We start from the raw sequence: 230,686 nt of genomic DNA, 5'->3' as shown, positions 1-230,686 counted from the left end.
TTGGCGGCACGCTGCTGATCGTGCTGGCGGCGCGCAGCGGCGACATCTGGAAGGTGGTCAGCTTCAGCGTCTACGCGGCCACCTTGCTCGGACTGTACCTGACCTCGACCCTGTATCACAGCACGCGCGGCCGCGCCAAGGACGTGCTGCGGCGGATGGACCATTGCGCCATCTACCTGCTCATCGCCGGCAGCTACACGCCGTTCACGCTGGTGAGCCTGCGCGGACCGTGGGGCTGGTGGTTGTTCGGCGTGGTGTGGAGCCTGGCCATCGTCGGCATCCTGCAGGAGATCTGGTATGCCAAAGGCGCGCGCGTGCTATCGCTGGTGATCTACGTCGCCATGGGATGGGTCGGCGTGATCGGCGCCAGTCCGCTGATCGACGCGCTGGGCTGGAACGGCTTCATGTGGCTGGCCGCCGGCGGCGTGGTGTACACGGTGGGCATCGCCTTCTTCGTCACCGACCACAAATGGCGCTACGGTCACGGCGTCTGGCATTTGTTTGTACTGGGCGGCAGCGCATGCCATTTCGGCGCGGTGCTGCTGTATGTGGCATAACTTTGGCGTAACGATTTTTTGAGCTGACAACGTGGATATCAATTCCGACGATCTGAAAACTTTTATCACCGTGATCGACAGCGGCACGCTCAGCGCGGCATCGGTCCACCTGGGCCAGACGACGTCCGGCGTGAGCCGCGCGCTGTCGCGGCTCGAGGACAAGCTGGCCACCTCGCTGCTGACGCGCACCACGCGCCGCATGGAGCTGACCGAGGAGGGCCACCTGTTCCTCGAACGCGCGCGGGCGATCATGGGCGCGATGGAGGAAGCCGAAGAGAGCATCCGCATCCGCCGCCAGAAGCCGGCCGGGCGCTTGTGCGTGGACGCGGCCTCGCCGTTCATGCTGCATTGCGTGGTGCCGCACATGGCCGAATTTCGCGCGCTGTACCCGGACATCAAGCTTGAATTGAGCAGCAACGACCAGATCGCCGATTTGATCGAGCACCGCACCGACGTCGCCATCCGCATCGGCGCGCTGACCGATTCGACCTTGCACGCGCGCGCCCTCAGTTCCAGTCCGCTCTACGTGCTGGCAAGTCCCGACTATCTGGCGCGGCACGGCACGCCGCAAACGCCGGAGGACCTGGCGGCCCACTCGCTGATCGGCTTCGCGCAGTACGAGCAAGGCAACAGCTGGCCGCTGCGGCACGCCACCGGCAACAGCCTGCAGATCACGCCGTCGATCTCCGCCTCCAGCGGCGAGACCTTGCGCCAGCTGGCGCTGGCCGGGCAGGGGATCGTTTGCCTGGCGGACTTCATGACGCACGCCGATCTCGACGCCGGCCGCCTGGTCAAGGTGCTCGAGAACAGCTACACCGGCTACCGGCAGCAGATCCACGCGGTTTATTACCGCAACACGCAGCTGGCTCAGCGCATCAGCTGCTTCCTGGAGTTCCTGCAACGTAAGCTGTAAGCCGAACCGGCAGGAAAGTCATGAAGCTTGCCAGTGTGTGGCGGCGTACAGATATTGATAGCATAGCTATATAAACTGGATTTGCGTGCTTGGAGCGCATCGTCAGATGAAAGCTCAGCAGCAGGTAAGCCGGTAGCCTCAAGTACCGGCACCAACAACAGGGTTGCTGACTGGGAGAACATCATGTCGCAGACTACGCATCCATCCAAGCATCTGGTCAGGGCCTACCTCGAGCGCCGCACGCGCGACATCAAGCCGCCACCGAAGCCCGAGGAAATCCGTCGCCAGCTGGGCTGGGGCATGTTGATGTTCGAGCCCAAGGTCAGCAACGGCGGCCGCTCGTGACTTCCGGCCGGTGCCCCGGCCTTTCGTCATTCACCTGCTGTTTTCCGCTATTCGCCGAATAGCGGTTTCCGCGCCTCCCGTTCCCCGGTATTGTTCTATCCATACCTACAAGGGGAACGCATATGAACGCAGAAATAGCTTACCAATGGCGCAAACAACTGGTCTGGGGGTTGCTGATGATCGCCGTCGGCTGTGCCTTCCTGCTGGAACGCGCCGGCTACATTGACTTCGACGTCGACATCATCCGCCTGTGGCGCTACTGGCCATGGCTGCTCGTCCTGACCGGCATCATCCAGATCATTCCGCCCACCACGCCGCAGTATCTGCTCAGCGGCCTGGCCAACATCTTCTTTGCCGGCTGGTGGTACGTCTCCTTCAACCGCATCTGGGGCTGGGGCTTCGGCGACACGTGGCCGGCGCTGATTGTCGCCGCCGGCGTGGGCCTGCTGCTGCGGCCACTGCTCGATAATATCTTCGCCGCCGCCAGGGAGCAAAAATGAGCTCCTTCTCCAGAACCGATCCAAAATCGCAGATGGCCATCGGTGTCGCGGTCATCGTCATCGGCCTGCTGTTCCTGGTCGATAACCTGGGCTGGATCGACCTCGATTTCCGGCGCCACCTGCTGCCGCTCGCACTGGTTTTCTTCGGCACGCTCAAGTTGATGCAAACCCGCACCTCGTCGGGCCGGTTGATCGGCGCGGGCCTGATCGCCGCCGGCGGCCTGATATTCCTGCGCCGCCTCGGCATCTTCGATATCCACTGGCAGTCGTTATGGCCGGTCCTGCTGATCGTCTTCGGCATCGCGGTGGTGTACAAATCGACCGCCGGCCGCGCCGCCTTCAAGCAGGCAAGCTCCAAGCTCGACAACGAGTTCGAACAGATGGACGTCGACATTGTCTCGTTCATGGGCGCCTTCAAGCGCCGCATCATCACCGCAGATTTTCGCGGAGGCGAAATCACCGCGGTGATGGGCGGCTGCGATCTCGATCTGCGTCAAAGCTCGATCAACGGCGAGGCGGTGCTCAACGTGTTCTCGCTGTTCGGCGGCGTCATCATCAAGGTGCCGGTCGACTGGACCGTGGTTTTGCAGGGCACGCCGATCATGGGCGGCTTCGAGGAGAAGACCGTGCCGCCGGCCGCGCCCGGCAAGGTACTGTACGTGCGCGGCTACGCCATTATGGGTGGGCTGGAAGTCCGTAACTAAGAATGCGGGAGACCTCTTCCGACCGGCGTGGCGCCGGCATCTACCTGGTCGCGTGGCTGTTCATCGGCGTCGCGCTGGGCGCGGTGATCGCGCTCTCCAGCGATACGCCGATGGCCAACGCCATGCTGTTCGCCATTCCGATCAACCTGGTGTACGCTTTCGCGGCCGGCTACTCGGCCTATTACATGTGTCGCGCCTATCCGCTGGGCAGCCGTGCGCCGCTGGCGATCGCGCTGGCGCTGATGGCGGCGGCGCTGGTGTGCGGGATACTGTGGCTGCTGCTGGGGCATGTGTGGAACGGCGTGACCATGCTGCTTGGCGTCGGGTGGGCGGGCATCGACATCACCCGGCAGCTGTCGGCGCTGATCGTCGGCTTGGGCGTCCTGTTGTACGGCTTCGCGGCGGCGCTGCATTACATGGTGATCGAATTCGTGCGCGCCAAACACGCCGAGCAGCGCGAGCTCGAATCGCTGCTGATGGCGCAGGAAGCCGAGCTGCGCATGCTGCGCACGCAGATCGATCCGCACTTCCTGTTTAACAGCCTTAATTCGATCAGCGCGCTGACCTCGCAGGACCCGAAGGCGGCGCGCCTCATGACGCTTGAACTGGCGAGTTTCTTCCGTCAGAGCCTGGGCATGGAGTCACACAAGAAGGTCACGCTGGGCGAGGAGATGGTGCTGATACGGCACTTCCTCGGGATCGAGCAGGTGCGCTTCGGCCAGCGGCTGCGGGTGGAGGAGGCGCTGGACGAAGCCGCACTGGCATGCCTGGTGCCGCCGATGATCATCCAGCCGCTGGTGGAGAACGCCGTCAAGCACGGCATCTGCAATCTGCCGGAAGGCGGCACCGTCAGGGTCGGCGCGCGGCGCGCCGGATCGATGCTGTACATCCGCGTCGACAATCCGGTCGACGCCGATATGCCGCCTGCGGCGCCGGGCCAGGGCAACGGCATCGGCCTGACCAATGTGCGCCAGCGCCTGGCCGGCGCCTACAAACACGAAGCCAGCATCCACTGGGGCTTCAACGAGAACGGCTTCGGCGTCGAGATCGCGATGCCGGCGCAAACGACCGAGGGTGAAGAATAATGGCGGAGATCAGAGCATGCGTATCGTAATCGTCGACGACGAAATGCTGGCGCGAGCGGTGGTGCGCGAGTACCTGTCCGAACACGCGGACGTGGAGATCGTGGCCGAATGCGCCAACGGCTTCGAGGCGGTCAAGGCGATCACCGAGTTGTCGCCAGACGTGGTGATACTCGATATCCAGATGCCCAAGCTGGACGGCTTCGAAGTGGCCGAACTGGCTGGCGCCAAAACGCGCTACATCTTCGCCACCGCCTTCGACCAGTATGCGATCAAGGCGTTCGAGTTCCATGCGCTCGACTACCTGCTCAAGCCTTTCAGCCAGCAGCGCTTCGACCAGGCGCTGGCGCATGCGCGCGCGAATCTGGGTGCCGGTGCGGCCGCCGCCGATCCCGGGGTGGAGAACATGGTGCGCGAGGCGGCCGGCCGCAACAAGCCGTTGGGCCGGGTGCTGATACGCGACGGCGCCAAGGTGCACGTTATCGGCAGCGACAAGATCGACTACATCGAAGCGCAGGACGACTACGTGCAGATACGGGCGGAGGGAAAGTCTTACTTGAAGAACCAGCGCCTGACGGAACTCGAGGGGCAGCTCGACGGCGAACAATTCCTGCGTATCCACCGCTCATACATCGTCAACATCGCGCGGGTCGAGCGCATCGAGCAGGCCACCAAGGACAGCCACGTGGCGATCCTGCGCGACGGCGTCAAGCTGCCCGTCAGCCGCAGCGGCTATCAAAAAATCAGGGATGCGATCCAGTAGGCTGGACGACGTGGTTAAAACGGCTTGCTCTGTTTGCGCGCTGCGATGCCCAGCATGCTCAGGCCGAGCATGACGGTCAGCACCGCCGAGGGCTCCGGCACCGACGACACCGGCAGCACCAGCAGCGTGTCCGTCCGATTGGCGATCTCGGTGGTGGCGCTGTAATCATATTTCGACAAATAGGCTTGGGGATCGATGCTGGCATTCCAGACCGGAGCGGGGCCGGACGCGACCTCATCGTTGGTAACGATGATCACGGCGGCAAATGATGGCGAGCTGATCAGCAGCAGCAGCGCGCATAGCATGACGCAAATTGTCTTCGGCATTGGCATATACCTGTTGTCAGTTATAAACAGGAGCCTTGTGAGCTCGGACAGTCATCATACTATGGAATAATTATCATTATTTTATTTAATTTTCCCATTGTGACAACGTCGTCAATAGTGTGCGGCTATGGTGTTGAGCTAGCGGATTCAATCCGCCACCATGCCGGCATCAGTTGCTGGATCTCGGGCCGGCCGAAGCGATCGTCGATCAGGTAGACGGTGCCTTGGTCGGACTGGGTGCGGATCACCCGGCCGGCCGCCTGCACCACCTTTTGCAGTCCGGGATAGGTGTATGTATAGTCATAGCCGGCGCCAAAGATGGCGTCCATGCGTGAGCGGATTTGCTCGTTGACGGGATTGATCTGCGGCAGCCCCAGGGTGGCGACAAAGGCGCCGATCAGGCGCGCGCCGGGCAGGTCGACGCCTTCGCCGAAGGAGCCGCCCAGCACCGCGAAGCCGATACCTTCGCTGTCCAGCGTGAAGCGGGCCAGGAACTGCGCGCGCTCGGCTTCGTCCATGCGGCGCGACTGGCGCCACACCGGCACGTCCGGATAGGCTTCCGCGAACTGGTTGGCCGCCTTCTCCATGTAATCGAAGCTGCTGAAAAAGGCCAGGTAATTGCCCGGCTGTCGCTGGTACTGGCGCCCCATCAAGGCGGCGATGGGCCGCAGCGATTGCTGGCGATGCTGGTAGCGCGTCGAGATGTGCGCAGCCACCTGCACCGACAGCTGCTCGGCGACGAACGGCGATTCGACATCGACCCAGGCCGTGGTGTCTGGCATGCCGAGCATGTCGCCGAAGTAGTTCCAGGGACTGAGCGTGGCCGAAAACAGCGCCGTGGTGTGCGTGCTCTCGAAGCGCGGCTTGAGGAACGGCGCCGGCACGATGTTGCGGATGCAAAGCACCGAGTTCGAATGGCTGGCGCGGGCGCCTTCGCTTTTCTCGATGTCGAACAGCGCGTGGTCGCCGAAGCTCTCGGCCAGCCGCGCGAACAGCAGGGCGCCGAAGTAGAACTCCTGCAGGTCGGCGTCGACATAGCTCGGATGGTCGGCCATGTAGTCGGAGATCGCGGTGGACGCCGTCTGCAGCGCGCCCATGAACTTCTCCGGCAGGGTGGCGTAGCACTGGTATTCGGCCGTCTGATCCTTCTCCAGCTGATTCCACTGGCGGTGCACGCGGTCCAGCGGCTTTTTCAATTCCTCCGGCACCACCTTGCGCAGCATGCGCAGGCTGGCGTGCTCCATCTCGGCCGAGTACATCTTGCGCGCGCGGGAAACCATGTTGTGGGCCTCGTCCACCAGCACGTTGACCTTCCAGTCGTTGAGCTGCGTGAGGCTGTGCAGCATGGCGCTGATGTCGAAGTAGTAGTTGTAGTCGCCGATGACGATGTCGCACCAGCGCGCCATTTCGCTGCTCAGATAATACGGGCAGACATCGTGCGCCAGCGCGACCGCGCGCAGCGTCTCGCGGTCAAGCGCGAGGAACGACGGCTGCGCGGGGTTGGCGCCGCCGGGTGGCGGCGGCAGCATGATGTCGAGCGCCGACTGGCGCGCGGCCGGCAGCCGGTCGTAGAAGCCCTTGGCCAGCGGGCACGATTCGCCGTGGCAGGCCTTGTCCGGATTGACGCAGGCGGTGGACTTGGCCGCCAGCTCCAAGGTGCGCAAAGGCAGCAGCGGCGCGCCTTCGCGGATGATGTCGACGGCGTCCAGCGCCATCTGCCGGCCGGAGGTTTTCGCGGCCAGGAAAAACACCTTGTCGACGCCATGTTCGGCGCTCGCCTTCAGCATCGGGAACAGGCTGCCCACGGTTTTGCCGATGCCGGTGGGCGCCTGCGCCAGCAGGCACACGCCACGGTTGCTGGCCTTGTACATCGCCTCGGCCAATTGCCGCTGGCCGGGACGGAAATCGGCGTGCGGAAAACGCATGGCCTTGAGCTGCGTGTCACGCGCTTCGCGGTGCGCCATCTCTTTTTCCGCCCATTGCAGGAACAGGCCGCACTGCTGGTCGAAATACGCGCGCAGGCCGAGCGCCGTGTGCTCCTCGTGCAGCATGGTTTCTTTCTGGCTGCCGATGTCGAAGTACACCAGCGCCAGATGCACCTTGTCCAGGCCTTGCTCCTTGCACAGCAGATGGCCGTAGATTTTCACCTGCGCCCAATGGAGCTGGCGCTGGTTGTCGGGCATCTTCTTCAAGTCGCCGCGATAGGTCTTGATTTCCTCGATGCGGTTGGCGCGGCGGTCGTAACCGTCGGCGCGGCCGCGCACATGCAGCGGGCCGAAGTCGCCGGACAGCGGGATCTCGGTTTCGTAGTCCTCGTCGCGGCGCGAGGTCACCAGTGCGTGGCCGGCGATGCCTTCTTGCGCGGTCGGTGAGGGCGTGAAGCGCAGATCCAGGTCGCCGGTCTTGGCGGTGAACTCGCACAACGCGCGCACGGCGACGGTGTAAGTGGCCGCGCCCGCGCTCATGCCGCCCATTGCAGATAGCAGACCGAGATCGGCATCTGGTGCGTGGCGCAGTATTCGATCCAGCGCAGCTGGTTGTCCTGCAGCCGGTCGCCGGGACCCTTGACCTCGATCATGTTGTAGCGCCGCTCGGCGGGCCAGAACTGGATCAGGTCCGGGAAGCCGCTGCGGTTGGCCTTGATGTCGAGCAGGATGCGTTCGAAAGCGCGCTTCAGGTGCAGCGGCGGAATGCAGTCGAGCGCCAGCCCGATCAGGTCTTCGTCGAGCGCCTCCCAGTACAGGAAGGGCGACTGGATGCCGGTCTTGGCCGCATAGTTGGACAGGATGGTGGCGCGATACTGGTCGCCGTCGAGCTGCGCCAGGCAATCGGCGAATTGCTGCGCGCGGCGGCGCTGGAAATCGGCGCTGTGCAGGTCGGCCGGGCCGCGATGGTAGGGATGGAAGAAGGCGCCCGGTATCGGGTGGAACACCGCCTCCCAGCACAGCAGGCCGAACAGGGAATTGATCAGCGAATTTTCAACGTAATACACCGGCGCGTCCTCGCGCGTCAGGTGGTCGCGCACGACAAACTCGACGTAGCTCGGTTCCTGCGGCGGCGGCAGGCTCAGATCGATGCGCAGCGCTTGCGCCAGCGGCGTGCGCGCCGGCTTGGCGTGGCCCAGCTTGCGCGCCAGGCGCGGCGCCATGCGCAGCAGCTGCTGGCGCTCGGCCTCGCTCTCGGGCTGCTGCAACGCGATTTGCAGCAGGTCGAAGGCCTCGCGCGGCTGCTCGTCCTTTTCCAGCACGCGGATGGCGCGCGCGCGGGCGCCGGGATAGTGGCAGCTTGCATACAGCGCGTGCGCGGCCTTCCAGTCGGCCAGTTTTTCCACATGCTGGGCGATGGTGAAGGTCAGCTTGTCGCGGCGGCTGCGCAGCCATTCGTTATCGTCCGAGCGCGGCGGCAGATCGCGGATCACGTCGGCCGGGTCTTCGCCGTCGACAAAGCGCTCGTGGCACTGGTGCAGCATCAGGAAATCGTCGATGTCGCGGCGGCTGCGGAAGCCGCGCGCGGCCGGCGAAAACGCCACCTTTTCGTATTGATAGATGCCCAGGTCGGACAACACGAACTCGGTCCAGTCCTGATGATAGTTGCCGAAGAAGATAAGGCGCAGGCGGTCGCACAGTTGCTGCGTCAGATGACTGTAGACGTGGTCGCCGGAATTCTCATACCAGTTGGAAAAGCGATGCTGGCCGTCGTACTGTTCGCGCAGCGCCTCGAGCTGCTCGCTCTTGCGCAACTGCCGCACGTGCGGGGTCAGCTGGAAGATCTTGCCGATTTCCGGCTTTTGCAGCAGATCGAACAGTTGCTCCAGATGCAGCAGCGGATCTTCCTCGATCAGGCCCAGCGCCGCCAGTGGACGGGCGGCCTCATGGGCGCTGCCGATTTCGGCGTAAGCCAGCTTGCTGGCTCTAAACAGCGTTCCCTTGCGCATGACCATGCGTACCAGCAGCGCGCGCGACGCTTGCGGCAGCGTGGGGAAGGCCGTGATGAAATCGCGTTCCTCTGTGGTCAGCAGATCGTCGTAACGGTCGCCGATCCACGTCAGCACCTGATGGAAGTTATCCAGGTAATAAAACGCGTTGTCGAGAACTTTGATCATTGCAGGGGAAGCGGAAGCGAGGAGAGCGATAAACTGTATTTATATACAGTGTATCGCTTTCAGCACTGCTTGCCCAGCAAAATCAACACCTGCCGGGGAGGATCGGATCAGGCTTGCTTGGAGGCGGGGGTGTTTTTCTCCACCATTTCGCTGGCTTTGGCGATCTGCGCCTCCACCGATTGCACCGCCTGCTTTGTGGCTTTGGTGACTTGCTCGTAGCCGTTGAAGGCGTTGTCGATAGCGGTTTTGACGATTTGCACCGCGTTTTCCGAGCCCGGACGGACGTTTTTGGTGACGTCGTAGATCAGCGCGCTCAGATTGCTCTTGGCCTCGGCCACGTGGGCGTCGGCGGCGCGGGTGAACTCTTCGCGGATCTCGGCAATGATCACGCCCAGCTGCTGGTTGTAGGCGTTGGCGCCGGCAACCCCGGGCTGCAGTTTGGTGGCTGCCAGGGTCATCGCCGCTTTCGGGTCGGCCGCCTGGCTCATTTCCTTGCCGGTGGCCAGTCCGTCCTCGATCTGCGACTTGGCGGTGGCCATGTTCAGCGCGACCACCTGCTCGACGCCTTGCACCGCCTTGCTGGTCAGCGCGTTAAATGTTTCAAGTTGGAATTCAAACAGGGCTTTTGTGGCGTTGGCAAATTGCTCGGGATTCGTAAACATACAGTCTCCTCATTATGATGATGGTATGTAATGCCCCGGGGTTCTCCCGTGTTGTTGTGGGTCCATTATTTAGCAAGAACTAACTTTTCGCAACGGCTATCTTTGAACGGTCCCGCAGCCTTCTCCCAGCCGGCGCCCAGTGGCGTTTGCGAACACGCCAGTTTGCCGTCGACTTTGCTGCGGTATTGCCACCAGGGCGCCGGCCCCGCGCTGAGCTGGGCGCTGCACAGCGACAGTGTCAGCAGTGTGAGCACGGCTGCGGCCCGCGTATTGATATTGATCATGCTTCGAGCGTACAGCAAATCGGCGCCGGAGGCGATGCGTGTCGGGATGACATCATTGCTTGCGGCCTCACAGCGGCGCCACCTTGGGCAGCCGCAAGGTGAAGCGCGCGCCTTCGCCTTCGGTGCTGCTGACCTCGATGCGTCCGCCCAGCACGCCGGTGACGATGTTGTGGGTAATGTACAGGCCCAGCCCTGAGCCGCCGGCGCCGAGCCGGGTGGTGAAGAAGGGATCGTAGATGCGCGGCAGGTTGGCGGCCGGAATGCCGGCACCGTTGTCGCCGACTTCGATGACGACCTCGCCGTTGCCGCCGTCGCGGGCCGACAGCGTGATCGTGCCCGCGCGGTGGCCGTCGAAGCCGTGCAGGATGCTGTTTTCGATCAGGTTGTGCAGCGCCTGGCTGAGCGGTCCAGGATAGCTGTCCATTTCCAGCATGTGGTCGACGTCTTCCTCGAGCCTCAGGCCGTGCTGGCGCAGGCCGGCCTCGAGCGGTTGCAGCAGTTGCGCGATCGGGTCGCCCAGCGCAAAGCGGGCGCGCTGCGAACTGGCGCTGTCGACGGCGATGTGCTTGAAGCTGGCCACCAGCGACGCCGCGCGGCTCAGGTTGCGCACCACCACCTCGTCCGCGCTGGCGGCTTCCTTCAGATAGCTCTCCAGCACCGAGCGGCGCAGGCCGCTGTCGAGGTCGCGCCGCAATTCGGCCGTGCGCTCGCTCATGCTGCTGGCCATCACCAGACTGTTGCCGATCGGCGTGTTGAGCTCGTGCGCGACGCCGGCCACCAGCGCGCCCAGCGCGGCCAACTTGTCGCGCCGGACCAGCTCCTCCTGCGTCAGGCTGAGGTTGTCGAGCGCGGTACTCAGTTCTTCGTTGATGTGCTCGGCTTCGTCCTTGGCCTGCAGCAGCTCGGCCGTGCGCGCCGCCACCAGTTCCTCCAGATGTTCGCGATGGCGCCGCAGCTCTTCCTCGCGGCGGGTGCGCACGATGGCGATGCCGGCAATGTAGGTGGCCGCGCCGATCAGGCTCAGGTCCTCGGCGCTGGGCGTGCGCACTTCGCGGTAGTACATCGCAAACGAACCGAGCACGGTGTCCTTGTCGAGCATGATCGGCATCGACCAGCACGCGCGCAAGCCGTATTGCGCGGCCACCGACTTGTAATCGGCCCACAGCGGATCGTTCATGATGTCGGCCACCACCACCGTTTGCTTGCGGTGGATGGCGGTGCCGCAGGAGCCGGCCACCGGACCGGTCGCGAGGCCTTCGAGGGCGGCAAGATAATCCGGCGGCATGCTCGGGCCCGCGCCGACCTGGACCGTGACGCCGTCCGGCGCCAGCAGCATCGCGGTGCACATCACGTCCTCGGACTGCGATTCGATCACCAGCATCAGGCGGTTGAGGATATCGCGCAGCGGCGCGGCCCGGGCGATCATCTCCAGCAAGCGGTTCTTGCCGTCGCGCAGCGCCTCGGCCAGCTTGCTGCGCGTGACATCGACCACGCGCACATGCATCAGCCGGTGCGGCCCGGAGTGGAGCGGCACCATGCGCAGCTCGCAACACACCGCGCGCCCGGAACTGTGTCGCATGGTCAGCTCGAACACCTGCACGCCGCCGGCCATGACCTGCTCGACGTGCTCGGCGAACACCTGGGGCGAGGCGCGCCCGTCCGGCTGCGCGGGCGGACACAGCGACGGAAAATGCGTTTGCACCAGCTCAGTCGCGGTCAGCCCGAACAGCTCGCGGGTGCGACGGTTGACGTCCAGGATGCGGTGACTGCCGCGTTGCAGCAGCAAAATGGCGTCAGGCGAGCCGGACAGCATGGCGTGATAGTTGACCTCCAGCGTGGACATGGCCGGCAGTTCGGCTTCGATGGGCGCCGGCGAGACGGCGCCCAGGCGCAGCAGGATTTTTTCAGCCAGGTCGTCGGCGTTGAAGCTGAGCGGCAGATAGGCTTCGGCGCCCACCGCGCCCGCGCGCGCGCGTTCGTCCTCGCTGGGCGAACCCGACAAAATGAAGATGGGTAAATCCGGTCCGCCCGCATGGCGCAGGCGCTGGCACAATTCCAGGCCGGCGCTGCCGGCCAGCGCCGCGTCCAGCACGGCCAGGGCGACGCCACCGGCCTCGGCTATGCGCAACGCCTCGTCGCCGCGGCCGACGGCGCGCACGTCGTAGCCATACCTGCCCAGCGTCTTGCCCATCGTGACGTGATCGTACGCCGCGCTGGTGGCGATCAGTATCGTGTGCGGCTGATCGGGTGAGAACGGCGGCATCATGGCAAAGGGTCCGGTTCAGCAAGGCGGAGGTGAAAACTAGTGTATTACAAGATGGGTTGGACCTGCCAGTCGTTTATGCCGCCACTGTCTCGGCCGCCTCCTGCGCCTGTCGAATTTGTGGAAAGTTATCCTCGATCCAGTCGACCAGCGCCTCCAGCCGCTCGGCCGCCTCGCGCCCCATCGGCGTCAGGCTGTACTCCACGTGCGGCGGCATCACCTGTTGCGCCACGCGCAGCACCAGGCCGTCGTAGGCCAGGCCGTCTAGCGTTTGCGCCAACATTTTCTCGCTGACGCCGCCGATCGCGCGCCGCAACTGGCTGAAGCGGTGGGTGCCATCGAGCAGCACGACAAGCACCAGCACGCCCCAGCGGCTGGTGATATGGGCCAGTACCGCGCGCGACGGGCAGTCGGCGGCAAGCACCTGGGCGCGGCGCTCATCGCTGAGGGCGGCAAGACTGTTGCGCAGGGATTTGCTGGTTTTCGGCTCGGGCATGGCGGTTTCCGTTCTGGATGAGGGCACTTACTAAATTGTACGTACTTACAATTCGAAAGTATAGGCTTTATGATGAACCCGACCGCACGGAACGTCCCCTGCGGCACTCAATTCAAAGGAAAAATGATGATTATTGTTACTGGTGCAACCGGCCAACTGGGCCGCCTGGTAATCGCCAGCCTGCTGAAGACCACCCCCGCCGCACACATCGTTGCCGCCGTGCGCGACGTGGCCAAGGCTGCCGACCTGGCCGCCCAGGGCGTGCAGGTCCGTCGCGCGGACTATGACGACGCCGCGTCGCTCGACAGCGCTTTCGCGGGCGCCACCAAGTTGCTGCTGATCTCGTCGAACGAGTTGGGCCGCCGGGTGCCGCAGCACCGCGCCGTGATCGACGCCGCGGTGCGCGCCGGGGTCGGGCTGTTCGTCTACACCAGCGTCTTGCGCGCCGACAGCAGCCAACTCTCGCTCGCTCCCGAACACCGCGAAACGGAAGCGCTGATCCGCGCCTCCGGCCTGAACTACAGCCTGCTGCGCAATGGCTGGTACATTGAAAACTATACCGCCGGACTGGGTGGCGCGCTGGCGCATGGCGCGTTGGCCGGCGCGGCGGGGGAAGGGCGCATCGCCGCCGCCGCCCGTGCGGACTACGCCGACGCGGCGGCAGCAGTTCTGTCGAGCGCGGGCCCGGTCGAGCAAGTGTACGAGCTGGCGGGCGACACCGCGTTCACGTTGGCCGAACTGGCAGCGGAATTGTCGCGCCAGTCCGGCAAGCAGGTGCCATTCCATAACTTGCCGGAGCAGGAGTATCGCGGGATGTTGATGGGGGTGGGCCTGCCGGCGCCGCTGGCCGAGCTGATCTCCGATTCCGACGCGGCCGCCGCCAAGGGCGCGCTGGACGATAGCGGCCATGCGTTGAGCAAGCTGATCGGCCATCCGACGATCACGCTGGCCGACGCCGTCAAGGCGGCGCTGTAGATCTAGCATTCAGGAATGAAAAAAAGCCGCCTCGGCATTTAACGCGATCTTGAGCGCGTTAAGGCTGAGGCGACTTTCTTTGCGTATCCGGTAGAGTGGTGCCCACGGAGGGACTCGAACCCCCACACCTTGCGGCACATGGACCTGAACCATGCGCGTCTACCAATTCCGCCACGTGGGCACTGAACTGCTTGCTGCTTCTTACTTTCCGCTGCGTGTTCTGCAACAGAGGCCCGAATCTTAAAGGAGGGCTGCCACCTCGTCAATAGCAATTTGGTGCTTGGGCGAAATTATTCAAATCCCAAGGTTGCCAGTGCGATCTTGTAAGCGCGTCGGTCACCGCAAAATGAAAAAAGCCTCCGATCGGCCTTGTGGCTGATGGAGGCTTTTTTGCGGAATTTTGTGGTGCCCACGGAGGGACTCGAACCCCCACACCTTGCGGCACATGGACCTGAACCATGCGCGTCTACCAATTCCGCCACGTGGGCACTGTACTACGTTGTTGCTTCGCTGCTGCGTGTTCTGCAACAGAGGCCAGAATCATAAGTGAGCCGCCCATCGCAGTCAAGAGAGAAACGATTTTTATGCGAAAGAATTTTTTGCGCCACGCCGGGCGCGGCAATCGCGGTTTCGCGCTTGCTTGTTGCGGCGCACTTTCGTAAGCTCCACTTTGCTTGCTGGGCAGCCAGTCATACGGAGACTTTCGATGCAGATGTTGGACAACTGGTTTAACAGCCAGGGATTTATGCCGCACGGCCATTGCTTTTTGTGGATACCGTCCATCCTGTGGACCAGCGTCATTGCCGACGCGCTGATCGCGCTGGCCTACCTGACCATTCCCGTCACGTTGATTTACTTCATACGCCGCCGCCGCGACATGCCGTTCAACTGGATGTTCGTCGCGTTCGGTGTGTTCATCCTCGCCTGCGGCAGCACGCACCTGGCCGAGATCTGGGTGGTCTGGCGTCCCGACTACGTGCCGCTGGTCATCCTCAAGGCGATCACTGCCGTCGCGTCGGTGGTGACGGCGATCGCGCTGGTGCGGCTGGTGCCGGTGGCGTTGCGGATACCGAGTCCCGCGCAGCTGGCCGCCGTCAACGCCGAACTGCTGCAAGCCAATCAGGACCTGCGCGCAGCGATGGAGCGCGCCGAAGTGGCCAATCGCGCCAAGAGCGCCTTCCTGGCCGCGATGAGCCACGAGCTGCGCACGCCGCTTAACGCCATCCTCGGCTACACGCAAATTCTGAAGCGCGACAAGCAGCTGTCGGCGTCGCAGCAAGCCGGACTCGGCACGATTCATCAGGGCGGCCATCATTTGCTGGCGCTGATTAACGACGTGCTGGATCTGTCGCGCGTGGAGGCGGGCAAGATGGAATTCCATCCGAAGCCGGTGCGGCTGGGCGAATTGCTGACGGTGGTGGCCGACATCATGCGCGTGCGGGCCGAGCAGCGGCATTTGCATTTTGAGCTGGAACTCGTCGGCGGGTTGCCGCTGGCGATCAGCGTAGACGAGACACGGCTGCGGCAGGTGCTGTTGAACCTGCTTGGCAACGCCGTCAAATTCACCGATAGCGGCGCGGTCCGCCTGCGCGTATCGCCGGCGCCGACGTCCGCATCCGCGTCCGGCCCGGTGGCCACGGCCCAGCTGCGCTTCGAAGTGTTCGACGACGGCGTGGGCATCGACGCGTCGCAACTGGATATTATTTTCGATCCGTTCGAACAAGTCGGCGACACGGCGCGTCGCGCCGGCGGCACCGGCCTGGGCTTGGCGATCAGCCGCCAACTGGTCCGTCAGATGGGTGGCGATGTGAAAGTGGAGAGCACGCCGGGACGGGGCAGTCGCTTCTGGTTCGACGTGCCGATGCCGGTGGTCGACGCGCCCGGCGTCGCCAACGGTGGCGATGACAGCCCCAGCGGCTATCTCGGGCCGCGCAAAAGCTTGCTGGTGGTGGACGATGTCGCGACCAACCGCGCCTTGCTGCGCGATTTGCTGGGCGCGCTGGGCTTCCGGATGCTGGAGGCCGACAACGGCGCCGCCGCGTTGCTGCTGGTGAATATCGATCCGCCGGACATGGTGTTGATGGATATGGTGATGCCGGACATGGACGGCATCGATACGACCCGAAGGCTGCGCGCCGAGCCGCGCACCGCCAACACGCCGGTGCTGATCATTTCGGCCAGCTCGACGCCGGAGGAGGGGCAGCGCGCGATCGCGGCCGGCGCCAACGCCTTCCTCGGCAAGCCGGTCGACGAGCATGCGCTGCTCGGCGAGATCGGCAAACGCCTCAATTTGCAGTGGATAAGATAATCGCGGATGATGGCGCAATGAAAAAAGCCTCCAGTGCGCCGTGAGGCTAACTGGAGGCTTTTTTGCGGAATTTGTGGTGCCCACGGAGGGACTCGAACCCCCACACCTTGCGGCACATGGACCTGAACCATGCGCGTCTACCAATTCCGCCACGTGGGCACTGATACTGCTGAACAACACTGCAATTATAGCGACAGGGTGAGTTTCGCGCCAGATGAACTTTCGTTCCATACTGCGCATCAACCCAGTCTAGCAGTTTCTCGTTTAAACTATGTCTTTCAACATTGTCGCTGCGAGAGACCAAGATTATAGAGCAATCCTGCGCAATGTCAAACACCAATTTCCAAACCTGTCTAAAAAATCCGCTAGCGGCGTGCCCAATTAGTCAATCCTGGCGTTTCCAAGTACACTACGCCTGTCGTCAAGTCATATATATGCACCCGACGATTTTGCCAGGCCGGATTTCCTCTGAACACTGTCAATAACAACTACAGAAATACTTTTGAACCAAATTACCCACACCATTCCCAGCCGGGAGGAAATTCTCGGCATCTTCCGCAGCGCCGAGGCGCCGCTTGACCTGCTCGCAGTAGCGAAGTCGCTCAAAGTCGCGCCAGACGCACAAGCCGTGCTGTCGCGCCGGCTCAACGCCATGCAGCGCGACGGCCAGATCGTCTCCGACGACAGCGGTCACTTCTCGCTTGCCACCGAGACCGGCTTTGTCGCCGGCCGCGTCAGCAGCCACCGCGACGGCTTCGGCTTTGTCATCCCGGACGAGCCGGGCGAAGACCTGTTCCTGCCTGAAAAAGAGATGCAGAAAGTGCTGCATGGCGACCGCGTGCTGGCCAAGGTCATCGGCGTCGATCGCCGCGGCCGTCCCGAAGGCACGATCGTCGAAGTCGTCCAGCGCGCCAACACGCACGTCATCGGCCGCCTGCTCAACGAAAACGGCACCTGGATCGTCGCGCCGGAAGACCAGCGCATCGCCCAGGACATCCTGATCGAAGGCGCGATCGGCAAGGCCAAATCGGGGCAGGTCGTCAGCGTTGAGCTGACCGAGCAACCGATGCGCTTCAAGCAGCCGGTCGGCAAGATCGTTGAAGTGCTGGGCTCGCTTGACGATCCGGGCATGGAGATCGAAATCGCCGTGCGCAAGTTCGGCGTGCCGCACATCTTCTCGGACGCCGCGCTCAAGCAAGCCAACAAGCTGCCCGACGTCGTGCGCGACATCGACCTGGCCGACCGCGTCGACCTGCGCGACATCCCGCTGGTGACCATCGACGGCGAAGACGCGCGCGACTTCGACGACGCGGTCTACTGCGAGCCGGTCAAGATCGGCCGCGCCAACGCGTTCCGCCTGATCGTCGCCATTGCCGACGTCAGCCATTACGTCAAGCCGAACGACGCGCTCGACACCGACGCGCTCGAACGCAGCACCTCGGTCTACTTCCCGCGCCGCGTGATACCGATGCTGCCGGAAAAATTGTCCAACGGCCTGTGCTCGCTGAACCCGGCGGTCGACCGCTTGACCCTGGTGTGCGACGCCGTCATCACCGCCAAGGGCGAGATCAAGGCCTACCAGTTCTACCCGGCCGTGATCCACTCGGCCGCGCGGCTGACCTACAACGAAGTGGCCGATATCCTCGGCAACACCAAGGGACCGGAAGCGGCGCGCCGTCCAGGCATCGTGCCGCATCTGCTGAACCTGTACAACGTCTACCAGGCGTTGTTGAAGGCGCGCAGCGAACGCGGCGCGATCGACTTCGAGACCACGGAAACGTACATCGTCTGCAATCCGTCGGGCAAGATCGAAAAGATCATCCCGCGCACCCGCAACGAAGCGCACAAGCTGATCGAAGAATGCATGTTGACCGCCAACGTCTGCGCGGCCGACCTGCTGATCCGCAACAAGCATCCGGGCACCTATCGTATCCACGCCAGCCCGACCGCTGAAAAGCTCAAGCAGGTGCGTACCTTCCTCAAGCAGGTGAACCTGAACCTGAACGGCGGCGACAAGCCGACCGCCGGCGATTACGCCGAGCTGATGCGTCAGGTCAAGGAGCGTCCGGACGCGTCGCTGCTGCAAACCATGCTGCTGCGCTCAATGCAACAGGCGGTCTACTCGCCCGACAACATCGGCCACTTCGGCCTGGCGTACGAGGCGTACGCCCACTTCACCAGCCCGATCCGCCGCTATCCGGACTTGCTGACGCACCGCGCCATCAAAGCCATCCTGCTGGGTAAGAAGTACGAGCCGAAAATCCCGTCGACCAGCGTGCTCAACACCAACGTCTCGAACGCCACGCGCAAGCAGCAGGCCAAGGACAAGGCCGACGGTAAAGAGAAAAAAGCCGCCGTCGACCTGACCGTGTGGGATGCGCTGGGCGTGCACTGCTCGGCCAACGAACGCCGCGCCGACGAAGCGTCGCGCGACGTCGAAGCCTGGCTGAAGTGCTACTTCATGCAGGACAAACTGGGCGAGGAATTCACCGGCATCATCACCGGCGTGACCAGCTTCGGCATCTTCGTGCAGCTGGACCAGTTGTTCGTCGAAGGCATGGTGCACATCACCGACCTCGGCACCGACTACTTCCAGTACGACGACGCCCGCCACGAACTGCGCGGCGACCGCACCGGCAAGCGTTTCCAGCTGACCGACAAGGTCGACGTGCAAGTGGTCCGTGTCGATCTGGAATCGCGCAAGATCGATCTGCGCCTGGCCGGGGTCGACGCGCCGCCGCCACGTCCGGAGAAATCGTCCAAGGACAAGGATCGCAAGGGCAACATCAAGCCGGGCCCGACGACGTCGCAACGCCACGAGGTCAAGACCACTGCACCGAAATCGGCGCAGTCGGCCCAGCCGTCAGGGCAGGCGGGCGACAAGCCATCGTCGCGCTCGCGTGGCGGACGCGGCAAAACCAATGCCGCGGCGAGTGCCGCGGTAGCACCCCGAGCAGCGAAGCCTGCCTCAAAAAGTAAGAAGAAGCGATAAATAATGAAGAACAAAATGATTTTTGGTTTCCATGCGGTGACCTCGCGTTTGCGTCATGAGGCCTCATCCGTGGAAGAGATTTTCATCGACGCCACGCGCGACGACCGCCGCATGAAGGATCTGGTCGCCAACGCCAAGGCGGCCGGCGTGCGCGTCATGCCGGTCGACTCGGGCCGGCTCGACAAGATCGTCGGCACCCGCCGCCACCAGGGCGTGATCGCCTTCGCCTCGCAGCTGGCGCTGGCGCGCAATCTCGATGAACTGCTCGACGCCATCGAAGGCCCGCCGCTGCTGCTGGTACTCGACGGCATCACCGATCCGCACAACCTGGGCGCCTGCCTGCGCGTGGCCGACGGTGTCGGCGCCCACGCGGTGATCGTGCCGAAGGACCGCGCCGTCGGTCTGAACGCCACGGCAGCCAAGGTCGCCAGCGGCGCGGCAGAGACCGTGCCTTACATCACCGTCACCAATCTGGCGCGCACCTTGCGCGACCTGAAGGACCGCGACATCTGGCTGATCGGCACGTCCGACGACGGCGAAAAAGGTTTGTACGAAGCCGACTTCACCGGCCCGACCGCGCTGGTCATGGGTTCGGAAGGCGAGGGCATGCGTCGCCTGACGCGCGAGACCTGCGACATGCTGGTCAGCATCCCGATGTTCGGTTCGGTTGAAAGTTTGAACGTCTCGGTCGCCTCCGGCGTCTGTCTGTACGAGGCGCGCCGCCAGCGCCTTGCCAGGGAAGCTTAACCAGCATCCCGGCAAAGCAGTTCCGGCGGCTCACTTCGAGGGCCGCCGCTGTTTTCATCCGCTCCCTCCCTCCAAGTCTGCCGCTTCTTAGCAACCACCAACCGGATGCGCTACCATGGGCCTTTCGGTTGTCATTATGTACAGCTATGTTCAAGCACCTGCGACAAGACATTAACAGCATCATCGAACGCGACCCCGCCGCCCGCAACACCTGGGAGGTGCTTACTTGCTATCCCGGCCTGCAGGCGATCGTCATGCACCGCTGGGCCAGCTGGTGCTGGTGGCATGGCATGAAGTGGCTCGGCCGCTTCATCTCCTACCTGGCCCGCATCATCACCGGGATTGAAATCCATCCGGGCGCGACCATTGGAAGGCGCGTGTTCATCGACCATGGCTTTGGCGTGGTCATCGGCGAGACGGCGGAAGTGGGGGACGACTGCACCATCTATCAGGGCGTGACGTTGGGCGGCACCTCGCTGCACACCGGCAGCAAGCGCCACCCGACGTTGGCGCGCGGCGTCATCGTCGGCGCCGGCGCCAAGGTGCTGGGCGGCTTCACGGTGGGCGAATACGCCAAGGTCGGTTCGAACGCCGTGCTGCTCAAGCCGGTGCCGGCGGGCGCCACGGCGGTCGGCAATCCGGCGCACATCGTGCGGAAGGAAGCGGCCGCGCCGGTCAGCGCCACCGCGCATTTATTCTCGGCCTACGGCGTCACGCCGAACGGCGACGACCCGCTGTCGAAAGCGCTGCACGGGCTGATCAACCACGCCGTCCAGCAAGAAGAGCAGATCGAGCGCATCCTGGCAGCGCTGAAGGCGGCGGGGTTGCCCTGTCAGGGAGTAGCCGAATGTGATAAATTGAATTCCGAACATTTAAACAAGCTTGTCGAATAAGGATCATGGACATGGAATCACCCGCAGGCGCAGAAATACTGGACCCGTTTGAAATCCGCGTGCTGGCGGTGCTGGCTGAAAAGGAAGCGCTCACGCCGGACAATTATCCGTTGTCGCTGAACGCGCTGGTCAACGGCTGCAACCAGTTGTCGAGCCGCGATCCGGTGATGTCGATCTCGGAAGAGACGGTGTCCGAGGTATTGCAGCGGCTGATGCAGCGCAAATTCGTCAACGGCATCACGCAGGCCGGCGCGCGGGTGACCAAATACGAGCATCGCATGCGCATCAAATGGTCGCTGGAGCAGGACAAGCTGGCGGTGTTGACGATATTGATGCTGCGCGGGTTGCAAACGGCGGGCGAGATCCGCACGCGCACCGGGCGCTTGCATGACTTCAAATCGGTGGCCGACGTCGAAAACGCGCTGCAATTCCTGATCGACAAATATCCGCCACTGGTCTCGAAGCTCGCCCTCGCGCCCGGCACGAAAGAGCCGCGCTACGGCCAGTTGCTGGGTGGCGAAGACGCACTGGCGCGTGAAGAAACGGCGGCAGGGCTGGGCGGTTCGGTCAGCTCGGCATCGTCGGGCGGCCGGGTCGCTTCGCTTGAGCAGGAAGTGCAGCAACTGCGGCGCGACTTCGACGACCTCAGCGCGCAGTTCGCCGAATTCCGCAAGCAGTTCGAATAACCTCTATAGCCCCGGGGTCAAGTCTGTCATTCGGACACGGGCTCAACCTTAACGCTGCGAGACGGCTGGCCTCGTGTCCGAATGACAGACTTGACCCCGGAAGTTGGTCGCTTCGCTTGAGCAGGAAGTGCAGCAGCTGCGGCGCGACTTCGACGACCTCAGCGCGCAGTTCGCCGAATTCCGCAAGCAGTTCGAATAACCTCTATAGCCCCGGGGTCAAGTCTGTCATTTGGACACGGGCTCAACCTTAACGCTGCGAGACGGCTGGCCTCGTGTCCGAATGACAGACTTGACCCCGGAAGTTGATGGGCTCAGGATTGTGAGTGCCCGCCGTAGTTCAGCCTTCCTCGCGGCGGCGGCGCATCCAGATGGCGACCGTGATCATGGCGACGCCGGCGGCGACACCGATCCACACATTGGCGTTGCCTAACGTCGCCCACGATTCGCCGAAGATCTGCGGTACCGGCAACCGATGCTGCACGTTCTGCGTCACGACGCGGGCGTCATCGAACAGCAGCCACGCGCCCGGCACCACGCTGAGCAACAGCCGGCAGACGATATTGCTGACGAACCAGGTCGAGTTAATGCCGAGATGCATAATCTTCTCGGCCCACAGCAACAGCAGCGCCGTCACCAGCGGCGTGCCCACCGCCCACAGGAATACCTTGGAGCGCGCCATGCTCGACACCATCAGCAACCAACCGACCGTCGGCAACGCCCACAGCACGTACAAGGGCAGCAGTCCGAGCATGCGCAGCGGCGTCAGGTAGAAGTCAGGCGTGAGGAACAGTTCGCCGAACACGTTGGTGCCGTGCGTGAGCAACAGTAGGGCGCCGATGAACAGGACCAGCAGCGACAGCACGAAGCCGATGCCTAGCGTGATCAGCGGCGCCACAACGGCAGCCAGTACGACCTTCGACAACACCGTCATCGTGTCCGAGACCGGCAGCGATTTCCAGAACAGCAGACTGCGGTCGCGGCGCTCGTCGTGCAGCGCGCCAAGGCAATAGAAGAACACCAGGAAGCCGAGCACCAGCAGCACCGGCGCGGACGCGGCCATGTAAGCCTGCGCCATCGTTTCGACCACTTGCGTGCGCACCTTGCCCTCCAGCGTGACGGACAGGATCTGCGATGGCGAACCGTCGCCGTTGATGCTGATGTTCTTGTCGAACGTGGCGGCGACCAGCGCCATCACCGCGACCAGCGTGGCGATCACGGCGGGCGCCCACACTAGCATGCCCTTGTGTTCCCACATCTCGCGCTTGATCAGCCATTTCATGGTTTTCATGCGTAGGTTCCTTTCATGGTGGCGACGAACAGATCGGCGACGCTGGGCGTGCGCAGTTCGCCAAAGTTCGCCAGCTGCTCGCGCGATACACCGTCGAACAGCATGATGGACTTGCCGAACACGGTACGCTGCGTCATCGGCCGCAGCGCGTTGGCGGCGGCGATGAACGGCGGCTCGACCATCACTTCCGTGAAGCGCTCGCCGACTTCGTCCATCGTCGCGGCCAGCGAGATTTTGCCGTCCTGGATGAACATCAGGTCGGTCAGGATGTGCTCGACCTCCTCGATCTGGTGCGTCGTGATGACGATGGTTTTGTTTTCGTCGAAATAGTCCTCCAGCAAATTCTGATAGAACTGCTTGCGGTACAGAATATCCAGACCCAGCGTCGGCTCGTCGAGCACCAGCAGCTTGGCGTCGATGGCCATGACCAGCGCCAGGTGCAGCTGCACCACCATGCCCTTGGACATGGCCTTGACCTTCATCTGCGGATTCAGCTTGGTGATCGCCAGATACTTCTCCGCCTTGCTGCGGTCGAAACGCGGATGCACGCCCTCAACGAAATCGATGGCATCCTTGACCTTGAGCCACTTCGGCAGGATGGCGACGTCGGCGATGAAGCACACGTCGTTCATCAGCGCGTCGCGCTGGGTGCGCGGGTCCATGCCAAGCACCGACAATTCGCCGTCGAACTGGGTCAGTCCCAGCAGGGCTTTGAGCGTGGTGGTCTTGCCCGAACCGTTGGGGCCGATCAAGCCGACGATGCGGCCCGCCTCGACCGTGAAGCTGACCCCGTCGAGCGCGGCTTGCTTGCCGTATCTCTTGCTGAGATTAGATGCGGTGATGATGGCGCTCATGCGGCACCTCCTGGCGCTGCCGGCTTGAGCAGCGACTCGAGTTCGAGGCCAAGCCGGCGGATGCGTTCGAGCATGGCCGGCCATTCCTCGCGCAGGAAACGTTCGCGTTCGCTGGCCAGCAGTTTTTCGGGAGCGCCGTCAGTAACATACATACCTAATCCCCTTCTTTTTTCGACCAGGGTGTCGTCCACGAGCTCCTGATAGGCGCGCAATACGGTGATCGGATTGAGTTGATAATCGGCGGCGACTTGCCTGACCGAGGGCAGGGCATCGCCCGGTTTGAGAATGCCATCGAGCATCATGCCGATGACCTTGTCCTTGAGCTGCCGGTAGATCGGCGCGTTGTCATTCCAGCCTATCGTGGACATACATGTGTACCCCTTGATGTGTGTTAATGAAGTGGTGTTGTAGTGAACTATAACAGTGATCGCGAGAAAAGCAAGCCCAAAAATTCATCTGGTGGTCGCTACCGCGTCGGCTAGCGCACTTTTTCCATCAATTCCAGAGCGTTGGGCAGGGCTGCGCCGGATGCGGTGTTATCGAAGATGCACCAACCCGGATGTTTTTTTAGATAATCTGCAACTTGATTCAGATATTTTTCTTCATACGGTGAGTAATAAATTCTCGGACTGCCGTGCAAACGCGCGTAGATCATGTCGGTGGTCGGCACGAAAACGCCTGCCTGGCCCGCTGGCGGGTCGGCGATGACGCGGGTCACGTCATGACGTTTCATCAGCTCCGTCGCATCGTCCCCGAACCAGCTGCCGTTCCGCGCCTCGCAGGCGAGGGCGCATGTGAAGCTTCCGTGCAGGCGCTCGAAAAACCCGTCGGCAACGTTTTTGTCGAACACAAGGCTGGGCGGCAGTTGCACGAGTATGCAGCCGAGTTTGTCGCCCAAGGTGCCTGCCTCCTCGGCGAACCTTGCCAATAAGTCATCGATGTCCGATAACTTCTGATAATGACTGATGCTTCGAGGTAACTTGACTGAAAAGCGGAAGGTGTCGGGCACACTTTCGGCCCAGCGTGCATAGGTCGAGGCCTGATGCGGCTTGTAGAAGGATGAGTTAATCTCGGCCGCGTTCAAGACCGTGGCGTAGCGTTGCAAATGGCTGCCTTCGCCCGGAAGCCTAGGTGCCGATTGTCGGTCGATACTCCAACCGGCGCAGCCAATACGTATATTTGAAATCGTCATTAATAACCTCGCTCATAAAAGAACACCCTGGTTCATTTTAAGGGTTATCCTGAATCGGTGGCGCGCCATTCGCCAGCATCGGCCAAGCCGGTTGACCAATCATCTCTGTGATTATTATCCGTTACTTGCAATTTGAAACTATAGAAATATATCTGATATATGAATTTTTTATTTCATTCGCCGGATAAGTAGAATACCGTACTTGACATATTAAATCGCACTACCATGGTGCATTCAAAAAAAGTGACAATAGGAAAGCATTGTTTAAAATCTGAATTGTTAAACAATGTTGGCGGAATCGAAAACTCCGTGCTATATTATTTTCACCGCTGAAGCCTTTGGTTGTCATCCTCCGCGCCGTTATCAACCACGATAGCGGTCGTGCTGAGATATTCCAATTTTCCATACGCCTGCGCAGGCGTCCGGGTAAATTGGTAGTGCTGCCCCGATAACCGCTTGTTTAAATCTCTTCCAATTCGATGACGTCGTGATCATCGGTGGATGCTGGCTGGCGTCTGTCTGACTAATCATAGTCATCCGTTTAAATCATTCATCAACATGGATATTGATTATGAATAAACTCAAGTACGATGTACCGGCCGCGATCGTGGTCTTCCTGGTGGCGCTGCCGCTGTGTCTGGGCATCGCCCTTGCCTCGGGCGCGCCGCTGTTCTCCGGCATCATCTCCGGCATTATCGGCGGCATTGTCGTTGGCATGATCAGCGGCTCGCAAACCAGCGTCAGTGGTCCGGCAGCCGGTCTGGCGGCCGTGGTACTAGCCTCCATCACCAAGCTGGGCACGTTCGAGATACTGCTGGTGGCGATATTGATCGCCGGGGTATTGCAGTTGGCTATGGGTATATTTCGGGCTGGCTTTATCGCCAACTACATTCCTTCGAATGTGATTAAAGGGCTGCTTGCGGCAATTGGTATTCTGTTGATCCTCAAGCAGATTCCGCATGCTATCGGATACGACAAAACCGACGTTGATAACTTCTCCTTTACGCAAGGGAATGGCGAGAATACTTTCTCGGCCATCCTCAATGCGCTGAATGTTATTACGCCCGGTGCGTTGATTATTTCGCTGCTATCGGTTCTGTTGCTGGTCTACTGGGATAAAACGCCGTTCAAGCGATTCAAACTGTTACCGGCGCCGTTGTTTGTGGTAGCGCTGGGCATCCTGTTGAATATCCTGTTCATTAATTATGTGCCGGCACTGGCAATCGAACAAACGCACCTGGTGGATATTCCTCCGATCGATACCAGTAATCTTGGCGCGTATCTGCATTTGCCGGAACTCAGCCATTTCGCCAATCGCGACGTCTGGTTCGTCGGCATTACCATCGCTATTGTCGCGTCGCTGGAGACATTGTTGAATGTCGAGGCGGTCGACAAGCTTGATCCCCACAAACGCGAGACGCCGCCCAACCGCGAGCTGGTGGCCCAGGGCGTCGGTAATATCTTTGCCGGCCTGCTGGGCGGGCTGCCGGTCACCTCCGTGATCGTGCGCAGCTCGGTGAACGTTCAATCGGGTAATAAAACCAAGGCCTCTGCCGTCCTGCATGGCGTATTCATGCTGGTCAGCGTTGCATTGCTGAGTCCGTTATTGAATCTGATTCCATTGTCCGCACTGGCCGCCATCCTCATTACGACCGGCTACAAATTGGCCAAAGTTTCGTTGTTCCGCGACATGTATCAAAAAGGCTGGTCGCAATTCGTTCCATTTGTGATTACCGTGCTGGCCATTGTTTTCACCGATTTGTTGATGGGCGTGCTGATCGGCCTGGCGGCGGGCGTGTTTTATCTTATGCGCAGCAACTTCCGCAATCCGTTCTCCATGGAGCAATATCGCCTGCACATCGGCGAGGTGATCAAGATGGAATTGCCCAATCAAGTGTCGTTCTTGAACAAGGCCACCATCAAAACCGCTCTTTGGGAAATTCCCGACGGCTCAAAAGTGTTGATCAACGCCAGCAATGCCGATTTTATCGATAATGACGTTTTGGAAACTATCGAGGACTACCGCGTGGTCGCCGCCGAACGCGATGTACAGCTCAACATCATCGGTTTGCGTGACAAATATGCGTTGAAAGATCCGATCCAGTTCGTGCCCGTGCTGGACCAGGAAACCCAGAAAAAGCTGCGTCCGCATGAAGTGCTGCAACTGCTGCGGGACGGCAATGAGCGCTTCAAGGCCGGCCGCTGCTTCGAAAAGTATTACGTGCACCAGGCAGACGCGACGGCCTCCGGCCAGCATCCGATGGCGGTGGTGGTGAACTGCATCGATTCCCGGACTTCGCCGGAGATCATTTTCGATGCCGGCATCGGGGATTTGCTGACGATTCGTATCGCCGGCAATGTCATCAGCCGTGAAATCATCGGCAGCCTGGAGATCGCGCACAAACTGGGCGCCAAGCTGATCGTCGTCAAGGGCCACTCGTCTTGCGGCGCCATCGGTCTGGCGATGGCCAACGAGCATGCGCACAGCATCGGCGCGATCACCGGCAAGATCCAGATGGCGATCCACCAGTGCTCGGGAACGCAGGCGGAGGCGGGCAGCAAAGAACTGCGCGACCAGATCGCCCGCCAGAACATCGAAAACTCCCTGGCGGAAGTGATCAACGGCAGCGAATACCTGCGCGGTTGCATTCAGCGTGGCGAGATGGGCCTGGTTGGCGCCTACCACGATATCGCGTCCAGAACCGTGCAATTCGGCGAACTGGTCACGGGCGACACCGTACAGCGCTACCGGTCGTCCGATAGCGATCTCGCTGCCTGAGCCGGGAGTTCGCAGGTCGGTCATAATGTCGTCGAGTTCACCTCGAAAAGGACAATATGATCGACCTTAAACGCGTTCTCAAGTTTGCCTTCCCGTTGCTGGCGGCGACATTGCTGCTGGCCGCCTGCGCCTCCCTGATCGGCCCGCGCGAGGTCGATCTGCCCCAAGAGCGCCTGCAACACAATCTCGACCGAAAATTCCCGATGCGCCAGCGCGTGCTGGGCGTGTTCGAGGTCGAACTGAGCCATCCCCAACTGGCCATTCTGGCCGAAAACAACCGTGTCGCGCTGACCGTCGACCTGAACGTGACGCCGCTGCTGGCGCGCCAGTCGTGGCGCGGCAACATGACGGTGTCGGGCCGGCTCAATGTGGACAGCGTGCGCAACACCGTCTACCTCAGCGAGGCACACGTCGATCGCTTCGCCATGGATAACTTGGACGAAGGAAAACAGGTGCAGCTCGCGAGTGTGGCAAACTTGTTGGGGGACAATGTCGTCAAGGATATCGCCGTGCACACTTTCGATCCGAAGGAGTTGCGATATGCAGGTGTGCAGTTCGTCTTGACCGGCATTAGCACGCGTCCGGGCGGGCTGGTCGCGAACTTGCGGCCGGCTGAGCAATCGCGCTAGCGTCGCGTTTCTTAGCGGGTAAGATGTCAACTCCATGACTCGAGGACGCCCAGCATGCAGGAAAAGATCGCCACCGATATTGCCGCCATCCAGTCGATCGCGGCCGTGCCGACGATATTGGAAACCGTTGCGGCGCTAACGGGTTTGCGTTTCGTTTGCGTGGCGCGGGTGACCGCCGATTCCTGGACCACCTGCGCGGTGCTCGACAAGCTCGACTTCGGTTTGAACGTGGGCGACGGGCTTGACGTCACCACCACCATTTGCGAAGAAGTGCGCGACACCCGCCACCCGGTCGTAATCGACCACGTGGCGCGGGACGAGCGCTACCGCGACCATCACACGCCGCGCATGTACGGATTCCAGAGTTATTTTTCGATTCCGCTGTTCCGTCCGGACGGCGAGTACTTTGGCACGCTGTGCGGGCTCGATCCCGTGCCCAACGAGTTGTCGGCGCCCAAAGTGCGCCAGACCTTGCAGCTGTTTGCCCAGCTTATTTCGACCCAGCTTGAAAGCGAGCGCGAGCTGGCCGAAACGCGCACGGCGCTGCTGGACGAGCAGGCCAGCGCCGAACTGCGCGAGCAGTTCATCGCCGTGCTGGGCCACGACTTGCGCACGCCGCTCAGTTCCATCGTCACCGGCGCCGATGTACTGAACATGCTCGCGCTGCCGCCCCAGGCGGTCAAAGTGGTCGACCGCATCCGCCGCAGCGCGATGCGGATCGCCGGCCTGGTCGACGATGTGGTCGACTTTACGCGCGGGCGCATGGGCGGCGGCATCGCCATCGAGCTCAAACTGGAGAGCAACCTGAAAGCGGCCTTCGAGCAAGTCATCGCGGAGTTGCGCGGCGACTACCCGGATCGCGAGATTGTCGTCCAGTTATCGCTCGGCGGGCCGCTGCTGGTCGATGCGGGGCGCATGGCGCAGCTGCTGTCCAACCTGCTCAAGAACGCGCTGGTGCACGGCGACGGCAAGCGTCCGGTGCGGGTGCACGTTACGCAGCAGGGCGGGGCGCTGGAAATCATCGTCGCCAACGACGGTCCGGCCATCCCCGAGGATACCGTCAGCCAGCTGTTCAAGCCTTTCTGGCGCGGAAAGCCGGTTTTCGGGCAAAAAGGACTCGGATTGGGATTGTTCATCGTGTCGGAGATCGCGCTATCGCACAATGGTGAGCTCGATGTTGTCTCCACCGATGATGCGACCTCGTTTGTTTTCAGGATGAAGGACCCGGTTCACGCCGGCTGACCGCAATTCGCGCCGTCGGGCTGCATTTCGTCGCATCGTCACGTTTCATGGCTGGGCCGCAGGCATAGTGGGGGCAATTCAACCCACCCTGCGGAGCACGCCATGATTCAGCAAATTATTTCCCACACCCCCCTCTACGTTTGGGCCTTGCTGGCCTTTCTGGTCTATCGCGGCGTACTGGCCGCCAGCGACCGGGAAGTTTCCTTGCGAAAACTGTTCATCATTCCGGCCGTCATGCTGGTGTTGTCGCTTGTCAGCATCAAGGGCCAAGGCGTGCTCGGCGCGGGTGTGTGGCTGACTGGCATGCTGGTCACTGTTTTGGTTATCTGGACGACGGACAAAGGCGAGATTTCGGTCGATCGGGCCGCCGGCACCGTCCTGCAGCGCGGCAGCTGGACGCCGCTGGTGCTGATGATCGCCATTTTTGCCACCAAGTACACGGTTGCGGTGATGTCGGCGATGCATCCCGAGTTGCAGAGCCAGATGCTGTTTGTCGTCGCAGTGAGCGGCTTGTTCGGCGTGTTCAACGGCGTCTTCGTCGGCCGGTTGCTGCGTTATGTCGCCGCCTATGTGCGCCAGCCGGCCGCAGCCCTGGCTTAATTACGCCGATCCTTAAGCGGCCCCGGCCTGCCTTGTGGCCGGCGGCAAGAGCTTCTACAATGGGCCGCATCGATGACATTGTTGGGGCGGTCTATGTATATATTTGGTATCGGCATCCACGTGCTGGTGGCGATTTTCTTCGCCATCCACGTGATCCGCAGCGGGCAACAGATGTACTGGCTGATGATACTGTTCATGTTTCCAGGGATCGGCAGTGTGGTGTATTTCGTCGCGATCTATTTGCCGAACTCCAAGCTGCAGCACGGCGCGCGCAAGGTGGTGACGGTCGCCGCCAGGACGCTCGACCCGGGACGCGAGTTGCGCGAAGCAAGGCAAGCCTACGAGTACACGCCGACCGCGCAGAACCAGATGCGCCTGGCGAGCGCCTTGCTGGAGGCCGGCGACGCGGACGAGGCGGCAAAGACGTACGAAGCCTGTTTGCAGGGGCCGTTTTCGGGCGATCTGGAGATTCGGTTCGGCGCCGCGCGGGCGACGTTGGCGAGCGGCAGGGCGGGTGCGGCGGTGACGCATTTGCAAACCATTCGCGCCGCCAATGCCAATTTCAGGCCGGAGCAGGTGTCGTTGTTGCTGGCGCAGTCACTGGCGGCGGACGGCAGGCAGGATGAGGCGAGGGCGGAGTTCGATTACGCGCTGAGTCATCACAACAGCTTTACCACGCAGGCGGAGTGCGCCATTTGGGCTGCCGGCGTGGGCGATGCGGCCAAGGCCAACCAGCTCGATCAGGAATTGCAGCGCACGATACAGCGCTGGACCAGCCATACGCGGGATTTGAACCAGCCGTTGATACGGCGGTTGAACGCGGCGATGGCTGCGGTGCGGAATGCGTAGAGCGGATTAGCGTAGCGTAATCCGCCATGGGTATCTCTGTGATTAGTCGTCGACCTTAGCGCCGCTCAGGTCATGGCGTGTGATGACGCCGTTGGTGTCGATCGCGATCCAGCCGCCGCGTGGCGGCGTTGCGTCCGGCTCCCAGTCGGGCAGCACGTAGCGGCGCGTGGCGCCGACCTTGTGCAGGGCGGGGCGATGCGTGTGGCCGTGGATCATCACGTCCGTGCCCGTTTGCGCGAACACGTCGTCGATCGCTTGCGGCGTTACATCCATGATCTCGTACGATTTCGCGCCTTGATCGCTGCGGCTGCTTTCACGCATGCCGGCGATGATGGCCTTGCGCTGCGCCAGCGGCATCGACATGAATTGCGCCTGATACGCGGGCTGCCGCACCATCGCGCGGAATTCCATGTACTTCACATCCTCGGTGCATTGGGCGTCGCCGTGCAACAAGACCAGGCGCTGTCCGCCGATCTCGGCCACGTACGTTTCCGGCAGCAAGGTCAACCCGGCCGCCTCGGCAAAGCCGGCGCCGACCAGGAAATCGCGGTTGCCGCCTGACCAGTAGACACGCGTGCCGCCATCGCTCACGCTACGCAGCGCGGCAACGACTTGCTGATGGAAGGGATCGCTGATGTCGTCGTCGCCCGCCCAGAATTCGAACAGGTCACCAAGCACGTACAACTGTTGCGCGCGCCGCGCATGCCGCTCCAGGAAGTCGAAAAACGCCGCACTGGTGGCGGGATGCGCGGGCTGCAAATGCAGATCGGAGATGAACAGCGCGAGAACGTCGTTCACGCGCTCGCCGGTCTGGTGTTGGCTCATTGCGTCTCGCTGGTGAAAATTACGCGGCCAGCTCGATGCTTTCGATGATGACGTCTTCCGCCGGCACGTCGGCAAACATGCCGCTGCGGGTGGTTTTGACTTTCTTGATGGCGTCGACGACTTCGGTGCCTTCGGTGACTTTGCCGAACACGGCGTAGCCCCAGCCGTCCTGGCCTGGGTAGTCGAGGAAGGAGTTGCCCTTGACGTTGATGAAGAACTGCGCCGAGGCCGAGTGCGGCGCCGAGGTGCGGGCCATCGCCAGGGTGTACGGTTCGTTTTTCAGGCCGTTCTTGCCTTCGTTTTCCACGGTGGCGTCGGCTGGTTTTTGCTTCATGCCTGGCTCGAAACCGCCGCCCTGGATCATGAAACCGTCGATCACGCGGTGGAAGATGGTGTTGTTGTAGTGGCCGGCGTTCATGTAGGCCAGGAAGTTTTCCACGGATTTAGGGGCTTTTTCGTCGTTCAGTTCGACGGTCATTTTGCCCATGTTGGTGGTGATGATTACGTTGGTCATATTCTTATCCTGTATGGTAAATGAGTTATTTTGATGCCGCAGGCCGCTATTTTACAGTTTTGGCTGGATCGGGGTCTTCAAAATCGTGGCGGACTTGATCACCACCGGTATCACCGGGATGTTCTGGAAGATGCCTTTGTCGTCGACCAGCACGCCTTTGATCTTGTCGACCACTTCCTGGCCCTGGATGACTTTGCCGAACACGGTGTAGCCGAAGCCGTCGCGGCCCGGGTAGTTCAGCGCCTCGTTGTCGGCCACGTTAATGAAGAATTGCGAGGTGGCCGAGTTTGGATCGCCGGTGCGCGCCATCGCCAGCGAGTAGGTCACATTGGTCAGGCCGTTCTGCGATTCGATCGGCACCGGCTTGTTGACCCGTTTCTGCGTCAGCTTCTCGTCGAAGCCGCCGCCCTGGATCATGAAGCCGTCGATCACGCGGTGGAAGATGGTGCCTTTATAAAATCCGGATTTGACGTAGCCGAGGAAATTTTCCACCGACTTCGGCGCCTTTTCGCGGTCCAGTTCGACGACTATGTCGCCCATGGTGGTCTTGATTTCCACCTGCGGCGTCGGGCTGGCCGGCGCGGCGGCCTTGGCTGCCGGCCCCGCCGCCAGCGCGGCGCCGGACAGCGCGACACCCGCGAACATGGTCATGAGTTTGCCGAACAGCGATGTCTGCGATTTGTACATTCTTGCTTCCCCATTGAGATTTTTGTTAGTGACGATCGGCCCCACGAGCCAAAATCCTCAGTCATATCGGGCCAATCCGATTTTTATCAATGCTATACTTCTCCAATACATTCCATTCTACCCGCTGTCCGGTCGAATGAAATAAAGCAGCGAACTAATGAAATAACTATACCGAGGGTCTGTCAGTCTCCACGGCATGCGATTGAATATACGGTGCGCCCCGCTCGTTTGGCGCCGCGCCAGGTTCTCGTATTGCCCCGGGGGCGGCACGCGCTTATAAAAAAGAATACCCAAGAGTCCGATGAGCAATTTAAAGATTTACAACACGCTGGCGCGTGACAAGCAGACATTCGTTCCCATGGAAGCCGGCAAGGTCCGCATGTATGTCTGCGGCATGACCATCTACGATTACTGCCACATCGGCCACGCCCGCATGATGATGGCGTTCGACGTCATGTACCGCTGGTTGATGGCCTCCGGCTACGAGGTCACGTACGCCCGCAACATCACCGACATCGACGACAAGATCATCAAGCGCGCGGTGGAAAACGGCGAGACGATCTCGCAGCTGACCACCCGTTTCACCCGCTACATGGACGAGGACACCGGCGCGCTGGGCATTTTGCCGCCCACGCTGGTGCCGCGCGCCACCGAATACGTGCCGCAAATGCTGGCGCTGATCGAGACGCTGGAAAGCAAGGACCTGGCGTACCAGGGCACCGACGGCGACGTCAATTACGCGGTGCGCAATTTCCCCAATTACGGCCGTCTGTCGGGCAAGTCGTTGGACGACCTGCGCGCCGGCGAGCGCGTCGATGTCAACACCGGCAAGCGCGATCCGCTCGACTTCGTGCTGTGGAAGGCGTCCAAGGAATCGGAGCCGGACGAAGTCAAATGGGATTCGAAGTGGGGCAAGGGCCGTCCGGGTTGGCATATCGAGTGCTCCGCGATGTGCTCGGCGCTTTTGGGCGAACAGTTCGACATCCACGGCGGCGGCGCCGACCTGCAGTTCCCGCACCACGAGAATGAGATCGCCCAGTCCGAAGGCGCGTTCGGCCACGCCATGGTCAACTACTGGGTGCACAACGGCTTTGTCCGCGTCGACAATGAAAAGATGTCCAAATCGCTGGGCAACTTCTTCACGATCCGCGACGTGCTGAAAAAATACGATGCCGAAGTGATCCGCTTCTTCATCCTGCGCGCCCATTACCGCAGCCCGCTCAATTACTCGGACGCGCATCTTGACGATGCCCGCGTCGCTTTGACGCGCCTGTACACCGCGCTTGACGGCGTGGAGACCGACGGTGTGGCCCTGGATTGGCAAGAGCCGCACGCCGCGCGCTTCGCCGAGGCCATGGACGACGACTTCAACACGCCGGTGGCGCTGGCCGTACTGTTCGACCTGGCCAGCGAACTGAATAAATCGAAATCGCCGGCCGTGGCGCGTCAGCTCAAGGGTCTGGCCGACATCATCGGCTTGCTGGCCCGCACGCCGCAGCAATTCCGCCAGGCCGCCGTCGGCGAGGCGGACACCAGCGGCGACGCTGCCATCGCCGCCGCGATCGCCCAGCGCATCGAAGCGAAAAAGGCGCGCAACTTCGCCGAATCGGACAAGATCCGCGCGGACCTGCTGGCCGCCGGCGTCATCCTCGAAGACAAGCCTGACGGCACCACCAACTGGCGCCGCGCATAATGGTCACCGCCAAGGATAACGAGGGCGCAGCCGGCCCGGTATCGGCCGTTCCGCCGTACTGGGAAGAGGCCAAGATCGAGCTCATGAAGCGTGACCGCATCATGAAAAAGCTGATCCCGCAGTTTGGCGACCTGCATCTGGTCGGTCATGACGACCCCTTCACCACCTTGGCGCGTTCCATCGTCGGCCAGCAAGTGACGCCCAAAGTGGCCGACGCCGCCTGGCACAAGCTGCTGCTGGCCTGTCCAAAATGCACGCCCGCGCAGGTGATCAAGGCCGGCGCCGAGCAACTGTCGGCCTGCGGCCTGTCCAAGCGCAAGACCGAATACATCCTCGACCTGGCCGATCACTTCAAGAACAAGCGCGTCCACAGCGCCCAGTGGGGCCAGATGGACGACGAGGCCGTCATCGCCGAACTGGTGCAGATACGCGGCATCGGCCGCTGGACGGCCGAGATGTTCCTGATCTTTAACCTGCTGCGTCCGAACGTGCTGCCGCTGGACGACCCCGGTCTGATCCAGGGCATCAGCCAAAATTATTTCTCGGGCGAACCTGTCTCGCGCAGCGACGCGCGCGAGGTTTCCGCCAATTGGGAGCCGTGGCGAACCGTCGCGACATGGTACTTATGGCGTAGTTTGGACCCGGTTGCTGTAGAATAATCACTCTAATCGCTGCGCGAGGCCTTTTTGTGCGCGTCACAAGATCGCAACTGAGCCGCAGCTGAGAATAAACTCGGAGGTACAATGACCAAAACGACTTTCCTCAATTTTGAGCAACCGATTGCCGAACTCGATGGCAAAATCGAAGAACTACGATTCGTCCAGGATGATTCGGCCGTCGATATCTCGGAGGAGATCGACCGCCTGGCCAAGAAGAGCCAGCAACTGACCAAGGACATCTACGCAAAGCTGACCCCTTGGCAGGTCGCGCAAATCGCGCGTCATCCGCAGCGTCCATACACCATGGATTATGTGAATGAAATCTTCACCGACTTCCACGAACTGCACGGCGACCGCACCTACGCCGACGATTTGTCGGTCGTGGGCGGCCTGGCGCGCTTCAACGGCCAGGCTTGCATGGTCATCGGCCACCAAAAGGGCCGCGACACCAAAGAGCGCGCGATGCGCAACTTCGGCATGCCGAAGCCGGAAGGCTACCGCAAGGCCATGCGCCTGATGAAGCTGGCTGAGAAATTCGGTATCCCGATCTTCACCTTCGTCGACACCCCGGGCGCTTTCCCCGGTATCGACGCCGAAGAGCGCGGCCAGTCCGAGGCCATCGGCCACAACCTGTACGTGATGGCCGAACTCAAAGTGCCGCTGATCGCCACCATCATCGGTGAAGGCGGCTCCGGCGGCGCGCTGGCGATCGCCGTCGGCGACGTGGTGCTGATGCTGCAATACTCGACCTACTCGGTGATCTCGCCGGAAGGTTGCGCCTCGATCCTGTGGAAGACCTCCGAGCGCGCGGCAGACGCCGCCGAAGCGCTGGGCCTGACCGCGCATCGCCTCAAGGCCATCGGCCTGATCGACAAGATCGTCAGCGAGCCGCTGGGCGGCGCGCACCGCGATCCGAAGCAGATGGCCACCATGCTCAAGCGCGCGCTGGCCGACTCGCTGCGCCAGTTCCACGGCATGAAAACCAAGGACCTGCTGGAAGCGCGCCACGAAAAGCTGATGAGCTACGGCAAGTTCAAAGAAACCACGCCGCAGGAATAAACCAGCCGGCATCAACACCAACCGGGAGCGCTGCTCCCGGTTTTGCATTTTGGAGCAGCACTTGAAGAAGCAGCAAATCCCGACCCTGTCCCATATTTTCGAACAAGCCGCCGACGCCGCGTTGACGCGCATCGGCGCGGCGCAGACGGAAGGCGAGGGCGGGCGCATCGCCATCGCGCTCAGCGGCGGCCTGGACTCGTCCGCGCTGCTGCACCTGGCGCACGCCCACGCGCAGGCGCATGGCGTCGCGCTGTACGCCTTCCACATCCACCACGGCCTCAGCGCCAACGCCGACGCGTGGCAGGCGCACTGCGAGCAAGCCTGCGCCGCGCTTGGCGTGACGTTCGAGGCGCGCCGCGTCGAACTGGTGCGCAAGGAAAAGACCGGCACCGAAGAGGCCGCCCGCAAATCGCGCTATGCCGCGCTGGGGGCGCTGTGCCGCGAGCATGGCGTGCAACTGCTGTTCACCGCCCATCACCAGGACGACCAGGCCGAAACCGTGCTGCTGCAACTGCTGCGCGGCTCCGGCACGGCCGGCCTGTCCGGCATGGACGCCGCCAACGCCGCGCCGGACCTGCTGGCCAATCCCGACCTGGTCATGGTGCGCCCGCTGTTGCCGGCCTCGCGCAAGCAACTGGCGGCCTACGTGGCCGAGCACGGTATCAGCCACATCGACGACGAATCCAACGACGACCCGCGCTTTGCCCGCAACGCGCTGCGCCACAAGGTGATGCCGGCGCTGGCCGACGCCTTCCCCGGCTTCCAGGAGCGTTTCGCCCGTAGCGCCCAGCACGCGCAGTCGGCACAGCGGCTGCTGATCGAGCTGGCGCAGCAGGATCTGGCGATGTGCCTGGACGGCGACTGCATCGTCATCGCCAAGCTGCGCACCTTGAGCACCGACCGCAGCTACAACTTGCTGCGCTATTGGTTCGGCACGCGCGCGCTGCGCATGCCCAGCGCCGCCTGGCTGTCCGAAATGCTGACGCAGCTGCTGGAAGCGCGCGACGGCGCCCAGTTGCTCGTCACGCACCCGGATTGCCACGTGCGGCGCCACCGAGACCGCCTGCACCTGACGCCCAAGCTGGCCGACCTGGAAGGCACGCGCGAGGACGAATTCGACCAGACGCCGGGCACCTCATTTGTCTGGAACGGCGAAAGCGACATGGCGTTCCCGGCCTACGGCGGCGTGCTGCACTTCGATGTCCTGGCTGCCGACGCTGCCGCAGGCGCCGGGCTGGACCCGGAATGGCTGCGCGGTCAACAACTCGTGATCGAATTCCGCAAAGGGGGGGAGCGCCTGAAGCCGGCGCACAACCGTCCGACGCGCGGCCTCAAGTACCACTACCAGGCGCTGGGCATTCCCGCCTGGGAACGCGGCCGGCTGCCGCTGGTGCGCGCCGACAAGCAGATGCTGTTCGCCGCCGGCATCGGCATGGATTGCAACCGGTTAAGCGACGGGGCGGGGCGCGTCACGCTGCGTTGGCAAGCGGCATAAAAATTTCCTTGCATTTGCCGAATTTTGTATGTGCATATGCTTATAAGGTATGACTTTATGAGCTTTTTGACTTGTTATTTTGCACTGCGGCATGTAGAGTTAAGGGTTCCATTTACCTTTATTTGAGCGGAAACCTCACTGTTATGGCTTTAATCGTGCACAAATACGGCGGTACGTCGATGGGTTCGACGGACCGTATCAAGAACGTCGCGCGGCGTGTCGCCAAGTGGCATGACGCCGGGCACCGCATCGTTGTCGTGCCATCGGCCATGTCCGGCGAGACCAACCGCCTGATCGGCCTGGCCAAGGAAATCCAGGCACAACCGGATCCACGCGAGCTCGACATGATCGCCTCGACCGGCGAGCAGGTCTCGGTCGGCCTGCTGTCGATGGCCTTGCTGGCGATCGGCAAAAAAGCGGTCTCCTACGCAGGCTGGCAAGTCGCGATTAAAACCGATTCCGCCTTCACCAAGGCCCGCATCCAGTCGATCGACAACGAAAAGGTCAACCGCGATCTGGACGACGGCAAGATCGTCATCATTACCGGCTTCCAGGGCGTCGACGAAAACGGCAACATCTCGACCTTGGGCCGCGGCGGCTCGGACACCTCGGCCGTGGCCATCGCGGCCGCCATGAAGGCGGCCGAATGCCTGATTTTCACCGACGTTGACGGCGTCTACACGACCGATCCGCGCGTCGTCTCGGAAGCGCGGCGCCTCAAGGCGATCACGTTCGAAGAAATGCTGGAACTGGCGTCGCTGGGCTCGAAAGTGCTGCAGACCCGTTCGGTGGAGTTCGCCGGCAACTACCGCGTGCCGACCCGCGTGCTGTCGTCGCTGACCGACCCGTTGCTGGACATCGAAGAAGAAGCCAACTCTGGCACCCTGATTTCGTTTGAGGAAGATACAAACATGGAACAAGCAGTCATCTCCGGTATCGCGTTCAACCGCGACGAGGCCAAAATCACCGTGCTGGGCGTGCCGGATCGTCCGGGTGTGGCGTACCACATCCTGGGACCGGTGGCCGAGGCCAATATCGAGGTCGACATGATCATACAGAATCAGTCGGTCGACGGTAAAACGGACTTCACCTTCACCGTCTCGCGCAACGACTACCAGCGCGCGGTCGACGTGCTGACCGGCACCCAGGCCGAACTGGGCGCCGCCAGCATCACCGGCGACGCCAAAGTGTCGAAGATCTCGGTCGTCGGCGTGGGCATGCGCAGCCACGTTGGCGTCGCATCGCAAATGTTCCGCACCTTGTCGGAAGAGGGCATCAACATCCTGATGATCTCGACCTCGGAGATCAAGATTTCCGTGCTGATCGACGAAAAGTACATGGAACTGGCCGTGCGCGCGCTGCATAAAGCGTTCGAACTGGAAAAGGCTTAATTTTTTCGAAAAATTTGGTCTGGTTTCCTTGACCAGATCATTCCCGGTCTATACCATGGCGGTCGTCTGCTCTGGTGAAGTTTGGCCGGTCGGACAAGGTTGAGCAATCAACTGGGAGACGTGGCCGAGTGGCCGAAGGCACATCCCTGCTAAGGATGCATACGGCTTATACCTGTATCGTGGGTTCGAATCCCACCGTCTCCGCCAAGAATCAGAAAAAAGGCCCCGGCAACGGGGCTTTTTTTCGTCCGTACCGTCGGCTTAACCGTTGTTGGGACGGATGGTCAGGATTTGGGCGAGCGTGCCGATCGGCCCCGTTTCGTCATGAATGGTCGAACTGGTCACGCCCAGGCCATCGGCGCCAAACGAGACCGACGTGTCAAAGCCCAGCCACTCGCCGCGCGGCGTCGCGAACAGATGCGCCGTCAGGTCCAGGTTGGGGAAGGCCACCTCGGTCGGCGCGGCCCGCACGGCCATGCCGTTGGCGATATCGAACAGCGACGCGGCGCGGGCGAGGGCGCTGACCGGCTCGTCCTCGAGCAGCGGCTGGCGGGCGCGCGCCCAGTACGCCGCCCGGCCGGGCTCCTCGGAGGCGCGATGCACGTCGATCGTCGCGATGAAGCCCCCCGGCCAGACCGTGGTCGCATCCCATCGCGGCATCGTCTCGGGACCCGGTATCCGGCGCAGGGTGCTGCCTGCGATGGCGCTCGTGTCGTTCGGCTTGACCAGCCAGGCGCGGGCCCGCAGCGCCGGGCGTCCGCCGTGCAGCAGCGTCGCCTCGATCAGCTCGATGGTACGGCCCGAGCGCAGCGACTGCACGTCGGTCTGTACCTCCCCGATCGGGATCACGCCGAGGATGTCGAACGCCAAGCGGCCGATGTGGAATCCGTTGCCGCGCCTTGCGCAGTCCAGTTCGATGACGTGGGTCAATAGCCCCATCGGCGCCGCGATATGTTGTTCGTGCACGCTCCAGGCGCCGCCGGCGTGCTCGGTGGCCAGAAAGTTTGTATCGCTGAGGCGGGTAAAGTAGGCCATGTGGGGTGTCCGTTTGCGATGCGATCCACAATGGCCGCATGGTTGATCAAATCGCTATCATAAGCCATGGTGGCTAAAGTGCGAAAACTCGGCCGGGCTGGGGCTTGAGCCGGTCCAGCGCACGGTGTTACATTTGTCGGGCGTACCCTTGACCAACGCGCTACCGATCTATATCATAACTCGCGTCCACATTGCTGCTTCACGGCAAGTGGACATAGTTGAGCAATCGACTAGGAGACGTGGCCGAGTGGCCGAAGGCACATCCCTGCTAAGGATGCATACGGCTTATACCTGTATCGTGGGTTCGAATCCCACCGTCTCCGCCAGAATCAGTAAAAAAGCCTCCCTTTGCGGGAGGCTTTTTTATTTGTCCGGACGGAACTGAGTCGCTCGATTCCGTTTGGTGCCGATGAGTTCAGTGCAGCAACCGGAACCCGAATCCGGACATTGCAATGGCCGTACCTCCAATCAAGGGGACTACAACCCCTGCGAAGCCAGCCAGCGTCGCGGGCTGCACACGCCGCGTTGCCACGACATCGTAAATAATCGCAAGCAGTGCCAATAAAAGCATGCCGACACCGGCCAATATCGGGGCGAAGGAAAGACCCAGGCCGAGGGCGGGCCAAAATGCGAAACGCGCAAACGCCGGGCCGATGATGGCCACTGAAGCGAAAAATATGAGCCGGTAGTGTGTTGCAGATCGGCCTCGCCGAGCAACGCCGCAAGACACAAGAATTAGAAACGACGCAAGGCTCATGAAGTTAGCCCACACAAACATGTTCTCCGGGCTAGCCGCCGAATCTACTTGCATCGCGACGCGCATATTGACAGCGGCTCCAGTGGCGACGGTACCCAAGACCACCAGCACGGCCAACCAAGCGAGGCTTCTATGCCACCCTCTCAGTTTCATTGCCGCCAGCACAGCTTGAATCACCACCAATGTGAACCAAAGTGTCAATGCAATACCATGCAAGAGCAGCAGCGTGGGCAGTGGGCGCGGGGAAAATAGTGGACGCAGATAAAACGTTCGGCCGAAGCCCACAACTACAATTGCTAGCAGGACGAGATGTGCGAATAGAAAAGCCTTGGTTTCTTGTGAACGCGAACGCATGATCGCTCCTCGCCGCCGCTTCGACCCAAGCCCTGTAAGCGTACCGGGTCTGGACGCGAACCCCGACGAGCCCGATGCCGTCGATTGTTTCCAAATAGTAGCTTACATCCCGATGGAATTGTTTTTTAAACACGCCATGCAGCCGCAAACGGCAAGCCGGCGGTGTAAAATGGCTAAATGTTCATCTCCCGACAGCGACGACGGTACTTTGCATGGCTGCTCTGCGCCTCCATGCTGATGACGGCATTGATGCCGGCGTTCTCGCGGACGTTCGCTTCGGATCCCGCAGCTAACGCGATGTTGCTTGAAATCTGCTCGGCCATGGGCGTCACCTACGCCAAGTCGCCGGACTCCGAGAGCTCCGACAAGCGCGCGGCCGTGATGAACGACTGCCCCTATTGCCGGGTTCACTTCGACGTCCCGGTGCTGCCACCTGCGCCGGCCCAGCTTCCCCAGTTCAAGATCACCTCGGAACGGCCCGCGCTGTTCTACCGTTCCCCGACGCCGCTGTTTTCGTGGGTCGTCGCCAACCCGCGCGGTCCTCCCGCCACCTGATATCCGTCCAACGCGTGCACGCGGCGACACTCGTCCGCGCACGATGTTATGTTATTCCAGATCGACGCAAACGACAGCGCCGCCCATAGAGGCAGGCGCTGCCACTGACGCCGCCTGGCCTGGGGCCGTCCCATGGCGGCCCGGATATCCATTTCGCGTACCGACACCATGAACACTATTTCCCATTCGCCCGTGGCCCGCACCCGCATCGCCATCTCTTGCGCGCTGGCGCTGCCACTGCTGTCCGCCAACGCCAACCTGGCCTTCGCCGCGGAGGACGCCACCTTGCCCACCGTCGTCGTCACCGCACGGTCCGACAACGGCGGGCTGCATTCGAGCATCGGCACCGGCTCCAACCTCGACTTGAGCCGCTTCGACACGCCGGCCAGCGTCGACGCCATCACCCGCGAGCAACTCGAACGGCGCGGCGACATCAACCTGCTCGACGCGATCACCCGCGCACCGGGCGTCAGCGCCATGCCGCATCCCGGCAATGGCGGCTCCTCGGTGGCCGCACGCGGCTTCACCGATACGCTGTCGGTGATGCGCCTGTACGACGGCATGCGCCAGTACGGCGGCGCCGGCCTGACATTTCCGTTCGACACCTGGGCCATCGAGCGCGTCGAGGTGCTGCGCGGACCGGCATCGGTGATCTACGGCGACGGCGCGATCGGCGCGGTGATCAACGTCGTACCCAAGAAGCCGACGCGCGGCGCGGTACAGACCGAGTTGCAGGCCGGCCTGGGGACCGAGAACAGCCGCCGCTTCGCCATCGGCAGCGGCGGCGCCATCGACGACAAATGGTCGTACCGCGTCGATGCCAGCACAGACCGTTCCGACGGATGGGTGGAGCGGGGCGATTACAGCAACCGCGCCTTTTCGGGAGCGTTGCGGCTCGACATCTCCCCGCGCCTGAATGTGCAGCTCGACGTGGCAAAGGGCAGGCAAAAGCCAATGAGGTACTTCGGCACGCCGCTGATCGATGGCAAGCCCGATCCGGCATTGGCGGAACAGAACTACAACGTCGCCGACAGCGTCATCCAGTACGACGACCGCTGGATCGACGTGCTGGTGAACTGGACCCCGAACGACAATGTCAGCGTGCGCAGCCGCTTCTACGACATCGACAGCGACCGTCATTGGCGCGATGTCGAGGCGTACCGCTACAACCCGGCGACGCGCCTGATCGACCGCTCGGATGCGACCGAGATCTACCACCAGCAATCACAAACGGGCAACACCACCGACGCCGCGTTCAAAGGTAAGCTGCTCGGGATGGGCAACCAGTTTTCCGTCGGATTCGACGTCAACTCCAGCGACTTCCAGCACATCAACAACACCTACGTCGGCAACGCGCCGTCGGTCGATCCGTACAACCCGGTGCCGGGGGCGTTCAGCAGCCCGGTGCCGACCATCCCGCGCTACGACAGCGACGCCAAACAGTATGCGCTGTTCGCCGAGGACCGGCTGGCGCTGGACGAGCGCTGGTCGCTGCTGGCGGGCGTGCGCTACGACCACGCGACCTTGCGCCGCACCGATCTGGTCGCCAATAAACTGGCCTACGACAAGACCTCGAGCAATGTCGGATGGCGCCTGGGCACGGTGTTTCAGCTGACGCCTTCGCTGGCGCTGTACGGCCAGTTCGCCAAAGCGGCCGATCCCATCAGTTCCCAGTTCTTTCTGTCGGGCGCCAACAGCCAGTTCAAGAACGCGACCGGCCGGCAACTCGAGGTGGGCGTGAAGCAGGCGTTCGCGCAGGGCGGTGAATGGACGCTGGCGGTCTACGACATCACCAAAAATAATCTGCTGACGCGCGACCCGGCCAACCCGGCCCGCAGCTTGCAGGTCGGCGAACGCAGCTCACGCGGCATCGAGGCGACGGTCACAGCGGTGCTGGCGCCGGGATGGAGCGTGGAAGCCAATGCATCGCTGCTGCGTGCGCGGTTTGAAGATTTCAGCGAGGCATCCGGCGGCGGCCTGGTCTCGCGCGCGGGCAATACGCCGCCGGACGTGCCCAAGCGTCTGGCCAACGCCTGGCTCAATTGGGAACTATTGCCGGCGTGGACCGCCAGCGCCGGGCTGCGCTATGTCGGCGAACGCAATGCCGACAATGCCAACACGCTCAAGCTGCCATCGTACGCGGTCACCGATGCGTCCTTGCGCTGGAAGATATCGGCCGCCACCAATGTGACGCTGCGGGTCGCCAACGTCTTTGATAAACGCTATTTCACGACCGCGTACTACACGCCGACGCAGTGGTTCTACGGCCAGGACCGGCGTGCGGACATTATCGTCAACCACCGCTTCTGACGGGGAGGCGCGATGCGACGTTATATTTACCTGCTCCATCGCTGGACCGGCATTGTCATGTGTTTGTTGATGGCACTGTGGTTCGTCAGCGGCTTGGTGATGCTGTTTGTCGGCTATCCCAAGCTGACGCCCTGGGAGCGCCTGGCCGCGCTGCCGCCTTTGCCACAAGCGGGCTGCTGTATAGCGCCGGAGCAGGCGCTGGCGAAAAGCGCCGCCCCGGCCGCTGTCCAGCGGCTGACGCTGACCTCGATCGCCGGCCGGCCGCACTATCTGTTGCTCGAAGGCGACGGCCGGTTCACGCCGGTCGACGCCGTCAGCGGGGCAGTGCCCGGACGGGCCGACCAACGCGCCGCCATGGTCGCCGCAGGCAGCTTCAAGCCCGGCGCCGGCGTCAGTTACCTGGGCTTGGTCGATGAGGACCGCTGGACCCACTCGCGCGCGCTGAATCCGCACCGGCCGTTGCATATCGTGGAGCTCGGCGACGAGGCATCGACGCGAGTCTATGTATCGTCCTCGACTGGCCAGGTCGTGCTGGACGCGCCACGCGCCGAGCGCTACTGGAACTTCGTCGGCGCCTGGTTGCACTGGCTGTACATGATCCGTCAGCAGCATACCGATCCGGTGTGGACTTGGACCCTGATCGGCTTGTCCGCCGTCGGTGTGCTGTCGGCGGTGAGCGGGCTGGTTAACGGCGTGTGGCGGTGGCGCTTCAGCGGTCGTTACAAAAGCGGTCAGCGCACGCCTTATCGCGAGGCTTACATGCGCTGGCACCATACCCTGGGGCTGGTTTTCGGTCTGGTGTTGTGCACGTGGGTGTTCAGCGGCTTGATGTCGATGAATCCGTTCAACATCTTCAGCGCAAAGGGCGCGCGTCCCGACGTGATCGCGATGCAGGGCGGATCGCCGGCGGGCTTGCGCTTGGCGGAGACGGTGCCGCAGATACTGCAGCGCTTGCGGACCGATTCCTTCACGCCGCGCGAGCTGGAATGGAGCGTATTAAATGGCCACCCGTTCGTGCTGGCGCGCGATGGCGCGAACGACACGCGGATTGTGGACGCCGCCGGCGAAGGCTTGCGCGTCACGTCATCCTGGCCGCTGGCGCAACTGGAACAGGCGGCGCGCCGGCTGTCGCCGTACCCGGTGACGTCGTTCGAAATGCTCACCCGCTACGATGCGCAGTACTTCGCGCGCGAGCAAGCGTCGATGTATGGCGCCAATGAACGCCGCCTGCCGGCCTTGCGCGCCGTATTCTCCGATCCTGAAAGCACCTGGGTCTATCTGGACGCGCGCACCGGCCAGGTCGAGTTGAGCGCGGACCAAGCCCAGCGCCTCGGCCGCTGGCTGTTCAACTTGTTGCACAGCTGGGATCTTCCGGTGTTACTGACGCCGTCCTGGCCGCGCGAAGCGGCGATCATCGCCCTCAGCATCGGCGGCTTGCTGCTGAGTATGACGGCGGCGGTCATCGCGCTGCGCCGGATGCGGGTCATGCTCAGGAATAGCGTGGCGGTTTCCGGTTCCCAGGCGAACGCAAGTAGTGGAGAATGTGGTGTCGCCTATCAACCCGTCGAACCCCGGAACCGCCAACGATGAAGCCAAGCCGCAGTCACCTCGCTCCCGCCAGATTGTTGGTTCACTGCCTCGCCGGCGTCCTGCTGGCAAACGCCGGCGTCGTCGCGGCCGCCGGGCAGCCTAAAATCGAGGTGCGCGGCAGCCAGATACTCGGTCCCGATCAGCAGGACAGCGGCGAGGCCGACTGGCTGGCACGCCTGAACAACTGGAAACGCGACACCACAGGGCAACACGCACCGTGGCTGGAGGCGATGCGTTCCTGGCGCGCCGACCAGCTCGCGAAGAACGGCTATGACGACGCCCAGTACCGGCGGCCGGAACTGCGCTGGACGCAACGGGATTTCGTCCAAACCCAGGCGATGATGGAAGACCGCTACCTGTATGATCCGGTCAGTGGGCGCTACACCGTCGACCGCTTCCTTGACGATCTGAAACAGCGCTATGGCGGCATCGACAGCGTGTTGCTGTGGCCGGTGTATCCAAACATCGGCATCGACGACCGCAACCAGTGGGACATGCTGCGCGACCTGCCTGGCGGCGTGGCCGGCGTCCGGCAGATGATCAAGGACTTCCACGCGCGCGGCGTCAAGGTGTTCTTTCCGACCATGCCGTGGGATACCGGCACGCGCGACCCCGGCACGACGATACACGAGGCGACGGCGCGGCTGATGGCCGAGATCGGCGCCGACGGTATCAACGGCGATACGATGTTCGGCCTGCCGCTGGAATACCGCACCGCCGCCGATGCAACGGGTCAGCCGATGTCGCTCGAGCCGGAGTTGTTGTTCAACGACGAGCGCATGCTTGCCTACAACAATCAAAGCTGGGGTTACTGGCCGGCGTCGCCGGTGCCGCTGGTGAGCAAATGGAAATGGCTGGAGCCGCGCCATCAGGTTCATGTGTGCGACCGCTGGGCCACCGACCGCACAACGTTGCTGCAGGACGCGTTCTTCAACGGCGTTGGCGTGCAGAGCTGGGAAAACGTCTGGGGCTGGTGGAACCGGTTCACGCAGCGCGACGGCGAGGCGTTGCGCCGCATCTCGACCATTTATCGCGCCTTCCCCGAGCAATTGGTCAGCAGCGAATGGCGGCCGCATGTGCCGACCTTGCATCACGGCGTCTACGCCAGCGAGTTTCCGCTGCCCGGCAAGACGTTGTGGACGCTGATCAACCGCACCGACTGGCGTATCGACCAACGCGTCATGCGCGTCCCGCATGCGGCAGGACAACGCTACTTCGACCTCTGGGATGGCAGGGAAATGACGCCGACGGCGGCAAACGGTTACGCGGAGCTGAGCGTCGCGCTGGAATCGCATGGCTACGGCGCCGTGTTGCGGCTTGATCCCGGTGTCGATGTGGCAGGCCTGCCAGCGATATTGAAAACGCTGGCCAAGCAGGGCGAGCGGCCACTGGAATCGTACGCGAATGCCTGGACGCCGCTACAGCAGAAGATGGTGGACATCGCCGCTACCCCGGTGGCGCACGCCGCGCCGCCCGGCATGGTGAAGGTGCCCGGCGCGCTGTTCGATTTCCAGGTGCATGGTGTCGAGATCGAAGGGGAGAACAAGCCGGGACTGGACGTGCAATACCCTTGGGAACCGGTGGCGCGCCGGCACCACGTGCGTAGCGTCCCGATCAAGACCTTCTACATTGACAAGCACCTTGTGACCAATGCGCAGTTCAAGCAATTCCTCGACGCCAGCGGCTACCGACCTGCGGACGCGCACAACTTCCTGCGCCACTGGATCGCTGGCGCCCCCAAGGCGGACGACGCGCAGCGTCCGGTCGTGTGGGTGTCGCTCGAGGACGTGCGCGCCTACCTGCGCTGGGCCGGCAAGCGCCTGCCCAACGAATGGGAGTGGCAGTACGCCGCCCAGGGCGGGGACGGCCGTCTGTTTCCATGGGGGAACGATTGGAACGCGGCCATGGTGCCAGCGCCGGAAAAAGGAAGGGAACTGACCGCGCCGGAAGCTGTCGGCAAGCATCCGCAGGCGGCCAGCCCGTTCGGCGTGGAGGATCTGGTGGGCAACGTCTGGCAATGGACCAACGAGTTCGCAGATGACCATACCCGCGCGGCCGTGCTGCGTGGCGGCAGCTACTACCAACCGCAAAACTCGTATTGGTACTTTCCGCAGACGTACAAGCTCAACGAGCACGGCAAATACCTGTTGATGGCGCCGTCGAAGGACCGATCAGGCGCGCTGGGCTTCCGCGGCGTCAAGGACGCTGCGGGCTGATTATTGCCTGCCGCGACCGGCTCAGGCGCACTTACGCGAACGCCCGCTCAAGCTCGAGCGTCGAACGTAGTCCGAGCTGGCCGGCGTGCGTGCGCAGCCAGTCGTCTGCCGCCGCCACGCCGCGTTCGTGCAGATGGGTGATGAAATCGAGCTCCGCGTTGAACTTGCTCGACATGCGGTATTCCGAGAACATATCGTTGCCGCTGATCAGATGAAGGCGGGAACGGTTGGCGTGCACGGCATGACCTTCCTGCTCGTCAGGCGCGTCCAGACCATGCTTGAGCGTAGCGAGCTCGCGCACGAAACTGATGTTGAAGGCGATCTCATTGGCGCGGTTGCTGATGTCGGCCATGCTGCGCGGCACAGTCGAGCGCGACACCGGATTGTTCTGCACCACGATCACGTCGCCGGCCCCACGGTCGAGCAGGGGCGCCAGCGGCGGGTTCGCGACGAAGCTGCCGTCCCAGTAAGTTTCCCCATCCACCTCGACGGCGGCAAACACCGTCGGCAGGCAGGCCGACGCCAGCAGCGATTGCACGGTGATCTCTTCGCGCGGGAAGATGCGCCCCTTGCCGGTGCGCACATTAGTGGCCGCGATGAACACAGGAATGGTGTCGGCGGCGCGCACCCGGTCGAAGTTGATCAGGTTCTGCAGCAAAATGCGCAGTGGATTCTGCGTGAACGGGGCCTCGAACACTGGTCCGGCCAATGCGGCGGCCACTTCAAGTGCGTGGTAGGTCGGCGAACATTCCATCGTCCAACCGCCGACCAGATGGTCGAGCAACGTACGCCGCAGCGGGCTGAACGCGGCGGCCCCGGCGAGTCCGGTCCAGAAGCGCTGCAGCGCCTGCTGAGCGCCGTGCCGGCCACCGCCATGCGCATAGCCGTCGGCCAGCACTGCCGCGTTGATCGCGCCGGAGCTGCTGCCGGTGAGGCATTCGATGACCAGATCGTCCTCGTCCAGCAGCCGGTCGAGCACGCCCCAGGTGAAGGCTCCGTACGAGCCCGCTCCTTGTAGGCCGACACTAACCGTTCTAGGCCTGGAGTCGCGCATTCGACGTCCCCTTCAACAGTTGTGCCGCCGCGATGCCGCCGACCAATGCCAGAACCAGGGCGGTGGTGCTGCCGGAAAAACCTACCACGCCGCTGGCGGCGATCGTGCCCGCCTTGCGACCGACCAGCTGCAGGCGCCGCTTGGACATCTGCACGCCCATTTCACTGAGTTCATCGGCGCCGAGCAGTTTCTCGGCGCTGGGCAGCAGCACGGTTTCCTCGTCGGCCACGTGGTGGATGACGATGCGCATGAGGTCCATCAGCAGGCGGTCGTGGCGCTCATCAATCGCATCGCTGGCGCGCAGCTTGGCGATCAACTGGCGCATCTCGTCGTGTTCCGGCTCGCTTTTTCCGACCACCGGGTCCGAGCTGATGCGGCGCATGACGGGATAAAAGCATTCTTCCTCGAGCGTGGCGTGGATTTCCAGCGCGGTGCAAATGTGCGTGGTGAGCGCTTTTTTCACGCGTGGCTTGGCGCCTGCTGTGTACTGGTGGAAGGCGAGCAAGACGTGGCTGTGATCCATGCGGATCATGTCGGTGATGGTAGGGCTGAGTTTGCTGAGCGTGAACATGGCTGACTCCTTATCGTAGTTGTTGCACCGTGGGACATCGCCCCGGCGGGCGCTGCGCGCCGGGGATGCGGATCTTATTTTTGACGGGCGGCGGTGGCGGCCGGGGCGGTGAGTTTCCATGCCGCCAGCAGGGTCCCGCCCACCAGCAGCGACATGAACAGCGGCTTGCCGCGCGTGCTCAGGTAGGTATAGGCGGAGCGTTCATGTACTTTGCTGCGATGACCGCCCATTCGTTGCTGCAACTCCATGCCGTTGGACGCGTACAGCGAGTCGGCGCGATTGGGCACCGTCGGCTGGTCCTTTTGCTGCTGCTTGAACATAAACAGGTTCATGAACTTGTCCATCGCGCGCGGCGCGACCTTGCTCTGCATCGAAATCAGTTTCGAGGCGCCGCCGACATAGATGTCGCGCTGCATGTTCTCGGCCGCGTACAGGATGGCGTCGGCCACCAGCTCGGGTGCGTACAGCGGCGCCGGCAGCTCGGGTTCTTTCTCCATGTAGTTGCGGGCGTGGCCGGTGAACAGGGTGTCGATGCCGGCCGGTTTGACCAGCGTGACCGAGATGGGCACGTTGTCCTTTTCGATTTCCATGCGCAGCGAGTCGGTGAAGCCTTTAACCGCATGCTTGGAGGCCGAGTACATGCCTTGCAGCGGCGCCGCGCGGTCGGACAATTCGCTGCCCAGATTGATGATCGCGCCGCCGGTGTTGCGCATCAGCTCCAGCGCCACCAGCGAGCCGTGCACCACGCCCCAGAAGTTGGTCTGGAACAGTTTTTCCTGATCGGCCAGCGGCACGTCCTGGGTGCGTCCGAAGATGGACACGCCGGCGTTGTTGACCCAGGTATCGATACGGCCGTAACGCTGGATCGCGGCGCGGCCCAAGGCGGCCACTTCGTTCTGCGCGCCGACGTCGGTGGGCACGGCCAGCGCCTCGCTGCCGGCGGCGCGCAGTTCGGCCACCAAGGTGTCGAGCGCGGCGTGGTCGCGCGCGGCCAGCACCAGGCTGGCGCCCTTGCGCGCTGCGGCGCGGGCGGTGGTCAGGCCGATGCCGCTGGTGGCGCCGGTGATGACCATGACTTGGGTGTGTAGCGGTTTCAATCGTGTTGGCATAGTGTTCTCCGAAGAAAGTAGGATGGATAAAGGCCGTGGTGGCCTTTAAATTTTCAGTGCGTCGCTCGCGGCAGACCAAGGCATGTCGCGATTGCTGCGTGCGCCGCTTTCTGTGGCGCTGACGGCGATCAGGCCGACGTCGATGGCCGGATCGAACAAGGTCAACGCGCGCTGCAACGCCGCCGTCAAGCGCATGCCGCCGGCGAGCCAGCCGTGCACCGTGTGCGCCAGCAGGTGACGCACGATGTGTTCGCCGATGCCGGTGACGGCCACCGCGCCTGCCGGGCCGGCATAAAAGCCGGCGCCGATAATGGGCGTGTCGCCGACGCGGCCGAGCAGGGCCGGCGCGCAACCGCCGGTCGACGCGGCCACGGCGAAGTTGCCGGCGGCGTCGCGCACCACCGCGCCGACGGTGTCGCAGGCCTGGCCCGGGGCGAGCGCCAGCGGCACCGGATAGTTCCAGTGTTGCGCGAAGCTGGCGTTGTCTTCGCCGGGAACCAAGCGCTTGCCTTGTTGCAGGTCGTCAAGCATCGCGCTGTGTTTGCGCAGCGCCTGCGTGGTGGTCGGATCGTGGTCGGCGGCGCCGATGTGGCGGGCGAAGCGCAGCGCGCCTTCGCCGCACAGCAGCCAGTGTGGCGTGTCCGACACCGCTTGCGCCACTTCCACCGGATGGCGCACGCGGCGCAGGCCGGCCACGGCGCCAAGGCGCCCCAGGCTGTCCATGACGGAGGCGTCCATTTCAATGGTGACGCCATCCATGCGCAGCACCGAACCGGTGCCGGCGTTGAATCGGGGATCGTCCTCCAGCACGCGCACGGCGGCCACGGCCGCTTGCAGCGCGTCGGCGCCGTCGCGCAAGCGCTGCAGGCCGGCGTTCGACGCCTCCTCGCAGCCATCCTGGTCTTGGATATCGGCGCCGGCGCCGCCGTGCGCTACAACAACCGGCGCTTGCCGGGATAATATCGGGTTCAAAATAGCTGCTTTCATCGGGAGTCAATGCTGGGGAATCGGAACTGTCATGATGCGCGCAGTGGTCGGCGCGCGATGTAGGCGTTCGTCGAAGGGTGGGGTAGGAATTCGACGTATGATGATGAGTGCGCTAAACCAGCGCTACCGTGCGGTGACACACAGTCGGGTTCCGGTGCGCTGGCTAGAGTAGGGGCTACCCACTTCAGGAAACCCCATGGACGATCATCTGACTGTCGCGCCGCCCGCTGCGGCCATCACCACCTATCCCGTCAACCTGCGCATCAACGGCGTGCCCCACCGCTTCGAGGTCGAAGCCTGGGTGACCTTGCTGGACCTGCTGCGCGAGCGAGCGGGTTTGACCGGAAGCAAGAAAGGCTGCGACCAGGGCCAGTGCGGCGCGTGTACCGTGCTGGTCGGCGGCAAACGCATCAATTCCTGCCTGACATTAGCGGTGATGCAAAACGGCAAGGACGTGACGACGGTCGAGGGTTTGGCCGATGGCGCCCAACTGCATCCTTTGCAGCAGGCGTTTATCGAGCACGATGCCTTCCAGTGCGGCTATTGCACGCCGGGTCAGTTGTGTTCGGCCGTGGGATTGATGAACGAAGGCCAGGCGCAGACCGTCGCCGAGGTGCGCGAGCTGATGAGCGGCAACGTCTGCCGCTGCGGCGCTTATCCGGGCATCGTTGCCGCTGTGACCGAGGTCCTGGGGCTGCCCGAGCGCAAGGACAATCCGGACCGTCCGTATCTGCCGGGGACGGTGCCGGCATGAATCCCATCACCTACCTCGAGGCCGGCGACGTGACCGGCGCGCTGTATCACAGCGAGCAACCGGGCCGGGCATTCATCGCCGGCGGCACCAATTTGATCGACCTGATGAAAGAACAGGTGATGCGCCCCCACGCGCTGGTCGACATCAACAGCCTGGCGTTGGCCGAGATCACGCCGAGCGCGTCGGGCGGCTTGCTGCTGGGCGCGACCGCCCGCAATGCCGACACCGCCTATCATCCGCTGGTGCGCGGCGGCTACCCGCTGCTGACGGCGGCGATTCTGGCTGGCGCCTCGCCGCAAATCCGCAACATGGCCAGCAATGGCGGCAATCTGTTGCAGCGCACCCGCTGCCACTATTTCTACGACATCGGCACGGCGTGCAACAAACGGGACCCTGGCAGCGGCTGTGCGGCCATCGGCGGCCTGACGCGCCAGCACGCCATCCTCGGCGCCAGCGCGCACTGCATCGCCACCCATCCGTCGGACATGTGCGTGGCGCTGGCCGCGCTCGAGGCGGTGGTGCATGTGGAATCCGCCAGCGGCGCGCGGCAGATCGCCTTTGCCGATTTCCACCGCTTGCCCGGCGACCATCCGGAACAGGACACCACCCTGGCGCCGGGCGAATTGATCACTCATATAGAACTGCCGCCGGCCGAACAATTCGCGGCCCACTCGGCCTACCTGAAATTCCGCGACCGCGCCTCGTACGCCTTCGCGCTGGTGTCGGTGGCGGCCATGCTCGACGTCGGCGAGGACGGCGTGGTGCGCGACGCCCGCCTGGCGCTGGGCAGCGTGGCCCACAAGCCGTGGCGATCGCCGCTTGCCGAGGCGGCGCTGGTAGGCCGCCCTGCCGGCGCGGAAACGTTCGCGCACGCGGCCGAGCTGCTGCTGACCGGCGCCCAGGGGCATGGCGAGAACGACTTCAAGATCACGATGGCGCGCCGCGCCGTGATCCGCGCGCTCGAGCAGGCGCTCGAAGGCACGCATGACAATTCCCATGAATTCGCCGGCAAGGAGCCACTGTGACCGATCTGATTCAAGCATTGCGCACGCCCGTTGCCGACCAGGGCACCGGCGACGTCAACATCGGCATGGCCGTCTCCCGTGTGGACGGCCGCGACAAGGTCACCGGCCAGGCGCGCTACGCGGCCGAGCACTGGCCGGACGCCGGCGCCGAGCCGCTGCTGTACGGCGTGGTCGTCAGCGGCAGCGTCGCCAAGGGCCGCATCACCGCGATCCGTGCCGCCGCCGCGCTGGCCGTGCCGGGCGTGGTGGACGTGATCACGCACGAGAACCGCCCGCGCATCCGTTCCTTCGACATCTTCTATAAAGACATGACGGCGCCGGGAGGTTCGCCTTTCCGTCCGCTGTACGACGACAAGGTGCTCTACAGCGGCCAGCCGCTGGCGCTGGTGGTGGCCGACACGTTCGAGGCCGCGCGCTACGCCGCCGCGCTGGTGGAGATCGACTACGACGTCGAACCGCACGAGACCTATCTGCTGCAGCATCGCGGCCGCGCCTACACGCCCAGCCGCCTGAAGGCCGGCTACACGCCGCCGCCCGATACCAAAGGCCACCCGGACGATCGCTGGGACAACGCCGCCTTCCGCATCGAAGGCGAGTACTACAGCGGCGTCGAGCACCATAATCCGCTGGAGATGTTCGCCTCGACCGTGATACGCGGCGAAGACGGCCACCTGACCATCTACGACAAAACGCAAAGCTCGCAGAACAGCCGCTGGTATGTGTCGCACGTGTTCGGCCTGTCGAAGGACAAGGTCACGGTGCGCAATCCGTACGTGGGCGGCGCTTTCGGCTCCGGCCTGCGGCCGCAATATCAGCTGCCGCTGGCGGTGATGGCCGCGCTCAAACTGGAGCGCTCGGTGCGGGTGGTGCTGACGCGCCAGCAGATGTTCAGCTTTGGCCACCGGCCGGAAACCCAGCAGCGCGTCCGGCTGGCGGCCGAACCCGATGGCAAGTTGACCGCCATCATCCACGAAGCGGTTGCGGAAACCTCGCGCATCGAGGATTACGTCGAGGTGGTGGTCAACTGGTCGGGCGAGCTGTATGCCTGCGAGCATATCCGGCTTGGCTACAAGCTGGTCGACCTCGACCATGCTACGCCGATCGACATGCGGGCGCCGGGCGCCGCCCACGGCGTGCACGCGCTGGAAGTGGCGATGGACGAGCTGTCGTACGCGCTGAAGATGGATCCGCTGGCGCTGCGGCTGAAAAACTACGCCGAGGTCGATCCCACCCACGGCTTGCCATATTCGACCAAGGAGCTGCGCGCCTGCTACGAGCAGGGTGCCGCCCGCTTCGGCTGGGACAAGCGCCCGCTGGAGCCGGGCACGATGCGCGAAGGGCGCGAGCTGATCGGCTGGGGCATGGCCACCGGCATGTGGGACGCGATGCAGATGTTCGCCCGCGCCAGCGCCGTGCTGCATGCGGACGGCAACCTGGTGGTGAGCAGCGCGGCCACCGACATCGGCACCGGCACGTACACGGCGATGAGCATCATCGCCGCCGACGCCATGGGCCTGCCGCTCGAACGCGTGCGCTTCCAGCTGGGCGACTCGACCTTGCCGGTCGCGCCGATCGAAGGCGGCTCGTCGCATGTGGCCACCGTCGGCTCGGCGGTCGACGGCGTCTGCGACAAGCTCAAGGAGCGGCTGTTCAAGATGGCCCGCAAGATGGACGGTTCGCCGCTGGCCAAGGCGCGGCTGGCGGACGTCGAATTCGCCGCCGGCGGCGTGCGTTTGATCGCTCGGCCGGAGGTCGCGGTTTCGCTGACCGACATCATGGCCGCCAGCGGCGAGGCGCGCATCGAAGAGAAGTACATGATGCTGCCCAATATGCTCAAGCAGATGAAGTACCAGCGCGCCACCCACTCGGCGGTGTTCGTCGAAGTGCGGGTCGATCCGGAGTTCGGCACGGTGCGCGTGACGCGGGTGGTCAGCGCGGTGGCGGCAGGGCGTATCATCAACGCCAAGACGGCGCGCAGCCAGATCATTGGCGGCGTGGTGTGGGGCATCGGCCAGGCATTACACGAGGAAACCTTCTGCGACCATCACGAGGGGCGTTTCATGAACCACAACCTGAGCGAATACCATGTGTCGGTCAATGCCGACATCCACGATATCGACGTCATCTTCGTGCGCGAGGACGACCGCATCGTGAGCAAGATCGGCGCCAAGGGCGTCGGCGAAATCGGCCAGGTGGGGGTGGCGGCGGCCATCAGCAACGCCATTTACCACGCCACCGGGCGGCGCCTGCGCAGTACGCCGATGACGCCGAACAAGGTTATGCTGCCGTAAACTGGAGAATGCGATGCCAATAAAAACCGTGGACGGTTACGAGATCGACTACACGGCCGAGCCGTTGGAGGGGTGCGACGATTGGGGCGCGTATGTGGCGATCTTCGCGCCGTCGGACAACCCGATGCATATGAATAACATCGTGCCCAAGAAGCGGGTGGCGGCCGACGTCGCACTGGGCAGCGAGGCGCTGGCCGAGCAGGAGGCCGAGAAAGCCGCCATGGAAATCCTGCGGCAACTGCAGCCGGCGCAGACGTAGCCCCGGCGGGCATACCTGGCGTCGATTTAATCTTCAATCGTGGAGTGATCTATGAATATGTTGTCGTCCGGGGACCTCGTCAAGCCCAAGCTCGGCGGCCCGGAAATGATCGTGGTCGGCGTCGCGGATTTCCATCGCGACCGGCCGGAGGCGTTGTCGGTGTTTTGCGTGTGGGATGAAAACCATTTCTTGCATGAGGAAGTGTTTCAAACCCAGCACTTGGCGTTGATACGCAAGGAGCGCCGGCGCGCGATGCGCCGCTCCGACCTTGAATATCGCGACTGCGCAGCGAGCCAGCCGACCGGCGGCATCGAGTTGCAGGATGTGTCGCTGTCGCTGGACGGACAGCGCGTGACGTTCTATGTGCAGCTGTCGACCATGGCGCGCAAGTTCGCGCTGATCTCGGCCGGCGCGCTGACCGCGTCGTTTCCCGAGACCGGGGGCGGGGCGCTGGCCGCGTTCGAGGCTAACCGTTCGCTGATCAAACTGGCCTGCCAGCGGAAAATCCGCACCTATCCGGGTTTTCCGGTGCTGATTTTGCACGCGGCCGACTTCGAGTAGACGTCCACTGGACTCGTGCACGTAGAGCTGCTTGGGATTTTTCTTTGTCGCCTTGGTGAATATCATAATTGCCGAACCCGGCTTCCCCGCAGACAATATGGGAAAAGGGAGACGGCATGTTAACAAATTTAAAAAAACGGGTGGGCAATGGTGTCGTCATCGGCGCCTTGCTACTGGCCAGCCACGCCCTGGCGGCGGTTACGGTCGGCGCCGACAACGCGAATTTGCAGTACACGGGACGGATCGACCAGCGCGCCGCCGCCGCGCCCATCATTTCGTGGCCCGGCACCAATATCGAGGGCAACTTCACCGGCCCCACGCTGGCCCTCAAACTCGACGACCAACTCGGCAAGAATTTTTTCGACGTCTACATCGACGGCGACCTGACGCGGCCGGTGCTGGTGCAAGCGGATAAGGGAAGTAAAACCTATCCCGTCGCCGACAAGCTGGCGCCAGGTCCGCACAGTTTTTTGATCACCAAGCGCTCCGAGGGCGAGGAGGGCGCCACCGTCTTCCAGGGCCTGGAGCTGGCCGACGGCGGCCAATTGCTGGCGCCGCCGCCGCGCAAACAACGGCGCATCGAGTTCTTTGGCGATTCCATCTCCAGCGGCATGGGCAACGAGTCGCCCGCCGACGGTCCCGACCATCTGGTCAAGGACAAGAACAGTTTCATGTCCTACGCGTCGATCACCGCGCGCGCGCTGGACGCCGAGCTGCATCTGATCTCGCAAAGCGGCATCGGCGTGATGATCAGCTGGTTCCCGTTCACGATGCCGGATTTCTACGACCAGCTGAACGCGGTCGGCAACAACGATAGCGTGTGGGACTTCAAGCAGTGGACGCCGGACGTCGTCGTCATCAACCTGTTCCAGAACGACAGCTGGCTGGTCGACCGCGAGAAGCGCCTGACGCCGGTGCCGAACGATGCCGAGCGCGTGGCCGCGTACCGGAAATTCGTTGAGACGATACGTTTCAAGTATCCCAACGCTTACCTGATCTGCGCGCTGGGCAGCATGGATGCGGTCCGGCCCGGTTCAAAATGGCCGGGATATGTGCGCAAGGCCGTCGATCAGATGCGCGACGAAAACAAGGACGCCCGCATCGATACCGTGGTGCTGCCGTACACAGGCTTCAACGGACACCCGCGCATCCCGCAACACCAGGCCAATGCCGCGCTGCTCACTGCGGTGATCCGGGCAAAAATGAACTGGTAAGCCAAACGCCCGAGGCGCAATAGCCTTCGCCTTGGGAAGGCGCGTAGTCTTAAACAGCATGACTTTCTAAAGTGACATCGACACGCGCCGGATAGCGCATATGCGAGCCCTAAAAACTTATTAATAACGTCCGGGCACTATTCGTTTCGTCGACGTCCCCACACCATCATGGTCTGGAGCGTCTCGGCAACGAATAGGAGATGGTCATTGTTTAATCGCAGGAGCGGCTGCCGGCTGGTGCCCGGCCCATGGATCATATTGACCGGCGCGGTGTTGTCAGGCTGCGCCACGCAGGCGCCGCACGCGCCAAAGCAGTTGGCGACGCCGGGCGCCTGGTCTGTCGCCGCCGATGATAAGGTCGCCCTCGCGCCAGCGGATCCGGCTTGGTGGACGCGGCTAAATGACCACGCCATCGACACGCTGGCGCCGGCTGCGCTGGCCGACAATCCCACCCTGGCGCAGGCCTTGGCGCGGGTGGACGAAGCCGATGCCAATCTCGGCACCAAGGCCGCCCAGCGGCTGCCGGCGCTACAGGCCAGCCTGGGCACCAGCCGCGCCCGCGTCGTCGACGACGGGCAAGCCAGCTACGCCACCGGCGCTTCGCTGGGGCTGTCGCTGAGCTGGGAGGCCGACCTGTTCGGCCGCGTGCGCAGTGCCATCGACGGTGCGCGCCACCGGCTCGACGCCCGTAACGCCGACGCCGACGCCGCCCGCCTGTCGCTGGCGGCGCGCGTGGCCGATACCGTGCTGGCGCTGCGCGGCTGCCGTTTTTCGCACGCTGTGCTGAGCGACGACATTGCCTCGCGCCAGGTCACGCTGGAGCTGACCCGGCGCAAGCTGTCGGTCGGCGCGGCGCCCGCCGTGGACGAAGCCCGCGCCCGTTCCGGACTGGCCGCCGCCCGCACCACCTTGGCCACCCGCCAGCAGCAGTGCAGCGGCCACTTCAATACCCTGGTCGCGCTGAGCGGACGTGATGCCGCCAGCGTCGGCGCGCTGATGGAGGCGCCGGTGGCGGCCAACGCCTCGCCGGCCTTGCCGCGCTACGCCGAGTGGCTGATGCCGGCCGCCCCCAAGGTCAAACTGGCGCTGCCGGCCTCCGTGCTGGCGCGGCACCCCAACGTGAGGGCGGCGCAGGCCGAACTGGCCGCTGCCTGGGCCGATATCGCCGTCGCGCGCGCCGAGCGGCTGCCGCGCCTCGACCTCGGCGCCGCCTTGTCCGGCCAATGGCTGCGCGCTGGCCGCCAGGACGGCGCCGGCTGGAGTGTCGGTCCCGCCTTCAGCATGCCGCTGTTCGATGGCGGTCGTGGCGCCGCCGCCGTCTCGGCCGGCCAGGCGCGTTACCACCTGGCGCTGGCGACCCTGCAAGGAGCCGTGCGCGACGCCGCCCGCGACGTCGAAAACGCGCTTGCCGCCATACAGTCCGCCGATGCCCGCCTTGCCACCACCCGCGAAGCGGCGGATGCCGCGCAGGCGGCGCTCGACGCCACCGACGCCATGTGGCGTGCCGGCGCCGCCAGCCTGTTCGTGCTGGAAGACGCGCGGCGCCTGCTGGCGTCGGCCCAGAACGACGCTATTGCCGCAGTGCAGGACAGCGGCCAGGCGTGGATCGCACTGGTGCTCGCCTGCGGCAATTCCTCGATCACCTCCGAAAGTACGTTTAATGAAACTATATGACAGCCGACCCGATCCGGCCGACGCACCGCTATTGCCGTCCGGGCCCGTTGAAGCCAGCGCCGGGCGTCCGGCAGCGCCCCGCCTGGCGCGCAGCACCATCGCTTACGCCGGCGCCATTGCGCTGGGTGTGGCCGCGCTGGGCATCGCCGTCGCCATCCTGGGCCGCGCGCCTGCCGCTGTCGACGCGCCGCCACCGGCCAGTGCGGCCATGACGGTCACCCTGGCGGCGGTCGCGCGCGCCAACTGGGACGCCACGCTCGACGCCTCGGGCGCCATCGAACCATGGCAGGAGGCGGTGCTGGGCGCCCAGGGTTCCGGCCTGCGTCTGCTTGAAGTGCGCGCCAACGTCGGCGACTGCGTGCGACGTGGACAGGTGCTGGCGCGCTTCGACGCCGCCACCTTGCGCGCCGGCCTGGCCGAATTGCAGGCCGGCCTGCTGCGCGCCGAGGCCGAGGCGCGCCAGGCCGCCACCAACGGCCAGCGCATGCAAACGCTCAAGGGCAGCGGCGGCATCAGCGAGCAGGAGCTGTTGCAGTATCAAACCCAGGCCGACACCAGCGCCGCCCAGGTGGCGGTGCTGCGCGCCCAGGTCGAATCGCGCCGTGTGCAGCTCGACTATGCGGAGTTGAAGGCGCCCGACGACGGCATCATCAGTTCCCGCAGCGCGACCGTGGGCGCCGTGGCCGAGAGCGGCGCCGAACTGTTTCGCCTGATCCGTCAGGGCCGCCTTGAATGGCGCGGCGAGCTGACCGCCGCCCAATTGGCGCGCATCGCGCGCGGCCAGCGCGTCGTGCTGCGCCTGCCCGACGGCAGCGCCGCCGGCGCGCGGGTGCGCCAGAGCGCCCCGCGCCTGAACGCCGAGTCACGCATGGCCACCGTCTACGCCGATATCGACGCCGGCAGCCGCGCGCGCGCCGGCATGTACGCGGCCGGCAAAGTGGTGCTGCAACAGCGGCAGGCGCTGATCGTGCCCGCCGCCAGCGTGGTGATCCGCGATGGCCGCAGCTACGTGTTCAAGGTCGGCGCCGACGCTGTCGGGCCATTGGCGGCGGCGCGCGCGGTGCATGTCGAGGTGGGCCGGCGCCAGGGCGACGCGGTCGAACTGCTTGGCAGCGTGGCCGTCGGCGAACGGGTGGTGGTGCAGGGCGCAGGCTTCCTCAAGGACGGCGACACCGTGCGGGTGATTCGTGCCAACGCCAGCGCCGCCGCCGACGCGGCCGCGCCAATGGACAATAAGGGTTGACGATGAACTTTGCCACATGGTCGTTGCGCAATCCGATCCCCGCCATCGTGCTGTTCATCTTGCTGTCGCTGGCCGGCGTGCGCGGCTTCCAGCAACTGTCGATCCAGAACATGCCGGACCTGGATCTGCCGAGGATTAACATCCTGCTCAGCCAGCCCGGCGCGGCGCCGGCCCAGCTGGAAACCGAGGTCGCGCGCAAGGTCGAGGATGCACTGATCAGCCTTCCGGGCTTGAAGCATGTCAGCTCGTCGATCACGGACGGGCAGGTGCATATCAGGGCCGAATTCGTGCTGGAAAAGCCGCTGTCGGACGCGCTGATCCAGACCAAGGACGCGGTCGACCGCATCCGCTCCGATCTGCCGCCTGACCTGGAACAGCCGTCGATCAGCGCCGTCACCACCGGCGACAGCGCCACCTTGACCTACGCGCTGGCATCCGAGCGGCTCGACGAAGAGGCGCTGTCCTGGTTCATCGACGACGAGTTGACCAAGGCGCTGATGGCGGTGCCGGGCGTTGGAAAGGTGACGCGGCTGGGCGGCGTGCAGCGCGAGGTGCGCGTGGAGATCGATCCGGTGCGGCTGGCGGCGCAGGGCTCCACCGTGGCCGACGTCTCGCGCGCCTTGCGCAGCACGCAGCAGGAGTCCTCCGGTGGACGCGGCCAGTTGGGCAACGCCGAGCAATCGGTGCGCACCATCGCGACCGTGCGCCAGGCCGGCGAACTGGCGGCGCTGCCGCTGACGCTCGCCAACGGCCGCCAGTTGCGCCTGGACCAGGTGGCGACCGTGCGCGACACGTCGGCAGAGGCCACGTCGGCCGCGCTGCTCGACGGCAAGCGGGTGTCCGGCTTCGACATTTACCGCTCCAAGGGTTTCGACGAGACCCGCATCGCCGCCGGCGTGGGCCAGGTGCTGCAAGGCCTGCAGCGCAAGGACGCCTCGCTGCGCTTCACGCCGGTTTCGGGCAGCGTCGCCTACACGTTGCAGCAGTACCACGGCTCGATGCAGATGCTGGTCGAGGGCGCGTTGCTGGCGGTGCTGGTGGTATGGTGGTTCCTGCGCGACTGGCGCGCGACGCTGGTGGCTGCGTCCGCACTGCCGCTGTCGGTGCTGCCGGCCTTCGCGGCGATGGCCTGGCTGGGCTACTCGCTTAACACGCTGACGTTGCTGGCGCTGGCCGTCATCGTTGGCATCCTGGTCGACGACGCCATCGTCGAAATTGAGAATATAGAGCGCCACCGGCGCATGGGAAAGCCGATATTGGAAGCGACCGGCGACGCCGTCAACGAGATCGCGCTGGCGGTGATCGCCACCACGATGACCCTGGTGGTGGTGTTCGTGCCGACGACAATGATGGGCGGCGTGCCGGGACTGTTCTTCAAGCAGTTCGGCTGGACGGCGGTGATCGCGGTGCTGGCGTCGTTGCTGGTGGCGCGGCTGCTGACACCCATCATGGCAGCCTGGCTGCTGTCGTCCGGCCACGGCCACCAGCCTGAACACGAGCAGGCGGACGGCCCCTTGATGCGCCGCTACCTGGCGGCGGTGCGCTGGTGCCTGCGCCATCGCGGCGCCACCATGGCGGCCGCCGCGCTGTTCTTCGCCGGTTCGTTGGCGCTGGTGCCGTTGATCCCGACCGGCCTGGTGCCGGCCGCCGATCGCGGCTACACCACCGTCGGCCTGGAACTGCCGCCCGGCACCGCGCTGGCCGACACCCTGGCTGCCGCCGAGCGCGCGCGTGTGGCGCTGCACGGCATCCCCGGCGTGGCGGCGATCTTCGCCAGTGTCGGCGCCGACGGCGGCGCCGGCAAGCCCGCCAGCGGCGGCGTGCGCACCGCCACGCTGACCCTGGCCCTGGGCGAGCGCGGCGAACGCCCGGCCCAGCAGGAGATCGAGGCGACCGTCAGAAAGCGTTTGCAGCAGGTCGCCGGCGTACGCTTCACCGTCGGCGGCGGCCTGGGCAAGAAATTCGAATTGATCCTCGCCAGCGACGACGCCCGGGCGCTGCAAGCGACCGCGCAAGCCTTCGAGCGCGAACTGCGCGGCGTCGGCAGCCTGGCCAATATCGGCTCGACGGCCAGCCTGGAGCGGCCCGAGATCGTCGTGCGCCCGGAGGCGCAGCGCACCGCCGAACTTGGCGTCAGCACGGCTGCCATCGGCGAGACGGTGCGCATCGGCACCGTCGGCGATTTCGATTCCAGGCTGGCCAAGCTCAATCTGGATAACCGGCAGATCGGCATCCGGGTGCAGGTGGCCGAGTCGCTGCGGCGCGACCTCGACGCCATCGGCAGCTTGCGCGTCAACGGCCGCGCCGGCCAGGTGCCGGTCGATAGCGTGGCCACGTTGTCGGTCGAGAGTGGGCCGTCGCAGATCGACCGCTACGACCGCCGCCGCTACGTCACCATCAGCGCGGACCTGGGCGGCATGCCGCTGGGCGAGGCGATGAAGGCGGCGATGGCGCTGCCGGCCGCGCGCGCCATGCCGTCGACCGTGGCGATGATCGAGGAGGGCGACGCCGAGACCGCCAACGAACTGGCGTCGGGCTTCGGCATGGCTTTGATCACCGGCTTGCTGTGCATGTTCTGCGTGCTGGTGCTGCTGTTCCGCGACTTCCTGCAGCCGGTGACGATTTTGTCTGCCATTCCGCTGTCGCTGGGTGGCGCGTTTGTCGCGCTGCTGCTGGCCGGCAGCGAGCTCGATGTGCCGTCGATGATCGGCCTGGTGATGTTGCTGGGGATCGTGACCAAGAATTCGATCTTGCTGGTCGAATACGCGGTGCTGGGCATGCAGGAACGCGGCCTGGACGTGTTGGCGGCCTTGATCGACGCCTGCCATAAGCGTGCGCGCCCGATCATCATGACCACCGTGGCGATGATCGCCGGCATGCTGCCGATCGCGCTGGGCTTGGGCGCGGATGCGAGTTTCCGGCAGCCGATGGCGATCGCGGTGATCGGCGGCTTGTTGACATCGACGTTGTTGTCGTTGTTGGTGGTGCCCGTGGTGTTCAGTTACATCGACGGCCTGCGCCGGCATTTGACCGGCCGGATGAAACACGTGATACGCACTCGCGCCGCCTGAAACGCATTACCGATTTTATTTTTCTTTAGCTTTATCAACCTGAAAGAGAACCACAGCATGAAAAAATCCTCCCTCTCACTCTCCCTGCTGGCACTGGTGCTGTCCGGCGCCGCGCAAGCCCAGGTCGTGGCCCCCGAGCTGGCCGCCAAGGAAGCCTCCCCGGAGCCATCTCACTGGGGCCTGGGCGTGGCCGCCGGCTACACCGCCAGCGCCTACCGCGACTTCGACAATGAGGTCAAAGGCCTGCCGTTGCTGATGTATGAAAACCGCTATCTCAGCTTCTTCGGCACCACGCTCGACGTCAAGCTGCCCTCGGCGGGCCCGGTCTCGTTCCGCCTGCGGGCCAAGTACTCCGGCGACGGTTACGAAGCCAAGGATTCCCCTTACCTGAGCGGCATGGACGAACGCAAGGGCGGCCTGTGGGTCGGTGGCGCGGCGATCTGGCGCAACAGCATCGTCAACGCCTCGGTCGAGGCGCTCACTTCCACCGGCGACGCCGAGGGCAAGCGCGTTAAGCTTGAACTGAGCCGTACCTTCAAATCCGGCGCCCTGGCGGTCACGCCGCGCGTGGCGGCCAACTGGTATGACGAGAAGTATGTCGACTACTATTATGGCGTCAAGGCGACCGAGGTGCGCGCGGGCCGCGCCCAATACGTCGGCAAGTCCTCCACCAACGCCGAAGTCGGCGTGCGCTTCGGCTACGCCGTCACGCCGCGCCACAACGTGTTCGTCGACGTCAGCGCGATGTCGTTGGGCAGCGCCATCAAGGACAGCCCGCTGGTGGAGAAATCGAGCGAGAGCACCGTGCGGTTCGGCTACCTGTACAACTTCTAAGCTAAGGTTTAATTAGCTTCGGGAACACGACGCGGACGCTGAAGCCGCGTCCGTCGAGGCCGGCGCCGGTGACGATGGTGGCCTGGTGCAGGCCGGCGATGGCGGCCACCAGCGACAGGCCGATACCGCTGCCGCGTCCGCTGTTGCCCTCGACGATGCGGTGAAAGCGTTTAAAGATGAGCTCACGCTCGGCCTCGGGCACGCCTGGGCCGTCGTCGGCCACCTCCAGATACACGCGCTGCACGCCGTCGGCCTCGACATGGCCGCAGCCGATGCGCACGCGCCCGCCAACTGGTGCAAAGCGCAGCGCGTTGTCGACCAGGTTGCGCAGCAGGATGGCGATTTCGTCGATGTCGCAGACGACCGGACAGGCGCGGGTGTCGAGCACCAGGCTGCGTCCGGTTTCGGCGGCGTTGAATTCGTATTCGTGCGCCACGTGTTGAATCAGTTCGCTGGCGTCGGTCAGCGTCGCGCGCGCGAGGTTGGCGCCGGCGTCGAGCCGCGCCAGGTCGAGCAGCTGTTCGGCCAGGCGCGTGCTGCGCCTGGCCACCTGCAGCAGCTTGACCAGCGCGGCATCCTTGGCGGCGGCGTCGGCGGCGCCCAGCGCCACTTCGGCCTGGGCCTGCAGCGCCGCCAGCGGCGTGCGCATTTCATGGGCAGCATCGCCGATGAAGCGCCGTTCCGAATCGACCGCCTCGTCCAGCCGCAGCAGCAAATGGTTGAAGGATTCGACCAGCGGGCGCAGCTCGCCCGGCAGTTTGTCGAGCGGCAGCGGCGTCAGATCGAACTTTTGCCGCTTCAACACGAGTCTACCGAAGTTGGCGATGGGCTTGAGCGCGTGGTACAGCGCGTAGTCGATCAAGAAGCCGACCACGGCCAGTACCAGGGTCAGGACGGTCAGCGCGATCAACGCTTCCCGCTGCATTTCCCAATCCACCACGCTTTGCAGGTTGGCCACTTGCACAGAAACGCGGCCGGTGCGGTCGGAAACGGCATATACGCGCCAGCGTTTGCCTTCGATCATGGGGCTGGAAAAGCCTTGCTGGCCGAGCGGACGCAAGGGCGCGGCCGACACGCCCGGCGTGCTGATGAACAGTCTGCCCCTGCCGGTCCATACCTGGAAGCTGAAGTCCTCGTGGGCGGCCCGGTTGTCGAGCGGCAGTTCCAGTCCGGCGCCGAACGGGCCTTTGTCGATTTTGTCCGCTGGAATCGCCATCATCAGCTTATTTGCAAAGGCTTGCATCTTCGCATCCCACACGCTGTGTTTGCTCTGGAAGGTGTACGCCACGAGCGCGCCGCCGCCGACCAGCCAGCATGAGAAAAAGGCCAGCCCCAGCACCGTGCGCACCCGGCTGCGCAACGACATCATGCGTTGGCCTCGCCGATGCTGTAGCCCTGGCCGTGCACAGTGACGATGACCTCGTCGCCGAGTTTGCGCCGCAGCTGGTGGATGAACACGGCGATGGTGTTGCTGCCGATGGCGCTGGCATTGGCGTAGACCACGTCCTCCAGGTGGCTGCGCGTGACGACGTGGCCGGGCCGTTCCATCAGCGCGAGCAGGGTGCGGTATTCGTAGGCGCTCAGCGTCACGCGCTCGCCGGCGCGCGTGACGGTGCGTTTGGCAACATCGACCTCGATGTCGCGGCAAGTCAGCAGCGGCACCACCCGGCCCTGGCTGCGGCGGATGACGGCGCGCACGCGCGCCCACAACTCGCCGAACTCGAAGGGCTTGACCAGGTAGTCATCGGCGCCGGCATCGAGGCCGGCGATGCGTTCGCTCATCTGGCCGCGCGCGGTCAGGATCAGCACGGGCGTGACGTCGTAGTTGCCGCGCATGCTGCCGAGCAGGCTCAGGCCCGATTCGCGCGGCAGGCCGAGGTCGAGCAGCACGACCGAGTACAGGCGGTCCATCAGGGCCAGCCTGGCGGAGGAGACATCGACCGCCCGGTCGATCTGCCAGCCGTTCTGGCGCGCGCCGTCGCAGATGGCTTCAGCCAGCATGGTGTCGTCTTCGACTAGTAAGATTTGCAATTGGATTCCTCGTGGAAGGCGGCGCCGTGAGCGGCGGCGGTTGGCATCATAGAGGGCGCGGATTAATCAAATTTTAATGCCTGATGATGTTGCTAGGATACATTATTGGCGTTGCGCACAGGCCGTATATCAAAGTTATCAGTTCCCATGAATAATTTATATACGGACCGGCTTTGGGCTGCGTGTCAAAACAATACTGGATATACTGCGCCGTGATAACTGCCGGGCTATGCCCTGGCAGCGGCTCGTTCCATCCTTTTGTCCGGTATTTTTTGGGAGTTCCACGCACTATGACCAGTTTTATTTCGAGGCTACACAAGCAAACGCGGGGCTTCCCGACCATCGGTTTGCTGGCGCTGGCGGTGAGCGCGGCGGCCAGCGCCGCGACCACCAGCCTGAATCAGTCGTGGGAGTTCCACCGCGACGACGCCAAGGTCGCCGACACGGTCGACAAGGTGCCGGCTAACGGCTGGACCAGGGTCGATCTGCCGCACACCGCCCGCCTCGAAGCGAAGATTCCGGTCAACGCCTGGCAGGGCAGCGCCTATTACAAGAAAACGTTCGACGCCAATGTCGCTCCCGGCGAGCAGGCCGTGTTGCGCTTCGAGGGCGCGATGAACGTGGCCGATGTCTGGATCAACGGCAAACACTTGGGCACGCACCTGGGCGGCTATCTGCCGTTCTCGTATGACATCACGTCGCACTTGAAAGCGGGCGGCGCCAACGAGCTGGTGGTGCGGATCAATAACGAAGACAACGCCATCACCGGCCCGAAACCGTTGAAGGACCTCGATTACATTCAGTACGGCGGCATTTATCGCGACGTCACGTTGAGCATCAAGCCGGCGGTGCACATCAGCGACGAGATGCTGTCCAACACCGAGGCGGGCGGCGGCGTTTTCATCACCTATCCGCAGGTCGATGAAAAAGCCGCGGTGGTGCGTGTCAAGGCCGAGGTGTGCAACACCGCCGGCGAAGCGCGTACCGCGCAACTGAGCCAGCGCCTGTTGTTCAAGAACGCCCGCGTCGCCGATGGTGCGGAAAGCATCGAGCTGGCCGCCGGCGAGTGCCGCCACGTCACGCGCGACCTGAAGGTCGATCGCCCGCAGTTGTGGTCGCCCAAATCGCCTAATTTGTATGCGCTGCAGACCACCGTGTCCAGCAAGGGCGCGCAGGATGTGGTCACCACGCGCGCCGGCATCCGTCGTATCGCGCTTGAAAAGGGCAAGCTGCTGATCAACGGTGAACAGGCCTTCCTGCGCGGCGTGAACCGCCATCAGGAATTCCCGTATGTCGGCTACGCGTCGTCGCCGCAGGCCGATTACCGCGACGCGTTGCTGATCAAGCGCGCCGGCTTCGATTACGTGCGCCTGTCGCACTACCCGCATTCGCCGGCCTTCATGGCCGCCGCCGACGAACTCGGGCTGATGGTGTTGCCGGGTATTCCCGGCTGGCAGTACTTCAATCCGGATCCGGCGTTTGCCACGCAGGTGGTCAAAACCTGTAGCGACATGGTGCGCCGCGACCGCAATCATCCAAGCGTGTTGGCGTGGGAATGCTCGCTGAATGAAACGGAGATGCCCGATCAACTGATCGAGAAACTGCACAAGACCGTGCACCAGGAATATCCGGGCGACCAGGCGTATTCCGCCGGTTGGGTGCCGCAGACTTACGATGTCTATCTGCAGGCGCGCCAGCACCGTCTGGACCAAAAGAAGCCGTTGCCGAACAAGGCGCTGATCGTGTCCGAATACGGCGACTGGGAGTACTACGCGATGAACGCGGGCTTCAATCAGACGGCGTGGGGCGACCTGAAGGAGGCCGACCGCAGTAGCCGCCAGTTGATCACCGATGGCGAGAAGCGCCTGCTGCAACAGGCCAAGAACCTGGCCGAGTCGCACGACGACAACTTCAAGACCGGCGCCGTGGCCGACGGCTATTGGGTGATGTTCGATTATGGACGCGGTTACGCGCCGGACCTGGAGTCCTCCGGCGTGATGAGCATCGACCGCGTGCCGAAGTTCTCGGCCGAGTTCTTCCGCTCGCAGCGCAGCGCGTCGGAACAATCGGCGGCGTGGGGCGGCGGGCCGATGGTCTTCATCGCCAGCCACTGGACCAAGGATTCGCTGCCGCAGGTGCGGGTGTTCAGCAATGCCGACGAGGTCGAGCTGTTCTTGAACGGCAAGAGCCTCGGGCGTGCTAAGAGCGGTCCGTCGAAGACGCATCCGAACCTGGCGCATCCGCCGCTGGAATTCGACGCCGGCCAGTTCCAGGCTGGCACGCTCAAGGCGGTGGCTTATCTGAAAGGCCGCAAGGTCGCCGAGCATGTCGTGCGGACGCCGGCCGAGCCGGTCAAGCTGGGCGTGGCGGTGGACGACCTGGACGTGAAATCGACCGATGGCGATCTGGTGTTCATTCGCGCCAAACTGCTCGACGTCAACGGCACCGTGGTGCCGCAGAGCGGCAAGCAGGTGACCTTTGCAGCGGCCGACGGATACGAGATTGTCGGCCCGGGCACCGTCAGCACCGAAGCCGGCATCGCCAGCGTGCTGGTGCGCGTGAAGGGTGGCAAAGGCGCGATCAAGGCGGAAGCGGGAGCGCTGCGCGGCCGTTTGTAAGCGGGAGAAACGTCGACGCTGAGTCATGGATTAGCGATTGACAACAAGTCCGCCCTTCGGGGCGGGCTACTGGGCGCCACATCTAAGCGATTGATGTCAGGAACGCATCGGCGATAGGGTAGACGGTGGAAAAGTCATACCGACGCCCAAATTTCGGGGTCCAGTAGCGGCCATGCGCAAGCCAATTGCGATAGTTGAAAGCACCAATCAGCTCGCCGACCAAGAGCTTCGATACGTTCGAATTGCTTTTCTCTCTGTTATGGGCTCGCCTCAAGTAGTCGGTGCGTACGGCGGCTTCCACACAGGAAAGCGCTGAAAGGGCACTGTTGTGATCGATCTCGGTTAGTACGTTCGAGCGCACCTCATCCACAGACAGCCCAATGTAGCCTGCATCGCCGCTGTCACTGCGGAATAATGTCGCGCAACATCGGGCAGTGTCAGTGCCTGATGGGACAGGCTGACTTTACCCACCACGCACGACCTTCATCAATATATCCAAAAAGATCTCCCGCGTCAGCTCAATGTAAGCCGATGCCGGCGGGGTCGGCATAATTTTCCACACCAGATCAGGCAAAGGCGCCGGACAAATAAAAAGGCCGATGCGGACGTTGTGCAACGTCGGCATCGGCCTTGGGTCCTGGTCGCGGCCGGAAGAGGGCGGCGACCTTGTCATGCTTAGTTCGGGCTGGCTGTCTCGTCCGGGAAGGCGTTGGTGGCCTTGGAGCCCCACAGCGCGTAGAACAAGACATACATTTCGCACAGCGCGGTCAGCAGGAACGACATCTGCAGGCCGTAGATGTCGGCCAGCCAGCCTTGCACCACCACCAGCGCGCCGCCGGCGATGGCCATGATCAGCAAGCCGGCGCCTTCTTCGGTCAGCGGGCCCAGGCCCTTGATGCCGAGCGTGAAGATGGTCGGGAACATCACCGAGTGGAACAGGCCCACCGAGATCAGCGCCCACATGGCGACGTGGCCGGTGGTGAAGGTGGCGATCAGCATCACGATGGCGGCGCCGATGCTGGCGCCGGCCAGCACGGTCTCGGCCGACACGGTGCGCATCAGCGCGGCGCCGGCGAAGCGGCCGATCATCATGCCGCCCCACAGGATGAACAGGTAGGTCGACGCGGTCTGGTGGTTGACGTTGCCGATTTCAGGCTGCGAGACGAAGTTGATGAACAGGTTGGCCACGCCGATCTCGGCGATCAGGTAAATGAAGATCGCAGGGATACCGAACACCAGGTTGCGGTGGCGCCACAGCGAGTGCTTGCCGCGCAGTTCCTTGGTCACGCGGCTGGTGCCGGACGATTTCATTTCCGGCAGCGGGAAGCGGGCGATGATGACGGCCAGCACGATCAGCACGCCGGCGACGATCAGGTACGGCAGTTGCACCGCCTGGGCGTCGGCCAGGCGTTCGGCCTGGGTCAGCACATGGCCGGCTTCGAGCGTGCCCGAGCTCGAGCGGCCCAGGATCAGGTAACCGCCGAACAGCGGCGCGAACGTGGTGCCCAGCGAGTTGAACGCCTGCACCAGGTTCAGGCGCGACGAGGCGGTCTGCGGCGAACCGACGACGGCGACGTAGGGATTGGCGGCCACTTGCAGCAGGGCGATGCCGCAGGCGATCACGAACAGCGCGAACAAGGTGACCGGATACGATGGCAGGCGCGCCGCCGGGATCATCATCAGCGAACCGGCGGCCATGATGGCCAGGCCGACGACGATGGATTTCTTGTAGCCGATGCGCTCGATCAGGCGCGCGGCCGGGATCGAGGCGACGAAGTAGGCGATGAACCAGACCGATTCGATCAGCGTGGTTTGCGTGTAGTTGAGGTCAAAAACGCTGCGAAGGTGCGGCAGCAGCGTGTTGTTGATTACCGTGATGAAGCCCCAGGTAAAAAACAAACTTGCAAGCAGCGACATCGTCGCACGGTAGCTGACAACTGGGGACGAGGTCGTCTCCATAGTGCGAGCAGATGAAATTGGCGCTGCCATAATCTTTCCTTTCCAACAAGCGGGAGGAATATGGTAGAGCCAATCGCGCTATCTTGCCAATGAATAAATAACAGTGTCCTATATCTTTTTCGATATGGCAGATATCACCAGATCGTAGTACTGGCGAAAGCTGCGGGTTTCGGACCTGTCAGGCCTGCACTTTATGGTCTTCCGACTGGGCTTTTTCCATCGCTTCGGGCTCGAGTTCCTCGGCCGAACGGTTCAGGTGGACAAACACGCCCCAGGCCGCCAGTAGCACGCCGACGCTGGCCACCAGCGCGGCCACGTACACCAGGCCTGCGAGGTCGTCATGCACCGCGTGGAACGTCGCGACCAGGCCCTCGATCGCCAGCGCCACCACGACCACCACGAAAAAGCGCGACAGGAAACGCCGCACGCGGGTCGGCGCGCTGATGTCGGCGTCGCGCACCACTTCCTCTTCGATGATGGTTTCGGCGATTTGCAGCGCCACCACGGCGGCGGCCAGGATGCCGATCGCTTCGATCACCTCCTGGGCGGCAGCCAGGCCGGAATCGCCGGTGGCGGCCTCCCAGCCGATCTGCGCGCTGATGACGATCAAAAATAGCGCGGCGGCCGCGAACAGGAGCGCGATCAGCGCGTGGATGGCGCCGAAGGCCGACATTAGTTTCTTCATGGGTTTTCCTTACAAGATGCAGTTATTGCTGAATTGTAAGGTGATCGTGCCGAGCCATATGTTCGCTAGGCAGCATATGGGAGGCAATAAGGGAAGAGTTCGCTTAAAACCGGCGCGGGCGAAAAAAAGCGCGCCGGCTGGCCATCGCAGGATGGCCGGCAAGCGCGCCCGGTCACGGAAGACTGCTAGGTCTTCGTGATTATTTCTTGGCCTTGCGACGGGCAACGGCGCCCAGCAGAGCCAGGCCGCCGAGCATCATGGCGTAGGTTTCTGGCTCAGGCACCGGGGTCGGGATGGCCGACACGGTCGACAGGTATTGCGAATTGGCCAGGCCGGTCGTGCCGGTGATGTTCACACTGTAGGTGCCAGCGGCCAGGCTACCAGCCCAGCTCAGCGTCTGCGAACCTGGGCCAAAGGTCTGGGTCAGGTTGGTGCCGCTCAGCACTGCCGAGAAGTTGAGGATTTGGCCAGCGGTCACCGCGAACGTCTGCAGGGCCGCGAACGAGGTGCTCGATGGCTCCACCAGGGTGAAGTTCCAGGTATCGTTGATCGCGGTGTTAGCGGTCGTGAACTTGGCCGACAGGCCGCTCAGGGTATCGAAACCGGCTGGATCGAGGGTGCCCAAGTCGTACACGGCTGCGGAAGCGCTAAACGACGCTGCGGCAAGCACTGCAGTTGCAACAACAGATTTTAATTTCATATTAATCCTCGGCGAAGGTAGGGGTTGTTCATCAGGTGGGGTGTAACTGAGTTCAATATTAGCACCTTTCGATTTGCATTTTCAATCACACACTTATCGTTATTACACTTACTTGCACTTATTTAGCGGGGAGTTGTACGGACGCGTCATTTTCTGTTGCACCGCAGCAATCGCGTTGCAAGTTGTCATGTCATTTGAGTATATTTGCCACTATAAAAATGATTGGTGGCGTCGCCCTGCTAGCTTTAGGATAGCGTCGCAGGTAATCTGGCACGCAGTTCGCCACGCGCTCACTTTTAAGAAAGATCCTTATATGTCACTTACGTCACCCATCAAACTGGCCATCGTCGGCGTGGGCAAAATCGTCCACGACCAGCACGTGCCGGCGATCGCGGCCAACACCGATTTCGCGCTGGTCGCTTCGGCCAGCCGCAACAACACGATTGAAGGCATTCCGGGATTTAAGTCGATCGAGGAAATGCTGGCCGCCATGCCGGAGATCGAAGCGGTCTCGCTGTGCATGCCGCCGCAGTACCGCTACGCCGCCGCCCACGTGGCTTTGACCGCCGGCAAGCACGTGTTCCTGGAAAAGCCCCCCGGCGCCACCTTGTCGGAAGTGGCCGATCTCGAGGCGCTGGCCGCCGCCAAGGGCGTGTCGCTGTTTACCAGCTGGCATTCGCGCTACGCGCCGGCCGTGCAGCCGGCCAAGGCCTACCTGGCGGCACACGCCCCTATTAATATGCAGGTGACCTGGAAGGAAGACGTGCGCCACTGGCATCCCAACCAGGACTGGATCTGGCAGGCGGGCGGGCTGGGCGTGTTCGATCCGGGCATCAACGCCTTGTCGATCGTCACCGAGATCCTGCCGTCGCTGGTGTTCCTGACCGGCGCCACGCTGGAATTCCCGGAAAACCGCGATGCGCCGATCGCCGCCGAGCTGCACTTCAAGAACGCCGCCGGCGTGCCCGTTCACGCCGAGTTCGACTGGCGCCAGACCGGCAAGCAGAGCTGGGACATCGTCGTCGCCACCGCGCAGGGCGAGGTCAAGCTCAGCGATGGTGGCGCGCGCCTGTGGATCGACGGCCAGGAACAGACGCTCGAGAAGGAAGCCGAATACCCGTCGCTGTACCGCCGCTTTGCCGAACTGGTCCAAACTTCCAGTTCCGATGTCGACGTCGCGCCGCTGCGCCATGTGGCCGACGCCTTCATGCTGGGCAAACGCAAGGTTGTCGACGCCTTCCACGACTGATATGACAAGAATCACTCGCGCAACGGCGCTGGCGGCCGGTTTGCTGCTGGCCGCACTGCAACATAATTTGGCCCACGCGGCCGACGGCGGCTTCGCCAAAGGCGCCGATATCAGCTGGATCACCGAAATGGAGGCGGCCGGCCGGCCCTTCCTGAACCGCGACGGCAAGCGCCAGGACTTGTTCGTCACGCTCAAGGAGCAGGGCCTGGACGCAGTGCGCCTGCGCGTCTGGGTCGATCCCGCCGACGGCTACAACGGCCTGGCCGATGTGTTGGCCAAAGCGCGGCGCGCCAAGGCCGCCGGCATGCGGCTGATGATCGACTTCCACTACAGCGACAACTGGGCCGATCCGGCCAAGCAGTTCAAACCGGCGGCCTGGAAGGGCTACAGCGTCGACCAGCTGGACAAAGCCGTTGCCGGGCATACCCGCGCCACGCTGGCGGCGCTGCGCGATGCCGGCATCACGCCGGAATGGGTGCAGGTGGGCAACGAAACCACGCACGGCATGCTCTGGCCGGAAGGCGCCGCCGGCATCCATATGAATAACTACGCGCGCTTCGTCGCCAGCGGTTACGATGCCACCAAGCAAGTGTTCCCGGACGCCCAGGTGATCGTTCACGTCGATAACTGCCACGACAACCGCCAGTTCCGCTGGAACTTCGACGGTTTGCTGGCCAACGGCGGCAAGTTTGACGTGATCGGCGCCTCCGCCTATCCGACCACGGTCAAGGGTGTCGACTGGCGGGCGGCCACGGCGGCCTGCCTGCACAATATGAACGACCTCGCGGCCCGCTATGGCAAACCGGTGATGCTCGCCGAGGTCGGCGCACCGTGGGACCATCCGGAAGGCAAGGCCATCATCGCCGACCTGATCGCCAAGGTGCGCCAGGTCGACAACGGCAAAGGCGTCGGCGCGTTTTACTGGGAACCACAGGCTTACGATTGGAAGGGCTATCCGATGGGCGCCTTCGGCCACGACGGCAAGCCGACCGCGATCATGGACGCGTTTCTGGAGTAGGGCGGCACGTCGCGGACCGCCTGGCGGATTACTTGGCGGTAATCCGCCACGCAGTTTTTTACGTGTCGCGCCCCCTGTTTAGTTTGCTTTGATGTAGATTGGCAAATTCGATCCATCCATCAAGCTTTCTATGTCTTTTCTCACCAGGCGAACATTGTCGCTTCGGCACTTGCTTATCATCCTGACCGCGATCGGACTGCTGCCCATGGCCTTGCTGGGCGTGTGGAGCATCCATGCGGCCAGCCAGTATCAACAGCGGGAACAGGAACGATCGATGCTCGATCTGGCGCGCGCGTTGTCGAGCGCGGCCGACGCCGAACTCGACGCCTCGGTCGCCATGCTTGCCAGCGCCGCGCGCGCGCCGGCGCTGATGGCCGGCGACGTCGACGGCTTTTATGATGTCGCGTTCGGGCTGGCCGAGGCGCAGGCCGAATGGCAGGCCCTGATCCTGACCGACGACAAGGGCAACGTGCTGTTCAATACCATGGCGGGACGCGGGGCCGTGCCGCCCAAGGTGATCGACACGGAAAGCCTGAAGCGGGTGCTGGCCACGCGCCAGCCGGTGGTCGGCCAGATACTGCGCGGTTCGCGCGGCCGCGCCGCGTTCCCGGTGCGCATTCCGGTGATCGACGACGATGGCGGACTTTATACGCTGACGGCCGTGATCCGCCCCGACCGCATCGTGCAGATGATCCAGCGCCAGAGCATGCCTTCCGGTTCGGTCATTTCCATCATCGATGCCGCCGGCAAGATCGTGGCGCGCTCGCGCAACCACGAAGGCACGGTGGGGGGCGCGCCAAGCGCATCGCTGATGCAACTGATCGGCAGCGCAAAGTCGGAAAACGTCGGCACCGCCGCCACGCTCGAGGGCGAGACGGTGGTCTCGGCCTACACCACCTTGTCGCACTACGGCTGGACGGTGGTGGTGGGACAGCCGGCGGAACAATTGCGTACCGCCGCCTACCAGCGCCTGGCCGTGTACGGCGCCGGCATCCTGGCCTCGCTGGGCGTGTGCATCGGCATCGCCTCCTTGCTGTCGGCGCGCATCGTCACCACGATCAAGGACTTGCAAACGGGCGCGGCGGCGCTGGGCGCCGGCGCGCCGGTCACCGTGGTGCCGTCGCGCATCGCCGAGTTCCAGCTGATCGGCACCGCGCTGGAGGAGGCCGAGCGCCAGCGCGCCGCGCAGGAACAGGAGCGGGCCTTGCTGCTCGATTCGCTCAAGCGGGCGATGGAAAACCAGGAGGCGGCGTTGACGCGGGCGCGCGAGGCGGGCCGCGCCAAGGACGAGTTCCTGGCGGTGCTGGGGCACGAGCTGCGCAACCCGCTCAGCCCGATTGTCACCTCGCTCGACCTGATGGACATGCGCGACGAGCCGGGCGCGCGGCGCGAACGCGCGGTGATGCGGCGCCAGACCAACCATCTGCGGCGCCTGGTCGACGATCTGCTTGACGTCTCGCGCATCACCTCGGGCAAGCTGCGCATCGACGCCAAACAAGTCAATTTCGCCGACGTGGTGCGGCACGCGGTGGCGGCCTCGCCGCAACCGGTGAAGCTGACGGCGCCGCCGGCGCTGTGGGTGCGCGGCGACGACAGCCGCCTGACCCAGGTGCTCAACAACCTGCTGTCGAACGCGGTCCGCTTCGGCAGCGACGACACGCGCGTGTCGCTGACGGCAGAAAACGGCATGGCGCGCCTGGTGGTCGGCGACAACGGCATCGGCATGGGCCGCGAACTGCTGGCGCGCGTGTTCGAACCGTTCATGCAGGCGCCGCAGACGCTGGAGCGCCGCACGGGCGGGCTGGGGCTGGGGCTGGCGATCGTGCGCAAGCTGGTCGAGCTGCACGGCGGCACCGTCACCGCCGACAGCGCCGGCGTCGGCCTGGGCAGCCGCTTCGAGGTGGTGCTGCCGCTGAGCGAGGCGGCGGCGGCCGAACCGCTGGACGTGCCGCGCGGCGCCAGCGCCGGGGTGCGCGTGCTGCTGGTGGACGACAACGTCGACGCCGCCACGTCGGCCGCCGCGCTGCTCGAACAGCTCGGCCACGAGGTGCGCGTGCTGCACAGCGCGGAGGCGGCGCTGGCGCAGTTCCGCCAGTACGCGCCGGCGGTGGCGATCCTCGACATCGGCCTGCCCGATATGGACGGCTACGCGCTGGCGGCGGCGTTGCGGCGCGCGCAGGGCGGGGCGCCGCTGCGGCTCGTGGCACTGACCGGCTACGGGCAAAAGGAGGATATCGAGCGTGCCACCGGGGCCGGCTTCGACCTGCACCTGACCAAGCCGGCCAGCGCCGAGGAGTTGGGGCGGGCGGCCAGCGTCGGCGGCTGAGCGTTCACCGCCCACCGCCGCGGGCCGCACTTAGCAGGCGAGGGCGCGCTCGCGCCCGACCGCGTAGCCTTGCGCGAAGTCGATGCCGATGTTGTCGACCACGTCCAGCGTGGCCGCATCCTCCACGAATTCGGCGATCGTCTGGATGCCGATCACCTGGCCGACCTTGTGGATCGCCTCGACCATCGCCCGGTGCACCGGGTTGTCGGCGATGCCGCGGATGAAGGAGCCGTCGATTTTGAGGAAGTCGACCGGCAGCGATTTCAGATAGCCGAACGACGACAGGCCGCTGCCGAAGTCGTCGAGTGAAAACCGGCAACCGAGCAGCTTGAGCCGCGCCATCAGCTCCTGCGCCTTGGGCAGGTTGCGGATCGCCGCCGTCTCGGTGATCTCGAAGCAAATCCGGGCCGGATCAATGCCGTGGTCGACAAACTCGTCGATGATGAATTGATGCAGCTTGTCGTCGTTCATCGACGGCCCGGACAGGTTGACCGAGAACAGCGGGCGCACGCCGGCGGCCGCCGTCCCGTCCGTCTCGCGCCTGGCGACGTAGCGGCACACCGCGCGGATCACCCAGCGGTCCAGCATCGGCATCATATGATAGCGCTCGGCGGCGGGAATGAAGCGGTCCGGCCGTATCACTTCGCCGGCGTCGTCCTTGAGGCGCAGCAGGATTTCCTCGTGCGGGTAGTGCTGGCCATGCAAGCCGGCGATCGGCATGGCGTACAGTGCGAAGCGGTCATGCTGCATGGCGTCGTTCAGGCGCGGCACCCACATCATCTCGGTGTGGCGCCGCGCCAGCACCACGTCACCCTCGCTGTACACATGGATGCGGTTGCGGCCCTGGTCCTTGGCCATGTAGCAGGCCTCGTCGGCGGCCACCAGCAAGTCGCTGACGGATTTGCTGTCGGCGCTGATTTCGACCATGCCGATGCTGGCGCCGATTTCAAAGCTGTGCTCGTCCCAGACGAAGCGGAAATCCTTGACCAGCTGGCGGATATCCTCGGCGATCAGGCGTGCCTGGTCGAGTTTGCAGTGGCCGAGCAGCACGCCCAGCTCGTCGCCGCCGAGGCGCGCCAGCACGTCGCTGTCGCGCATTTTTTCCTGCAACAGGTTGGCCAGGATTTGCAGCAGCGCGTCGCCGGCGGCGTGGCCGGCGGTGTCGTTGACCAGCTTGAACCGGTCGAGGTCGATATACAGCAGTGCGTGCGTGTGGTCGTCCTGCTTGGCCGAGTGCAGCGCGCGGGCCACGTGCTTTTCGAATTCGCGGCGGTTGCGCAAGCCGGTCAGCACGTCGTGGCTGGCGTGCCAGGATAACTGGCTCGACAAGGCGCGCTGATGGGTGACGTCGCGAAACACCACCACCGCCCCCAGCATCTCGCCATTGTGCAGGCGGATCGGCGCGGCGGTGTCCTCGACGGCGATGCGGCGGCCGTCGCGCGTGACCATCAACGCGTGCGACGACAGCCCGACCGCCTCGCGCTTGAGCAGGCATTTGTAGACGGCGTGCTCGAGCGGCACGCCGTTGATTTCATCGATCAGCGGCAACACCTCGGCCACGTCGCGGCCGATCGCGCGCGCCCGCGTCCAGCCGGTCAGCTGCTCGGCGGCGTGGTTCATATAGCGCGTTGCGCCATGTTGATCGGTGGTGATGACGCCGTCGCCGATGCAGTCCAAGGTGACTTCGGCCATGCGTTCGCGCTCGTCGGCGATGCGCTCTTTCTCCACCTGGCCGGTGACGTCCCAGATCAGGCCCAGCGTGCGCACCGGCACGCCAGCGCTGTCGCACTGCGCCTGGGCGGCCGCGCGTATCCAGCGTACCGTGTTGTCGGGCAGGCACACGCGGTAGCCGATGTAGTAGCCGCCGCAGGCGTCGGCGCGATCCTGCATGGTGGCCAGCGTCGGCTCGCGGTCGTCTGCGTGTACCATCGCCAGGAACTGCGCGAACGGTTGCTGCTGCTCGCGCGCGGGCAGGCCGACCATGGCCGCACCGCGCGCGGACCATAGGATGGTCCCGTCGGCGATCCGGCCGTTGACGACGCTGGCGTCCCAGATCGCCATGTCCGCCGCTTCGATCGCCATGCGCGACCGCAATTCGTGCTCATCCATATCCGCTCCGATTGGTGGAAAAATTCTTTGATCTAACTCAATACTGGCGCGCGGGTTCGGACGGGGAATTGATAAAGCGCAAAAGAACAAGCATATTTGCTAGCAAATGAATTGCCTCCGGACGCGGGTAACGAAAGAAGTAACAAAAATACGACTATCGTGTGCTGGTTCACATATCCGCATCAATTTTCGCTTGTGCGCGATTGTAAAATTCACATTCCTGCTTGTAAAATGTTGGTAATAAAGCATTTTCCAGCAAGGAGTTCACATGTCTCAGCCGAAACCGTACGACCCCAACACGATGCTTGATACCGTCCTGGCGAAAATGCAGCTGCGGAACGACGCCGCGCTGTCTCGCATGCTGGAGGTGCAAGCTCCCGTCATCAGCAAAATCCGTCATCACCGCATGCCCGTCAGCGGCGCGCTGCTGGTGCGCATCCACGAAGCCACCGGCCTCAGTGTGCGCAACCTTCAGGATTTGATGGGCGATCGCCGCACCAAGTTCCGCCTTTCTTCCGCCCAGGGTCGCGCCGGCGCCGCGATCGGTGCGGCGGCCGAATGACATCGGCAAGCACGATAGAAGCTGACGAGATGGTGGCGCTGGCGGCGATGCTGCGCGAACACGGCTATCGGTTCACCACCGTTACCCCGGCCACCCATGGCCGGGTACTGAACCGCGCCGCCGCGCAAACGGCGCCCAGCCTGCGCGACGTATTCGGCTGGAGCAAACCGTTCGCCGCCGACCAGATCGATGCGGCGATGCTGGCGCAGATGCGAAAAGCCGGCGTGTTGCGGGACGACGACGACGGCGCGTTGCGCAGCACCGTGCGCGTGTCGAGCATCGGCCAGCAGCTGTACTTTCACTCCGCCTATCCGACCGGCGACGCCGAATCGGTATTTCTGGGGCCGGACACCTACCGCTTCGTGCGCGCGGCCGGCCAGGTGCTGGACCAACTGACAGCCAACCCGGGCGCCGGCGTGCGACGCGCGGCCGATATCGGCTGCGGGGCGGGGCCGGGCGCCATTATGCTGGCCCAGCGTTTTCCCGAGGCCGAAGTCTATGCCATCGACATCAACCCGCGCGCGCTGGCGCTGGCCGAAGTCAACGCGCGGCTGGCCGGCGCCGGCAACGTCGCCTGCGTGCACAGCGACATGCTGTCGGCGCTGGAGGGCGAGTTCGACCTGATCATCTCCAATCCGCCGTATCTGCTCGATGCCGACCAGCGCGCCTACCGTCACGGCGGCGGCGAACTGGGCGCCGGTTTGTCGCTGCGCATCGTCGAAGCGGCCATCGCGCGGCTGGCGCCCGGCGGCACCTTGCTGCTGTACACCGGCGTGGCGATCGACAACGGCGAGGACCCCTTTCTCACGCAGTCCGGCAAAATGCTGGAGGCGGCCCGGATGTCGTGGAAGTACGAGGAAATCGATCCCGATGTGTTCGGCGAGGAACTCGAGACGCCCGCGTATGCCGGCGTCGACCGCATTGCCGCCGTCTTGTTATTGGCGCGAAAAGGCGGTGTTTGATGAAGGTAATACGGCAGCGCTTGCTGCGTGGCGCCAATCTATATAGCCGCTTTCCGTGCCTTGCCGCCACCATTTCGTTCGACGCCAGCGCCATCTCAGCGGCGGATGTCGCCGACGCGGTCGCGCGGCGCCTGTCTCCGCTGTTGCCGTTGCAGTTGCCGGCGTCTGCTGGCGCCGATAGCGGCCAGCTGGTGGCGCAGCTGGCGCTGCAGTTGCAGCGCTCTTGCGGTCATGCGCTCGATTTCGCCCATGCCGAGCCGCTGGCCCCCGGTTCTCCGCAGCGCCGGGTGGTGGTCCAGTACGCGCTGGAGCACGTGGCGCAGCGGGCGCTGGCGACCGCGCTGGACATCGTCGGCGCCGCCATGCGCGATGAAGACTACGACGCGGCGTCTGCCGTCGCGGCGCTACACGCGCTGGCGGCGGGACTGGCTCTGCCAGCGCGCATCGGCCAACTGGCGGACCAGGCGCGCGCGCTGGGTATCCCCGTGCTGCGCGCCAGCGAACATGCCGATCTGGTGCAGTTCGGCTGGGGCAGCCGGCAGTGGCGCTTTGTCGATGCGCCCGTGGCCGACACGCCGCTGCTGACCAACACCATCGTGCGTGACCGGCTGCTGACGCGGGCGTTGATGGTCGAAGCCAACATCGATGTCCCGCCCGGCACCACGGTCAACCGGTTGGAGGATGCGCTGCGCGTGGGGCGCCGTTACGACTGGCGCGCGGTGGTCAAGCACCGCCGCGCGGGCGGCGACGACCGGCAGTGGCGCTGCAACAGCGAGGCCGAGTTGACGGCCGCGTTCGCGCTGGTGCACGCGGCCGGCGGCGATGTCGTCATCGAGAGCCTGGAGGACGGCCCGCTGTCGGTCGTGGCGGTCGATGCCGGCGGCGCGCGGCACCCGTCGGCGCGGGTGCGCCACCTGTGCGCCGGCGCGGCGGCCAAGCTGGGACTGGAGGAGGCGCAGGTCAGCGTGGTCGACAGCGCGCATGGCCCGCTGCTGATCGCCATCGACGGCCAGGCCGCGCCGGCCGAGGTGGTCGACGCGGCGAGCAGGGCGCGGCGCATGCTGGCGCAGCCCGAGCAAAGCCGCATTCCGCTGATCGCGGTCACCGGCACCAACGGTAAAACCACCACCACCTTGATGATTGCCCATGCGGTGCGGCTGGCCGGGCTGCGGACCGGCCACACCACCACGCAGGGCATCTTCATCGGCGAGCGCATGGTCGGCCAGGGCGACTGCACCGGCTACTGGTCGCACCGCACCGTGCTCGGTTCGCCGGAGGTCGACTTCGCCGTGCTGGAGACCGCGCGGGGCGGGCTGCTCAAGCGCGGGCTGGCGTTCGACGCCTGCGCCGTGGGCGTCATGCTCAACGTCTCGGATGATCATCTGGGCATGGATGGCGTCGAGACCGTCGAAGATCTGGCGCGCGTCAAATCGACCGTGATCGCGGTGGCGCGAACAGCGGTGCTCAACGCCGACGACCGCCATTGCGTGGCCGCGCGCGAGCGCCTTGCGCAGGACGCCAAAACCATCTTTTTCTCGATGGACCCGGCCAACAGCACCTTGCGCGCGCACCTGGCCGAAGGCGGCTGTGGGGTGTGGCTGGAGAACGAGACCATCGTGCTGGCCGATGGCGGCGGCACGGTGCAGCAGGTCATCGGCGCGGCCGCGATACCAGCGACTGTCGGCGCCATGGCCCGCTATAACATCGCCAACAGCCTGGCGGCCACCGCCGCGCTGTACGCGGCTGGTTTCAGCATCGCGCATATCGGCGTGGCGTTGACAAGCTTCGTCTCCGACGCGGCGACCAATCCGCTACGGTCGAATATTTTCGCCGTACGCAATTTCCATATCGTGCTCGATTACGCGCACAACCCGGCCGCGTACACCGCGCTGGGCATCATGGCGAGGGGAATGGCCGGCCGCGTGCCGGGTTCGCGCGTGTTTGGCGTGGTGACATCGCCCGGCGACCGGCGCGACGCCGAACTGCGCCGCATCGGCGAGACTTGCGCCGCCGCGTTCGACGTGCTGTTCGTCTACGAATCGCAGGCACGTGGCCGCGCACCTGGCGAGGCGGCCGCGATCATCGGCGAGGGTGTGCGCTCGGCCGGCGTCGGTATGGAACGGATGCAAACCTTCGGCGGGCCGGGGGACGCGGTGCGCAGCGCCTATCGCCAGTGCGGCGAGGGCGATGTGCTGGTGTTTGCCTGCGGCACTGCCGTATCGACCTTGATCGACGCCGTGCGGGTTATCGACCCCGAGGGAGCCGCCGCGATCGCGGCGCAACTGGGCGGCGCGCCGGCGCCGCCGTAAGGTAGGTTGGCGTCAGACCTTGGCCTCGACACCGGGCGTGGCGGCGCGCACCAGGAAGGCCGAGGTGGTCGTTGGCAGATGCTCCAGCAGCCAGCTGGCCATGGCGATCTCTTGCTTGAGGATGGCCTCGCACACGGCCTTGGTCTGCTCGTCACCGGCCACGCCGGCTGCCGCGATCAATGCCGTGTAGCTCGCGATCTCCATGTTTTCAAAGATGTAGCCGGCCATGGCGCCCTTGACCACTTCGTCGCTGGCGAACATCCCGCCGACGGCCTGGCCGAACGCCATCATTTTGCCGCCCATGTCCTTGATCACGGACGGGCTGCTGCCCAGGCGCGCCAGGCACGCTTCGATCTGTTCGCGTTGCCATCTGGTTTCTTCGATGTGCTGGACGATGCGCTCGCGCAGCACCGGATAGTGTTCAAGGCGCGATGCCTGCGCCTCCAGCATGGACTCGGCTTGCTGTTCCATCCCGTGCGCGTCGCGCAGCCAATCGATCAGGTTTTCGCTTGCGGTGGTGGTCATGATGATTCTCCATTTAAAAAAGGGTTCAGGAAAGCGCGGTATCGAGCACCATCATGATGATGAAGCCGAGCACCAGCGAACAAGAGGCGGTCTTGCAATGGCCGTGACGGTGCGCCTCGGGCACGACGTCATGGCAGATGACATACAGCATGGCGCCGGCCGCGCCGGCCAGGCCCCACGGCAGCAGTGCCGTGCTGAGTTCCATCAGCAGGGCGGCGCAGACGGCGGCAAACGGTTCGATCAGTCCCGACAGGGCGCCCAGCGCGGCTGAAAACACGCGGCCGTAGCCAACCGAGCGCAGCGCGATCGCCACCACCAGTCCCTCGGGGATGTCCTGGATGGCGATGCCGGTCGCCAGCGTGTGGGCCCGGGTGGCGTCCACGCCGCCGTAGCCGACGCCGATGGCAAGGCCCTCCGGAAGATTGTGGATCGCGACCGCGCCGACGAACAGCCAGGCGCGCGTCATGGCGGTGGGGTCGACGCTGAACGCCTCGTCGCCCAGCACCCGCTCGGAGCGCACCAGATGGCCCAGCAGCATCACCAGCAGCATGCCGAGCAGGATGCCGCCGCCGACGATCAGGCTGGCGCCGGCCGGGCTGGCGCCGCCGTCCTTGCTGGCGTTAATGGCCGGCAGCACCAATGAAAACGACGTAGCAGCGAGCATGATGCCGCCGCCCAGACCGAGCGCGGCGTCATAGCTGCGCTGCGAAAAGTTCTGCGCCAGCAGCACCGGCAGCGTGCCGGCGGCCGTGGCCGCCGCCGCCCACAGGCCGGCGGTCAGCGCCAGCCGCGCGGGCGGCGGCAGCGCGGCGATCGTCAACGCCATTTCGCGCGTCAACAACACCGCGCCGAGGCCGGCGATAACGATGCCCATGGCCATCCGCCATGGCTGTCGGGTGCCTGATCGCAGCATGACAGATCAGCTCAGCGGGCTGGCGCCGCCGCTGCCGTCGCGGCCGCGTCCGTCGCCTGACAGGGGAGAGGCGGACGAATCGACCGATGGATCGACCACCTCGTCGTCATCAAGCACGCTGGACGCCATCCCGGGCGCAACGCCGGCGCCCAGTTCGGCCCCGGTCACCGGTTCGGCGGCCGGATCGGACATGGTGCGCGCGGCCATCTGGCTGACCACGGCTTCCTCGGCCGTCGTCAGGCCCACGCTGGCGCCGCCGTCGCCGCCGTCGACGGCCAGTTGCTGCTCGCGGTCGTCCACCACGCGCCATTTCGCGCCGCTGTTCCACGGGCCCTGGATTTCAGGTCCGCCCTGCGACATATTGAAGTAGACACTGGTGAATTCCGCACGGCCCGGCAGTTTGCCCGGTGGGAAATTGGGCTGGATCGCGTACAGCGCCTTCTCGAACGATTTCTGGTGGGCGATCTCGCGCGTCATCAGGAAACCGAGCGCTTCCTTGACGCCGGGATCGGTGGTGAGGTTGATCAGCCGCTCGTAGACGATCTTGGCGCGCGCCTCGGCCGCGATGTTCGAGCGCAGGTCGGCGGTCGGCTCGCCGATGGTGTCGATGTAGGCAGCGGTCCATGGCACGCCGCCCGAGTTGGTCAGCGGCGCGCCTGCGCCGTACAGCACCTGCGTCAGGTGGCTGTCGTTGCCGGCGCCGGTGATCGAACGATACAGTTCACCTTCTTCCTCGACGCCCTCGGCCAGGCGGCCCTTGGCGCCCTTGTTGAGCATACAGACGATGTTGCCGATCACCTCCAGGTGGCTCAGTTCCTCGGTGGCGATATCGAACAGCATGTCTTTGCGGCCTGGATCGTCCTCGGCAACCGCTTGGGTGAAGTAGCGCATGGCGGCGGCCAGCTCGCCTTGCGGCCCGCCGAATTGTTCGAGCATCAGGTTGGCCAGGGCGGGATTGGTTTCACTGACGCGCACCGTGTACTGCAACCGCTTGTTATGAGCAAACATACTTTTCTCCTGTTGGTTGGCGAACGGATGTTTCGGGCGATGCCGAGCCCGATACCGAACTCGGCATCGAAGAGCTATGGTATGACGCAGGCGTGATCGGCGGCATCGGTGCTCGACGCCCGCTGGTGTAAGACTGCGCTCGCAAGTTTTGATCGCGTGTCACGAGCGACGTGTGACCAACTTTACTCAACAGGAAAACGCGGCGGGCTCAACTGCGGACCCGGAATTGTTGAGTAATCCAGGTCGAAGACAATCAAAAACCGCCGGTCAAAAGACGCCAGCCTATTCCTACTTGACGATGTCGTTCGCGCCGATAGGTTTGATGAGCCACGGCGCATAACATGAGCTTTCTCGAGTTTGCTTTTGCAACACGGCAGACCGATTCCCTAGTTTTATCAACGCGTTTATCAACGATCTATCAGGAGATAATCATGGCTAATTCGAACCAAGGTAATGGCGGTAACCAAGGCGGCGGCAAGGGCAACAAGCAGTCCGATCAAGGCAACAGCAACCGCGGCTTCGCGTCGATGGACCCTGAGCAGCAACGCGAGATCGCGTCCGAAGGCGGCCGCGCTGCACACGCCGCCGGCACGGCCCATGAATTCACGTCGGAAGAGGCGCGACGCGCCGGCAGCATGAGCCACAAAAACGACGGCAACCAGCAAAGCGGCTCGTCATCGGGCTCGCGCTCGGGTGGCGGCAATGAAGGGGGCAAGAGTGGCTCCGGCGGCTCCGGCGGCACCCGCGGCGGCACCCCAGAGCAACACGCGGAAGCCGGCCGTCAAAGCCACAAGAACGACCGCAAATAAGCTTCGCGACTAACGCGGTTTGTCATGGGCTCCGGCATGTTTGCCGGAGCTTTTTTTTTGTTCCATCGTCGCGACGCCCCTTGCCGAAATTGCTTGACAATAATCTAACGCGCTCCTAAAGTGATATCACTTTGATGTCATCTACCTGAGGAGCAATCGAGCATGAATGGTGCAAACACTCGCCGCGAAACGGCGTTCTCATCGACGAATGGCTACCTGGCCGCTTGCGCCGGCATTGTTTTGCTATTGGGCGGCGCGTTCCTGTTCAAGACCTCGATCGGCGACGGCGGCGGTTTCCCACCGCTGTTCGGCGCGATCCTGCTGGTGCTGGCCGGACTGTTCTTCCTGACGGGACTGTTCATGTTGCAGCCCAACGAGAGCGCCATTCTCACCTTGTTCGGCAAGTACATCGGCACCGACCGCAGCGAAGGGTTGCGCTGGGCATTCCCGTTGTACGTCAAGCGGCGGTTGTCGCTGCGCGCGCGCAATTTCAACGCGCCCACGCTCAAGGTCAACGACAAGCGCGGCAACCCGGTCGAGATCAGCGCGGCGGTGGTCTGGCGCGTGCGCGACACTGCCCAGGCCGTGTTTGAAGTGGACGATTTCGAGCGTTACGTCGCCATCCAGGCCGAGGCCGCGCTGCGGCATCTGGCGTCCCAGTACGCCTACGACGAGGCCGACGATGTGCCGCAGGGCGAAACCACGCTGCGCGGCGGCATGCAAGTGGTGGTCGACGCCCTCAAGTGCGAGCTGCAGGCGCGGTTCGAGGAGGCCGGCGTGCAAGTGGTGGACGCCAAGCTCACCCACCTGGCCTACGCGCCGGAGATTGCCCAGGTCATGCTGCGCCGTCAGCAGGCCGAGGCGATCATCAGCGCCCGCTCCAAGATTGTGCACGGCGCGGTGAGCATGGTCGAGGCCGCGCTGAAGGGGCTGTCGGAACGTGGTATCGTCGAGCTGGACGACGAGCGCAAGGCGGCGATGGTCAGCAATTTGCTGGTGGTGCTGTGCTCGGACAAGGAAACCCAGCCGATCATCAACACGGGCACCCTCTACAACTAGCGGCCGAAGAGCATGGCGAGTCCAGGTAAAAAAGCCTATCCATTGCGGATCGACCCGGCGCTGTGGGATGAACTGCAGCGCCTGGCCGCGCGCGACCTGCGCAGCGTCAACGCGGAAATCGAGTTCCTGCTGCGGGAGGGGCTGGCCAAGCGAGGCGTGAAGATCAAAGCCGACAACGGCGAGCCCGACAAGGGCTAGCTTGTTTCGCTAGTCCGCAGCATGGCGTCGATCTGTTCGAAGCTGACCGGTTTGACCAGGTGCGCGTCGAAGCCGGCCTGCTGCGCCAGATCCTTGTCCTTTTGCTGGCCCCATCCGGTGACCGCGACCAGGGTCGTTTGCCGCAGCGCGGGCAGGGTGCGCAGCGCCCGGGCCAGGTCGTAGCCGTTGAGGGCAGGCAGGCCGATGTCGAGGAAGGCGTATTCCGGGACAAAGACGGCGGCGTTGTCGAGCGCGCTCTGGCCGTCGTAGGCGACCGAGACCACATGCCCGCGCGACGACAGCAACGCCCCCATGCTGTTGACAAAGTCGATGTTGTCGTCGGCCAGCAGGATGCGCCGGCTGCCGCCCGCCGCCACGCCGGGCGTGGCCGCCACGCCCGGCGGCTGCGGCGCGGCGCTTTGCCCGGCTAGCGGCAGCGTCAGTACGAACTCGCTGCCGTAGCCCAATCCCATGCTGTGCAGGCTCAGCTCGCCGCCGTGCAATTCGGCCAGCCGCCGCGCCAGCGACAGGCCCACGCCGAGCCCGGCCGTGGTGCGCTCTAGCGAGGCGTCGGCCTGCACGAACATCTGGAACACCGCGTCGCGCATTGCCGGCGCGATGCCGATGCCGTTGTCGCGCACGTGCACGCGCACCCGTTGCTGCTCGAGCTCGACGTCGACCGCGATGCGCCCGCCGCGCGCGGTGTATTTGGCCGCGTTGTTGAGCAGGTTCGACAGAATCTGCGTCAGGCGCGTGGCGTCGCCGGCGATCAGCACCGGATGCGTCAGCGGCGCCGAGGTCAGCGTATGCTCCTGCTGCTCGACCAGCGGCCGTACGATCTCGAAGGCGTCGTGAATCACTTGCTGCAGGTCGACCAGGTCGCGCTTGATCGCCAGCTTGCCGGTGTTGATGCGCGATACGTCCAGTAAATCGTCGACCAGCCGCACCATCTGGCGCAGCTGGCGCTCCATGATTTCTCGCGCGCGCTGGCCGGCGCCGAGGTCGGACGGATTGATGCGCATGATGTCGAGCCCGGTCCTGATCGGCGCCAGCGGGTTGCGCAGCTCGTGCGCCAGCGTGGCCAGGAATTCGTCCTTGCGGCGGTCGGCCACCAGCAGCGCGCGCTCGGCATCCTGGCGCACCGCCATTTCGCGCTCGAGCGTGCGGTTGGTGGCGAGCAGGCCGCTGGCGCTTTTCTCCACTTCGGCGAGCATGGCGTTGAAGGCGTCGACCAGCGTGCCGATCTCGCCCGGCGCCGAGCCCTGCACGCGCAGGCCGAAGTCGCGCCGCTCGATGACGGCGCGCGCGGCGGAGGTCACCCCTTCCAGCGGCGCGGTGATGCTGCGTTGCAGGCGCGCGGCCACCAGCGCCGCCAGCAGCAGGCTGCACAGCATGACGACGCCGAGGATCGAGCCGTAGGAGGCGATCCGCTCGCCGATGCGGTAGCGTGCCTCCAGGTACACCGTGCCGATGCGCTCGCCATGTTCGACGATCGGGTGGTACAAGGTCAGGCTGCCGTTGACGATCTGGTGCCCCAGCGGCCCGGGCTTTTCCAGGAACACCGGCGTCTCCAGCGCGGACTGGGTGTAGGTGGCAAACATCGCGCCGCCGCTGTCATAGATGGCGCCGGCCACGATCTCGGGCCGCATGCGCAGCATGGCGAGGTTGTTGCGCGCCGCCGGGGCGTCGTTGAAATTGATCGCCGGGGCGCTGGCCAGCGCGATCAGCTCGGCCTGGGTGCGCATGTCGTCGATCCACGAACGCTGAAAGGTGCTCAGGTCGTAAAACAGCATGGCGCAGGTGCATAGCAGCAGCGCAGCGGCGGTGGTGGCCAGCGCCATCGCGATCAGCCTGGCGCGCACGGTGGCCAGGACCGGGCCCAACCAGGCCATCAACCGTCGCCTTTTTGCACGGCGTACGCCACCGACAACAGGCGCGAGCTCAGTTTGAGCCGGGCCCTGTCGGCCGCCGCCAGCGACACTTCGAAGCGCACCCGGTCGTCGACCAGCCGGAAATTGATGACGCTGCCCGATTCGATGCCGGTGGCCGATTCGGTGACCGTCAGCACGCCGGCCGGCTGCACGGCCCTGACCAGCGCCGCCTCGTCGGCGCCATCGTGCGCGCCGATGAACAGCAGGTGCAGGCCGCCGGCGGGGTCGGCGCCCTGCAGTTGGCGCACCACCACGGCATGGTTGTTGATCAGGCGCCCGGCGGTCAGCCGCGTCAGCTCGGCGGCGATGTCGTCGGCGCCGACCACGCCCACCACATACGGCGCGCCGGGGTCGAGCGGGCCGGCCGGAAAGTCGACATAGCCGAGGAATTTGTACAGGAAGCCGGCCTTGACGCTGGCGCCGGACGCGCCGCCCACATCGTCCAGGGCGGCGCTGGCGGCGTTGGCGGCGATGTCGCCGCTGTCGGCCGCGCGCGCCAGCGCGGCCGGGGTTGCCGCCGCGGAGACCAGCGCCAGTGTCAGCGCGGCCGCGCGCGTTGCCATCCGGGCCGCGTCGTTCACTTTGCCAAGCATATGTTTCCTTTTAGATCACGTCGGAAAATTATACTGGCGCAGAGTGGGGGCATGGGCATTTGTGTCGAATAACAACATGACACAGGCGCAGCCTCGGCCCTGGCGTCGCCGATTGGATTACTATTTACTAGTGACCGTTGTCCAGGACGGACGATAGAGCACAAGCTCATCAGCATTTCCCGGTGGGCTCAATTAAAATCCGGGGTGAGATCGCACGACTGTTTCGTGTCAGAGGAAATCCGAATGCAGCAAGAAAACCAGTTGGGCAGCCAGACGATCGAAGCCGAGCGTTTCCGCCATTTCATCGTCAGCGTGACCGATTACGCCATCTACACCTTGTCGCCTGAAGGGGTGGTGATCACCTGGAACGCCGGCGCCCAGCGCTTCAAGGGCTACCGCGAGGACGAGATCGTCGGCCGCCATTTTTCGCTGTTCTACACGGCCGAGGAACAGGCGCGCGGGCGGCCGGCGATGGCGCTGGAGCAGGCCCGGACCACCGGCAAGTTCGAGGACGAGGGCTGGCGCGTGCGCAAGGACGGTACGCGCTTCCTGGCCAGCGTGGTGCTCGATCCGATCTGGGACGCTGCCGGTGAGTTGCTTGGCTTTACCAAGATCACCCGCGACATCACGACCCAGCGCGCCGCGCAGGACGAGCTGCATGCCAGCGAAGAGCGCTTCCGGCTGCTGGTGCAGGGCGTGACCGATTACGCCATCTATATGTTGTCGCCCGAGGGCGTGGTAACGAACTGGAACGAGGGCGCCCGGCGCATCAAGGGCTACGAGGCCGGGGAAGTGGTCGGCAAGAGCTTTGCCATGTTCTACGCGCCGGAAGACCAGGCCACCGGAGCGCCGGCGGCCGCGTTGAGCACCGCGCTCAGGGAGGGCCGCTTCGAACGCGAGGGTTGGCGCGTGCGCAAGGACGGCACCCGCTTCTGGGCCAACGTGGTGATCGATCCGATCCGCAACGCCGACGGTAAGCTGCTCGGCTTTGCCAAGGTCACGCGCGACATCACCGAGCGCCGCCTGGCTTCCGAGCAACTCGAACGCACCCGCGAGTCGCTGCTGCAGTCGCAGAAGCTCGAGGCGATCGGCAAGCTGACCGGCGGCATCGCCCACGATTTCAACAATCTGCTCAACGTCGTCATGAACGGCATCGATCTGCTGCGCACCATGGGCGACCGCGCGGTCCAGGTCCGCGCGCTGGACGCGATGGAGCGGGCGGCGCAGCGCGGCGCCTCGCTGACGCAGCAGTTGCTGGCGTTCGCGCGGCAGCAGCCGCTGCGCCGGGAAGCGCACGACATCGGCCGCGTGATCCGCTCGTTCGACGCGGTGCTGCACCGGGCCGTGCCCAGCCGCACGCGCCTGCACCTGGCGGTGGCGCCGGACTTGCCGCAGGTGCTGATCGACCCGACCCAGTTCGAGTCGGCGCTGCTCAATCTGGTCGTCAACGCCCGCGACGCCATGCTCGACAGCGGCGACGTGACGATCGCGGTCAAGCAGGTCGGGCTGGCGGCAGGCGAGGTCGGGCAACTGCCGGCCGGCGCCTATGTCAGCGTGGCGGTGACCGACGCCGGCACCGGCATGGCGCCGGAAACGCTGGCGCGCGCGATCGAGCCGTTTTTCACCACCAAGCAGGTCGGCAAGGGCACCGGGCTGGGGCTGAGCCAGGTCTACGGCCTGGCGCAGCAATGCCAGGGGGACATGACGATCGCGTCGGTGGTGGGCGAGGGCACCACCGTCACCTTGTATTTTCCGGCCATCGTCGCCGCGCCGGGCAGCGAGACCGAAGATCCCAACGGCAAGCCGGAAAAGGTGCTGGTGGTCGACGACCAGCCCGACGTGCTGGAGACGGCGGTGGCGCTGTTCAGCCACCTCGGCTACGAGGCGCTCGCGGCCAACAACGGCGTCGAGGCGCTCGAGACGCTGCGCGCCAACCCCGACATCGCGATCCTGTTCACCGATGTGGTCATGCCCGGCATCGGCGGGCTGGAGCTGGCGAAGATCGCGCAGCGCGAGTTTCCGGCGATGAAGCTGATCCTGGCGTCGGGATATACCAGATCGAGCCTGCAGGAACAGAGTCCCGACCTCGACGCGTTCACGCTGATCGCCAAGCCTTACCGGCTCAGCGATTTGATCAAGATTCTGAAGACCGTCCACGCCGACAAGGCCGGCGTGGCATAACAGGCGGTCAATTGACGTCGCGCCGACCGGCGCGGCTCACGCCAGCGTTTCGCTGATGCGCTCGGCGCAGGCCGGATCGACCGGCCGCAGCGCGTCGACCAGCTCGGCCACCGACGAGCCGCAGGCGTACAGCAGCACGTCGCCCGGCCGGCAGCGCGCCAGCCCCTCGCGCAGCGCGTCGGCCGGGTCCAGTTCGATCGCCACGCCGTTCGGCCCGCCACGTGCGGCGCTGGCGGCCGCATGCATCAGCGCGGCGCGCTGACCGGCCGCGCGGCCGCGATGCTCGCTTTCCCATTCGTAGAAGATGGCCTGGTCGAAGCCGGCCGCGCACGTTTTGCCGATGCGGCGGAAATCCTCGTCGCGGCGGTCGCCGGGCGCCGTCACCACCGCCACCGTACGGCCGGACGTCATCGCCCTGGCCGTGGCGGCCTGCGCGGAAAACGCCGCCGGGTTGTGCGCGTAGTCGACGATCACCTGCACGCCGCCGACCTGGTACACATTGGTGCGCATCGGGTTGCGCCGCGCGTCCGAGACGAACGAGCGCAAGCCGTCGGCGATCATTGCCGGACTCAGTTTGCTGGCCATCAGCGCGGCCGCTGTCGCCAGCGCGTTGGCAAGATTGTGGCGCGCGCGGCCGTCCAGCGCGGCCGGGATGGCCGTGGCCCCCAGCAGCCGCTGGCGGGCCTTGCCGTCGCTCAGCATCACCGCGTCGCGCTCCAGCCAGGCGGCGCGGCCGCCGCGCGCCAGGTGCGCCACCAGCACCGGGTGGGCGGCGTCGCAGCTGAAGTAGACGATGTCGACGGTCGGGTCGAGGGTGGCGCCGATGGCGACGCAGCGCGGATCCTCGGCGTTGAGCACCACCGCCCGCGAGGCGGCCTGCACCACCACCGCCTTGACCCGCGCCAGATCGTCGATCGTGTCGACGCCGTCGAGGCCCAGGTGGTCGTCGCTGACGTTGAGCAGCACGCCGACGTCGCAGCGGTCGAACGCCAGGCCGCGCTTGAGGATGCCGCCGCGCGCCGTCTCCAGCACCGCGAACTCCACTTCAGGCGCCGCCAGCACGGTGCGCGCCGACCAGTAGCCGCTGCAGTCGCCGCGCTTGATGGCCGCGCCGTTGATGAAGATGCCCTCGCTGGTGGTGCAGCCGGTGCCGATGCCGGCCTGGCGCAGCGTGTGCTCGATCATCAGCGTGGTGGTGGTCTTGCCGTTGGTGCCGGTGACGGCGATCACCGGGATGCGGCCGTCGCTGGCGCCGAACATCGATTCGACGACCGCCGCGCCGGCGTCGCGCGGCGTCCCGGCGCTCGGGTATTCGTGCATGCGCAGGCCGGGCGCGGCGTTGATCTCGATCACCGCGCCGTTCCTGCCGTCGAGCGGCACGCCGATATCCTCGCACACCAGGTCGATGCCGGCCACGTCGAGGCCGATCTTGCGCACCGCGCGCACGCACATGGCCAGCGTTTGCGGCGGCAGCCGGTCCGTCACGTCCTCGGCGGTGCCGCCGCTCGACAGGTTGGCGTTGCCGCGCAATAGCACCCGGTGTCCGGCGGCGGCCACGCTGTCCAGGTTCAGGCCCTGTTCGGCCAGGGTGGTCTCGGCGTGGCCGTCGAGCGGTATCCGTGTCAGGATGTTGCTGTGGCCGTCGCCGCGTGCCGGATTGGCGTTCTCCCGTTCCACCAGCTGGCGCAAGGTCGACACGCCGTCGCCGGTCACGCTGGCCGGACGGCGCAGCGCGGCCGCCACCACGCGCTCGCCGGCCACCAGCACGCGATAGTCGTCGCCGCGGATATAACGCTCGACAATGATGACGCGGCCATGCTCGCGGGCCCGTTCGAACGCCAGCGCCACTTCCTCCGGCGTCCCGCAACGGGTGGTGACGCCGCGCCCATGGTTGCCGTCGAGCGGCTTGACGGTCACCAGGCCGCCGAGCTGGCGCGCGGCGCGCTGCGCCTGTTCGAGCGAGCGCGCCGTGGTGCCCTCGGGCACCGGCACGCCGGCCTCCTGCAGCAGCGTCTTGGTCAGTTCCTTGTGCGAGGCGATACCGACGGCGATATGGCCGGTGTCGCCGGTGATGCTGGCCTGCAGGCGCTTTTGCTGGGCGCCCCAGCCCAGCACGAACAGGTTCGCTTCCGGCGTGAGGCGGCTGGTTGGAATGCCCTGGCGGCCGGCCGCCTTGAGGATGGCGCCGGTGCTGGTGCCGATCGCCTGCCGCTGCGCCGTCTCGCGCAGCGCGGCCAGGCCGGCCTCCGCACGCTGGCCGAGTTCCGTCGCCGATGTCGGCAGCGCCTGCTCGGTGTTCGCGTTGTCCTGGACGATAATGGCCATGTCGCGCACCAGCGCTACCGCCAGCTCGACCGCGTCGACGCCGACCTGCTCGATTTCATACGCGCACACCACGCGGTAGTGGCCGTCCGGCCCGGTCTTGTGGGTGCGGCCGGTGTTGACCGGCGTGCCGGCCAGGCATTGCAGCGCAAGCGCGACATGTTCGACCACGTGCGCCAGATTGGTGCCCTCATGCAGCGCCTGCACGAAACCGCCGTATTGGCCGGCCGAGCACCGATGGTCGTGCAGCGACGGCAGCATGTCGAGCAGGCGCTCGTTAAAGCCCGGCAGCTCGCTGGTGCGCAGGGCGCTGAATTGTTGAAGGTCCAGCACCGTCAGGATGCAAGCGCGCGGCGAATACAGGTTGGGTCCGCGCAACACGCGTTGTTCGAGGATGTTCATGATTCTTGGGTCCGGTCGGTAAGGAAGTTGAGGAAATCGGCCAGCGCGCGTGGGGCCGGGATGGCGTCTTCGGGCAGCTGGCCGCGTTGCGCCTGCGCCTGCGCCTGCGCATGGTCCGCCGTGTCGTCGGGCGGGGCCGAGAACGCGGTTCCCGAGGGCAGCAGGTGCAGGCCGACGCCCACCAGGGTCGGCACGCCGCCGGCGCGCAAATCGGCGATGTTGTTGTCGGCGGTGCGGCAGTCGAGCACCGTGACCGTGCCTTCGCCCATGACTTCAAACCCGGCGCGGCCGTGGATGATCAGCGCGGTGTCCTCGTCGATGCCGGCGCCGAGCAGGAACGGGCTTTGCGCGACCACGCTGAGCAGCCGGTGAATGCGCTGGCGCTGCGAAAAATGCTGGTCGATGACAACCCGGTGCACGAAACCGAAGCCGGCGCCCAGGCGCACCGCGCCCTTTTCCGGCGCCAGCTCGGCCTTGCCCTCGGCCAGCATGTGGGTGCACATGGCCGACGCGCCGGCGCTGGTGCCGGCGATGCAGGCGCCACGGGCGTGGGCCTCGCGCATGGCCTGCTCGACGGCGGTGCCGCCGATGTTGGCCACCAAGCGTTTCTGGTCGCCGCCGGTCATGAAGATGCCGCCGGCGCCGGCCACGATGTCGGCGGCGCTGGCGTCGTCGGCGTCGACGCGGTCGCCGATCGGCACATGGCGCACGTTGCGCGCGCCGAGGTCGTGCAGCGCGCCGCGGTACATTTCCCAGACGTCCTCGGGGATCTTGCTGGCGGCCGTAAGCACCACCAGCGGCCGCTCGGGGCCGCCGGCCAGCGCCATGAAGCGGGCCAGTACTTCCTTGTTGTCGGTGCGGTCCTCGCCGCCGCCGATGATCATCAGTGCGCCGTTGGCGGCGCTGGAATGGGATGCGTGTTGCATGAGTGTCTCTCTGTGGGCCAATGACTGTTGTATACGGATAAAAGACTGCGGAGCAGGTGAGGCAGTGTCGCAGGGCGCGCGGCGCTGCGGTAGGGCGGTTCGTCCTGTGCTGCTGTAAGCCGATGCTTACTTCGGCTCGCTGCGGCCGAGGCCCGCACGCAACGTAATGTCTATCCCGTCTGGGTGTTCCTTTCGTTTCTTTGTTGGCATCATTGTAAAAAGTGGTTTACCATGGGATTTCGTCGATTCAATTTAACCGGATCCCCAATGACTGATCAATCCACCGAATGCCGCCGCAAGAACGAAGCGCTGGCCAGCGTGATCGAACTGGGCTTGTCTTACCAGCAGGCGCTCGGCTATCCGAGCGCCAAGATCTACCTGCTCGAACAAGCGGTTGACCAAACCATTATCAAGCGCGTGCTGGCTTCACCTGAGCGCCGGCGCGGCGCGCGTGGCAACGGTTCTTCCTGAGCCTCGCTTGCCGCCGCCACCGCCGCCTCCACGCCAGGACGGCGCCCACAACCGTGCACATCAACATCAGGATATTTAATGACTCAAGCCCTCCCCAGTATTCAGGATTTTTCCGATCGTCGGCATCGGCGCATCGGCCGGGGGGTTGTCTGCCTTGCAAGAATTCTTTAGCCACCTCACACCCGACATGCCCATGGCGTATGTCGTTGTGATGCATTTGTCGCCCACCCACGAAAGCGACCCCGCCGCGCTGTTGCGCAAGTGGGCGCCGGTGCCGGTGGTCGAGGTCACCGGGCCGACGCATGTGGAAAAGGGCACCGTGTATGTGATTCCGCCGAACCGCCAACTCGAGATGATCGACGGCTATCTGCGGGTGCGCGAGCGCGCCGCCGGCCCCGGCTGGCCGGTGGCGGTCGACACTTTCTTCCGCACGCTGGCGGCGGCGCACGAGTCGCGTGCGTTTGGCATCGTGCTGTCGGGCACCGGCAGCGACGGCGCGGCCGGGCTGGTCTCGCTCAAGGACCACGGCGGCGTGGTGATGGTGCAAAACCCGGACGAGGCCGAGTTCGCCGGCATGCCGCGCGCGGCGATCGACTCGGGCGCGGTCGACTTCGTGCTGCAGGTGGCCGACATGCCGCGCAAGCTGGCGGCGGTGTGGGAAAACGCCCGCCGCATCGCCTTGCCGCTGCCGCGTGGCAGGCCGGTTGTCGAACCCAACGATAACGCGCTGCCGGCCGAGGACGAGGAGACGCTGCGCGATATCATCAGCATCCTGCGCGCGCGCACCGGGCATGACTTCGCCAAGTACAAGCGCGCCACGGTGCTGCGCCGTATCGAGCGGCGGCTGCAGGTGCGCGAGACAGCGTCGCTGGGTCAGTACCGCGACCTGCTGCGCGAGGACCGCAGCGAGAGCGACGCGCTGCTGCGCGACATGCTGATCGGGGTGACGCAATTTTTCCGCGACAGCGAGGCGTTCGAGAGCATCGAGCGCGACATCGTGCCCAAGTTGTTTGCCGATGTGCCGAACGGCCAGGCGCTGCGCGTGTGGAGCGTCGGCTGCTCGACCGGCGAGGAGACCTATTCGCTCGGCATGCTGTTGACCGAGCACGTGGTCAAGAACGCGCCGAGCGCCGACTTCCAGCTGTTCGGCTCGGACATCGACGATCGCGCGATCGCCTTCGCCCGCGCCGGCCTGTACAACGCGGCCATTTCGCGCGATGTGTCGGCCGCCCGGCTGGCCGAGCACTTCAACAAGGAGGACGGCCGCTACCGCATCAAGAAGTCGGTGCGCGACAAGATTTTGTTCGCCAGCCAGAACCTGCTGCGCGACCCGCCGTTCTCAAAGATCGACCTGATCAGCTGCCGCAACCTGCTGATCTACCTGAACCGCGACACCCATTCCCAAGTGCTCGAGATGTTCCATTTCGCGCTCAATCCGGGCGGCTACCTGTTCCTGGGCGGCTCCGAATCGGCCGACATGGTGGCCGAGTTCTTTGTGCCGGTCGACAAGAAGAACCGCATCTACCGCGCCCGTCCGACTTCCCGTTTGCCGCGCTCGGCCATTCCGATGATGGCGCCGATCGCTGCCGCCTCGGCGGTGCCGTACCCGGAACGCCCGCACGGCGACAAGCCGTCGTTCGCCAGCGTGCACCAGCGGGTGCTGGCCGAATACGCGCCGCCGAGCGTGCTGGTCGATCAGCAGTCGAACATCGTCCATATGTCCGAGGGCACGGCGCAATTCCTGCGCCACGTGGCCGGCGAGCCGTCACGCAACCTGGTCGCGCTGGCCGAGCCTGAGTTGCGGCTGGAGCTGCGCGCGGCCTTGTTCCAGGCGGCCCAGAGCGGCAAGAGCGTGGAGACGCGCAGCATCCGCTTCGAGCGCGGCGCGCGCGTGTTTTATGTCAACATGATGGCGCGGCCGTTCTACGACGCCAACACCGCGACCGATTTCATCCTGGTGCTGTTCCACAAGATCGAGCAGATCACCGAAGAACAGACCGGTACCGAGCTCGATCCGGCGCAGGACACGGTGCTGTCGAGCCTTGAGCAGGAGTTGCAGCGCACGCGCCTGCAATTGCAGGACACCATTGAAAACTCGGAGACGTCCAACGAGGAGCTCAAGGCCGCCAACGAGGAGCTGCAGGCGATCAACGAAGAGCTGCGCTCGGCCACCGAGGAGCTCGAGACCAGCAAGGAGGAGCTGCAATCGGTCAACGAGGAACTGATCACCGTCAACTTCGAGCTCAAGAGCAAGGTCGAGGAGACCAGCAAGGTCAACGACGACCTGCAAAACCTGATCGCGTCGACCGACCTGGCCACCATCTTTGTCGACCGCGGCATGCGCATCAAGCGCTACACGCCACACGCATGCGAGCTGTTCAACCTGATCGCCAGCGACATCGGCCGGCCGCTGCACGACATCACGCACAAGCTGACCTATCCGCAGCTGTCCAAGGACGCGGCCCTGACGTTCGAGTCGCTGCGCCCGGTCGAGCGCGAGGTCGCCAGCGATGACGGGCGCTGGTTCATCGCCAGGCTGCTGCCGTATCGCACCGGCCTCGACCAGATCGACGGCGCGGTGCTGACCTTTATCGACATCACCAAGCGCCGCCGCGCCGAGGAGCGCGCCCGCGCCGGCGAGGAACGCATGCGCCTGGTGGCCGCCAGCACCAAGGACTACATCATCATCACTGTCGACCTCGACAGCATGATCACCAGCTTCAACAGCGGCGCCGAGCGTATTTTCGGCTACCCCGAGGCCGAGATCATCGGCCAGCCGTACGAACTCATTTTCGTGCCCGAGGACCGCGCCGCCGGCATGCCGGCCGACGAGCAGCGCCGCGCGCGCGAGGACGGCCGCGCCGAGGACGAACGCTGGCACCTGCGCAAGGACGGCACCCGCTTCTACTGCAGCGGCGTGCTGACGCCGTTGCGCGGCAGCGACGGCGAGCTCAGCGGGTACGCCAAGATCGGGCGCGACCTGACCGGTCGCCAGGAGGCAGAGAAGAGCCGCGCCGAGCAACTCTCGCGCGAGCTCGATCGCAGCAACCAGGCGCAGGCCTACAACGCGCAGAAGGACCAGTTCCTGGCCATCATGTCGCACGAACTGAAGCATCCGCTGAACCTGATCCACATGCATGCCGACGTGCTGCTGCGCCTGCCCGCGGTGCGCGCCGAGCCGGCCGCGCACAAGGCCGTCAGCGCGATCCGCTCGTCGACCATCAGCCAGGCCAAGATCATCAACGACTTGCTCGACCTGTCGCGCGTATCGACGGGCAAGATGGAGCTGAACCGGGAAGCACTTGATTTCCGCGCGTTGGTGGGTAACATCGTCGAGGTGACCGGCGGCACGCCGAACGCGCCGCAGATGGTGGTGCACATGCCCGAGCAGGCTCTTCCCATGCATGCCGATGAGGTGCGGCTGGAACAGGTGGTGTGGAATCTGATCAGCAACGCGATCAAGTTCACGCCCCAGCAGGGCACGGTGACCGTCACGCTCGAGCATGACGAGCGCGAGGTGCGCCTGTGCGTGCGCGACACCGGACAGGGCATCCGCCCCGAGGTGCTGCCGACGATCTTCGACATTTTCAAGCAGGGCAATGCCAACAGCATGCGCGGCGGCGTCGGCCTGGGCATCGGGCTGGCGTTGGTCTACGAGATCGTCCGGCTGCACGGCGGCCGGGTCACGGCCGAGTCGCCCGGTCCGGGGCAGGGCGCGACGTTCACCGTGTTCCTGCCGCGCGCGCTCGGCACGGTGCGCAGCGCCGACGACCAGGCGCCGCCGGCCGGCGTGCTGCAGGGCGCGCGCCTGCTGGTGGTGGATGACAGCGCCGACGGCCTGGAGGTATTTACCATGTTGCTCGAGCTGGAGGGCGCGGTGGTGACAGCCAGCGCCTCGCCGGTCGAGGCGCTCACATTGTTGCCCGAGCAGCGCTTCGATCTGGTCATGTCCGACCTCGACATGCCCGAGATGGAAGGCACCGACTTCATTCGCGCCCTGCGTGCACAGCCCGGCTACGAGGCCGTGCCGGCGCTGGCCATCACTGGCATGTCGCGCCAGCAGGACGTAGAACGTGCGCTCGACGCCGGTTTTTCGGCCCACGTGGGCAAACCGGTGGACATGACCGAGTTGTCGCGCAAGGTGGCGCAGCTGTTGGGGAAAAATACAGGTACTTGATTAATGCAACGGGCGCGCGAGCGCTGGAAGGGATTCGATGAAGGCAGTGGTTGTAATGGGCGCTTCGGCTGGTGGCGTGATGGCCCTGACGGAAATTCTTGCCGGCATGCCGTCCGACTTTCCCGCGCCGATCTTGGTGGTCATGCATATCGGCGACCACCCGAGCATATTGCCGGCGTTGCTCGCGCGGCGTTGCGCCTTGTCGGTACGGCACGCCGGCCATCACGAAACGCTTGGCCCCGGCATGGTGCTGATCGCGCCGCCGGACCGCCACTTGCTGGTGGAGCGCCACGATGGCGCGCTGCGCACGGTGCTGGCGCGCGGGCCCAAGGAGAACCATTCCCGGCCCGCCATCGATACCTTGTTCCGCTCGGCCGCCGCCGCCTGCGGCGACGCCAGCGCCGGCGTGATACTGACCGGTTATCTGGACGACGGTGTCGCCGGCCTGCAAGCGATCAAGGCCTGCGGCGGGACCGCAATCGTGCAGGACCCGGCCAACGCCAGCGTGCCAGACATGCCGCGTCACGCGATCGACCAGGTCGATGTGGACTTTTGCGTCCCGCTGCAGGGCATAGCCGGCGTGCTGGTCGAGTGGGCCGGCATGCCGCGCGTGGTCGCGGACGAGCGCGCGGAGGTGCCGCAATGGCTGCAAGTGGAAAACCGTTTTGCCACCGGCGACGGCGAAATGCATCAGCTTAAGTACATCGCCACGCCGTCGCCATATAGTTGCCCGGAGTGCGGCGGCACCTTGTTCTCGGTGAATAATACGCGGCCTTGCCGCTTCCGCTGTCATACCGGACACAGCTTTACATTGCTGGCGTTGTTGCAGCAGCAGGAGGCCGCGATCGAAGCGGCGCTGTCGGCTGCGCTGCGGGCGGTGCAGGAGAAGGAGAATCTGGCCGAGCAGTTGGCTGCGGAGTTTTCCGCCCGCAGCCTGACGCCGGAACCGGGCTATGCGGCGCTGGCGCAACGGGCCCGCGCCGAGGCCGAAGCGCTGCGCGCGCTGCTGGCCGGCGGGGGCATCGCCGATTAGTCGATCAGTTGGCGGAACAGGCGCGTCGCCATCAAACCGGCGGCGCTGTGGTGGCGCGCCGGCGTCATCAGCGATTGCAACAACCGCATCGCCGCCTGCTTGTTGCCCATGGACGCCACCTGCAATTCCAGTTGACGCAGTTCGCCGACGTCCTGGTCGTCATTGGCGCCGCTGTCGGCCGCGTGGTGGCGTATCACGCCGCGCGCGGGGCCGCTACGCGGGCTGTGATGTAGGCCCAGCGTATCGAGCGCGCGCTGGCGGGCCCGGAAGCTCGGCGTGCGCACCGTCGGCACGGCGGGCGTCGGCTGCTCACCGGGCGCGGTGGCGATCCAGTCGCTGAGGATTTGCTGCTCGTAGGCGCTGAAGACGCCAAACATCTCGGCGCGCTCGCTCTGGATCAGGCGCCAGAAGCGGCTGTTGTCGGCCGGCTGGCCGCGCTGGATCCAGCCGGCTTTTTCCAGCTCGCCCAGCATGGCGGGAATCTGCTTCGGCTCGGACAGCCAGTCGTTGATGCCACGGCCGCCAACGCGGCAATAATCGGAGTGCATGTTTTTACCCACCACGGCTTTGGTCGCCAGGATGTGCACCAGCTCCGCTTCCAGATCGAACTCGGCGATGACGGAATTGGTGCTGGCGCCCAGATCGTTGAGGCGATAGCCGTCCTGTACGCGGCGCAGGAAGGCGGCGGCGTCGCCGCAGCGCGGCAGCAGCTGTTGCAGCGCCTGCACCGCCTTGAAGGCGTGGCCGGTGCCGCCGTTGTCGACCGTGATGTGCAAGGTGAAATAGTAGGGATCGATACCCAGCTCGTTCAGTTCGTAGGCGGTGATCAGCAAGTGCAGCGGCAGTTGCTCGTAGCCGAGGTTGTAGCCGATGATCTCCGGCAGGAAACGTTCGGCGTCGTAGGCCAGCGCGAGCTGGATCGCACCTTGCACGAAGTGGGTTTCCTCGACGTCCTGCCACTGGTCGCAGCCGTGGCTGGCCAGCAGTTTTTTGTAGAGCACCACGTGGTTTTTGTCCGGCACGCCGTCGCCCAGCTCTTCCAGGTAAGTCTGGATCAGCGGGCGGAAGTCGGGGTCGTCCCAGCGCTCGAGCACGCCATACAGCCAGGCGCCGTCGACCAGCTTGGTCGGGGCGACGTGCTTGAGGAAGAACAGCGCGTGCGCCTTGGTCGTAAAGTAACGGCGCGGCGCGCCGTCGCGGCGTTGCTTCAGATAGGCGTTGTATTCGGCGCCGATCGCTTCGGAGCGCTCGCCGATCCAGTTTTCCATGTCCGTCGAGTTGCCCGGCAGATCCGAGCTCAGCAGGCGAGCCTGTTGCAGCTGTTGTTCCAGGAAAGTACGGGCCATGGCGCGGTCGTTGCCGACAGGAACGCCTTGCGACAGCGCGCGGTACACCGCGCTGGCGACCGGCGTGGCGCTTTGGTTGTCGTTATTGTTGCTGATGGTGGCGATGCTGTCTGGCAGCGCTTGAGCGAGTAGGGACATGGTGTTCTTCCGAAAAAGTGAGACGGCTTGAAGCTCGTCTATATAGTCGGTAGATTATCCCTGCCGTAGGGCGCTTGCCCTAGGGGCGTTGCCCCTGTGTTTGTGTAAGACAGTGCTTACATTGCTGACGTGCATTGGGGCTGCGGGCAAATTTAAAAGGGCGGATGACGGCATTTCGCCGTACCCGCCCTGCATTTTTACTTGCCGATATGACTATCTTACGATTCGGCCGTCTTGGCGCTGTCACCGCGGTTCGCCTGCACGCGTTCCGCCGCCTTTTTACCGGCCAGGAAGGCATGATCCGAGTTGTAATATTCCCACTCGCTGTAGCGCCCGGCCAACACGATATCGTGCTGTTCCATCCATGCGCGCACCGTCGCTACGTTCTCCGCGCGGGCGTGGTCGTACACCACATACGCGTACGGCATGTCGACCTGGTTGGCGGTGATCACCCGGTCGTCCTCGCGCATCATGCCGACCTTGATGCAATCGGCGATGCAGCGCTCGATGAGCTCCTCGCCGTCCAGCGGCAGCGGCTTCCACGGCGAGTACGAAATCTCGCAGGTAAAGCCGAAGCCGCCCGGCGCGTTGCATTCCGGGCTGGCGTTGCCCTGCACGAAGATGCGGTGGAAGATGCTGTCTTCCGGATAGTAGATCCAGTGCTTGTCGGTGACGTCGGTGCGGGCGATGCCGATGTTGACGCAGCGGATCGAAATATGCCGCAAGCCCTCGGCCGCGCGCCTTACTTCCGGCGGCGCCTCGCTGCCGATCAGGCGCACCAGTTCAGGCAGCGGCATCGTGCTGATCAATTGATCGTACTGCAGGCGGCGGCCATCGGCCAGCACCACCGTGTGCTCGTCGGGCAGGATGCGCACCGCGTCGGCGTTCAGTTCGATCTTGCCGCGGATGTGCGGCAGGAAGCCCGACACCAGCGCCTGGAAGCCGCCGCGCTTGGGGTAGCCGAAGCGCGCGTTCGGCCCCATCGGCTTGGCGACCGGTTCCAGCGCGCCTTCGATGATCTGGTTCAGGTCCGGCAGCGGCACGCGTCCACCCAGCCACGAGGTTTCCATCTCCTTCAGCGGCACCGTCCACAATTTCTTGTTGTACGGGATGGCGAAGTGGCGGGCGATGCCGGCGCCCCAGACGCGGTAGATGAAGTGCTCGAAGTCTTCGCCCTTGGCGGCGGTCGACATCGCGCTTTCGCTGCTGTTGGCGACGTCGGCGGTGCCGTCCGCGCAGCAATCCTGCACTTCGGCGGTGGCGCAGCTTTCCACCTTGTTGGCGCTTTCGGCCTTGTCGGCCAGCCCGTAGCGCGATTCGATGGCGCCGACGATGCATTCCTTGATGACCGCCGGCGGCAGGCCGTACAGCGCGCCCTGGAACGGGTAGCGGGTGAACACCTGTTTGCTGTAGACCCAGGCTTCGCGCATTTGCCAATGCTGGTTGTCGCCAAGCAGGATGTCGTACAGTTTAAGCACGTACGGATCGTTGGAGAACATGATGTGGCCGGCGTAGTCGAAGGTGAAGCCTTGGTCCTGGATAGAGCGGCACCAGCCGCCGACGGTGGCGTTACGCTCGAGCAGCATGGTGTCCGCCCCGAGGTGGTAGGCGGCCGACAGGCCGGTCGGGCCGGCGCCGACGATGAGGCAGCCGGTGCGCTGCGCGGCGGCGGACTGGCGCATCGGATTGACGACGGCGGAGGAGCCGGAAGGGACGGCGACCGCCCCCTCCTGCTGGTTCTGCTTGGCGCTTTTGCCCGACGGCGGCGTATTGTCCAGCAGCGTGCGCATGGCGTCGGAGGTGGCCTCCCACGAGGTTTTCTCGACCACGGCGCGCATTTTTTCGACCCGCGCCGCGCGCTGCTCCGGCGTCAGCGCCAGCGCGGCCTCGCAGTCTTCGATGAATTCGGCGTGGCTGTCGGCGACCCAGACGATGTCGCTGTACGGATCGCGCACGTCTTTGATGGCGGTGCTGACGGCCGGCAGTTCGGCCGCCATGTATTCGAGCACCTTGGTCGGGCTGATGTAGCGGGTTGATTCGTTGAGCGCGAACGGCAGCAGGCAGACGTCCCATCCGGCCAGGAACTGCGGCAGCGCTTCATACGACTGCTGGCCCAGGTAGTGGATGTTGGCGCGCTGCGGCAGCGAGGCCGGATCGATCTTGACCACCGGTCCGACCAGCACGATCTGCCATTCCGGATGGGCGTCGGCCAGCGCGCCGATCAGGTCGGCGTCGAAGCGCTCGTCGATAACGCCGTAGTAGCCCAGGCGTGGACCCGGAATGCCGGCGTGCAGCGGATGCTCGTTGCCGCGATCGAGTGCCTGGTGGAAGTGCGCGGCGTCGACGCTGCTGGGGAAGCAATGGGCGTTGTCGTGGCGGCCGCGTTTGGCCTCGTACAGGCTGGGACCGCCAGTGAAGACGAGGTCGGCGATCTTGAGCAGTGCGGTCTCGCGCTGCAGCAATTGCTTGGGCGGGTTCTTGAAGGCGGAGAGTTCATCCATGCAATCGTAGACCACCAGGCCGGCGTGCAGCGACGGCAGCAGCGGCAGCGCCATCGGCGTGTAGAACCAGACGATGGGGGCGTCGTCGCCACGGCTAAGCTCAGGCAGCAATTGTTGCAACAGCGGTTGCAGCAAAGGAATCTGGTCGTCGTGGAAACCGGTCGCGTGCACCGGCGTATGCGGCCGGTAGACGGTGACGTTGGGCGCCGGGCTCGAGCTCTGCACGAAGCTCTCGCCCTCATGGAAGACCGGCTCTTCGACAAAGGCGATTTTGTAGTGCTTGGCAAGGCGCGACAGGAGTTGTTGCGGACGCTGATAGACGAAGTCCCAGCGCAGATGACAAAAGACGATAATGGTTTTCATGAAGTTCTCCCTGTGCCCTCGCGGGTCGTTGATAGTTGGGTTGCCTGCCGGCCTAGCGCGCGCCAACGAACGCACGCGGATGGCCGCGAAGGCTGAACGTAAAGGCTGTATGCGAAGTCGGGATTGACATGTCGATTCCAGGTGAAGGCAATCGCTGCGCGCTTTGATCTGCTATCGCGACAGAAATAATGTGAGGTCAATCGTAGCAATGATCGGGTGTTTTTTCAGTTCAATTCCGCTAGGAAAAGCAGTTGTAAATTAGTTGCACTTTAACGATTTTTTCACCAAGAATTTGCTTTTCCAAGCGGAATTGGCAAGCGAATCGCCCTCAAGATTGCTAGCATTGCTCCTTTCGCCGGGCATACTGCCGAGGCACCGACCGTGAGGAATGCGCATGAGTCAGTTTGAATACCCGAGACCACAACTTGTACGCGATGCGTGGCAGTCCCTGAACGGCGAATGGGAATTCGCCTTCGACCACGAGCAGCGCTTTAGCCACCCTGGCGACCCGATCGACTGGAGCGCGCGCATCATCGTGCCGTTCGCGCCCGAGGCCAAGGCCAGCGGCATCGGCGACGAATCGTTCCACATGGCTTGCTGGTATCGGCTCATATTCGACCTGGAGCAGCGCGGCGCGCACACCATGCTGCATTTCGGCGCGGTCGACTATCATGCGCGCGTGTGGGTCAACGGCGTGCTGGTGGCCCAGCACGAGGGCGGCCATACGCCGTTCCACGCCGACATCACCGATGCGCTCAACGCGGGTCCGTCACAGACTATCGTCGTGCATGTCGAGGACGATCCGGGCGACCTGGCCAAGCCGCGCGGCAAGCAGGACTGGCAGCTCGAACCCCACTCGATCTGGTATCCGCGCACCACCGGCATCTGGCAGACGGTCTGGGTCGAGAGCTTGCCGGCGACCTACATCGGCTCGCTGCGCTGGACGCCGGTGTTCGACGGTTTCGAGATGGGCTGCGAAGTGTTGGCCGGCGGCGACATCCGCGACAACCTGGCGGTGTCGGTGCGGCTGCTGCACAACGGCGTGCTGCTGGCGGCCGACCGCTACTTGCTGGTGGGCCGCGCGGCCAACCGCAAGATCGTGTTGTCGGACCCGGGCATCGACGATTCGCGCAACGATTTGCTGTGGAGCCCAGAGCGCCCGACCTTGCTTGACGCGGAGCTGACCCTGTACTGCGGCGACCAGGTGCTCGACACGGTGCGCTCGTACACGGCGCTGCGCTCGGTGGCGATCAACCGCGACCGCTTCATGCTCAACGGCCGGCCATATCCGCTGCGCCTGGTGCTGGACCAGGGCTATTGGCCCGACACGCTGATGACCGCGCCCGACGACGACGCGCTGCGCCGCGACGTCGAACTGGCCAAGGAGATGGGCTTCAACGGCGTGCGCAAGCACCAGAAGATCGAGGACCCGCGCTACCTGTACTGGGCCGACAAGCTCGGCTTGCTGGTGTGGGAAGAGATGCCGTCGGCCTATGCCTTCAGCCCGCGCGCGATGACGCGGCTGATCAAGGAATGGACCGAGGCGATCGAGCGCGACTACAGCCATCCGTGCGTGATCGTGTGGGTGCCGTTCAACGAATCGTGGGGCGTGCCGAATCTGACCTCGACCCAGGCGCACCGCAACGCGGTCGAGGCGCTGTACCACATGACGCGGATGCTCGACGCCACGCGGCCGGTGATCGGCAACGACGGCTGGGAGGCCTCGGCCACCGATATTCTCGGCATCCACGATTACGACGCCGACCCGGAAAAAGTGCAGCAGCGCTATGCGGTGACCGATCCGGTGCGCACCTTGTTCGACCAGCGCCGTCCGGGCGGGCGCATCCTGACGCTGGACGGCTTCCCGCACCGGGGCCAGCCGATCGTGTTGACCGAGTTCGGCGGCATCGCCTTCGATCCCAACGCGCCGGCCCACCACACCTGGGGCTATTCGCGCGTGGGCGACGCCGAGACCTATCTGGCGCGCTACCGCGCCTTGCTCAAGGTGGTCAACGAGACGGTGATGTTCAGCGGTTTTTGCTACACGCAGTTTGCCGACACCTTCCAGGAAACCAATGGTTTGCTGAATGCCGATCGCAGTCCCAAGGTTCCGCTGGCGCAGATCAGCGCTGCCACGCGCAACGCCAGCGAGGTGAGCGAGGCCAGCTTGAACAACGATGCGCCGTAGTCCTACGTCAACAGCAGCGAAGTGCTGACATGGCCCGGCTGAGCTAGTCGTAGAATGCACTGGTCGGATCGTTTGTCGACGCGGCAAATGGAATGCCGATAGAAGGCGGGCGACGGTAAAAAACAAGGGCGCATTCACTAAGCTTCAACGTTGCGGTGTGATGCGTTCAATTTAATTTTCAGGGAGAAGAAAAATGAACTTTATCGGATGGATTATCATTGGTGGCCTGCTGGGATGGATCGCAAGCAAAGTCATGAACACGGATGCCCAACAAGGTATCTTCTTGAATGTCATCGTCGGCATCGTCGGCGCTTTCCTCGGCGGCCTGGTCATCGCGCCGTTGCTGGGTACCGGTACGATCAATGATGGCGACTTCAGTCTCGGCTCGCTGGGCGTATCGTTCCTCGGCGCCGTGGTGCTGCTGGCCATCGCCAACCTGGTTTTCCGTGGCCGCGCACGCTGATATCGCCATACCCGCCTGCTAAACAAAACCCCGACAGTCGTTATCGACTGTCGGGGTTTGTTTTTTTCGGAGTTGTTCTTCGCCAGACATGTTATTCAACCGTATTGGCGTACCTCGTTCGCGGCGATCTCGGCCTCGGCGAGTTTGCGGCATAGCCGCCGATATGGCACCACCGCCGACTCGGCCAGGGCCGGCTTTTTCGCCAGCGCGAGCGTGTGGTCGGCTGCCAGGAACGCGCGATAGTTTTCCAGATCGATGGACTCGCCCGGCATCGCGTTTCTGATTTGTTCCAGGTCCTCGTCCGAAAATGTGAGCCAGCAGTCGCCCTCGGCGACGCTCATGTTGATCAGGTATTGCAGCATGGTTCACGCTCCCTTGAAGATAGTCTGCATCGCGCAGCGCACATGTCAGCTACCTTCCCAGATTTGGCTGCGCACGTATGTTAGCTCGCTCACCCTGGCTGGCAGGGGATGGCCCTTGTGCGTCGCGTAAAATAGCGGGCTGTGCGCCGGGATGGCGTGTTTCCAAAGTTACGACATGCAGCATGAAAACGTCAGCGCGCGATTCCGCCGCGATTTGGTGCGACCGCACCAGCTGGTTTCGCCCGCCTGGCTGGCGGCGCTGACGGCCGGCGCTCCGGTGCCCGCGCCGCCGTCGGCGGACTGGCGCCTGCTGGAGGTCGGTTGCGGCATGGCCGGGCTGTTCGAGCATGCGCATATCCCCGGCGCGGCATACATCGATGCCCGCGAATTCGAGTGCGAACCGTTGTGGAACAAGGTTGCCGACGACGTACTATTGTGCCTGCTGCTGTCGCATGGCGTGCGCCACGACACCACCGTCATTCTCTACGGCCGCAACAACCTCGCCGCCGCGCGCCTGGCGCATCTGCTGCTGTACGGGGGCGTCGCCGATGTGCGCCTGCTCGATGGAGGTTACGCGCTGTGGGAGGCGAACCGGCATCCGTGCACGCCAGGGCGAATGCCGCTGCCGGATAGCCATGCGGTCGCGGCGTTCGGCATCGCATTCCCCGCCCATCCGGAATACCTGATCGATACCGGGCAAGCGCGCGCTTTGTTGGCGGCGGCCGACGGCGCGCTGGCGAGCATCCGCAGCGAGGCGGAATTCACGGGTAAAGTCTCCGGCTACAGCTATATCGCCGCCAGGGGGGATATCGCCGGCGCGCGCTGGGGCATGGCCGGCGTCGATGGTGACGTCAACAGCATGAGCGCGTATCACCTGGCCGACGGCCGCATGAAACCTGCCGCCGCGATCGTGCGGCAGTGGCGGCGGCAGGGCATCGTGAAAGACCTGCGGGTGGGGTTTTATTGCGGCACCGGCTGGCGCGCGTCGATGGCGTTTTTTTATGCCTGGCTAATGGGCTGGCCGAGGATCAGCGTCTATGACGGCGGCTGGCTGGAGTGGAGCGGCGATCCCGACAATGCGGTGCGGCTTGCCGCGCCCGAGTCCGCCGGTTTGCCCGTGACTTCAGTGTCCGATTGATCTAGATCAAACTTTGTGCGTGTCTGGATGCTAACTTGGAAGCTTCTCAAGCGAAGCGCGATTATGCATGTCCTAGACCTCACCATGTACTACGCCGCCGAGGGCGGCGGCATCAGCAGCTATCTCAACGCCAAGACGAAGTGGCTGGCGCGCAACAACCAGGCGCGCCACACGATACTCAGTTCGAGCGCGCAAGGAGGCGGCCTGGCGCCGTCGGTGATTGCCTTGCCGGGTTTTGCGTTTCCTGGCATCAACGGCTACCGCATACCGACGTCGCTGCGCACGCCCGCGCGCATGGTCGAGCGTTGCCGGCCCGACGTGCTCGAAGTCGGCGATGCCGGGCCGTGCGCGCTGGCCGCGCTGCATGTGCGGCGCCGGCTGCAGCTGCCGTTGATCGGCTTTTACCACTCGGACTTGCACGCGCTGGTGGGCGAGCGTTTCGGCGCGCGCGCGGCTGCGATCACCGGCAAGTACCTGCGCCATGTCTACAATCAGTTCGACCTCGTGCTGGCGCCGAGCCGCCTGATGGTGCACCGGCTCGCCGAGCTGGGCGTGACCGACCCGGTGCACCAGCCGCTGGGTGTGGACACCGATATTTTTACGCCGGAGCGCCGCGATGCGGATTTGCGGCGGCGCCTGGGACTGCCTGCGGACACCCGGCTGCTGGTCTATGCCGGCCGCTTCACGCCGCAGAAAAAACTGAACGTGCTGATCGAGGCGGTGCGGCGGCTGGGCCCGCCTTATCATCTGCTGCTGGTCGGCGGCGGTGACGCCTTGCCGGCGTCGCCCAACAGTACGGTGTTGCCTTTCGAACGCGACCCGCGCCGGCTGGCGCGGCTGCTGGCCAGTTGCGATATGCTGACCCATCCGGGCGACGGCGAAACCTTCGGGCTGATCGCGCTGGAGGCGATGGCCTGCGGCCTGCCGGTGCTGGGCACGGGCGGCGGCGTGGCCGAACTGATCGACGCCGATACCGGACTCGTGGTCGCGCCCGACAGCCCGGCCAGCATGAGCGACGGTATCGAAGCCTTGTTCGGCGCCGATCTGGCGCGGCTGGGCGCCAACGCGCGCCACAAGGCCTGCGCGCATTTCGACTGGAACCGCATCATGCCGCAGCTGATGGAACGCTACACCGCTTTGCTGGCGTCGCGCCGGCTTGCCGACGCAAGTCCCGAGGTCTGCCTTGCGGAGTGACGGTAAGGCGCTGTGCGTCTCGATCCACGACGTGGCGCCCGCCACTTGGCCCGCTTGCCAACGCTTGCTGCGGGCGATACAGGAGGTGGCCGATATTCCACTGACGTTGCTGGTGGTGCCGTGCTATCACGGCAGCGCCCAGCTTGACAGGGACTACGAGGCGATGCTTGGCAGCTTGCTGGCAAGCGGCCACGAGTTGGCGCTGCACGGTTACCGGCATCTGGACAACGGGCCGCCGCCCTCCAGCCTGGCCAAGCGCTGGCTGCGCGGCGTGTACACGCGCAACGAGGGCGAGTTCGCCGCACTGAGCGCGGCGCAAAGCCGCTTGCTGATGGCGCTGGGTTTGGAATGGTTCAATCGTCGCGGCTGGCCGGTCGACGGCTTTGTGCCGCCGGCCTGGCTGTTGGGCGATGGCGCCTGGCAGGCGTTGCACAAGTCGCCGTTTTCCTACACGACGACGTGGACGCATTTCCATCTGCTCCCGGCCCGGCGCAGCATCTGGTCGCCCAGCCTGGTGTACACGGCGCGTAATCGCAGCGGTCGCCAGCTGTCGCCACGCGTGGCGTCTGCGCAGGCCGCGTGCATGGGCTCGGCGGGACTGGTCCGCCTTGGCTTGCATCCGGCCGACGCCGAACACCCGGCGCTGCTGCGGCATGCGCAACACCTGACGGCTGCGCTGCTCGAGTCGCGCGTGCCGATGACCAAGTCAGCCTTTGCCCGATCGAGCCGATCAGTTTGATGATTTTTCCGTGTCGTGTGGTAACAATGGCTCAGCGGTCTCTACAATGGGGCGATGAAAACACCTCTCAGCGCGCTTCTTGTCCTCTCGTTCGCCGCCGCGCCGGCGTTCGCCACCAACTATTACGTCGCCCCCGGTGGCAGCGACAACGCGGCAGGCACGCAAGGGGCGCCGTGGGCGTCGATCGCGCATGCGCAAACCCAGGCCCAGGCCGGCGACACGGTCTACTTCCGTGGCGGTAAGTATGCCTACACGGCCGGGGTCGAGGTCTGCGCCAGCCGCACGGCCATCGTCAACGCCATCACGCTCAACAAGAGCGGCAGCGCGGGCCAGCCGATCCGCTACTGGGCATATCCCGGCGAGACGCCGGTGTTCGATTTTTCCGAGATGAAGGACGACTGTCGTGTCAAAGGTTTCAATGTCACGGCCAGCTGGGTGCATCTGAAGGGGCTGGAAGTCACCGGCGCGCCGCAGCAGCCGGGCAACCGGCTGAACCACGAGTCCTGGGGCGTGTGGAACAACGGCAGCCACAATGTTTTCGAGCTGCTCAACTTGCACCACAACATGGGGCCGGGACTGTTCATCCAGAACGGCAGCAATAATCTTGTGCTCAACAGCGACTCGCATCACAACTACGATCCGTACACGTCGAACGGCGCCGGGCAGAGCGCCGACGGCTTTGGCGCGCACATCAAGGCCAACCAGCCGGGCAATGTGTTTCGGGGTTGCCGCGCGTGGATGAACACGGACGATGGCTTCGACCTGATCAACGCGTTCTCGCCGGTGACGATTGAAAATTCGTGGGCGTGGCAGCACGGTTATTTGCCGGGCACGACGACGCCGCTGGCAGCCGGGAACGGCAACGGCATCAAGGCTGGCGGCTATGGCGGCGCGTATGTGGCAAACGGCGTCAAGCACACGGTGCGGTTTTCGGTGGCGTTCGCCAACAAGGCGGCGGGGTTTTATGCCAACCATCATCCGTTGGCGATCGACTTCTTTAATAATACGGCGTTCAGCAATGGTGTGAATTACAACATGCTGGGGATCGCGCCGGATGGTTCGGCCGTGAATTTCGGCAACCTGCGCAATAATCTGGCCTACAAGGGCACGGCCACGTCGAACACGGCCGGGCTGGATATGGCAAATAATTCGTGGACGACGTCGGTGCAGATCAGCGATGGCGATTTCGAGGATGTGTCGGCCAGCGGCTGGGACGCGCCACGGCAGGCCGATGGCAGCTTGCCGGTGCTGCGCAGCTATCATTTGCGGTCGACCAGCGATTTGATCGGCAAGGGAATGGATGTCGGGCTGCCGTTCAAGGGTTCGGCGCCGGATTTGGGCGCGTTCGAAGCGGCGCAGTGATGGCGGAGCCTGGCGGATTAGGCGGAACGCCGTAATCCGCCATCGATGAGCCGCCGCTGACGCTGCGCGGCTCCCCCAACCTTAATCGGCCAGCTTGGCCGCCAGCTGCTGCACCTTGGCCGGATCGGCCTTGACCGCCAGCGCGATCGCGCGGCCGTAGTTGGCATCGGCCTTCTGGAAGTGCGACAGCATCGTGTACTTGACGTTGTCATCCTTCACCTGACCCAGATCGCCCGCCAGATTGCTGACCAGATTGGCCTGCTGCTGCGCGTTCAACGACCGATAAAAATCCCCCGCCTGCGCGAAGTTGCGCGTCTTGGTGATGCGCGCCTGCTGCGTCGTGCCGCTCAGCGGCAGCTGGCTGGACTTGTACTCGGCGTTGTCGGCCAGCGGCGCGTGCGCGCTAGGCTGGTAGTTGACTTCGCCTTTACGGGCGCCGCTGTTGGCCGCGCCGTCCTGGTTGTAGTTGGCGGCGGCCGTCGTCGGACGGTTGATCGGCAGTTGCAGGCCGTTGGCGCCGAGGCGGTGCAACTGCGTGTCGGCGTACGAGAACAAACGTCCCTGCAGCATGCGGTCTTCCGATGCTTCGATGCCCGGCACCAGATTCGACGGCGCCATCGCCGATTGCTCGGTTTCGAGGAACACGTTGTCCGGATTGCGGTTCAGTGTCATCGTGCCGACTTTGGTTTCCGGCACGCTGGTCGGCCAGATCTTGGTGGCGTCAAGGCCGTTGAAGTCCAGCTTGGCCAGTTGTTCCGGCGTCAGCACCTGCACGTACAAATCCCATTTCGGGAAGCGGCCTTCCTTGATGGCGGCGATCAGGTCGCCCGTCATGTGGTTGAAGTCGCGGCCCTGGATCTCCGATGCTTCCTTGGCGGTCAGCGTTTTTTCGCCTTGCAGCGACTTCCAGTGGAATTTGACGTAGTTGACCTGTCCCTTGGCGTTGACGAATTTATACGCGTGCACGCTGTTGCCGTCCATTTCGCGGTAGCTGGCCGGCGTGCCCTGGTCGGAGTACACGCGGGTCAGCATGTGGGTCGATTCCGGCTGGTGCGAGAAGAAATCGAAAAAGCGGTTCGGGTCCTGGACGTTGGTGTCCGGCGACGGCTTGAGCGAGTGCACCATGTCCGGGAACTTGATGGCGTCACGGATGAAGAACACCGGCAGGTTGTTGCCGACCAGGTCCCAGTTGCCTTCCTTGCTATAGAACTTGGTGGCGAAGCCGCGCGGGTCGCGCAGCGTTTCCGGCGAGTGGTTGCCGTGGATGACGCTGGAGAAGCGCACGAACACCGGCGTTTCCTCGCCCGGCTTGAACACGGCCGCGCGCGTCAGGTTGGAAATGTCTTTGCTGGCAACGAAGACGCCGTGGGCGCCGGTGCCGCGCGCGTGGACCACGCGTTCAGGCTGGCGCTCGCGGTCGAAGCGCTGTAGTTTCTGGATCAGCTGGACGTCCTGCAACAGGACTGGGCCGTTCGCGCCGGCTGTCTGGGAATTCTGGTTGTCGCCGATGGGCGCGCCGTTGTCGCGTGTCATGACGGTGGCGGGCGCGGTGGCGGGGTCTGCGGTTTGGGCGGCGGCGCTGTTGATGCCGGCCACTGCCGTCAAAGCCATCGCGGCCAGACGACAGACGAGCTGAGTCGATTTCATGGGTATCTCCCTTTTGATGTGTGAAAGCAAACCTTAACGGCTGTGTCACTATTATCAAAATCAATTATCTATATGAAATCGATAGCTTTTCCGTTTTTAAAACCTTTCAGTTACAAAACTATTTTATTGCCGAACTGTTCAGCGTTTGCGTCCGCTGCTGGCGAATTGCTCGATCTTGCGCGTGGCCCCGGAGACGATCAGGATGTCGGCCGGCAGCACGCGGGTGTCGGGCATCGCGTGCTGGAAGTCCTCGCCGGGGCGCTTGACTCCAACCACCGTGACACCGAATTTCTCGCGCACGTGCGACTGCGCCAACGTCAGATCGTGCGTCATGTCCGGCGCGCGGATCTTGGCGATGGCGAAACCGTCGTCGAATTCGATGTAGTCCATCATGCGGCCGGTGATCAGGTGCGCCACCCGGGCGCCCATGTCGGACTCCGGATAGACCACGTGGTGGGCGCCGACGCGTTTGGCGATCTGGCCATGCTCCGGCGTCAGCGCCTTGACCCAGATGTCCTTGATGCCCAGTTCCGTCAGCACCATCAGCGACATCAGGCTGGCGGCAAGGTCGGTGCCGATGCCGACGATCGCGTGCGAGAACTCGGCCACGCCCAGTTGGCGCATCACGTCCTCGTTGGTGGAATCGGCTTGCACCGCGTGCGTCAGCTTGTCGGCCCACAGCTGCACCAGTTCCGTATCGCGGTCGATGCCCATGACGTCGTGGCCCATGCGCATCAGCGCCTCGGCGACGGCGCCGCCAAAGCGGCCAAGGCCGACGACGACGATGTTGTCGCTGTTCGGGAATGAGATCTGTTCCGTGAAAATTTTACCCAACAATTGGATGCTCCTCGGGATAACGATAGGGCAGGCGCCGTTCGCCCAGTACCAGCGACGCCGCCAGCGTGACGGTGCCGACCCGGCCCAGGAACATCAGCAGGGCCAGCGTGATTTGGCCGCTCGGCGGCAGGGCGGGGGTGATGCCGGTCGACAGGCCGGCCGTGCCGAACGCCGCGACCACTTCGAAAATAATCCGGTCGGTCGGGAAGTCCGATACGTGCAGCAGCACCAGCGTGCCCACGGCGACGATGCCGCAGCCCAGGACCACGACCGTGATGGCCTGGCGCTGCGCCGATGCGCCCAGCCTGCGGCCGAAAGCTTCGGTGTCGCGGAAGCCGCGCACCTCGGCGATCACCAGCAGCGCGAGGATGACGATGGTGCCGACCTTGACGCCGCCGGCGGTACTGGCGCTGCCGCCGCCGACGAACATCAGGAAGTAGTGCAGCGCCCACGATTCCGGCGTCAGCGCGCCGATATCGACGGCGTTGAAGCCCGCCGTGCGCGCGGCCACCGACATGAACGACGCCGACAGCAGCTTGTCGCCCAGGTCCATGGCGCCGAGCGTGCGCTGGTTGTGCCATTCGAACAGCAGCACGCCGAGGAAGCCCATCACCAGCAGCACGGCGGTGCCGAGCAGCGTGAGCTTGGTGTGCATCGACCAGTGGCGCGGGTCGCGCAGCTTGAGGCGCAGGTCGTGCAGCACCGGGAAGCCGATGCCGCCCGCGACGATGGCCAGCATCAGCGGCGCCAGGATCAGCGCGTCGCCGGCGTAGCGGGTCACGCTGTCGGCGTGGATCGAGAAGCCGGCGTTGCTGAACGCCGACACGGCGTGGAAGGCGCCGCTCCACATGGCTTGCGCCCACGGCAGCTCGTAGGCGAAATGCATGCGCAGGGTAAGCAGGGTTGCGATCAGCAGCTCCGAGGCGAACGTCACCACCAGCACCAGGCGCGCCACGCTGGTGACATCGCCCAGGCCCAGCGTGCGGGTTTCCATCTGGCTGATTAATTTGGTGCGCAGGCGCGGAGAATTGTTGACCAGCAGTCCAAGCAGGGTGGCGGCGGTCATCATGCCGAAGCCGCCGAACTGGAACAGCGCCATGATGACGCCCTGGCCGAAGCCGGACCAGTAGGTGCCGGTATCGACGATCGTCATGCCGGTCACGCAGACGGCGGACACGGAGGTGAAGAACGCGACGAGCAAGGGCGCGCCCTGGCCGTCCGCTTGCGAGAACGGCAGCATCAGGAGCGCGCTGCCGAAGGCGATCGCCATCAGGAATGCCAGCGCCACGGCGCGTGCGGGATGAAGCACGGATCGCATCAATGTGTCAGTCGAAGTGTCGGTATTCGGGTGGAGAAGGCGATGCAAGTCGCATCGGCGTCGGCGCGGCTCGATTATACGTGACGGTGCCCGCGCCGCAACGGCCGGCGTCCGAGTGCTGGACGGATCGGTCCCACGGTGGCATGCTGGGGTCTTCCAGATCGGCACGAGGTGGTGATGCGGCATGTGAGCGGCACGGCGATGGTGTCAACGAACCTGAGTGCAGGTGCGCGGCTGGTTGCTTTGCTGGCGTGGCTGGCCTGCTGCGCGCTGTGCGGGCCGGCCGCCGCCGAGCAGGTGTCGCTGCGCCTGTACGGCCAGTCCGACGGGTTGGCCAACCAGGCTGTTACCGCCATCACCCAGGACGGCGCCGGCTATCTGTGGATCGGCACCGAGAACGGCTTGTTCCGGTTCGACGGCGCCCATTTTCTACGCTACGGCAAGCCCGATGGCTTGCCGACGGCATTCATCACCGCGCTGGGAACCGATTCGGCCGGCCGCTTGTGGGTCGGTACCGACGCCGGCTTGTGCGAATGGCGGCGCGGCAGCTGCGTCGCCGTCAAGGATCCCGATGGCGCGCCTATCATCACGTGGGCCGGGCGCGGATTCGCCCGCAATGGCGAAGACGTGTTGCTGGTCGTCGGCAAGCGCGATCTGCTTGAGCTGCGGCGTGGCGCCACCGCCGGCACGTGGCAATCCCGATATTATTTCAGCGCGGCGCAGCGTACCGAACATCCCGAGTTGGCAAGGATCGGCGGCGTCGGCGTCGGTGTCGACGGCGACGTCTGGACCGGATGCGCCAGGCAGGTGTGCCGCTATGGCGCCAGCGGCCTGACAGTCTATGGGCCGCAACAGGGCGTGCCGGACGCATTTTGGCGCGGCATCCTTGTCGCCAAGGATGGCGTCGTGTGGCTGCGCAGCCAGGACTACCTGGTGTCGATCGCGCCCGGCGCCGCGCGCGCCGTGTCGCACGCTCCGCCGGGCGTGGCCCAGACCACGGTGCGGCAGTATTTGCCGATGGCGCAGGACAGCGACGGCACGCTGGTGTCGAACAACGACAACGGTCTGCTGCGCGGCCTGGACGGCAAATGGCGCGAGTATGGCGCCAGGGAGGGGCTCAAGGCCGACGGCGGCATCTCCGCCATGTTCACCGACCGCGATGGCGAGTTGTGGCTCGGCCTTGCCGGGCGCGGCCTGGGCCACTGGCAGGGCTATCGCTCCTTCGTCAACTGGACGACGGAGCAGGGCCTGCCCAGCGACGACATCTGGTCGTTCCACCGCGGCGCCGATGGTGTGCTCTATCTTGGCACTGGGCGCGGCCTGGCGTTCCAGCGGCCGGGCGAGCCCGGTTTTACCCAGGCGAAGGGCGGCTACGAAGGCGCCGACCATCAAATCGGCGGGGTCGCCACCGACCATGCGGGCAACGTCTGGACCGGCACCTTCTCCGGTGCGCTGGTGCGTCAGGATCATGGCACCGCGCGCGGCGTCCATGTGGCGAAGCTGCCGTTTATTTATCGTCTGTTCGTCGACGCTGCGGGCCAGTTGTGGATCGCCACCAACAACGGTTTATATGTGATCAGGGATCCGGCACGTTCGTCGAATCCGCAGCCGGTCGGGTACCCAGCTTCTTTGCTGGGTGAGCCGAAGGATGATATCGCCATCACCGGCGTGTGCCAGACTGCCGACGGCACCCTGTGGTTCCTCGCCAGCGGCAAGCTGCTGCGGCTGGCCGGCGACCGCTGGAGCGCGCCCAGGATGCCGTCGAACTTCAGTATGCTTGGCTGCGATGCCGGCAACCTGTGGATGACAGATGACCATGAAGCCATCGTCTGGTCCGCTCCGGCCGACGACAAGGCCGACGCGCTGGCCATGCAGCGCCTTCCGCTTGCGGGTACGCCGATGGCTGAGCGCTCGATGATGTCGATGCATGTCGACCGCCGCCACTGGCTGTGGATCGGCAGCGACGACGGCGTGGCCGTCTGGAACGGCAAGGCCTGGCGCGTGCTCAATCAGCAAAGTGGCCTGATTTGGAACGACAGCAACCAGTATGCGATCTTCGAGGACACCGACGGTTCCATGTGGGTCGGCACCAGCGGCGGCGCTTCGCACATCCTGCATCCGCAGGACTTGTTCTCGAACAGGCAGCTGGCGCTGAGGATCGAATCGGTCGATTACGACGGTAACGCGCTGGGCGTCAGCAAGGCGCAGATGATCGCCTGGAGCGGCGGCGCGCTGGAGATCAAGCTGGCGGTGCTGACGTTCCGCAACCACGAGGCGCTGCGTTATCGCTACCGGTTAAAGGGACTGGAAAGCGGCTGGACGGTCACCGACTCCACGGTCCTGCGCTATCCCGCGCTGGCGGCGGGCAGCTATGTGCTGGAGATTGGCGCGGAGAACACCATGCTGCAGGCGGCGGCCGGGCCGATCGAGCTGCCGGTGACGATCATGCCGCCGTGGTGGCGGAGCGGCTGGTTTTATTCCGGCTGCGCGCTGCTGGCGCTGACGATGGCATGGCTGCTGTATCGCTGGCGTTTGCGCGGCATCCTGCGCCGCAGCGCGGCGATGGAGCAGCTGGTGCGCGAACGGACCATGGAGCTGGAGGCTTCGCGCGAGGAGCATCGTATGCGCTCCCTCAAGGACGGGTTGACCAAGGCCTGGAACCGGGTCGCGATCATGGAAATGATCGGCCAGCAGATCGCCGTCAGCGCGCGCAGCGGCGGCAGTTTCATGTTGGTCATGCTCGACCTGGACCACTTCAAGCGCATCAACGACACCCACGGCCATCTGGCCGGCGACGCGGTGCTCAGGGAATTCGTGCGTCGCCTGTCGGACCGGCTGCGCGGCTCCGACGCCGTGGGCCGCTACGGCGGCGAGGAGTTCATCGTGCTGCTGCCCGGACTCTACGCCGGCGGCGGCGAACAGCGCATTCGCGACCTGCACCGGGAAGTTTGCGCCGACCCGGTAGTGACGGAGGAGGGCGTCGCCATCGACATCGCCTGCAGCTTCGGCGTGGTGGCCGGGCCGCTGCCGGACTGCACGCCCGAATCGCTGATCAAACTGGCCGACAAGGCGCTGTACCGCGCCAAGGCGAACGGCAGGAATCGCATCGAGTACGCCGAACGAGCGCCGTGAGGCGACGGCGGCTCGTCCAACTTTCCATACACGGGGTCCGCCGGCGCTCCAGTTTTTCATGCGCCCGGCACGCCGCAATCATCATTTCCGTAAAGAATTGTCATTGAAATCAATGGCTTGAATGGCTATTTTTCTCTCCAGCCGTCTGGCATAGCCATTGCTATCTATCCGTACCCCGCGGCGTCGCCGGGGGAATAAAACGGAGATGATAAAAGTGAAAAAAAAGCGCCCACTAACGCTGTATATCCTGATCGCCATGGTGTTGGGCGTAGCCGTCGGCTACGCGTGCCATCAGGCTTTCCCCGATAAAAAGGCCGCCGCCGACATCGCCGGCCATATTTCGATCGTGACGGACGTGTTCCTGCGTCTGATCAAAATGATTATTTCGCTGCTGGTGTTCTCGACCCTTGCGGTCGGCATCGCGCATCTTGGCGACGGCAAGGCCGCCGGCCGCATCGGCATGAAGGCCATGGGCTGGTTCGTGATCGCCTCGCTGGTGTCGCTGACGCTAGGCATGGTGCTGTCGAACCTGATGCAGCTCGGTACCCACCTCGGATTGCCGCTGCCGCCGATCGACGCCACCACCGGCCTGAAAACGTCGGCCTTCACGCTCAAGGAATTCGTCAGCCACATGGTGCCGAAGTCGCCGATCGAGGCCATGGCCAACAACGAGATCCTGCAGGTGCTGGTGTTCGCGATCTTCTTCGGCAGCGCCCTGGGCGCGCTGGGACAATCGGCGGCCAAGCTGACCGCCGGCGTGGACCAGCTGGCGCAGGTCATGTTGCGCATCACCGGCAGCATCATGAAAATGGCGCCGCTGGCCGTCTTCGCCGCGATGGCGTCGGTGGTCACCACCAACGGCCTTGGCATCCTGGCGACCTTCGCCAAGTTCATGGGCGGTTTCTATCTGGGCCTGGTGTGCCTGTGGGCGCTGCTGATCCTGGGTGGCTTCGCCTTTATCGGCAAGCGCGTGTTCCGCCTGATGGTGCTGATCCGCGAACCGTTCCTGCTGGCGTTTTCCACCGCCAGCTCGGAGGCCGCATATCCCAAACTGCTGGTGGCGCTGGACCAATTTGGCGTGCAGCGCAAAATCTCCAGCTTCGTCATGCCGATGGGGTATTCGTTCAACCTTGACGGCTCGATGATGTACTGCACCTTCGCCGTGCTGTTCATCACGCAGGCGTACGGCATCGACCTGTCGCTGGGCACCCAGATCACCATGCTGCTGCTGTTGATGGTGACGTCCAAAGGCATCGCCGGCGTGCCGCGCGCGTCGCTGGTGGTCATCGCCGCCACGCTCAATCAATTCAACATTCCGGAAGCGGGCCTGCTGCTGTTGATGGGTATCGACCAGTTCCTGGACATGGGCCGCTCGGCCACCAACGCGGTCGGCAACGCGGTGGCCACCGCCGTCGTCGCCAAGTGGGAAGGCGCGCTCGATGAAGAGCAGGCACCACTGAAGGACCACGAGAAGGAAGGCGGGGCCAATATCCGCGCCGCTTGAAGCACATAAAAAAAGCAGTCTAAAAAAGTAAGACCACAACGATAATCTGGAGATGTAAAGATGCAGAAAAATTTGATTGGCGCCGTGGCGCTGGGTTTGTTGTCGTCCGCCGCGCTGGCGCAATCGTCGGTCACCGTCTACGGCGTGGCCGACGCCGGGCTGCTGGTCGAGCGGGGCGGCGCCGCCGGCAATACGACCAAGGTCGGTAGCGGCATCGGCTCGGGTTCGCGCCTTGGCATCAAGGGCAAGGAAGACCTGGGCGGCGGCATGTCGCTGGCCTTCGGTCTGGAAAACGGCAACAACCTCGATACCGGCACCGCCGCCCAGGGCGGCCTGCTGTTCGGCCGCCAGGCCTACCTGTGCCTGACCACACCGGTGGGCGCGTTCAGCATCGGCCGACAGTATTCACCGTTCTATAAAACGCTGAACAACATCGCCGACCCGTTCCAGACCGGCTTCGCGGGCAATTCGCAAAACATCTTCGCCAATAACTCGCGGGTGGACAACTCGGTGGAGTACATCACGCCGAAGGTGGCAGGCTTCTCGGCCGACGTCCTGTATGGTTACGGCGAGGTGGCCGGCGACAGCAGCAAGAACCGCAGCATCTCCGGCAGCGCCACGTATGAAAACGGACCCCTGACCCTGGTGCTGGCGCACCAGCAGCGTGACAACGCACTGGCCACCGCCCGCAGCCGCAACACCATGCTGACGGCGCGCTATCAGTTCTCCAAGGTCACCGTCCACGCGGCGCACGCGCGCAACAAGGACTTGCTGGAAAATGAAAGCAAGGATACGCTGCTGGGTTTCGCGGCACAGCTGCCGGTTGGCAGAGTGCTGGTGTCGTATATCGATCATCACGACGATTCGGTACTGCGGCAGGATGCGCATCAGGGAGCGGTGGCATATCTTTACCCGCTGTCGCGCCGCACGGACCTGTACACCGCCTATGGTCATATCAATAACCGCAACGGCGCCAGTTTCAAGGTCGGCACGGCCACCGACACCGGCACCGGCACCACTGGATTTAACCTCGGCGTGCGGCATGTGTTTTAATAGCCTGCGCTCGGGCGCGGATCGAGGTAAATAAAGAGGGCATTATGGCGGCAACACCATCGCAGACGGTTCCACCATCGCGGCCGGGCCGGCGGCTTTGGGGGCGGCTCACGCTGTGGGTGCTGTTGCTGGCCGCCTGTCTGGCGCTGGCCGTGTTTTGCTGGCGCTGGGCCGAGAACGCGGCCATCGAGCGGTTGCGCCTGTCCGGCGCGCAGCGGCTCGACGGCTATGCCCTCAGCCTGGAGAACCTGCTGGCCAAGTACGACTTCCTGCCCGGTACCCTGGAGTTGAACAAGGATGTCATCGCCCTGTTGCAGCAACCGGGCGACGATGCGCTGCGCGGCGAGGTCAATCAATACCTGGAGAAGGTCAACCGCCTCTCCAAATCCACCACGATCTATATCGTCAATCTTCAGGGCGTGACGCAGGCGTCGAGCAACTGGCGCGAGCGCGATAGCTTCGTCGGCGACGACGTGTCATTCCGGCCCTATGTGCGCGACGCGCTGCGCCGCGAACCGGGTGGTTTCTACGGCGTCGGCACCACGCGCGGCGAGCCGGGATACTTTTTCGCGCACGGGATTTATCACAATGGCCGCATGCTGGGCGTGGCCACGGTCAAGGTCAATATCGAAAAGCTGGAAAAAGGCTGGGTGCAGGGCGCCGACAAGGTTTTGCTGGCGGACGCCTACGGTGTGGTCTTCCTGACCTCCGTACCTGAATGGAAATACCGCACGCTGGCGCAGTTGACGCCGGCGGTGCGGCAGGAACTGGAGGCGTCGCGCCAGTATTTTTCGCACGCGCTGACGCCACTGGGCATGCAGGAGGTGCGCCGTATCGATGGCGGCGCCAGCATCATCGAGGTGCCGGCGCCGTCGTCCGCGCCGTTGTCCGCACCGTTGTCAGATACCGGACCGCTGACGCGCATGGTCAGCCAGGCTCGCTCGCTGGCGCCGCGCAAATGGCAATTTGTGTATCTGTCCGATCTGGCGCCAGCCAGGGCCAGCGCGCGCAATGTGTTTCTGTTTGCCTTGCTGGTGCAGGCCTTGCTGGTGATGCTGGTGTTGTACGCCCGGCAGCGCCGCCGCCTTGGCCGGCAGCGGCTGCGCGCGCGCGAGGATCTGCAGCGCGCCTATGACAATCTGGAGACGATGGTGGCCGAGCGCACCTCCAGCCTGCAGCAGATGACGCACAACCTGAGCGAGGAAAACATCGTGCGCCGCAAGGCCGAACAAAAACTTCGCCAGGCCCAGAGCGAATTGGTTCAGGCGGCGAAGATGGCGGTGCTGGGGCAGATGTCGGCCGGCATCACGCATGAACTGAACCAGCCGCTGACGGCGCTGCGCACGATGGCCGACAACGCCAAGGTGCTGATCGATCGCGATCGGCTCGATGAGGCCAAGACCAATCTGGCGACAATCTCGCAGCTGGTCGGGCGCATGGGACTGATCACCGGCCAGTTGCGCCAGTTTGCGCGCAAGGCCGACGCCAGCCTGCATCCGGTGCCGGTGGCGGCGGCCATCACCGCCGCGCTGTTCCTGGTGGAGCGGCGGGTGGAGCGCGAGCGTGTGAACTTCCGCATGTCGATGCGCAGCCAGGATGTGCATGCGCTATGCGACAGCAACCGGCTGGAGCAGGTGCTGGTCAATCTGTTTAACAACGCGCTCGACGCGATGGCCGACAGCGAAACGCGCGAGTTGACCGTCGGCGTGGAACGCACCGACGAACGCGTGATGATCGGTGTGGCCGACACCGGACCGGGCATCCCGGAGGACATCCGCGCGCATTTGTTCGAACCGTTTTTCACCACCAAGCCGCAGGGCCAGGGCCTCGGCCTGGGGCTGGCCATCTCCGAGCAGATCGTGCGCGAATTCGGCGGCGTATTGCGGGTGGAGGCCGGCGTCGGCGCCAACCCGGGTGCCAAGTTTATTATTGAATTGCCGCTTGCGGAGCAGGAGACTATAGATGTATGAAGCGATGAAAGTGCTGTTGGTCGAGGATGACGCCACCGTGCGCGCGGGGAGCGCGCAGGCGCTGGACCTGGCCGGGTTCCGGGTCGAGGCCTTCCATGCGGCCGAACAGGCGCTGGCGAAGATCACCCCCGGTTTTGCCGGCGTGCTGGTGACCGATGTGCGCCTGCCGGGCATGAGCGGGCTCGATCTGATGGCGGCGGTGAAGGCCATCGACGCCCAACTGCCGGTGGTGCTGGTGACCGGCCATGGCGACATCACGATGGCGGTCAACGCCATGCGCGACGGCGCCTACGACTTCATCGCCAAGCCGTATTCGTCGGAGCAGCTGTCGGAGGTGGTGCAGCGCGCGCTGGAAACGCGCCGCCTGACCCTGGAAGTGGCGGCGCTGCGCCACCGCATCGAGCATGGCGTGGGCATCGAAGCCACCTTGCTGGGCGATTCGGCGCCGATGCGCGATCTGCGCCGCTTGATCCTGGATCTGGCCGACGAACCGGCCGATGTGCTGATCTACGGCGAGACCGGCACCGGCAAGGAGATGGTCGCGCGCTGCCTGCACCAGTACAGCCGCCGCCACAAGCGCAATTTCGTCGCCCTCAATTGCGGCGCCATTCCCGAGAATATCTTCGAGAGCGAAGTGTTCGGCCATGAACCCGGCGCCTTCACAGGGGCCGGAAAGCGCCAGGTCGGCAAGATCGAACACGCGGATGGCGGCTCGCTGTTCCTCGACGAGATCGAGAGTTTGCCGATGTCGCTGCAGGTGAAAATGCTGCGCGTGCTGCAGGAGCGCTACGTCGAGCGGCTGGGTTCCAACAACCAGGTGCCGGTGGACGTGCGCGTGATCGCCGCCGCCAAGGATGATTTGAAGGAGCTGGCGGACCAGCAGAAATTCCGCAGCGATTTGTACTACCGCCTGAATCTGATTGTGCTCAACCTGCCGCCGCTGCGCGAGCGGCGCGAGGACATTCCGCTGCTGTTCGAACACTTCCTGCTCGGCGCGGCGGCGCGCTACAAGCGCCCGGCGCCGCCGGTTCCCGGCCCGCTGATGCAATCGCTGATGGCGCACGACTGGCCGGGCAACGTGCGCGAACTGCGCAACATCGCCGAGCGCTTTGTGCTCGGATTGTCGAGCGGCGCCGACGGCCTGCTGTCGGCGCGCAGCCTGGCGCCGCTGCCGCTGGCCGACCAGGTGGGCTGCTTCGAGCGTGCCGTCATCGAGCAGGAGCTGCGCAAGGCCGGTGGTAGCGTCAGCGAGGTCAGTGTGGCTCTCGCCGTGCCCAAACAGACGCTGTACTACAAGATGCAGAAGTACGGATTGACGTCGGACGTGTACAAATAGCCGGCTTGCCGCTGACAGGTGGTTATGCGGATTTCGTCATTCTTTGTGATTTGCGTGCGCAAGACGCGAAGCGCCGGGCGGCGTATATTATTGGATAACATCGTCTATTCAGGATAACCATGCGCGCTTCGTCACCGTTCCGTCACCGCCGATTGATACTGCAAGGCGCCGCCAGTCTGGGGCTGATATCCGGGTGGAGCGCCAAGGCCAACGCCGCCACGGCCACAGTCGCCGGCGCCGCTGCGGCCACGGCGCCTTCACCGCCTTCCACGCCATCATCCGCCACGGCGGTGCCGTTGTCGGACGTGCGCCTGCTGCCTTCGTTTTATGCCGACGCGCTGCAGGCCAACCAGTCCTACCTGCTGCGCCTGAGCGCCGACCGGTTCCTGCACAACTACCATCTGTTCGCCGGCCTGCCGGTCAAGGGCAAGATCTATGGCGGCTGGGAGTCGGACACCATCGCCGGCGAAGGGCTGGGCCACTACCTGTCGGCACTGTCGCTGATGCACGCGCAAAGCGGCCTGCCGGCGCTCAAGCCGCGCATCGACTACATCGTTACCGAACTGGCACGCGTGCAGAAAGCACAGGGCGACGGCTATATCGGTGGCTTCATGCGCAAGCGCAAAGACGGCACGGTGGTCGACGGCAAGGAGATCTTCCCCGAGATCATGCGCGGCGAGATCCGCTCGGCCGGATTCGACCTGAATGGCTGCTGGGTGCCGCTGTATAACTGGCACAAGGTGTTCGCCGGCCTGTTCGATGCACAAACCCACGCCGGCAACGCCCAGGCGCTGCAGGTGGCGACAGGGTTGGCCGGCTACATGGCCAAAGTCTTCGACGCCTTGAACGACGAACAGCTGCAGCAGGTGCTGGCGTGCGAACATGGCGGCATCAACGAAAGCTTCGCGGAGCTGTACGCGCGCACCAACGACGAACGCTGGCTGGCGGTCGCGCGGCGGCTGTATCACCACAAGGCGCTGGCGCCGCTGGCGGAGGGCCGCGACGAGCTGGCCAACCTGCATTCCAACACGCAGATCCCCAAGTTGATCGGCCTGGCGCGCCTGTATGAGCTGAAAGGCCGCCAGAGCGACGCCGACACCGTCAAGTTTTTCTGGAAGACGGTGACGGACCATCACAGCTACGTCATCGGCGGCAACGGCGACCGCGAATATTTTTCCGGTCCCGACACCATCGCCGCCCATATCACCGAACAGACGTGCGAAGCCTGCTGCAGCTACAACATGCTGAAGATGACGCGCCACCTGTATAGCTGGTCGCCGGACGCCGCCTATTTCGACTACTACGAGCGCACGCACCTGAACCACATCATGGCGCACCAGAATCCGCGCACCGGCATGTTCACCTATATGACGCCGCTGATGTCCGGCGTGGCGCGCGAGTACTCCAGCGAGGAGAACGATTTCTGGTGCTGCGTGTTGTCCGGGATCGAGAGCCACTCCAAGCACGGCGACTCGATCTATTGGGAGAACCGCGACACCTTGTTCGTCAACCTGTACATTCCGTCGCTGGTGCAGTGGCGTCGCGCGTCAGCGACGCTGGAGATGACAACGCGCTATCCGTTCGAAAGCGATATCGACATCAAGGTCAAGCGCCTGGCCGGCCAGCGCTTTTACACGCTGGCCTTGCGCATCCCGGCGTGGGCTTCCGGCCATACGCTGCTGGTCAACGGCAAGCCGCACGCGGCCAGCAAGGACAAGGGCTACCTGTACGTGCGGCGCCGCTGGCGCGCGGGCGATAGTGTCCGTTTGACTTTGCCGCTGGATCTGCGGCTGGAATCGGCGGCCGGCAACGACAAGGTGGTGGCGCTGTTGCGCGGCCCGATGGTGCTGGCCGCCGATCTGGGCGCGGCCAATAAACCGTTCGACGGGCTGGCGCCGGCGCTGGTCGGCGCCAACATCCTGGCTTCGTTCAAGGAGGCCGACAAGGTGAAGGCGGTGTATCGCACGGTCGGCAGCGGCCGGCCCGGCGATATGAAGTTCACGCCGTTCTTCGCGCAGTACGACCGGCGCGCGGCGGTGTACTTTAACGCCTACAACGAGCAGGAATGGGCGACCTCGGAAGCCGCGTTCAGGAAGGAGGAGGCGCGCCTCAAGGACCTGGCCGACCGTTCGATCGACGTCATGCACCTGGGCGAGATGCAGCCGGAGCGCGACCACGACCTGCAATCGGATATCTCGTATCCGGTGTCCTATCGCGGCCGCATGGGCCGCGACGCCCGCACCGGCGGTTACTTCAGCTTCCGCATGAAATGCGGGCCGGGCCAGCTGGTGCTGCAGGCCAGCTACTGGGGCGAGGAGCGCAACCGCGACTTCCACATCAGTATCGATGGCGAACGGGTGGCGCGCGTGAAGCTCGATGGCAGCCATCCCGGCGAGTTTATCGACCGCGATTACGTGTTGCCGGAGAAATTAACCAGTGGAAAGACCAGCATCGTGGTCCGCTTCGATCCGGAGCCGGGCCACACGGCGGGGCCGGTGTTCGGCGCGCGTTTGTACGTGCAGCGCTGACGGGGAGGCAGGCCGCAACTGGCGCGGTTTCAATCAGACTCCGTGGTTACAGATTTAATGATACGCTCGTAACATTGTTATTCTGTAATTAAACGAGGCTTTTATGAACCTACCGGCATTGCCCCAGCTGCCGGCCGCGCGCTTTCTCACCGCGCCGGGAGAATTGGGTGCGCAGATTTTGGCGTTCGATTGGGCGCGCACGCCATTGGGGCCGATCGAGGATTGGCCGCACAGCCTCAAGACGGTCGTCAGCCTGATGCTCAGCTCCCGCCAGCCGATGTGGATAGGGTGGGGCGAGCAGGCCACTTTCCTGTACAACGACGCTTATATCGGTGTCCTCAGCATGGCCAAGCACCCATGGGCGCTGGGACGTCCGGCGGCGCAGGTGTGGTCGGAGATCTGGGATATCTGCGGTCCGCTGGCCGACCGCGTGTTCGAGCATGGCGAGGCCACCTTGGCCGATGACGTGCGCCTGTTCATGAGCCGCGGCGATTATCTGGAAGAGACCTTTTACTCATTTTCCTATAGCCCGGTGCGCGATGAATCGGGCAACGTGGCGGGACTGTTCTGCCCCAATCTGGACGTCACCGCCAAACACCTGAACGCCCGCCGCCTGCGCACCCTGTCGGACATGAGTACCCGCGTGCTGCAGGAGAAAACCGTCAGCGGCGCCTGCGCGGCGGCGATGGCCAGCATCGGGCAGAATCCGGACGATGTGCCGTTTGCGATGCTGTACCTGGCCGACGGCTATGCGGGCGACGCGAGCGGCGGCCCGGCCACGCTGGCGCAGGCTACGCATCCCGGCCTGCCGCGCCGGCTGTTCCCGGTCGACGAGGTTATCGCCGACGGCGCCACCCGCGTCGTGGCGCTGCGGCGGTCTGCGGAGAGGGAGGCGGAATCCCCGTTCCCTTCCGGTCTGGCCAATCAGCCCATGCGCGAGGCGCTGGTGCTGCCCTTGATGGGGCCTGGCGTGCAGCAAAATATCGGCGCGCTGGTGCTGGGCGTGAGCGCGGCGCGCCGGCTCGACGCCGACTATCGCAGCTTTCTGGAATTGATCGCGACCCAGACCGGCAACGCGATCCAGCAGGCGCGCGCCGCCGAGGAAGAACGCCAGCACGCGGAGATGCTGGCGGAACTCGATCGCGCCAAGACCCAGTTCTTCAGCAATGTCAGTCACGAGTTCCGCACGCCGCTCACATTGCTGCTCGGTCCCATGGAGGATGCGTTGGGTGACGCCACCGCGCCGCTGCCGCCCGCGCAACGCGCGCGCGTGGAGCTGATGCGCCGCAACGGCCTGCGTCTGCAAAAGCTGGTCAACACGTTGCTCGAGTTCTCGCGCGTGCAAGCCGGCCGCGCGCAGGCGAGCTTCGTGCCCACCGATCTGGCAGCGCTGACCGCCGATCTGGCCAGCAGCTTCCGGTCGGCCATCGAAGGCGCCGGCATGCGGCTGGTGGTCGACTGCGCGCCGCTCGCGTCGCCGGTGTATGTCGATCCGAATCTGTGGGAGAAAATCGTTCTCAACCTGCTGTCGAACGCGTTCAAGTTCACATTCGAAGGCCAGATCGCCATCGCCCTGCGGCAGGCCGGAACCAACGCGCGCTTGACGGTAAGCGACAGCGGCACCGGTATTCCGGCGGACCAGCTGCCGCATCTGTTCGAGCGCTTCCACCGCGTAGAGGGCGCGCGCTCGCGCACCCACGAGGGCTCGGGCATCGGCCTGGCGCTGGTGCACGACCTGGTGGCGCTGCACGGCGGCGCGATCGGTGTCGACAGCGAGCCGGGGCAAGGCACGGTGTTCGCTGTCGAGATCCCGCTCGGCAGCGCGCATCTGGACCCGGCCCAGGTGCGCGAGGAGAGCCTCGAGGCGTGGCGGCCGACGGCGGTGCAATCGTATGTGGCAGAGGCGGAAGGCTGGATACAAACGACGCAGCCGCCCGCTGACGCCGGGCACGCGCCGGGCGCGCGGCATGGCCGTTTGCTGATCGTCGACGATAACGCCGACATGCGAGACTATCTGCGGCGATTGCTGGGTGGCGTTTGGCAGGTCGAAGTGTGCAACAACGGCCGGGAGGCGCTGGACGCGGTACGGCGCCAGGCGCCCGATATCGTCCTTTCCGATGTCATGATGCCGGAGCTGGACGGCTTCGGCCTGCTGGCGGCGCTGCGCGGCGATCCGGCCACGCGCGATATCCCGATCATGCTTTTGTCGGCGCGCGCCGGCGAGGAGGCGCGGCTCGAAGGCTTGCAGGCCGGCGCCGACGACTATCTCGTCAAGCCTTTCTCCAGCCACGATCTGGTCACGCGCATCGAGGTGCTGCGTTTGCGACGGCAGGCCCGGATGGTGGAGGTGGCGGTGGCGCGCCGCACGCAGAGCATCTTCAGCCAGGCGCCGGTGGCAATCGCCATCCTGCGCGGACCGGAGCACGTGTTCGAACAGGCCAACGCCTGCTACCGGGAGTTGGTCGGACCGCGCGCGCTGGTCGGCCTGCCGATCCGCGCGGCGTTTCCGGAACTGGAAGGGCAGGGCATCTTCGGGTTGCTGGACGGCGTGCTGGCCAGCGGCCAGCCCTACGTGGGGCGCTCGGTGGCCGTGCGGTTCCGGCGCGGCGATGGCGAGGAATTGACCGACTGCTGTTTCGATCTGGTCTACCAGCCGCTGATCGACGATGCCGGCCGCACCGAGGGCGTGGCCATGGTGACCTTTGAAGTGACCGAGCTGGCCAACGCCAAGCGCGCCGCCGATGAGGCCAACCGCGCCAAGGACGAATTCCTGGCGATGCTGGGCCACGAATTGCGCAATCCGCTGGCGCCCATCGTCACGGCGCTTCAGCTGATGCGCCTGCGCGGCGGCGACTATGCGGTCAAGGAGCGTACCGTCATCGAGCGCCAGACCAAACATCTGGTGGCGCTGGTCGACGATTTGCTCGATGTCTCGCGTGTGGCGCAGGGCAAGATCCAGTTGCGGCGGCAATCGGTGGAGATGGCCGAAGTGGTGGCGCGCGCGATCGAAACGGCCAGTCCGCTGATCGAGGAAAAGCGCCATGTGCTGGAGGTCCAAGTGCCGCCCTCGGGGCTGGCGGTGATGGCCGATCCGGGACGTTGCGCGCAAGTGCTGGCCAACCTGCTGACCAACGCCGCCAAATATACAGAGCCGCAGGGACGTTTGAGCGTGCACGCCTGGCGCGACAACGGCCATGCAGTGGTGGCGGTGCGCGACAACGGCATCGGCATCGCATCCGATATGCTGGCATCGGTGTTCGACTTGTTCGTGCAGGAGCGGCAGGCGTTGAGCCGCTCGCGCGGCGGCCTTGGCCTGGGCCTGACGATCGCCAAGAGCATGATGGCGCTGCACGGCGGCAGCATCAGCGCGCGCAGCGATGGCGTTGGGCTGGGCAGCACGTTCACCATCCGCATGCCGGCGCTGGATCAGGTCGTCGACGCGCCGCGCACTGCGGCGTTGGCGCCCGCCGCGCGCCAGGCGCCGGCGAAACCGGTCAGCTCGGGATTGAAGGTGATGGTCGTCGACGACAACGAGGACGCCGCGCAGGCCGTCGGCGAGGCGCTCGAATTGATGGGCCATGAAGTGCACGTGATGTTCGGCGCGCCCGAGGCGCTGGCCAGCGAGGGCGGGCTGCGGCCCGACGTCTGCCTGCTCGATATCGGCTTGCCAGGGATGGACTGCTATGAACTGGCGCAGCGTTTGCGCCAGCAGGCCGGCGAGCGGCCCTTGCGGCTGATCGCCGTCACCGGTTATGGCCAGGACAGCGACCGGCGGCGCGCGGCCGAAGCGGGCTTCGACCATCATCTCACCAAGCCGGTCGACCTGAGGATGCTCGATGGCTTGCTGAGGAAGGGCGCGGTGTCGGGCGCCACGGATTAGCCCACACGGAAGCTGTCGCGGTATTGCCTTGGCGTGACGCCGAAGCGCTGCGTGAATACCAGACGCATACGCGCGGCGCTGCCGAAACCGCAGCGGTAGGCGATCGCCTTGAGCGCCAGCGGTCCGCCCTCCAGCAGATTGCGCGCTGCGTCCACGCGGGCGCGCTGCACGAATTCGGCCGGCGTCACACCCATCTCCCGGACGAAATGGCGGGCGAAATTGCGCGCGCTCATGCCGGCGACGTCGGCCAGTTGTTCGACCGATAGCGGTTCGGCGAGGTGATTCATCACGTACTGCTGGATCGCTGTCGCCAGCGTGTCGGGCGCCGTGGCGTTGGACAGATAAGGGCTGAATTGCGACTGTCCTCCCTGGCGTTGCGCCAGCACCAGCAGGCGCTTGGCGACCGCCAGCGCGACCGCCTGTCCATGATCCTCGGCCACCAGTGCCAGCGCCAGGTCGATACCGGCCGTGACGCCGGCGGAAGTGAGCAACCGCCCATCGCGCACGTGGATGCGGTCATGTTCGATCCGCGCCAGCGGGAACTGCGCGGCCAGCCGCGCGGCGTCGCTCCAGTGCGTGGTGGCGTGTTTTCCGTCCAGCAGACCGGCGCGTCCCAACAGGAATGCCCCGGTGCAGATCGATCCATAGCGCGGCACCGATTGTGCCGCCGCGCGCAGCCATTCCGACAACGGCGCATGATCGGGCGCGCACGCCAGTTGCGGTCCGCCGGCCACCAGCACCGTGTTCCAGTCCGTCATATCGAAGTCGGCGTCGCCCAGCGTATGGTCTGCGCCCAGTTGCTGGCCGTTGGAGGCGCGGATCGGATAAGGCGCGGTGCCGACGGTGAGTAGGCGGTAGCCGTCTTGCGGCGCGACGAAGGCGTTGGCCTCGGCGAAGACGTCCATCGGTCCCGAGACGTCGAGCGACTGCACGCCGGGGAAGATGATCAGCGCGAGCGTTCTCACGACGCCGCGCCCGATGGCGCTACCGGGGCGGCCGGGAAGTAGCCGCCCCTTGCCAGTAGTCGCAACGAACCTGCCGTTACATAAGCAACCAGCAGCAGGGTGGCGGCGAATACCGCGCCGGCCATCGCTTCCAGTACGCCGCCGTGACCGCGCTGCGTCATCAGCATCAAGCCCTGGCCCAGCGTGGCGAGACCGAACGTGTAGGCCCAGTAACCGGGAGCGAAGTCCTGTTGCGCCAACCAGCGCGAGGCCAACGCCAGGCCGGCGAATACGAACAGCGCGTAGCCGGCCAATGCATACGTGACTGCCGCGCTGGCGTCGGCGCCGGCGAGCACCTGGTAGGCGACCAGCGCGACGACCGGCGGCGCGCTGTAAATGCCCATGAAATTGCGGGTTTTGTCCGCCAGACCGCCCGTCATCAGCTGATGCGTGATACTGGAGTCGAGCACCAGCCAGGATATGGCGCCAACGCCGAACAGCATCCATCCATAGTCGGTGTAACCGAACATGCCGGCGGCGAGGGCGTTCACCAGCACACTAGCCGTGTAGGGAAGGAACAGCGGCGGCATGATCTGCGATGCATCGCGCTTGACACTCCAGTGCCCGGCGAGGCGCCAGGCGCCGTACAGCAGATTGACGGCGGAACCAGTCCAGAACACCGGCTTGGACAAAGCCGGCGAATAAGGCTGCATGGTTAGCGCGATCAGGATCACCGATTCCGGGATCAGCGCGAGGAAGGCCGATTGCACCGGGTCGCGCGTTTCGGCCACCGCTGCGGCGCGGTGCGCCAGCCATTTGTGCGCGTACAGCGCGATAAATACGATGAAGGACAGCGCTGCCAGCGCTTGCAGCGCTTCGCCGCCAAGAGGTGGCAGCGACCACAGATGGTGGGCCAGGCGCCATGCATTGCCGGTTTCGGCCAGCCCCAGGGTCAGGGCAAAGAACGATGCCGGCAGCAGTTTGGTTTTCATGATGGGTCTTGGTTGTTGAGCGATGAAGCGATTGTAGGCCGACTCGCGCCATGCATAAACCAGTCAAATAGCGCGTTTTCTGCCAATCGCGGACCGTATCCGGCCGATCACGCCATCAAGTGGGGGCCAGCTAGCGGCAGATCGCGCCATCGCTTGCCGGTGGCGTCGGCCAGCGCGTTGCCGAGCGCTCCCGCCATCGGACCCTGCGCCGCTTCGGCCACGCCTAGGAAGGGCGCGCCCGGCCGGTCGACCAGCACCACATCGACCCTGGCCGGCACATTCGAGTAGCGCATGATCGGATAGCTGGCCCAGTCGACGCTCGCGATGCCGTCCGGGCCGAATTGCAGGCGTTCGTACAGCGTCCAGCTGGCAGATTGCAGGATGCCGCCTTCGATCTGGTTGCGGATGCCGTCCGGGTTCACGCCCTGGCCGCAATCGACAGCGGCCGCCACCCGCACGATTTGGACCTCGCCGGTGCTGCGCTCGACCCGGATTTCAACTGCCAGGGCGACATAGGCCATCAGGTTCTTGTACTGGCCGAACGCGAAGCCGTAGCCATGGTCTCGGCGGCGCTGGCCCTGGCGCTTGTCCCAGCCGAATCGGGATGCGGCGGCGCGAATCACGTCGCGAGCGCGCGCGTCCTCCAGATGGCGCAATCGGAACTCGACCGGATCGGTGTGCGCGGCGGCGGCCAGTTCGTCCATCATGCCCTCGATGGCGAACAGGTTGATGTGGGCGCCCAGCGACCGCATCGCCGAGGTCCGCAACGGCGTCACCGGCAGAAAATGGTTGATCACCTTCGAGGTGGCGAAGGCGTACAGAGGCGCGGCGTTGCGGTCGCCGCCGCCCTCCGGCATCGGCATGGGCTGCGATGGGCTGGGCGTGAACGGCCTGGCCAGCAATTGCGCCGGTATTAGTTTTCCGGCGTTGCCTGGACGTTCGTTGTGCGAGCCGCTCCACAGCTCGTAATGCCAGTCGCAGATCCTGCCGCCGGCGTCGAGCGATGCGCTCAGCTCCGTGCTCATGGCCGGCGCGTACGGCTCCCACTGGTTTTCCTGGTCGCGCATCAGCTGCACACGCACCGGCCGCCCGGGCATGGCGCGGGCGATCAGCGCGGCGTCGGCAGCCACGTCGTCGGCGCCGTTCTGGCCATAGCAGCCGGCGCTCTCGGTGTGGATGCAGCGCACCGCGTCGAGCGGCATCGACAGCATCTCGGCGATCGCCGCGCGCAGCGGATAGACGCCCTGGGTATGCGTCCAAACGGTCAGCTGTGCGGCATCGAGCACCGCCACCGAGCACGATGGACCGATCGAACCATGCAGCACATATTGTTTGGTATAGCGGTTCCGGATGGTGGTCACGGCAACTGCGCGAGCGCTGGCGCGCTTGTCCTCGACCACGATGTCCTGTGCTGGTAGCGCGCGCAGCGCAGCGTGGATGCCGGCGGCGGCCGGCAAGGGCGGCCCCTTGGCCCACTTCGCGCTGGCCGACAAGGCGCGCATCGCCAGGATCGCCTGCCACTCGTCGGCCGCGACCACCGCCAGGTAGTTGCCATCGACGAGCACCTTCAGCACGCCCGCCATGCGCCCGACAGCCTTGCTGTCGGCCGACAGCAGGCGCGCGCCGTAGGCCGGCGGACGCACCACGCGGGCGTGCACCATGTGCGGCATGCGCATGTCCTGCACATAGCTGGCGCCTCCGGTCAGCTTGGCCGGTATGTCCACGCGTGGCAGCGAGCTGCCGATCACCTTGTAGGCGCCGGCGTCCTTCAGCACCGATTTGGCCTGCGCCGCGCGGTGCAGATCGATACCGCGCAGCGCCAGGCCATAGTGCATATTGCGCCCGTCCGGCGCGATGATCGTGCCGGCCCGGGTTGAGAGGCTGTCCGAAGCGACTTTCCATTGCGCCGCCGCGCCTTGCACCACCAGCGCGCGCACCTGGGCGGCGGCGTGCAGCAGGGCGGTGCCGCTGTCGGCCATCGTGTGGCTACCGGCGGTGTACCCTTCGTTCGGCGTGCGGCCGGTGTCGCCGGTGATGAATTCGATGGCGGCCGGCGCCACGTCCAGCTGTTCGGCGGCGATCTGCAGCAGCGCGGTGCGCACGCCGGTGCCCAGTTCCACCTTGCCGGTGAAGACGGTGACCTTGCCGTCGGCGGCGATCCTGATCCAGGCGTCCAGCATTGGATTGGTCTTCAGGCTACCCGCCAGCGCCTTGTCGGCCACCGGCGGCATGCCCATGGCGTTGAACTCGGCGCGCGCGCTGCGGGGCAGCAGCGAGAAGCCCAGCACCAGGGCGCCGGCGCCGAGGGTGGCGCGGCGGCGCAGGTCGATGGTGTCGGTTCGGGTGACTTGAAGTGTCATGGCTTGCTTCCCGCCGTTTTGTGCGCCACTGGGGCGACGCGGCGCGCGGCCGCCACTTCGCCAATGGCCGCGAGGATGCGCATGTGGGTTCCACAGCGGCACAGGTTGGGCTCCATGTGGGCGCGGATCTGCGCGGCGCTGGGCTGCGGGTTCTGTTCGAGCAGCGCCTGCGCGCGCATCACCATGCCGGCGATGCAGTAGCCGCATTGTGCCGCCTGATGCTTGATGAAGGATGCCTGCAGCGGGCCCGGATGGGCGGCGCCGCCCAGGCTTTCGATGGTGCGTACGCGCCGGCCTTCGCAGGCGGCGACCGGCGTCAGGCAGCCGAACACCGGCTGGTCGTCCAGCAGCACGGTGCAGGCGCCGCACTGGCCAAGGCCGCAGCCGAACTTTGCGCCGTTCAGCTCCAGCTGGTTGCGCAGCGCGTACAGCAGCGGCGTGGAGGGATCGATGTCGAGCGTGTGGGTGACGCCGTTGACGGTGAGTGTGTTCATGGCTGGTTCTCCTTGCGAATCTCGGTGACGCGCCGGTCAAGCTCCGGCCACGGTGCGCGCTTGCCGATGTCGGCGCGTACGTAGGCGGCGATGCTGGCGATCTGGGTGTCGTTGAGCGATGCCGCGAAGGCTGGCATGAAGGTGGTCGAGCGCGATTGCGTCCATGGCACGCCGTTCATCACGATCTGTATCAGGTTGTCGGGGCGGGCGCCGGCAACGGCGGTGCTCAGGTTGAGCGGCGGACGCGCGCCCGTCGCCATCATCGGGGCGGCGTCGCCATGGCAGCCGGCGCAGGCGCCGGCAAATAGCGTCGCGCCCTGGCGGATGCGGGCAGTGTCCGCGCTGCCCGGTGGGATGGTCGGGCGGGGTTGAGGGGCCGGCTCCGCTGCGGCCTGCAGCGACATCAAGTAGGTTGCCATCGCCTTGGTGTCCTCGGGCGGCACCAGCGACAGGCTGTGGGCGACCGGCGCCATCGGGCCGGCGGCGGCGCCGTGCTCCGGCGACCAGCCGTGCCGAAGGTACAGCGCCAGTTGTTCGGCGGTCCACGGCTTGGGCGCGCGCAGCAACGCGGTCAGGGCCGGCGCGTCCCAACCGTCGATATTGCCGCCACCGAAGGGTGGACTGCGCTCGCCGCCGATCGGACCGAGCGCGCTGTGACAGGAGGCGCAATGACCGGCGCCATCGACCAGATAGCGGCCGCGATTCCATTCGGCGTCGCGGACCGGATCGGCGGGTTTCGGCCCGCTGCGCAAGTAGAGCAGGTTCCAGCCGGCCAGCAATGGGCGGAAGCCAAGCGGGAAAATCAGCTTGTTGTCCGGGGCTGCGGCTTGTACCGGCGTGCGCGTCATCAAATAGGCGTAGGCGTCGCCGATGTCGGTGTCCGTCAGGCGTGTGTAGTGAATATAGGGGAAGGCCGGATACAGCAGATGGCCGTCGCGGGCGACACCGTGGCGCAGCGCGCGGGTGAACGCGGCCAGTGACCAGTTGCCGATGCCGGTGGCCGCGTCGGGCGTGATGTTGGTGGTGTGGATGGTGCCGAAGGGCGTGCGCAGCGGCAGGCCGCCGGCGTAGGGGCGGCCGCCGGTGGCGGTGTGGCAGACCATGCAATCGCCGATGGCGACGATACGCGCGCCGCGCGCCACGCTGGCGGAATCGAAGCCGCCGGGGGCGGGTGGCGCGACAGGCGCCAGCGCCGGTTGCACCACCCACGCCGCCGCCAGCGCACCTGCCGTCAGCACCGCGATGCCGGCGGCGGCCCATCTCCATGTTGTTCTTTTCATTCCCGGCCCCGATGTTAAGCATTCGTCACAGTCGCTAATGTGCCATTTGGCGGGGCGGCTGTAACCTTTCAAAAGGCAGGGAAGGGGGCGAAGTCGCAAAAACCTATCCGGAGTATAGGATTCAGGCCGCGCGATCCACTCTATAATTGGAGGGATTGCCCATTTTTCTACATTTACAAGGACAGCATGTTTCGGGTACCGAGCACTCCCTGGTTGTCTGGTTTGTTGATTTGCCTGACGTTGCTGATCTTCGCGGTCGATACCTTCACTCCGCTGGACATGGCGGTGGCCGTGATGTACGTGGTGGTGGTGCTGCTGTCGGCCAGCGTGTGGCAGCGGCGCGGCGTGCTACTGACCACTGGCATTTGCCTGGCGCTGACGGTGGGCTCCTATCTACTGACGCATACCTTGGTATTCTCCGGCGCGGCGGCGGGGCGCATGCTGGTCGGCCTGCTGGCCATCGGCATCACCGCCTTCCTGGCGCTGCGCGGGCAAAGCGCCACCAACGCGCTGCTGGCGCGCGAGCACGCGCTGCGCCGCAGCGAGGCGTTTTTGGCCGGTACCCAGCGCATCAGCAAAACCGGCAGCTTCAGTTTCAAGGCGCCCGACGGCGCGATGTACTGGTCCGACGAGGCGGCGCGCATTTTCGGCTACCCGCTGGACGTGACGCCGACGATGGAGCATGTGCTCGAGCGCAGCGCGCCGGACGACCGCCCGCTGGTGCATGCGGCGATGACGCGCGCGCTCGGTGCGCAGGGCGTGGTCGATTTGCGTCACCGTCTGCTGCTGCCGGACGGCCAGCTGAAATATGTGCACGTGCTGGCCGAGCCGCGCTACGACAAGCAAGGCGCCTGCGAATATCTGGGCGCCGTTACCGACGTCACGTCGGCGGTGCTGGCCGAACAGGCGCTGCACAGCGCCCAGGTGCAACTGGCGCACGCCACGCGTGTGACGATGCTGGGCGAACTGGCGGCCTCCATCGCGCACGAGGTCAATCAGCCGCTGGCGGCCATTTCCACCAACGGCGAGGCCTGTTTGCGCTGGATGAACCGCCCGCAGCCCGACCTGGGCGAGGCGCGCGCCACGGTCGCCAGCATACTCGAGGCGAGCGGCCGCGCCACCGGCGTGATCAAGCGCATACGCGCGCTGGCGCGCCGCAGCGATCCGCAGCACGCGGTGCTCGATCTGAACGCCGTCGCCGAGGAGAGCGTGGACCTGGTGCGGCGCGAACTCGATACCCACCGCGTGGCGCTGACCCTGGACCTGGCGCCGCAACTGCCGCTGGTGTGCGGCGACCGCGTGCAGCTGCAGCAGGTGATCATCAACCTGCTGATGAACGCCAGCCAGGCCATGGCCGCATGCGCGCCCGGACAGGCGCTGCTGATGCTGCAAACCCGCCCGGGCGCCGACGGCGCGCCGCAACTGAGCGTGAGCGACTCGGGCCCCGGCATCGCCGCCGACGCCGTGCCGCGCCTGTTCGCGGCGTTCTACAGCACCAAGGAGGACGGCATGGGCATGGGATTGCCGATTTGCCGTTCCATCATCGAGACCCACGGCGGTCGTATCTGGGTGGGCCAGCCGGCTCCGCCCAGCCCCCTGGCCGGCGCCACCATCACCTTTTCCATGCCAGCGTATGAGCCAGACCGACCCGCTTGACCCGAATGATCCGATCGATCATGCCGAAATGCTGGTCTACATCGTCGACGACGAGGCGCCGCTGCGCGAGGCCATTTCCAGCCTTCTGCGGTCGGTCGGCATGCGCATCGCCGCCTTCGCGTCGGTGGCCGAGTTCCTGGCCGAGCCGCGCGCCGATATCACCAGCTGCCTGCTGCTCGACGTGCGCCTGCAGGGCGTCAGCGGCCTCGATTTCCAGGCCGACCTGCAGCGCGACGGCGTGGCGCTGCCGATCATCTTCATGACCGGCCACGGCGACATTCCGATGTCGGTGCGGGCGATGAAGGCCGGCGCCATCGATTTCCTGGCCAAGCCGTTCCGCGACCAGGAGCTGCTTGACGCCATCGACGCCGCGCTGCGGGCCGACCACGCGCGGCGTCGGCGCGACGGCGCGCTGCAGGGGCTGACCGCGCGGTATGCAAGCCTGACGCCGCGCGAGCGCGAAATCATGGCGCTGGCCGCGCGCGGCCTGATGAACAAGCAGATCGCCGGCGAAGTGGGCACCAGCGAGATCACCGTCAAGATCCATCGCGGCAACGCGATGCGCAAGATGCAGGCCAAGACCTTCGCAGACCTGGTGCGCATGGCCGAAGCGCTCGGGCTGGCCTAACCCAGTAACGCGGGGTCTGCTCTCCGACCCCCGGGGTGGGGCGCTAACCTATACCCTCGTATGATTTCCATGCCGCCAGCGAGCCTGTATTGTTCCACCATGCGCAGGACGGCCGCGAGGCGCCGTTCGAACATGGGAGTACCAGTTTGTCTGATCCGGAACCACATTTTTGTCATATCGCCATCGTCGACGATGACGACGCCGTCCGCGTCGGCCTGAGCAGCCTGCTGCGCTCGTACGGCTATACGGCGCAGGCCTTCGATTCGGCGCAGGCCTTGCTGGGCGCCGGCGCAACCACGCTCGACCAGTTTCATTGCGTGATCACCGATCTGCAGATGCCCGGCATGAGCGGCATCGAGCTGCTGGAGGCGTTGCGCCGCCAGGGCAACGCGTTGCCGCTGATACTGATGACCGCCTTTCCCGAGGCGGCGCTGCGCAAACGCGCGCTCCAAGGCGGCGCCGCCTGCTTTTTGAGCAAGCCGTTCGACGCCAGCCAGCTGCTCGGTTGCCTCAGGAGCGCCGCAGCTTCCTTGCCGCCATCGGGCTGATGTTGTCGGCGCAGTCGCCGCAAAAACCGTACAGCGACAACGAGTGCTCGTGCAGCACGAAGTTGCGTTCCCTGGCCACCGCCTCCTGGCGCGCTTCGATCTCGGCGTCGAGGAATTCCTCCATCTTGCCGCAGTTGGTGCAGATCAGGTGGTCGTGGTGGCCGCCTTCGTTGAGCTCGAACACCGAGGCGACCGACTCGAAATGCCGGCGGATCAGGATGCCGGCGTCGGCAAACTGCATCAACACCCGGTATACGGTGGCGAGCCCCATGTCGATGTTTTCGTCATGCAGCAGCCGATAGACATCGTCGGCGTTCAGATGCTTGCTTTTCGATTCCTGGAACAGTTGCAGGATGCGCAGACGGGGCAGGGTGGCCTTGAGGCCGAGCTTGCGCAACTCTTGAGGGATATCCATGCGTCTCTCTAATGATAATGATTCTTATTCGCACTATAGCTGGATTTTATTTCCTTGGCAATACAGTATTCTTGGGTGCGCCGCCTTTTTATGTTCAGGACAAACTATAATCTCCGGACAACATTTATTTTCCGGATACAGTGAATCATCCCTTCCTCAATGGCGGCGGCCAAGTTGCGCAGATAATTGCTTCCCGCGACTGGAGCAGGACCGCGCTTGGCCCCATCGACGCCTGGCCGCAGTCGCTCAAGACCACGGTGGCGCTGGTGCTGCGCTCGACCTTGCCGATCGTGCTGTTGATGCGCGAGCAGGGGGTGATGATCTACAACGACGGCTACGCGGTGTTTGCGGGCGGGCGCCATCCGATGTCGCTGGGCGCGAATGTGCGCGAGGCCTGGCCCGAAATCGCCGACTTCAACGACCATGTGATCAAGGTCGGCCTGACCGGCCAGACCCTGGTCTACAAGGACCAGGAGCTGACCGTCAACCGCAACGGCGGGCCGGAACAGATCTGGATGGACCTGGACTATTCGCCGGTGCTCGACGAAGCCGGCACGCCGGTAGGCGTGATGGTGCTGGTGATCGAGACCACCGACAAGGTCAAGGCCGAGCGCCGCATGCGCAACGAGGCCGAACGGATGCGCATCATGTTCGAGCAGGCGCCCGGTTTCATGGCGATGCTGTCCGGCCCCGATCACGTGTTCACGTCGGCCAATCCGGCCTATATGGAACTGGTCGGCCAGCGGCAGGTGATCGGCCTGCCGGTGCGCGAGGCGCTGCCGGAGGCGAACAGCCAGGGCTTCGTCGGCCTGCTCGACCGGCTGTACGCGTCCGGCGAAACCTGGTCCGGCACCGCCGTGCCGTTCTTCCTGGCCGCCGTCGGCGAGCGCCCGGCGCGCGAGCGCTTCCTCGATTTCGTCTATCAGCCGCTGCGCGACAGCGGCGGCGCGGTGTGGGGCATCTTCGTGCAGGGCGCCGACGTGACCGACCGCGTGATGGCCGAGAACCTCCTGCGCGCCAGCGAGAACACCTTCCGCACCTTGTCGCAGACGATACCGAGCCAGGTCTGGCAGGCCAACGCCGACGGTGGCCTGGACTGGTTCAACGACCAGGTCTACCGCTATTCCGGCACCCGGCCCGGCGAATTGGACGACAACCGCTGGGCCGAGATTGTCCATCCCGAGGATATGGCGGCGGCCAGTCATGCGTGGAGCGTCGCGGTGGCGACCGGTCGGACCTTCGAGACCGAGTACCGCATCCGCCGCGCCGACGGCATCTACCGCTGGCATCTGGTGCGCGCCTTGCCGATCATCGACGACCACGGCGTGGTGCAGCGCTGGGTCGGCACCAGCACCGATATCGAGGACCAGAAGTCGACCGCCTACAAGCTGCAGCAACAGGTGGCCGAGCGCACCGCGGAGCGCGACCGCATGTGGCGCTATTCCACCGACGTGATGCTGGTGGTGACCCTGGACGGCTGGGTGGTCGCGATCAATCCGGCCTTCACCCGCCTGCTCGGATGGGAGGAGGCGGAGGTGATCGGCACGTCGCTGTATAAATTGATACACCCGGACGACATCATCGCGTCAGAGGGCGAAATGGCCTCGCTGGCCGAGGGCCGGCACACCTTCAAGTTCGAGAACCGCACGCTGCGCAAGGGCGGCGGCCACGCGATCCTGTCGTGGACGGCGGTGCCGGACGAGCGCTTCGTGCACGCCGTGGGCCGCGACATGACGGCCGAACGGGCGGCGGCCGACGAGATGCGCCGCACGGCGGCGGCGCTGCAGCAGTCGCAGAAGATGGAGGCGATCGGCAAGCTGACCGGCGGCGTGGCGCACGACTTCAACAATCTGCTGCAGGTCATCTCCGGCAACCTGCAATTGCTCGGCGCCGACGTCAAGGGCAACGCGCGCGCCGAGCGGCGCCTCGACCATGCGCTGGCCGGCGTCACGCGCGGCGCCAAGCTGGCCAGCTATCTGCTGGCGTTCGGCCGGCGCCAGGCGCTCGATCCGCGGGTGGTCAAGATCGGCCGCTTCATCGCCGGCATGGAGGACATGTTGCGGCGCACGCTGGGCGAGGAGATCGAAGTCGAGACGGTGATCTCCGGCGGCTTGTGGAACACCCTGATCGACACCGCGCAGGTGGAGAACGCGGTGCTCAACCTGTGCATCAACGCGCGCGACGCGATGGACGGCGTGGGCAAGCTGACCATCGAAGTGGGGAATGCGCTGCTGGACGACCAGTACGCCGCCACCCATCCCGAACTGGCGGCGGGCCAGTACGTGATGATCGCCATCAGCGACACCGGCAGCGGCATGAGCCCCGAGGTGCTGGCGCAGGCGTTCGATCCGTTCTTTTCGACCAAGCCGGAAGGCAAGGGCAGCGGCCTGGGATTGTCGATGGTGTACGGCTTCGCGCGGCAGTCGGGCGGCCACGTGAAAATCTACAGCGAACAGGGGAGCGGCACCACCGTCAAGCTGTACCTGCCGCGTTCCACCGATGTCGAGGACGCGCCGGCGCCGGTGGAAATGCGCGCGGTGGTGGGCGGCCAGGAGACCATTCTGGTGGCCGAGGATGACGACGGCGTGCGCGCCACCGTGGTCGAAATGCTGAGCGAGCTCGGTTACCGCGTGCTCAAGGCGAACGACGCGGCCAGTGCGCTGAGCATCATCGACAGCGGCCTGCAGATCGACCTGCTGTTCACCGACGTGGTGATGCCGGGCGCGCTGCGCAGCCCCGAGCTGGCGCGCAAGGCGCGCGAGCGGCTGCCGGGCATCGCGGTGCTGTTCACGTCCGGCTATACCGAAAACGCGATCGTGCATGGCGGACGGCTCGACGCCGGCGTCGATTTGCTGGGCAAGCCTTATACCCGCGAGGCGCTGGCGCGCAAGGTGCGCCACGTGCTGGCCAACCGCCAGCATCAGACCCAATTGACGTCGCAGCCGCCGGCGGTGGCCGGCGGTGGCACGGGAACGGCCTCCACAGCCGGTCTGCGCATCGTGCTGGTGGAGGACGAGAAGGAGTTGCGCGAGACCACCACCGAGCTGCTCGAGTTGCTGGGCCATGCGGTGCTGCCGGCCGGGGACGCGGCCGCCGCGCTGGTGTTGTTGGAGCGCGACGCGGTGGACGTGATGATCACCGATATTTCGCTGCCGGATGTGTCGGGCGAGGTGCTGGCGGCGCGCGCCCGCGCGTTGCGGCCCGACCTGCGGATTATCTTTGCCAGCGGTCAGCATCCGCGCTTCCCGCTCGAGGGCGCGCAATTGTTGCTCAAACCGTTCAGTGTCGAGAAGTTAATGCAGACGTTGAAGATGGTTGCTTAAGTAATACTATTGATGTTGTTCTACTAAAAATTAAAGTGGTTTTTGGATAGAATCTTTGGTATATTGCTTTACTTCATCTAAAGTTGCTCTAAGGAAGTTTTCTGGTGGCGGCTGCCGCCATGTGGCGACATTACCACCTTTCCCATTCTGAAGAACAGACGCCCGTCTGCGGTCGCTGGCGCCCTCACGCCCGGACCCTTTGTACTGGCGATCACGCCGTCAACGTACCATCGGGAACACAGATTAGGAATTCCGCATGACCGATCCATTCTTACTTTTGCCCGCGCTACGTTCGCGCACCCTGCGTTTCCTGATCATCTTGACTTTGACGTTGCCGGCCTTGCTAATGGCCCAAGCTTCGGCGTTTGCCGTCGGTGCCACCCAGCACGAACCCGTGATCGTCGTCTCAACCCGTAATCCGGTGTCGTCGTTGCGTTACCAGCAGGTCGCCGCCATCTTTCTGGCGCAAACCGACCGCTTTCCCGACGGCGCGGCGGCGGTGGCGCTCGATCTGCCGCCCGGCAGCGCGCTGCGCGACGCCTTTTACCTGCGCGTGGCGGACCGCTCCCCGGCGCTGATGAAGGCTTACTGGAGCAAGATGGTGTTCACCGGACGCGGCCAGCCGCCGCGCGAGCTGCGCAACAGCGCCGCCGTGCGCCGCCTGGTGGCCGACAACCCGGCCATGATCGGCTATATCGACCGCGCCGCGCTCGACGCCAGCGTCAAGGTGCTGGAGGTGGCGCCATGACGCCATCCAGGGCCGCCGACAGTGTGCGTTCGCGCTGGCTACGGCGCGGGCTCGACACGCATATCTCGCTGCCGCTGTTTGCACTGCTGCTGCTGGTGGCGATCTGGTTGTTGTCGCTGCACGAAATCGATGTCGAACGCGGGCGTGCGCGCGAGGCCGCCGCCGACACGCTGCGCGAAGTGCTGGGCACTTACGAATCGCAGGTGGTGCGCGGCCTGGACGGCATCGACCAAACGCTGCGCGTGCTCAAGTATGCGGTCGAGCGGCGCGGGCCGCTGGGGGCACTGCCGGAACTGGGCCGCGAGGGCTTGCTGCCGTCCGGCCTGGTGTTTGCGGTCAGCATCGTCGACCGCGACGGCATGACGGTCGCCAGCAGTCCACGGGCGGCGGCGATATCGGTCGCCAACCAGCGTTATTTCAAGTTCCACCAGGAGCGCGACAGCGGCGCGACCTTTGTCGGCGAGCCCGCGCGCGATCTCGCCAAGAGCGACTGGCACCTGCATTTCACGCGCCGGCTCGACGACGACAAGGGCAACTTCGCCGGCGTGGTCATCGTTGAAACCGATCCCGCCTATTTCACCAGCGGTTACGAGCGCAGCCGCATGGGCGAGCGCGGCATGCTGGGCCTGATCGGCACCGACGGCGTGGTGCGCGCGCTGCGCATCGGCGACAAGGTCACGTTCGGCCAGCGGATGGAGGCGCAGGCCACGCCGACGCCGGCGCCAGCCGCCCGCCCGCTGGCGATCGCCTGGCCGCACCCGCAGGACGGCGTGCGCCGCTTCACCGGCGTCAGCGAGCTGCATGGCGTGGCGCTCAAGGTTGTCGCCGGGCTCGACGAGCAGGAACAGATGGCGGAGTTCGAGCGCAAGCGCAGCGAGATGCTGTGGCGGGCCGGCGCTGCCAGCCTGGCGCTGGCCATCGCCACCGGCCTGCTGTGGCTGTGGTCTTGGCAGGGCGCGCGCCACCGCGCCCGCGTGCGGCGCGCGCAGGAAACCTACGCGGCGGCGTCGGCGGCCAGCCTGGACGCCTTCTTCGTCATGCGCGAGGTGCGCGACGGCGCCGGCGCGATCGTCGACTTCAAGATCGTCGACGCCAACTGCCGCGCCGAACAGTTCACCGGCGTGAGCCGCGAGCGGCTGTGCCGCACCACCTTGTTGCGGCTGGTGCCGTTGGCGCGCGAGAACGGCATGTTCGCCGACCTGGTGCGCGTGACGCAGGCCGGCGGCGTGCACGAGCAGGAGTGGGAGAACAACATTCCCGAGCTGAGCGCGCGCTGGTTGCACCAGCAGGTGGTGCCGGTCGAAGGCGGCATCGTGGCGATCGTGCGCGATATCACCGAGCGCAAACTGGCCGAGGAACGCCTGCAGCATCTGGCCCACCACGACACGCTGACCGGGCTGCCGAACCGCATCCTGATCACCGAGCGGCTGGAACTGACGCTGGCCGAAGCCGGCAATAACGAGAGCAGCGGTAGCGGCAGCGGCAGCGCGGCCGGTGTATTGGTGGCCTTCATCGATCTCGATGGCTTTAAACTGGTCAACGACGGCCTCGGTCACAACGCCGGCGACGCGCTGCTCAAAGTGGTGGCCGGGCGCATGGCCGCCTGCCTGCGTCCGGGCGACACCGTGGGCCGCTTCGGCGGCGACGAATTCGTGCTGATGCTGCGCGAGCCGGCCGCTGTGGAATCCGCGCACGGTGCGGCGGCGGTGCTGGAGCGGGTGCGCGAGGCGGTGCTGCAACCGATCAGCGTCGGCGGGCAGCAGGTGCAGGTCAGCTGCAGCATCGGCGTGGCGGTCCATCCCGCCGATGGCGCCGACGCCGAAACGCTGCTGATGCACGCCGACGCCGCGATGTACCGCGCCAAGGAGCTGGGCAAGAACAACTGCCAGTTCTATGCGCGCGAAATGAACGCCGCGATCGAACAGAAACTGGTTCTGCTCGAGGGCATGCGCCAGGCGCTGGAGCATCGGCAATTCCGGCTGGTGTACCAGCCCAAGGTGGACCTGCGCACCGGCCGTATTTTCGGCGCCGAGGCGCTGGTGCGCTGGGAGCATCCCGAACACGGCGTGATCGGACCCGACCGTTTCATCCCGCTGGCCGAGGAGAGCGGCATGATCGTGGCGCTGGGCGAGTGGGTGCTGCGCGAGGCGTGCCTGCAAAACCGCGCCTGGCAGCGCGCCGGCCTGCCGCCGCTGTGCATTTCGGTCAACGTCTCGCCGCGCCAGTTCGAGGAAGCACGGCTGGTCGAGCGCGTGGCGCTGGCGCTGGCCGACAGTGAGATGGCGCCGCGCTGGCTGGAGCTGGAGGTGACCGAGGGCGTGATCATGCGCGACCTGACGCGCGCGCTCGCCAAGATGGAGCAGTTGCGCGCGATGGGCGTGGCGCTGTCGATCGACGATTTCGGCACCGGTTATTCCAGCCTGTCGGCGCTCAAGTCGTTCCCGATCAGCACCCTGAAGATCGACAAGTCCTTCGTGCGCGACCTGGCCCACAGCGCGGGCGACCAGGCCATCGCCAGTTCCATCATCGGCCTGGCGCACCGGCTCAAGCTGCGCGTGATCGCCGAGGGCGTGGAAACCGAGCAGCAGCGTGGCTTCCTGCGCGAAAACGGCTGCGACGAGATGCAAGGCTATCTGTTCAGCGAGCCGCTGCGTCCGGAGCACCTGGCGGCGTTGCTGGAACGCTCGTCCGGCCCTGCGCCGCAACCAACGCGGCGCAGCCGGGTCGCGGCTTGATTTTTAGCGCGCTGACCAGTTACCAGGTCCACGTCAACGTGGCGCTGCCGTTGCGCGGCGCGCCGTACAGGCTTTGCGTCCAATACAGGCTGGTCAGGTATTTCTTGTCGGTCAGGTTGTTGAGGTTGACCGACAGGCTCAGATGCTTGTCGATGTCATAGCGCGCCATCAGGCCCAGCAACGCATAGCTGGCCTGCGTGGTCTTGATGCCGGCGCCCTGGTCGGTGTCGATGGCGCTCTGCCACGCCAGCGTGCCGCCGACCTTGAGCGCCGGCATCGCCGGCACCCGGTAGGTGGTGGTGAGCTTGACCGTGGTGCGCGGAATGTAGGTCTTGACGATCTGCCCCTCGTCGCCGTGGATCGACAGCCGCGTGACGCCGGCGCTGGCCTGCCAACCCTTGGCCAGCTCGCCGGCCAGGTCGAATTCGACGCCCTGCGATTCGGCGTTCAGGCCGCGATACCAGGTCTTGCCTCCCTCGAAGCCGGCCTGCTCGGCAGTGTTGTCCTGACTGGTCTTGAAGACCGCCCCCGAGATATTCAGCTTGCCGTTGTAGAACGCGCTTTTCAGGCCGGCCTCGGTGGTCTTGCCTTCGACCGGCGCCAGGGTGTTGCCGTTGGCGTCGGTTTCGCTTTGCGGATTGAAAATTTCCGTGTGGCTGGCGTAGGCCGACAGGTGGCGGTTGATGTCGTAGACCAGGCCCACGTAAGGCGTGCTCTTGCTGGCCGAGCGCACTTTGCTGGTGCCGTAGGAGACGCCGCTGCTCTTGGCGCGCGTGCTGTTGATGCCGGTCAGCAGCTTCCACTCGTCGGCCAGGTTGAAGCGGGCGGCGGCGTAGACGGTGTTGCGGCGGTCTTCGTAGCTGCTGCCGTCGACCGAGGCGTCGAACAGCGGCAGCGGCAGGCTGCCGTCGAAGGCGCTGTTGCCGGGCAGCGGGTCGCCGATGCCGCGTCCGTAGAGCGATTGGTCGCGCAAGGTCGATCTGGACCAGCTGTAGCCGAAGCTCAGGTCGTGCTGGCGGCCGCCGAGGCCGAACTTGCCGTCGACCGACACGTCCAGCAAGGTTTGGCGCTGGTGGGCGCCGTAGCGCGACGGATAGGCGAACAGGCCGTCGCCGGTGATCTTGTCGGGCGTGCCGTAGACGTATTCCAGCGCCGAATCGGAGCGGTAGGTGATGTGGTTGAGCGTCGATTGCACGCGCCAGCCGCCGCCCAGATCGTGGCCCAGTTCGGCGAAGCTGCTGTTGGTGACGGTGTCCCAGCGCGACCAGTCGGCCGAGGTGCTGGCCGAGACCGGGTAATCGGTCGGGCTGCCGTCGGTGTAGAACAGCGGCAGGGCGCCCCACATCACACCCTTGCCGCGATTGGTTTCGTAGGTGTGGCCGACGGTCAGCAAGGTATTGGCGGCCAGGCGGGCGTCGATGACGGCGTAGCCGACCGTCTTGCGCGGCGCGTAGCGGTCGAGGTAGGAGTCGCTTTCCTGGCGGATCACGACGGCGCGGCCGGTCACGCTGCCGCTGTCGTTGAGCTTGGTGCTGACGTCGCCCTCGACGCGGCGCTGGTTCCATGAGCCCAGGGTGACGCTGGCGCTGGCTGTCGTTTCGGCGGTGGGACGCTTGCGGATGAAGTTGACGGTGGCCGACGGGTTGCCGGTCGAACTCATCAGGCCGTTGGCGCCGCGCACGATGTCGATGCGCTCGTACAGGCCGGTGTCGAGGTTGCCCGCGATGTTGCCGAACACCAGCGGCGTGCCGACGCCGTCGTATTGAAAGTTGATGATGTCGAAGCCGCGCGCGGTGTAATAGGTACGGCTGGTTTCCACGCGCTCGACGGTGACGCCGGTGGTCGTGGCCAGCACGTCGTTGATGTTGTTGAGCTTGAAATCGTCCATCAGCGCGCGGGTCACCACCGACACCGATTGCGGCGTCTCGCGCAGCGACAGGTCGAGTTTGCCGGCCGAGCGGGTGCGGGCGGTCGTGTAGCCGTCTTCCCCGGCGGCGCCGGTCACCGTGACCACCGCCATCGTCGGTTCGGCGGCGGTGGTGCTGGACTCCGCAGCGACGACCGGATCGTCCGCCGGGGCGGCCACGGCGGTGGCGGAATGGACCAACGACAGCGCCAGCAGCAGCGGACGCAGGGGAAGGTGACGGGGCATGCGGGACTCCTTGAGTGAGATGGTGTCACTGGCTGGGGAATGGCATTGCCTGGCTTCGGGACGATGGACGGCGACATGAGCGCGCGCTGGCGATCAAATCTTAATAAGAATCATTCACGATTATAATCGATTGATGACACATATGCAAAGGTGCCCCGGTTAATTTGCTGCTCAGGCGCGCGTTTGATGTGCCACAAGGCTGGCTTGCTGGACGCGATCTACTCTGGTTGAGCTTTTGGAGGCCGCCATGCACACCGTCACGCAATCCGTTACCGCTACCGCTACCACTACCACTACCGCTACCACCACGATTAACCGGGCCGGCCCCGCGCCGCTGGCCGCCATCGCGCTCGCCATCGCCGTCGCCCTGGTGCTGGCGCTGCTGGGCGGCTGCTCCACCAGCATGCACAGCGCGCCGGCGCCGGAGGACGCCGAGGTCATTTCCATCACCGAGCAATGGCTGGACGCCGAGCGGCGCGACAGCGCGCCGGCGGCCCGCCAGGACCTGGGCAGCCTGGCGCTCACCGAGCCGGGCGTCTATACATATATCCTCGGCGTTGGCGACGTGCTGGCGATCACCTTGTGGGACCATCCGGAACTGACCGGCGCGGTCGCGCGCGACCAGGGCGTCGACGGCGCCGGGCTGGGGCCGCCGGCGGCCAGCTTCGTCATCGATCAGCAGGGCAAGCTGCAATTTCCGTTCGCCGGTTCGATGGACTTCGCCGGGCTGACGCGCGAGCAGGCCGCCGCCTTGCTGACCAAGCGCCTGGCGCGCTATTTCCGCGAACCGCGCGTTACGCTCAGCGTGCAGGCTTTCCGCAGCCAGCGGATCTACATCGACGGCGAAGTGCGCACGCCGGGCCTGCAAATGGTCAACGATATTCCGATGACCCTGCTCGAAGCGATCAACCGCGCCGGCGGCGTGCTGCCCAACGCCGACCAGAGCCGCGTCACCGTCGAGCGCGCGGGACGGCGCCACCAGGTCGACCTGATCCGCGCGTTGCGCGACGGCCGCCACGCCGCCGCCGTGATGCTGGTCAACGGCGACATCGTGCGGGTGCCGCCGCGCGACGAGAGCAAGGTGTTCGTCGCCGGCGAGGTGTTGCAACCGCGCTCGCTAACCATGCACGACGGCCGGCTGACCCTGAACGAGGCGCTCGGCGAGGTCGGCGGCATCAATCCACAAAGCGGCGACGCCGGCCAGGTGTACGTGGTGCGCCAGACGGCGCAGGGGCCGCGCGTGTACTGGCTCGACGCCCGGCCGTCGCGGGCGCTGGCGCTGGCCGAGCGGTTCGAGCTACGCGCCAAGGACGTCGTGTACGTGGCCGCCTCGCCGCTGGCCAACTGGCACCGCGCCATCAGCCAGCTGTTCCCGGGCGAGCTGTCGTCCGTCGTCGGCGCCACCACCAGACCATAGGCCCTGCCATGAACGAAGCTTACGACAACCCGCCGCAACTGCGCGCGCTGCGCGGCATTGCCGCGCCAACCCAGCTCATCGAGCGGGTCGATCCGCTGCCGGACCCGGACCCGGCCGCGCTGGCCTGGCGCGCGTACTTCCAGACCCTGCTGGCCCGGCGCTGGCTGATCGTCGGTGTCGCCGCGTTGTGCACGCTCGCGGCGCTGGCCTACGCGCTGGCCGCGCGCCCGGTGTACGAGGCCAACATGTTGCTGCATGTGGAGGAGGACAGCCCGAACGCGTCGAAGAACATCCTCAACGATGTGTCGTCGCTGTTTGAAACCAAAAAGGCGGCAATCGCCGAGATGGAACTGCTGCACTCGCGTCTGGTGGTGGCGCGCGCGGTCGACACTCTGCGCCTGTACATCGACGCCCGGCCGCGCTATTTCCCGCTGGGCGGCGAGTGGATCGCGGCCCGGCGCGGCAGCCAGTTGTCCGAGCCCGGCCTGTTCGGCAGCGGCGGCTATGTGTGGGGCGGCGAGAAAATCGAGGTCGCCAGCTTCGATGTGCCGGACGCCATGTACAACCAGGAATTCCTCATCACCGCGCTAGCCGGCGGGCGCTACCGGCTCAGCGACAGCAAGGGGTGGCCGCTGCTGCAGGGCGAGACCGGGCTACCGGCCCACGCCGCCGTGGCCGACGGCGCCATCGACCTGGTGGTGACGCGGCTGCGCGGCAACCCCGGGGCGCGCTTCACCTTGCGCCGCAGCTCGCGGCTGGCCGCGCTCGAGCAGGTGCAGCGCGCGCTGCAGATCGCCGAGCAGGGCAAGCAGTCGGGGGTGATCGAAGTCAAGCTGCACGGACCGGCGCCGCAACAGGTGTACGCCACGCTGGCCGAGATCGGCAGCGAATACATGCGGCAAAACCTGGGGCGGCGCACCGAGGAGGCGCAAAAAACGCTGGCCTTCCTCGACCGCCAGTTGCCGGTGCTGCGCCACCAGCTCGAAAGCGCCGAGGCCAGCTATAACGGCTACCGCAGCAGCCACGCCACCGTCAACCTGGAGCAGGAGGTGCGCATCGCGCTCGACACGCTGGCGGCGGCGCAGGCGCGGCGCGGCACGCTGACGCAAAAGCGCGCCGAGTTGCTGGGGCGCTACACCGACGAGCATCCGCTGCTGCAGGCGCTGAACCAACAGAGCCGCGAGACCGTGCGCGAGATCGGCGCGCTCGAGGCGCGCATCAAGCAACTGCCGCTGGTCGAGCAGGAACAGGCGCGGCTGGCGCGCGACGTCAAGGTCAGCACCGACCTGTACACCGAGCTGCTGAACACGGCGCAGCAGTTGCGCCTGGTGGCGGTGGGGCGGGTCGGCAACGTTCGCATGATCGACATGCCGGTGGCGCCGGAGCGCCCGATCAAGCCGAACCGCTCGCTGATCGTGGCGCTGGGCATGGCCACCGGCGTGTTCCTGGGCGCTTTGCTGGCCTTTGCCAGCAAGGCTGTCGGCGGCGGCATCGACGACCCGGAGCGGATCGAGGCGATGCTGGGGGCCCGCACGGTGCATGCGACCATTCCCCACAGCCGCAGCCAGGACCGCCTGCGGCGGCAGGCGCGCAAGCGGGCTCCGCTGTTGTTGGCGCAGGCGGCGCCCGACGACGCGGCGGCCGAGAGCCTGCGGGCCTTTCGCGCCGCGCTGCAGTTCATGTTGCCGCACAGCCGCAACAACGTGGTGAGCTGCCTGGGGCCGACGCGAAAGGTGGGCGCTTCGTTCGTGTCGGTCAACCTGGCCTTGCTGATGGCCTCGGGCGGCAAGCGCACCTTGCTGATCGACGCCGACCTGCGCGATGGCCGCCTGCACGAGTATTTCGGCATCGAGCGCTCGGGCGGGCTGGCCGAATGCCTGGCCGGCGCGCTGCAACCGCACACGGCGGTGCGCCACGGCGTGGCCGATCATCTTGATTTCATTCCTTGCGGCAGCGTTCTGCCGCAGCAGACGGACCTGATGCAACACCGCCATCTGTCCAGCCTGCTCGAGTCGCTGTGCGCGCGCTACGACGTGGTGCTGATGACGGCGCCACCGGTGATGGAGGCGGCCGACGCGCTGGTGGTCGGCGCCCACGCCGGCGCCGTGTTCCTGGTCACCCGCGCTGGCGTGACCACCGAAAGCCAGCTCAACGGTGCCGTCAAACGGCTGCACCAGGCCGGCATCGCGCCGCACGGCGTGGTATTCAACGACGCCTGAAGGAGGTGGCGGACCTTTTCTCGTTGCAAGAAAGTCTTTCCAGAATTTTTTTCTAAAAGCATTGAACTATAGAATTTGATTTAGATCAAACCTTCCTCATTCACTTCATGAACGAGGAAAGCTTGATGAACCATTCTGTCAATTACCTGTCCCAAGCGAGCACCACGACCATCGGGCTGGGCGCCTGTGCGATGCTACTGGCCGCTTGCGGCGGCGGCACCGGCGGCGATGAGGGACGGCAAGCCGCCACGGCCGCGCAAGCGCCCGTGCTGGCCGCCAGCGTCACGTACAACGGCGCGGCAGCCGCCACCGAGCTCTATGTTTCAACCACAGGTTCAGACAGCAACGCCGGCACCCAAGGGGCGCCATTTTTGACCATCGCCAGGGCAGCGCAAGCGGCCACGCCCGGCACCACCGTGCACGTGGCTCCCGGCACCTACGCCGGTGGCTTCGTCACCAATACCAGCGGCACGGCCACCGCACGCATCAAGTATGTGGCGGACCGCAAGTGGAGCGCGAAGATCGTGCCGCCGGCCACGTCCGCCACGTCGGTGGCGTGGGACAACCGCGGCGACTACGTCGACATCTTCGGCTTCGACGTCGACGGCAGCGCGCCGCGCGCCGGCACTGTCTGGACCACCGGCATCTATACCGGCGGCTCGTTCAGCGGCGTGTACGGCAACCGTGTCCACCACATCGGACGCAGTGCCTGCGCCTCGGGCGGCGGCATCGGCGCCGACAGCTATTTTAACGGCAGCGCGCATGACGTCAGCGGCAATATGGTGCACGACATCGGCGCCAGCGGCTGCCGCACGATGTATGGTGTCTACGTCAACAGCGTGGGCACGGATGTCAAGAACAATATCATCTACGGCATCTCGGACGCGGCGGTGCGTTTGTGGCACGACGCTTCCGGCGTCGATGTCGTCAACAACACCATCTTCGCCGCCTACACCGGTGTGGTGGTGGGCAGCGGCGACTACTACCACGCAACGGCTGCGGGGGACAATTCGCGCGTGACGAACAACATCGTGTACGACACCGCCTATGGCGTGGTCGAACAGGGCAACATCGGCTCACACAACACCTATGCGAACAACCTGATGTTCCAGCAGTCATCCCAAGGCTATCTGCTCCTCAAGGGCGTGGCGGTGGCGACCATCGCGGCCGCGCCGCAGTTCGTCAACTACGTGCGCACCGGTGGCGGCGACTACCATTTGCGCGGGACTTCGCCAGCGATCGACAAGGGTCTGGCCGTCGATGCGCCACCGCGCGACTTCGAGGGCAGGGACCGTCCGTCCGGCGGCGCCGACGATGTGGGCGCCTACGAGTACGCCGGCGCCACGCCGACGCCAACGCCTTCACCAACGCCGACACCAGCGCCGACGCCAACGCCGTCGCCGACACCAACGCCAACGCCGGCACCAGCCCCGACGCCGGCCACCGCCAACCATCTGTACGTGTCGACCAGCGGCTCGGACAGCAATTCCGGCGCGCAGGGCTCGCCGCTGAAGACGATCGCGCGCGCCGCCGCGCTGGCGGCGCCAAACACCACCGTGCACGTCTCGGCGGGCAACTACGCGGGCGGTTTCAGGACCGACGCCAACGGCACCGCAAGCGGACGCATCTACTACGTCTCCACCACCAAATGGGGCGCGAAGATCGTTCCGGCGGCAAACTCGGGCAGCAACGTGGCCTGGGACAACCGTGGCAATTACGTCGAGATCAACGGCTTCGAGGTCGATGGCAGCGCATACCAGAGCGGCACCAAGTGGCGTAGCGGCATCTACAACGGCGGCTCCTACGATGTCATCCGTAACAACCGCGTGCACCATATCGCCCAGAATATCGCGTGCGACAGCACCGGCGGTTCGGCCATCGGCGTGGACTCCTATTACAACGGCGTCAAGGCCGATATCGTGAACAACTTCGTCTACGACATCGGTCCAGCCGGTTGCAGCCACGTGCACGGCATCTACGTGAGCACCTCGGGCAGCGTGGTCGGCAACGTCGTCCACCGCGTCTCGCAAGGAGCGATCCACCTGTGGCACGATGCCACCGACGTCATCATCGCCAACAACACCGTGGCCAACTCGGGCATCGGCATCATCGTCGGCGGCGGCGACTTCTACCACAGCAGCGCGGGCGCTGACAACACCCATGTGGTCAATAACATTGTCTACGACAACCGCTACGGCATCTCTGAACAAGGCGCAACCGGTACCCACAACACCTACCGCAACAATTTGGTGTACCAGAACACGAACTACAACTTCAGTTTGCGTAACGGCCTGGTAGCCAGTGGCACGGTCAGCGCCGATCCGCAGTTTGCCTCGTACACCCGTACCGGCACACCGGACCTGCACCTGCGCAACACTTCGCCTGCCAAGGGCGCCGGCACCAGCACCTACGCGCCGGCGTACGACATCGACGGCACGGCGATGCAGCCGGTGAGTATCGGCGCTTACAAGTAAGCGCTTGTCATGGCGGCCGCTGGATTGCCAGACAACTGGCCGCCAGCCGGCCGCTAGCCGGCTTCGCTCGCCGCCGGCGCCCGCAGTTTACTACCCGCCTTGCCCGGCAGGAATTGCTTGATGAAGCGGCGCAGCCTGGCCGTCTGCGCCTCGAACGGCAGATGGATCAGGTAGGAGAGCGAAACGACGATGGCCAGCATGGCGGCAAACACCGCCATGCTGGCCGGATCGTCGGTCGACAGTAACTCGCCGCCGCGATAGGCCCACAGCATGCGCAGCAGTGGCACATGCAGCACGTAGAGCGTGAATGAAAATTCGGCCAGAAAGGCGCCGGCCGCCACCAGCGGCCGCATCGCGCCCGGGTCGCGGCGTCCCGCGCCGCACAGACACCATAGCAATACCCCGCTATACAGCAGATCCGGCGCCAGCGATTGGCCGTCGACGTCGCCGTCCTGCCCCTGCAGCCGCAGCACCATCGCCAGCGCGCCGAACAGCAGCCAGCCGGCGTAGCGCTGGACCGGCCCGATATCGAGCCGCACGCGCGAGGCCGCCGCCCCCATCAACCACACCAGCAAGTACAGCACGATGCCGGCACTGAGGCACAAAGCCAGCGCCACCGCCGCGACGGCGGCGGCCAGGCGCCCCCGCGCGTTGCCGGGCCGCACAGCGAGCACCAGCAGCGGAAACAGCGCGTAGTACCACGTCTCGTAGGCCAGGCTCCACAACGGGAAGTTGTCGCCAAAGACGGGCACGGCCATCGTTTGCACGCCGGCCAGATTGCCCAGCAAGGTGGTCAGCGACCAGGGGCTGAGATCGGCCAGCCTGGGTTGCCTGGCGTCCAGCTCGCCGGTGGCCAGGCCGAGCAGCAGCATCAGCAGGAAGGCCGGCAGCAACACGATCCACAGCCGCGTGAGGCGGTCGATCGCATAGTCGCGGATCGCATACGGCTTGCCGGCGCGGTCGAGCAGGCTGCCGCCGACCAGCCAGCCGCTCAGCACGAAGAACACCACCACCGCCTGGTGCGCGAAGCCGGACAGGAACGACAGTCCCATATACCATAGCGACGGCTCCTGCAGGGTGCTCAGGCCGGGAAAGACCTGGGCCCGCAGATGGGCGGCGGCCACCTGCAACGCGGCCAGGCCGCGCAGCAGCGAGATCAGCGGCGACTGCCAGTCGTGCGGCCCGAGCCGGCCTTCCCTGAGCCAGCGCAGCCGTGGCCACAGGCAGGGCGCGTCGGGCCGCCCCGACAGCAGCGCGCCGACCGTGTGCAGCAGGATGCGCAGGTCGGTGAGCAGGCTGCGCTGGCGCACATAGCGCACGTAATATTCCAGTTTGACCGGCAGCACCTGCTGCAGGTAGGTCCGTTCCGGGTCCGCCGCCCGGCGCAGGATCTCGCCCTCGTCGCGGAAATGGATCGCGGCCCAATCCGTGATGCCGGGCGGCACCGACAGCACGATGTCGCGCACCGCCGGCGGATAGTGCTCGACATAGCGCGGCACTTCGGGACGCGGGCCGACCAGGCTCATTTCCCCGCGCAGCACGTTGAGCAGTTGCGGCAGCTCGTCGAGCTTGTGCCGGCGCAGCAGCCGCCCGGCGCCGGTCGCGCGGGCGTCGTCGGCCAGCGACAGCAGGCCCGCTTCCTCGGCCGACGTGTGCATCGTGCGGAATTTGAGGATGCGAAACGGCACGCCGTTGCGGCCGACCCGGCGCTGGCGATACAGCACCGGCCCGGCCGAGTCGATCCTGATCCACGCGGCCAACCCCAGCATCAGCGGCGCCAGCAGCAACAGGCCGGCCAGCGCGGCGACGATGTCGAACAGGCGTTTGATTAACATAGCAGCTCCGTCAGCGTGGCGATGACGCGGGCCTGGTCGGCGTCGCTCATGCGGGTGTACAGCGGCAGGGTCAGCAGCGCTTGATAGCTGGCCTCGGCGGTTGGGAAGCGCTCCGGCCGCAGTTGGTAGCGCTCGCGCCAGTAGGGCTGGCGGTGCAGCGGGATGTAGTGCACGCTGGTGCCGATGCCGCGCTCGGCAAGCAGCTCGATGAGCCGGTCGCGCGCCAGCGGCGCGTCCGCCGTCAAGCGCACCGGATACAGGTGCCAGGCGTGCTGGCCGGCGGCGTCCGCGTCCGGCGGCAGACGCAGCGGCAAGCCGCGCAGGCGCTCGGCGTAGCACGCCGCCAGCGCCTGCCGGCGCGCCAGGAACCGCCCGATCTTGCGCAGCTGCTGGCAGCCGATGGCCGCCGCGATGTCGGTCATATTGTATTTGTAGCCGGGCGCGACGACCTGGTAGAACCACGCCGGGCGGCGCGACGTGTAGCGCTCGAACGCGTCCTCGCTGATGCCGTGCAGGCGCATCACGCGCACCCGCTGCAGCAGCGCCGGGTCGCGGCACACCACCATGCCGCCTTCGCCGGTGGTGATGGTTTTATTGGCGTAGAAGCTGAACACGGTGGCGTCGCTGTCGAGCGTGCCGACGGCGCGGCCCTTGTAGAGCGTGGGAAAGGCGTGCGCGGCGTCCTCGACCACGCGCAGGCCGTGGCGCCGCGCCAGTGCGAGGATGGCGTCCATGTCGCAGGCCAGGCCGGCGTAGTGGACCGGCACGATGGCGCGGGTGCGCGGCGTGATGGCGGCGGCGATGGCGTCCGGGCAGATGCACAGGGTGCTGTCGTCGACATCGACCAGCACCGGCTCGGCGCCCAGGTAGCGCACCACTTCGGCGGTGGCGGTGAAGGTCATGGTCGGCACGATCACCTCGTCGCCGGGGCCGATGCCCAGCGCCTCGAGCGCCAGGTGCAGGCCGGCGGTGGCCGAGTTGACGGCGACGCCGGTGACGCCGTCGCCGAGGAAGCCGGCGAAAGCCTTCTCGAAACGGCGGCTGACGGCGCCGGTGGTGATCCAGCCCGAGCGCAGGCACTCGAGCACGGCGGCGGCCTCCTCGTCACCCAGGTCGGGCAGGGCGAACGGCAGAAATTCGGTGGACGGCGCAGATACCGGCGCGGACGCCGGCCCGGCGACCAGCGCCGGTGCGAGCGCGGTAACCGGCGCGGCCGGCGCCGGCACAGGCACCGGCGCGGGCAGCGGACGGGACGCCGCTTCCAGCGGCAGGCGTGATGAGGGCATGATCTCTCCTTGGTGGGGTGTCAGTGCGGCGGCGCGGCGCAGGCGACCAGAAAACGGTCCGCCAGCAGCGCGTAGTTGAGGTTGGCCCGGGCGTAGCCGGCGCCGCGACGGCCCAGTTCGTGGCGCCGCGCCGCCGGCATGGCGGCCACGCGCGCGATGGCGGCGGCCAGCGCGGCCGGATCGTCCGGCGCCAGGCTCAGGCCGCAGCCGGCCTCGGCCACGGGATCGTTGGCCGCTTCGACCGCGTGCAGGATCGGTCGGGCCGCCATCATGTAGTCGCCCAGCTTGTTGGGGGAGATGCCGTAGCGGTACAGCGGCTGGCGCCGCCAGCCCAGGTAGGCGATGTCGAAGCAGCGCAGCAGCGCCGGCATGTGGCGCTTGGGCAGCGGGTCGAGGAAGTGGACGTCGCGCAGGCCGGCGCCGATGGCCTTGCGCTGCAGTCCTTGCTTGTCGGGTCCGGCGCCGGCCAGCACGAAGGCCAGCGGCCGCCCTTGCAGCAGCGCGGCGGCATCGATCAGGGTGTCGAGCGCGTTGGCCGAGCCGTGGCTGCCGGCGTAGCCGATGACCGTGCGGCCCTGGCGGCGCAGGTCGGCCAGCAAGGCCGCCACCGGCGCCGGCAGCGGCAGCGGCGGCAGGTCCCACTCGTCGAGGTCGACGCCGTTCGGTACGACATGCAGCTTGTGCGGCGCCATGCCGCGCGCGGCCATGTGGGCGCCGGCCTTGGGCAGGATCGAGATGACGGTGTCGGCGTGGCGGTAGGCGTAGTCCTCGGCCGCCTGCATCAGCACGATGAACGGATGCCAGGCCGGCATGCCGCCCAGCTCCATCGGCGACAGCGGCCACAGGTCGTGCACCTCGAAGGCCAGGCGCGCGCCGGCCAGCGCGGCGATGTGACGCGCCGGCCAGATGTCGGCCGGGTAGGTGCTCGAAGCGATCACCAGATCTGGCTGGAAGTGCTGCGCCAGGCGCGGCGCGCCGCGGTACAGCGCGCAGACGAAGGCGGCCATGTTGGCCGCGCGTCCCAGGCCGTTGCCGCGATAGGTTGGCGTCGCGTGCCAGCGGTAGTCGATGCCGTCGATGGTTTCTTCCAGCACCGGGCGCCCGTTCAACTCGGGCGACTGGGCCCGCAGGTGCGAGCTGGACGAGGCGACGATGCGCACCCGGTGGCCGGCGCGCACCCATTCGCGCGCCAGGTAGTACGGCCGGTACTCCATGCCGTGCCGCACCGAGCCGGCGTAGTGGTTAATCAGCAGTATGTTCATGGTTGCCCTCGTTGTTGCCAGCTTGCTTCATTCAGTGCTTCGGCCGCGTGCGGCCGGTCCTCACCACAGCCAGTCCTCGACCAGGCGCCGCAGGTTATGGCCGCTGCTGGCGGCCCAGTTGGTGCGCCATTGGGCCGGATGGGTCAGCAGGCAGATGCGGCGGTAGGCGCCGAGCGCCTTCTGCGGCGGCATCGGGTGGAAATATTGCGGATGCGGGCGGTCGCTGATGTAGACGTCAAAGCTCGACAGCAGTTCGTGGTCGTAGCTTTCGCAGGCGATGCCGCAGCGCGCCCGCAGCGCGGCGTCGTCCAGCAGTTCGTGGTTGATCATGCCCAGGCGCCGATTGGCGAAGTCGCCGTGGCTGGCGACCGTGTGCAGTTTGCTGCCCAGCTGCTGCTCGATGCGGCGGAAGTTGCGTTCGAAGTCGGCGCGGATGTCGTCCATGCGGGCGCGCACCTGGGCCGGGTCTTTCAGGTGGGCCCGCTTGGCGTAAGTGGCGATCTCTTCGTAGTGATAGCTGGCCTCGCTGCCATAGCGTTCGATGTCGCGCATCAGGCCGAAGTCGAGCGTCGACAGGCGGAAATAGTAGCTGGCGCGCACGCCGTGTTTTTGTTCCAGCGCGAACATGCGGCGCGCGGTCGGCAGGTCGGTGTCGATGTCGTGGCGGTGCACCAGCACCCGGCCGCCGCCGGCGCGCCCGCCCCGCAACGACGCCAGCCAGGAACGCACCGACGTCTGCCGGTAGCCCTCGAGGCGCGCGCGTTGCAACAGGGCCTCGTAATGGCGCAGGCGCGACGGCATCAGATAGTCGCTGTAGAGGCGGTTGAGGACGGTGCGCATGGTGGTCATCGCAGGCTGTAGCGGACGCGGTAAGGCGTGAAGCCGAGCATGGTCTTGAACTGCCGCAGCCCGGGTTGCGCGCCGAAAAAGGTGTCGTACATCAAGAACTCCGGGCCGTGGCCGTCGCGCAGCTCCAGCAGCAGCAGGCTGACAATGTCGGTCACCAGCAGGTGCATGACGCCGTCGTTGTTGCGGTAGCCGAGCAACTGCGAGAACGCGGCGAAGTTGCCGTAGCGTCCGATGTTGCAGTAGGCCATCAGCTTGCCCTGCTTATTGAACACCCCGAAGTAGCGGTAGTGGCTCTGCGTTTCGTAGTGGGACTTTTTTTCCTGGTAGCTGGCGTCCATCGGCCTGCCTTGCCGGCTGGCCATGCTGGTGTTGATCTCGTGGATGGCGTCGATATGGTCGTTGCGGTCGATCTGCGCCAGCGCGTAGCCGCGCCGGCGCGCCTTGGTGACATAGGTGGCCGCGCCGCTTTGCCCGGTGATGCTGTCGAGGTAGTCGACCGGGCCGTCCAGGCGGCGCAGGTCGATCAGCGCCACGCCCAGCTGCTTATAGCCGATCACCTTGTATTTCGGGTGGGGACTGGTGAAACGGCGGTGCGTTTCGCGCACATCCTCGGGGTTGAAACTGGTGTCGAAGCACAGCTTGGCGACCGGTAGCCTGACCACGTCGAGCACCAGCTTGCATTGATTGGCGAGCTTGTTGATCATGGAATCCTCAGCAAATGGAGTAACGAATACGGTAGGGCTGGAAGCCGAGCTTTTTCTTAAAGTTGCGCAAGCCCGGCAGCGCGCCCAGATAGGTGTCGTACATAAGGTAATTGAGGCGGCCGTCGTCGATCAGGCGGCAGGCGATGTCGGCCAGCAGCAGGTACATGACGCCGTCGTTGTTTTTGTAGCCGAGCAGGCGGTCGGTGGCGGCGAAGTCGCCATACACGCCGACATCGCCGTAGGCGACCAGCCGGCCATCCTTGTCGAGCACGCCGTAGTGGCGCAGGCCGTCGACCGGGTCGTAGCGCGCGGTCCTGGCGGCGTAGGCCGGGTCCATCGGCCGGCCCTGGCGCTCGTCGGCGGAGGTGTTGATGTCGTGGATGGCGTCGATGTAATCGTTGCGGTCGATCTCGACGACGGTGTAGCCGCGTTCGCGGGCGCGCCGGCTGTGGTAGCCGGCGTAGTCGCGCCGCCGCAACGCGCGCAGATAGGCCTCGCCGCTGTCGTAGGCACGCAGGTCGATCAGCGCAATGCCGAGCGATTTGTTGCGCACCAGCCGGTAGCGCGGATGCGGCATGGTAAACATGCGGTGGGTATGCCGCACCAGTTGCGGGTTGAGGGCGGTGTGGAAGCGCAGCCGTGCCCGCGGCAGCCGGGCGATCTCGACGGCCAGGCGCAGCGCGCCCCGCAGGCGCTCGATGTGTTCAGCGATGTTCATGCGCCTGGACCGGTTGGCTTGCTGGGCGCGATCGGTTGCGGCCGGGGTCGGGGCGCCGACAGGCGCGCGCAGGGACCACCATCGGGCGGACGATCTCAGGCATCACGGCCTCCGGAGCGGTAGCGGGCGTAAGCGCCAAGCGCGGCGCCGATCATCATGTCGCTGAAATAGTGCGACATGCACAGCAACAGCAAGGTGACCCCAAGCAGCGACCATGCCAGCACGAAGCGACGGTCGCGGCTGGCACGCCCGCCCAGCAGGTAGCCGTGCACGGCCATCTGCGCCAGCGGGTAGCCCAGCAACGCCAGCAGCCCGAGGAAGCCGAACAGGCCCAGGTCGACCCAGGCCGACAGGATGTTGTGTGCGTAGTTGCCCGGCTGGTAGCTGGCGTAGTCGCCAAATATAGGGTGCAGGTCGATGGTGCGCAGCGCCTGTTCGATCAAATGATGGCGCGCGCTGACCGACGACGAATGCGACAGGTCGAGCAGTTCCAGCGTGCGGTTGCTGGGCACGGCTGCCAGGATGGTGTCGAGGTTGAACTTGAGCAGCAGGAACAGCAGCACGAAGGCCGCCACCATGAGCATGCGGTGACGCGAGGCGTGCAGTTCGATCAGCGGGATCAGGAACAGCAGCGCGCCGAACTCGCTGCGGGCGGTGTTGATGTACAAGGTCGGCAGACCGAGCGCGTACAGCGCCCAGCGCCAGCCCCGGTGGCCGGTGCAGGCCAGCATGACGATCAGCGGGATCAGGTAGGAGCGCGAGAAACCCTGGTAGGTGGCCACGCTGTCGGGGTCGCGGGCGGCGCCCAGCACGGCCAGGTAGAACGCACCGTCGACCGAGTAGCTGAACACCACGGCCGACATCGCGGCCAGGCTGGCCAGGTGTGTCAGGCGGAAGCGCCGGCTCTGGAAGTCCAGCGTCTTGAAGATGATGAACAGGCTGAGCATATACACCATTCCCAGCAGGTGGTATCCGACGATGGTGGCATTGGCGCTAGCCGCGTTGCAGGCGAGTACCGCCGCGAAATAGGCCAGGAAACCGAAAAAGGCGGCGTCGACGCCGTGCAGCCGGAACGCGCGCACGTGCAGGCGGCGCAGGTAGGACAGCAGCAGCATCGGAAACATCAGCAGCGCGACGATGGCGAAATAGCCGCCCAGGAATGCGCGGATCATGCCCAGCCCCAGCAGGGTCTGGTAGGCGAAGAAACCGGGGAAGAGCAGGAAGAAGGCCAGCTCCGCATAAGCGGGGCCGAGCAGCCCGGCGGGCGCGGCTGCTGCGCGCGGGGTAGCGCCCCGTGGCGGCGTGAGCGGTGTTGGCGTGAGGCGTGTCGGCACCGGCGGCGTCAGCGGCGATGCGGACCCGGGCGCCGCGCCTGCCGGCTGTGCGCACGGATGGTCAACGGGCAGCATGCAGTCCTCCGGGCGGGTTGAGGTTGACGCTGTAGCGGTAGGACATGCGCAGATACAGCAGGTAGAGCAGCGAGTAGCCGATGGTATAGGCCAGCACGTTTTGCTTGAGCGTGAGCGGCGCGGCAAACACGGTGACGGTCATCAGGAACAGGGCGATCTGCCACACCAGTTCGATTTTCTGGCGGCCGGCGACAAAGAACACATAGCTCAGCGGACTGGCCAGGAAGTTGAGGAAGTACAGCGGCGCCAGGATCTGGGCCAGTTCGCCGGCGCCGCGCCAAGCCTCGCCGAAGGCGAAGGCGACCAGCGCGGGAGAGGCCAACAGCAGGATCAGCGACGGTACAAAGCCCAGCAGCAGCAGCACGCGCAGCGCGTGCAGATAGGCCGGACGGCAATTGCCGGTGTCCTGGAACTGGCGCACCGATTCGCGCTTGAACACCTCGTGCACCGACGCCGCCAGCAGCGAGATCGGCGCGGCCAGCACGCGTTGCGTCAGCGCGAACAGGCCGGCTGCCATGGCGCCGTGGCGCGCGCCGATGATCAGCAACGGCAGCTGGCCGACGCCGGTGTTGAGCAGGTTGGCCGGCAGCGTGAAGTTCCACAGCGCGCGGTGCGTGAGCAGGAAGGCGCGCTGGGTTCGGGAGGGAAACAGCGCCGAGACGCCGTGGCGCGACAGGCGGCATGCCACGGCCAGCGCCTTGTCGCGCAGGCCGGCGCGCCAGGTCCGCCATTGCCTCCAGTGCAGCCAGTGAGCCGGTGCGCGCGGGGAACCCATTCCCCCGCCGCGCGGTCCCAGCGGCGGCTTGAGCAGGATGCGCGCGGCCACCAGCCCCATCGCCAGGCCGATCAGGTGGCCGCCCATCAGCGCGCCGGAGCCGACGCCGAGCGCGAGGATGCCCAGTTGCGCCAGCGCGACGCCGCCCGCCGCGACGATCCTGGCCTTGGCGGCCGGGCCGAAGGCGTTGTGCGAGGCGGCGTAGGCGAGCGTGGTTTGCATGGTTGCCGTCAGCCAGGCGGCCATGCCGAGCGTCAGCGCGCCCAGCCACGACATACCGGTCAGGCAGCACATCTTGATCAGGATGGCGGCCGCCGTCAGCAGCAGCGCCAGCCACGTCGCCGACCAGGCCACGACGCTGAAGCACAGATGCTGGCGCTGGCGCCGCTGGTCGAAGATCATCGCGTTTTCCATGCGCAAGGTGGCAACCACCGCCGCGATGGCGACCACGCCGAACCAGACGCTGAAAGCTCCCATCTGCGCCGGTGTGCACAGGCGCGTGATCAGCGGCGCGGCCAGGATGGGCAGCGCCTGCGCGGCCACCGAGCCGCTCATCACCGTGAGCAGGTGTTTCCAGAATGTGGGCAGGGCGGGCATGGCGCGGTCCTAGCGTCCGGCGGCGGAGAGCACCACGTCCGCCACTTTTTCGGCGTCGGCGCTGGCCAGGTAGGGACCCATCGGCAGACTCAGCACCTGCTCGGCCAGCAGCTCGGCCACCGGGCAGGCGGCGTCGTCGAAGCGCGCGTACGCCGGTTGCAGGTGGATCGGCAACGGATAGTGGACGGCGCTGGGGATGCCGGCCCGTTCAAGCGCGCTGCGCACCGCCGCGCGGCGCTGCAGCATCACCGTGTACTGGGCGTAGGCGCTGTCGCGGTCGGACGCCGGCGCAACCGTCTCGATGCGTCCGGCGAACAGGCGGTCATAGATGGCGGCCACGCGCCGGCGCCGCTCGAGCTCCTGCTCGAACACGCCCAGCTTGGCCAGCACGATGGCGCACTGCAAAGTGTCCATGCGGCCGCCGACGCCGATGCGGGTGTGGCGGTAGCGTTGCGATTGGCCGTGGACGCGGATTTCGCGCATCGCCCGCGCCAGCGTGTCGTCGCTGGTGAAGATGGCGCCGCCGTCGCCGTAGCAGCCCAGCGGCTTGCTGGGAAAGAAACTGGTGCAGCCGATGGCCGACAGGTTGCAGCTGCGCAGGCCGCGATAGCTGGCGCCGAAACTTTGCGCCGCGTCCTCGATCACGGCCAGGCCGTGTTCGCGGGCGATGTCGTTGATGGTGTCCATGTCGGCCGGCTGGCCGTACAACGACACCGGCATGATGGCCCGCGTGCGCGGACCGATGCGGGCGGCCACCAGCGCCGGATCGAGGTTGCCGCTGGCGCGCTCGACATCGACGAACACCGGCCGCGCGCCCAGCAGCACGATGGCCTCGGCAGTGGCGATGAAGGAGAACGGTGTGGTGATGACTTCGTCGCCGGGCGCGATGCCCAGCGCCATGAGCGAGATCACCAGCGCCTCCGTGCCCGACGCAACCGTGATGCAGTGGCGCGCGCCGCTGAAGGCGGCCAGTTTGTGCTCCAGTTGCGCCACCTCCGGCCCCATGATGTACTGGCCGTGGTCGAGCACGCGCTGGATGCCGTCGTTGATGTCTTCGCGCAGCAGATGATATTGGGTTTTCAGATCGATGAATTCCATGGGGTGCTCCGTGACCAGTCTGTTGGTGGGGTTTCAAGCGGCCGGTATCAGCGCGCAGACGCCGTCCCGTACCACGTAGAGCTCGCCGCTGTGCGGGCAGGCGGCGCTGCCGTCGCCGCGCAGCGGCAGCGCCAGCCGCGCGCCGTGGCGGCCGATCCAGCCGATCTGGCGCGCCGGTACGCCGGCCATCAGCGCGAAGTCGCGCACGTCGCGGTTGACCACGGCGCCGGCGGCAATGAAAGCGTGCGCACCGATCGTCACGCCGCACACCACGGTGGCGTTGGCGCCGATGGTGGCGCCGCGGCGCACCACGGTGGGCCGGTATTCGTTCTTGCGGGCGACCGCCGAGCGCGGGTTGTAGACGTTGGTGAACACCATGCTGGGGCCGCAGAAGACGTCGTCCTCGATGGTGACGGCGTCGTACACGGACACGTTGTTCTGGATCTTGACGTTGTCGCCGATGACCACGTCGTTGCCGACGTAGACGTTCTGGCCCAGCGAGCAGCCGGCGCCGACGCGGGCGCCGCCGCACACGTGGCTGAAGTGCCAGACGTAAGTGCCGGCGCCGATGGCGGCGCCGTCGTCGACAATGGCGCTGGGGTGTACCGTCAAATCCATGTCGTTCTCCCTGGAGGGTTCATATCAGTAATCGATCAGTAATCGATCAGTAATCGATCAATAATCGAGCGGCAGCGCCACGCGGCGGCCGTCGCGCGCCGAGCGGTAGGCGGCGATCAGTACTTCGAGCGACTTCAAGCCTTCGCGGCCGTCGGTCTCGGGCTCGGCCTCGCCGCGCAGCACCTTGATCACGTTGTCGTAGTACAGCGGGTGGCCGAAGCCGTAAACCGACGTGGTGGCGTAGCTGGCTTCGCGCACGCGCGCGTCGTCCTCGTCCGGCTCGGCGAAGTCCCACTGCTGCACCTCGTTGACGGCCACGCCGCCGATGCGCACCGTGCCTTTCTCGCCGAGGATGGTGATGCTGCCTTCGAGGTTGTGCGGATAGGCCAGCATCGTCACGTTCATCGAGCCGAGCGCGCCGTTGCGCCAGCGCAGGCTGATCACGCCGGTGTCCTCGACTTCGATGTCGCGCGCCAAGGTGGCGGTGTAGGCTTGCAGGCTCTCGACCGGGCCGACGATCCAGTCGATCAGGTCGACGTAGTGGCTGGCCTGGTTCATGAACGCGCCGCCGTCGTATTCCCAGGTGCCGCGCCAGCCGGCGCTGTTGTAATAGCTTTGCGGCCGGGTCCAGAACACGTTCAGGTTGACCATATAGATGCGGCCGAAGCGTTTCTTGTCGACCGCGCGCTTGAGCAGTTGCAAGGTGGCGTTGCGGCGGTTTTGCTTGACCACGAACATGCGCACGCCGGCCGTGTCGCAGGCGCACACCATGCGCTTGGCGTCCTCCCAGCGGGTGGCCATCGGCTTTTCGGTGATCACGTGGCGCCCGGCGGCGGCGATCTGCACGGCCTGCTCTGGATGCAGGCCGGACGGTGTGGTGATGATGACGGCGTCGACCTCGCTCCTGGCCAGCATCTGGTCGAGCCGGGAGTACGGCGTGGCGCCGGTGTGCGATGCGGCGCGGGTCAGCGCGGCCGCATCGACGTCGCAGACGGCCACCAGCTGGCAGCGGTCGGCGTGCTGGGCCAGCGCGGCGAAATGGTTTTGCGCGATGCGGCCGCAGCCGACCAGCGCGAAGCGCATTTTGCGGCCGACGACTGCGGGGGTGAACTGACGCATGATGGAGTGCTCCTTGCAATGGATGAAGGGGGAGGGCGTGGCCGCGCCCCGGCACAGGTCCGGCGCGGCGCGCGTCGTCAGGAAGCCTGGGCTTGCACCGGCGCCGCCGGCGCCATGCTCAGCTGCGCGATGGCACGCAGCGCCGCCTCGCCGTCGCCGGTCCGGGCTCCGGTTTGCGGCGTGAACTCGTTCATGATGGTTTTGAGCATGGCCTCGATCAGCCAGCGGTCGTTGGTTTCGCAGGTAATCAGCAGCAACTCGATGTACTGGTCCAGCACCGTCGGCGGCAGCGCCTGCTCCTTCATGCGCAGGATGCGTGGATGCCGGCTCGGCTCGGCGCCGTCGGCGGTCAGCAGTTCCTCCTGCAGTTTTTCGCCGGGGAACAGGCCAACGTAGCTGATCTCGATGTCGCCTTGCGGATATTGGGCCGTCTTCTCGGTCAGGCCGGCCAGCGCGATCATGCTGCGCGCCAGGTCGACGATGCGGATCGGCCGTCCCATGTCGAGCACGAACACCTCGCCGCCCTCGGCCATCGCGCCGGCCTGGATCACCAGTTGCGCCGCCTCGGGGATCAGCATGAAGTAGCGTTCCATGGCGGCGTCGGTGATGGTCAGCGGGCCGCCCTGCTGCAACTGGCGGCGGAACAGCGGCACCACCGATCCGGACGAGCCCAGCACGTTGCCGAAGCGGACCATGCTGAACGTGGTGCGGCGCTCGCCGCCGGTGTGCCAGGCGGAGGCCTGCGCGGCGGCCTGGAACACCAGCTCGGACAGGCGCTTGCTGGCGCCCATGATGGTGCTGGGGCGCACCGCCTTGTCGCTCGACACCAGCACGCAGGTCTCGACCAGGTACTTGGCGGCGATGTTGGCGACGGCGCGTGCGCCGACGACGTTGTTGCGCAAGCCTTCGACCAGGTTGGTCTCGACCATCGTCACGTGCTTGTAGGCGGCGGCGTGGTAGATGGTGTCGATGCTGTCCTCCTGCATCACGCGCTCGAGCAGCTGTTCGTTGCATACCGAGCCCAGATGGGCGCGCACCGACAGCTGCGGCCAGGTCGCCTGCAGCTCTTGGCGGATGGTGTACAGCGCGTATTCGGAATGGTCGAGCAGGTGCAGGCGGCGTGGCCCGAGGCCGGCGACCTGGCGGCACAGTTCGCTGCCGATGGAGCCGCCGGCGCCCGTCACCAGCACGCTTTTGCCGCGCACGCAGCGGCTGAACAGCGCGCTGTCGGGCTGCACCGGCGCCCGGCCCAGCAACTGTTCCAGCGGAATGTCGGGGAAGGGCGTCGATGCCGGACGCGGCAGCGACAGCGGCTGCCGGCGCAGCGCGTGGTCGGCCAGGTCGAGCAGGCCGTGCAGGAACTTGACGCTGACGCCGGAGGTGCGCAGCATGCGCAGCACGGCGCCGAGCCGCTCGCCGGAGGTGGCCGGCAGCGCCACGACGATCAGCCGAATCGACGAGGCGGCGACGATCTCGCCCAACCGTTCTGGCGGGAACACGCGCAGGCCGCCGATGGTACGCTGTTCGCCACCACACTTCTCGTCGATGAAACATACCGGGTAGTAGCGGTTGTCGCCGCGCATCGCCCGCGCCAGCCGCGCGCCCGTCTCGCCGGCGCCGTAGATGGCCACCAGTTCGCGCGCCTGCGTCGGCGCGCCGCTGTGGTGTTGCAGGAAGGCGCGCACCGCCGTGCGCGAGGCTACCAGGTAAGACATCGCGATCAGCCAGTAGTTCAACAGCGCGCCCGGTGGCAGTGGCTGGTCGTCGCGGTCCAGCGTCAACGCGGACACCGCCAGCACTGCGCAGCCGAGGGCGATGGCGGCGATGATCAGCATGCGCTGGTCCAGATAGCGCACCACCGCCGAATACAGGTCGCTCATGGACAGCGCGGCGATCGACATCGCCGTCAGCAACAGCATGAGCGCCGGCGGCGCACCGCGATAGGCGCCGGCGCCGGCGCCGACCAGCAACGCCAGTTGCAGGCACAGCGGCAATGCGCAGCAGTCGGCGCCGAACATCAATAGGCTCTTGCCGGCGCGGCTGATGGCGATCAATTTCGCGCTGACGACGCGGGCAAGCGGGGCGGGGCTGTAAGTGAAATAGAGCATGGTGCGCAATACCTTCAACGAAGCAATTATTGTGATTGCCAACGCAATGGTGCGTGGCATGCACTGATTGTCTTCTGACCAGCGTATTGCGGCTTGACTGCGATCAAACGGCCGAGTGTCGTGCGGCGGTCGCGCCTGAGTTCTGAGTTTCCTGTTCCACTTTGTTTTCTATTGAAAATGATTTTAGCCTTATTCCATAAGGCTTTCTTTGTGGCGTACCGCCTAGACCGGCTTGATCACATACACGCAGCGGCGCGCGCCGTTGAGCATATGCTCGACGCGGCCGACCGAGCAACCGGGACCGAGCACGCGCTGGAACAGGTCCAGCTCGGAGCGGCAGAATTGCTGGCACTGGCGCGCGGCCGCGCAGATCGGACAGTGGTTCTCCACCAGCAGCAAACTGCCGTCGTCGCGGGTTTCGACTTCGGCCATATAGCCTTCGCTGCTGCGCGCCTGCACCAGCGCGGCCACACGCTCGGGCAGCGCGCTGGCGTTGCGCAGATGCGCGCGGTACTGCTGCTCGCTGACGGCCTCGCGCGCCGCGATCAGCTTGTCGAGGCCCGCATCGCCGAACAGGCCGCGCACCTGGTCGATCAGCTGCACCGTCAGATCGGCGTGACGATCGGGAAAACGCGCGTGGCCGGCTTCGGTCAACAGCCAGCGCCGCGATGGACGGCCGCGCTTGTCGGCGACCTCCTCATACGTCAGCATGCCTTTTTCCTGCCATGCCTCGAGCTGGCGGCGCGCGCCCATCGACGTCAGGTCCAGCAGCGCCGCCAGTTGCTGCGCGGTTTGCGGGCCGCGCGTCTTGATCAGGAACAGCGTCTGTTCTGCGGTGTTCATGGCAGCGCTCCCTTGAGGCGATCGGCGTCGCCGTCCCTGGTGCGCATGCTGGCGTGCCACCAGCCCATGCGCCACGCCGACCACGTCGTCAGCGCCGCGCCCAATAGCAGAATCAGGCGCGTGTCGATCAAGGTCAGCACCGCGCCGACCAGTGCCATCAGGATGTTCGCCAGGCAGAACGTGGTCGAGATCAGTCCCATCACGGCGCCCTGGCCGTGGGCGCCGAAGCGTTCCGCGCACCAGGTCGGCACGATGCCGTTGTAGAACGAGTGCGGGATGCCAAACAGGACGATGGCGGCGATGCCGAGCTTGGCGTTGCTGGCGGCCAGCAGGGCGATCAGGCCGGCCGTGACGAAGGCGAAGCGGCGCGCGCGCAGCAGCGGCTCGCCCTGGAACGGGCGGCCGGCAAAGATGGTGGTGGCGGTCATGACGGCGCACAGGCCGGCCGTGGTCCAGGCGATGCCTTGCGAGTCGTAGCCGGGCACTTCCACCAGCCACAGCGGATAGAACTCGTAGAACGCGGTCACGCCGCTGGTGTAGGCCAGCGTGACGATGAACAGGTTGCGCAGGTCCGGCTCGCGCAGCAGGTTCAGTGCGTGACGGTGGCGCGCCACCTGCCACCACGAGGTGGTGGCGTCCGACGGCGCCTCGGCCGGCAGCGCGATGGCCACCAGCACGGCCGTCATCAGCAGCAGCGCGACGGCGATCCAGAACGGCACCGTGATGCCGAACACCAGCGTGAAACCGGCCAGCAGCGGCCCGGCCAGCCAGCCCATGTAAAAGGCGCCGTTGAGCCACGACAGCGCCTTGCGGCGCAGGTCGCCGTCGAGGCGGTCGGCCAGCATGGCGCGCGCGACCGAGCCGTTGCCTTCGAGCAGACCGGTGAAGAAGCGCGCGACGATGAACAGCGGATAGGACTCGAACAGCAGCGCCAGGGCGGTGATGGCGTGGCCGAGCGCTGCGCCGTACAGCGTGACCAGCAGCACCGGTCGGCGGCCGTAACGGTCCGACATCGGGCCGAGCAGGGCCGAGCCGATCAGCAGGCCGAGCGGGTTGATCATCAGCGCCAGGCCGAACAGCAGCTTGGGCGGCAAACCGAGGAAACTGTTTAGATCGTTTGTAACGCCGGCGGCGAACAGCGGCGGCAGGATCGGGTAGGGCAGCGCGGCGCCGATGGTGGAGAGCAGGGCCAGCAGGCAGGCGGCGCTAATCAGTAGCGGTGTTTTCATGGGGCTCGGGTCTGTTTGCAGTAGCGATACTGTAAGCGGTCCCGGCGATTAAGTAAACGAAAAGGTTTATTAATTGATCGGTTGGGAGGCAGCGGGGAGGGCATGTATGATGGCGCTTATCGTAACCAGACCGACGCAAAATGAGAAAGTGGTATCAGGACCGCCGTGGCGGCTATTTTTTTCTGCTGCTCGGTATCGGCTTGTTGGCTGTGTATGGCGCGCTGGAGTGGCGCTTTCCCGCCCGTGACCGGCTTGAAGCGTTGACCGGACGCGTGACCTGGAGCTACGCCAGCATGGGCGCGCTGTACTACACGGTCGCCGGCGATGCGCGCCAGTTCGTGTTGCTGGAAAAAGGCGACCCCGATGGCCGCATGGCCAACGCCGTGCGCGACGCCACCATGCTGTATCCGGTCACCGTCCGGTTCGATCCGGAACTGACCACGCGTCCAGGCTTTCTGCCGGGCTTTTTCTACATCACGTTCGGCGTCGCCGTCGGCGGCAAGGACGTCGTCGCCTTCGACGACGTGCGCGCGGCACATCGCCGCGACAACCTGATTGCGTTGGCGCTGGGCCTGGTGTTCACCGCGTTGGGCGTGCGCCGCCTGTACCTGCTCAGGGCCGGGGCCGCACCCGCGCCAGCGCAGCCACGTCGGCGCCGGCGATGAGCGCCAGGTGCTCGGTGATGTGCGCGATCGGCCAGTCCCACCAGGCGATGGCTTGCAACGCCGCCGCCACGTCGGCCGGGAAACGCTCCTTGATCACCCTGGCCGGATTGCCGCCGACGACCGTGTAAGGCGGCACGTCGGCCACCACCGTCGCCCGCGACGAGACGATGGCGCCGTCGCCGATGGTCACGCCCGGCATGATCAGCACGTCGTAGCCGATCCAGACGTCGTTGCCGATCACCGTGTCGCCCTTGTACGGCAGTTCGCCCTCGGCCGGCATCACCTTTTCCCAGCCGTTGCCGAAGATCTGGAAAGGGTAGGTCGAGATGCCCGACAGCTTGTGGTTGGCGCCGTTCATGATGAACTTGACGCCGCGTGCGAGCGCGCAGAATTTGCCGATGACCAGCTTGTCCCCGATGAAGGGGAAGTGGTACATCACGTTGCGCTCGAAATTGCCGGTGTCCTCGGGATCGTCGTAGTACGTGTAGTCGCCGACCACGATGTTGGGATTGGTGACGATGTTCTTCAGATAGCAGACCTGCGGAAAGCCGGCCATCGGCGCCGGGTTGTCGGGTGACGGACCGTGCATGCGTATCTCCTTATCCAATGTCGCGCTGGCGCCGGAACGCCAGGAAGCCGGCGATGACGGTGAAGCTGGCGACGATCGCCACCACCACCCAGAAACCGTGCGGCGCCTGCGCCAGCGGGATGCCGCCGACGTTCATGCCGAACAGGCCGGCGATGATATTGATCGGCAGCGCGAGCACCGTGACCACCGTCAGCACGAACAGGCTGTGGTTGTTGCCCTCATTGACCAGCGCGGCGATCTCTTCCTGGATCAGCTTGATGCGCTCCTGCAGCGAGGCCATGTCCGCCAACACCATCGAGAATTCCTCGGTCGATTGACGCAGCTCCTGGGCGTCGATCTCGGCCACCCAGGCCGGCGGCCTTTGCAGCAGCCGGAACAGCGCGGCCGGCTCCGGCGCCAGCAGGCGCTGCAGCCGCACCAGCACGCGCCGCAGGTGGCCCAGGCTGGCGCGCTTGGTGTTGAGCTTGCCTGCCAGCAGATTGTCCTCGATGCCGTCGACGGTGGCGATGGCGTCGCGCACGATCTTGATCAAGGCGTCGGCCTGGTCGCGCAGCAGGTGAATCAGCAGCTCGACCGAGGAGCGGATCGGCTCGCCCGTGCGCACCGCATTGCGCAGCACGTCGACCGCCTTGAGCGGCTTGCGCCGCGCGCTGATGACCAGCTGCTTGTCGACGCTCAGCCACAGTGTGGAAATGTCGGACGGTTCGAACGTGAAGTCGTGCAGCACGTCGTTGACGACGGCGATCAACGTGTTGTCGGCCAGCTCGATGCGCGTCGAGCGCGGGCCTTCATGCAGGCTTTCGTAGAATTCCTCGGGCAGCGCGGTGTGCTCGTGCAGCCATTTCTCGCTGGCGGTGTTGGCCAGGTTGTAGTGCAGCCAGATGAATTCGGTCGGATGGTGGGCGCGGTTCTTGAGCCATACGCGCGCTTCCTCGGTGTCCAGCGGCCGGCCCGTGCCGTCGGCCTCGCGGCCGAACACATAGCCGCAGACCAGGCCGGATTGGTCCGACCCGTAGGACGGGGGGGCAGTCTGCATGCGTCATCTCCATGGGGAGGGCCGTGCGCGCGACTGCGCCACGCCGGCCCGGTGGCGCTCAGACCAGCAGCGCGGCGTTCATTTCAGCGGCGTCGTCGGCCGCTTCCTTCAGCATCTGCGCCAGCTTGTCCTCGTCGATGAACAGGTCGATCGCCGAGTCGGAGTGCGGTGGCAGCTCGCGCTGCGGCTCCTGTAGCGGCGAGCGCACCGGCGTCAGGTGGTTGGCCAGCAGCAGCGTGTCAAGCAGCGAGTCCGGCGGAATCGACATGAAGCTGTCGCGCAGGCCCTCGATGGCGTCGGCCACCGGTTCGGGGATGCACAGCTTGCGCATGACTTCGCGCGTGATGATCTCCTCGCTGGCCGAGTGCCAGTTTTCCGGATCTTCCTCGAGCAGGCCGGGAAACTCGTCGGCGCGCGACAGCAGATAAAAGCCGCCCACCTCGTGCACGATGCCGGCAAACAGCGCGGTGTCCTCGTTGACGCCGGTGACGTAGCGGGCGATCAGGCGCGCCAGCGCGGACACGGCGATGGTGTGGTCCCACAGCGCCTCGGCCTTGGCGCGCAGCTTGGGGTCGGTGATCTTGCTGCCGAACTGGCGCACCACCATGGCGGCGGCCAGCGCGAACAGGTTTTGGTAACCGATGCGCATGATCGCGCCGCGAACGTTGGTAATCACGGGCGCGCCGGAGCGGTTGAACATCGCCGAGTTGGCGATGGCGACCGTGCGCGCGGCCAGCAGCGGCTCGGCCAATACCAGGCCGATCGCCTTGTCGACCGGGCATTCCGGATCGTCCAATGCCAATTGAACGCGGAGCGCCGCATTTACGCTGGTGGGGAACACCAGTTCGCCACGGATGGCCAAGGCCGCAATATGGCCGAAAGCTTCAAGTTTATTCATGATTAAAATTATACGCACGCTACGGCCCATTCTCAACGCCATGATGACGATGTTTCGGGTTCCGGGTGCGATATAGGCGGGGATGCGACAGTGCAGGCGGGGATGCGACAGATGCGCATCCCGCCGGCGTCACGCGCTCGCCAGGCGCGGCTGGCGCGGCGCGGCCGCGCCGCTGTAGCGGCTGACCGACAAATCATCGGCCAGAATCGCCGGGCGGCGTGCCGAAATGATATCGGACAGCAGCTGCGCCGAGCCGCAGGACATGGTCCAGCCCAAGGTGCCGTGGCCGGTGTTGAGGAACAGGTTGCGCAGCGCGGTGCGGCCGACGATCGGCGTGCCGTCCGGCGTCATCGGCCGCAGGCCGGTCCAGAAGCTGGCCGCCGCCGTGTCGCCGGCGCCGGGGAACAGGTCGTTGACCACCATTTCCAGCGTTTCGCGGCGGCGCGGATTGAGGCGCGTGTCGAAGCCGGCGATTTCGGCCATGCCGCCGACGCGGATGCGGTCGTCGAAGCGGGTCACGGCGATTTTGTAGGTCTCGTCCAGAATGGTCGACACCGGCGCGGCGCTGGCGTCCACGATCGGCACCGTGATCGAATATCCCTTGAGCGGGTAGACCGGAATGCTGACCAGGTTTTTGAGCAGGCCGGTCGAATACGATCCCAGCGCGACCACGTAGGAATCGGCGGTGACCACCTCGGCGCCGCAGCGCACGCCCTTGATGTCGTCGCCCGAGGCGATCAGGCCGGTGATGTCGACGCCGTAGCGGAACTTGACGCCCAGCTTTTCGGCCATCGCCGTCAGGCGGGTGGTAAACAGCTGGCAGTCGCCGGTCTCGTCGTTGGGCAGGCGCAGGCCGCCGACCAGCTTGTTCTGGTCGAGGCCGGGCTCGGCGCCGAGCAATTGTTCACGGCTCAGCAGTTCATAGGCGACGCCGGTTTCCCGCAGCACGGCGATGTCCTTGGCGGCGTCGTCGAGCTGCTTCTGGGTGCGGAACAGCTGCGTGGTGCCTTGCTGGCGGCCCTGGTATTCGATGCCGGTGGCCGCACGGAGGGTTTTGAAGCAGTCGCGGCTGTACTCGGCCAGCCGCACCATGCGTTCCTTGTTGACGGCGTAGCGCTCGGTGGTGCAGTTTTGCAGCATTTGCCACATCCATTGCAGCTGGAATAGCGTGCCGTCGGGCGTGATCGACAGCGGCGCGTGGCGCTGCAACATCCATTTCATGGCTTTCAGGGGGATGCCGGGCGCGGCCCACGGCGACGCGTAGCCGGGGGAGATTTGGCCGGCGTTGGCAAAACTGGTCTCCAGCGCGGGACCGGGCTGGCGGTCGAGTACGGTCACGTCATGACCGGCCTGGGCCAAATAATAGGCGCTCGTGACGCCGATCACACCGCTACCAAGAATGACAACGCGCATACGAACCCCTATTATTTAGTGACCAGATATTCCACTATGGTATGCTTGTATCGCTAGTATTTGTTACTGTAAAAATTCCGTTATTTAGTGGATTATCATGCGAATTCAAAAGGAATCGGTCCGCGCCCTGGACAAGCTCGACCGCAAGATCCTGCACATCCTGCAAAGCGACGGCCGCATCTCGATGAAGGACTTGAGCGAGCAGGTGGGGCTGTCGATCACGCCGGCCATCGAGCGGGTCAAGCGCATGGAGCGCGACGGCGTCATCACCGGCTACCACGCGCGCGTCGATCCGCCGGCGCTGGGCGCCAGGCTGCTGGTGTTCGTCGAGATCACGCTGCACCAGAAATCCGGCCCCGTGTTCGAGCAATTCCGGCGCGAGGTGCTGCGCATTCCAGAGGTGCAGGAGTGCCATCTGGTATCGGGCGACTTCGATTACCTGATCAAGGCGCGCATCCACGAAATGGCGGAATACCGTAAGTTGCTCGGCGACATGTTGCTCAGCCTGCCAGGCGCGGCGCAGTCGAAAAGCTATGTTGTGATGGAAGAGATCAAGGAAACCCTTTTCCTGGCGACCGGGACACCGTAGCAGCACGCGGCGCGCCGCCGCTTCAGTTAAAATCGGGGCCAGGTAATTTTATGAATCGGAGCAAGTGTGAATAGTCACCACGGTACTCCACCGGCCGCCCACGTCGTCAGCGTCCGCTCGCTGGACGAGCATCTGTCGTCGGACCAAAGCTTCAGCTCGGCCTATGCGCGCGCGGTCGGCGCCATCGCCGGCAACGAAGGCAGCCTCACCCTGGCGCAATTTGCCGCCGTCACCGACATCGCCGGCGACGGAAAATCTTCGGCCGTGTTCACCGCGCTGGTGCTCAACGCCATTGAATCGGGCATCGACGTCGACTGGGCCTTCAACGCGCTGGCGCGCAGCTGCGCCGGCATCGACCAGGCTGCGCGCGAGAACGCGCTCGGCATGACCATCCCGCTGCTGGCCCTGCACGGCGGCGACGCCCGCCTGCTGGCGCAACGGCTGGCCAAGGCGCTGTCGGTGCGGCTGTCGCCGGAGGACTTGAATAAATTGCCGGTGACCGAGCAGCGCGGCATCCTCGCCAACCTCGGCGAGCAGGCGCGGCGCCTGGTGCGCGGGCGCTCGCTGGCCGACACCGTCGCCGAATTCGGCCGCAACGCCGGCCAGCCGGAACTGATCGAGCACGCGCGCAATTTCCAGTCCGGCGACATCGACCACGATCAACTACGGCAACTGGTCGTCAGCACCACCGCCTCGATCGCCAGCGACATCAGCGCCTACCTGGACCAGGCGCGTCTGCTGTCGATGGGCGAGGCCACCGCCGCCACGTTGGTGAGCGCGGCGACCGACCTGAAAAACCAGGTGCTGCAGCGGCTGACACTGGTCGACCAGCGCATCGCCCACGAGCGCCGCCTGCTGGCCGAGGAAATCGACGACGCCGTGCACGACGCCGGCAACGCCATCGAGCTGGCCATCGGCGACCGCCTCAACACCGATAAATGGAAAGAGGAAGAGGTTTGGGCCAGCATCGGCCGCCAGCAGTTCGGTCAGGAGATGGAGCGGCGCCTGGACCGCATCGTGCGCCGCAAGGAGCAGTCGCTGCATTTGCTGCAGGAAGATTTGCGCCTGTTCCAGTCGGCCATGCGGCTCAACCAGTCGTCGGTGTTCCAGCGGCAGCACCATTCGACCTTGGCCAAGCTGATGCCGCGCCTGCGCATCGGCACGCGGCTGGTCAACAAGGTCGATACCGCCGCCAATGTCACGTTGATGAGCGGTGCGGTGGTCGCGGCCGGCACCGGCACGGCCGCGTATCTGATCGGCGCGGCGGTGGTGTTGCCGGTGGTGGCGCCGGCGGCGCCGTTTGTCGGCGGCGCGGTGCTGCTGGCGGGGGCTTTCAAGTGGTTCACCGACGGCGGCAAGCGCAAGCGCACCGAGATCCGCGACAAGCGCGCCGCCTTCGAGCAGGAGTTGCGCAAGCAGTTGCAGGCGGCCGAGCAATCGTTCAACGACCAGCTCAGCGTGGTGGCGCAGGGCTTCCACGACTCCGCGCTGCAATTGTTGACGCCGCTGTTGCTGGAGGCGGAAGCGGCCGCGCGCGTGCCCGGCATGCGCCAGCGCATCGCCGACCGCGTGATCACGCAGGCGCAGACGGCGATCCGCCAGCTCGACGCCGAGTTGCGATAACGCGTCCCGCGCGGCCGGCGGCGCGGATTTTATCTGACCAGGTTGCGGGTGATGATGTTGTCGGCCGCAGTTACCGCCTGTGCCATCGGCTGCGCCAGCGCTTGCGTCGAGTAGACCGGCGCCTGCGGCATGGCCGCGCCCAGCACCGGGCCGTCGGTCTTGCTGATATCGACTTTCACCGTGGTCGACAAGCCGATCCGCAGCGGATGCGCGCGCAACTCTTGCGCGTCCAGCGCGATCCGCACCGGCAGCCGCTGCACCACCTTGATCCAGTTACCGCTGGCGTTTTGCGCAGGCAGCAGCGAGAACGCGCTGCCCGTGCCGGCGGACAGTCCCACCACCTTGCCGTGGAATTCCACCTTGTCGCCATACATATCGGCTTCCACCGTCGCCGGCTGGCCGACGCGGATGTCGCGCAATTCCGACTCCTTGAAATTGGCGTCCACCCACAGCTGCTCCAGCGGCACGATCGACAGCAGCGTGGTGCCCGGCGTGGCGCGGGCGCCTACCTGCACGCTGCGCTTGGCGACGTAGCCCGACACCGGCGCGACGATGGTGTTGCGGCGCGCCGTCAGCCACGCCTGTTCGTAGTCGGCCTTGGCGGCCAGCACCTGCGGATGCATGGCGACGCCGACGCCGGCCACGCCGGCCTTGGCCGCCGCTTCCTGGCGCGCGGCGACCACCAGCGCGGCGCGCGCGTTGGCCACCGCCTGGCGCGCGTGCTCGACCTCTTCGCCGGAGACGGTGTGGTCGGCCGCCAGCGGCTGGCGCCGCGCCAGATCGTCCTCGGCGTTTTTCAGCTGCAGTTTGCGCAGCGCCACGGTGGCGTCGTATTGCTCGACGTCGGCGTAGCGCTGGCGCTGCGCGCGCACGGCGGCGCCCAGTTTGGCGTCGGCCTGGGCCAGCGCGACGTCGGCGTCGGCCGGGTCGAGCGTGATCAGCGGCGCGCCCGCTTGGACCATCTGCGTTTCATCGGCGCGGATCGCGGTGACGTTGCCGCTCACTTGCGACGACAGGTTGACCAGGTTGCCGCCGACATAGGCGTTGTCGGTCTCCTGGAATTTCGACAGCACCAGATGGTAATAGATACCGTAGGCGGCGCCGGCGACGACGAACAGCAGGGTGACGCCGGCCAGGACGATGTTGCGCTTCCTGTTGTTCGGTTGCTCGGTGGGATTTGGATTGGTGGTGGGTTCGTTCATGATGGACTTTCGATTATTTGATAACGGTCGCCAGGGGCACTTGTTCGCGGTAGCCGCCGCCGAGCGCGTTGGTCAGGGCGACTTCGGCCAGTCTTTGCACCTGGCGCAGATACAGGTCGGCGTCCTGCTGCTTGAGCAGCGCCATGCGCGCGGCCAGCAGCGCGCTGTTGTCGGCCAGGCCGTGGTCGAAGCGCGCCTGCGCCGACGCCAGCTGCGCGCGGGCGGCGCCGGTGGCCGCGTCCTGCTGCGCGATCTGGCGCTCGATGCCGCGCAACTGCACGCCGTCCTGCGCCACCTCGCGCACCGCGTCGACGATGGCCGCGTTGTATTCGGCGATGCGCTCGTCGCGCGCGCTGCGGGCGCTGTCGAGTTGGGCGTCGAGCCGGCGGCTGTCGAACAGTGGCAACGTCAATGTCGGGCCAAGATACAGGGTGCGGCTGGCCGCCTGCAGCAGGTTCTCGACCTTGACCGTATCGAGGCCGATCGACCCGGTCAGGTTGATGTCGGGGTAGAAGGCCGCCTTGGCCGCGTCGATGCTGCTGAGCGACGATTCCACCTTCCAGCGCGCCGCCTGCAGGTCGGGACGGCGTGCCAGCAGTTCGATGCCCAGGCGCGCCGGCAACGCGTGCGGGACGTCGGCCGCCGCCTGCGGCTTGAGATCGGCCAGCGCATCGTTGTCGGCGCCAGCCAGCGCGCGCAGCGCTTCGCGCTCGTGGCCGATGTCGGCGTCGAGTTGCGCCTGCTGCTTGCGGATCAGGCTCAGGTCCGCTTCGGCCGCGCGCTGTTCGTCGGCGGTGGCCAGGCCGCGCGCGATGCGCCGTTCCTTGTCGCGCACCAGCGCCTGCTGCGCGGCGGCCAGTCCATCGAGATTTGCCATGCGCGCCCAGCCGCCTTGCAGCCGGAAGTAGCTTTGCGCGATCTGGGCCGCCAGCAGCTGTTCGGCTTCGGCGTAGGCGGCGCGGTCGGCATTGAGGCTGCCGATGGCGGCGGCCACCTGCGCGCGGTTCTTGCCCCACCAGTCGAAGTTGTAACGCACGTCGAGCCGAAGGGTTTCGGAGGTGAAGTAGGCGCCGCCGATCGGCGCCGGGAACAGGCCGGTGCCCGAGTAGCGCTGGCGGTTGGCGTTGGCGTAGGCCGAGACGTCGACGCCGACATCGGCGGCGCTGCGCGACAGCGCCGCGCGCGCGCTGCCGGTGCGGGCCGCCGCCACTTCCAGGCTGGGCCCGGAGGCGAGGGCGCGCACCATCAGCGCGTTCAGTTGTTCGTCATGATAGCCGGTCCACCATTGCGCCTCGGGCCAGCCTTCGCGCGCTAGTTTGATGTCGGCCGGGAGCTGGGCGGTGGCGGCGTCGCGCCGTTGCGCCGGATGCGTGTCGGCGCCGATGTGGGCGCAGCTGGCCAGCAGCGCCAGCGCGCAGGCCATCGGCAGCAGCTTGTGCGGTAGTAGTTTCATGTGGAAGTCCTATGGTTAGTCCGCGTGGGCAGCCATCGCCGCCTCGCCGGGCGCCTGGTTTTTGGCGGGACGGATCAACAGCAGCAGCGGCAATACGGCCAGCGTCAGGATCAGCATCAGCCAGAAGTCGTCGACATAGGCGATCATCGACGCCTGGCGCGTGATCTCGTTGTTGAGCAAGGTGGCGGCCTGCGGCGTGGCCAGGTTGTCCAGCAACGCGGGGTTGGCGGTGGTGATCTTCTCGGCCAGCGCGCTGTGCATGGTCTGCGTGTTACGCACCAGCAGCGTCTGCACCAGCGCGATGCCGATCGAGCTGCCGATGTTGCGCATCAGGCTGTAGATGGCGGTGCCCTCGGCCCGCATCTCCGGCGACAAGGTGGCGAAGGTGGCCGCGCTCAGCGGCACGAACACCAGCCCCAGTCCCAGCCCCTGGATCACGCCGGGCCAGATGATGTCGCTTTGCGACAGCACCAGCGTGTAGCGCGTCATCTGCCACAGCGAGAAAGCGGTGATGGCGAAGCCGGCGCCGAGCAGCAGGCGCAGGTCGATGCGCCCGACCAGGCGGCCGACCAGCATCATCGCGAGCATCGTGCCCAGGCCGCTCGGGGCGGTCACCAGGCCGGCGACGGCGGCCGGGTAGCCCATCAGGCTTTGCAGCATGGTCGGCGTCAGCGCGCGCGTGGCGAACAGCACCATGCCGACGATGAAAATGAACAGCAGGCCGCCGACGTAGTTGGCGTTGCGTAGCAGCCGGTAATCGAAGAACGACTGTCCGGCCGGGCGCATGGCGGTGTGGATGGCGAACCAGGCAAAGCTGAGCGTCATCAGGATGGCCTCGATCCAGGTCTCGGGGGCGGCGAACCAGTCGTTCTGCTCGCCGCGATCGAGCAGCATCTGCAGCGCGCCGATGGCCAGGCTGAGCGTGACGAAGCCGAAGGCGTCGAAGCGCATCTTGCGCGGCGCGGCGGTGCGGGCGATGTAGCGCCAGATGCCGTAGAAGGCCAGCGCGCCGACCGGCACGTTGATGAAGAACACCCAGCGCCAGTTGTAGCTGTCGGTCAGCCAGCCGCCCAGGGTGGGGCCGAGGATGGGGCCGATCATCACGCCCATGCCCCAGACGGCCATGGCCGAGCCGTGTTTCTCGCGCGGATTGATGTCGAGCAAGGTGGCTTGCGACAGCGGCACCAGCGCGGCGCCGAACACGCCTTGCAACATGCGCGCGGCAACGATCTCTGTGAGCGAGCTGGACAAGCCGCACAGCACCGAGGCGATGGTAAAGCCGGCCACGGCGGTCAGGAAGATGTTCTTTTGGCCGAAACGGTCGCACATCCAGCCGGTGAGCGGCGTGGCAATCGCGGTGGCGACGATGAACGAGGTCAGCACCCAGGTGATCTGGTCCTGCGAGGCCGACAGGCTGCCTTGCATGTGCGGCAGAGCGACGTTGGCGATGGTGCCGTCGAGCGCCTGGATGATGGTCGCGAGCATGATCGAGACGGTGATCATGCGGCGGTTGAGCGCCACGCCAGAGCTCATGGAGCGGACTCGATGTCGGTTTGCAGCGCTTCGAGGAATTCGGTGACGATGCGCAGCACGGCTGGATCGGTCTTGCCCAGCAGGTCTTCGCGCACCACTTTGGCTTCGTTTTTGACGGTCAGATAGATCTGCTGGCCCGCTTCGGTCAGGCTCAGCAGTTTGACGCGGCGGTCGGTTTCGGACGGGGTGCGCAGCATGTAGCCGGCCTTGACCAGACGGTCGATGGTGGCGACCATGGTCGGGTCTTCGACGCCGACGCGGGCGGCCAGCTGCGTTTGCGACGGCGCGGTTTTTTCCTTGGCAGTGAGCGCGATGGCCATCCAGCTGGCCTGGCTGATGCCGAGATGGCGCAGACGGCGGTCGATGGCCTGGCGCCAGGCACGGGCGCTGCCGTGCAGGGCGGCGGAAAAGCGCTCTTCGATAGAGGACATATGATTTGCCTGCTAATGGTTAGGACTCGAACCATTATTGTATGCCGGTGCGTCGCCGATTGGCAATGGCTACTTGCCTGAAAGTATGTACGTTAGCGTACGGAAATAGTTCGGGGGACTTGTTAATATGTTCCCTGAGCAACTTCGCTCGGTAATACATAAGAATATGGGGCACATCATGAAAACCAAACTCATTGCGGCCAGCTTGCTGGTTTTGTCCACCAGCGCCTTCGCGGCCAGCACCAACGTCTCGGTCAGTGTCGGCCAGCCGGGGTTTTACGGTCGCATCGATATCGGCGACTATCCCCAACCGCAGGTAATTTACCGCGAGCCGATCGTCGTCCAGCGTCCGACGCACTACGTCGAACGCGCGCCGATCTATCTGCGTGTGCCGCCTGGCCACGCCAAGAAATGGTCGAAGCACTGCGCCGCTTACAACGCTTGCGGTCAGCCAGTGTATTTTGTTCAAGATAGCTGGTATAACAACCAATACGCGCCGGCCTATCGCACTCGCCACGGTGGCGGCGACCGCCACGACGACCGCCGCGATGACCGCCGTGACGACCGCCGCGACGACGACCGTGGCAATGGCAAGGGCCATGGCAACGGTAAGGGCCACGGCAACGGACATGGCAACGGCAACGGTCACGACCGATAACATCTTCATGCGGCGCACGCCGCCGCTACAAGGAGAAACATTTGCATAGCAAAATAATCATTGTAGGCGGCGGTGCGGGCGGGCTCGAGCTCGCCTGCAAACTGGGTCGCAAGCTGGGGCCGGAAGCGGTGATGCTGGTCGACAGCCGGCTTTCCCATGTGTGGAAGCCATCGTTGCACGAGGTTGCCGCCGGAACCCTGGACGTCAACCAGGAAGGCTTGTCGTACCAAATGCTGGCCCACGACAATGGTTTCACGTTTGCGTATGGCCCGATGGTGGCGCTGGACGCCGCGCAGCGGCTGCTGACTGTCGGTGCGATACACGGCCGGGAACCGGCCAACGAATTGATCCTGCCCGAGCGGCAAATCCGCTTCGACTCGCTGGTGGTGGCCGTCGGCAGCACCTCCAACTATTTCGGCGTGCCTGGCGCGGCCGAACATACCATTTCACTCAACGCCACCGAAGACGCCGAGCGCTTCAGGCTGACCTTGCTCAAGCTGCTGACCCTGGCGTCGTTGAACAAGAGCGCGCAGCCCGATGCCGGCGTCGATGTCGTCATCATCGGCGGCGGCGCCACCGGTGTCGAGCTGGCGGCGGAACTGCGCGAGGCCAGCGGGGTCTATGCCGCCTACGGCTTCCGCCAGTTGCAGGCCGAACGCGACGTGCGCATCACCCTGATCGAGGGCGCGCCGCGCATCCTGGCGCCGCTGCCGGAAAAGGTATCGGCGGCGGCGCTGGAACTGCTGCATCAGCGCGCGGTCAACGTGGCCACCAATACCCGGGTGACGGCGATATCGGCCACGCACGTCAGCGCCGGCGATGTGAGCTATCCGGCGCAGATCGTGGTGTGGGCGGCCGGCATCAAGGCGCCCGATTTCCTCAAGGAGCTGGGGTTGCCGACGACGAGATCGGGGCAGATCGATGTCGGTCCGGATCTGGCGGTCAAGGGATTCGACTATATCTACGCGCTAGGCGATTGCGCCGCGTGCGCCGGGCCGGACGGCAAGCTGGTGCCGCCGCGCGCGCAGGCCGCGCACCAGCAGGCAGATTATCTGGTGACCACCTTCGTGCGTCAGCAGAAGGGCAAGCCGCCGCGCAGCCATCCGTATGTGTACCGCGATTACGGTTCGCTGGTGTCGTTCGGGCAGACCAATTCGGTGGGCAGCTTGATGGGTTCGCTCAAGGGCTTGAGCTGGTTTGTCGACGGTTTTGTCGCGCGGCTGATGTACACCAGCTTGCACTTGATGCACCACCGGGCCGTGCTGGGGACGATACGTACCGGCGTGCTGGCGGTGGCCCGTTTCCTGATCAAGCGCAGCACGCCGCTGGTGAAGTTGCATTGAGCCGACCGCGCCATGGCTGATCGGCGCCGGCGTTATTGCGCGTTGGCAGGCTTCGGCAAAATCATCGTCAACGTGACGCCGCCGTTGGCGCCGGCCGACAGCGTCAGCGTGCCGCCCAGATAGGCGGCCCGCTCGCGCGCCATGCGCAAGCCGTACTTGCCGTTCGACTGCCCCGGCGCTGGCGTCGTCGGGCCACCCAGGCCAACGCCATTGTCCTTGACGGTCATCATGACCTCGTCCTCGTTGTCGTCGACAATCACGTCCACTTCGGTCGCGTTGGCGTGCGTGGCGATGTTGCGCAGCGCTTCCTCCAGCGTGTGCAGCAGCACGATGCCGTGGCTGCGCGGGCAATCGAGTTCGTCATCGGGCAGGCTGCAGCGGGCCGTGATCTGGCGTTGTTCGCCGAACTGCTCGACCAGCTCGCCCAGCGCCACGCGCACGCCGAGAAACTCCAGCTTGTCGTTCCACAGCTTGAGCTGCATCTGGCGGTTGGTCTCGACGATCTGCATCAGCAACTGCTTCATGTGCGCGGCGCGGTCCTGCAGCGCAGGCTCCTGCGGCATTTTTTGCATCAGCAGGCCCAGATGCATGGTCAGCGCCGTCAGCGACGAGCCCAGGCTGTCGTGCAGCTGGCGCGACAGCGAGCGCCTTTCGTTATCCCAACACGTATGGACGTGGCCGAGCAGTTCGCTCAAATCCGCGCTGCGTAGCGCGTCCTGATCTTCTTGTGGAGCCGGTAAGGACATGGTTTTCTCTGAAGTGATGTTAGCGGACCGGAGTTGCGGTGGGTAACCGTTTTTTCCCGGCAGACTTATCGTTTTCGGATGATACCCGAGCTTCGCAAAGCATGGCGCACCGTGGCGCGGCTGCCGCCGCGCTTTTCTACTTGTTATTTGACCGGCAGTTCGGTGCAGCTGCCGATCACTTCCATCAGGTGGTCGATGTCGACCGGCTTGACCAGATGGCGGTCGAAGCCGGCGTCGAGCACCCGCCGCAGGTCCTCGGCCAGACCATAGCCGGTCAGCGCGATCAGTTTGATGTCGCGCGTGGCCGGGTCGGCGCGCAGCCGGCGCGCCACCTCGTAGCCGTCGATGCCGGGCAGGCCGATATCGACCAGCGCCAGGTCCGGCCGGAACTGCGTCGCCACCTCCAGCCCGCGCAGGCCGTCCTCGGCGTAGCGCACCTCGTAGCCGTAGCAGCTGAGCATCATGGCCATCATTTCGCGGCCGTCCTCGTTGTCCTCGATCAGCAGCACGCTCGGTTTGCCGTGCTCGCGCTCCTGCGCGGCCGGCGACGGCGCAGGGGCGGGCGCGATCTGGTGTTCGATGCGCGGCATGCGCAGCGTGAAGGTGCTGCCGCCGCCGGGCCCTTTGCTTTCCGCCTCGATGCTGCCGCCGTGTAACTCGGTCAGGCGGCGCACCAGCGACAGGCCGATGCCCAGGCCGCCTTGCGCCCGGTCCAGCGTGCTCGAGCCCTGGACGAAGACGTCGAATACATGCGGCAACAGGTCGGCCGAGATGCCGACGCCGGTGTCGCGCACGCTCAGTACGACGTCGTCGTTCTCGGTCCAGGTGCGCACTTCGATGCGTCCGCCGGGCGGCGTGTATTTAAGGGCGTTGTCGATCAGGTTGCTGGCGATTTGCTCGAGCCGGGTCGGGTCGCCCTCGATCCAGCCGGGATCGAGATCCTGGATCAGCTGGTAGTCGCCGCTGCGGCCGGTGGCGCGGAAGGTCTCGAGCGTGTGCGCGACCAGCGCCGACAGGTCCAGCGGCGCACGGTTGAGCAAAATCTTGCCGGACATGGCGCGCGACAGGTCGAGCAGGTCGTCGACGATGCGGCCCAGGTGCTGGCTCTGGCGCTGGATGATCTTCTTGGCGCGCTGGACGCCGTCGGTGGACACGCCAGGCAGGCCGATCAGCGACGCCGCGCTGCTGATGGCGCTGAGCGGGTTGCGCAATTCATGGCCGAGCATTGCCAGGAACTCGTCCTTGGCGTGGTTTTGCCGTTCGGCCACCTGCCGCTCCTCGATCTCGCGCGTTAGCCGTTTATTGGTGGCGGTCAGTTCGGTGGTGCGCTGGCTGAGCTGGCGCGCCTGCTTCTTCAATTCCTCGTTCTTGACCGCTAGTGCGACAAACACGGCGATCTTGGCGTACAGGATCTGCGGGATCACCGGCGTGAACAGAAAGTCGACGGCGCCGCGCTGGTAAGCCTTCAAACGGTCGAGCTCGTCCGCGAGGAAGGCGGTGATGAAAATGATCGGAATGTCGGCCGAGCGGGCGCGCTGGTGGATCGCCTCGGCCGTCTCGAAACCGTCCATGCCGGGCATATTAACGTCGAGCAAAATCACGGCGAAGTCGTGCATCAGCACCTGGCGCAGCGCTTCCTGTCCGGAACGCGCGGCCAGCACCTCGTAGGATTCCTGCTCGGCCCATTGGGCAAGCAAGCTGGTCAGCGCGAACAGGCTGTTCGCGTCGTCGTTGACCACGAGGATTTTTGGTTTTTCTATTTTAGGCACGGGGTCTCTGCTCATGCTGATACTGCGAAATCTTCGCGGCGTTAACGCAGCCAGAGAAGCATTCGGGGATCATAGCAATTGCCTATATGAATGTCAAAAGCCCGCGAGGCAATCGAACCTCAGCAGTAGTCCAGAACGCCAATGTTTGATTCCGCACAGACCCTTCGTTGCGCGCCTGTCACAGTGCACACGTAACCCCACTAAAGGAAAAACATCATGAATATCGATACCATCGTCGACAAGGAATATTTAGGGCTGAGTTTCAGGGCCTTGGCCGAAGCGCCGGTGAGCGCCTTGCGCGGCATCAGCCCCAAGGACGCCAAAGCGTTGGCCCAGGCATTCGACGTGCACAGCGTGCGCGACCTGTCCAAGCTGGAATTCGTCAAGTGGGCGCAAGCCATCGCCACGCTGGCCGACCATGAGCAGGAAACCCCGGAAGAGCAGGCCAAGGAAACGCTGCTTGATGGCGGCATCGAGATGACGTTCCCGGCCAGCGATCCGGTCTCGGTCGATTCGGGCATTACCCGCATCGAGGTTCCGCCGGACATGGTCAACGCCAAAGCCGACCATCAGCACGCCAATAATGTGGACGAAGGCAGCAAGTCCGGCGCCAAGCAAAAGGTCGCCGAGCACTAATCGCCGGCCAGGGAAGGGTAGCGCGCGCCGCGTATGGTCGCGCGCTCGCTTGCCATGTGGCGCAGACAGCAGAAGGGCGGGTATATTACCCGCCCTTTTTTTTACCGCGTGGCTTTCAGGCCGGTGCCGGCGACCTGACGTGTTGCCGGGTCGGCTGGTTGCGCAGCGTTTGCGCGGTGCAGCTGCGGTTCTTGCCCGAGCGCTTGGCCTCGTACAGCGCGGCGTCGGCCATGGCGATCACCGAGGCGACCTCGTCGGCGTCGTCCGGGAAAATGCCGATGCCGATACTGGTCGACAGCTGCAAGGTCAGGCCATTAATGATGTAAGGCTCGGAAACCGCCTCGATCAGCTTGCTGGCAGGTTCCTGGGTATCGCCCAGGTGCGCGATATTGCCCATGACGATGACGAATTCGTCGCCGCCGACGCGCGCGACGGTGTCTTCCTTGCGGGCGCATCCGACCAGGCGCTGCGCCACCATTTTAAGGATGTCGTCGCCGGTGGCGTGGCCGTGGGTGTCGTTGATGGCCTTGAAGCCGTCCAGGTCAAGATACATGACCGCCGCCTTGTTCTGCTGGCGCGTCGCATGTTGCAGCACGGTGGCGATACGGTCCTCGAGCAGGCGGCGGTTCGGCAGCCCGGTCAGCGGATCGTGCAGCGCCAGTTCCTGCTGCTGGCGGCTGTACTGCGCCAGTTCCTTGTACAGCAGGCGCACCTCGAGCATGTTGTGGATGCGTTTGTGCACCTCGAGCAGGTCGAACGGTTTGCTGATGAAGTCGCGCGCGCCAGCTTCCAGCGCGGCGATCTTGAAACTTGGTTGGGCGGTCAAGGCCAGCACCGGCAGGTAGCCGCCTTGTTCGATCTCCTTCAGGCCCTTCATGACCTGGAAACCATTGAGTCCCGGCATTTGCAGATCGAGCAAAATCAAGTCATAGCACTGCTGGCGGTGCATCGGGCACACCTGTTCTGGCAGCATCGTCGACGCGACATTGGTATAACCGGCTTCGCGCAGGATCTCCAGCATCAGGTCGACGTTGTCGGCACTGTCATCCACCACCAGAATCTTGGCGTGTAGAATTTCGTCTCGGCTCGGCATATTTGTCTCTGTCTGTCTCTTAAAACGGCCGGAATGGCCGGGGAAACGCCCATAATAAATCGATAATATAGCAAACCGCTGTGCTGCGGCGCACACATCTGTAACTTATTGCTGCACGGAAATAATTGTAACCCGATCCGGCGAATTTTTGTAGTGTAACAAGGCTTCTCCGGATTGCTTGTAGGACAGTGCCGCGTCTTAAGGTAGGAGGAAATATGTACCGAGTGGCAATATTGATTACCCCTGTTTATCGTGCGTCATCGCAGTTTCTCCGCTGTTGACTACAGGATATCACGCGTGGCGGTGCGCCGCGCCCATCGCCGCGACTTTGGAAATGAGCTCGCTGGGCTCTACCGGCTTTGAAATATGCGCCATGAAGCCGCTCGACAGGGCGCGCACCCGGTCCTCCGAGCGTGCAAACGCTGTCAGCGCGATGGCCGGCAAATTGCCGCCGTGCGCCGGGCCCAGCGCGCGGATGCGGTCGAGCAGGCCATAGCCGTCGACTTCCGGCATGCCCAGGTCGCTGACCATCAAATCGGGCCGCGCGTGCTGAAGCAAACTGAGCGCTTCGGTGGCGGTGGCGGCTGTCAGGACGTCGGCGTTGCAGTCATTAAGTATGCGTTTGATCAACTCGCGGGCGTCGTCTTCGTCGTCTACAACCAACACTTGCAATCCGGATAGATCATGCGTTGCAGCAGAAACCACGCCGTTGCCGCCGGCGCCGGCGGCCGCCTCGTTTTTCCCCGTGCGGCGCGGCAAGCGCACCGTGAAGCAGGCGCCCAATCCTTCGCCGGCGCTCTCGGCGCTGACGGTGCCGCCATGCTGCTCGACCAGATGCTTAACGATCGACAGTCCCAGCCCCAGTCCGCCGTGCTGGCGCGTGGTGGTGGCGTCGGCCTGGCGGAAGCGTTCGAACACGTGGGCGATAAAGCCGGGCGCGATGCCGATGCCGGTGTCGCGCACGAAGATGGCGATCTGGTCGGCTTCGCGCCGCACGCCGACCGTGACCGTGCCGCCGTGCGGGGTGAACTTGATGGCGTTGGTCAGCAGGTTCCAGATGATTTGCTGCAAGCGGTTGGCGTCGCCGGCGACCATGCCGGCCAGCGCCTCGAATTCGGTGTGCAGGTGGATGTGCTTGGCCTGGGCGGCCGGGCGCACCGTCTCGATGGCGGCGGCGGCGATCGCCGACGGCGACAGCGACAGCATTTCAAGCTGCACCTTGCCGGAGGCGATGCTGCTCATGTCGAGCAAATCCTCGATCAGCTGCGCCTGCGCGCGGGCGTTGCGTTCGATGGTTTGCAGGCCGCGGTGCAGGTCGGCCTGGTCGCGGCTGCCCCGGCGCAGCACCTGGGCCCAGCCCAGGATGGCCGTCAGCGGCGTGCGCAGCTCGTGCGACAACGTGGCCAGGAATTCGTCCTTCATCTGGCTGGTGCGCTCGGCCTCGGCGCGCGCCTGGCGCTCGCTGTCGAGCAATACCTTGCGCTCCTCGGCCGCCTGCTGGGCGGCATGGTAAAGGCGGGCGTTGTCGATCGCGATGGCGGCCTGGGCGGCCACGCCGCCGATGATGCGCTCGGTGCGTTCGGAAAACATGCCCGGTTCCGGATGGCCGAAGCACAGGCAACCGATCACCGCGCCCGAGCTCAGCGCCACCGGCACGGCAAGATAGCTGCGCACCGCCGGCTGGCCGGGCGCCGCCTGGCGCGACTCGGCTTGCAGGTCGTCGCTGCGCAGCGGCCCCTTGCCGCTCATGTTCGGACCGAGCAGGGCGGCCGCGCGCGGCGCGCCGAAGTCGGCGAAACCGGCTGGCGCCCCGCTCGACAGCGTGTGCAGCAGGGCCGCCGCGCCGTCGCCGTCCAGGCCTTGATGGAAAAAGGCGCCAAAGCGCGCGCCGCTGATGCTGGTGGCGGCGTCGGTCAGTTCCTGCAACAGTGGATGCAAGTTGCGGGTGGACGCCAGCGCGGTGCCGGTGCGGTTGACCAGTTCAAGCACGGCGGTTTCATCGCGCAGCGCTTCCTGCGCCCGCTTGACCTGATCGACGTCGGTGCAGGTGCCGAACCAGCGCAGGATTAGTCCGTTGCTGCCGTGCACCGGGTTGGCGCGGGTGAGGAACCAGCGGAACTCGCCGTCGGCGCTGCGGATGGGTACTTCCAGTTCGAACGGGACGCCGCTGGCGCGGCACTGTTCCCACAGATCGAGCATCGCGTCCAGGCAATCGGGGGCGTAGACATCGCGCCAGCCGCCGGCGACCATTTGCTCGGGCGTGGTGCCGGTGTAGTCGTACCAGCGCTGGTTGTACCAGATCATGGTGCCGTCCTGCTCGGCGATCCAGGCCAGTTGCGGCATGGAATTGGCCAGCGCGCGCAATTCGAGTTGGCTTTGGCGCAATGCTTCGCGCGCGTTCAGCAACTCCTCGTGGGCGCTTGGCGCGCTGATGAGCATGGCGTCGCTCGCCAGGGGGGCGGGCGCGATGACGTCGTTGGGCTCGTTGGGAAGAATCATGTGTCACTTCAGGCTGCCGCGCGGCCTGTGCCGCCAGGTGGCGGCCGCAGGGTCGCCAGGCTCACGCTTGACGGTTTACGGTGTCTACATTGTAACGCTTTGCCAACGCCGGCACCGCACGGTTGACGCTATCGAAGTCCGGCGCGCGATCGCCGGGCCGCTATCACGGGGCCGGTTCGCGCAGACGCTGGCTGATTTGGTCGAGTGCGCTCTGCAGTTGTTCGATGTCGTATGGTTTTTGCAACGATCTTGCCGGAAACTCCAGATGGCGGGTCAACTCGTCGCCGTAGCCCGAGGCGAACATCAGTTCCAGCCCCGGCAACTGCTGCAGTGCCCGGCGTGCCAGGTCGACGCCGGACATGCCGGGCAGGCTGACGTCCGTGAACAGCACGTCGAACGACTGGCGCGACAATTCCGGCAGCGCCTCCTCGCCGGAGGCGGCCGGATGCACCTCGTGGCCGAGCGCGCGCAGCGTTTCGCACACCAGGTAGCGGGCGTCGGCGTTATCCTCGACCACGAGCAGGCGCAGCGGGCGAGTGTCGGCCACGGATGCGGCCGGCGTCGCCAGCGCCGGCGACAGCGCGCACAGGATGCCTGCCACGTTGTCGCTTTCGTCGCGGATCGGCGTGTAATACAAGTCCAGCGGCAACTGCGTGACGCCGCCGTTGCGCCACACCGGCAGGTTGTTGCCGAGGTAGCTGGCGCTGCGGCCCTCCCAAGCCTGGCGGATGGCGGCGCTGTTCCAGCTCCATGCGGCCGGCTGCATCGACGGCACGTTGGCGCCGGGCGCGCGCAGACTGGCCAAGCCGATCAGCGCGGCGTAGGCGTCGTTGTAGACCATGACTTGCTCGCGGCCCCACATCAGCACCATCGGCAGCGGCGAATTGAGCAGGATGTCGACCGTCAGGCGCAGGCAAGGGGGCCAGCCGCCGCGATCGCCAAGGGCAGTGCGTGACCAGTCGGGGGTAGGGAACGGCGCGGATTCGGTTCGATTCATACGTTGTGGACGGCCTGTTTATGATCTGTTATCTGTCTTATGAAAAGGCAAAGCTGATCGAATCGTACACGGTAAAAAAAAAGCCCGCTACAGGAGCGGGCTAAATCTATTTCCTTGGAGGAGAATAGAGGAGACAGGTCAATGATGCTGCAACGCGCAATCGAATGCAAATTTTTATTGATGATGATGGAGATCACAGTGGTGAATAAGGCGAAAAACGTAGATTTTTTATCTATGTTGCAGCGCATTGGGCAGGGCCCGTGGGATACACTGCGGCACTGCGTTCATAGCGGCAGAGGCCGCAAACAGGGAGGTTTGCCATGGTTACCGTCGTCCGACACCGGAAAGTAAATATTGTTGTACTGGAGCAAAACGAGCAACTTGCCAGTCACTGCAAGGCTGGCGATATCGGCATCATTTCCGACGATGCGGGCTGGTGGGTGAAATTTATCGGGGAGGGCGGCCAGGTCGATTGCTACGGCATACCGTATCCTTCATACAACGAAGCGTTGTGGTCGGCGAAGGCGGCGGCCGAATTCGGCGTGGGCTAGACAAGTCCGAAAACTGTCCCTATAATGCTGCTTCTTTCGAACGGTACGCCGCTTGAAAGAGGTGCAACAGAGCATGAAGCAAATGCTTTGCGAAGAAGTTGATTTGGTCTGCAGTACGACCAGCCAACTAAACGATAGAAAAAATCGAACTTTGCAAAACGAAATTAATGCTTTATAATGTTGCCAACGCGGCTGTAGCTCAGCTGGATAGAGTACTTGGCTACGAACCAAGGGGTCGTGGGTTCGATTCCTGCCAGCCGCACCAAAATTCGTAAGTGGGAGGCCTGAAGCGAAATCTTCAGGCCTTTTTGCTTTGCGCGAGAGTGCCGGTAAATTTCCTAAAAGGAATGCTTCTCTAATCAGGAAATCGCTGCTATAATCTTGTTTTTCGCGGCTGTAGCTCAGCTGGATAGAGTACTTGGCTACGAACCAAGGGGTCGTGGGTTCGATTCCTGCCAGCCGCACCAAAATTCGTAAGACGAAAGGCCTGAAGAGCAATCTTCAGGCCTTTTATCTTTACAACTCCGGGGGGCAGGTCCACCATTTTTACGCGGCCTCTGCGCTATGAAATAATGTGTGAACATTTCGCTTTTCTGACCTTCTCGATTCGAGATTGCCCTGCTATAATGTTGTCTTTCGCGGCTGTAGCTCAGCTGGATAGAGTACTTGGCTACGAACCAAGGGGTCGTGGGTTCGATTCCTGCCAGCCGCACCAAAATTCGTAAGTAGAAGGGCCTGAAGAGAAATCTTCAGGCCTTTTTGCTTTGTGCCGGCGCTATTTGGGGTTGGCCCGTTGTAGGCCGCTGGTTTGGCCGCTACCTGCTCGCGCGAAAATCAACTCCTTGATTATCCTGCCTTACAGGCCTTTGTAGTCCCACATTCCTATTGGCATTTTCACCAAAATGCCCGATGATTTATCGATTATCGCCCAAGGAGTGCGCATGACCATCATCACCAGTATCGAAGACCTGCGCGTTCTGGCCAAGAAGCGCGTTCCGCGCATGTTCTACGATTACGCCGATGCCGGCTCCTGGACCGAATCGACCTACCGCGCCAATAACGAAGACTTCGCGAAGATCAAATTCCGCCAGCGGGTCGCCGTCAATCTGGAAAATCGCACGCTGGCCAGCAGCATGGTCGGCCAACATGTGACGATGCCGGTGGCCCTCGCGCCGACCGGGTTGACCGGCATGCAGCACGCCGACGGCGAAATCCTCGCCGCCAAGGCTGCGGAAAAATTCGGCGTGCCGTTCACCTTGTCGACGATGAGCATTTGTTCGATCGAGGACATCGCCGCCAACACCAGCAAGCCTTTCTGGTTCCAGCTCTACGTGATGAAGGATCGGGAATTCATCAACCGGCTGATCGACCGCGCCAAGGCCGCGCGCTGCTCGGCGCTGGTGTTGACGCTGGATTTGCAGGTGCTCGGCCAGCGCCATAAGGATCTGCGCAATGGCCTGTCGGCGCCGCCCAAACTGACTGTCGCCAATATGATCAACCTGGCCACCAAGCCGCGCTGGTGCTTTGGCATGCTGGGCACCAAGCGTCGCAGCTTTGGCAATATCGTCGGCCATGCGACGTCGGTGTCGGATATGTCGTCGCTGTCGTCGTGGACCAGCCAGCAGTTCGATCTGAGCCTGTCGTGGAAGGATGTGGAGTGGATCAAGCAGCGCTGGGGCGGTAAGTTGATCATCAAAGGCATCATGGACGCGGAAGACGCGCGGCTGGCAGTCGAAAGCGGCGCCGACGCGCTGATCGTCTCCAACCACGGCGGCCGTCAGCTCGATGGCGCGCAGTCGTCGATCGGTGCGCTGCCCGCCATCGTGGAGGCGGTCGGCAAGCAGATCGAAGTGCATATGGACGGCGGTATCCGTTCCGGCCAGGATGTGATCAAGGCCGTGGCGCTGGGCGCGAAAGGCGTTTATATTGGACGTCCGTTCCTGTATGGCCTGGGTGCGATGGGCGAGCAGGGCGTGAGCAAATGCCTGGAGATCATCCGCAACGAGGCCGATCTGACGATGGCCTTCTGCGGTCTGCGCGATCTGCAGCATGTCGACCGCAACATCCTTCTTCCCGGGACTTATTGAGAGGCCAGCCATGTCGGAGCACACCTTGAATCCGAAAGTCGACACCTATCTGGAACGGCTAAAGAATTGGGTGGACGAGGTGCGCGCGTTGCGGGCGATTTGTCTCGACGGCGGACTTGTCGAGGATGTGAAGTGGGGCGTGCCATGCTATACGCTGGACGGGCGCAACGTGGTGCTGATCCACTCGTTCAAGGAGTATTGTGCGCTGCTTTTTTTTAAGGGCGCGCTGCTGAAGGATGCCAAGGGCATCCTGATCCGGCAGACCGACAATGTGCAAGCGGCGCGGCAGGTGCGCTTCAAGGATGTCGAGGAAATCCGCAAGCTGAGAACCGTGTTGAAAGCGTATATCGCGGAAGCGCTGAAGGTGGAGCAGTCCGGCGTCAAGGTCGAGTTCAAGAAGACCGAGGAGTTTGCGGTGCCGGAGGAATTCCAGTCCAGGCTCGATGAAATGCAGGACCTGCGCAGCGCTTTCGAGGCATTGACGCCGGGGCGCAGGCGGGCTTATTTGCTGCATTTTTCGTCGGCCAAACAGTCGAAGACGCGCGCGGCGCGGGTGGCTAAAGCCATTCCCGATATTTTAAGCGGGAAGGGGATGGATGATTAGGTGTACCAGCTTAAACTTGAACTGACACGAACTGTCAGATCAGTGAAAGTTCCGATAGCCCACTACCGGCCAGTGGCAGAGAAAAGGTTCCAGGACGTGACCACCTATTGTCGGCAGTACGCTCGCGAACGCATTTCGATGCATGCAATGTTAACTTGACGACAAGTATGGCATGGTCGATGATTGCCAGGCGGCACGGCATAGCGCTGCTGCCCTCGACCCTGGAGACGACACAATGAAGATATTCAATCTGGCCGCCGGTTTGCTAGCGTGCAGCCTGGCCGGCCTCGCGCCGGCCGCTGATAAGGCCGACGATGTCCAGCTGCGCACGGCCATTGCAGCCAGCCACCGGAGCAGCACCAACGTGGCGCGCGATAGATGGCGCCATCCTTACGAAACGCTCACTTTCTTCGGTATCAAGCCGACCATGACAGTGGTCGAACTGGAGCCGGAAGGCGGCTGGTACACCGAGATCCTGGCGCCCTACCTGCGCACGGACGGCAAGCTGATCAGCGCTGGCGCCATATCCAAGACCTTGCTGGAGTCCAACCCGGCGGTCTATGACAAAGTCGTGCGGGGTGCATTCAGTCCGCAAAAGGCCATCTACAACTTCGCCCCGGCAAACAGCGTCGACATGGTGCTCACCTTCCGCAACGTGCACAACTTCGTCGAGATGGGCGACGACAAGGTCAAGGATATGTTCAAGGCGCTGTACATCAGCCTGAAGCCCGGCGGCGTGCTGGGCGTGACTGACCACCGCCTGCCGGAATCGATGCAGCAAGATGCCACGGCCACGAGCGGCTATGTCCACCAGACGTATGTGATCAATATGGCAGAGAGCGCCGGCTTCAAGCTTGCCGGCAAATCGGAGATCAACGCCAATCCGAAGGACAAGGCCGACCATAAGGGCGGCGTGTGGGCGCTGCCGCCGACCCTGAGCAACGCCGCACTTGATCGCGACAGGTACCAAGCCATCGGCGAGAGCGACCGCATGACGCTCAAGTTCGTGAAGCCATAAACGACCGGTGCTCGCCGCGGCCAACGTAACGCCCCGGCGAGTATTTCTGGATTTTTGATGCACTGTCGCGCGTCGTCGTGCCGAAGCTTCCCCTTGCGGCTGAATCCGGCCACGAGCAGACGGAATGGAAAAACCGAGTATGAAACGAAGTCGTAATTTTCTTTTGGTCGGAGCGCTCCTGGGTATTGCTGCTGTGTCGGTATGGGCTTGGCGTGAGATTGCAATTGACCGATGCCTGGACAATAGTGGCCGCTGGAACTATCAGGAGTCAAAATGTGAAATGCGGCGATAGGCGGCAAGCGGCCAGAAGCGGTCAGTCAAAAAACGAAAGACACCTAATACATGCTAAGTCTTGAGGATAGAAAGTGGCAAGAGTTCCACGGCGGTTACAGAGTTCCCTATGATGCGTCGGTAGCCTTGCGGTCGATGCAAGATGGAATTGATGTATGGGATGAGCTATGGGAAGAGCTTCATCATCAAGGTGACGTCGATATCGCTTCCTACGCGTCAATTCCTCAATTGGTGCGAATTGCAAGCAGCAGGATAGCCCGCAATTGGAATTTTTACGGATTGTTGGCGACCATAGAGATTGCACGCTATCGCAAAGGCAATCCCGCAGTGCCAGCGTGGTTGAAAGCCGAATACGACGGCGCTTGGGCGCAAGCCTACGCCTTAGCCTTGATTGACGTAGACTCAGAAATTGACAGCCCAACTACTACTGCCATTCTCGGTGTAATCGCTTTGGCAAAGGGGGAGCTTAAGCTCGGTGCCATGCTTTCCGGCTTGGATGAATCGGACTTGGATGAGTGGTTGGAAGAACGACTGGCTTGGTCCGAACTGTACGAATAATTCGCCTTTCGGCCAAGAGCAGCCGCACACGTCATCAATATTTGGAGAGATTGGACATGAAGTTCGATTGGCATGGCGGAGAAATTTCGCGTACAACGAAAATCGATTCTGAGTACAAGAACACGCAAAACGTTCGGCGTTTTCTTTCCCACCAGTGTGGGCCAGATTTCAAGTTCGACCGCGAACTTATGGCGTGGGTGCGCAACGGCATTGCGAAGAACATGGGCGACGTGGCGGACGAATGGACGCGTCGTATAAAGCGCGGCTGAGTTCGGCCAGAAGCGGTCCCTCCACAGTCGCGAGTCATCGGATGATTCGAGTCGAAGAGCCGTGGGCCAACACGCATTTTTGCGAAAAGTAACGCACAAAAGTAATGACATCGATAATACAAGGAGAACCGAAGCCCAAGGTTCTGGTCACCGGCGCAGGTGGTCGTATAGGTTCGGCTTTCCTGCGTACGCACTCAAACTATGATCTGCGTGTGGCGGATTGAGATGTCTCTCGCCTTGAAAAACATTCACGTAACGTCCTGCAGGAAAACTGCAAAATGATAAAATGTTAATATGTGCTTACAAAGTCCTGTTCATCTGCGTCTACTTATCCATGCTGCTTTTGCAGCTTCAAACTACAGGGAAATATATGAAGAAATTGACGAGTTTCGTCGCATTTTTCGCGCTCATGAGTGCGGGGCCGGTGATGGCAGCCCAAGATATTGCTGGCGTGAAGTTAGGGATACCGCTATCAGTGCAAAAAAGTCTAATCGCCAAAGCCAACCCAGCGTATCAATTGGAAGACATCAAGTTGCGTAACGGTGTGGTCGCAGGCGTGACCGCCATCGCAAGGAAGAATCAACAAATCGTGGACCAGATGGTGGTACTGCAAGATAAAACCGGAATTGTTTGGTTCGTAACTCGGGGCCAGGCATTGGATAAGGGCAATCGCTTGCTACCAGGAGCTTTCACAGCTTCTCTGAAAGAAAAATACGGTCCCGTTAGTCGCGATCAGGGAGACGCGCTATCTTGGTCTTATGACCGAAGCGGAAAGCAGGCCCATGGCGATAGTTATAACGCCCCGTGCGCAAAAATATGGGGTAGTGGCATTTATTACTCCTCCGTTAGCGGTGAGCAGCTCAACATCCCCTCGGAGTTTGACGAAAAATGCGGCATCGCATTTAGAGCCCATGCGGGCAGCAATTCGAATGACGGCATGATCTCGTCATTCTCAGTGATGATGGTTGATGCCGCACGGCGGTATGATGAAATCAATGCCAAGGAATCTGGCGAGGCAGCGGCACACAAGAAGTTGCTCAACAGTGAAAAAGACAATAAGCCGATACTATAAACGATAGATGAATCAGTGGCCAACGGCGAACTGGCAGGAAGCAGAAACGGCCCTACCGCATTAAGATTCAGCATTAAAATTCTTCCGCTGGATTGCCGATTGCGTTACTGTCCTCGGGACTACAGTTGTTCTTGGTTCTGTTCGTCTGTCAACGCGCTGCGTTTAGGCTTGCCGTCCTTTTCTTTGATTTTGAACGCGAAGTCAGTAATGGCGCGGCTGGTCTTGATTGGCTTGTAGCTTTCCGTCACGCGGTAATCCCCCCATTTTTAGAGCGCGCTAAAAGTAGAGGTTAAGCGGCCAAGGCAAGCTTCTATTTTGGGGCGATGCCGCCAAGTGCCATGTTCGGTCGGTCGTGATTGTAAGTCCACAACCATCGGGTTGCAAAATCCTGGATCTCATCAAGCGTGTCGAATAAGTGATGGGCCAGCCAATCGTAGCGCACCGTGCGGTTATAGCGCTCGACGTAGGCGTTCTGCTGCGGCTGTCCAGGCTGGATGAAGTCAATGCGGATGCCGCGCCTGGCGGCCCAGGCCAAGGTCAGCGCGCTGATGTACTCGGGGCCGTTATCGCAACGAATGACCTGTGGCTTGCCTCGCCATTCGATGATCCTGTCGAGCGATCGGATCACCCGTTCAGCGGGCAGGGAGAAGTCGACCTCAATACCAAGTCCTTCGCGGTTGTAGTCGTCGATCACGTTGAATAAACGGATGCTGCGGCCATCAGCAAGTTGGTCGTGCATGAAGTCCATAGACCAGGTCTGGTTGATCTGCGTGGGCACGGCCAAGGGCAGCGGTTTTTCCCGCACCAGACGATGCCGTGGCTTGATCCGCATATTCAGTTCCAGCTCACGGTAAATCCGGTAGACGCGTTTGTGGTTCCAACTGAACGACTTCACGTTGCGCAGGAATAGGAAGCACAGCCCGAAGCCCCAATTACGCTGACTGGTGGTCAGGCGCACCAACCAATCGGCAATGATTTCGTTCTCCACGTTCAGCTTGGCTTCGTAGCGATAGCAGGTTTGGCTGATGCCAAAGGCCAGGCAAGCGACCCTGACGCTCATGCGGCCTGCCTCAAGGTAGTGACGCGCCATCTCACGTCGGCGAGATGGCGTCACCACTTTTTTGCCAGTGCCTCCGCAACGATCTCGGCCTTCAGGCGCTCCTCGGCATACATCTTTTTCAGGCGACGATTTTCATCTTCCAGTTCCTTCATGCGGGCCATTAACGACGCATCCAGGCCGCCGAACTTAGAGCGCCACTTATAGAACGTGGCGTTGCTGATGCCGTGCTCGCGGCAGAGCTCAGGAACCGGGGAGCCGCCCTCGGCTTGCTTGAGGATGGCGATGATCTGGCTATCGGTAAAACGGGACGTCTTCATGCAGAACTTTCAAAAAATCTGAGTTTAGAAAATTCTACTTTTAAACGCTATCATTTGCTGGGGGGATTACCCGACTCATCTATAATTATTTCCGACGACATGGGAGGAGGGTATGCGGGTCTGGCGCTGCTAACTGTTCGAGGACAAGGCCTTGACAATGCCTTGCGTGGCAATCTATGTGAAGCGGCCTATTTATCGATGCCGTCTATCTCGTCAATTTTTCGGCGTCGAGTTTCGCCATCGTGTGCTATCCGGCCTTGCCCGTCGAGTTGGAGCCATGGACGATGTCGTTCCCTCCTGACGCGCGCATGCGTTTCATTCCGATAGGCGAAGCGGTGCAGCGATACTGGCTTCGTGCGCGCCGGCCTTGGCGGTGGCGGTATAGTGATATACCACCAATACACCAGGAGGCCATATGGAAAAGCAATCCTCGGCGGCGCGCGAAGCGTTTCAAGATATCGTGCAAGTTGTCGAAACCACCTCCACTGGCGAAGTGAACCGCCGTCTCGCCTTGGGCTGGGTGATCCTTGGCCTGTCGAGCAGCCAGTATATGGAAAGCACCTCGTTGCACTATCACCTTGGCTGGCGCGGCAATCTGGGTCCACCGCAAAACCCGCCACTCGATCCCAATCCGTTTTAACCGGCCCCCGCAACGAAGGCTCACTTGACTATGTATTTCTCCATCGATGGCCAGCCCCTCGATAACCACGTCACTATCATGCAGCGGCAGCAACTGGTTGACCAGGTTAACGCCGTAGTCGGCGCCATGCAACAGGACTTCATCAGCGGACGCATGCTCTATGATGCGATAGTTTCCTATGTGCGATGGTGCAAATTCATGATCGATGCGGCCACGAAATGAAATCACTCAGCAGCATGCAGCTTAAGGTGCCAGCAAACGACACTCTTGTCAGCTTGGAGGAATTGATCAGAGTTAGGGACGAGGCGAGAAAACGGTTCGAAGACGCCGTCAATACGTCTGACCGCTAAGAGGCGGCGGCGGCCCGTGGCTTTGCAACAAGCTGCCGCCGTACTCTCGGCGCACATCGATCCAGGCGAAAGGCGTCGACGATTTCGTTCCCCTTCAATTGCTGGCAGCTAGCCCGTTATTGCAGTAACGTTCGGGTGTGGTGATTCCGTATGCTAATGTTTACCCATCCCATTCTTGGATAGCCTCTACCAATGCAGCTACCCCCGCGACCTGAAGCTGACATCAATACGCGAACAGTTGAAGACGCGTATGAGCTCACCACACGCGCTACGACATTGCTTCACACCAGCAGCATGTGGTTAAGTCATGTGGCAACCTTAGGTAGAGAAAGCCATGCGATGTCGGAAAGTTTTGCGCTTGCAGCCGCACCTGCCCTCGACAATATTGACAAGGATAATCCGTGCGTCCCGCCATCGGCGTTACCCAAGTTTGTCGAGTTGGTGGCTCTTGGGCGAACGGTGACGCGTGCAATATCGCAAAATTCTGCAACATTATCTAACCTCCTTGGGAAGACTAGTGTGAGCTACTTGCCGCAAGCGGTATGCGACGCTAACACACTCATTACTCTCGACACTAAGTTCAGGAATATTTTCGCGCGACTGTCATTACTCGAAGTTAATCTTGGTCAAACAGGGTTTGCCGCGATCCACAATGGCGTCACTTCTCTACGAAATCAACATGATCAAAATGTATCGATCGCTTGTGAGACCGCGCGCGGGGTCGAAAAAATCCTAGCTAACACGATTTGCATTCTTAGGGTGCTGGAGTTTCTAGTATCTGACGTCCGATAGCCACTTTGTGAAGGTTCGCGGCACTTTTCCGCCGCTGTTCGTCGCACGCTTGGCCGTTCCACGCGATCGGCCGCCATCCTTACCGACACCATGTAGTGGTTTAATGTACCCGGACACTGATTTAGGCGCGAATGCTCGCCGTGGAGAGGTCTTTGATGAGCAAGCAAAGACATACATTTCCCCTTAGTTCAAGCAGCAGGCCGCATGCTTGGTATTGGATCAGGGATACAGCCACGTGGAGGCCAGCCAGTCGATCGGCGTCGAGGAATCGCTAATTGCGTATGTCATAGTAACGACCACTGATTCCTGCCCCAATGCGGCCACTAATTTCTATGTCAAAGCGGCCAGTCATTCTTTGAGCGCACCGTCGATTCGTGTGTAAGCCACTGTTTCCTGCTAAAGCCAGCGATTGCTGTTCCAATCCACCGATTCCTATGCCAAACCATCGATTCCTACGCCAAGCCATGGATTCCCATTTCATGCCACCGAATCCTGTTCCATGCCGGAAATTCCTATGGTAAGTGGCTACCAAGATCGAACGTCTTCAGACCTGAAGGTCAATGCTGCAACAACGTTGTAAGCGCCCAGCCGGGTGCCCCAGTAGCCCCCATCGCGCGCGTGAACGGCGTCAACGCCAACCAAGTGTTTAGCTTGCGCCGGCTATACGAGCAAGGGCGCCTTGGCGTGTGCCTGCTTTGATGCGTGACGATGGTTTGTTGCCGGTGGTGTTAACGCCGACGGCAGCTGCTCCGAACGGTACGAGTTGCGATGCTGGCACCATCGTGCTTGAGTTGGGCGAGGTCCGTGTGCGGATCGCGGGCCAACTTGAGTATTCTCATCACTGCCGCCACCCATTCTCCTAAGTCGCCGCTACCTGTTCTTACTGACCGCCGCCACTCGTTCTCATGCAGCGCCGCCACCCGGGCTTGTGAGAATTCGCGCATTTTTCAGATCAAGCAAGATGATATCCTTTATTGCCATCGGCCGAGTTCGGCCAAAAGCGGTCATTCAGCTGTGGCGAGGTAATAAAGTTCGCCACAGACTGAAAAAGTCTGCAACAGCAACCAAGGTCGCCCCTAAAGGCGTATGCTCACGTTGCACTCTGGCGGCTCGCTTCAAGAGAGATCGCCTCAACTGGTGCTTTGTCCCCAGAAATCGCCTTCCGCTTTCGCATCAGGTCACGCAGTTCCTTGCGAATACTCGCATCATCGACTCCGGCCGTAGTGCGATGCTTTCCAAGCCACGCCTCAGCTGCGTCCCAACCCTTTCTCTTCTTAAACTCCTCCCCGGTCAGGCGACCAAGCCTTTGAAGGAGCGTTGATGCGTCTGCGCCGATGAGTGGGTCGCGTCCTGCGAGAAAAACAAGTTGGAGTGCACGCTCCTTGGAGAAGACACTGTAAAGGGCAATCCTCGCCACATGGCACTCGGTTCCTATGCCGCACTGCGGAAGAAGGGTGTCCAACCGGCTGGAAAGAAGCTGCGCGTCGACTGTCGGCACCCGATCACCGATGGCACCCAGACCACGGGCAAGCGCGGAAAGTGCATCGCCGTTCTTGCTCGCCTCCATCAACGCGACGAGGCGGTTGGCTAACTGGCCGGCTATCTTCTGGGGCACCCGATCCCCAATGGCACCCAGCCCACGGGCAAGCGGGCGAAACGCATGGACGCCCCTGTTCGCTTCCATCGCCGCGACGAGACGGTTGGCCGCCAGGCCGACTGTCTCCTGCGGCACCCGATCCCTAATGGCACCGAGACCACGGGCAAACATTGAAAGCCCATCGAAGTCAGCCATGCTCGTCTCCATCAACGCGACGAGGCGGTTGGCCGCCAGGCCGGCAGTCTCCTGCGGCACTCGAGCCCCGATGGCTTCCAGCACAACGGCAAGCCTTGCTTGCGCACCGATGTCATCCTTGTCCGCCTCTGCCGCCGCCACGAGGCGGTGGACCAAGCGGCCGGCTGTCTCCTGCGGCACCCGATCCCCGATGGCACCCAGACCTCGGCCAAGCTTTAAAAGCCCGCTGACGGACTCCGTGTTCGCTTCCATTGACGTGACGAGGTGGTTGGCCGCCAAGCCGGCTGTCTCCTGCGGCACCTGATCCCTGATGGCTTCCAGCCCAACAGCAAGCCGGTAAAGCGCATCGGCGTCATCCTTGTGCGCCTCCATCACCGCGACGAGGCGGTCGGCCAACTGGCCGGCTGTCTTCTGCGGCACCCGCGCTCCGATGGCCCCCAGACTACGGGCCAGCCCGCGAAGCACAATGAATTTATTTTTGCTAGCCTCCATTGTCGCGACGAGGCGGTTTGCCAACTGGCCCGCTGTCTCCTGCGGCACCCCATTCTTAAGCGCACCCAGCCCATGGGCAAACCTTGAAAGCGCACCGAAGTCATCCTTGTCCGTCTCAATCACCGCGACGAGGCGGTTCACCAACTGGCCGGCTGTCTCCTGCGGCACCCGATCCCCGATGGCAGCCAGACCTTCGGCAAGCCTTGAAAGCGCATAGACGTCATTCTTGTGCGCCTCCATCGCCGCGACGAGGCGGTTGGCCAACTGGCCGGCAGTCTCCTGCGGCACTCGATCCACGATGGCACTCAGACCTTCGGTGAACAGTGAAAGTGCAGGAGCGCTATTCTCGTCCGTCTCTATCGTCGCGACAAGGAGTGTGGCGGCCTTGGACGCATGGTCCGCCTTATCGAGCAGCATGGCGACGACGTAGATCTCGAAAATCCCTACGGTTCCCTTCGTTTTTCCAACGAAAGGCTCGGCAGTATCCGACAATGCGTCCCAGTTGCCATCAGCCGCGAGATACAGGGCCTCTATCATCGGCCTCAGGTGCACAGCAAAATTCTCAGCCAAGTTGGAATCGTTGAGCATCAGCCTGATGACGTCACGCGCAACCGACATATTTGAGAGCGAGAAAGAGATAAGGTTCTTGATCTCTTTTTCGGAGAGTTTGGGGTCAGTATCAAAGCCTGCTGAAACGCGTTCGGCCAATTCCCGGTTCCTGGTGTTCGTTTGGATGGAATGGTAGCCAAGCGTTACCAGAAGAACTGCTAGCATTGGGGGAATGAATCTCGCGAGACTAAGGAGCGCATAGGCACGGTCACTTTCGTATCGGAAAAGACCCTTGGCGCGGTCCAGGACAAACTGAATCTGCGTCCTAAATGGAAGCAGCGCATCCCATTTTTGCATGACGCCCGAGGAACCGGCGACTGCGTTGCGCCCTTCGGCTAAGGTCAGCTTCCAATGATTGGCACGCCGGTTGGCAAGGTCGACGACGCCTGCGATATAGTCGTGATCGAGTCGCCACAATGAGTCGTTCAAGTCCTCACGTGCGAGCCGGCGGACGACCTCGCCCTCTTCAAGCGTCGTTAGCGCCGCCACGACTGCAGCTTTATCCTCCAAACCCGCCACTTCGCACAAAGCGGAGAGCGAAAGGTCCCTCGTCTTTGCCACCGTGTCCGGCTCGCAGAGCGCGACAAGAAGTCGGAGAATGTCCGGGATTGAAAGTTTGCCGTTGCGCGTAGCTTGATCGATCTGCGTTTTGATCCAATTTGCTTCGAGCCCGCGCACGCCCCCTACAGCTATGTAACCTGCGATTGTCAACTGCAGGCGAGGAAGCCCTCGAAGGCCGAGCAGCGCGACCTTGAGTTGCTGTGGCAATATGGCACCGCCGCTTGCCAGATCGTCGAGCAGTCGCGCCCGAAGGTCCGGCCAGGTCGCCAGCGGCGCGTCGATCGCACCGCTGGCGTCACTAGCAGTTCCGGACAGGCGCTCGATTAAAGCTCTGAGATATTGCGGACCAACTTTATCGACGCGGTACGGGAGAGGCTTAATGAAGCGCGCGGCTTCAAGTCCCGAGGCCATATCGTTGCGCGTTACAATAACCAGATGGAGTCGGCTTTCATGCAGCGCGGCACGAAGTGCAGTCCAGAAGGAATTCTCAGCCGCAAGTTCAGCTGCTGTTAGCCAAGTGCCAGCACGGAGGAACAGTGCACTGTGACTCAACTGATAATCATCAAACTGATCGATAATGAGGACAGGCATACGTCCAGCCTCACGTGCTGCTTCAAGCAGTTCATCAAACACTTCTGCAACCGGATTGCGGCTGGAAGGAGGCGCCTTAGCGCCGAGAGCCGCGCGAAACGCGGGCATGACTGCGCGCCAAGGACCTTCTGCCCAATCCTGCCCCGCGAGCGATTCGACGTAAACGGGCAGGTAACGATGCCCCGCCATGAGTTTTGGCGCCAGCCCCGCGCGGAGGAGTGCCGACTTGCCGACGCCGGACTCACCCTCCACGAAAAGCAACAGGGCCTCACTCAACTTCTGTTCCAGGCGATCGATGTCATCTTTTCGGCCAACCAGGTGCTCTGGCAACTCGCGACGTAGAACGAATGCGTCCGGATCAAGAAGAACCGAGCGCAGCGGAACTGCGAGAATCGCCGCACGCAAGACGATGATGGCGAAGACAGCGGCGATAATCCCGAGAAAGTAGCTTGTGTAGGGCTGCGGCAGCTTGAATCTCTCAAACGGTAGATAGAGCGCCATAAGTCCGGTGACCAGCACGCCTAGTCCGTTGATTGCCATGGTGCTTGAATTGAGACGATCGAGGAACCCGTTAGGCATGAAAGTCCCCTCTCCTGAAATTAGCTACTAAGCCTCAGCTCGCACTAGCGATTGCCAGTACGACCGCCGTGATCTTGAATTCGTCGAGTGTCGCTTTTCACTTACACAGATAATCGGACTCTTTTGGGGCGCATGCCGCCGGTCGAAGCATGGTTTCGTTCCCCCCTCCCGCCACGCTCCGCCGTCGCCGGAACACTTCCGTCCTCGGCGCGCGCTGCGCAATCCTACCGCCGATTAGCACTAGCTTTTTCAATTTCCCGCCCTGCGCAAGCCCGACGGTGGCCAGCAAGCCCGCAACTGCCTTCACTGGGGGGGGACGCGGGGGGCATAGACCGGCATGTTCTGTCCTAGCAGATCGCAAGCTCCGTACCGCAGCAGGAACCGTCCTCTGGTGCCCCAGCCCGGGCCGCTACTGTTGATTCCGATCCAGTAGCCTTGGTCATCGTCATAGCCGATGAGGCATATCGCGTGTTGTCCAATCTGTCGAGAGCCGATCGACGGCAGGTAAACCGTGCCGGGGACATAACCATTGAGAAACCCGTCGTGTAAGGCGATGTGGGCAACGACGGGACCGTTGACACTGATCTCGTGCTTAATCGCCTCCAGAGTTTCGAACCTGATTAGCTCGCTTACCCGCAACCGGGGCCAATGCGAAAGAGGGTCACAGTCCCCTTTGCTCGATAGCTGCTCTGCCTGCTCCTGCAGCGCGTCCGACAATGCGTAGGGAAGCCCCGCATCTACGGCTCGTTTACCGAAGTCGTACGAGTTGGTCCCCTGGTTCCCGTCTAGCTTCAGCGAACAGAAATGGAACACGCGCGGTGCGAGCCGCAGGGACTTTCCCGTCTGCAACTGGTGACGGATCGCTGCCGTCAGGCAACCAGCATAACTCACGCAAGCAGTCACCTTGCCCTGAGTGCCGGGCAGCGGAAGCGATGCCTTGTCCTCCCAGTTGAACGACCTCGGGTAGCTTGGCGTCACCGCGAACAGGCTCTTGGCCTGCTTGGACATCCTGGTCATGACGCCTGACAGCCAATTAGATGCGGGGCGACGCGGTTCGGGCTCGACGCCGGTGTAGCCCGTCGCGTGTCCCGCACCGCCACCGGCAGAGGCGCTCACAAGCCGCCCTGCTTGAGCGCTTCGTCCAGCGCGGCCTGCGCCTTCAGTTTGGCTAGCTCAGCCTCAAGCAAGGCCGTGTCTGCCTTGAGTGCGGCAGTAGTCGCATCCTGGTTCGCGCTAGGGTTGGGGGACAAGGCAGCCTTGGCCGTCGCGAGCTTGGCCTTGGCCTCCAGTAGCTCCGTCTGTTCCTTGACCACCTCCAACTCGGACTTCGGCTTGCGTGCCTGGCGCACCTTGCCATACTCGTCGACGAAGGTATTGAGTGTGTCCATGGCCTTCTGCGCACCCGCCTCCGACCGATAGCCCAACTTGGTTGGCTGCCCGGCCTCGTTCATCGTGAGCACGACGGTCTGCGTCATGAATGGGTAGTTACGCAGCGGCAGTGTCATGATCGGCCCGAGCTGGCTGAATAGGCCCGTGTCCTTGAACAGTTCGGCCTCGTCGCCGGCGCATGTGGCTGTGCTGCATGCCTGGAACGTTCCTGGCACGGCCAAGCGGTATTTGAGGCCCGGCGCATCTTCTGAGGGGATGCACGAGAGTGCATCACACAGCACATGCTTGGCCGAAGCGGAATCGGAGGTGAATCGGACCCACACGCCCGTGTCCATGAGCGCACGCACACCCGCGTCGCCGAGGCTGATCCAGTCGCGCACATCGTCGGAGGTCAACGGCTTTATTAGCTCGACGGAGAAGCTAACTCCGTCCTTCGGCCAAGTACGCGTGGTCGTGAGCGTGAAACGCTTCAGATACGCATCCACTTTGGCCTGTTCGGCGTCGACTTGTGCCTTCGCATTGAACACCGCAGTGACTTCATTGGCCATGGCCTGACGTTCGGCTGCGTTGCGGGTCGGCCCCAGCGCACTAGCCACCGCAACTCGCCTCTCTAACACCTCTGTCAGCCGCGTCAGTAACGCCGTCTTGGCCTTAAGCTCCCTCTCGGCTTTTCCCCCGGCGACGAGTGCGTCCCTCACCTCTTGGCTACAGCCCTGCGTGCCATCGCCGCCAGCGCCAGCGCTCAGCATGGCCACCTTAGCAGCGACAGAGACGGAACTCTTGAGAAACTCCGCTGTCTTGTCGTCGACCGTGGCATTGACGGATTTCAATGCGCCGTTGTCGTAATACTCGACGGACACTTCGGTAGTTTTGAAAAAGCTCCGCAGCGCTGCGAAGTCGATTACGTACTCGCGGGCGGGATCGCGCGCCTCTTTGCGAGTGGCTTCTACAATTGTCTGGATCTTCACGTCGGAGACAGGCTCCGCACCGGGCGCCAAAGGCTTGTCCGCGTCCTTAACGCAGGAAACCAGCCTACGCTTGATCTTGAGATCGTATTGGGTGAAGGTGAGGTTATATGGCGCGCCTTGTACAGTCATCTTGCCGCTTTTGACCGGGACCGCGTTGAGGGTCGTGCAGCCTTGCAGGCCGAGCGTCGCAGCGACCACCAACGCACCGGCCAAGCGGCAGCGCTGCAGCGTCTTGCGCCAATGGTTCACTCGACGGGAAGCTGCGCATTGGATGTGTCGGTCAGCGCCTCGCTGCGAAGCGGGGGGGCCGTCGAAACCTTGGCTCGTGGGTTGCACGCGGAAAGCAAATCCGTCCATTTCTGTCCTCCCAAGTCCGGTGCAAGCGGCGCCGGTTACAGAAGACGCTACTCGAATTAATTGCAGAAGCAAACTCCGAAAAGGCGTCGTGATTGTTGTTGATTCATAAACTGTTGTTGTTCAGCGTTGGAATGAGGTTTCGAGGGGCAACGCGGCTCATCTCGACAATTTTTACGAGTTATATTTCCTAAAATCCCTAAAGCTGGGACGGCGCGGCGTGCCCCTGGCTGGAACCAGCTCCCTTGCCGCCTACGAACTGATAGGTCTTGCCTTTTCGGGAGCAAAAAATACCGCGATGTCAGAATGGCCGGGTGATACGCTTCGTCATATGACCGGAACCGGCCAAGAGCAGCCTTTGGCACTGGCACCGACGCTTACAAAAAGAATGCCAACAAAAGGAGGGACGTTTCATCGGTACGACTCTCCGTTCTCAATTTTGTTTAACGATTCCTTGCAATGCTCAGCAAGGTTTAACCCGATTTTCGATATTTTCCTGGAAGGAAATTCCTCAGTCAGTAGAAGAGGCTTCACTTCGTCGTAAAACTCAATTTTTGCATTATGAACATCATCATCCAATACGAATATATGGGCCTTCCCAAAATAAATCTTTGTGTAAACTGCGAATTTTCCAATCGCTTCTTCTCTGGAAGTTGAAGCGCCTACTGCAGAGGCAGCGCTGATCAGCTCGAAATAAAGTGATCTTGCATCGTTGTATCTGCGCAATCGCAGTTCCTCCTCTTTTAGTTGATTTTCACGCCTCGATTGTTCTTGGTATGAATATATCCCGACAATGCCACCGATGATGATACTTGCAGCGGATATACACGTCGCAATAAATGATCCGATCTTCGTTCGCTTCTCCCAAGACGAGGTCCCTGTGGAAGGTGCAAACTTGTTCTTAACTAGTCGCATTTTTCCCTGCATAGTCGTACTCCACAATTCGCCAAGTCGATGGACTTATCCGTATACAATGTCTCAAGCAAAAGGCATGCCATTGTTATTATTCAACGACTTGCGCGCTGACGGCTGACAACATGTAAGAATTTTCGACAGTACGTCTCGTGACAACTCAGCAATCCTGTAGAGAATCTCTTTCATTTCCATGTTTTCTTGCGGGTTAGTGTAAGCGGTTGTACGATGTGGCAACCGGGCACACTCGCTGACCTCGCGAATCAGCAAGACAGCCAGCGCTGCGGCCGCTACCAGTCGATGATCGCCACCAGATACGCGAAGCCCCGCGCCAACCGGATGTAGGTGATATGTGTCGACCACATATGGTTGGGCCGCATCACCGCCACGCCGCGCAACAGGTACGGATAGACCTTGTGCCGTGGATGTGCACGGCTCGTGTTCGGCCCCGGCGCCATGCCCGCCAGGGCCATGGTACGCATCAGCCGCTGCACGCTCTTGCGGTTGACCACGTGGCCAGCCGCGCGCAGGGACACCACCATGCGCCGGCTGCCATAGAAAGGCCGGCTGGTGTATTCCTCGTCGATTAGCGCGCGCAGCGCCAGGTCGCTCTTGTCCTCGCATGCCTGCCGCGATGCCGCGTCGATCCGGCGATACACCATCGCGCGCGGCACGCCTGCCAGCTCGCATTGGCGCCTCACCGGCAACCGATCGTGCCCGGTTCGATCCAGCCCAAGCGCGCCTCCCGGCTCATGGCCCCAGCTTTTTTTTAAGCCAGTCCACTTCCATCTTCAGCCGACCGATCTCGCCGTAGAGCTTGTCCTCGGGGCTGGTTTCATCGATCGGCTTGGGGCCGCGCTTGGTGTCGAACAGGGCGCCGGCGTTCTCGAGGATTTCCTTATCCCCTGGCCCACTAGCACCGGATGCACGCCGAACTCCTGCGCGATCTCCGCCACCGTCTTGACCCCGCGAACGGCCTCCAGACCGACCTTGGCCTTGAACTCGGCCGTGTGTACCCGGCGTTTTTTACCTTCACTCATTTGCTGTCATCCTTTCACGGATCACAGCTTAAACCATCGTCTCAGATTCGGGATCCACTAGAGACTTCGTCTGACGGTTTCTGAAAATGCCTAAGCTTCTGGCGATCTCTCGCAATGGGACCGGGTCACGAATGTGCCAGCTTCGAATAATTCCTAGTAGCTCCACGGCACCACCTCATTTCCCGCTCAATGTGATAAGTAGGATTGTGGCGTATACGTGGGTCAGATTCGCCGTAAGCGTCGGCTCAACGCCGTCTTGAGTGCAGGGGCGTTTTGATCGATGATAGCGTCACCCCGCTAGGAAGCGGCGTATCCTTACAGGGCTGTACTAGCCAGCAGCAATACCTCGGTAGTGCCACCAGCTAGCCGGATTTAGGTGCCTGCGGGCAGGCATACCATCGCGGCACGCGGCTACGAATCAGCGCGAATGCTAACAACATATTGCATCGAGCTTTTCGATATCGTGCTTCTGTGAACAATTAGTAACAACAACGTTATTCCTACCTGCTTTCTTTGCAGAATAGAGTGCGTCGTCGGCAACCTGTAACAGGTCCCCAGCCGTCAGGCAACTTTCGACAGTTAAGGCCACGCCGACACTGGTGGTTATCTGTAGAGTAGTCTCAGCGAACATGAACGGTGCTTGTATTCTTTGTATGATCTTTTCCCCGATTTTGGAGATTTCTTCCTCATTTCCACTCTGCTCGAAAATTATGACAAATTCGTCTCCAGCAAGGCGGGCAACGACATCTGTAGAACGCACAACTTGTTGTAGGCGCCGAGCAAACTCGACAAGTACCTCGTCACCAACTCCGTGGCCATACGTATCGTTTATTGCCTTGAACTTGTCGATATCAAGATAGGCCAGTGCTAACGGTTGCCCGGATCTTCCAGCGCGCTTGACCGCCAGTTCTAAAGCCTCGTCAAACATCCGACGGTTGTTTATTCCCGTGAGTGTGTCCGTTTTGGACAAGGAATCAAGGATCGCCGCCGCTGCTTCTCGTTGTTGGAACAGCGCGAAAAATGCACGGCTGAGCTCACCAAACTCGTCTTTTCTAACCACATCGAATGCGGAAATATTGCCTTCACCTGCCAAAATGGTCGACACCTGGCCTTTTAGTTTATTTAGGGGGCGCGTCAGGCGTCGGATGACGATCCATCCTGTGATCCCAGCAATCAGCGCAACGACCGCCGATGCGATACCGGCAATGCGCCGCATCTTAACAATAGGATCAAACGCCTCGGCGTCCGGAAAAACCGAGCCGACAATCCAATCAGCCTTGTTGAGCCGTTTGTAAGTGATGATCGAAGACACCCCTTCCTTGGTATCTCCGCGCTGCCACCCTTCCGTATTCTGTAAGGCTAGGGCAACTGCGCCACCTGATCCCTTCGCTACATTCGACAAAATTCTTGTACTGTCTGGATGTTGAATAACCAACCCCGAAGTCGTCAACATAAATAAATACCCAGTTTGTCCGGGTTTAAGTACTCTAAGCTGACCAAAAAATCTGGGACGCTGCAGGTCAATAACACCACCAATCACATAGATCAGCTTCCCAACCTCGTCGAAAACCGGCTCCGTCACTAGGACTACCGATTTGCCCGTAAGTGCGCTTTTGAAGGGCTCAGAGACAACACCTTCCTTATCCCGGAGCGTATCTCGGAAGTAAGGGCGTTGCGAGACGTTGAGCTTGCCAATGGTACGTCTGTCATTCAAGTTCGCAATCAGCTCGCCCTGATCATTAAATACTGTTACGTTATAAAATTCATCCCGCAAAGAATCATGCCCTTCGATGAGCGACTGTACCAAGTTTGGCGATTTCAAAACGCTCTTGGTGACATGCTCCGAAATGGCTCTGAGGAGTGATTTTTTAGATCCTAGATCTTCGTCAATGTACGCTGCGGCGCTTGTGAGCAGAGCGTATTGCTGTTTTCCGATATCTTCAGCCAACTGATTTTCGGCGGTATATACAGAGGCTACAGCCACTAGTCCGGAAGCCGCTAAAACCAGTGAGATCATCACCAATGTCATACTAAACTTAAAACTATGAATAAATGCGAACTTCATAAAGAGCCTTCGCGTCCAGTTGTCAGTGTATGAAGCGCGGCCGACAGAGTGCATCGAGCCGCTTAGGTGCTCATACGTTGAGGATCCGATAAGAGATAGCGTTAAGCCATGCGTCGGCCTCCGGCTTGCTTAGGCTGGACACAATATGATTGGGTTTGTAAGGGTCTCGACTAGAGAGCCAGAGGTCAAATTTCTCTGGCTGGGTGAAGCTTTGCGTAACAATCACGTCCTCACCATTGGTAAAACGGACTTTTACCGCGTCGATATCGACTCGAAAAGGTTCAAAATGCGCGTGTTTTTGAAGCGACGGCGCAGCGTCTAGCAAGGACAACAAGACGGATTGGGGCGGATTCATGCAAACCTCTCAAAAAACAAGGCAGGCAGATTTGGAGCCTTAAATGACCGTAATTTGCGAGGGCAAGGCAACTTAGGTCCTTAACCATAACAGGTTGCCTGGTAGATTGCACGAGTCTTAATACAGTGCGGCAATTGGAGTTGTTTTTCGGCACTTATCCAAAGATCCCTAGTTGCTGATGGGTGAAACGCCTATGCATGTGGTGGCCCAGCGCCGTCTGGAGTGCGGGAGGAATTCGATCAATGATGCGGTCACACCGCTGGCAAGCGGTGTGATCTCAAAAGGCTGCTGGCAGCTTGCAGTTCCAAGGCAAGAAATCGTCAACCCGATTGACGGAATGATCGGCGAGATGCCTCAGCACGTGACGCAACCACGCTTCGGGGTCGACACCGTTCAGTTTGGCTGTGCCGATCAGCGAGTAGATCGCCGCTGCGCGTTCCCCGCCGCTGTCGGCACCTGCAAATAGATAGTTGCGTCGGCCGATGGCTACGCCACGCAAAGCGCGTTCGGCCGCCGAGTTATCAATCTCGATGGTCCCGTCTTCGCAATAGCGCAGCAGCGCCGGCCAGAGTTTGAGTGCGTACAGGATTGCCGCCGCCGTGTCTGACTTGCGCGACAACGTATCGAGCGTGGTACGCAGCCAGCGTTCCAGGTCATTGAGCAGCGGACGAGAGCGGACTTGCCGAACTTCTCTTCGTTCGTCGGGCGGCTTGCCCCGGATCTCGGCCTCGATCACATAGAGCTCGGCAATCCGGCGCAGCGCCTCGGTGGTCAGTGGCGTCTGTCGCGCCGCGTGCAGGTCGTGGAATTTGCGTCGCGCGTGCGCCCAGCAGGCCGCTTCGCGAACCGTGTCGTCCTCGAACAAGGCGTTGAAGCCGGCGTAGGCATCGGCTTGCAGCACGCCCTTGAACTTGGCCAGGTGGGTCTGCGGATGGATGCCCTTGCGGTCGGGCGTATAGGCAAACCAAACCGCTGGCGGCGTGATGTCGCCCGCTGGCCGGTCATCGCGCACGTAGGTCCATAAACGCGCCGTTTTAGTTTTGCCGTTACCGGGCGCCAGCACCGGGATCGGCGTGTCGTCGGCATGCAGCTTCGATGCCGCCAGCACATGGCGTTGGACTGCGTCGACCAACGGGCGTAGCAACGCGCTGGCCGCGCCGACCCAACTCGCCAGCAACGCACGATCCAAGTCAACGCCTTCGCGGGCGTAAATGACGGACTGGCGGTACAGCGGCAGATGATCCGCGAACTTGGCCACCAGGATGTGCGCCAACAGGCCGGGACCGGCGATACCGCGCTCGATTGGCCGGCTCGGTGCCGGCGCCTGAACGATGGCGTCGCAGCAGGTGCACGCCAGTTTGGGGCGCACATGGCGGATCACGCGGAAGCTCGCCGGCACGAACTCCAGTTGCTCGGCCACGTCCTCGCCCAGCGGCCGCAAGCCGCCACCGCAGGCCGGGCAAGCATCGGCCGTCGGCGCATAGACCTTCTCGTCTCGTGGCAAATGATCGGGCAACGGACGGCGCACCGACTTCTTGCGCGGTGCCTGGTCGGCCACCGGCATCTCGCGTGCAGACTCGGCCTCGTCGGCTTGCAAGTCTTCCAGTTGTAGCTCCAGCTGCTCAATGTGATGATCCAGTTTTTCCGACTTGCGGCCGAACTGCATGCGCCGCAATTTCGCGATTTGCAGCTTGAGGTGTTCGATCTCGACGGCGCGCGTGTTCAGTTGTTCAGCTATGCCGGCCAGTTGCTCATCGCGTTCTTGCAGCAGGCGCTCGCTGGCCAACAGCAATGCCTTCAAGGCATCGATATCGTTGGGGAGGTCGGCTGGGCTGAGCATGCGTCAAGTTTACGCGAGGCTTATGACGTTTACAAGGCCGACGTTGGTTTCCAGGTCCGTTCCGGCCGCCGCCAATCTATCCCTTCGAGCAGCATCGACAGCTGCGCTTGCGTCAACGCCACCGAACCGTTGGTCGCCTGCGGCCAGATGAAGCGGCCCCGCTCAAGCCGCTTGGCAAGCAGGCACAGGCCATCGCCGCTCCACCACAGTAGTTTGATGAGGTCTCCGCGCCGGCCTCGGAATACAAACACATGGCCGCTGAACGGGTCTTCCTCCAGCGCCGTCTGCACTTTGGCCGCCAGGCCGTTGAAGCCGGAGCGCATGTCGGTGGTGCCGGCGGCGAGCCAGACCTTGGTGCCGGCAGGCAGGCCGATCATGGCAGTACCCGGTCCAACACCTGCGCCAATATGGCTGCATTGGGCTGCCCTTCGATCCGAACGCGGACCTCGCCCAGCTCAAGCACGATAATGCCGTCGGCATCGGAGCTGGTATTGCTCGGTGCAGGCGCCGTTGGCGCCAGCACTACAGGCAACAGGCCATCATCGCGCAGCGACGTAGGAACGCCGAGGCGTCCTTGTTGATAAAGACGGCGCCAGCTGAACACCTGGTTGGCGTTCACGCCGTGCTCACGCGCGATGCGCGCGACCGAGGCGCCAGGCTCCAGAGACAACGCCACCAGGGCGCGCTTGAACTCCAACGGATGCTGACGATATTGGCCGCGTGCATTCGTGGAAATGATCGGTTGAAAATTTGTGTCCATAATCGAAAATCGTGGGCACAAATGCTGTGCCAAAATTCGATCATGGATGACGCTGATCGGACAGTCCAGACGGCGCTGGCTAGACGCTTACGATTCGCCTGCAAATTATGAAGTGAAGTGTGTCAGTTTTCAGAGCAATTCAACTATTAGGTGCCTGCAGCGCAAAGAAGTGTCGACTTTCTTTACAATCGGGCCGCTCAAACCGCGCTAAATGCCGATAAGTGACTGATTCTATTGCGCGATACAAAATGGCATGGAAAATGCATTGAGATCTTGGTCAGCGGGATGCCAAGTCCAACGTTTATTGTCGCTCCCGAGGCTGGCAACCTACCCAGGGAGAAATCATGTCTGCTTTGTACATCATATTGAAAAAGCAACCTTCGATGACCCGCGACGTGTTCAGCGAAATCATCCATGTTGCCGGCATCGGCGTGGTGGCCCCGCTGGCGTCCACTGGCGTCAGCGTGACTGTCAACGATGCACCCCGTAGCGCGCTACGCCAGATCGCCGCTGCGCCCGACACGCTAGCTGTCGCGCCCGTCATGCCTATGCAGTTGGTTAAACCCGTATTGCGGAATGTCGCGTCGGCAGCGGCGCAGGCGTGGGGCATCGGCGCCGTGGGCGCGGACACCACGCCCTACGACGGCACGGGTATCGTCGTCGCCGTCATCGATACAGGTATCGATGCCAACCATCCCGCTTTCGAGGGCGTCACGCTGGTCCAGCGCGATTTCACCGGCGAAGGCGATGGCGACCAGAACGGCCACGGCACCCATTGCGCGGGCACGATCTTCGGGCGGCCCGTTGATGGCACCCGCATCGGCGTTGCGCCCGGCGTGACGCGCGCGCTGATCGGCAAGGTGCTCGACAAAAACGGCAGCGGCACCAGCGATAATATCGCCAAGGCCATTTTGTGGGCGGTGGCGGAGGGCGCGCATGTCATCTCGGTGTCGATCGGGATGGATTTCGGAGGCTATGTGGAGGCGCTGCATGCGCAGGGCTTACCCATCACCATGGCCACCTCGCGTGCCCTAGAGGGATACCGCGCCAACACCCGCCTGTTCGACAGCTTGTCGGCGCTGGTCCGCAGCGGCGGCCTTGGCGCGCAGCCCACCATCATCGTCGCCGCCGCCGGCAATGAGAGCGAACGGGAGCTGGGGCCGGAGTTCGAGGTGGCCGTCGCGCCACCAGCCGTGGCCGAAGGCGTGGTGTCGGTCGGTGCATTCGGCCTCAAGGGTGGGCAGTACGGCATCGCCAACTTTTCCAACACGGGCCCGAACCTTTCTGCCCCAGGCGTGGACGTCATTTCGGCGGCGGCGGGCGGTGGCTTGGCTACCATGAGCGGAACCAGCATGGCGACCCCGTACGTGGCGGGCGTGGCGGCGACATGGGCGCAGAAATTGTTGGAATCAGGCGGACTGAGCGTCTTCCAACTGACGGCCAAACTGGCAGGGACGGCGAGCGACGTCAACATCCTAGTTGGGGCCGATCCCGTGGATTACGGAGCGGGAATGGCCCAGTGTCCCCCTACTTGAGCCGCGCGGCGGCCCACCGCTGCTGCGCGATGTAGCACGCCGGCGCGGCGCGTGGCCTTTATCAGATGGTCATTACAGGAATGTTATGGCAACTAAAAACGAACGGCGGCAGCAGCTGACCATTGGCTCCGTGGGCGACAGCCTCGTGCGATCGGTGATTGCGCGTCCGCTGGAGGAGTTGATCGAGCGCGAACGGGCCATCATCGACCCGTTCAGGGAAGTGCTGCTGGGCCCGGACCGTCCGTATGCCGGAGCGGTCTTTGTCGACCCCGAGTTCCCGGACGGCATTGAGGCTGCTCGCGCGGCGGTGCTGAAGGCGATCCGCGCGTACTCTCGGCGCAAGCTGGCGAAGAATGGCGGGCCGTCCGCTTCGCCCGAGCTCGATAACAACCTGGCGCCGAATGTGCTGGCGGGCGACCTCGACGCTGCCGACGTCGATCACCTGTGGTCCGTCAACGAAAAGCTGGGACGGCCCATCCTGCACATCTGGCCGGCGCGCTGGGACGTCATCATCGACATCAACCTGAAGTTCCGCGAGCTGCGCAATTACCGTGGCCAGGCGCCCAACGCCACGCCTGCCGGAGCCCGGCGCGATACGCTGTTCAACGTCGATCCGCGCCTGGCGGCCAAGCGCGCCGTGGTCCGCTACATCAACGAGTCCAAGCGGCGTTGCGGCGTGCGAGACGCGGCCCAACGGGTCGATGCATCCAAAACCGAACTGGCGGGCCAGTACGTCTTCGCCCGGCTCGAAGGGCGCGTGCTGGTGCAACTGGCGCAGATCGACAAGGCCAACGGCGAGAGGCAGGCACGCAACGCCGCTCAGGAGCTGCAGCCGTACCCTGCGTCAACTGCGGCCGCGCAGCCGCCGCAGCGCCACCTAGCCGACGAGGTGGGCGCGGGCGACCCGACGCTGTTCCGTGCGGTGCACCAGATCTGGCCCGATTTCGACGTGCAGCACTGCGTGCACCGCTCGGTGCGAACGGTGAAGGCGGATGCGGCGCAAAATTCTTTCAGCGCCTATGGCGAAGGCATCACCTGGGCGGTGGTCGATTCGGGCATCGACAGCCGTCATCCGCACTTTGCGCTCCACGCCAATATCGACGCCGCTTCGCCGTTCCACCGCGACTTCACCAATGCCGAGCGGGCCAGCCCGCTGACCGACGAAAAGGGCCACGGTACTCATGTCGCTGGCATCATCGCCGGCCAGCAGACCTATTCCATCGCGCCGCCTGCGCTGACGCAGAGCCCCTACGAAGCGCAGTGGCGCCTGCAGGGCGCGGAGTATGAGCGGGACATGGTCGGCAGCGGCGCCGGCACCGTGGTGGCCGTCAAGGCGTTGGCGACCATCGCCGGGATCGCGCCCAAGTGCAAGCTGGTGAGCCTAAAGGTGCTCGACCAGTTCGGCAATGGCAAGGCCAGCAATGTCATCGCCGCCATCGCCCATATCCAACTTATCAACGGCCACGGCCGCGACTTGAAGATCCACGGCGTCAATCTCAGCTTGGGGCACAGCTTCGACGCTAAGTGGTTCGCCTGCGGCCACAGCCCCCTGTGCGTCGAAGTCAACCGTCTCGTCAAGTCCGGCGTGGTGGTGGTGGTCGCGGCCGGCAATACGGGGTACGGGGTGCTGAAATCGGTGGAGGGCGACCGCAACAGCGGGCTCGATCTGAGCATCAACGATCCCGGCAACGCCGAGCTGGCTATCACGGTGGGCGCCACCCACCGCGACTCGCCGCACCGCTATGGCGTGTCCTACTTTTCGTCGAAGGGGCCGACCGGCGACGGCCGGCTCAAGCCGGACCTGATCGCGCCGGGCGAGCGGATCATCTCGTCGGCGGCGGAAGGCAGCGCGATGGCGGCAGAATTCGGCAAGAGTCCGGCGTTCGCGTACTGCGAATCGAGCGGCACCAGCATGGCCGCCCCGCACGTCAGCGGCGCGGTGGCGGCCTTTCTCTCCATTCGCAACGAGTTCATCGGCGAGGCGGAGAAGGTCAAGACAATTTTCCTCGCGTCGGCGACGGACCTGGGCCGCGAGCGCTATTTTCAGGGCGCGGGCCTGGTTGATTTGCTACGCGCCATCCAGTCGGTTTGAACCAAGGAGGCATGATGAACAATATCGCCGGGATTCCCTACACCATCGCGCAGTTCGACGAGGACGGCGGTTGCATCCGTCAACCCGTGATCCCCGACAGCGCGACCGAACTGATCGTCATTTCGCACGGCTGGAACAACAACGCCGATGAGGCCGAGCAGCTGTATCGCGAGCTGTTCACGTCGTTTGCGGACGTCAATTCGGACCGACCGGCGGGACTGGCCATCATCGGCGTGCTGTGGCCGTCGAAGAAGTTCGACCTAGGTGGCTGGAACGACGCGCCGGCCGGTGCCGATGCGGTGCAGGCGGCGGGGGTGGGCACGGCGGCCACGTCGCAAGCGGCCGTCGCCCGGGCGTTCGCCCAATTCGAGCATGTGTTCGACACGCCGGCTGGCCGGGATACGGCGCAGCAGCTGCATGCCTTGCTCCCGGACCTGGAGAACGAAGCGGCGCAATCCGAATTTGTGAAGCTGTTGCGGAAGATATTGCCGCAGCCGGATATAGCGTCACCACTGGATGGTTCGGCGGTGTTTTTTGGCGCTGGCGATCCAGGCGACGTCTTCCGCAACGCCCAGCAGGCATCGAGCGACACCGGCGGGCAGCAGGCGCCGCCGGACGACGGTGAGGGCGGCGCGGCCGGCCTTGGTGATGTGTTCGACAGCATCGGCAATGCGGTCAGCTCGCTATTGAACATCACGACGTATTACGCCATGAAAATGCGCGCAGGCGTCGTCGGTGCGGTCGGACTGGCGACGTTGCTGGACAATCTCGCGGCGCAGGATACCTTGCACCGCCTGCATCTGGTGGGGCACAGTTTCGGGGCGCGGCTGGTCACGGCGGCGGCGCTGGCCTCCACCACGTCCAAGCTGTACAGCATGTCCTTGCTGCAAGCCGCCTTCTCCCACAACGGTTTCGCACTGCGCGGATATTTCCGCGACGTGGTCGACAATCACCGAGTGCCAGGCCCAATCCTGATCACCCACACGCCCAACGACTCGGCGGTGGGACGGGCCTATGCGATTGCCTCACGACTCAACAACGATGCCGCGAAGGGCCTGGGCGGGCCGGACGATCCGTTCGGCGGCCTGGGATGCAATGGCGCCCGCAATATGGGCAATGATGAGCTGGCGCAGAACGTCAATCGGCTGCTGGGGGTGAACGCGCCATACACGCTGCAGGACGGACGTATTCATAACCTGGAGGCGTCGGAGTTCATCAGCTCGCACAGCGACGTCAAGGGCAAGCAAATTGCGTGGGCGATAGGCCGGGCCATCGCCAGCCCGTGAACGCAGCAGTGGCGCGACGCAACCAGAGGAAAATATCGTCTACACCACTGAAGCAATATTGGAGCGGCTGGGGAAGCGCCGCGTGGGCGATCCAGTTAACCCTGCGTGCGAATAGTGAAATACAAAAAGAGTCCTCCGTTGATGGGTTTGTGGGTTTATTCTGCGTTTAAGAAATGGGGGATGTTAGATCGCAGACGCCCGTATTAACTCGACGTTTTGCGATTTAAAACACGTTGGGCCACACAAACATTGCACCTGTGCGGAGGTGAGGCATGACCGATAGGCGCGTCGTTGTTTCGATGGAGTCGAGTGAAAGGGCAAAGCCATTTTGGGATCGACACTTCACTCCAATTTTGGCATTCGTTGGTGTGGTCGTGGCAGCGGTGTTCGCTATTTCGGACTCTGGGGTCAAGCTTCTGGTTAATCAGCCACCGGACGCACAAATTAAGCTTCCGACGACGACGGCAAGTGTTGGCTCTAGGCTGGTCGCGGTCGCCATCGCATCCGATCCCGATGGGAAGCTGGAGAACATTTGGTATCGATGGGAGATGCTAGCATCGGATCTCGTACTGCAGGAGGGACTAGGGAAGAAGTACTCTCGTGCAGTCATTCCAACCAGCGAAGTGGGGCAGTTCACCGTGTTGTTGACCGTGACAGACAAAGGGGGCAACGGAAAACCGAAGACAGTCGATGCGAAGTACGAGGTGGTTGCTCAAACGACTGGGCCTGCTGCGAGTTCGGCGCCATCATCCGCGTCTGCCTCGCAGGCTAGTCAGCAAAGCCTAGGCACCGTGACAGACGTACTTTCGCTCGATGGTCCAACAGTTCTTGACTGGTCGCAGCATCAGGCCCGGAAGATCATAACCAATGGGCACAAACTTGAAATTAACGCTCGATCAATAGATACCGACGTTGCCATACGTTCATTTGACTCAGCTGCGGCGCCGGGAAAGCCCGGAGCGCCAGGGCCATCGGGAGCCAACGGCGGTACAGAGCAGGGTGGTGGCGGTGGGCAATCAGGCGAACCCGGTGGTCCCGGAGCACCGGGTAAGTCGGCGGGCGACATCATTGTCCGAGTCAGTGGCCAAATTGCGGCAAGTTTAAGCATTGCAAACAACGGCCAAAATGGCGGGGACGGTGGGCCTGGTGGTCAAGGCGGACCCGGCGGATCAGGCGGTCAAGGTGCGCCAGCGCAGCAAGGAATACTGGATTGCAGGTCTGGCCCCGGGTTTGGTGGTCCCGGCGGTGACGGCGGCAGTGGCGGAGTTGGAGGGCCTGGTGGTGACGGCGGCAGCGCCGGCCACGTTGAAGTCTTTGCATCGTCCAGAAGCCAAGATGCACAGGTCGAAATCACAGCTAGAGGTGGGGTGCCAGGCAAACCAGGCGCTGGCGGTCAGGGTGGTATAGCTGGCCGTGGCGGCCCTGAGGGCGCGTCTGGCGGGTTTTGCCGTCCGGCCGGGCGCGCTGGACAATCTGGTCGGACGGGTCGCATTGGAGCGCCGGGAGTCCAAAGTGCGGCGGGGCTCAGCGCGACAGTTAGCGCCGCCCTTGCAGATCAAAACTTGCGTGCGGTTCAGAGCATTAAGGTGCCGTAGCTCCTGTCGCACAGCGCAGCCGCCGGTTCGCAGCGGCGTGGCAACCCTGCCTTGCACCGGACTCGCCTTCTTCAATGTCCGCAAAGGGGCGACTGCTGGCGTCGCCCTTGTTGTTAAGCATCCGTTTGCTCGGCCATTTCGAGCGCGTCATCGACTTCGATACCCAGATATCGTACGGTGCTCTCTAAGCGAGTATGGCCCAGCAACAGCTGCACCGCTCGCAGATTTTTTGTGCGCCGGTAGATGAGTGTTGGCTTCGTCCTGCGCATCGTATGTGTGCTGTACGCCGTCGGGTCTAATCCTATTTCGTCGAACCATTGGTGAACAATACGCGCGTACTGCCTGGTCGAAATGTGCGGCGATTCTGAGATTCGACTGGGAAATAGAAAATCGCCGTGGCGCAGGGTTGCGGCAGCTATCCAGTCCTCCAAGCTCTTCCTGGTTCCTGCGGTAAGTTCGAACTGGACGGGTTGCTTGGTCTTCTGCTGCATCACGCTAGCCCGCGATGCCACATGGCCTCCATGGCAGACATCGTTGACGCGCAGCTGGACCAAGTCGCAGCCACGCAATTTGCTGTCAATGGCCAAGTTGAAGAGCGCCAAGTCTCGGACCCTTCCGAAGATTTCCAAACGAACGCGAATAGCCCAGATTTCGCTTATCCGAAGGGGTGCTTTCTGCCCCACCAACTTGCCCTTGTTCCACGGCGTACTTTGGCATGCGGAACCTTTCGATAGATTGTTCATGATAGACCTCCTAGATTGAAGCTCTACTATGCGCTTGACTGGCGGCGGTCGCATCCGAAAGCGATGTGGTAATTGGTGAGCTTTCTATTTGGACAACATGGTATCCTTGCTCATCGGCCGGGTGTCGGCCACGAGCGGCCTTTGAAAAACCGTAATCCAAGTGTTTCTTATATATGAAACCAGTATCGTCGTTACGACTAATAATGCCGCGCAATAGCTGGGCTGAATTTGACCTACACACTGCGTAAATTCTAGCTGCCGCCTCAACCCTGCCATTAAGGAGATTTTGGATGACCTACAGACGCCTTGCTAGCGTCATATTGCTCTTGACAATGTCAAAATTTGCTTTCGCCGAACCCTTCACAGCGGATTCTGACGAACTGACGCATAGCCACAACGGAGAAAAACACATGGACAGAGTTACCGGCATCGGTGGTGTTTTTATCAAAGCAAAAGACCCTGCGATGATGAGAAACTGGTACAAAAAGCACCTCGGTATTGATGTTCAGGTATGGGGCGGCGCGTCGTTTCGCTGGGTGGACAGTTCAGGGCGCCCGACCGGCGGAACAACGGCATGGTCTGTCGGGGATGGGAAGAACTTCGCTCCAAGCAGCTCAGCCTTCATGATTAACTATCGTGTGTCCGACTTGCACGACCTTATGGCTGCCCTTCGGGCGGAGGGATGCGAGGTTTTGGAAAAGACCGAGGAATCCGAATACGGCAAGTTCGGTTGGGTCATGGACCCGGAAGGTAACAAGGTCGAACTGTGGCAGCCGCCAGAGGGCAAGTAATTCCCCATACTTGCGCCCACTTTAGCCGACCGCTAAGGACTGCCGCATCGAATGGTAGCTTTGGGGCGTCTTCGGTCTGATGCGAGAATCGGTGAGTTTCGCAACTGGGCGAGCTGCTATCCTAGCAGCGCGACGGCCACGTTCGGCCAAAAGCAGACGTCGCACTGCTATTGTTGTTGCTATCCCTACCGCGCTCCTGCATATCGTAGCCAACGTACCAGCCGAGGCCAGCGGGATGGCGGAGGCGATCGCCGTGCCGATCGAGCAGCGTGATCGCCGGCGTGTCGTTGATTGCGAAGCGCGCGCCGTTCGGTCGAATGGACCCGTGCGAAATGCCGTCCCACGCGGCCTTGTCGCCGGCGTCGTTCTTGCCCATCGCCTTTGCCAGCGACACCCGCCCACGGTTCGCCAGCGCGCGGCCAGCCACCTCTTGGCTCGCCATCTCCATCGGGAACATCAGCACGCTGTGCTCGCTGGCGATGCTGAGGCCGATGGGGCGTCGGGCTGACAGGATGTTTGAGCAAACTTGTAAAATGGCAGTAGATTGCTGTGACAATGTACGCACATTGCGCTCTGATTTAGACGTATAAGTTACCTAGGAGGCAGCCATGTACTACATATTTCTAAAACTCATTCTTCTTCTCTTTTTGGCTTTTCCAGTTCCACTGGTCAGCTGGTACGTCATCATCGACTTTCTATTCGAGAGCCTCGCCTTACTATGGCTCACTCCCTTCATGCTCATGGGATGCCTCGCCGCCCCCTACTCGGGATACCTTTTGGTTCGACGAGATCTGACGACAAAGCAGCGGAGGTTCGGCCTCGCGACGTATGCAGTGGTTCTAACGGTAATGATGTTTATGTTAACCGTGTTAAAGCGCCCCGTGGAAAGAGCAATCGAACTCTGGATGTAGTCACTATTACGCGTCAGTCCGGTCCGGCTGCTGGTTCGCCGACAGCATGCCCCAACCCAGCTGGCGCCGGATCTCGGCCGGCGTTGGCGGCGGGTCGTCCGAACGCGTGCGCGAGTCCAAGTAGTCGCGGACCAGCTGCTTGCTTGAGCTGAGCGCTTGGATCCTCTTACACCTCTAAAGCTGCCCACCGCTGCCTCCCGGGTGACGAAAAGCAGCCCAGCTAGGCGCTGGTGGCGAGGTGGCCGTGACATTTTCGGAAGGCCAAGCCCAACTGGCGATCTATCAGGTTGAAGGGCTAGCTAGGGCAAACTGCGAACTGCGAACTGCGAACTGCGAAGGGCGGCTTGTGGGCGACTGCTGGCGTCGCCCTTGTTGTTAAGCATCCGTTTGCTCGGCCATTTCGAGCGCGTCATCGACTTCGATGCCCAGATATCGTACGGTGCTCTCTAAGCGAGTATGGCCCAGCAACAGCTGCACCGCTCGCAGATTTTTTGTGCGCCGGTAGATGAGTGTTGGCTTCGTTCTCCGCATCGTGTGCGTGCTGTACGCCGTCGGGTCTAATCCTATTTCGTCGAACCATTGGTGAACAATACGCGCGTACTGCCTGGTCGAAATGTGCGGCGATTCTGAGATTCGACTGGGAAATAGAAAATCGCCATGGCGCAGGGTTGCGGCAGCTATCCAGCCCTCCAAGCTCTTCCTGGTTCCTGCGGTAAGTTCGAACTGGACGGGTTGCTTGGTCTTCTGCTGCATCACGCTAGCCCGCGATGCCACATGGCCTCCATGGCAGACATCGTTGACGCGCAGCTGGACCAAGTCGCAGCCACGCAATTTGCTGTCAATGGCCAAGTTGAAGAGTGCCAAGTCTCTGACCCTTCCGAAGATTTCCAAACGAACGCGAATAGCCCAGATTTCGCTTACCCGGAGGGGTGCTTTCTGCCCCACCAACTTGCCCTTGTTCCACGGCGTACTTTGGCATGCGGAACCTTTCGCTAGATTGTTCATAATAGACCTCCTATGTTGAAGCTCTACTATGCGCTTGACTGGCGGCGGTGGCATCCGAAAGAGATGTGGTAATTGGTGAGCTTTCTATCTGGGCAACATGGTATTCTTGCTCATCGGCCGGGTGCGGCCAGGAGCTGCCGTTCGAGAACAGTTTTCTCTGTCTTTGCAGTAATAAGTAGTTACCAATGAAAGTTTGCTACATGTCTAGATGTACAGCACCAAGAAAGGGCCATCGCACAGCTATTCATCATCAGGCCCACCTTGCTAACTAAAGGGGGTGCTCTATGCCGATGCGTACGCTGGCTTCAACGCGCTGTACGCGGATGCCACAATTCGCGAGGTAGCCTGCTGGGCGCATGACCTGCACGAAGCCAGACCATCCACGCTGGCAACTGATGCACTGCACCGCATCGGCGAGCTTTACGTGATCGAAGCAAAGATCCGAGGCGAGCCTCGACACGAAGGCAGCAGGTACGGCACGCCGAGGCTAGAGGGTTGATCGACGACATGGAGCGATGGTTACGAGGCATGCTTGAGAAGCTGTCACGTAAGTCCGATACATCAACGGCAATCATGTACGCCCTCAATCTGTGGCCAGCGTTGGCGCGCAATCGCGACGACGGCCAGATCGAGATCGACAACTCCGCAGCAGAACGCGCTCTGCGTGGCGTTGCCATCGGCCGCCGCAACTGTCTGTTTGCCGGCGCCGACAGGGGCGGCCGAACGCGCTGCCGCCATTTACTCCCTGATCGGGACGGCCAAGCTGAACGGTGTCGACCCCGAAGCGTTAGATTGGACGGATTTGGATCGACCCACATGCTATAGCCGCGCAGGTTGCTTATCTCTAAACTTAAACGATCATAGGCCGACAACGCAACGCGCACGTGCTCGCTGAAAGGCGGGGGCAACCGCATAGAACGAGGTTTTCTTTGAGCTGGGTCAACGACCCCCGCTTGCTCGCGCCCCGCTCCGCTCCATGGCGCTACAATTTTGAATGCCAAACAGCCGGCATTTTTTGTAGCCTATATGACAGCCTCTCAAGCCATCAACGACCCCACTACCGCATGTATCGCAAAAAAGCTCGCGCAACTTCTTGCAGATAAAAGAGCAGGTGGCGAGCTGGTCGACATGCAAACCGAACTGATCATGCTCGCGGTCAGGGCGTTAAGTGACGAATGCTCCAATGACATTAGGGCACTGCTCCAGCACCTCGTCCGGGAGATGCGGGCAAGGCTAGATTCCTTGCCTAAATAATGCACTGTGACAATGCACTGTCACTTAAGTCGCGGTCGAGAGCGCATCGACTTCGATAGCCAGATATCGTACCGTGCTCTCGAGGCGCCTATGACTCAGCAACAGTTGTGCACCGCACGCAAATTGTTTGTGCGCCGGATGGCTATACAACCGGCGGTGGACTCGGCCTCGGACTATCAGGCTAAAGACGCCTCGTCGATGAATTTGAGATCGACATAAGGGTTGAGGAAGGAACGGCGATATCTGTGGTCAAATGGAAACTTTAATAACTTTTGTTTGATGCCAATAGCTTGTTAGCATATCTTCTGAAAGCAAAGTGGGCGCCTGTAACTGCGGCCTCCAATCCCCAATAATCTAACCGGCAGCTTTGGGTCGCTCCTAGCCTGTGGTGCTGGCCATGAGATTTTCAACTTGGAAACTTACTGGGCTTGGTCCAGCGGCTGGGTTCGGCCATACCGGACAGTCGCGCTCTGGACCGGGCTCGGCTTATCGCGACCGGCGACAGTGGGCTAAGAGTAGCCATGATAGTTTAGCCACCGCTGTATACACAAGCAAAGCTTTTCGCGCAGAAAGACTGTTCTGGTCAAATAGTTCGTTTGACGGAACAGCAGCGGCGGCTTCATAACGCCAATATGTTATGGTTCATTCAGTTAAACC

182 protein-coding genes, 8 tRNA genes and 3 pseudogenes (1 of these 193 only partly in view) are annotated in these 230,686 nt (G+C 64.0%); 101 read left to right on the top strand and 92 right to left on the bottom strand.

The window, feature by feature from the left end:
* The 7 genes from trhA to ACZ0BA_RS12525 all read left to right on the top strand — a co-directional run.
* Positions 1-557, top strand: the 3' portion of a protein-coding gene (trhA, locus tag ACZ0BA_RS12555) for a PAQR family membrane homeostasis protein TrhA (RefSeq protein ID WP_463451604.1). Its footprint begins 61 nt before the window's first position; 557 of the gene's 618 nt are visible here — the last part of the coding sequence; the start codon falls outside the window, past its left edge; its stop codon occupies positions 555-557.
* 31 nt (positions 558-588) lie between these two features.
* A complete protein-coding gene (locus tag ACZ0BA_RS12550; RefSeq protein WP_463451603.1) occupies positions 589-1,470 on the top strand; it encodes a LysR substrate-binding domain-containing protein in 882 nt (293 codons plus the stop codon).
* A gap of 183 nt (positions 1,471-1,653) precedes the next feature.
* Positions 1,654-1,815: a hypothetical protein gene (locus ACZ0BA_RS12545; RefSeq protein WP_463451602.1), complete on the top strand. Its 162-nt coding sequence runs from the start codon at positions 1,654-1,656 to the stop codon at positions 1,813-1,815.
* 122 nt (positions 1,816-1,937) lie between these two features.
* Positions 1,938-2,315, top strand: a complete 378-nt coding sequence (locus tag ACZ0BA_RS12540; protein ID WP_463451601.1) for a LiaI-LiaF-like domain-containing protein — start codon at positions 1,938-1,940, stop codon at positions 2,313-2,315.
* Positions 2,312-3,019 (top strand): LiaI-LiaF-like domain-containing protein, encoded by a 708-nt coding sequence (locus ACZ0BA_RS12535; protein WP_463451600.1) that lies wholly within the window; start codon positions 2,312-2,314, stop codon positions 3,017-3,019. The genes ACZ0BA_RS12540 and ACZ0BA_RS12535 overlap by 4 nt, the downstream gene beginning before the upstream one ends.
* A 2-nt stretch (positions 3,020-3,021) precedes the next feature.
* Positions 3,022-4,104 carry a sensor histidine kinase gene (locus ACZ0BA_RS12530; protein WP_463451599.1) on the top strand — a complete coding sequence of 361 codons (1,083 nt, stop codon included), beginning with the start codon at positions 3,022-3,024 and terminating at the stop codon, positions 4,102-4,104.
* Positions 4,105-4,120: 16 nt separating this feature from the next.
* Positions 4,121-4,864 (top strand): LytR/AlgR family response regulator transcription factor, encoded by a 744-nt coding sequence (locus tag ACZ0BA_RS12525; RefSeq protein ID WP_463451598.1) that lies wholly within the window; start codon positions 4,121-4,123, stop codon positions 4,862-4,864.
* A 14-nt stretch (positions 4,865-4,878) separates the two neighbouring features.
* On the opposite strand, the gene ACZ0BA_RS12520 is transcribed toward ACZ0BA_RS12525, so the two are convergent.
* From ACZ0BA_RS12520 to ACZ0BA_RS12490, 7 genes are all read right to left on the bottom strand, one after another.
* Entirely contained in the window at positions 4,879-5,190 is a 312-nt protein-coding gene (locus tag ACZ0BA_RS12520; RefSeq protein ID WP_463451597.1) for a PEP-CTERM sorting domain-containing protein, read from the bottom strand.
* 125 nt (positions 5,191-5,315) lie between these two features.
* Positions 5,316-7,664, bottom strand: a complete 2,349-nt coding sequence (locus ACZ0BA_RS12515) for an ATP-dependent DNA helicase (protein WP_463451596.1) — start codon at positions 7,662-7,664, stop codon at positions 5,316-5,318.
* Positions 7,652-9,292 carry a VRR-NUC domain-containing protein gene (locus tag ACZ0BA_RS12510; RefSeq protein ID WP_463451595.1) on the bottom strand — a complete coding sequence of 547 codons (1,641 nt, stop codon included), beginning with the start codon at positions 9,290-9,292 and terminating at the stop codon, positions 7,652-7,654. Before ACZ0BA_RS12510 ends, ACZ0BA_RS12515 begins: the two co-directional genes overlap by 13 nt.
* A gap of 107 nt (positions 9,293-9,399) precedes the next feature.
* Positions 9,400-9,954: a phasin family protein gene (locus ACZ0BA_RS12505; RefSeq protein WP_463451594.1), complete on the bottom strand. Its 555-nt coding sequence runs from the start codon at positions 9,952-9,954 to the stop codon at positions 9,400-9,402.
* 65 nt (positions 9,955-10,019) lie between these two features.
* Positions 10,020-10,238 (bottom strand): hypothetical protein, encoded by a 219-nt coding sequence (locus ACZ0BA_RS12500; protein WP_463451593.1) that lies wholly within the window; start codon positions 10,236-10,238, stop codon positions 10,020-10,022.
* Between the two features lie 67 nt (positions 10,239-10,305).
* Positions 10,306-12,504, bottom strand: coding sequence for an ATP-binding protein (locus tag ACZ0BA_RS12495; protein WP_463451592.1), 2,199 nt, complete (start codon positions 12,502-12,504; stop codon positions 10,306-10,308).
* A 73-nt stretch (positions 12,505-12,577) separates the two neighbouring features.
* Positions 12,578-12,997 (bottom strand): winged helix-turn-helix transcriptional regulator, encoded by a 420-nt coding sequence (locus ACZ0BA_RS12490; protein ID WP_463451591.1) that lies wholly within the window; start codon positions 12,995-12,997, stop codon positions 12,578-12,580.
* Positions 12,998-13,123: 126 nt separating this feature from the next.
* Here ACZ0BA_RS12490 and ACZ0BA_RS12485 point away from each other — a divergent pair, with 126 nt between their 5' ends.
* Positions 13,124-13,972, top strand: a complete 849-nt coding sequence (locus ACZ0BA_RS12485; RefSeq protein WP_463451590.1) for an SDR family oxidoreductase — start codon at positions 13,124-13,126, stop codon at positions 13,970-13,972.
* Positions 13,973-14,068: 96 nt separating this feature from the next.
* Here ACZ0BA_RS12485 and ACZ0BA_RS12480 read toward each other — a convergent pair.
* Positions 14,069-14,153 (bottom strand) — tRNA-Leu (locus ACZ0BA_RS12480).
* A 222-nt stretch (positions 14,154-14,375) separates the two neighbouring features.
* A tRNA-Leu gene (locus ACZ0BA_RS12475) sits at positions 14,376-14,460 on the bottom strand.
* A gap of 218 nt (positions 14,461-14,678) precedes the next feature.
* Between ACZ0BA_RS12475 and ACZ0BA_RS12470 the strand changes: the two genes are divergently transcribed.
* Positions 14,679-16,280, top strand: coding sequence for an ATP-binding protein (locus ACZ0BA_RS12470; RefSeq protein ID WP_463451589.1), 1,602 nt, complete (start codon positions 14,679-14,681; stop codon positions 16,278-16,280).
* A gap of 74 nt (positions 16,281-16,354) precedes the next feature.
* On the opposite strand, the gene ACZ0BA_RS12465 is transcribed toward ACZ0BA_RS12470, so the two are convergent.
* Positions 16,355-16,439 (bottom strand) — tRNA-Leu (locus tag ACZ0BA_RS12465).
* A gap of 343 nt (positions 16,440-16,782) precedes the next feature.
* Between ACZ0BA_RS12465 and rnr the strand changes: the two genes are divergently transcribed.
* The 4 genes from rnr (at position 16,783) to ACZ0BA_RS12445 (ending at position 21,598) form a co-directional block, all read left to right on the top strand.
* On the top strand, positions 16,783-19,272 hold the full coding sequence (rnr, locus tag ACZ0BA_RS12460; protein WP_463451588.1) for a ribonuclease R: 2,490 nt from the start codon (positions 16,783-16,785) through the stop codon (positions 19,270-19,272).
* Positions 19,273-19,275: 3 nt separating this feature from the next.
* Positions 19,276-20,019 (top strand): 23S rRNA (guanosine(2251)-2'-O)-methyltransferase RlmB, encoded by a 744-nt coding sequence (gene rlmB / locus ACZ0BA_RS12455; protein ID WP_090321017.1) that lies wholly within the window; start codon positions 19,276-19,278, stop codon positions 20,017-20,019.
* A gap of 146 nt (positions 20,020-20,165) precedes the next feature.
* Complete coding sequence (gene cysE / locus ACZ0BA_RS12450; RefSeq protein WP_463451587.1) at positions 20,166-20,912, top strand: serine O-acetyltransferase; 747 nt, start codon at positions 20,166-20,168, stop codon at positions 20,910-20,912.
* A gap of 11 nt (positions 20,913-20,923) precedes the next feature.
* Positions 20,924-21,598 (top strand): YceH family protein, encoded by a 675-nt coding sequence (locus ACZ0BA_RS12445; protein WP_463451586.1) that lies wholly within the window; start codon positions 20,924-20,926, stop codon positions 21,596-21,598.
* Positions 21,599-21,935: 337 nt separating this feature from the next.
* Here ACZ0BA_RS12445 and ACZ0BA_RS12440 read toward each other — a convergent pair whose 3' ends face one another.
* From ACZ0BA_RS12440 to ACZ0BA_RS12425, 4 genes are all read right to left on the bottom strand, one after another.
* Positions 21,936-22,886: a hypothetical protein gene (locus ACZ0BA_RS12440; RefSeq protein WP_463451585.1), complete on the bottom strand. Its 951-nt coding sequence runs from the start codon at positions 22,884-22,886 to the stop codon at positions 21,936-21,938.
* A complete protein-coding gene (locus ACZ0BA_RS12435; RefSeq protein ID WP_463451584.1) occupies positions 22,883-23,740 on the bottom strand; it encodes an ABC transporter ATP-binding protein in 858 nt (285 codons plus the stop codon). Before ACZ0BA_RS12435 ends, ACZ0BA_RS12440 begins: the two co-directional genes overlap by 4 nt.
* Positions 23,737-24,108 carry a GntR family transcriptional regulator gene (locus ACZ0BA_RS12430; protein ID WP_463451583.1) on the bottom strand — a complete coding sequence of 124 codons (372 nt, stop codon included), beginning with the start codon at positions 24,106-24,108 and terminating at the stop codon, positions 23,737-23,739. Before ACZ0BA_RS12430 ends, ACZ0BA_RS12435 begins: the two co-directional genes overlap by 4 nt.
* A 110-nt stretch (positions 24,109-24,218) precedes the next feature.
* Complete coding sequence (locus tag ACZ0BA_RS12425; RefSeq protein WP_463451582.1) at positions 24,219-24,932, bottom strand: DUF72 domain-containing protein; 714 nt, start codon at positions 24,930-24,932, stop codon at positions 24,219-24,221.
* A 571-nt stretch (positions 24,933-25,503) separates the two neighbouring features.
* On the opposite strand from ACZ0BA_RS12425, the gene ACZ0BA_RS12420 reads away from it, so the two are divergent.
* From ACZ0BA_RS12420 to ACZ0BA_RS12400, 5 genes are all read left to right on the top strand, one after another.
* Positions 25,504-27,711 carry a bifunctional SulP family inorganic anion transporter/carbonic anhydrase gene (locus ACZ0BA_RS12420; protein WP_463451581.1) on the top strand — a complete coding sequence of 736 codons (2,208 nt, stop codon included), beginning with the start codon at positions 25,504-25,506 and terminating at the stop codon, positions 27,709-27,711.
* 56 nt (positions 27,712-27,767) lie between these two features.
* Positions 27,768-28,340 carry a YceB family lipoprotein gene (locus ACZ0BA_RS12415; RefSeq protein WP_463451580.1) on the top strand — a complete coding sequence of 191 codons (573 nt, stop codon included), beginning with the start codon at positions 27,768-27,770 and terminating at the stop codon, positions 28,338-28,340.
* A 54-nt stretch (positions 28,341-28,394) separates the two neighbouring features.
* Complete coding sequence (locus ACZ0BA_RS12410; RefSeq protein ID WP_463451579.1) at positions 28,395-29,582, top strand: GAF domain-containing sensor histidine kinase; 1,188 nt, start codon at positions 28,395-28,397, stop codon at positions 29,580-29,582.
* A 102-nt stretch (positions 29,583-29,684) separates the two neighbouring features.
* A complete protein-coding gene (locus tag ACZ0BA_RS12405; RefSeq protein WP_463451578.1) occupies positions 29,685-30,182 on the top strand; it encodes a DUF6622 family protein in 498 nt (165 codons plus the stop codon).
* 93 nt (positions 30,183-30,275) lie between these two features.
* Positions 30,276-31,031 carry a tetratricopeptide repeat protein gene (locus ACZ0BA_RS12400; RefSeq protein ID WP_463451577.1) on the top strand — a complete coding sequence of 252 codons (756 nt, stop codon included), beginning with the start codon at positions 30,276-30,278 and terminating at the stop codon, positions 31,029-31,031.
* A 42-nt stretch (positions 31,032-31,073) separates the two neighbouring features.
* Here the strand turns inward: ACZ0BA_RS12400 and ACZ0BA_RS12395 are convergent, their stop codons facing one another.
* The 3 genes from ACZ0BA_RS12395 to ACZ0BA_RS12385 are packed head-to-tail and all read right to left on the bottom strand — an operon-like array spanning position 31,074 to position 33,057.
* Positions 31,074-31,856, bottom strand: coding sequence for a UDP-2,3-diacylglucosamine diphosphatase (locus ACZ0BA_RS12395; protein ID WP_463451576.1), 783 nt, complete (start codon positions 31,854-31,856; stop codon positions 31,074-31,076).
* Positions 31,857-31,875: 19 nt separating this feature from the next.
* Positions 31,876-32,370, bottom strand: coding sequence for a peptidylprolyl isomerase (locus tag ACZ0BA_RS12390; protein ID WP_090321049.1), 495 nt, complete (start codon positions 32,368-32,370; stop codon positions 31,876-31,878).
* Positions 32,371-32,421: 51 nt separating this feature from the next.
* Entirely contained in the window at positions 32,422-33,057 is a 636-nt protein-coding gene (locus ACZ0BA_RS12385) for a peptidylprolyl isomerase (RefSeq protein ID WP_463451575.1), read from the bottom strand.
* Positions 33,058-33,358: 301 nt separating this feature from the next.
* On the opposite strand from ACZ0BA_RS12385, the gene cysS reads away from it, so the two are divergent.
* From cysS to ACZ0BA_RS12355, 6 genes are all read left to right on the top strand, one after another.
* Positions 33,359-34,750, top strand: coding sequence for a cysteine--tRNA ligase (cysS, locus tag ACZ0BA_RS12380; protein WP_463451574.1), 1,392 nt, complete (start codon positions 33,359-33,361; stop codon positions 34,748-34,750).
* Entirely contained in the window at positions 34,750-35,409 is a 660-nt protein-coding gene (locus ACZ0BA_RS12375; protein WP_463451573.1) for a DNA-3-methyladenine glycosylase family protein, read from the top strand. The genes cysS and ACZ0BA_RS12375 overlap by 1 nt, the downstream gene beginning before the upstream one ends.
* 84 nt (positions 35,410-35,493) lie before the next feature.
* Positions 35,494-36,468, top strand: a complete 975-nt coding sequence (locus ACZ0BA_RS12370) for an acetyl-CoA carboxylase carboxyltransferase subunit alpha (RefSeq protein ID WP_463451572.1) — start codon at positions 35,494-35,496, stop codon at positions 36,466-36,468.
* Positions 36,469-36,529: 61 nt separating this feature from the next.
* A complete protein-coding gene (tilS, locus tag ACZ0BA_RS12365) occupies positions 36,530-37,963 on the top strand; it encodes a tRNA lysidine(34) synthetase TilS (protein ID WP_463451571.1) in 1,434 nt (477 codons plus the stop codon).
* Between the two features lie 143 nt (positions 37,964-38,106).
* Positions 38,107-39,354, top strand: coding sequence for an aspartate kinase (locus ACZ0BA_RS12360; protein ID WP_463451570.1), 1,248 nt, complete (start codon positions 38,107-38,109; stop codon positions 39,352-39,354).
* Between the two features lie 114 nt (positions 39,355-39,468).
* Positions 39,469-39,561 (top strand) — tRNA-Ser (locus ACZ0BA_RS12355).
* A 54-nt stretch (positions 39,562-39,615) separates the two neighbouring features.
* Here the strand turns inward: ACZ0BA_RS12355 and ACZ0BA_RS12350 are convergent.
* Positions 39,616-40,389, bottom strand: coding sequence for a thioesterase family protein (locus ACZ0BA_RS12350; RefSeq protein ID WP_463451569.1), 774 nt, complete (start codon positions 40,387-40,389; stop codon positions 39,616-39,618).
* A 233-nt stretch (positions 40,390-40,622) separates the two neighbouring features.
* Between ACZ0BA_RS12350 and ACZ0BA_RS12345 the strand changes: the two genes are divergently transcribed.
* Positions 40,623-40,715, top strand: a tRNA-Ser gene (locus ACZ0BA_RS12345).
* A gap of 89 nt (positions 40,716-40,804) precedes the next feature.
* Here the strand turns inward: ACZ0BA_RS12345 and ACZ0BA_RS12340 are convergent.
* On the bottom strand, positions 40,805-41,500 hold the full coding sequence (locus tag ACZ0BA_RS12340) for a hypothetical protein (RefSeq protein WP_463451568.1): 696 nt from the start codon (positions 41,498-41,500) through the stop codon (positions 40,805-40,807).
* Between the two features lie 177 nt (positions 41,501-41,677).
* Here ACZ0BA_RS12340 and ACZ0BA_RS12335 point away from each other — a divergent pair, with 177 nt between their 5' ends.
* The 4 genes from ACZ0BA_RS12335 (at position 41,678) to ACZ0BA_RS12320 (ending at position 48,171) form a co-directional block, all read left to right on the top strand.
* Positions 41,678-42,055, top strand: coding sequence for a DUF2946 domain-containing protein (locus ACZ0BA_RS12335; protein WP_463451567.1), 378 nt, complete (start codon positions 41,678-41,680; stop codon positions 42,053-42,055).
* 168 nt (positions 42,056-42,223) lie between these two features.
* Positions 42,224-44,365: a TonB-dependent receptor gene (locus ACZ0BA_RS12330; RefSeq protein WP_463451566.1), complete on the top strand. Its 2,142-nt coding sequence runs from the start codon at positions 42,224-42,226 to the stop codon at positions 44,363-44,365.
* Between the two features lie 12 nt (positions 44,366-44,377).
* Entirely contained in the window at positions 44,378-45,955 is a 1,578-nt protein-coding gene (locus ACZ0BA_RS12325; RefSeq protein ID WP_463451565.1) for a PepSY domain-containing protein, read from the top strand.
* Positions 45,952-48,171 carry a formylglycine-generating enzyme family protein gene (locus tag ACZ0BA_RS12320; protein ID WP_463451564.1) on the top strand — a complete coding sequence of 740 codons (2,220 nt, stop codon included), beginning with the start codon at positions 45,952-45,954 and terminating at the stop codon, positions 48,169-48,171. Before ACZ0BA_RS12325 ends, ACZ0BA_RS12320 begins: the two co-directional genes overlap by 4 nt.
* 31 nt (positions 48,172-48,202) lie before the next feature.
* Here ACZ0BA_RS12320 and ACZ0BA_RS12315 read toward each other — a convergent pair whose 3' ends face one another.
* The 4 genes from ACZ0BA_RS12315 to ACZ0BA_RS12300 all read right to left on the bottom strand — a co-directional run bounded on the left by ACZ0BA_RS12315 (position 48,203) and on the right by ACZ0BA_RS12300 (position 51,892).
* Positions 48,203-49,225, bottom strand: a complete 1,023-nt coding sequence (locus ACZ0BA_RS12315; protein ID WP_463451563.1) for a patatin-like phospholipase family protein — start codon at positions 49,223-49,225, stop codon at positions 48,203-48,205.
* Positions 49,206-49,796: a hemerythrin domain-containing protein gene (locus tag ACZ0BA_RS12310; RefSeq protein ID WP_463451562.1), complete on the bottom strand. Its 591-nt coding sequence runs from the start codon at positions 49,794-49,796 to the stop codon at positions 49,206-49,208. The genes ACZ0BA_RS12315 and ACZ0BA_RS12310 overlap by 20 nt, the downstream gene beginning before the upstream one ends.
* 74 nt (positions 49,797-49,870) lie before the next feature.
* Positions 49,871-50,905, bottom strand: a complete 1,035-nt coding sequence (locus ACZ0BA_RS12305) for an SDR family oxidoreductase (protein ID WP_463451561.1) — start codon at positions 50,903-50,905, stop codon at positions 49,871-49,873.
* Positions 50,906-50,950: 45 nt separating this feature from the next.
* Complete coding sequence (locus ACZ0BA_RS12300; protein ID WP_463451560.1) at positions 50,951-51,892, bottom strand: isoaspartyl peptidase/L-asparaginase; 942 nt, start codon at positions 51,890-51,892, stop codon at positions 50,951-50,953.
* Between the two features lie 196 nt (positions 51,893-52,088).
* Between ACZ0BA_RS12300 and ACZ0BA_RS12295 the strand changes: the two genes are divergently transcribed.
* The 10 genes from ACZ0BA_RS12295 to ACZ0BA_RS12250 all read left to right on the top strand — a co-directional run bounded on the left by ACZ0BA_RS12295 (position 52,089) and on the right by ACZ0BA_RS12250 (position 64,818).
* Positions 52,089-52,646, top strand: coding sequence for a (2Fe-2S)-binding protein (locus ACZ0BA_RS12295; RefSeq protein WP_463451559.1), 558 nt, complete (start codon positions 52,089-52,091; stop codon positions 52,644-52,646).
* Positions 52,643-53,671 (top strand): FAD binding domain-containing protein, encoded by a 1,029-nt coding sequence (locus ACZ0BA_RS12290; protein ID WP_463451558.1) that lies wholly within the window; start codon positions 52,643-52,645, stop codon positions 53,669-53,671. The genes ACZ0BA_RS12295 and ACZ0BA_RS12290 overlap by 4 nt, the downstream gene beginning before the upstream one ends.
* 65 nt (positions 53,672-53,736) lie before the next feature.
* Positions 53,737-55,962, top strand: a complete 2,226-nt coding sequence (locus ACZ0BA_RS12285; RefSeq protein ID WP_463454746.1) for a xanthine dehydrogenase family protein molybdopterin-binding subunit — start codon at positions 53,737-53,739, stop codon at positions 55,960-55,962.
* Positions 55,963-55,975: 13 nt separating this feature from the next.
* Complete coding sequence (locus tag ACZ0BA_RS12280) at positions 55,976-56,221, top strand: hypothetical protein (RefSeq protein ID WP_463451557.1); 246 nt, start codon at positions 55,976-55,978, stop codon at positions 56,219-56,221.
* Positions 56,222-56,272: 51 nt separating this feature from the next.
* Positions 56,273-56,782, top strand: a complete 510-nt coding sequence (locus ACZ0BA_RS12275) for a hypothetical protein (protein ID WP_463451556.1) — start codon at positions 56,273-56,275, stop codon at positions 56,780-56,782.
* Positions 56,783-56,898: 116 nt separating this feature from the next.
* Positions 56,899-57,996, top strand: a complete 1,098-nt coding sequence (locus ACZ0BA_RS12270) for an SGNH/GDSL hydrolase family protein (RefSeq protein ID WP_463451555.1) — start codon at positions 56,899-56,901, stop codon at positions 57,994-57,996.
* A gap of 207 nt (positions 57,997-58,203) precedes the next feature.
* Entirely contained in the window at positions 58,204-59,670 is a 1,467-nt protein-coding gene (locus ACZ0BA_RS12265) for an efflux transporter outer membrane subunit (RefSeq protein WP_463451554.1), read from the top strand.
* Complete coding sequence (locus ACZ0BA_RS12260) at positions 59,657-60,913, top strand: efflux RND transporter periplasmic adaptor subunit (protein ID WP_463451553.1); 1,257 nt, start codon at positions 59,657-59,659, stop codon at positions 60,911-60,913. Before ACZ0BA_RS12265 ends, ACZ0BA_RS12260 begins: the two co-directional genes overlap by 14 nt.
* A 2-nt stretch (positions 60,914-60,915) precedes the next feature.
* Complete coding sequence (locus ACZ0BA_RS12255) at positions 60,916-63,984, top strand: efflux RND transporter permease subunit (protein WP_463451552.1); 3,069 nt, start codon at positions 60,916-60,918, stop codon at positions 63,982-63,984.
* A 57-nt stretch (positions 63,985-64,041) separates the two neighbouring features.
* Positions 64,042-64,818, top strand: coding sequence for a MipA/OmpV family protein (locus tag ACZ0BA_RS12250; protein WP_463451551.1), 777 nt, complete (start codon positions 64,042-64,044; stop codon positions 64,816-64,818).
* A 1-nt stretch (position 64,819) separates the two neighbouring features.
* Here ACZ0BA_RS12250 and ACZ0BA_RS12245 read toward each other — a convergent pair whose 3' ends face one another.
* Together ACZ0BA_RS12245 and ACZ0BA_RS12240 are read right to left on the bottom strand one after the other, a co-directional pair.
* Complete coding sequence (locus ACZ0BA_RS12245; protein ID WP_463451550.1) at positions 64,820-66,187, bottom strand: sensor histidine kinase; 1,368 nt, start codon at positions 66,185-66,187, stop codon at positions 64,820-64,822.
* On the bottom strand, positions 66,184-66,849 hold the full coding sequence (locus tag ACZ0BA_RS12240) for a response regulator (protein ID WP_463451549.1): 666 nt from the start codon (positions 66,847-66,849) through the stop codon (positions 66,184-66,186). Before ACZ0BA_RS12240 ends, ACZ0BA_RS12245 begins: the two co-directional genes overlap by 4 nt.
* A 290-nt stretch (positions 66,850-67,139) precedes the next feature.
* Here ACZ0BA_RS12240 and ACZ0BA_RS12235 point away from each other — a divergent pair, with 290 nt between their 5' ends.
* A complete protein-coding gene (locus tag ACZ0BA_RS12235; protein WP_463451548.1) occupies positions 67,140-69,467 on the top strand; it encodes a glycoside hydrolase family 2 protein in 2,328 nt (775 codons plus the stop codon).
* A gap of 463 nt (positions 69,468-69,930) precedes the next feature.
* Here ACZ0BA_RS12235 and ACZ0BA_RS12230 read toward each other — a convergent pair whose 3' ends face one another.
* From ACZ0BA_RS12230 to ACZ0BA_RS12215, 4 genes are all read right to left on the bottom strand, one after another.
* Positions 69,931-70,092, bottom strand: a complete 162-nt coding sequence (locus tag ACZ0BA_RS12230; protein ID WP_463451547.1) for a hypothetical protein — start codon at positions 70,090-70,092, stop codon at positions 69,931-69,933.
* A gap of 50 nt (positions 70,093-70,142) precedes the next feature.
* The gene (locus ACZ0BA_RS12225) at positions 70,143-71,384 is read right to left on the bottom strand and encodes a sugar MFS transporter (RefSeq protein WP_463451546.1); all 1,242 of its coding nucleotides are present in this window, start codon (positions 71,382-71,384) and stop codon (positions 70,143-70,145) included.
* Between the two features lie 220 nt (positions 71,385-71,604).
* On the bottom strand, positions 71,605-72,111 hold the full coding sequence (locus ACZ0BA_RS12220) for a hypothetical protein (RefSeq protein WP_463451545.1): 507 nt from the start codon (positions 72,109-72,111) through the stop codon (positions 71,605-71,607).
* 199 nt (positions 72,112-72,310) lie between these two features.
* Positions 72,311-72,811 carry an FxDxF family PEP-CTERM protein gene (locus ACZ0BA_RS12215; RefSeq protein WP_463451544.1) on the bottom strand — a complete coding sequence of 167 codons (501 nt, stop codon included), beginning with the start codon at positions 72,809-72,811 and terminating at the stop codon, positions 72,311-72,313.
* 313 nt (positions 72,812-73,124) lie between these two features.
* Between ACZ0BA_RS12215 and ACZ0BA_RS12210 the strand changes: the two genes are divergently transcribed.
* The 3 genes from ACZ0BA_RS12210 to ACZ0BA_RS12200 all read left to right on the top strand — a co-directional run bounded on the left by ACZ0BA_RS12210 (position 73,125) and on the right by ACZ0BA_RS12200 (position 77,404).
* Entirely contained in the window at positions 73,125-74,060 is a 936-nt protein-coding gene (locus ACZ0BA_RS12210) for a Gfo/Idh/MocA family protein (RefSeq protein WP_463451543.1), read from the top strand.
* Position 74,061: 1 nt separating this feature from the next.
* On the top strand, positions 74,062-75,078 hold the full coding sequence (locus ACZ0BA_RS12205; RefSeq protein WP_463451542.1) for a glycoside hydrolase family 53 protein: 1,017 nt from the start codon (positions 74,062-74,064) through the stop codon (positions 75,076-75,078).
* 688 nt (positions 75,079-75,766) lie between these two features.
* Positions 75,767-77,404, top strand: a complete 1,638-nt coding sequence (locus ACZ0BA_RS12200; RefSeq protein ID WP_463454745.1) for an ATP-binding protein — start codon at positions 75,767-75,769, stop codon at positions 77,402-77,404.
* Between the two features lie 30 nt (positions 77,405-77,434).
* On the opposite strand, the gene ACZ0BA_RS12195 is transcribed toward ACZ0BA_RS12200, so the two are convergent.
* Positions 77,435-79,513, bottom strand: coding sequence for an EAL domain-containing protein (locus ACZ0BA_RS12195; RefSeq protein ID WP_463451541.1), 2,079 nt, complete (start codon positions 79,511-79,513; stop codon positions 77,435-77,437).
* Between the two features lie 268 nt (positions 79,514-79,781).
* Between ACZ0BA_RS12195 and ACZ0BA_RS12190 the strand changes: the two genes are divergently transcribed.
* The 3 genes from ACZ0BA_RS12190 to ACZ0BA_RS12180 are packed head-to-tail and all read left to right on the top strand — an operon-like array spanning position 79,782 to position 83,346.
* Complete coding sequence (locus tag ACZ0BA_RS12190) at positions 79,782-80,075, top strand: hypothetical protein (protein ID WP_463451540.1); 294 nt, start codon at positions 79,782-79,784, stop codon at positions 80,073-80,075.
* Entirely contained in the window at positions 80,072-81,037 is a 966-nt protein-coding gene (locus ACZ0BA_RS12185) for a class I SAM-dependent methyltransferase (RefSeq protein WP_463451539.1), read from the top strand. The genes ACZ0BA_RS12190 and ACZ0BA_RS12185 overlap by 4 nt, the downstream gene beginning before the upstream one ends.
* Complete coding sequence (locus ACZ0BA_RS12180; protein WP_463451538.1) at positions 81,037-83,346, top strand: Mur ligase family protein; 2,310 nt, start codon at positions 81,037-81,039, stop codon at positions 83,344-83,346. Before ACZ0BA_RS12185 ends, ACZ0BA_RS12180 begins: the two co-directional genes overlap by 1 nt.
* 12 nt (positions 83,347-83,358) lie before the next feature.
* Here ACZ0BA_RS12180 and ACZ0BA_RS12175 read toward each other — a convergent pair whose 3' ends face one another.
* From ACZ0BA_RS12175 to ACZ0BA_RS12165, 3 genes are read right to left on the bottom strand one after another with little or no spacing between them, the layout of a single operon-like run.
* Positions 83,359-83,871: a ferritin-like domain-containing protein gene (locus tag ACZ0BA_RS12175; RefSeq protein ID WP_463451537.1), complete on the bottom strand. Its 513-nt coding sequence runs from the start codon at positions 83,869-83,871 to the stop codon at positions 83,359-83,361.
* Between the two features lie 25 nt (positions 83,872-83,896).
* The gene (locus ACZ0BA_RS12170) at positions 83,897-84,745 is read right to left on the bottom strand and encodes a ZIP family metal transporter (protein WP_463451536.1); all 849 of its coding nucleotides are present in this window, start codon (positions 84,743-84,745) and stop codon (positions 83,897-83,899) included.
* A gap of 45 nt (positions 84,746-84,790) precedes the next feature.
* Positions 84,791-85,792: a manganese catalase family protein gene (locus ACZ0BA_RS12165; protein ID WP_463451535.1), complete on the bottom strand. Its 1,002-nt coding sequence runs from the start codon at positions 85,790-85,792 to the stop codon at positions 84,791-84,793.
* 431 nt (positions 85,793-86,223) lie between these two features.
* Here ACZ0BA_RS12165 and ACZ0BA_RS12160 point away from each other — a divergent pair, with 431 nt between their 5' ends.
* The 3 genes from ACZ0BA_RS12160 to ACZ0BA_RS12150 all read left to right on the top strand — a co-directional run bounded on the left by ACZ0BA_RS12160 (position 86,224) and on the right by ACZ0BA_RS12150 (position 87,858).
* Positions 86,224-86,601, top strand: coding sequence for a KGG domain-containing protein (locus ACZ0BA_RS12160; protein WP_463451534.1), 378 nt, complete (start codon positions 86,224-86,226; stop codon positions 86,599-86,601).
* Between the two features lie 162 nt (positions 86,602-86,763).
* Positions 86,764-87,660, top strand: coding sequence for an SPFH domain-containing protein (locus ACZ0BA_RS12155; RefSeq protein ID WP_463451533.1), 897 nt, complete (start codon positions 86,764-86,766; stop codon positions 87,658-87,660).
* Between the two features lie 12 nt (positions 87,661-87,672).
* A complete protein-coding gene (locus ACZ0BA_RS12150; protein WP_463451532.1) occupies positions 87,673-87,858 on the top strand; it encodes a type II toxin-antitoxin system antitoxin in 186 nt (61 codons plus the stop codon).
* Here the strand turns inward: ACZ0BA_RS12150 and ACZ0BA_RS12145 are convergent.
* Positions 87,855-89,750, bottom strand: a complete 1,896-nt coding sequence (locus ACZ0BA_RS12145) for a sensor histidine kinase, YfiR-like protein-associated (RefSeq protein WP_463451531.1) — start codon at positions 89,748-89,750, stop codon at positions 87,855-87,857. The two genes, ACZ0BA_RS12150 and ACZ0BA_RS12145, sit on opposite strands and share 4 nt — an antisense overlap.
* On the bottom strand, positions 89,750-90,382 hold the full coding sequence (locus tag ACZ0BA_RS12140) for a TOL_0243 family YfiR-like periplasmic protein (RefSeq protein ID WP_463451530.1): 633 nt from the start codon (positions 90,380-90,382) through the stop codon (positions 89,750-89,752). Before ACZ0BA_RS12140 ends, ACZ0BA_RS12145 begins: the two co-directional genes overlap by 1 nt.
* A 243-nt stretch (positions 90,383-90,625) precedes the next feature.
* Between ACZ0BA_RS12140 and ACZ0BA_RS12135 the strand changes: the two genes are divergently transcribed.
* Positions 90,626-92,563 carry a hybrid sensor histidine kinase/response regulator gene (locus ACZ0BA_RS12135; protein ID WP_463451529.1) on the top strand — a complete coding sequence of 646 codons (1,938 nt, stop codon included), beginning with the start codon at positions 90,626-90,628 and terminating at the stop codon, positions 92,561-92,563.
* A 36-nt stretch (positions 92,564-92,599) separates the two neighbouring features.
* Here ACZ0BA_RS12135 and cphA read toward each other — a convergent pair whose 3' ends face one another.
* Both cphA and ACZ0BA_RS12125 read right to left on the bottom strand, forming a co-directional pair.
* Entirely contained in the window at positions 92,600-95,287 is a 2,688-nt protein-coding gene (gene cphA / locus ACZ0BA_RS12130; protein ID WP_463451528.1) for a cyanophycin synthetase, read from the bottom strand.
* Entirely contained in the window at positions 95,284-96,213 is a 930-nt protein-coding gene (locus ACZ0BA_RS12125; RefSeq protein ID WP_463451527.1) for a cyanophycinase, read from the bottom strand. The genes cphA and ACZ0BA_RS12125 overlap by 4 nt, the downstream gene beginning before the upstream one ends.
* Positions 96,214-96,480: 267 nt before the next feature.
* Between ACZ0BA_RS12125 and ACZ0BA_RS12120 the strand changes: the two genes are divergently transcribed.
* The 3 genes from ACZ0BA_RS12120 to ACZ0BA_RS12110 all read left to right on the top strand — a co-directional run bounded on the left by ACZ0BA_RS12120 (position 96,481) and on the right by ACZ0BA_RS12110 (position 101,894).
* Positions 96,481-96,684 (top strand): hypothetical protein, encoded by a 204-nt coding sequence (locus tag ACZ0BA_RS12120; RefSeq protein ID WP_463451526.1) that lies wholly within the window; start codon positions 96,481-96,483, stop codon positions 96,682-96,684.
* 106 nt (positions 96,685-96,790) lie between these two features.
* On the top strand, positions 96,791-100,861 hold the full coding sequence (locus tag ACZ0BA_RS12115; RefSeq protein WP_463454744.1) for a CheR family methyltransferase: 4,071 nt from the start codon (positions 96,791-96,793) through the stop codon (positions 100,859-100,861).
* 37 nt (positions 100,862-100,898) lie between these two features.
* On the top strand, positions 100,899-101,894 hold the full coding sequence (locus tag ACZ0BA_RS12110) for a chemotaxis protein CheB (protein ID WP_463451525.1): 996 nt from the start codon (positions 100,899-100,901) through the stop codon (positions 101,892-101,894).
* Here ACZ0BA_RS12110 and ACZ0BA_RS12105 read toward each other — a convergent pair.
* Positions 101,891-103,378: an iron-containing redox enzyme family protein gene (locus tag ACZ0BA_RS12105; protein WP_463451524.1), complete on the bottom strand. Its 1,488-nt coding sequence runs from the start codon at positions 103,376-103,378 to the stop codon at positions 101,891-101,893. The two genes, ACZ0BA_RS12110 and ACZ0BA_RS12105, sit on opposite strands and share 4 nt — an antisense overlap.
* Positions 103,379-103,596: 218 nt before the next feature.
* Positions 103,597-106,242: an FAD-dependent oxidoreductase gene (locus ACZ0BA_RS12100; RefSeq protein ID WP_463451523.1), complete on the bottom strand. Its 2,646-nt coding sequence runs from the start codon at positions 106,240-106,242 to the stop codon at positions 103,597-103,599.
* A 394-nt stretch (positions 106,243-106,636) separates the two neighbouring features.
* Between ACZ0BA_RS12100 and ACZ0BA_RS12095 the strand changes: the two genes are divergently transcribed.
* Together ACZ0BA_RS12095 and ACZ0BA_RS12090 are read left to right on the top strand one after the other, a co-directional pair.
* Positions 106,637-108,430 carry a glycoside hydrolase family 2 protein gene (locus tag ACZ0BA_RS12095; RefSeq protein WP_463451522.1) on the top strand — a complete coding sequence of 598 codons (1,794 nt, stop codon included), beginning with the start codon at positions 106,637-106,639 and terminating at the stop codon, positions 108,428-108,430.
* A gap of 193 nt (positions 108,431-108,623) precedes the next feature.
* Complete coding sequence (locus ACZ0BA_RS12090; RefSeq protein WP_463451521.1) at positions 108,624-108,893, top strand: GlsB/YeaQ/YmgE family stress response membrane protein; 270 nt, start codon at positions 108,624-108,626, stop codon at positions 108,891-108,893.
* A 95-nt stretch (positions 108,894-108,988) separates the two neighbouring features.
* Here ACZ0BA_RS12090 and ACZ0BA_RS12085 read toward each other — a convergent pair whose 3' ends face one another.
* Positions 108,989-109,255 carry a hypothetical protein gene (locus ACZ0BA_RS12085; protein ID WP_463451520.1) on the bottom strand — a complete coding sequence of 89 codons (267 nt, stop codon included), beginning with the start codon at positions 109,253-109,255 and terminating at the stop codon, positions 108,989-108,991.
* Between the two features lie 175 nt (positions 109,256-109,430).
* Here ACZ0BA_RS12085 and ACZ0BA_RS12080 point away from each other — a divergent pair, with 175 nt between their 5' ends.
* The 4 genes from ACZ0BA_RS12080 to ACZ0BA_RS12065 all read left to right on the top strand — a co-directional run bounded on the left by ACZ0BA_RS12080 (position 109,431) and on the right by ACZ0BA_RS12065 (position 113,688).
* Positions 109,431-110,393, top strand: coding sequence for a sulfurtransferase (locus ACZ0BA_RS12080; RefSeq protein ID WP_463451519.1), 963 nt, complete (start codon positions 109,431-109,433; stop codon positions 110,391-110,393).
* A gap of 63 nt (positions 110,394-110,456) precedes the next feature.
* Positions 110,457-111,587, top strand: coding sequence for a glycosyltransferase (locus ACZ0BA_RS12075; RefSeq protein WP_463451518.1), 1,131 nt, complete (start codon positions 110,457-110,459; stop codon positions 111,585-111,587).
* Entirely contained in the window at positions 111,577-112,326 is a 750-nt protein-coding gene (locus ACZ0BA_RS12070; RefSeq protein WP_463451517.1) for a DUF2334 domain-containing protein, read from the top strand. Before ACZ0BA_RS12075 ends, ACZ0BA_RS12070 begins: the two co-directional genes overlap by 11 nt.
* 54 nt (positions 112,327-112,380) lie before the next feature.
* Positions 112,381-113,688, top strand: a complete 1,308-nt coding sequence (locus ACZ0BA_RS12065; RefSeq protein WP_463451516.1) for a right-handed parallel beta-helix repeat-containing protein — start codon at positions 112,381-112,383, stop codon at positions 113,686-113,688.
* Positions 113,689-113,769: 81 nt separating this feature from the next.
* On the opposite strand, the gene ACZ0BA_RS12060 is transcribed toward ACZ0BA_RS12065, so the two are convergent.
* The 3 genes from ACZ0BA_RS12060 to ACZ0BA_RS12050 all read right to left on the bottom strand — a co-directional run bounded on the left by ACZ0BA_RS12060 (position 113,770) and on the right by ACZ0BA_RS12050 (position 117,490).
* Complete coding sequence (locus ACZ0BA_RS12060; protein ID WP_463451515.1) at positions 113,770-115,335, bottom strand: catalase; 1,566 nt, start codon at positions 115,333-115,335, stop codon at positions 113,770-113,772.
* Positions 115,336-115,473: 138 nt separating this feature from the next.
* Positions 115,474-116,172 carry a potassium channel family protein gene (locus tag ACZ0BA_RS12055; protein ID WP_463451514.1) on the bottom strand — a complete coding sequence of 233 codons (699 nt, stop codon included), beginning with the start codon at positions 116,170-116,172 and terminating at the stop codon, positions 115,474-115,476.
* A complete protein-coding gene (locus ACZ0BA_RS12050; RefSeq protein WP_463451513.1) occupies positions 116,162-117,490 on the bottom strand; it encodes a TrkH family potassium uptake protein in 1,329 nt (442 codons plus the stop codon). The genes ACZ0BA_RS12055 and ACZ0BA_RS12050 overlap by 11 nt, the downstream gene beginning before the upstream one ends.
* A gap of 177 nt (positions 117,491-117,667) precedes the next feature.
* On the opposite strand from ACZ0BA_RS12050, the gene ACZ0BA_RS12045 reads away from it, so the two are divergent.
* From ACZ0BA_RS12045 to ACZ0BA_RS12015, 7 genes are all read left to right on the top strand, one after another.
* Positions 117,668-120,622, top strand: coding sequence for a ligand-binding sensor domain-containing diguanylate cyclase (locus tag ACZ0BA_RS12045; RefSeq protein ID WP_463451512.1), 2,955 nt, complete (start codon positions 117,668-117,670; stop codon positions 120,620-120,622).
* A 214-nt stretch (positions 120,623-120,836) separates the two neighbouring features.
* Positions 120,837-122,126 carry a dicarboxylate/amino acid:cation symporter gene (locus ACZ0BA_RS12040; protein ID WP_463451511.1) on the top strand — a complete coding sequence of 430 codons (1,290 nt, stop codon included), beginning with the start codon at positions 120,837-120,839 and terminating at the stop codon, positions 122,124-122,126.
* 60 nt (positions 122,127-122,186) lie between these two features.
* Positions 122,187-123,179 (top strand): porin, encoded by a 993-nt coding sequence (locus tag ACZ0BA_RS12035; protein WP_463451510.1) that lies wholly within the window; start codon positions 122,187-122,189, stop codon positions 123,177-123,179.
* A gap of 44 nt (positions 123,180-123,223) precedes the next feature.
* A complete protein-coding gene (locus tag ACZ0BA_RS12030; RefSeq protein ID WP_463451509.1) occupies positions 123,224-125,149 on the top strand; it encodes an ATP-binding protein in 1,926 nt (641 codons plus the stop codon).
* Positions 125,142-126,485 (top strand): sigma-54-dependent transcriptional regulator, encoded by a 1,344-nt coding sequence (locus ACZ0BA_RS12025; RefSeq protein WP_463451508.1) that lies wholly within the window; start codon positions 125,142-125,144, stop codon positions 126,483-126,485. The genes ACZ0BA_RS12030 and ACZ0BA_RS12025 overlap by 8 nt, the downstream gene beginning before the upstream one ends.
* A 119-nt stretch (positions 126,486-126,604) precedes the next feature.
* Positions 126,605-129,013: a beta-L-arabinofuranosidase domain-containing protein gene (locus tag ACZ0BA_RS12020; protein ID WP_463451507.1), complete on the top strand. Its 2,409-nt coding sequence runs from the start codon at positions 126,605-126,607 to the stop codon at positions 129,011-129,013.
* A 103-nt stretch (positions 129,014-129,116) separates the two neighbouring features.
* On the top strand, positions 129,117-132,893 hold the full coding sequence (locus ACZ0BA_RS12015; protein ID WP_463451506.1) for an ATP-binding protein: 3,777 nt from the start codon (positions 129,117-129,119) through the stop codon (positions 132,891-132,893).
* Here the strand turns inward: ACZ0BA_RS12015 and ACZ0BA_RS12010 are convergent.
* From ACZ0BA_RS12010 to ACZ0BA_RS11990, 5 genes are all read right to left on the bottom strand, one after another.
* The gene (locus ACZ0BA_RS12010; RefSeq protein WP_463451505.1) at positions 132,890-133,858 is read right to left on the bottom strand and encodes a GlxA family transcriptional regulator; all 969 of its coding nucleotides are present in this window, start codon (positions 133,856-133,858) and stop codon (positions 132,890-132,892) included. The two genes, ACZ0BA_RS12015 and ACZ0BA_RS12010, sit on opposite strands and share 4 nt — an antisense overlap.
* Positions 133,855-134,829, bottom strand: coding sequence for an SLAC1 family transporter (locus ACZ0BA_RS12005; protein WP_463451504.1), 975 nt, complete (start codon positions 134,827-134,829; stop codon positions 133,855-133,857). The genes ACZ0BA_RS12010 and ACZ0BA_RS12005 overlap by 4 nt, the downstream gene beginning before the upstream one ends.
* A 107-nt stretch (positions 134,830-134,936) precedes the next feature.
* Positions 134,937-137,189 carry a xanthine dehydrogenase family protein molybdopterin-binding subunit gene (locus tag ACZ0BA_RS12000; RefSeq protein ID WP_463451503.1) on the bottom strand — a complete coding sequence of 751 codons (2,253 nt, stop codon included), beginning with the start codon at positions 137,187-137,189 and terminating at the stop codon, positions 134,937-134,939.
* Positions 137,186-137,683 (bottom strand): (2Fe-2S)-binding protein, encoded by a 498-nt coding sequence (locus ACZ0BA_RS11995; protein ID WP_463451502.1) that lies wholly within the window; start codon positions 137,681-137,683, stop codon positions 137,186-137,188. Before ACZ0BA_RS11995 ends, ACZ0BA_RS12000 begins: the two co-directional genes overlap by 4 nt.
* On the bottom strand, positions 137,680-138,963 hold the full coding sequence (locus tag ACZ0BA_RS11990; protein WP_463451501.1) for a c-type cytochrome: 1,284 nt from the start codon (positions 138,961-138,963) through the stop codon (positions 137,680-137,682). The genes ACZ0BA_RS11995 and ACZ0BA_RS11990 overlap by 4 nt, the downstream gene beginning before the upstream one ends.
* 213 nt (positions 138,964-139,176) lie before the next feature.
* Between ACZ0BA_RS11990 and ACZ0BA_RS11985 the strand changes: the two genes are divergently transcribed.
* The 3 genes from ACZ0BA_RS11985 to ACZ0BA_RS11975 all read left to right on the top strand — a co-directional run bounded on the left by ACZ0BA_RS11985 (position 139,177) and on the right by ACZ0BA_RS11975 (position 141,795).
* Positions 139,177-140,619: a sensor histidine kinase gene (locus ACZ0BA_RS11985; RefSeq protein ID WP_463451500.1), complete on the top strand. Its 1,443-nt coding sequence runs from the start codon at positions 139,177-139,179 to the stop codon at positions 140,617-140,619.
* Positions 140,597-141,247: a response regulator transcription factor gene (locus tag ACZ0BA_RS11980; RefSeq protein WP_463451499.1), complete on the top strand. Its 651-nt coding sequence runs from the start codon at positions 140,597-140,599 to the stop codon at positions 141,245-141,247. The genes ACZ0BA_RS11985 and ACZ0BA_RS11980 overlap by 23 nt, the downstream gene beginning before the upstream one ends.
* A gap of 146 nt (positions 141,248-141,393) precedes the next feature.
* Complete coding sequence (locus tag ACZ0BA_RS11975) at positions 141,394-141,795, top strand: response regulator transcription factor (RefSeq protein WP_463451498.1); 402 nt, start codon at positions 141,394-141,396, stop codon at positions 141,793-141,795.
* On the opposite strand, the gene fur is transcribed toward ACZ0BA_RS11975, so the two are convergent.
* Positions 141,758-142,210, bottom strand: coding sequence for a ferric iron uptake transcriptional regulator (gene fur, locus ACZ0BA_RS11970; protein ID WP_463451497.1), 453 nt, complete (start codon positions 142,208-142,210; stop codon positions 141,758-141,760). The two genes, ACZ0BA_RS11975 and fur, sit on opposite strands and share 38 nt — an antisense overlap.
* A gap of 140 nt (positions 142,211-142,350) precedes the next feature.
* On the opposite strand from fur, the gene ACZ0BA_RS11965 reads away from it, so the two are divergent.
* From ACZ0BA_RS11965 to ACZ0BA_RS11955, 3 genes are all read left to right on the top strand, one after another.
* Positions 142,351-145,533, top strand: a complete 3,183-nt coding sequence (locus ACZ0BA_RS11965; protein ID WP_463451496.1) for a hybrid sensor histidine kinase/response regulator — start codon at positions 142,351-142,353, stop codon at positions 145,531-145,533.
* 256 nt (positions 145,534-145,789) lie between these two features.
* Positions 145,790-146,281 carry a type 2 periplasmic-binding domain-containing protein gene (locus tag ACZ0BA_RS11960; protein WP_463451495.1) on the top strand — a complete coding sequence of 164 codons (492 nt, stop codon included), beginning with the start codon at positions 145,790-145,792 and terminating at the stop codon, positions 146,279-146,281.
* Positions 146,278-149,016, top strand: a complete 2,739-nt coding sequence (locus ACZ0BA_RS11955) for a bifunctional diguanylate cyclase/phosphodiesterase (RefSeq protein WP_463451494.1) — start codon at positions 146,278-146,280, stop codon at positions 149,014-149,016. The genes ACZ0BA_RS11960 and ACZ0BA_RS11955 overlap by 4 nt, the downstream gene beginning before the upstream one ends.
* 19 nt (positions 149,017-149,035) lie before the next feature.
* Here the strand turns inward: ACZ0BA_RS11955 and ACZ0BA_RS11950 are convergent, their stop codons facing one another.
* Entirely contained in the window at positions 149,036-151,168 is a 2,133-nt protein-coding gene (locus ACZ0BA_RS11950) for a TonB-dependent siderophore receptor (protein WP_463451493.1), read from the bottom strand.
* 247 nt (positions 151,169-151,415) lie between these two features.
* Between ACZ0BA_RS11950 and ACZ0BA_RS11945 the strand changes: the two genes are divergently transcribed.
* The 3 genes from ACZ0BA_RS11945 (at position 151,416) to ACZ0BA_RS11935 (ending at position 157,278) form a co-directional block, all read left to right on the top strand.
* Entirely contained in the window at positions 151,416-152,585 is a 1,170-nt protein-coding gene (locus ACZ0BA_RS11945) for a polysaccharide biosynthesis/export family protein (RefSeq protein WP_463451492.1), read from the top strand.
* 8 nt (positions 152,586-152,593) lie between these two features.
* Entirely contained in the window at positions 152,594-154,804 is a 2,211-nt protein-coding gene (locus ACZ0BA_RS11940; protein ID WP_463451491.1) for a GNVR domain-containing protein, read from the top strand.
* 125 nt (positions 154,805-154,929) lie between these two features.
* On the top strand, positions 154,930-157,278 hold the full coding sequence (locus ACZ0BA_RS11935) for a DUF1565 domain-containing protein (RefSeq protein WP_463451490.1): 2,349 nt from the start codon (positions 154,930-154,932) through the stop codon (positions 157,276-157,278).
* A 53-nt stretch (positions 157,279-157,331) separates the two neighbouring features.
* Here ACZ0BA_RS11935 and ACZ0BA_RS11930 read toward each other — a convergent pair whose 3' ends face one another.
* The 14 genes from ACZ0BA_RS11930 to ACZ0BA_RS11865 form a co-directional block, all read right to left on the bottom strand.
* Positions 157,332-159,113: a sugar transferase gene (locus ACZ0BA_RS11930; RefSeq protein ID WP_463451489.1), complete on the bottom strand. Its 1,782-nt coding sequence runs from the start codon at positions 159,111-159,113 to the stop codon at positions 157,332-157,334.
* Complete coding sequence (locus ACZ0BA_RS11925) at positions 159,107-160,399, bottom strand: DegT/DnrJ/EryC1/StrS family aminotransferase (protein WP_463451488.1); 1,293 nt, start codon at positions 160,397-160,399, stop codon at positions 159,107-159,109. The genes ACZ0BA_RS11930 and ACZ0BA_RS11925 overlap by 7 nt, the downstream gene beginning before the upstream one ends.
* A gap of 20 nt (positions 160,400-160,419) precedes the next feature.
* Positions 160,420-161,661, bottom strand: a complete 1,242-nt coding sequence (locus ACZ0BA_RS11920; protein ID WP_463451487.1) for a glycosyltransferase family 4 protein — start codon at positions 161,659-161,661, stop codon at positions 160,420-160,422.
* A 60-nt stretch (positions 161,662-161,721) separates the two neighbouring features.
* Positions 161,722-162,510 carry a hypothetical protein gene (locus ACZ0BA_RS11915; RefSeq protein WP_463451486.1) on the bottom strand — a complete coding sequence of 263 codons (789 nt, stop codon included), beginning with the start codon at positions 162,508-162,510 and terminating at the stop codon, positions 161,722-161,724.
* Positions 162,507-163,214, bottom strand: a complete 708-nt coding sequence (locus ACZ0BA_RS11910) for a hypothetical protein (protein WP_463451485.1) — start codon at positions 163,212-163,214, stop codon at positions 162,507-162,509. Before ACZ0BA_RS11910 ends, ACZ0BA_RS11915 begins: the two co-directional genes overlap by 4 nt.
* 7 nt (positions 163,215-163,221) lie before the next feature.
* Entirely contained in the window at positions 163,222-163,932 is a 711-nt protein-coding gene (locus tag ACZ0BA_RS11905) for a hypothetical protein (RefSeq protein ID WP_463451484.1), read from the bottom strand.
* A gap of 95 nt (positions 163,933-164,027) precedes the next feature.
* Complete coding sequence (locus tag ACZ0BA_RS11900) at positions 164,028-165,341, bottom strand: hypothetical protein (RefSeq protein ID WP_463451483.1); 1,314 nt, start codon at positions 165,339-165,341, stop codon at positions 164,028-164,030.
* Positions 165,328-166,713 carry an oligosaccharide flippase family protein gene (locus tag ACZ0BA_RS11895; RefSeq protein ID WP_463451482.1) on the bottom strand — a complete coding sequence of 462 codons (1,386 nt, stop codon included), beginning with the start codon at positions 166,711-166,713 and terminating at the stop codon, positions 165,328-165,330. Before ACZ0BA_RS11895 ends, ACZ0BA_RS11900 begins: the two co-directional genes overlap by 14 nt.
* 9 nt (positions 166,714-166,722) lie before the next feature.
* Entirely contained in the window at positions 166,723-167,811 is a 1,089-nt protein-coding gene (locus ACZ0BA_RS11890; protein WP_463451481.1) for a DegT/DnrJ/EryC1/StrS family aminotransferase, read from the bottom strand.
* Between the two features lie 33 nt (positions 167,812-167,844).
* On the bottom strand, positions 167,845-168,429 hold the full coding sequence (locus ACZ0BA_RS11885; protein ID WP_463451480.1) for an acyltransferase: 585 nt from the start codon (positions 168,427-168,429) through the stop codon (positions 167,845-167,847).
* A gap of 57 nt (positions 168,430-168,486) precedes the next feature.
* A complete protein-coding gene (locus ACZ0BA_RS11880; RefSeq protein WP_463451479.1) occupies positions 168,487-169,548 on the bottom strand; it encodes a Gfo/Idh/MocA family protein in 1,062 nt (353 codons plus the stop codon).
* Between the two features lie 77 nt (positions 169,549-169,625).
* Positions 169,626-171,656 (bottom strand): polysaccharide biosynthesis protein, encoded by a 2,031-nt coding sequence (locus ACZ0BA_RS11875; protein ID WP_463451478.1) that lies wholly within the window; start codon positions 171,654-171,656, stop codon positions 169,626-169,628.
* 222 nt (positions 171,657-171,878) lie between these two features.
* A complete protein-coding gene (locus ACZ0BA_RS11870; protein ID WP_463451477.1) occupies positions 171,879-172,499 on the bottom strand; it encodes a helix-turn-helix transcriptional regulator in 621 nt (206 codons plus the stop codon).
* Positions 172,496-173,728 carry an MFS transporter gene (locus ACZ0BA_RS11865; RefSeq protein ID WP_463451476.1) on the bottom strand — a complete coding sequence of 411 codons (1,233 nt, stop codon included), beginning with the start codon at positions 173,726-173,728 and terminating at the stop codon, positions 172,496-172,498. The genes ACZ0BA_RS11870 and ACZ0BA_RS11865 overlap by 4 nt, the downstream gene beginning before the upstream one ends.
* Positions 173,729-173,868: 140 nt before the next feature.
* Between ACZ0BA_RS11865 and ACZ0BA_RS11860 the strand changes: the two genes are divergently transcribed.
* Positions 173,869-174,393 carry a hypothetical protein gene (locus tag ACZ0BA_RS11860; RefSeq protein WP_463451475.1) on the top strand — a complete coding sequence of 175 codons (525 nt, stop codon included), beginning with the start codon at positions 173,869-173,871 and terminating at the stop codon, positions 174,391-174,393.
* Here the strand turns inward: ACZ0BA_RS11860 and ACZ0BA_RS11855 are convergent.
* The 4 genes from ACZ0BA_RS11855 to ACZ0BA_RS11840 all read right to left on the bottom strand — a co-directional run bounded on the left by ACZ0BA_RS11855 (position 174,341) and on the right by ACZ0BA_RS11840 (position 178,329).
* On the bottom strand, positions 174,341-174,982 hold the full coding sequence (locus tag ACZ0BA_RS11855) for a Vat family streptogramin A O-acetyltransferase (protein ID WP_463451474.1): 642 nt from the start codon (positions 174,980-174,982) through the stop codon (positions 174,341-174,343). The two genes, ACZ0BA_RS11860 and ACZ0BA_RS11855, sit on opposite strands and share 53 nt — an antisense overlap.
* 10 nt (positions 174,983-174,992) lie before the next feature.
* The gene (locus tag ACZ0BA_RS11850) at positions 174,993-176,018 is read right to left on the bottom strand and encodes a transporter (RefSeq protein ID WP_463451473.1); all 1,026 of its coding nucleotides are present in this window, start codon (positions 176,016-176,018) and stop codon (positions 174,993-174,995) included.
* Positions 176,019-176,076: 58 nt separating this feature from the next.
* Entirely contained in the window at positions 176,077-176,916 is an 840-nt protein-coding gene (locus ACZ0BA_RS11845) for an HDOD domain-containing protein (RefSeq protein ID WP_463451472.1), read from the bottom strand.
* A 129-nt stretch (positions 176,917-177,045) separates the two neighbouring features.
* On the bottom strand, positions 177,046-178,329 hold the full coding sequence (locus ACZ0BA_RS11840; protein ID WP_463451471.1) for a D-amino acid dehydrogenase: 1,284 nt from the start codon (positions 178,327-178,329) through the stop codon (positions 177,046-177,048).
* 97 nt (positions 178,330-178,426) lie between these two features.
* Between ACZ0BA_RS11840 and ACZ0BA_RS11835 the strand changes: the two genes are divergently transcribed.
* The gene (locus tag ACZ0BA_RS11835; protein ID WP_463451470.1) at positions 178,427-178,918 is read left to right on the top strand and encodes an Lrp/AsnC ligand binding domain-containing protein; all 492 of its coding nucleotides are present in this window, start codon (positions 178,427-178,429) and stop codon (positions 178,916-178,918) included.
* A 66-nt stretch (positions 178,919-178,984) separates the two neighbouring features.
* Positions 178,985-180,541, top strand: coding sequence for a hypothetical protein (locus ACZ0BA_RS11830; RefSeq protein ID WP_463451469.1), 1,557 nt, complete (start codon positions 178,985-178,987; stop codon positions 180,539-180,541).
* 29 nt (positions 180,542-180,570) lie between these two features.
* Here the strand turns inward: ACZ0BA_RS11830 and ACZ0BA_RS11825 are convergent, their stop codons facing one another.
* Genes ACZ0BA_RS11825 through ACZ0BA_RS11810 form a run of 4 tightly spaced genes read right to left on the bottom strand, consistent with a single transcriptional unit; the run spans position 180,571 to position 185,160 of the window.
* Complete coding sequence (locus ACZ0BA_RS11825; protein ID WP_463451468.1) at positions 180,571-181,743, bottom strand: HlyD family secretion protein; 1,173 nt, start codon at positions 181,741-181,743, stop codon at positions 180,571-180,573.
* A gap of 13 nt (positions 181,744-181,756) precedes the next feature.
* Positions 181,757-183,196, bottom strand: a complete 1,440-nt coding sequence (locus ACZ0BA_RS11820; protein ID WP_463451467.1) for an efflux transporter outer membrane subunit — start codon at positions 183,194-183,196, stop codon at positions 181,757-181,759.
* Positions 183,197-183,211: 15 nt separating this feature from the next.
* Positions 183,212-184,729: an MDR family MFS transporter gene (locus ACZ0BA_RS11815; protein ID WP_463451466.1), complete on the bottom strand. Its 1,518-nt coding sequence runs from the start codon at positions 184,727-184,729 to the stop codon at positions 183,212-183,214.
* The gene (locus ACZ0BA_RS11810; protein ID WP_463451465.1) at positions 184,726-185,160 is read right to left on the bottom strand and encodes a MarR family winged helix-turn-helix transcriptional regulator; all 435 of its coding nucleotides are present in this window, start codon (positions 185,158-185,160) and stop codon (positions 184,726-184,728) included. Before ACZ0BA_RS11810 ends, ACZ0BA_RS11815 begins: the two co-directional genes overlap by 4 nt.
* 178 nt (positions 185,161-185,338) lie before the next feature.
* On the opposite strand from ACZ0BA_RS11810, the gene ACZ0BA_RS11805 reads away from it, so the two are divergent.
* Together ACZ0BA_RS11805 and ACZ0BA_RS11800 are read left to right on the top strand one after the other, a co-directional pair.
* Positions 185,339-185,818 carry a hypothetical protein gene (locus ACZ0BA_RS11805; protein ID WP_463451464.1) on the top strand — a complete coding sequence of 160 codons (480 nt, stop codon included), beginning with the start codon at positions 185,339-185,341 and terminating at the stop codon, positions 185,816-185,818.
* A 41-nt stretch (positions 185,819-185,859) separates the two neighbouring features.
* Complete coding sequence (locus tag ACZ0BA_RS11800) at positions 185,860-187,161, top strand: NAD(P)/FAD-dependent oxidoreductase (protein WP_463451463.1); 1,302 nt, start codon at positions 185,860-185,862, stop codon at positions 187,159-187,161.
* Positions 187,162-187,193: 32 nt separating this feature from the next.
* Here ACZ0BA_RS11800 and ACZ0BA_RS11795 read toward each other — a convergent pair whose 3' ends face one another.
* Both ACZ0BA_RS11795 and ACZ0BA_RS11790 read right to left on the bottom strand, forming a co-directional pair.
* Positions 187,194-187,907 carry a sensor histidine kinase gene (locus ACZ0BA_RS11795; protein ID WP_463451462.1) on the bottom strand — a complete coding sequence of 238 codons (714 nt, stop codon included), beginning with the start codon at positions 187,905-187,907 and terminating at the stop codon, positions 187,194-187,196.
* Positions 187,908-188,050: 143 nt separating this feature from the next.
* Positions 188,051-189,691, bottom strand: a complete 1,641-nt coding sequence (locus ACZ0BA_RS11790; RefSeq protein WP_463451461.1) for a response regulator — start codon at positions 189,689-189,691, stop codon at positions 188,051-188,053.
* Positions 189,692-189,892: 201 nt separating this feature from the next.
* Here ACZ0BA_RS11790 and ACZ0BA_RS11785 point away from each other — a divergent pair, with 201 nt between their 5' ends.
* Complete coding sequence (locus tag ACZ0BA_RS11785; protein WP_463451460.1) at positions 189,893-190,312, top strand: hypothetical protein; 420 nt, start codon at positions 189,893-189,895, stop codon at positions 190,310-190,312.
* Between the two features lie 115 nt (positions 190,313-190,427).
* Here ACZ0BA_RS11785 and ACZ0BA_RS11780 read toward each other — a convergent pair whose 3' ends face one another.
* The 3 genes from ACZ0BA_RS11780 to ACZ0BA_RS11770 form a co-directional block, all read right to left on the bottom strand.
* The gene (locus tag ACZ0BA_RS11780) at positions 190,428-191,405 is read right to left on the bottom strand and encodes a diguanylate cyclase domain-containing protein (protein WP_463451459.1); all 978 of its coding nucleotides are present in this window, start codon (positions 191,403-191,405) and stop codon (positions 190,428-190,430) included.
* A gap of 291 nt (positions 191,406-191,696) precedes the next feature.
* Positions 191,697-193,904: a hybrid sensor histidine kinase/response regulator gene (locus ACZ0BA_RS11775; protein WP_463451458.1), complete on the bottom strand. Its 2,208-nt coding sequence runs from the start codon at positions 193,902-193,904 to the stop codon at positions 191,697-191,699.
* A 163-nt stretch (positions 193,905-194,067) separates the two neighbouring features.
* Positions 194,068-194,901, bottom strand: a complete 834-nt coding sequence (locus ACZ0BA_RS11770) for a response regulator (protein WP_463451457.1) — start codon at positions 194,899-194,901, stop codon at positions 194,068-194,070.
* A gap of 320 nt (positions 194,902-195,221) precedes the next feature.
* Here ACZ0BA_RS11770 and ACZ0BA_RS11765 point away from each other — a divergent pair, with 320 nt between their 5' ends.
* The 10 genes from ACZ0BA_RS11765 to ACZ0BA_RS11720 all read left to right on the top strand — a co-directional run bounded on the left by ACZ0BA_RS11765 (position 195,222) and on the right by ACZ0BA_RS11720 (position 201,351).
* A complete protein-coding gene (locus ACZ0BA_RS11765) occupies positions 195,222-195,452 on the top strand; it encodes a hypothetical protein (RefSeq protein ID WP_463451456.1) in 231 nt (76 codons plus the stop codon).
* Between the two features lie 188 nt (positions 195,453-195,640).
* Positions 195,641-195,717 (top strand) — tRNA-Arg (locus ACZ0BA_RS11760).
* A gap of 125 nt (positions 195,718-195,842) precedes the next feature.
* Positions 195,843-195,919: transfer RNA gene (locus tag ACZ0BA_RS11755), tRNA-Arg, on the top strand.
* A 171-nt stretch (positions 195,920-196,090) separates the two neighbouring features.
* Positions 196,091-196,167: transfer RNA gene (locus ACZ0BA_RS11750), tRNA-Arg, on the top strand.
* Positions 196,168-196,393: 226 nt separating this feature from the next.
* Positions 196,394-197,539, top strand: coding sequence for an alpha-hydroxy acid oxidase (locus ACZ0BA_RS11745; RefSeq protein ID WP_463451455.1), 1,146 nt, complete (start codon positions 196,394-196,396; stop codon positions 197,537-197,539).
* A 25-nt stretch (positions 197,540-197,564) separates the two neighbouring features.
* On the top strand, positions 197,565-198,143 hold the full coding sequence (locus ACZ0BA_RS11740; RefSeq protein WP_463451454.1) for a YdeI/OmpD-associated family protein: 579 nt from the start codon (positions 197,565-197,567) through the stop codon (positions 198,141-198,143).
* 235 nt (positions 198,144-198,378) lie between these two features.
* Complete coding sequence (locus tag ACZ0BA_RS11735) at positions 198,379-199,161, top strand: class I SAM-dependent methyltransferase (RefSeq protein ID WP_463451453.1); 783 nt, start codon at positions 198,379-198,381, stop codon at positions 199,159-199,161.
* Positions 199,162-199,503: 342 nt separating this feature from the next.
* Complete coding sequence (locus ACZ0BA_RS11730; protein ID WP_463451452.1) at positions 199,504-200,010, top strand: hypothetical protein; 507 nt, start codon at positions 199,504-199,506, stop codon at positions 200,008-200,010.
* Between the two features lie 56 nt (positions 200,011-200,066).
* Positions 200,067-200,279, top strand: a complete 213-nt coding sequence (locus ACZ0BA_RS11725) for a DUF6434 domain-containing protein (RefSeq protein WP_463451451.1) — start codon at positions 200,067-200,069, stop codon at positions 200,277-200,279.
* Between the two features lie 370 nt (positions 200,280-200,649).
* On the top strand, positions 200,650-201,351 hold the full coding sequence (locus ACZ0BA_RS11720; RefSeq protein ID WP_463451450.1) for a hypothetical protein: 702 nt from the start codon (positions 200,650-200,652) through the stop codon (positions 201,349-201,351).
* A gap of 119 nt (positions 201,352-201,470) precedes the next feature.
* Here the strand turns inward: ACZ0BA_RS11720 and ACZ0BA_RS11715 are convergent, their stop codons facing one another.
* Both ACZ0BA_RS11715 and ACZ0BA_RS11710 read right to left on the bottom strand, forming a co-directional pair.
* Entirely contained in the window at positions 201,471-201,599 is a 129-nt protein-coding gene (locus ACZ0BA_RS11715) for a hypothetical protein (protein ID WP_463451449.1), read from the bottom strand.
* Between the two features lie 62 nt (positions 201,600-201,661).
* Positions 201,662-202,728, bottom strand: a protein-coding gene (locus tag ACZ0BA_RS11710; protein WP_463451448.1) for an IS3 family transposase whose coding sequence is annotated in 2 segments (ribosomal slippage) — positions 201,662-202,467 and positions 202,467-202,728 — 1,068 coding nt in all. Because the reading frame shifts where the segments join, the coding sequence is not laid out codon by codon here.
* 415 nt (positions 202,729-203,143) lie between these two features.
* Here ACZ0BA_RS11710 and ACZ0BA_RS11705 point away from each other — a divergent pair.
* From ACZ0BA_RS11705 to ACZ0BA_RS11695, 3 genes and pseudogenes are all read left to right on the top strand, one after another.
* Entirely contained in the window at positions 203,144-203,368 is a 225-nt protein-coding gene (locus ACZ0BA_RS11705) for a hypothetical protein (RefSeq protein ID WP_463451447.1), read from the top strand.
* A gap of 30 nt (positions 203,369-203,398) precedes the next feature.
* Positions 203,399-203,590, top strand: coding sequence for a hypothetical protein (locus tag ACZ0BA_RS11700; protein ID WP_463451446.1), 192 nt, complete (start codon positions 203,399-203,401; stop codon positions 203,588-203,590).
* A gap of 1,075 nt (positions 203,591-204,665) precedes the next feature.
* Positions 204,666-204,787: pseudogene (locus ACZ0BA_RS11695) on the top strand (transposase); the annotation flags it as partial.
* Positions 204,788-205,600: 813 nt separating this feature from the next.
* Here ACZ0BA_RS11695 and ACZ0BA_RS11690 read toward each other — a convergent pair.
* The 10 genes and pseudogenes from ACZ0BA_RS11690 to tnpA all read right to left on the bottom strand — a co-directional run bounded on the left by ACZ0BA_RS11690 (position 205,601) and on the right by tnpA (position 218,817).
* Positions 205,601-209,134: an nSTAND1 domain-containing NTPase gene (locus ACZ0BA_RS11690; protein ID WP_463451445.1), complete on the bottom strand. Its 3,534-nt coding sequence runs from the start codon at positions 209,132-209,134 to the stop codon at positions 205,601-205,603.
* Positions 209,135-209,437: 303 nt separating this feature from the next.
* On the bottom strand, positions 209,438-210,142 hold the full coding sequence (locus ACZ0BA_RS11685) for a C1 family peptidase (protein ID WP_463451444.1): 705 nt from the start codon (positions 210,140-210,142) through the stop codon (positions 209,438-209,440).
* Between the two features lie 104 nt (positions 210,143-210,246).
* Entirely contained in the window at positions 210,247-211,740 is a 1,494-nt protein-coding gene (locus ACZ0BA_RS11680) for a hypothetical protein (RefSeq protein WP_463451443.1), read from the bottom strand.
* Positions 211,741-212,256: 516 nt separating this feature from the next.
* Positions 212,257-212,772 carry a hypothetical protein gene (locus tag ACZ0BA_RS11675; protein ID WP_463451442.1) on the bottom strand — a complete coding sequence of 172 codons (516 nt, stop codon included), beginning with the start codon at positions 212,770-212,772 and terminating at the stop codon, positions 212,257-212,259.
* Between the two features lie 278 nt (positions 212,773-213,050).
* A pseudogene (locus tag ACZ0BA_RS11670) lies at positions 213,051-213,797 on the bottom strand (IS3 family transposase); the annotation flags it as partial.
* Positions 213,798-214,227: 430 nt separating this feature from the next.
* On the bottom strand, positions 214,228-215,862 hold the full coding sequence (locus ACZ0BA_RS11665) for a GGDEF domain-containing protein (protein ID WP_463451441.1): 1,635 nt from the start codon (positions 215,860-215,862) through the stop codon (positions 214,228-214,230).
* 70 nt (positions 215,863-215,932) lie between these two features.
* The gene (locus ACZ0BA_RS11660; RefSeq protein WP_463451440.1) at positions 215,933-216,217 is read right to left on the bottom strand and encodes a PH domain-containing protein; all 285 of its coding nucleotides are present in this window, start codon (positions 216,215-216,217) and stop codon (positions 215,933-215,935) included.
* A gap of 277 nt (positions 216,218-216,494) precedes the next feature.
* Positions 216,495-218,057, bottom strand: coding sequence for an IS66 family transposase (gene tnpC / locus ACZ0BA_RS11655; protein WP_463451439.1), 1,563 nt, complete (start codon positions 218,055-218,057; stop codon positions 216,495-216,497).
* 29 nt (positions 218,058-218,086) lie between these two features.
* Positions 218,087-218,434 (bottom strand): IS66 family insertion sequence element accessory protein TnpB, encoded by a 348-nt coding sequence (tnpB, locus tag ACZ0BA_RS11650; protein WP_463451438.1) that lies wholly within the window; start codon positions 218,432-218,434, stop codon positions 218,087-218,089.
* Positions 218,431-218,817, bottom strand: coding sequence for an IS66-like element accessory protein TnpA (tnpA, locus tag ACZ0BA_RS11645; protein ID WP_463451437.1), 387 nt, complete (start codon positions 218,815-218,817; stop codon positions 218,431-218,433). Before tnpA ends, tnpB begins: the two co-directional genes overlap by 4 nt.
* Before the next feature lie 344 nt (positions 218,818-219,161).
* Between tnpA and ACZ0BA_RS11640 the strand changes: the two genes are divergently transcribed.
* From ACZ0BA_RS11640 to ACZ0BA_RS11625, 4 genes are all read left to right on the top strand, one after another.
* The gene (locus ACZ0BA_RS11640; RefSeq protein WP_463451436.1) at positions 219,162-220,352 is read left to right on the top strand and encodes a S8 family peptidase; all 1,191 of its coding nucleotides are present in this window, start codon (positions 219,162-219,164) and stop codon (positions 220,350-220,352) included.
* Between the two features lie 85 nt (positions 220,353-220,437).
* Positions 220,438-222,444 carry a S8 family peptidase gene (locus ACZ0BA_RS11635; RefSeq protein ID WP_463451435.1) on the top strand — a complete coding sequence of 669 codons (2,007 nt, stop codon included), beginning with the start codon at positions 220,438-220,440 and terminating at the stop codon, positions 222,442-222,444.
* Positions 222,445-222,458: 14 nt separating this feature from the next.
* On the top strand, positions 222,459-223,730 hold the full coding sequence (locus ACZ0BA_RS11630) for a hypothetical protein (RefSeq protein WP_463451434.1): 1,272 nt from the start codon (positions 222,459-222,461) through the stop codon (positions 223,728-223,730).
* Between the two features lie 1,137 nt (positions 223,731-224,867).
* A complete protein-coding gene (locus ACZ0BA_RS11625) occupies positions 224,868-225,137 on the top strand; it encodes a hypothetical protein (RefSeq protein WP_463451433.1) in 270 nt (89 codons plus the stop codon).
* A 301-nt stretch (positions 225,138-225,438) separates the two neighbouring features.
* On the opposite strand, the gene ACZ0BA_RS11620 is transcribed toward ACZ0BA_RS11625, so the two are convergent.
* On the bottom strand, positions 225,439-226,068 hold the full coding sequence (locus tag ACZ0BA_RS11620; RefSeq protein WP_463451432.1) for a tyrosine-type recombinase/integrase: 630 nt from the start codon (positions 226,066-226,068) through the stop codon (positions 225,439-225,441).
* 290 nt (positions 226,069-226,358) lie between these two features.
* Between ACZ0BA_RS11620 and ACZ0BA_RS11615 the strand changes: the two genes are divergently transcribed.
* The gene (locus ACZ0BA_RS11615; protein ID WP_463451431.1) at positions 226,359-226,859 is read left to right on the top strand and encodes a VOC family protein; all 501 of its coding nucleotides are present in this window, start codon (positions 226,359-226,361) and stop codon (positions 226,857-226,859) included.
* Positions 226,860-226,980: 121 nt separating this feature from the next.
* On the opposite strand, the gene ACZ0BA_RS11610 is transcribed toward ACZ0BA_RS11615, so the two are convergent.
* On the bottom strand, positions 226,981-227,424 hold the full coding sequence (locus tag ACZ0BA_RS11610; protein WP_463451430.1) for a hypothetical protein: 444 nt from the start codon (positions 227,422-227,424) through the stop codon (positions 226,981-226,983).
* Positions 227,425-228,145: 721 nt separating this feature from the next.
* Complete coding sequence (locus ACZ0BA_RS11605; protein WP_463451429.1) at positions 228,146-228,775, bottom strand: tyrosine-type recombinase/integrase; 630 nt, start codon at positions 228,773-228,775, stop codon at positions 228,146-228,148.
* 233 nt (positions 228,776-229,008) lie between these two features.
* On the opposite strand from ACZ0BA_RS11605, the pseudogene ACZ0BA_RS11600 reads away from it, so the two are divergent.
* Together ACZ0BA_RS11600 and ACZ0BA_RS11595 are read left to right on the top strand one after the other, a co-directional pair.
* Positions 229,009-229,562: pseudogene (locus ACZ0BA_RS11600) on the top strand (IS66 family transposase); the annotation flags it as partial.
* 203 nt (positions 229,563-229,765) lie between these two features.
* Positions 229,766-230,029 (top strand): hypothetical protein, encoded by a 264-nt coding sequence (locus ACZ0BA_RS11595; protein WP_463451428.1) that lies wholly within the window; start codon positions 229,766-229,768, stop codon positions 230,027-230,029.
* Positions 230,030-230,686: the final 657 nt, after the last annotated feature.

The sequence above is a fragment of the Duganella sp. AC917 genome, from assembly GCF_979258245.1.
The sequence above is the reverse complement of the archived record's forward strand: the minus strand, read 5'-3'. Positions and strand labels throughout refer to the sequence as shown.

What these genes read in the sequence shown, in the direction of transcription:
- ACZ0BA_RS12545 (WP_463451602.1), top strand. Translation starts at nt 1,654, where the DNA reads ATGTCGCAGACTACGCATCCATCCAAGCATCTGGTCAGGGCCTACCTC.
- ACZ0BA_RS12540 (WP_463451601.1), top strand. Translation starts at nt 1,938, where the DNA reads ATGAACGCAGAAATAGCTTACCAATGGCGCAAACAACTGGTCTGGGGG.
- ACZ0BA_RS12535 (WP_463451600.1), top strand. Translation starts at nt 2,312, where the DNA reads ATGAGCTCCTTCTCCAGAACCGATCCAAAATCGCAGATGGCCATCGGT.
- ACZ0BA_RS12530 (WP_463451599.1), top strand. Translation starts at nt 3,022, where the DNA reads ATGCGGGAGACCTCTTCCGACCGGCGTGGCGCCGGCATCTACCTGGTC.
- ACZ0BA_RS12525 (WP_463451598.1), top strand. Translation starts at nt 4,121, where the DNA reads ATGCGTATCGTAATCGTCGACGACGAAATGCTGGCGCGAGCGGTGGTG.
- ACZ0BA_RS12520 (WP_463451597.1), bottom strand. Translation starts at nt 5,190, where the DNA reads ATGCCGAAGACAATTTGCGTCATGCTATGCGCGCTGCTGCTGCTGATC.
- ACZ0BA_RS12515 (WP_463451596.1), bottom strand. Translation starts at nt 7,664, where the DNA reads ATGGGCGGCATGAGCGCGGGCGCGGCCACTTACACCGTCGCCGTGCGC.
- ACZ0BA_RS12510 (WP_463451595.1), bottom strand. Translation starts at nt 9,292, where the DNA reads ATGATCAAAGTTCTCGACAACGCGTTTTATTACCTGGATAACTTCCAT.
- ACZ0BA_RS12505 (WP_463451594.1), bottom strand. Translation starts at nt 9,954, where the DNA reads ATGTTTACGAATCCCGAGCAATTTGCCAACGCCACAAAAGCCCTGTTT.
- ACZ0BA_RS12500 (WP_463451593.1), bottom strand. Translation starts at nt 10,238, where the DNA reads ATGATCAATATCAATACGCGGGCCGCAGCCGTGCTCACACTGCTGACA.
- ACZ0BA_RS12495 (WP_463451592.1), bottom strand. Translation starts at nt 12,504, where the DNA reads ATGATGCCGCCGTTCTCACCCGATCAGCCGCACACGATACTGATCGCC.
- ACZ0BA_RS12490 (WP_463451591.1), bottom strand. Translation starts at nt 12,997, where the DNA reads ATGCCCGAGCCGAAAACCAGCAAATCCCTGCGCAACAGTCTTGCCGCC.
- ACZ0BA_RS12485 (WP_463451590.1), top strand. Translation starts at nt 13,124, where the DNA reads ATGATTATTGTTACTGGTGCAACCGGCCAACTGGGCCGCCTGGTAATC.
- ACZ0BA_RS12470 (WP_463451589.1), top strand. Translation starts at nt 14,679, where the DNA reads ATGCAGATGTTGGACAACTGGTTTAACAGCCAGGGATTTATGCCGCAC.
- rlmB (WP_090321017.1), top strand. Translation starts at nt 19,276, where the DNA reads ATGAAGAACAAAATGATTTTTGGTTTCCATGCGGTGACCTCGCGTTTG.
- cysE (WP_463451587.1), top strand. Translation starts at nt 20,166, where the DNA reads ATGTTCAAGCACCTGCGACAAGACATTAACAGCATCATCGAACGCGAC.
- ACZ0BA_RS12445 (WP_463451586.1), top strand. Translation starts at nt 20,924, where the DNA reads ATGGAATCACCCGCAGGCGCAGAAATACTGGACCCGTTTGAAATCCGC.
- ACZ0BA_RS12440 (WP_463451585.1), bottom strand. Translation starts at nt 22,886, where the DNA reads ATGAAAACCATGAAATGGCTGATCAAGCGCGAGATGTGGGAACACAAG.
- ACZ0BA_RS12435 (WP_463451584.1), bottom strand. Translation starts at nt 23,740, where the DNA reads ATGAGCGCCATCATCACCGCATCTAATCTCAGCAAGAGATACGGCAAG.
- ACZ0BA_RS12430 (WP_463451583.1), bottom strand. Translation starts at nt 24,108, where the DNA reads ATGTCCACGATAGGCTGGAATGACAACGCGCCGATCTACCGGCAGCTC.
- ACZ0BA_RS12425 (WP_463451582.1), bottom strand. Translation starts at nt 24,932, where the DNA reads ATGACGATTTCAAATATACGTATTGGCTGCGCCGGTTGGAGTATCGAC.
- ACZ0BA_RS12420 (WP_463451581.1), top strand. Translation starts at nt 25,504, where the DNA reads ATGAATAAACTCAAGTACGATGTACCGGCCGCGATCGTGGTCTTCCTG.
- ACZ0BA_RS12415 (WP_463451580.1), top strand. Translation starts at nt 27,768, where the DNA reads ATGATCGACCTTAAACGCGTTCTCAAGTTTGCCTTCCCGTTGCTGGCG.
- ACZ0BA_RS12410 (WP_463451579.1), top strand. Translation starts at nt 28,395, where the DNA reads ATGCAGGAAAAGATCGCCACCGATATTGCCGCCATCCAGTCGATCGCG.
- ACZ0BA_RS12405 (WP_463451578.1), top strand. Translation starts at nt 29,685, where the DNA reads ATGATTCAGCAAATTATTTCCCACACCCCCCTCTACGTTTGGGCCTTG.
- ACZ0BA_RS12400 (WP_463451577.1), top strand. Translation starts at nt 30,276, where the DNA reads ATGTATATATTTGGTATCGGCATCCACGTGCTGGTGGCGATTTTCTTC.
- ACZ0BA_RS12395 (WP_463451576.1), bottom strand. Translation starts at nt 31,856, where the DNA reads ATGAGCCAACACCAGACCGGCGAGCGCGTGAACGACGTTCTCGCGCTG.
- ACZ0BA_RS12390 (WP_090321049.1), bottom strand. Translation starts at nt 32,370, where the DNA reads ATGACCAACGTAATCATCACCACCAACATGGGCAAAATGACCGTCGAA.
- ACZ0BA_RS12385 (WP_463451575.1), bottom strand. Translation starts at nt 33,057, where the DNA reads ATGTACAAATCGCAGACATCGCTGTTCGGCAAACTCATGACCATGTTC.
- cysS (WP_463451574.1), top strand. Translation starts at nt 33,359, where the DNA reads ATGAGCAATTTAAAGATTTACAACACGCTGGCGCGTGACAAGCAGACA.
- ACZ0BA_RS12375 (WP_463451573.1), top strand. Translation starts at nt 34,750, where the DNA reads ATGGTCACCGCCAAGGATAACGAGGGCGCAGCCGGCCCGGTATCGGCC.
- ACZ0BA_RS12370 (WP_463451572.1), top strand. Translation starts at nt 35,494, where the DNA reads ATGACCAAAACGACTTTCCTCAATTTTGAGCAACCGATTGCCGAACTC.
- ACZ0BA_RS12360 (WP_463451570.1), top strand. Translation starts at nt 38,107, where the DNA reads ATGGCTTTAATCGTGCACAAATACGGCGGTACGTCGATGGGTTCGACG.
- ACZ0BA_RS12350 (WP_463451569.1), bottom strand. Translation starts at nt 40,389, where the DNA reads ATGGCCTACTTTACCCGCCTCAGCGATACAAACTTTCTGGCCACCGAG.
- ACZ0BA_RS12340 (WP_463451568.1), bottom strand. Translation starts at nt 41,500, where the DNA reads ATGCGTTCGCGTTCACAAGAAACCAAGGCTTTTCTATTCGCACATCTC.
- ACZ0BA_RS12335 (WP_463451567.1), top strand. Translation starts at nt 41,678, where the DNA reads ATGTTCATCTCCCGACAGCGACGACGGTACTTTGCATGGCTGCTCTGC.
- ACZ0BA_RS12330 (WP_463451566.1), top strand. Translation starts at nt 42,224, where the DNA reads ATGAACACTATTTCCCATTCGCCCGTGGCCCGCACCCGCATCGCCATC.
- ACZ0BA_RS12325 (WP_463451565.1), top strand. Translation starts at nt 44,378, where the DNA reads ATGCGACGTTATATTTACCTGCTCCATCGCTGGACCGGCATTGTCATG.
- ACZ0BA_RS12320 (WP_463451564.1), top strand. Translation starts at nt 45,952, where the DNA reads ATGAAGCCAAGCCGCAGTCACCTCGCTCCCGCCAGATTGTTGGTTCAC.
- ACZ0BA_RS12315 (WP_463451563.1), bottom strand. Translation starts at nt 49,225, where the DNA reads ATGCGCGACTCCAGGCCTAGAACGGTTAGTGTCGGCCTACAAGGAGCG.
- ACZ0BA_RS12310 (WP_463451562.1), bottom strand. Translation starts at nt 49,796, where the DNA reads ATGTTCACGCTCAGCAAACTCAGCCCTACCATCACCGACATGATCCGC.
- ACZ0BA_RS12305 (WP_463451561.1), bottom strand. Translation starts at nt 50,905, where the DNA reads ATGCCAACACGATTGAAACCGCTACACACCCAAGTCATGGTCATCACC.
- ACZ0BA_RS12300 (WP_463451560.1), bottom strand. Translation starts at nt 51,892, where the DNA reads ATGAAAGCAGCTATTTTGAACCCGATATTATCCCGGCAAGCGCCGGTT.
- ACZ0BA_RS12295 (WP_463451559.1), top strand. Translation starts at nt 52,089, where the DNA reads ATGGACGATCATCTGACTGTCGCGCCGCCCGCTGCGGCCATCACCACC.
- ACZ0BA_RS12290 (WP_463451558.1), top strand. Translation starts at nt 52,643, where the DNA reads ATGAATCCCATCACCTACCTCGAGGCCGGCGACGTGACCGGCGCGCTG.
- ACZ0BA_RS12285 (WP_463454746.1), top strand. Translation starts at nt 53,737, where the DNA reads ATGGCCGTCTCCCGTGTGGACGGCCGCGACAAGGTCACCGGCCAGGCG.
- ACZ0BA_RS12280 (WP_463451557.1), top strand. Translation starts at nt 55,976, where the DNA reads ATGCCAATAAAAACCGTGGACGGTTACGAGATCGACTACACGGCCGAG.
- ACZ0BA_RS12275 (WP_463451556.1), top strand. Translation starts at nt 56,273, where the DNA reads ATGAATATGTTGTCGTCCGGGGACCTCGTCAAGCCCAAGCTCGGCGGC.
- ACZ0BA_RS12270 (WP_463451555.1), top strand. Translation starts at nt 56,899, where the DNA reads ATGTTAACAAATTTAAAAAAACGGGTGGGCAATGGTGTCGTCATCGGC.
- ACZ0BA_RS12260 (WP_463451553.1), top strand. Translation starts at nt 59,657, where the DNA reads ATGAAACTATATGACAGCCGACCCGATCCGGCCGACGCACCGCTATTG.
- ACZ0BA_RS12255 (WP_463451552.1), top strand. Translation starts at nt 60,916, where the DNA reads ATGAACTTTGCCACATGGTCGTTGCGCAATCCGATCCCCGCCATCGTG.
- ACZ0BA_RS12250 (WP_463451551.1), top strand. Translation starts at nt 64,042, where the DNA reads ATGAAAAAATCCTCCCTCTCACTCTCCCTGCTGGCACTGGTGCTGTCC.
- ACZ0BA_RS12245 (WP_463451550.1), bottom strand. Translation starts at nt 66,187, where the DNA reads ATGATGTCGTTGCGCAGCCGGGTGCGCACGGTGCTGGGGCTGGCCTTT.
- ACZ0BA_RS12235 (WP_463451548.1), top strand. Translation starts at nt 67,140, where the DNA reads ATGACCAGTTTTATTTCGAGGCTACACAAGCAAACGCGGGGCTTCCCG.
- ACZ0BA_RS12230 (WP_463451547.1), bottom strand. Translation starts at nt 70,092, where the DNA reads ATGCCGACGTTGCACAACGTCCGCATCGGCCTTTTTATTTGTCCGGCG.
- ACZ0BA_RS12225 (WP_463451546.1), bottom strand. Translation starts at nt 71,384, where the DNA reads ATGTCGCTGCTTGCAAGTTTGTTTTTTACCTGGGGCTTCATCACGGTA.
- ACZ0BA_RS12220 (WP_463451545.1), bottom strand. Translation starts at nt 72,111, where the DNA reads ATGAAGAAACTAATGTCGGCCTTCGGCGCCATCCACGCGCTGATCGCG.
- ACZ0BA_RS12215 (WP_463451544.1), bottom strand. Translation starts at nt 72,811, where the DNA reads ATGAAATTAAAATCTGTTGTTGCAACTGCAGTGCTTGCCGCAGCGTCG.
- ACZ0BA_RS12210 (WP_463451543.1), top strand. Translation starts at nt 73,125, where the DNA reads ATGTCACTTACGTCACCCATCAAACTGGCCATCGTCGGCGTGGGCAAA.
- ACZ0BA_RS12205 (WP_463451542.1), top strand. Translation starts at nt 74,062, where the DNA reads ATGACAAGAATCACTCGCGCAACGGCGCTGGCGGCCGGTTTGCTGCTG.
- ACZ0BA_RS12200 (WP_463454745.1), top strand. Translation starts at nt 75,767, where the DNA reads ATGATCCAGCGCCAGAGCATGCCTTCCGGTTCGGTCATTTCCATCATC.
- ACZ0BA_RS12195 (WP_463451541.1), bottom strand. Translation starts at nt 79,513, where the DNA reads ATGGATGAGCACGAATTGCGGTCGCGCATGGCGATCGAAGCGGCGGAC.
- ACZ0BA_RS12190 (WP_463451540.1), top strand. Translation starts at nt 79,782, where the DNA reads ATGTCTCAGCCGAAACCGTACGACCCCAACACGATGCTTGATACCGTC.
- ACZ0BA_RS12185 (WP_463451539.1), top strand. Translation starts at nt 80,072, where the DNA reads ATGACATCGGCAAGCACGATAGAAGCTGACGAGATGGTGGCGCTGGCG.
- ACZ0BA_RS12180 (WP_463451538.1), top strand. Translation starts at nt 81,037, where the DNA reads ATGAAGGTAATACGGCAGCGCTTGCTGCGTGGCGCCAATCTATATAGC.
- ACZ0BA_RS12175 (WP_463451537.1), bottom strand. Translation starts at nt 83,871, where the DNA reads ATGACCACCACCGCAAGCGAAAACCTGATCGATTGGCTGCGCGACGCG.
- ACZ0BA_RS12170 (WP_463451536.1), bottom strand. Translation starts at nt 84,745, where the DNA reads ATGGGCATCGTTATCGCCGGCCTCGGCGCGGTGTTGTTGACGCGCGAA.
- ACZ0BA_RS12165 (WP_463451535.1), bottom strand. Translation starts at nt 85,792, where the DNA reads ATGTTTGCTCATAACAAGCGGTTGCAGTACACGGTGCGCGTCAGTGAA.
- ACZ0BA_RS12160 (WP_463451534.1), top strand. Translation starts at nt 86,224, where the DNA reads ATGGCTAATTCGAACCAAGGTAATGGCGGTAACCAAGGCGGCGGCAAG.
- ACZ0BA_RS12155 (WP_463451533.1), top strand. Translation starts at nt 86,764, where the DNA reads ATGAATGGTGCAAACACTCGCCGCGAAACGGCGTTCTCATCGACGAAT.
- ACZ0BA_RS12150 (WP_463451532.1), top strand. Translation starts at nt 87,673, where the DNA reads ATGGCGAGTCCAGGTAAAAAAGCCTATCCATTGCGGATCGACCCGGCG.
- ACZ0BA_RS12145 (WP_463451531.1), bottom strand. Translation starts at nt 89,750, where the DNA reads ATGGCCTGGTTGGGCCCGGTCCTGGCCACCGTGCGCGCCAGGCTGATC.
- ACZ0BA_RS12140 (WP_463451530.1), bottom strand. Translation starts at nt 90,382, where the DNA reads ATGCTTGGCAAAGTGAACGACGCGGCCCGGATGGCAACGCGCGCGGCC.
- ACZ0BA_RS12135 (WP_463451529.1), top strand. Translation starts at nt 90,626, where the DNA reads ATGCAGCAAGAAAACCAGTTGGGCAGCCAGACGATCGAAGCCGAGCGT.
- cphA (WP_463451528.1), bottom strand. Translation starts at nt 95,287, where the DNA reads ATGAACATCCTCGAACAACGCGTGTTGCGCGGACCCAACCTGTATTCG.
- ACZ0BA_RS12125 (WP_463451527.1), bottom strand. Translation starts at nt 96,213, where the DNA reads ATGCAACACGCATCCCATTCCAGCGCCGCCAACGGCGCACTGATGATC.
- ACZ0BA_RS12120 (WP_463451526.1), top strand. Translation starts at nt 96,481, where the DNA reads ATGACTGATCAATCCACCGAATGCCGCCGCAAGAACGAAGCGCTGGCC.
- ACZ0BA_RS12110 (WP_463451525.1), top strand. Translation starts at nt 100,899, where the DNA reads ATGAAGGCAGTGGTTGTAATGGGCGCTTCGGCTGGTGGCGTGATGGCC.
- ACZ0BA_RS12105 (WP_463451524.1), bottom strand. Translation starts at nt 103,378, where the DNA reads ATGTCCCTACTCGCTCAAGCGCTGCCAGACAGCATCGCCACCATCAGC.
- ACZ0BA_RS12100 (WP_463451523.1), bottom strand. Translation starts at nt 106,242, where the DNA reads ATGAAAACCATTATCGTCTTTTGTCATCTGCGCTGGGACTTCGTCTAT.
- ACZ0BA_RS12095 (WP_463451522.1), top strand. Translation starts at nt 106,637, where the DNA reads ATGAGTCAGTTTGAATACCCGAGACCACAACTTGTACGCGATGCGTGG.
- ACZ0BA_RS12090 (WP_463451521.1), top strand. Translation starts at nt 108,624, where the DNA reads ATGAACTTTATCGGATGGATTATCATTGGTGGCCTGCTGGGATGGATC.
- ACZ0BA_RS12085 (WP_463451520.1), bottom strand. Translation starts at nt 109,255, where the DNA reads ATGCTGCAATACCTGATCAACATGAGCGTCGCCGAGGGCGACTGCTGG.
- ACZ0BA_RS12080 (WP_463451519.1), top strand. Translation starts at nt 109,431, where the DNA reads ATGCAGCATGAAAACGTCAGCGCGCGATTCCGCCGCGATTTGGTGCGA.
- ACZ0BA_RS12075 (WP_463451518.1), top strand. Translation starts at nt 110,457, where the DNA reads ATGCATGTCCTAGACCTCACCATGTACTACGCCGCCGAGGGCGGCGGC.
- ACZ0BA_RS12065 (WP_463451516.1), top strand. Translation starts at nt 112,381, where the DNA reads ATGAAAACACCTCTCAGCGCGCTTCTTGTCCTCTCGTTCGCCGCCGCG.
- ACZ0BA_RS12060 (WP_463451515.1), bottom strand. Translation starts at nt 115,335, where the DNA reads ATGAAATCGACTCAGCTCGTCTGTCGTCTGGCCGCGATGGCTTTGACG.
- ACZ0BA_RS12050 (WP_463451513.1), bottom strand. Translation starts at nt 117,490, where the DNA reads ATGCGATCCGTGCTTCATCCCGCACGCGCCGTGGCGCTGGCATTCCTG.
- ACZ0BA_RS12045 (WP_463451512.1), top strand. Translation starts at nt 117,668, where the DNA reads ATGCGGCATGTGAGCGGCACGGCGATGGTGTCAACGAACCTGAGTGCA.
- ACZ0BA_RS12035 (WP_463451510.1), top strand. Translation starts at nt 122,187, where the DNA reads ATGCAGAAAAATTTGATTGGCGCCGTGGCGCTGGGTTTGTTGTCGTCC.
- ACZ0BA_RS12030 (WP_463451509.1), top strand. Translation starts at nt 123,224, where the DNA reads ATGGCGGCAACACCATCGCAGACGGTTCCACCATCGCGGCCGGGCCGG.
- ACZ0BA_RS12025 (WP_463451508.1), top strand. Translation starts at nt 125,142, where the DNA reads ATGTATGAAGCGATGAAAGTGCTGTTGGTCGAGGATGACGCCACCGTG.
- ACZ0BA_RS12020 (WP_463451507.1), top strand. Translation starts at nt 126,605, where the DNA reads ATGCGCGCTTCGTCACCGTTCCGTCACCGCCGATTGATACTGCAAGGC.
- ACZ0BA_RS12015 (WP_463451506.1), top strand. Translation starts at nt 129,117, where the DNA reads ATGAACCTACCGGCATTGCCCCAGCTGCCGGCCGCGCGCTTTCTCACC.
- ACZ0BA_RS12005 (WP_463451504.1), bottom strand. Translation starts at nt 134,829, where the DNA reads ATGAAAACCAAACTGCTGCCGGCATCGTTCTTTGCCCTGACCCTGGGG.
- ACZ0BA_RS12000 (WP_463451503.1), bottom strand. Translation starts at nt 137,189, where the DNA reads ATGACACTTCAAGTCACCCGAACCGACACCATCGACCTGCGCCGCCGC.
- ACZ0BA_RS11995 (WP_463451502.1), bottom strand. Translation starts at nt 137,683, where the DNA reads ATGAACACACTCACCGTCAACGGCGTCACCCACACGCTCGACATCGAT.
- ACZ0BA_RS11990 (WP_463451501.1), bottom strand. Translation starts at nt 138,963, where the DNA reads ATGAAAAGAACAACATGGAGATGGGCCGCCGCCGGCATCGCGGTGCTG.
- ACZ0BA_RS11980 (WP_463451499.1), top strand. Translation starts at nt 140,597, where the DNA reads ATGAGCCAGACCGACCCGCTTGACCCGAATGATCCGATCGATCATGCC.
- fur (WP_463451497.1), bottom strand. Translation starts at nt 142,210, where the DNA reads ATGGATATCCCTCAAGAGTTGCGCAAGCTCGGCCTCAAGGCCACCCTG.
- ACZ0BA_RS11960 (WP_463451495.1), top strand. Translation starts at nt 145,790, where the DNA reads ATGACCGATCCATTCTTACTTTTGCCCGCGCTACGTTCGCGCACCCTG.
- ACZ0BA_RS11955 (WP_463451494.1), top strand. Translation starts at nt 146,278, where the DNA reads ATGACGCCATCCAGGGCCGCCGACAGTGTGCGTTCGCGCTGGCTACGG.
- ACZ0BA_RS11950 (WP_463451493.1), bottom strand. Translation starts at nt 151,168, where the DNA reads ATGCCCCGTCACCTTCCCCTGCGTCCGCTGCTGCTGGCGCTGTCGTTG.
- ACZ0BA_RS11945 (WP_463451492.1), top strand. Translation starts at nt 151,416, where the DNA reads ATGCACACCGTCACGCAATCCGTTACCGCTACCGCTACCACTACCACT.
- ACZ0BA_RS11940 (WP_463451491.1), top strand. Translation starts at nt 152,594, where the DNA reads ATGAACGAAGCTTACGACAACCCGCCGCAACTGCGCGCGCTGCGCGGC.
- ACZ0BA_RS11935 (WP_463451490.1), top strand. Translation starts at nt 154,930, where the DNA reads ATGAACCATTCTGTCAATTACCTGTCCCAAGCGAGCACCACGACCATC.
- ACZ0BA_RS11930 (WP_463451489.1), bottom strand. Translation starts at nt 159,113, where the DNA reads ATGTTAATCAAACGCCTGTTCGACATCGTCGCCGCGCTGGCCGGCCTG.
- ACZ0BA_RS11925 (WP_463451488.1), bottom strand. Translation starts at nt 160,399, where the DNA reads ATGCCCTCATCACGCCTGCCGCTGGAAGCGGCGTCCCGTCCGCTGCCC.
- ACZ0BA_RS11920 (WP_463451487.1), bottom strand. Translation starts at nt 161,661, where the DNA reads ATGAACATACTGCTGATTAACCACTACGCCGGCTCGGTGCGGCACGGC.
- ACZ0BA_RS11915 (WP_463451486.1), bottom strand. Translation starts at nt 162,510, where the DNA reads ATGACCACCATGCGCACCGTCCTCAACCGCCTCTACAGCGACTATCTG.
- ACZ0BA_RS11910 (WP_463451485.1), bottom strand. Translation starts at nt 163,214, where the DNA reads ATGATCAACAAGCTCGCCAATCAATGCAAGCTGGTGCTCGACGTGGTC.
- ACZ0BA_RS11905 (WP_463451484.1), bottom strand. Translation starts at nt 163,932, where the DNA reads ATGAACATCGCTGAACACATCGAGCGCCTGCGGGGCGCGCTGCGCCTG.
- ACZ0BA_RS11900 (WP_463451483.1), bottom strand. Translation starts at nt 165,341, where the DNA reads ATGCTGCCCGTTGACCATCCGTGCGCACAGCCGGCAGGCGCGGCGCCC.
- ACZ0BA_RS11895 (WP_463451482.1), bottom strand. Translation starts at nt 166,713, where the DNA reads ATGCCCGCCCTGCCCACATTCTGGAAACACCTGCTCACGGTGATGAGC.
- ACZ0BA_RS11890 (WP_463451481.1), bottom strand. Translation starts at nt 167,811, where the DNA reads ATGGAATTCATCGATCTGAAAACCCAATATCATCTGCTGCGCGAAGAC.
- ACZ0BA_RS11885 (WP_463451480.1), bottom strand. Translation starts at nt 168,429, where the DNA reads ATGGATTTGACGGTACACCCCAGCGCCATTGTCGACGACGGCGCCGCC.
- ACZ0BA_RS11880 (WP_463451479.1), bottom strand. Translation starts at nt 169,548, where the DNA reads ATGCGTCAGTTCACCCCCGCAGTCGTCGGCCGCAAAATGCGCTTCGCG.
- ACZ0BA_RS11875 (WP_463451478.1), bottom strand. Translation starts at nt 171,656, where the DNA reads ATGCTCTATTTCACTTACAGCCCCGCCCCGCTTGCCCGCGTCGTCAGC.
- ACZ0BA_RS11870 (WP_463451477.1), bottom strand. Translation starts at nt 172,499, where the DNA reads ATGAACACCGCAGAACAGACGCTGTTCCTGATCAAGACGCGCGGCCCG.
- ACZ0BA_RS11865 (WP_463451476.1), bottom strand. Translation starts at nt 173,728, where the DNA reads ATGAAAACACCGCTACTGATTAGCGCCGCCTGCCTGCTGGCCCTGCTC.
- ACZ0BA_RS11860 (WP_463451475.1), top strand. Translation starts at nt 173,869, where the DNA reads ATGAGAAAGTGGTATCAGGACCGCCGTGGCGGCTATTTTTTTCTGCTG.
- ACZ0BA_RS11855 (WP_463451474.1), bottom strand. Translation starts at nt 174,982, where the DNA reads ATGCACGGTCCGTCACCCGACAACCCGGCGCCGATGGCCGGCTTTCCG.
- ACZ0BA_RS11850 (WP_463451473.1), bottom strand. Translation starts at nt 176,018, where the DNA reads ATGCAGACTGCCCCCCCGTCCTACGGGTCGGACCAATCCGGCCTGGTC.
- ACZ0BA_RS11845 (WP_463451472.1), bottom strand. Translation starts at nt 176,916, where the DNA reads ATGAATAAACTTGAAGCTTTCGGCCATATTGCGGCCTTGGCCATCCGT.
- ACZ0BA_RS11840 (WP_463451471.1), bottom strand. Translation starts at nt 178,329, where the DNA reads ATGCGCGTTGTCATTCTTGGTAGCGGTGTGATCGGCGTCACGAGCGCC.
- ACZ0BA_RS11835 (WP_463451470.1), top strand. Translation starts at nt 178,427, where the DNA reads ATGCGAATTCAAAAGGAATCGGTCCGCGCCCTGGACAAGCTCGACCGC.
- ACZ0BA_RS11825 (WP_463451468.1), bottom strand. Translation starts at nt 181,743, where the DNA reads ATGAACGAACCCACCACCAATCCAAATCCCACCGAGCAACCGAACAAC.
- ACZ0BA_RS11820 (WP_463451467.1), bottom strand. Translation starts at nt 183,196, where the DNA reads ATGAAACTACTACCGCACAAGCTGCTGCCGATGGCCTGCGCGCTGGCG.
- ACZ0BA_RS11815 (WP_463451466.1), bottom strand. Translation starts at nt 184,729, where the DNA reads ATGAGCTCTGGCGTGGCGCTCAACCGCCGCATGATCACCGTCTCGATC.
- ACZ0BA_RS11810 (WP_463451465.1), bottom strand. Translation starts at nt 185,160, where the DNA reads ATGTCCTCTATCGAAGAGCGCTTTTCCGCCGCCCTGCACGGCAGCGCC.
- ACZ0BA_RS11805 (WP_463451464.1), top strand. Translation starts at nt 185,339, where the DNA reads ATGAAAACCAAACTCATTGCGGCCAGCTTGCTGGTTTTGTCCACCAGC.
- ACZ0BA_RS11795 (WP_463451462.1), bottom strand. Translation starts at nt 187,907, where the DNA reads ATGTCCTTACCGGCTCCACAAGAAGATCAGGACGCGCTACGCAGCGCG.
- ACZ0BA_RS11790 (WP_463451461.1), bottom strand. Translation starts at nt 189,691, where the DNA reads ATGAGCAGAGACCCCGTGCCTAAAATAGAAAAACCAAAAATCCTCGTG.
- ACZ0BA_RS11785 (WP_463451460.1), top strand. Translation starts at nt 189,893, where the DNA reads ATGAATATCGATACCATCGTCGACAAGGAATATTTAGGGCTGAGTTTC.
- ACZ0BA_RS11780 (WP_463451459.1), bottom strand. Translation starts at nt 191,405, where the DNA reads ATGCCGAGCCGAGACGAAATTCTACACGCCAAGATTCTGGTGGTGGAT.
- ACZ0BA_RS11775 (WP_463451458.1), bottom strand. Translation starts at nt 193,904, where the DNA reads ATGATTCTTCCCAACGAGCCCAACGACGTCATCGCGCCCGCCCCCCTG.
- ACZ0BA_RS11770 (WP_463451457.1), bottom strand. Translation starts at nt 194,901, where the DNA reads ATGAATCGAACCGAATCCGCGCCGTTCCCTACCCCCGACTGGTCACGC.
- ACZ0BA_RS11765 (WP_463451456.1), top strand. Translation starts at nt 195,222, where the DNA reads ATGGTTACCGTCGTCCGACACCGGAAAGTAAATATTGTTGTACTGGAG.
- ACZ0BA_RS11745 (WP_463451455.1), top strand. Translation starts at nt 196,394, where the DNA reads ATGACCATCATCACCAGTATCGAAGACCTGCGCGTTCTGGCCAAGAAG.
- ACZ0BA_RS11735 (WP_463451453.1), top strand. Translation starts at nt 198,379, where the DNA reads ATGAAGATATTCAATCTGGCCGCCGGTTTGCTAGCGTGCAGCCTGGCC.
- ACZ0BA_RS11730 (WP_463451452.1), top strand. Translation starts at nt 199,504, where the DNA reads ATGCTAAGTCTTGAGGATAGAAAGTGGCAAGAGTTCCACGGCGGTTAC.
- ACZ0BA_RS11725 (WP_463451451.1), top strand. Translation starts at nt 200,067, where the DNA reads ATGAAGTTCGATTGGCATGGCGGAGAAATTTCGCGTACAACGAAAATC.
- ACZ0BA_RS11720 (WP_463451450.1), top strand. Translation starts at nt 200,650, where the DNA reads ATGAAGAAATTGACGAGTTTCGTCGCATTTTTCGCGCTCATGAGTGCG.
- ACZ0BA_RS11705 (WP_463451447.1), top strand. Translation starts at nt 203,144, where the DNA reads ATGGAAAAGCAATCCTCGGCGGCGCGCGAAGCGTTTCAAGATATCGTG.
- ACZ0BA_RS11700 (WP_463451446.1), top strand. Translation starts at nt 203,399, where the DNA reads ATGTATTTCTCCATCGATGGCCAGCCCCTCGATAACCACGTCACTATC.
- ACZ0BA_RS11690 (WP_463451445.1), bottom strand. Translation starts at nt 209,134, where the DNA reads ATGCCTAACGGGTTCCTCGATCGTCTCAATTCAAGCACCATGGCAATC.
- ACZ0BA_RS11685 (WP_463451444.1), bottom strand. Translation starts at nt 210,142, where the DNA reads ATGTCCAAGCAGGCCAAGAGCCTGTTCGCGGTGACGCCAAGCTACCCG.
- ACZ0BA_RS11675 (WP_463451442.1), bottom strand. Translation starts at nt 212,772, where the DNA reads ATGCAGGGAAAAATGCGACTAGTTAAGAACAAGTTTGCACCTTCCACA.
- ACZ0BA_RS11665 (WP_463451441.1), bottom strand. Translation starts at nt 215,862, where the DNA reads ATGAAGTTCGCATTTATTCATAGTTTTAAGTTTAGTATGACATTGGTG.
- ACZ0BA_RS11660 (WP_463451440.1), bottom strand. Translation starts at nt 216,217, where the DNA reads ATGAATCCGCCCCAATCCGTCTTGTTGTCCTTGCTAGACGCTGCGCCG.
- tnpC (WP_463451439.1), bottom strand. Translation starts at nt 218,057, where the DNA reads ATGCTCAGCCCAGCCGACCTCCCCAACGATATCGATGCCTTGAAGGCA.
- tnpB (WP_463451438.1), bottom strand. Translation starts at nt 218,434, where the DNA reads ATGATCGGCCTGCCTGCCGGCACCAAGGTCTGGCTCGCCGCCGGCACC.
- tnpA (WP_463451437.1), bottom strand. Translation starts at nt 218,817, where the DNA reads ATGGACACAAATTTTCAACCGATCATTTCCACGAATGCACGCGGCCAA.
- ACZ0BA_RS11640 (WP_463451436.1), top strand. Translation starts at nt 219,162, where the DNA reads ATGTCTGCTTTGTACATCATATTGAAAAAGCAACCTTCGATGACCCGC.
- ACZ0BA_RS11635 (WP_463451435.1), top strand. Translation starts at nt 220,438, where the DNA reads ATGGCAACTAAAAACGAACGGCGGCAGCAGCTGACCATTGGCTCCGTG.
- ACZ0BA_RS11630 (WP_463451434.1), top strand. Translation starts at nt 222,459, where the DNA reads ATGAACAATATCGCCGGGATTCCCTACACCATCGCGCAGTTCGACGAG.
- ACZ0BA_RS11620 (WP_463451432.1), bottom strand. Translation starts at nt 226,068, where the DNA reads ATGAACAATCTATCGAAAGGTTCCGCATGCCAAAGTACGCCGTGGAAC.
- ACZ0BA_RS11615 (WP_463451431.1), top strand. Translation starts at nt 226,359, where the DNA reads ATGACCTACAGACGCCTTGCTAGCGTCATATTGCTCTTGACAATGTCA.
- ACZ0BA_RS11605 (WP_463451429.1), bottom strand. Translation starts at nt 228,775, where the DNA reads ATGAACAATCTAGCGAAAGGTTCCGCATGCCAAAGTACGCCGTGGAAC.